At 56.8% G+C, this 227,090-nt stretch carries 223 protein-coding genes, 3 tRNA genes and 2 pseudogenes (2 of these 228 running past the window's edge); 102 read left to right on the forward strand and 126 right to left on the reverse strand.

The annotated features are described in order from the left end of the window. The 3 genes from PJL69_RS04805 to PJL69_RS04815 form a co-directional block, all read right to left on the reverse strand. A protein-coding gene (locus PJL69_RS04805; RefSeq protein WP_271308629.1) for a calcium-binding protein crosses the window boundary here: on the reverse strand, positions 1 to 268 show its beginning. 695 nt of this gene lie to the left of the window's left edge; only the first 268 of its 963 coding nucleotides appear in the window; it begins with the start codon at positions 266 to 268; its stop codon lies off the left edge, out of view. A 181-nt stretch (positions 269 to 449) separates the two neighbouring features. Then, positions 450 to 1,442, reverse strand: a complete 993-nt coding sequence (locus PJL69_RS04810; protein ID WP_271308630.1) for a DMT family transporter — start codon at positions 1,440 to 1,442, stop codon at positions 450 to 452. Next, positions 1,435 to 1,809, reverse strand: a complete 375-nt coding sequence (locus tag PJL69_RS04815) for a VOC family protein (protein WP_271308631.1) — start codon at positions 1,807 to 1,809, stop codon at positions 1,435 to 1,437. Before PJL69_RS04815 ends, PJL69_RS04810 begins: the two co-directional genes overlap by 8 nt. A gap of 97 nt (positions 1,810 to 1,906) precedes the next feature. On the opposite strand from PJL69_RS04815, the gene soxR reads away from it, so the two are divergent. The 3 genes from soxR (at position 1,907) to PJL69_RS04830 (ending at position 5,519) form a co-directional block, all read left to right on the forward strand. Continuing rightward, positions 1,907 to 2,386 carry a redox-sensitive transcriptional activator SoxR gene (gene soxR, locus PJL69_RS04820; protein WP_271308632.1) on the forward strand — a complete coding sequence of 160 codons (480 nt, stop codon included), beginning with the start codon at positions 1,907 to 1,909 and terminating at the stop codon, positions 2,384 to 2,386. A 172-nt stretch (positions 2,387 to 2,558) separates the two neighbouring features. After that, positions 2,559 to 3,746 (forward strand): pyridoxal phosphate-dependent aminotransferase, encoded by a 1,188-nt coding sequence (locus tag PJL69_RS04825; RefSeq protein WP_271308633.1) that lies wholly within the window; start codon positions 2,559 to 2,561, stop codon positions 3,744 to 3,746. A 234-nt stretch (positions 3,747 to 3,980) separates the two neighbouring features. After that, the gene (locus PJL69_RS04830; RefSeq protein ID WP_271308634.1) at positions 3,981 to 5,519 is read left to right on the forward strand and encodes a trimethylamine methyltransferase family protein; all 1,539 of its coding nucleotides are present in this window, start codon (positions 3,981 to 3,983) and stop codon (positions 5,517 to 5,519) included. Positions 5,520 to 5,636: 117 nt separating this feature from the next. Here the strand turns inward: PJL69_RS04830 and lipA are convergent, their stop codons facing one another. Further along, positions 5,637 to 6,587 carry a lipoyl synthase gene (lipA, locus tag PJL69_RS04835; protein WP_209070196.1) on the reverse strand — a complete coding sequence of 317 codons (951 nt, stop codon included), beginning with the start codon at positions 6,585 to 6,587 and terminating at the stop codon, positions 5,637 to 5,639. 217 nt (positions 6,588 to 6,804) lie between these two features. Here lipA and PJL69_RS04840 point away from each other — a divergent pair, with 217 nt between their 5' ends. Next, on the forward strand, positions 6,805 to 7,353 hold the full coding sequence (locus PJL69_RS04840) for a peroxiredoxin (RefSeq protein ID WP_271308635.1): 549 nt from the start codon (positions 6,805 to 6,807) through the stop codon (positions 7,351 to 7,353). A gap of 91 nt (positions 7,354 to 7,444) precedes the next feature. On the opposite strand, the gene PJL69_RS04845 is transcribed toward PJL69_RS04840, so the two are convergent. Then, the gene (locus tag PJL69_RS04845; protein WP_271308636.1) at positions 7,445 to 8,527 is read right to left on the reverse strand and encodes a DUF6456 domain-containing protein; all 1,083 of its coding nucleotides are present in this window, start codon (positions 8,525 to 8,527) and stop codon (positions 7,445 to 7,447) included. Positions 8,528 to 8,767: 240 nt separating this feature from the next. Between PJL69_RS04845 and PJL69_RS04850 the strand changes: the two genes are divergently transcribed. Continuing rightward, positions 8,768 to 9,058 (forward strand): DUF6477 family protein, encoded by a 291-nt coding sequence (locus tag PJL69_RS04850; RefSeq protein WP_271308637.1) that lies wholly within the window; start codon positions 8,768 to 8,770, stop codon positions 9,056 to 9,058. A gap of 6 nt (positions 9,059 to 9,064) precedes the next feature. Here the strand turns inward: PJL69_RS04850 and PJL69_RS04855 are convergent, their stop codons facing one another. Next, positions 9,065 to 10,615: a trimethylamine methyltransferase family protein gene (locus PJL69_RS04855; RefSeq protein ID WP_271308638.1), complete on the reverse strand. Its 1,551-nt coding sequence runs from the start codon at positions 10,613 to 10,615 to the stop codon at positions 9,065 to 9,067. A 309-nt stretch (positions 10,616 to 10,924) separates the two neighbouring features. On the opposite strand from PJL69_RS04855, the gene PJL69_RS04860 reads away from it, so the two are divergent. Next, entirely contained in the window at positions 10,925 to 12,175 is a 1,251-nt protein-coding gene (locus tag PJL69_RS04860) for a hypothetical protein (protein WP_271308639.1), read from the forward strand. 67 nt (positions 12,176 to 12,242) lie between these two features. Here PJL69_RS04860 and PJL69_RS04865 read toward each other — a convergent pair whose 3' ends face one another. Next, complete coding sequence (locus PJL69_RS04865; RefSeq protein WP_271308640.1) at positions 12,243 to 12,950, reverse strand: MgtC/SapB family protein; 708 nt, start codon at positions 12,948 to 12,950, stop codon at positions 12,243 to 12,245. Positions 12,951 to 13,130: 180 nt separating this feature from the next. Here PJL69_RS04865 and guaA point away from each other — a divergent pair, with 180 nt between their 5' ends. The 8 genes from guaA to PJL69_RS04905 all read left to right on the forward strand — a co-directional run bounded on the left by guaA (position 13,131) and on the right by PJL69_RS04905 (position 19,358). Further along, entirely contained in the window at positions 13,131 to 14,690 is a 1,560-nt protein-coding gene (gene guaA / locus PJL69_RS04870; protein WP_271308641.1) for a glutamine-hydrolyzing GMP synthase, read from the forward strand. 129 nt (positions 14,691 to 14,819) lie between these two features. After that, the gene (locus tag PJL69_RS04875; RefSeq protein ID WP_271308642.1) at positions 14,820 to 15,173 is read left to right on the forward strand and encodes a hypothetical protein; all 354 of its coding nucleotides are present in this window, start codon (positions 14,820 to 14,822) and stop codon (positions 15,171 to 15,173) included. Positions 15,174 to 15,180: 7 nt separating this feature from the next. Further along, the gene (locus PJL69_RS04880; RefSeq protein WP_271308643.1) at positions 15,181 to 15,471 is read left to right on the forward strand and encodes a putative quinol monooxygenase; all 291 of its coding nucleotides are present in this window, start codon (positions 15,181 to 15,183) and stop codon (positions 15,469 to 15,471) included. After that, positions 15,468 to 16,340 (forward strand): DMT family transporter, encoded by an 873-nt coding sequence (locus PJL69_RS04885; RefSeq protein WP_271308644.1) that lies wholly within the window; start codon positions 15,468 to 15,470, stop codon positions 16,338 to 16,340. The genes PJL69_RS04880 and PJL69_RS04885 overlap by 4 nt, the downstream gene beginning before the upstream one ends. A 111-nt stretch (positions 16,341 to 16,451) precedes the next feature. After that, complete coding sequence (locus tag PJL69_RS04890) at positions 16,452 to 17,534, forward strand: OmpP1/FadL family transporter (protein WP_271308645.1); 1,083 nt, start codon at positions 16,452 to 16,454, stop codon at positions 17,532 to 17,534. Positions 17,535 to 17,635: 101 nt separating this feature from the next. Continuing rightward, complete coding sequence (locus tag PJL69_RS04895; protein WP_271308646.1) at positions 17,636 to 18,562, forward strand: DMT family transporter; 927 nt, start codon at positions 17,636 to 17,638, stop codon at positions 18,560 to 18,562. Positions 18,563 to 18,636: 74 nt separating this feature from the next. Further along, positions 18,637 to 18,930, forward strand: coding sequence for a DUF1330 domain-containing protein (locus tag PJL69_RS04900; protein WP_271308647.1), 294 nt, complete (start codon positions 18,637 to 18,639; stop codon positions 18,928 to 18,930). Further along, positions 18,927 to 19,358, forward strand: a complete 432-nt coding sequence (locus PJL69_RS04905) for a TerB family tellurite resistance protein (protein WP_271308648.1) — start codon at positions 18,927 to 18,929, stop codon at positions 19,356 to 19,358. Before PJL69_RS04900 ends, PJL69_RS04905 begins: the two co-directional genes overlap by 4 nt. An 81-nt stretch (positions 19,359 to 19,439) precedes the next feature. Here the strand turns inward: PJL69_RS04905 and PJL69_RS04910 are convergent, their stop codons facing one another. The 6 genes from PJL69_RS04910 to PJL69_RS04935 all read right to left on the reverse strand — a co-directional run bounded on the left by PJL69_RS04910 (position 19,440) and on the right by PJL69_RS04935 (position 27,239). Then, positions 19,440 to 20,867, reverse strand: coding sequence for a TRAP transporter large permease (locus PJL69_RS04910; RefSeq protein ID WP_271308649.1), 1,428 nt, complete (start codon positions 20,865 to 20,867; stop codon positions 19,440 to 19,442). Continuing rightward, positions 20,860 to 21,495: a TRAP transporter small permease subunit gene (locus PJL69_RS04915; protein WP_271308650.1), complete on the reverse strand. Its 636-nt coding sequence runs from the start codon at positions 21,493 to 21,495 to the stop codon at positions 20,860 to 20,862. The genes PJL69_RS04910 and PJL69_RS04915 overlap by 8 nt, the downstream gene beginning before the upstream one ends. Before the next feature lie 81 nt (positions 21,496 to 21,576). Beyond that, on the reverse strand, positions 21,577 to 22,593 hold the full coding sequence (locus PJL69_RS04920; protein WP_271308651.1) for a C4-dicarboxylate TRAP transporter substrate-binding protein: 1,017 nt from the start codon (positions 22,591 to 22,593) through the stop codon (positions 21,577 to 21,579). A gap of 149 nt (positions 22,594 to 22,742) precedes the next feature. Beyond that, positions 22,743 to 23,906, reverse strand: coding sequence for an iron-containing alcohol dehydrogenase (locus PJL69_RS04925; protein ID WP_271308652.1), 1,164 nt, complete (start codon positions 23,904 to 23,906; stop codon positions 22,743 to 22,745). Between the two features lie 224 nt (positions 23,907 to 24,130). Further along, the gene (locus PJL69_RS04930; protein WP_271308653.1) at positions 24,131 to 25,471 is read right to left on the reverse strand and encodes a sigma-54-dependent transcriptional regulator; all 1,341 of its coding nucleotides are present in this window, start codon (positions 25,469 to 25,471) and stop codon (positions 24,131 to 24,133) included. Continuing rightward, positions 25,464 to 27,239, reverse strand: coding sequence for a sensor histidine kinase (locus PJL69_RS04935; protein ID WP_271308654.1), 1,776 nt, complete (start codon positions 27,237 to 27,239; stop codon positions 25,464 to 25,466). Before PJL69_RS04935 ends, PJL69_RS04930 begins: the two co-directional genes overlap by 8 nt. 190 nt (positions 27,240 to 27,429) lie before the next feature. On the opposite strand from PJL69_RS04935, the gene PJL69_RS04940 reads away from it, so the two are divergent. From PJL69_RS04940 to PJL69_RS04990, 11 genes are all read left to right on the forward strand, one after another. Continuing rightward, the gene (locus tag PJL69_RS04940; protein WP_271308655.1) at positions 27,430 to 27,870 is read left to right on the forward strand and encodes a TerB family tellurite resistance protein; all 441 of its coding nucleotides are present in this window, start codon (positions 27,430 to 27,432) and stop codon (positions 27,868 to 27,870) included. Beyond that, on the forward strand, positions 27,867 to 28,625 hold the full coding sequence (locus tag PJL69_RS04945; RefSeq protein WP_271308656.1) for a phosphate/phosphite/phosphonate ABC transporter substrate-binding protein: 759 nt from the start codon (positions 27,867 to 27,869) through the stop codon (positions 28,623 to 28,625). Before PJL69_RS04940 ends, PJL69_RS04945 begins: the two co-directional genes overlap by 4 nt. 128 nt (positions 28,626 to 28,753) lie before the next feature. After that, complete coding sequence (locus tag PJL69_RS04950; RefSeq protein ID WP_271308980.1) at positions 28,754 to 29,527, forward strand: ABC transporter ATP-binding protein; 774 nt, start codon at positions 28,754 to 28,756, stop codon at positions 29,525 to 29,527. A 39-nt stretch (positions 29,528 to 29,566) separates the two neighbouring features. Then, positions 29,567 to 30,274: a transporter substrate-binding domain-containing protein gene (locus PJL69_RS04955; RefSeq protein ID WP_209096141.1), complete on the forward strand. Its 708-nt coding sequence runs from the start codon at positions 29,567 to 29,569 to the stop codon at positions 30,272 to 30,274. Between the two features lie 107 nt (positions 30,275 to 30,381). Next, entirely contained in the window at positions 30,382 to 31,272 is an 891-nt protein-coding gene (locus PJL69_RS04960; protein WP_271308981.1) for an ABC transporter permease, read from the forward strand. Further along, a complete protein-coding gene (locus tag PJL69_RS04965) occupies positions 31,269 to 32,075 on the forward strand; it encodes an ABC transporter permease (RefSeq protein ID WP_271308657.1) in 807 nt (268 codons plus the stop codon). Before PJL69_RS04960 ends, PJL69_RS04965 begins: the two co-directional genes overlap by 4 nt. A 184-nt stretch (positions 32,076 to 32,259) precedes the next feature. After that, positions 32,260 to 33,576, forward strand: a complete 1,317-nt coding sequence (locus PJL69_RS04970) for a glutamine synthetase family protein (RefSeq protein ID WP_271308658.1) — start codon at positions 32,260 to 32,262, stop codon at positions 33,574 to 33,576. A 58-nt stretch (positions 33,577 to 33,634) separates the two neighbouring features. Then, positions 33,635 to 34,318, forward strand: coding sequence for a type 1 glutamine amidotransferase (locus PJL69_RS04975; protein ID WP_271308659.1), 684 nt, complete (start codon positions 33,635 to 33,637; stop codon positions 34,316 to 34,318). Next, on the forward strand, positions 34,315 to 35,673 hold the full coding sequence (locus PJL69_RS04980; protein WP_271308660.1) for a glutamine synthetase family protein: 1,359 nt from the start codon (positions 34,315 to 34,317) through the stop codon (positions 35,671 to 35,673). Before PJL69_RS04975 ends, PJL69_RS04980 begins: the two co-directional genes overlap by 4 nt. A 70-nt stretch (positions 35,674 to 35,743) precedes the next feature. Continuing rightward, positions 35,744 to 37,054 carry an NAD(P)/FAD-dependent oxidoreductase gene (locus tag PJL69_RS04985; protein ID WP_271308661.1) on the forward strand — a complete coding sequence of 437 codons (1,311 nt, stop codon included), beginning with the start codon at positions 35,744 to 35,746 and terminating at the stop codon, positions 37,052 to 37,054. Positions 37,055 to 37,171: 117 nt separating this feature from the next. After that, positions 37,172 to 38,389 (forward strand): DegT/DnrJ/EryC1/StrS family aminotransferase, encoded by a 1,218-nt coding sequence (locus PJL69_RS04990; protein WP_271308662.1) that lies wholly within the window; start codon positions 37,172 to 37,174, stop codon positions 38,387 to 38,389. A gap of 90 nt (positions 38,390 to 38,479) precedes the next feature. Here PJL69_RS04990 and PJL69_RS04995 read toward each other — a convergent pair whose 3' ends face one another. The 4 genes from PJL69_RS04995 to PJL69_RS05010 all read right to left on the reverse strand — a co-directional run bounded on the left by PJL69_RS04995 (position 38,480) and on the right by PJL69_RS05010 (position 41,446). Further along, a complete protein-coding gene (locus tag PJL69_RS04995) occupies positions 38,480 to 39,190 on the reverse strand; it encodes an alpha/beta fold hydrolase (RefSeq protein ID WP_271308663.1) in 711 nt (236 codons plus the stop codon). A 65-nt stretch (positions 39,191 to 39,255) separates the two neighbouring features. Further along, positions 39,256 to 39,684 (reverse strand): VOC family protein, encoded by a 429-nt coding sequence (locus PJL69_RS05000; protein WP_209096731.1) that lies wholly within the window; start codon positions 39,682 to 39,684, stop codon positions 39,256 to 39,258. A 23-nt stretch (positions 39,685 to 39,707) separates the two neighbouring features. Further along, complete coding sequence (locus PJL69_RS05005; protein WP_271308664.1) at positions 39,708 to 40,688, reverse strand: alpha/beta hydrolase; 981 nt, start codon at positions 40,686 to 40,688, stop codon at positions 39,708 to 39,710. Then, entirely contained in the window at positions 40,688 to 41,446 is a 759-nt protein-coding gene (locus PJL69_RS05010; RefSeq protein ID WP_271308665.1) for an alpha/beta fold hydrolase, read from the reverse strand. The genes PJL69_RS05005 and PJL69_RS05010 overlap by 1 nt, the downstream gene beginning before the upstream one ends. A 156-nt stretch (positions 41,447 to 41,602) precedes the next feature. Between PJL69_RS05010 and thrS the strand changes: the two genes are divergently transcribed. From thrS to PJL69_RS05035, 5 genes are all read left to right on the forward strand, one after another. Further along, positions 41,603 to 43,552, forward strand: coding sequence for a threonine--tRNA ligase (gene thrS, locus PJL69_RS05015; RefSeq protein WP_271308666.1), 1,950 nt, complete (start codon positions 41,603 to 41,605; stop codon positions 43,550 to 43,552). Positions 43,553 to 44,001: 449 nt separating this feature from the next. Continuing rightward, positions 44,002 to 44,307, forward strand: a complete 306-nt coding sequence (locus PJL69_RS05020; RefSeq protein ID WP_209096163.1) for a BufA1 family periplasmic bufferin-type metallophore — start codon at positions 44,002 to 44,004, stop codon at positions 44,305 to 44,307. A 281-nt stretch (positions 44,308 to 44,588) separates the two neighbouring features. Then, the gene (bufB, locus tag PJL69_RS05025; RefSeq protein ID WP_271308667.1) at positions 44,589 to 45,458 is read left to right on the forward strand and encodes an MNIO family bufferin maturase; all 870 of its coding nucleotides are present in this window, start codon (positions 44,589 to 44,591) and stop codon (positions 45,456 to 45,458) included. Beyond that, a complete protein-coding gene (locus PJL69_RS05030) occupies positions 45,455 to 46,207 on the forward strand; it encodes an HvfC/BufC N-terminal domain-containing protein (RefSeq protein ID WP_271308668.1) in 753 nt (250 codons plus the stop codon). Before bufB ends, PJL69_RS05030 begins: the two co-directional genes overlap by 4 nt. An 11-nt stretch (positions 46,208 to 46,218) precedes the next feature. Further along, positions 46,219 to 46,743, forward strand: coding sequence for a DoxX family protein (locus PJL69_RS05035; protein ID WP_271308669.1), 525 nt, complete (start codon positions 46,219 to 46,221; stop codon positions 46,741 to 46,743). 73 nt (positions 46,744 to 46,816) lie between these two features. Here PJL69_RS05035 and PJL69_RS05040 read toward each other — a convergent pair whose 3' ends face one another. Further along, positions 46,817 to 47,131 carry an ArsC/Spx/MgsR family protein gene (locus PJL69_RS05040; RefSeq protein ID WP_271308670.1) on the reverse strand — a complete coding sequence of 105 codons (315 nt, stop codon included), beginning with the start codon at positions 47,129 to 47,131 and terminating at the stop codon, positions 46,817 to 46,819. Positions 47,132 to 47,341: 210 nt separating this feature from the next. On the opposite strand from PJL69_RS05040, the gene PJL69_RS05045 reads away from it, so the two are divergent. Continuing rightward, the gene (locus PJL69_RS05045; protein ID WP_058240518.1) at positions 47,342 to 47,548 is read left to right on the forward strand and encodes a cold-shock protein; all 207 of its coding nucleotides are present in this window, start codon (positions 47,342 to 47,344) and stop codon (positions 47,546 to 47,548) included. A 75-nt stretch (positions 47,549 to 47,623) separates the two neighbouring features. On the opposite strand, the gene PJL69_RS05050 is transcribed toward PJL69_RS05045, so the two are convergent. The 3 genes from PJL69_RS05050 to PJL69_RS05060 all read right to left on the reverse strand — a co-directional run bounded on the left by PJL69_RS05050 (position 47,624) and on the right by PJL69_RS05060 (position 49,308). Continuing rightward, positions 47,624 to 47,914, reverse strand: coding sequence for a hypothetical protein (locus PJL69_RS05050; protein ID WP_271308671.1), 291 nt, complete (start codon positions 47,912 to 47,914; stop codon positions 47,624 to 47,626). A gap of 122 nt (positions 47,915 to 48,036) precedes the next feature. After that, a complete protein-coding gene (locus tag PJL69_RS05055; RefSeq protein ID WP_271308672.1) occupies positions 48,037 to 48,525 on the reverse strand; it encodes a dihydrofolate reductase in 489 nt (162 codons plus the stop codon). A gap of 3 nt (positions 48,526 to 48,528) precedes the next feature. After that, positions 48,529 to 49,308, reverse strand: coding sequence for a thymidylate synthase (locus PJL69_RS05060; protein WP_271308673.1), 780 nt, complete (start codon positions 49,306 to 49,308; stop codon positions 48,529 to 48,531). A 214-nt stretch (positions 49,309 to 49,522) separates the two neighbouring features. Here PJL69_RS05060 and PJL69_RS05065 point away from each other — a divergent pair, with 214 nt between their 5' ends. Both PJL69_RS05065 and PJL69_RS05070 read left to right on the forward strand, forming a co-directional pair. After that, complete coding sequence (locus PJL69_RS05065; RefSeq protein ID WP_271308674.1) at positions 49,523 to 49,951, forward strand: VOC family protein; 429 nt, start codon at positions 49,523 to 49,525, stop codon at positions 49,949 to 49,951. Further along, positions 49,945 to 50,679: a DUF1194 domain-containing protein gene (locus PJL69_RS05070; RefSeq protein ID WP_271308675.1), complete on the forward strand. Its 735-nt coding sequence runs from the start codon at positions 49,945 to 49,947 to the stop codon at positions 50,677 to 50,679. Before PJL69_RS05065 ends, PJL69_RS05070 begins: the two co-directional genes overlap by 7 nt. A 137-nt stretch (positions 50,680 to 50,816) precedes the next feature. On the opposite strand, the gene PJL69_RS05075 is transcribed toward PJL69_RS05070, so the two are convergent. The 3 genes from PJL69_RS05075 to PJL69_RS05085 form a co-directional block, all read right to left on the reverse strand. After that, positions 50,817 to 51,314, reverse strand: a complete 498-nt coding sequence (locus PJL69_RS05075; protein WP_209096182.1) for a MarR family winged helix-turn-helix transcriptional regulator — start codon at positions 51,312 to 51,314, stop codon at positions 50,817 to 50,819. Between the two features lie 90 nt (positions 51,315 to 51,404). Continuing rightward, on the reverse strand, positions 51,405 to 51,701 hold the full coding sequence (locus PJL69_RS05080; protein ID WP_271308676.1) for an FAD assembly factor SdhE: 297 nt from the start codon (positions 51,699 to 51,701) through the stop codon (positions 51,405 to 51,407). Positions 51,702 to 51,703: 2 nt separating this feature from the next. Further along, positions 51,704 to 52,105: a helix-turn-helix domain-containing protein gene (locus PJL69_RS05085; protein ID WP_247743291.1), complete on the reverse strand. Its 402-nt coding sequence runs from the start codon at positions 52,103 to 52,105 to the stop codon at positions 51,704 to 51,706. Between the two features lie 85 nt (positions 52,106 to 52,190). Between PJL69_RS05085 and PJL69_RS05090 the strand changes: the two genes are divergently transcribed. After that, the gene (locus tag PJL69_RS05090; RefSeq protein ID WP_271308677.1) at positions 52,191 to 53,393 is read left to right on the forward strand and encodes a pyridoxal phosphate-dependent aminotransferase; all 1,203 of its coding nucleotides are present in this window, start codon (positions 52,191 to 52,193) and stop codon (positions 53,391 to 53,393) included. Positions 53,394 to 53,427: 34 nt separating this feature from the next. Further along, the gene (locus tag PJL69_RS05095; RefSeq protein ID WP_271308678.1) at positions 53,428 to 53,832 is read left to right on the forward strand and encodes a hypothetical protein; all 405 of its coding nucleotides are present in this window, start codon (positions 53,428 to 53,430) and stop codon (positions 53,830 to 53,832) included. 46 nt (positions 53,833 to 53,878) lie between these two features. Here the strand turns inward: PJL69_RS05095 and PJL69_RS05100 are convergent, their stop codons facing one another. The 4 genes from PJL69_RS05100 to PJL69_RS05115 form a co-directional block, all read right to left on the reverse strand. Next, complete coding sequence (locus tag PJL69_RS05100) at positions 53,879 to 55,285, reverse strand: MATE family efflux transporter (RefSeq protein ID WP_271308679.1); 1,407 nt, start codon at positions 55,283 to 55,285, stop codon at positions 53,879 to 53,881. Between the two features lie 155 nt (positions 55,286 to 55,440). Beyond that, positions 55,441 to 56,283, reverse strand: coding sequence for a polyphosphate kinase 2 (gene ppk2 / locus PJL69_RS05105; protein WP_271308982.1), 843 nt, complete (start codon positions 56,281 to 56,283; stop codon positions 55,441 to 55,443). Between the two features lie 307 nt (positions 56,284 to 56,590). Beyond that, complete coding sequence (locus PJL69_RS05110; protein WP_271308680.1) at positions 56,591 to 57,775, reverse strand: trans-sulfuration enzyme family protein; 1,185 nt, start codon at positions 57,773 to 57,775, stop codon at positions 56,591 to 56,593. A 230-nt stretch (positions 57,776 to 58,005) separates the two neighbouring features. Further along, on the reverse strand, positions 58,006 to 58,575 hold the full coding sequence (locus PJL69_RS05115) for a hypothetical protein (RefSeq protein ID WP_271308681.1): 570 nt from the start codon (positions 58,573 to 58,575) through the stop codon (positions 58,006 to 58,008). A gap of 189 nt (positions 58,576 to 58,764) precedes the next feature. Between PJL69_RS05115 and parE the strand changes: the two genes are divergently transcribed. The 5 genes from parE to PJL69_RS05140 all read left to right on the forward strand — a co-directional run bounded on the left by parE (position 58,765) and on the right by PJL69_RS05140 (position 63,873). Next, complete coding sequence (gene parE / locus PJL69_RS05120; protein WP_271308682.1) at positions 58,765 to 60,723, forward strand: DNA topoisomerase IV subunit B; 1,959 nt, start codon at positions 58,765 to 58,767, stop codon at positions 60,721 to 60,723. Then, positions 60,716 to 61,606 (forward strand): hypothetical protein, encoded by an 891-nt coding sequence (locus PJL69_RS05125; protein WP_271308683.1) that lies wholly within the window; start codon positions 60,716 to 60,718, stop codon positions 61,604 to 61,606. The genes parE and PJL69_RS05125 overlap by 8 nt, the downstream gene beginning before the upstream one ends. A 261-nt stretch (positions 61,607 to 61,867) precedes the next feature. Next, positions 61,868 to 62,323, forward strand: coding sequence for a hypothetical protein (locus tag PJL69_RS05130; protein WP_271308684.1), 456 nt, complete (start codon positions 61,868 to 61,870; stop codon positions 62,321 to 62,323). Positions 62,324 to 62,395: 72 nt separating this feature from the next. After that, positions 62,396 to 63,142, forward strand: a complete 747-nt coding sequence (locus PJL69_RS05135) for a hypothetical protein (protein WP_271308685.1) — start codon at positions 62,396 to 62,398, stop codon at positions 63,140 to 63,142. A 56-nt stretch (positions 63,143 to 63,198) separates the two neighbouring features. Then, a complete protein-coding gene (locus tag PJL69_RS05140) occupies positions 63,199 to 63,873 on the forward strand; it encodes a hypothetical protein (RefSeq protein ID WP_271308686.1) in 675 nt (224 codons plus the stop codon). Positions 63,874 to 63,991: 118 nt separating this feature from the next. Here the strand turns inward: PJL69_RS05140 and PJL69_RS05145 are convergent, their stop codons facing one another. The 3 genes from PJL69_RS05145 to PJL69_RS05155 form a co-directional block, all read right to left on the reverse strand. Further along, entirely contained in the window at positions 63,992 to 64,570 is a 579-nt protein-coding gene (locus tag PJL69_RS05145; RefSeq protein ID WP_271308687.1) for a PA14 domain-containing protein, read from the reverse strand. Positions 64,571 to 64,670: 100 nt separating this feature from the next. Further along, positions 64,671 to 65,330, reverse strand: a complete 660-nt coding sequence (gene gph, locus PJL69_RS05150; RefSeq protein ID WP_271308688.1) for a phosphoglycolate phosphatase — start codon at positions 65,328 to 65,330, stop codon at positions 64,671 to 64,673. 64 nt (positions 65,331 to 65,394) lie between these two features. Then, positions 65,395 to 66,627: a urate hydroxylase PuuD gene (locus tag PJL69_RS05155; RefSeq protein ID WP_271308689.1), complete on the reverse strand. Its 1,233-nt coding sequence runs from the start codon at positions 66,625 to 66,627 to the stop codon at positions 65,395 to 65,397. 100 nt (positions 66,628 to 66,727) lie between these two features. On the opposite strand from PJL69_RS05155, the gene PJL69_RS05160 reads away from it, so the two are divergent. Next, complete coding sequence (locus PJL69_RS05160) at positions 66,728 to 67,654, forward strand: LysR family transcriptional regulator (protein ID WP_271308690.1); 927 nt, start codon at positions 66,728 to 66,730, stop codon at positions 67,652 to 67,654. Here PJL69_RS05160 and uraH read toward each other — a convergent pair. Beyond that, a complete protein-coding gene (gene uraH, locus PJL69_RS05165; RefSeq protein WP_271308691.1) occupies positions 67,651 to 68,007 on the reverse strand; it encodes a hydroxyisourate hydrolase in 357 nt (118 codons plus the stop codon). The genes PJL69_RS05160 and uraH overlap by 4 nt on opposite strands. Positions 68,008 to 68,161: 154 nt before the next feature. Here uraH and puuE point away from each other — a divergent pair, with 154 nt between their 5' ends. From puuE to lpdA, 6 genes are all read left to right on the forward strand, one after another. Next, on the forward strand, positions 68,162 to 69,577 hold the full coding sequence (puuE, locus tag PJL69_RS05170; protein ID WP_271308692.1) for an allantoinase PuuE: 1,416 nt from the start codon (positions 68,162 to 68,164) through the stop codon (positions 69,575 to 69,577). After that, positions 69,574 to 70,086, forward strand: a complete 513-nt coding sequence (locus PJL69_RS05175) for an ureidoglycolate lyase (RefSeq protein WP_271308693.1) — start codon at positions 69,574 to 69,576, stop codon at positions 70,084 to 70,086. Before puuE ends, PJL69_RS05175 begins: the two co-directional genes overlap by 4 nt. A gap of 66 nt (positions 70,087 to 70,152) precedes the next feature. After that, a complete protein-coding gene (locus PJL69_RS05180; RefSeq protein WP_271308694.1) occupies positions 70,153 to 71,493 on the forward strand; it encodes a uracil-xanthine permease family protein in 1,341 nt (446 codons plus the stop codon). Positions 71,494 to 71,699: 206 nt separating this feature from the next. Next, positions 71,700 to 74,354, forward strand: coding sequence for a pyruvate dehydrogenase (acetyl-transferring), homodimeric type (gene aceE, locus PJL69_RS05185; RefSeq protein ID WP_271308695.1), 2,655 nt, complete (start codon positions 71,700 to 71,702; stop codon positions 74,352 to 74,354). Between the two features lie 24 nt (positions 74,355 to 74,378). After that, entirely contained in the window at positions 74,379 to 75,629 is a 1,251-nt protein-coding gene (locus tag PJL69_RS05190) for a 2-oxo acid dehydrogenase subunit E2 (RefSeq protein ID WP_271308696.1), read from the forward strand. A gap of 11 nt (positions 75,630 to 75,640) precedes the next feature. Next, the gene (gene lpdA / locus PJL69_RS05195) at positions 75,641 to 77,371 is read left to right on the forward strand and encodes a dihydrolipoyl dehydrogenase (RefSeq protein ID WP_271308697.1); all 1,731 of its coding nucleotides are present in this window, start codon (positions 75,641 to 75,643) and stop codon (positions 77,369 to 77,371) included. Between the two features lie 227 nt (positions 77,372 to 77,598). Here lpdA and PJL69_RS05200 read toward each other — a convergent pair whose 3' ends face one another. The 4 genes from PJL69_RS05200 to PJL69_RS05215 form a co-directional block, all read right to left on the reverse strand. Next, positions 77,599 to 79,377, reverse strand: a complete 1,779-nt coding sequence (locus PJL69_RS05200; RefSeq protein ID WP_271308698.1) for an SLC13 family permease — start codon at positions 79,375 to 79,377, stop codon at positions 77,599 to 77,601. Between the two features lie 250 nt (positions 79,378 to 79,627). After that, entirely contained in the window at positions 79,628 to 80,512 is an 885-nt protein-coding gene (locus tag PJL69_RS05205; RefSeq protein WP_271308699.1) for a DMT family transporter, read from the reverse strand. Positions 80,513 to 80,526: 14 nt separating this feature from the next. After that, entirely contained in the window at positions 80,527 to 81,345 is an 819-nt protein-coding gene (locus PJL69_RS05210) for a TIGR00282 family metallophosphoesterase (RefSeq protein WP_271308700.1), read from the reverse strand. A 63-nt stretch (positions 81,346 to 81,408) separates the two neighbouring features. After that, on the reverse strand, positions 81,409 to 82,491 hold the full coding sequence (locus PJL69_RS05215; protein WP_271308701.1) for a hypothetical protein: 1,083 nt from the start codon (positions 82,489 to 82,491) through the stop codon (positions 81,409 to 81,411). A 290-nt stretch (positions 82,492 to 82,781) separates the two neighbouring features. On the opposite strand from PJL69_RS05215, the gene PJL69_RS05220 reads away from it, so the two are divergent. Continuing rightward, the gene (locus tag PJL69_RS05220) at positions 82,782 to 83,018 is read left to right on the forward strand and encodes a putative hemolysin (protein WP_271308702.1); all 237 of its coding nucleotides are present in this window, start codon (positions 82,782 to 82,784) and stop codon (positions 83,016 to 83,018) included. A 33-nt stretch (positions 83,019 to 83,051) separates the two neighbouring features. On the opposite strand, the gene PJL69_RS05225 is transcribed toward PJL69_RS05220, so the two are convergent. Together PJL69_RS05225 and mgtE are read right to left on the reverse strand one after the other, a co-directional pair. Next, positions 83,052 to 83,621 carry a 5-formyltetrahydrofolate cyclo-ligase gene (locus PJL69_RS05225; protein ID WP_271308703.1) on the reverse strand — a complete coding sequence of 190 codons (570 nt, stop codon included), beginning with the start codon at positions 83,619 to 83,621 and terminating at the stop codon, positions 83,052 to 83,054. Between the two features lie 10 nt (positions 83,622 to 83,631). Further along, positions 83,632 to 85,032, reverse strand: coding sequence for a magnesium transporter (mgtE, locus tag PJL69_RS05230; RefSeq protein WP_271308704.1), 1,401 nt, complete (start codon positions 85,030 to 85,032; stop codon positions 83,632 to 83,634). 236 nt (positions 85,033 to 85,268) lie between these two features. On the opposite strand from mgtE, the gene guaD (PJL69_RS05235) reads away from it, so the two are divergent. After that, positions 85,269 to 86,558, forward strand: a complete 1,290-nt coding sequence (guaD, locus tag PJL69_RS05235; protein WP_271308705.1) for a guanine deaminase — start codon at positions 85,269 to 85,271, stop codon at positions 86,556 to 86,558. Positions 86,559 to 86,582: 24 nt separating this feature from the next. Here guaD (PJL69_RS05235) and PJL69_RS05240 read toward each other — a convergent pair whose 3' ends face one another. Then, positions 86,583 to 86,822 carry an Lrp/AsnC ligand binding domain-containing protein gene (locus PJL69_RS05240; RefSeq protein WP_209060590.1) on the reverse strand — a complete coding sequence of 80 codons (240 nt, stop codon included), beginning with the start codon at positions 86,820 to 86,822 and terminating at the stop codon, positions 86,583 to 86,585. 132 nt (positions 86,823 to 86,954) lie between these two features. On the opposite strand from PJL69_RS05240, the gene hisB reads away from it, so the two are divergent. After that, a complete protein-coding gene (gene hisB, locus PJL69_RS05245; RefSeq protein ID WP_271308706.1) occupies positions 86,955 to 87,542 on the forward strand; it encodes an imidazoleglycerol-phosphate dehydratase HisB in 588 nt (195 codons plus the stop codon). Between the two features lie 49 nt (positions 87,543 to 87,591). Then, the gene (hisH, locus tag PJL69_RS05250; protein WP_271308707.1) at positions 87,592 to 88,230 is read left to right on the forward strand and encodes an imidazole glycerol phosphate synthase subunit HisH; all 639 of its coding nucleotides are present in this window, start codon (positions 87,592 to 87,594) and stop codon (positions 88,228 to 88,230) included. Positions 88,231 to 88,335: 105 nt separating this feature from the next. On the opposite strand, the gene PJL69_RS05255 is transcribed toward hisH, so the two are convergent. After that, positions 88,336 to 89,061 carry an AraC family transcriptional regulator gene (locus PJL69_RS05255; protein ID WP_271308708.1) on the reverse strand — a complete coding sequence of 242 codons (726 nt, stop codon included), beginning with the start codon at positions 89,059 to 89,061 and terminating at the stop codon, positions 88,336 to 88,338. Positions 89,062 to 89,168: 107 nt separating this feature from the next. Here PJL69_RS05255 and PJL69_RS05260 point away from each other — a divergent pair, with 107 nt between their 5' ends. Continuing rightward, a complete protein-coding gene (locus PJL69_RS05260) occupies positions 89,169 to 89,705 on the forward strand; it encodes a peroxiredoxin-like family protein (RefSeq protein ID WP_209096247.1) in 537 nt (178 codons plus the stop codon). Between the two features lie 139 nt (positions 89,706 to 89,844). Here the strand turns inward: PJL69_RS05260 and PJL69_RS05265 are convergent, their stop codons facing one another. Next, complete coding sequence (locus tag PJL69_RS05265) at positions 89,845 to 90,252, reverse strand: DUF2147 domain-containing protein (RefSeq protein ID WP_441347452.1); 408 nt, start codon at positions 90,250 to 90,252, stop codon at positions 89,845 to 89,847. A gap of 168 nt (positions 90,253 to 90,420) precedes the next feature. Here PJL69_RS05265 and hisA point away from each other — a divergent pair, with 168 nt between their 5' ends. Beyond that, positions 90,421 to 91,143, forward strand: a complete 723-nt coding sequence (gene hisA / locus PJL69_RS05270; RefSeq protein ID WP_271308709.1) for a 1-(5-phosphoribosyl)-5-[(5-phosphoribosylamino)methylideneamino]imidazole-4-carboxamide isomerase — start codon at positions 90,421 to 90,423, stop codon at positions 91,141 to 91,143. Continuing rightward, entirely contained in the window at positions 91,140 to 91,442 is a 303-nt protein-coding gene (locus PJL69_RS05275) for a hypothetical protein (protein ID WP_271308710.1), read from the forward strand. Before hisA ends, PJL69_RS05275 begins: the two co-directional genes overlap by 4 nt. Before the next feature lie 7 nt (positions 91,443 to 91,449). On the opposite strand, the gene PJL69_RS05280 is transcribed toward PJL69_RS05275, so the two are convergent. After that, positions 91,450 to 91,845, reverse strand: coding sequence for a DUF302 domain-containing protein (locus tag PJL69_RS05280; protein ID WP_271308984.1), 396 nt, complete (start codon positions 91,843 to 91,845; stop codon positions 91,450 to 91,452). A gap of 160 nt (positions 91,846 to 92,005) precedes the next feature. Between PJL69_RS05280 and hisF the strand changes: the two genes are divergently transcribed. From hisF to PJL69_RS05295, 3 genes are all read left to right on the forward strand, one after another. After that, on the forward strand, positions 92,006 to 92,803 hold the full coding sequence (gene hisF / locus PJL69_RS05285; protein ID WP_271308711.1) for an imidazole glycerol phosphate synthase subunit HisF: 798 nt from the start codon (positions 92,006 to 92,008) through the stop codon (positions 92,801 to 92,803). Further along, the gene (locus PJL69_RS05290) at positions 92,800 to 93,117 is read left to right on the forward strand and encodes a phosphoribosyl-ATP diphosphatase (RefSeq protein WP_271308712.1); all 318 of its coding nucleotides are present in this window, start codon (positions 92,800 to 92,802) and stop codon (positions 93,115 to 93,117) included. Before hisF ends, PJL69_RS05290 begins: the two co-directional genes overlap by 4 nt. Before the next feature lie 88 nt (positions 93,118 to 93,205). Further along, entirely contained in the window at positions 93,206 to 93,748 is a 543-nt protein-coding gene (locus PJL69_RS05295; RefSeq protein ID WP_271308713.1) for a hypothetical protein, read from the forward strand. Between the two features lie 18 nt (positions 93,749 to 93,766). On the opposite strand, the gene PJL69_RS05300 is transcribed toward PJL69_RS05295, so the two are convergent. From PJL69_RS05300 to rlmB, 3 genes are all read right to left on the reverse strand, one after another. Next, entirely contained in the window at positions 93,767 to 94,234 is a 468-nt protein-coding gene (locus PJL69_RS05300; protein ID WP_271308714.1) for a CoA-binding protein, read from the reverse strand. Positions 94,235 to 94,503: 269 nt separating this feature from the next. Further along, positions 94,504 to 94,869 (reverse strand): hypothetical protein, encoded by a 366-nt coding sequence (locus PJL69_RS05305; RefSeq protein ID WP_271308985.1) that lies wholly within the window; start codon positions 94,867 to 94,869, stop codon positions 94,504 to 94,506. Positions 94,870 to 94,979: 110 nt separating this feature from the next. Continuing rightward, on the reverse strand, positions 94,980 to 95,771 hold the full coding sequence (gene rlmB / locus PJL69_RS05310; RefSeq protein ID WP_271308715.1) for a 23S rRNA (guanosine(2251)-2'-O)-methyltransferase RlmB: 792 nt from the start codon (positions 95,769 to 95,771) through the stop codon (positions 94,980 to 94,982). Between the two features lie 138 nt (positions 95,772 to 95,909). On the opposite strand from rlmB, the gene PJL69_RS05315 reads away from it, so the two are divergent. Then, a tRNA-Tyr gene (locus PJL69_RS05315) sits at positions 95,910 to 95,993 on the forward strand. A gap of 511 nt (positions 95,994 to 96,504) precedes the next feature. Here PJL69_RS05315 and PJL69_RS05320 read toward each other — a convergent pair. The 8 genes and pseudogenes from PJL69_RS05320 to PJL69_RS05355 all read right to left on the reverse strand — a co-directional run. Further along, a pseudogene (locus PJL69_RS05320) lies at positions 96,505 to 97,527 on the reverse strand (recombinase family protein); the annotation flags it as partial. 26 nt (positions 97,528 to 97,553) lie between these two features. Then, positions 97,554 to 97,883, reverse strand: coding sequence for a hypothetical protein (locus PJL69_RS05325; protein WP_271308716.1), 330 nt, complete (start codon positions 97,881 to 97,883; stop codon positions 97,554 to 97,556). 268 nt (positions 97,884 to 98,151) lie between these two features. Further along, a complete protein-coding gene (locus PJL69_RS05330) occupies positions 98,152 to 98,457 on the reverse strand; it encodes a hypothetical protein (protein WP_271308717.1) in 306 nt (101 codons plus the stop codon). Positions 98,458 to 98,476: 19 nt separating this feature from the next. Next, positions 98,477 to 100,087, reverse strand: coding sequence for a type IV secretory system conjugative DNA transfer family protein (locus tag PJL69_RS05335; RefSeq protein WP_271308718.1), 1,611 nt, complete (start codon positions 100,085 to 100,087; stop codon positions 98,477 to 98,479). Positions 100,088 to 100,289: 202 nt separating this feature from the next. Then, positions 100,290 to 100,580: a hypothetical protein gene (locus PJL69_RS05340; protein ID WP_271308719.1), complete on the reverse strand. Its 291-nt coding sequence runs from the start codon at positions 100,578 to 100,580 to the stop codon at positions 100,290 to 100,292. Positions 100,581 to 100,677: 97 nt separating this feature from the next. Continuing rightward, positions 100,678 to 101,013, reverse strand: a complete 336-nt coding sequence (locus PJL69_RS05345; protein ID WP_271308720.1) for a hypothetical protein — start codon at positions 101,011 to 101,013, stop codon at positions 100,678 to 100,680. Positions 101,014 to 101,725: 712 nt separating this feature from the next. Next, entirely contained in the window at positions 101,726 to 102,370 is a 645-nt protein-coding gene (locus PJL69_RS05350; RefSeq protein ID WP_271308721.1) for a hypothetical protein, read from the reverse strand. Between the two features lie 11 nt (positions 102,371 to 102,381). Next, positions 102,382 to 102,699: a hypothetical protein gene (locus PJL69_RS05355; RefSeq protein WP_271308722.1), complete on the reverse strand. Its 318-nt coding sequence runs from the start codon at positions 102,697 to 102,699 to the stop codon at positions 102,382 to 102,384. A 191-nt stretch (positions 102,700 to 102,890) separates the two neighbouring features. On the opposite strand from PJL69_RS05355, the gene PJL69_RS05360 reads away from it, so the two are divergent. The 3 genes from PJL69_RS05360 to PJL69_RS05370 all read left to right on the forward strand — a co-directional run bounded on the left by PJL69_RS05360 (position 102,891) and on the right by PJL69_RS05370 (position 104,792). Beyond that, positions 102,891 to 103,937: a hypothetical protein gene (locus PJL69_RS05360; protein ID WP_271308723.1), complete on the forward strand. Its 1,047-nt coding sequence runs from the start codon at positions 102,891 to 102,893 to the stop codon at positions 103,935 to 103,937. A gap of 28 nt (positions 103,938 to 103,965) precedes the next feature. Continuing rightward, positions 103,966 to 104,304: a hypothetical protein gene (locus PJL69_RS05365; protein WP_271308724.1), complete on the forward strand. Its 339-nt coding sequence runs from the start codon at positions 103,966 to 103,968 to the stop codon at positions 104,302 to 104,304. Between the two features lie 116 nt (positions 104,305 to 104,420). Further along, entirely contained in the window at positions 104,421 to 104,792 is a 372-nt protein-coding gene (locus tag PJL69_RS05370; RefSeq protein ID WP_271308725.1) for a hypothetical protein, read from the forward strand. 303 nt (positions 104,793 to 105,095) lie between these two features. On the opposite strand, the gene PJL69_RS05375 is transcribed toward PJL69_RS05370, so the two are convergent. Further along, positions 105,096 to 106,130, reverse strand: a complete 1,035-nt coding sequence (locus PJL69_RS05375; RefSeq protein ID WP_271308726.1) for a hypothetical protein — start codon at positions 106,128 to 106,130, stop codon at positions 105,096 to 105,098. A gap of 126 nt (positions 106,131 to 106,256) precedes the next feature. On the opposite strand from PJL69_RS05375, the gene PJL69_RS05380 reads away from it, so the two are divergent. Then, positions 106,257 to 107,177 (forward strand): hypothetical protein, encoded by a 921-nt coding sequence (locus PJL69_RS05380; RefSeq protein ID WP_271308727.1) that lies wholly within the window; start codon positions 106,257 to 106,259, stop codon positions 107,175 to 107,177. On the opposite strand, the gene PJL69_RS05385 is transcribed toward PJL69_RS05380, so the two are convergent. Further along, positions 107,174 to 107,698 carry a hypothetical protein gene (locus PJL69_RS05385; RefSeq protein WP_271308728.1) on the reverse strand — a complete coding sequence of 175 codons (525 nt, stop codon included), beginning with the start codon at positions 107,696 to 107,698 and terminating at the stop codon, positions 107,174 to 107,176. The genes PJL69_RS05380 and PJL69_RS05385 overlap by 4 nt on opposite strands. A gap of 458 nt (positions 107,699 to 108,156) precedes the next feature. Between PJL69_RS05385 and PJL69_RS05390 the strand changes: the two genes are divergently transcribed. Beyond that, entirely contained in the window at positions 108,157 to 108,777 is a 621-nt protein-coding gene (locus PJL69_RS05390; RefSeq protein WP_271308729.1) for a recombinase family protein, read from the forward strand. A 565-nt stretch (positions 108,778 to 109,342) separates the two neighbouring features. Here the strand turns inward: PJL69_RS05390 and PJL69_RS05395 are convergent. Further along, the gene (locus tag PJL69_RS05395; RefSeq protein WP_271308730.1) at positions 109,343 to 115,777 is read right to left on the reverse strand and encodes a hypothetical protein; all 6,435 of its coding nucleotides are present in this window, start codon (positions 115,775 to 115,777) and stop codon (positions 109,343 to 109,345) included. Positions 115,778 to 116,132: 355 nt separating this feature from the next. On the opposite strand from PJL69_RS05395, the gene PJL69_RS05400 reads away from it, so the two are divergent. Together PJL69_RS05400 and PJL69_RS05405 are read left to right on the forward strand one after the other, a co-directional pair. Beyond that, positions 116,133 to 117,287, forward strand: a complete 1,155-nt coding sequence (locus PJL69_RS05400; RefSeq protein WP_271308731.1) for a hypothetical protein — start codon at positions 116,133 to 116,135, stop codon at positions 117,285 to 117,287. 336 nt (positions 117,288 to 117,623) lie between these two features. Next, complete coding sequence (locus PJL69_RS05405; protein ID WP_271308732.1) at positions 117,624 to 118,523, forward strand: ArdC family protein; 900 nt, start codon at positions 117,624 to 117,626, stop codon at positions 118,521 to 118,523. Positions 118,524 to 118,579: 56 nt separating this feature from the next. On the opposite strand, the gene PJL69_RS05410 is transcribed toward PJL69_RS05405, so the two are convergent. The 3 genes from PJL69_RS05410 to mobC all read right to left on the reverse strand — a co-directional run bounded on the left by PJL69_RS05410 (position 118,580) and on the right by mobC (position 120,857). Beyond that, entirely contained in the window at positions 118,580 to 118,759 is a 180-nt protein-coding gene (locus PJL69_RS05410; RefSeq protein WP_271308733.1) for a hypothetical protein, read from the reverse strand. A gap of 191 nt (positions 118,760 to 118,950) precedes the next feature. Beyond that, positions 118,951 to 120,432 (reverse strand): relaxase/mobilization nuclease domain-containing protein, encoded by a 1,482-nt coding sequence (locus tag PJL69_RS05415; RefSeq protein WP_271308734.1) that lies wholly within the window; start codon positions 120,430 to 120,432, stop codon positions 118,951 to 118,953. Further along, complete coding sequence (mobC, locus tag PJL69_RS05420) at positions 120,429 to 120,857, reverse strand: plasmid mobilization relaxosome protein MobC (protein ID WP_271308735.1); 429 nt, start codon at positions 120,855 to 120,857, stop codon at positions 120,429 to 120,431. Before mobC ends, PJL69_RS05415 begins: the two co-directional genes overlap by 4 nt. Before the next feature lie 548 nt (positions 120,858 to 121,405). Here mobC and PJL69_RS05425 point away from each other — a divergent pair. Both PJL69_RS05425 and PJL69_RS05430 read left to right on the forward strand, forming a co-directional pair. After that, positions 121,406 to 122,080: a hypothetical protein gene (locus PJL69_RS05425; RefSeq protein WP_271308736.1), complete on the forward strand. Its 675-nt coding sequence runs from the start codon at positions 121,406 to 121,408 to the stop codon at positions 122,078 to 122,080. 272 nt (positions 122,081 to 122,352) lie between these two features. Next, a complete protein-coding gene (locus PJL69_RS05430; protein WP_271308737.1) occupies positions 122,353 to 122,703 on the forward strand; it encodes a hypothetical protein in 351 nt (116 codons plus the stop codon). Between the two features lie 55 nt (positions 122,704 to 122,758). Here PJL69_RS05430 and PJL69_RS05435 read toward each other — a convergent pair whose 3' ends face one another. Further along, entirely contained in the window at positions 122,759 to 123,670 is a 912-nt protein-coding gene (locus tag PJL69_RS05435) for a LysR family transcriptional regulator (protein WP_271308738.1), read from the reverse strand. Positions 123,671 to 123,797: 127 nt separating this feature from the next. Here PJL69_RS05435 and PJL69_RS05440 point away from each other — a divergent pair, with 127 nt between their 5' ends. The 4 genes from PJL69_RS05440 (at position 123,798) to PJL69_RS05455 (ending at position 126,541) form a co-directional block, all read left to right on the forward strand. Further along, positions 123,798 to 124,703 (forward strand): alpha/beta hydrolase, encoded by a 906-nt coding sequence (locus tag PJL69_RS05440; RefSeq protein ID WP_271308739.1) that lies wholly within the window; start codon positions 123,798 to 123,800, stop codon positions 124,701 to 124,703. A gap of 146 nt (positions 124,704 to 124,849) precedes the next feature. Continuing rightward, positions 124,850 to 125,305, forward strand: a complete 456-nt coding sequence (locus PJL69_RS05445; protein WP_271308740.1) for a nuclear transport factor 2 family protein — start codon at positions 124,850 to 124,852, stop codon at positions 125,303 to 125,305. A gap of 52 nt (positions 125,306 to 125,357) precedes the next feature. Beyond that, positions 125,358 to 125,897, forward strand: a complete 540-nt coding sequence (locus tag PJL69_RS05450; RefSeq protein WP_271308741.1) for a nuclear transport factor 2 family protein — start codon at positions 125,358 to 125,360, stop codon at positions 125,895 to 125,897. 41 nt (positions 125,898 to 125,938) lie between these two features. After that, positions 125,939 to 126,541 (forward strand): NAD(P)H-dependent oxidoreductase, encoded by a 603-nt coding sequence (locus PJL69_RS05455; RefSeq protein WP_271308742.1) that lies wholly within the window; start codon positions 125,939 to 125,941, stop codon positions 126,539 to 126,541. Here PJL69_RS05455 and PJL69_RS05460 read toward each other — a convergent pair. Genes PJL69_RS05460 through PJL69_RS05475 form a run of 4 tightly spaced genes read right to left on the reverse strand, consistent with a single transcriptional unit; the run spans position 126,538 to position 130,479 of the window. Beyond that, on the reverse strand, positions 126,538 to 127,323 hold the full coding sequence (locus tag PJL69_RS05460) for an SDR family NAD(P)-dependent oxidoreductase (RefSeq protein WP_271308743.1): 786 nt from the start codon (positions 127,321 to 127,323) through the stop codon (positions 126,538 to 126,540). The genes PJL69_RS05455 and PJL69_RS05460 overlap by 4 nt on opposite strands. Then, positions 127,320 to 128,258 carry an SDR family oxidoreductase gene (locus PJL69_RS05465; RefSeq protein WP_271308744.1) on the reverse strand — a complete coding sequence of 313 codons (939 nt, stop codon included), beginning with the start codon at positions 128,256 to 128,258 and terminating at the stop codon, positions 127,320 to 127,322. Before PJL69_RS05465 ends, PJL69_RS05460 begins: the two co-directional genes overlap by 4 nt. Further along, entirely contained in the window at positions 128,255 to 129,163 is a 909-nt protein-coding gene (locus tag PJL69_RS05470) for a bile acid:sodium symporter family protein (RefSeq protein ID WP_271308745.1), read from the reverse strand. Before PJL69_RS05470 ends, PJL69_RS05465 begins: the two co-directional genes overlap by 4 nt. Then, positions 129,163 to 130,479 carry a flavin-containing monooxygenase gene (locus PJL69_RS05475; RefSeq protein WP_271308746.1) on the reverse strand — a complete coding sequence of 439 codons (1,317 nt, stop codon included), beginning with the start codon at positions 130,477 to 130,479 and terminating at the stop codon, positions 129,163 to 129,165. The genes PJL69_RS05470 and PJL69_RS05475 overlap by 1 nt, the downstream gene beginning before the upstream one ends. A 62-nt stretch (positions 130,480 to 130,541) precedes the next feature. On the opposite strand from PJL69_RS05475, the gene PJL69_RS05480 reads away from it, so the two are divergent. From PJL69_RS05480 to PJL69_RS05495, 4 genes and pseudogenes are all read left to right on the forward strand, one after another. Beyond that, entirely contained in the window at positions 130,542 to 131,210 is a 669-nt protein-coding gene (locus tag PJL69_RS05480; RefSeq protein ID WP_271308747.1) for a TetR/AcrR family transcriptional regulator, read from the forward strand. A gap of 100 nt (positions 131,211 to 131,310) precedes the next feature. Further along, positions 131,311 to 132,315: pseudogene (locus PJL69_RS05485) on the forward strand (hypothetical protein). 281 nt (positions 132,316 to 132,596) lie between these two features. Next, positions 132,597 to 133,889 carry an O-acetylhomoserine aminocarboxypropyltransferase/cysteine synthase family protein gene (locus tag PJL69_RS05490; protein ID WP_209096287.1) on the forward strand — a complete coding sequence of 431 codons (1,293 nt, stop codon included), beginning with the start codon at positions 132,597 to 132,599 and terminating at the stop codon, positions 133,887 to 133,889. A 230-nt stretch (positions 133,890 to 134,119) separates the two neighbouring features. Then, positions 134,120 to 136,789 carry a hypothetical protein gene (locus PJL69_RS05495; RefSeq protein ID WP_271308748.1) on the forward strand — a complete coding sequence of 890 codons (2,670 nt, stop codon included), beginning with the start codon at positions 134,120 to 134,122 and terminating at the stop codon, positions 136,787 to 136,789. Positions 136,790 to 136,935: 146 nt separating this feature from the next. Here PJL69_RS05495 and hppD read toward each other — a convergent pair whose 3' ends face one another. Continuing rightward, a complete protein-coding gene (hppD, locus tag PJL69_RS05500) occupies positions 136,936 to 138,033 on the reverse strand; it encodes a 4-hydroxyphenylpyruvate dioxygenase (RefSeq protein WP_271308749.1) in 1,098 nt (365 codons plus the stop codon). A 157-nt stretch (positions 138,034 to 138,190) separates the two neighbouring features. Between hppD and PJL69_RS05505 the strand changes: the two genes are divergently transcribed. Both PJL69_RS05505 and PJL69_RS05510 read left to right on the forward strand, forming a co-directional pair. Beyond that, positions 138,191 to 138,646, forward strand: a complete 456-nt coding sequence (locus PJL69_RS05505; protein ID WP_271308750.1) for an Lrp/AsnC family transcriptional regulator — start codon at positions 138,191 to 138,193, stop codon at positions 138,644 to 138,646. 33 nt (positions 138,647 to 138,679) lie between these two features. Continuing rightward, positions 138,680 to 140,557 (forward strand): cation:proton antiporter domain-containing protein, encoded by a 1,878-nt coding sequence (locus tag PJL69_RS05510; protein ID WP_271308751.1) that lies wholly within the window; start codon positions 138,680 to 138,682, stop codon positions 140,555 to 140,557. A gap of 14 nt (positions 140,558 to 140,571) precedes the next feature. Here the strand turns inward: PJL69_RS05510 and cobT are convergent, their stop codons facing one another. After that, on the reverse strand, positions 140,572 to 141,582 hold the full coding sequence (gene cobT / locus PJL69_RS05515; RefSeq protein WP_271308752.1) for a nicotinate-nucleotide--dimethylbenzimidazole phosphoribosyltransferase: 1,011 nt from the start codon (positions 141,580 to 141,582) through the stop codon (positions 140,572 to 140,574). Positions 141,583 to 141,665: 83 nt separating this feature from the next. Here cobT and cobS point away from each other — a divergent pair, with 83 nt between their 5' ends. Further along, complete coding sequence (gene cobS / locus PJL69_RS05520; protein WP_271308753.1) at positions 141,666 to 142,439, forward strand: adenosylcobinamide-GDP ribazoletransferase; 774 nt, start codon at positions 141,666 to 141,668, stop codon at positions 142,437 to 142,439. Between the two features lie 4 nt (positions 142,440 to 142,443). Here cobS and PJL69_RS05525 read toward each other — a convergent pair whose 3' ends face one another. The 6 genes from PJL69_RS05525 to PJL69_RS05550 all read right to left on the reverse strand — a co-directional run bounded on the left by PJL69_RS05525 (position 142,444) and on the right by PJL69_RS05550 (position 148,478). Beyond that, positions 142,444 to 143,214: a potassium channel family protein gene (locus tag PJL69_RS05525; protein WP_209096308.1), complete on the reverse strand. Its 771-nt coding sequence runs from the start codon at positions 143,212 to 143,214 to the stop codon at positions 142,444 to 142,446. 178 nt (positions 143,215 to 143,392) lie between these two features. Continuing rightward, positions 143,393 to 143,902, reverse strand: coding sequence for a CarD family transcriptional regulator (locus PJL69_RS05530; protein WP_209096310.1), 510 nt, complete (start codon positions 143,900 to 143,902; stop codon positions 143,393 to 143,395). Positions 143,903 to 144,201: 299 nt separating this feature from the next. Then, entirely contained in the window at positions 144,202 to 144,540 is a 339-nt protein-coding gene (fdxA, locus tag PJL69_RS05535) for a ferredoxin FdxA (protein ID WP_271308754.1), read from the reverse strand. A 53-nt stretch (positions 144,541 to 144,593) separates the two neighbouring features. Then, positions 144,594 to 144,971: an RNA-binding S4 domain-containing protein gene (locus PJL69_RS05540; protein ID WP_271308755.1), complete on the reverse strand. Its 378-nt coding sequence runs from the start codon at positions 144,969 to 144,971 to the stop codon at positions 144,594 to 144,596. 3 nt (positions 144,972 to 144,974) lie between these two features. Then, the gene (locus tag PJL69_RS05545) at positions 144,975 to 147,836 is read right to left on the reverse strand and encodes a helicase-related protein (RefSeq protein ID WP_271308756.1); all 2,862 of its coding nucleotides are present in this window, start codon (positions 147,834 to 147,836) and stop codon (positions 144,975 to 144,977) included. 39 nt (positions 147,837 to 147,875) lie between these two features. Beyond that, a complete protein-coding gene (locus PJL69_RS05550; protein ID WP_271308757.1) occupies positions 147,876 to 148,478 on the reverse strand; it encodes a tetratricopeptide repeat protein in 603 nt (200 codons plus the stop codon). Between the two features lie 82 nt (positions 148,479 to 148,560). Between PJL69_RS05550 and PJL69_RS05555 the strand changes: the two genes are divergently transcribed. The 3 genes from PJL69_RS05555 to PJL69_RS05565 all read left to right on the forward strand — a co-directional run bounded on the left by PJL69_RS05555 (position 148,561) and on the right by PJL69_RS05565 (position 151,816). Continuing rightward, complete coding sequence (locus tag PJL69_RS05555; protein WP_209096318.1) at positions 148,561 to 148,851, forward strand: SCP2 sterol-binding domain-containing protein; 291 nt, start codon at positions 148,561 to 148,563, stop codon at positions 148,849 to 148,851. Beyond that, positions 148,851 to 149,801: an alpha/beta hydrolase gene (locus tag PJL69_RS05560; RefSeq protein ID WP_271308758.1), complete on the forward strand. Its 951-nt coding sequence runs from the start codon at positions 148,851 to 148,853 to the stop codon at positions 149,799 to 149,801. Before PJL69_RS05555 ends, PJL69_RS05560 begins: the two co-directional genes overlap by 1 nt. Positions 149,802 to 149,998: 197 nt before the next feature. Continuing rightward, the gene (locus tag PJL69_RS05565) at positions 149,999 to 151,816 is read left to right on the forward strand and encodes a M3 family oligoendopeptidase (protein WP_271308759.1); all 1,818 of its coding nucleotides are present in this window, start codon (positions 149,999 to 150,001) and stop codon (positions 151,814 to 151,816) included. Positions 151,817 to 151,952: 136 nt separating this feature from the next. Here the strand turns inward: PJL69_RS05565 and PJL69_RS05570 are convergent, their stop codons facing one another. After that, positions 151,953 to 152,273: a hypothetical protein gene (locus PJL69_RS05570; RefSeq protein WP_271308760.1), complete on the reverse strand. Its 321-nt coding sequence runs from the start codon at positions 152,271 to 152,273 to the stop codon at positions 151,953 to 151,955. Between the two features lie 24 nt (positions 152,274 to 152,297). Further along, positions 152,298 to 152,765 carry a hypothetical protein gene (locus tag PJL69_RS05575; protein ID WP_271308761.1) on the reverse strand — a complete coding sequence of 156 codons (468 nt, stop codon included), beginning with the start codon at positions 152,763 to 152,765 and terminating at the stop codon, positions 152,298 to 152,300. Positions 152,766 to 152,955: 190 nt separating this feature from the next. Between PJL69_RS05575 and PJL69_RS05580 the strand changes: the two genes are divergently transcribed. Beyond that, positions 152,956 to 153,975, forward strand: a complete 1,020-nt coding sequence (locus PJL69_RS05580; RefSeq protein ID WP_271308762.1) for an isopenicillin N synthase family dioxygenase — start codon at positions 152,956 to 152,958, stop codon at positions 153,973 to 153,975. Between the two features lie 21 nt (positions 153,976 to 153,996). On the opposite strand, the gene PJL69_RS05585 is transcribed toward PJL69_RS05580, so the two are convergent. After that, positions 153,997 to 154,482, reverse strand: a complete 486-nt coding sequence (locus PJL69_RS05585) for a flavodoxin family protein (protein ID WP_271308763.1) — start codon at positions 154,480 to 154,482, stop codon at positions 153,997 to 153,999. 214 nt (positions 154,483 to 154,696) lie between these two features. Between PJL69_RS05585 and PJL69_RS05590 the strand changes: the two genes are divergently transcribed. Both PJL69_RS05590 and PJL69_RS05595 read left to right on the forward strand, forming a co-directional pair. Beyond that, positions 154,697 to 155,089: a hypothetical protein gene (locus PJL69_RS05590; RefSeq protein ID WP_271308764.1), complete on the forward strand. Its 393-nt coding sequence runs from the start codon at positions 154,697 to 154,699 to the stop codon at positions 155,087 to 155,089. 84 nt (positions 155,090 to 155,173) lie between these two features. Then, positions 155,174 to 156,361 (forward strand): dipeptidase, encoded by a 1,188-nt coding sequence (locus tag PJL69_RS05595; RefSeq protein WP_271308765.1) that lies wholly within the window; start codon positions 155,174 to 155,176, stop codon positions 156,359 to 156,361. A gap of 71 nt (positions 156,362 to 156,432) precedes the next feature. Here PJL69_RS05595 and PJL69_RS05600 read toward each other — a convergent pair whose 3' ends face one another. Then, a complete protein-coding gene (locus PJL69_RS05600; protein WP_271308766.1) occupies positions 156,433 to 157,446 on the reverse strand; it encodes a Fe(3+) ABC transporter substrate-binding protein in 1,014 nt (337 codons plus the stop codon). A 169-nt stretch (positions 157,447 to 157,615) separates the two neighbouring features. Next, a complete protein-coding gene (gene mazG, locus PJL69_RS05605) occupies positions 157,616 to 158,446 on the reverse strand; it encodes a nucleoside triphosphate pyrophosphohydrolase (RefSeq protein ID WP_271308767.1) in 831 nt (276 codons plus the stop codon). A 63-nt stretch (positions 158,447 to 158,509) separates the two neighbouring features. Here mazG and PJL69_RS05610 point away from each other — a divergent pair, with 63 nt between their 5' ends. From PJL69_RS05610 to PJL69_RS05640, 6 genes are all read left to right on the forward strand, one after another. Beyond that, entirely contained in the window at positions 158,510 to 159,670 is a 1,161-nt protein-coding gene (locus tag PJL69_RS05610; protein WP_271308768.1) for a M20 aminoacylase family protein, read from the forward strand. Between the two features lie 116 nt (positions 159,671 to 159,786). After that, positions 159,787 to 160,752 (forward strand): agmatinase, encoded by a 966-nt coding sequence (gene speB / locus PJL69_RS05615; RefSeq protein ID WP_271308769.1) that lies wholly within the window; start codon positions 159,787 to 159,789, stop codon positions 160,750 to 160,752. A gap of 115 nt (positions 160,753 to 160,867) precedes the next feature. Beyond that, entirely contained in the window at positions 160,868 to 161,272 is a 405-nt protein-coding gene (locus PJL69_RS05620) for a DUF1499 domain-containing protein (protein WP_271308770.1), read from the forward strand. A gap of 300 nt (positions 161,273 to 161,572) precedes the next feature. Continuing rightward, positions 161,573 to 162,622 (forward strand): peptide chain release factor 1, encoded by a 1,050-nt coding sequence (gene prfA, locus PJL69_RS05630; RefSeq protein ID WP_271308771.1) that lies wholly within the window; start codon positions 161,573 to 161,575, stop codon positions 162,620 to 162,622. After that, positions 162,619 to 163,458, forward strand: a complete 840-nt coding sequence (prmC, locus tag PJL69_RS05635; RefSeq protein ID WP_333781865.1) for a peptide chain release factor N(5)-glutamine methyltransferase — start codon at positions 162,619 to 162,621, stop codon at positions 163,456 to 163,458. Before prfA ends, prmC begins: the two co-directional genes overlap by 4 nt. Positions 163,459 to 163,676: 218 nt before the next feature. Further along, positions 163,677 to 164,303 (forward strand): DUF4167 domain-containing protein, encoded by a 627-nt coding sequence (locus tag PJL69_RS05640; protein ID WP_271308988.1) that lies wholly within the window; start codon positions 163,677 to 163,679, stop codon positions 164,301 to 164,303. Positions 164,304 to 164,395: 92 nt separating this feature from the next. On the opposite strand, the gene PJL69_RS05645 is transcribed toward PJL69_RS05640, so the two are convergent. The 3 genes from PJL69_RS05645 to PJL69_RS05655 form a co-directional block, all read right to left on the reverse strand. Further along, entirely contained in the window at positions 164,396 to 165,364 is a 969-nt protein-coding gene (locus PJL69_RS05645; protein WP_271308772.1) for a Gfo/Idh/MocA family protein, read from the reverse strand. Between the two features lie 160 nt (positions 165,365 to 165,524). Further along, a complete protein-coding gene (gene rpoH / locus PJL69_RS05650) occupies positions 165,525 to 166,421 on the reverse strand; it encodes an RNA polymerase sigma factor RpoH (RefSeq protein ID WP_209096358.1) in 897 nt (298 codons plus the stop codon). 191 nt (positions 166,422 to 166,612) lie between these two features. Further along, a complete protein-coding gene (locus PJL69_RS05655; protein WP_271308773.1) occupies positions 166,613 to 167,641 on the reverse strand; it encodes an RluA family pseudouridine synthase in 1,029 nt (342 codons plus the stop codon). On the opposite strand from PJL69_RS05655, the gene PJL69_RS05660 reads away from it, so the two are divergent. Next, a complete protein-coding gene (locus PJL69_RS05660; RefSeq protein ID WP_271308774.1) occupies positions 167,640 to 167,954 on the forward strand; it encodes a DUF6476 family protein in 315 nt (104 codons plus the stop codon). The two genes, PJL69_RS05655 and PJL69_RS05660, sit on opposite strands and share 2 nt — an antisense overlap. Positions 167,955 to 168,041: 87 nt before the next feature. Here PJL69_RS05660 and PJL69_RS05665 read toward each other — a convergent pair. Together PJL69_RS05665 and PJL69_RS05670 are read right to left on the reverse strand one after the other, a co-directional pair. Further along, positions 168,042 to 168,118: transfer RNA gene (locus PJL69_RS05665), tRNA-His, on the reverse strand. Positions 168,119 to 168,163: 45 nt separating this feature from the next. After that, positions 168,164 to 168,655: a GNAT family N-acetyltransferase gene (locus PJL69_RS05670; RefSeq protein ID WP_271308775.1), complete on the reverse strand. Its 492-nt coding sequence runs from the start codon at positions 168,653 to 168,655 to the stop codon at positions 168,164 to 168,166. A gap of 141 nt (positions 168,656 to 168,796) precedes the next feature. On the opposite strand from PJL69_RS05670, the gene PJL69_RS05675 reads away from it, so the two are divergent. Next, positions 168,797 to 168,982: a DUF6324 family protein gene (locus PJL69_RS05675; protein WP_271308776.1), complete on the forward strand. Its 186-nt coding sequence runs from the start codon at positions 168,797 to 168,799 to the stop codon at positions 168,980 to 168,982. Between the two features lie 310 nt (positions 168,983 to 169,292). Here the strand turns inward: PJL69_RS05675 and PJL69_RS05680 are convergent, their stop codons facing one another. The 6 genes from PJL69_RS05680 to PJL69_RS05705 form a co-directional block, all read right to left on the reverse strand. Next, positions 169,293 to 169,757, reverse strand: a complete 465-nt coding sequence (locus tag PJL69_RS05680; protein WP_271308777.1) for an MmcB family DNA repair protein — start codon at positions 169,755 to 169,757, stop codon at positions 169,293 to 169,295. A 393-nt stretch (positions 169,758 to 170,150) separates the two neighbouring features. Beyond that, a complete protein-coding gene (locus PJL69_RS05685; RefSeq protein WP_271308778.1) occupies positions 170,151 to 170,480 on the reverse strand; it encodes a hypothetical protein in 330 nt (109 codons plus the stop codon). Between the two features lie 176 nt (positions 170,481 to 170,656). Next, the gene (gene nusB, locus PJL69_RS05690) at positions 170,657 to 171,127 is read right to left on the reverse strand and encodes a transcription antitermination factor NusB (RefSeq protein ID WP_209096373.1); all 471 of its coding nucleotides are present in this window, start codon (positions 171,125 to 171,127) and stop codon (positions 170,657 to 170,659) included. Beyond that, on the reverse strand, positions 171,124 to 171,675 hold the full coding sequence (locus PJL69_RS05695; protein ID WP_271308779.1) for a 6,7-dimethyl-8-ribityllumazine synthase: 552 nt from the start codon (positions 171,673 to 171,675) through the stop codon (positions 171,124 to 171,126). Before PJL69_RS05695 ends, nusB begins: the two co-directional genes overlap by 4 nt. A gap of 4 nt (positions 171,676 to 171,679) precedes the next feature. After that, entirely contained in the window at positions 171,680 to 172,801 is a 1,122-nt protein-coding gene (gene ribB / locus PJL69_RS05700) for a 3,4-dihydroxy-2-butanone-4-phosphate synthase (RefSeq protein WP_271308780.1), read from the reverse strand. A 151-nt stretch (positions 172,802 to 172,952) separates the two neighbouring features. Next, complete coding sequence (locus tag PJL69_RS05705; RefSeq protein WP_271308781.1) at positions 172,953 to 173,543, reverse strand: riboflavin synthase; 591 nt, start codon at positions 173,541 to 173,543, stop codon at positions 172,953 to 172,955. Positions 173,544 to 173,706: 163 nt separating this feature from the next. On the opposite strand from PJL69_RS05705, the gene PJL69_RS05710 reads away from it, so the two are divergent. From PJL69_RS05710 to PJL69_RS05720, 3 genes are all read left to right on the forward strand, one after another. Then, a complete protein-coding gene (locus PJL69_RS05710) occupies positions 173,707 to 175,002 on the forward strand; it encodes a capsule biosynthesis protein (protein ID WP_271308782.1) in 1,296 nt (431 codons plus the stop codon). Positions 175,003 to 175,115: 113 nt separating this feature from the next. Next, complete coding sequence (locus PJL69_RS05715; RefSeq protein ID WP_271308989.1) at positions 175,116 to 176,231, forward strand: polysaccharide biosynthesis/export family protein; 1,116 nt, start codon at positions 175,116 to 175,118, stop codon at positions 176,229 to 176,231. Between the two features lie 2 nt (positions 176,232 to 176,233). After that, complete coding sequence (locus PJL69_RS05720; protein ID WP_271308783.1) at positions 176,234 to 178,243, forward strand: capsular polysaccharide biosynthesis protein; 2,010 nt, start codon at positions 176,234 to 176,236, stop codon at positions 178,241 to 178,243. Here the strand turns inward: PJL69_RS05720 and ribD are convergent. From ribD to PJL69_RS05780, 12 genes are all read right to left on the reverse strand, one after another. Continuing rightward, on the reverse strand, positions 178,240 to 179,364 hold the full coding sequence (gene ribD, locus PJL69_RS05725; RefSeq protein ID WP_441347458.1) for a bifunctional diaminohydroxyphosphoribosylaminopyrimidine deaminase/5-amino-6-(5-phosphoribosylamino)uracil reductase RibD: 1,125 nt from the start codon (positions 179,362 to 179,364) through the stop codon (positions 178,240 to 178,242). The genes PJL69_RS05720 and ribD overlap by 4 nt on opposite strands. Then, positions 179,361 to 179,828 carry a transcriptional regulator NrdR gene (gene nrdR / locus PJL69_RS05730; RefSeq protein ID WP_209096389.1) on the reverse strand — a complete coding sequence of 156 codons (468 nt, stop codon included), beginning with the start codon at positions 179,826 to 179,828 and terminating at the stop codon, positions 179,361 to 179,363. The genes ribD and nrdR overlap by 4 nt, the downstream gene beginning before the upstream one ends. A 228-nt stretch (positions 179,829 to 180,056) precedes the next feature. Then, positions 180,057 to 180,485: a secondary thiamine-phosphate synthase enzyme YjbQ gene (locus tag PJL69_RS05735; RefSeq protein ID WP_271308784.1), complete on the reverse strand. Its 429-nt coding sequence runs from the start codon at positions 180,483 to 180,485 to the stop codon at positions 180,057 to 180,059. Between the two features lie 51 nt (positions 180,486 to 180,536). Continuing rightward, on the reverse strand, positions 180,537 to 180,944 hold the full coding sequence (locus PJL69_RS05740; RefSeq protein WP_271308785.1) for a hypothetical protein: 408 nt from the start codon (positions 180,942 to 180,944) through the stop codon (positions 180,537 to 180,539). A 78-nt stretch (positions 180,945 to 181,022) separates the two neighbouring features. Further along, positions 181,023 to 181,433 (reverse strand): hypothetical protein, encoded by a 411-nt coding sequence (locus tag PJL69_RS05745; protein ID WP_271308786.1) that lies wholly within the window; start codon positions 181,431 to 181,433, stop codon positions 181,023 to 181,025. Between the two features lie 140 nt (positions 181,434 to 181,573). Then, positions 181,574 to 181,987 (reverse strand): hypothetical protein, encoded by a 414-nt coding sequence (locus tag PJL69_RS05750; protein WP_271308787.1) that lies wholly within the window; start codon positions 181,985 to 181,987, stop codon positions 181,574 to 181,576. A 162-nt stretch (positions 181,988 to 182,149) separates the two neighbouring features. Continuing rightward, on the reverse strand, positions 182,150 to 182,431 hold the full coding sequence (locus PJL69_RS05755; protein ID WP_209096405.1) for an HlyU family transcriptional regulator: 282 nt from the start codon (positions 182,429 to 182,431) through the stop codon (positions 182,150 to 182,152). 2 nt (positions 182,432 to 182,433) lie between these two features. After that, positions 182,434 to 184,419 carry an RNA polymerase sigma factor RpoD gene (gene rpoD / locus PJL69_RS05760; RefSeq protein WP_271308788.1) on the reverse strand — a complete coding sequence of 662 codons (1,986 nt, stop codon included), beginning with the start codon at positions 184,417 to 184,419 and terminating at the stop codon, positions 182,434 to 182,436. A gap of 140 nt (positions 184,420 to 184,559) precedes the next feature. After that, positions 184,560 to 186,524 (reverse strand): DNA primase, encoded by a 1,965-nt coding sequence (dnaG, locus tag PJL69_RS05765; RefSeq protein ID WP_271308789.1) that lies wholly within the window; start codon positions 186,522 to 186,524, stop codon positions 184,560 to 184,562. A gap of 25 nt (positions 186,525 to 186,549) precedes the next feature. Next, positions 186,550 to 186,885: a hypothetical protein gene (locus PJL69_RS05770; RefSeq protein ID WP_271308790.1), complete on the reverse strand. Its 336-nt coding sequence runs from the start codon at positions 186,883 to 186,885 to the stop codon at positions 186,550 to 186,552. Between the two features lie 132 nt (positions 186,886 to 187,017). Further along, a complete protein-coding gene (locus PJL69_RS05775; protein ID WP_271308791.1) occupies positions 187,018 to 187,620 on the reverse strand; it encodes a DUF6151 family protein in 603 nt (200 codons plus the stop codon). Positions 187,621 to 187,624: 4 nt separating this feature from the next. After that, a complete protein-coding gene (locus PJL69_RS05780; protein WP_271308792.1) occupies positions 187,625 to 189,055 on the reverse strand; it encodes a Glu/Leu/Phe/Val family dehydrogenase in 1,431 nt (476 codons plus the stop codon). 323 nt (positions 189,056 to 189,378) lie between these two features. Here PJL69_RS05780 and PJL69_RS05785 point away from each other — a divergent pair, with 323 nt between their 5' ends. Genes PJL69_RS05785 through PJL69_RS05795 form a run of 3 tightly spaced genes read left to right on the forward strand, consistent with a single transcriptional unit; the run spans position 189,379 to position 192,314 of the window. Next, positions 189,379 to 191,190 (forward strand): TadE/TadG family type IV pilus assembly protein, encoded by a 1,812-nt coding sequence (locus PJL69_RS05785; RefSeq protein ID WP_271308793.1) that lies wholly within the window; start codon positions 189,379 to 189,381, stop codon positions 191,188 to 191,190. Further along, positions 191,187 to 191,723, forward strand: a complete 537-nt coding sequence (locus PJL69_RS05790; RefSeq protein ID WP_271308794.1) for a TadE/TadG family type IV pilus assembly protein — start codon at positions 191,187 to 191,189, stop codon at positions 191,721 to 191,723. The genes PJL69_RS05785 and PJL69_RS05790 overlap by 4 nt, the downstream gene beginning before the upstream one ends. Before the next feature lie 3 nt (positions 191,724 to 191,726). After that, a complete protein-coding gene (locus PJL69_RS05795; RefSeq protein ID WP_271308795.1) occupies positions 191,727 to 192,314 on the forward strand; it encodes a TadE/TadG family type IV pilus assembly protein in 588 nt (195 codons plus the stop codon). A 28-nt stretch (positions 192,315 to 192,342) separates the two neighbouring features. On the opposite strand, the gene PJL69_RS05800 is transcribed toward PJL69_RS05795, so the two are convergent. The 16 genes from PJL69_RS05800 to PJL69_RS05875 all read right to left on the reverse strand — a co-directional run bounded on the left by PJL69_RS05800 (position 192,343) and on the right by PJL69_RS05875 (position 211,584). Next, positions 192,343 to 192,840, reverse strand: coding sequence for a hypothetical protein (locus tag PJL69_RS05800; RefSeq protein ID WP_209096746.1), 498 nt, complete (start codon positions 192,838 to 192,840; stop codon positions 192,343 to 192,345). A 27-nt stretch (positions 192,841 to 192,867) separates the two neighbouring features. Beyond that, entirely contained in the window at positions 192,868 to 193,911 is a 1,044-nt protein-coding gene (locus tag PJL69_RS05805) for an aldo/keto reductase (RefSeq protein ID WP_271308796.1), read from the reverse strand. A 138-nt stretch (positions 193,912 to 194,049) separates the two neighbouring features. Then, positions 194,050 to 196,431, reverse strand: a complete 2,382-nt coding sequence (locus PJL69_RS05810) for a PAS domain S-box protein (protein WP_271308797.1) — start codon at positions 196,429 to 196,431, stop codon at positions 194,050 to 194,052. Between the two features lie 230 nt (positions 196,432 to 196,661). Further along, positions 196,662 to 197,630: an agmatinase gene (gene speB, locus PJL69_RS05815; protein ID WP_271308798.1), complete on the reverse strand. Its 969-nt coding sequence runs from the start codon at positions 197,628 to 197,630 to the stop codon at positions 196,662 to 196,664. A 109-nt stretch (positions 197,631 to 197,739) separates the two neighbouring features. Then, positions 197,740 to 199,635 carry an acyl-CoA synthetase gene (locus PJL69_RS05820; RefSeq protein ID WP_271308799.1) on the reverse strand — a complete coding sequence of 632 codons (1,896 nt, stop codon included), beginning with the start codon at positions 199,633 to 199,635 and terminating at the stop codon, positions 197,740 to 197,742. Between the two features lie 224 nt (positions 199,636 to 199,859). After that, a complete protein-coding gene (locus tag PJL69_RS05825) occupies positions 199,860 to 201,653 on the reverse strand; it encodes an ABC transporter transmembrane domain-containing protein (RefSeq protein WP_271308800.1) in 1,794 nt (597 codons plus the stop codon). 141 nt (positions 201,654 to 201,794) lie between these two features. Next, positions 201,795 to 201,868 (reverse strand) — tRNA-Gly (locus PJL69_RS05830). An 84-nt stretch (positions 201,869 to 201,952) separates the two neighbouring features. Further along, complete coding sequence (locus PJL69_RS05835) at positions 201,953 to 202,354, reverse strand: RidA family protein (RefSeq protein WP_271308801.1); 402 nt, start codon at positions 202,352 to 202,354, stop codon at positions 201,953 to 201,955. A 9-nt stretch (positions 202,355 to 202,363) separates the two neighbouring features. Beyond that, complete coding sequence (kynU, locus tag PJL69_RS05840; RefSeq protein WP_441347453.1) at positions 202,364 to 203,557, reverse strand: kynureninase; 1,194 nt, start codon at positions 203,555 to 203,557, stop codon at positions 202,364 to 202,366. Between the two features lie 2 nt (positions 203,558 to 203,559). Further along, entirely contained in the window at positions 203,560 to 204,399 is an 840-nt protein-coding gene (locus PJL69_RS05845) for a tryptophan 2,3-dioxygenase (protein ID WP_271308803.1), read from the reverse strand. Continuing rightward, positions 204,396 to 206,012 carry an AMP-binding protein gene (locus tag PJL69_RS05850; RefSeq protein ID WP_271308804.1) on the reverse strand — a complete coding sequence of 539 codons (1,617 nt, stop codon included), beginning with the start codon at positions 206,010 to 206,012 and terminating at the stop codon, positions 204,396 to 204,398. The genes PJL69_RS05845 and PJL69_RS05850 overlap by 4 nt, the downstream gene beginning before the upstream one ends. 2 nt (positions 206,013 to 206,014) lie before the next feature. Continuing rightward, on the reverse strand, positions 206,015 to 207,175 hold the full coding sequence (locus PJL69_RS05855; RefSeq protein ID WP_271308805.1) for an acyl-CoA dehydrogenase family protein: 1,161 nt from the start codon (positions 207,173 to 207,175) through the stop codon (positions 206,015 to 206,017). Between the two features lie 109 nt (positions 207,176 to 207,284). Next, positions 207,285 to 208,085 carry an enoyl-CoA hydratase family protein gene (locus tag PJL69_RS05860; protein ID WP_271308806.1) on the reverse strand — a complete coding sequence of 267 codons (801 nt, stop codon included), beginning with the start codon at positions 208,083 to 208,085 and terminating at the stop codon, positions 207,285 to 207,287. 3 nt (positions 208,086 to 208,088) lie between these two features. Then, positions 208,089 to 208,538, reverse strand: a complete 450-nt coding sequence (locus PJL69_RS05865) for a MarR family winged helix-turn-helix transcriptional regulator (RefSeq protein WP_271308807.1) — start codon at positions 208,536 to 208,538, stop codon at positions 208,089 to 208,091. Continuing rightward, positions 208,535 to 209,293 carry an SDR family NAD(P)-dependent oxidoreductase gene (locus PJL69_RS05870; RefSeq protein WP_271308808.1) on the reverse strand — a complete coding sequence of 253 codons (759 nt, stop codon included), beginning with the start codon at positions 209,291 to 209,293 and terminating at the stop codon, positions 208,535 to 208,537. The genes PJL69_RS05865 and PJL69_RS05870 overlap by 4 nt, the downstream gene beginning before the upstream one ends. Further along, positions 209,290 to 211,584, reverse strand: coding sequence for a bifunctional salicylyl-CoA 5-hydroxylase/oxidoreductase (locus tag PJL69_RS05875; protein ID WP_271308809.1), 2,295 nt, complete (start codon positions 211,582 to 211,584; stop codon positions 209,290 to 209,292). The genes PJL69_RS05870 and PJL69_RS05875 overlap by 4 nt, the downstream gene beginning before the upstream one ends. A gap of 205 nt (positions 211,585 to 211,789) precedes the next feature. On the opposite strand from PJL69_RS05875, the gene PJL69_RS05880 reads away from it, so the two are divergent. Together PJL69_RS05880 and PJL69_RS05885 are read left to right on the forward strand one after the other, a co-directional pair. After that, on the forward strand, positions 211,790 to 212,872 hold the full coding sequence (locus PJL69_RS05880) for an alcohol dehydrogenase family protein (RefSeq protein ID WP_271308810.1): 1,083 nt from the start codon (positions 211,790 to 211,792) through the stop codon (positions 212,870 to 212,872). 2 nt (positions 212,873 to 212,874) lie between these two features. Continuing rightward, a complete protein-coding gene (locus PJL69_RS05885) occupies positions 212,875 to 213,258 on the forward strand; it encodes a DUF1801 domain-containing protein (RefSeq protein ID WP_271308811.1) in 384 nt (127 codons plus the stop codon). Here PJL69_RS05885 and guaD (PJL69_RS05890) read toward each other — a convergent pair. Genes guaD (PJL69_RS05890) through xdhA form a run of 4 tightly spaced genes read right to left on the reverse strand, consistent with a single transcriptional unit; the run spans position 213,240 to position 219,196 of the window. Next, positions 213,240 to 214,547 carry a guanine deaminase gene (gene guaD / locus PJL69_RS05890; RefSeq protein WP_271308812.1) on the reverse strand — a complete coding sequence of 436 codons (1,308 nt, stop codon included), beginning with the start codon at positions 214,545 to 214,547 and terminating at the stop codon, positions 213,240 to 213,242. The two genes, PJL69_RS05885 and guaD (PJL69_RS05890), sit on opposite strands and share 19 nt — an antisense overlap. Positions 214,548 to 214,570: 23 nt before the next feature. After that, positions 214,571 to 215,413, reverse strand: coding sequence for a xanthine dehydrogenase accessory protein XdhC (gene xdhC, locus PJL69_RS05895; RefSeq protein WP_271308813.1), 843 nt, complete (start codon positions 215,411 to 215,413; stop codon positions 214,571 to 214,573). After that, positions 215,410 to 217,722, reverse strand: coding sequence for a xanthine dehydrogenase molybdopterin binding subunit (gene xdhB, locus PJL69_RS05900; RefSeq protein WP_271308814.1), 2,313 nt, complete (start codon positions 217,720 to 217,722; stop codon positions 215,410 to 215,412). The genes xdhC and xdhB overlap by 4 nt, the downstream gene beginning before the upstream one ends. 10 nt (positions 217,723 to 217,732) lie before the next feature. Beyond that, entirely contained in the window at positions 217,733 to 219,196 is a 1,464-nt protein-coding gene (gene xdhA, locus PJL69_RS05905) for a xanthine dehydrogenase small subunit (RefSeq protein WP_271308815.1), read from the reverse strand. A 160-nt stretch (positions 219,197 to 219,356) separates the two neighbouring features. Here xdhA and PJL69_RS05910 point away from each other — a divergent pair, with 160 nt between their 5' ends. After that, positions 219,357 to 220,262: a LysR family transcriptional regulator gene (locus PJL69_RS05910; protein WP_271308816.1), complete on the forward strand. Its 906-nt coding sequence runs from the start codon at positions 219,357 to 219,359 to the stop codon at positions 220,260 to 220,262. Positions 220,263 to 220,319: 57 nt separating this feature from the next. On the opposite strand, the gene PJL69_RS05915 is transcribed toward PJL69_RS05910, so the two are convergent. The 6 genes from PJL69_RS05915 to PJL69_RS05940 all read right to left on the reverse strand — a co-directional run bounded on the left by PJL69_RS05915 (position 220,320) and on the right by PJL69_RS05940 (position 226,664). Next, positions 220,320 to 221,336 carry a diguanylate cyclase gene (locus PJL69_RS05915; protein WP_333781866.1) on the reverse strand — a complete coding sequence of 339 codons (1,017 nt, stop codon included), beginning with the start codon at positions 221,334 to 221,336 and terminating at the stop codon, positions 220,320 to 220,322. Next, positions 221,333 to 221,920, reverse strand: coding sequence for a heme NO-binding domain-containing protein (locus PJL69_RS05920; protein WP_271308817.1), 588 nt, complete (start codon positions 221,918 to 221,920; stop codon positions 221,333 to 221,335). Before PJL69_RS05920 ends, PJL69_RS05915 begins: the two co-directional genes overlap by 4 nt. Before the next feature lie 61 nt (positions 221,921 to 221,981). Next, a complete protein-coding gene (locus PJL69_RS05925) occupies positions 221,982 to 223,733 on the reverse strand; it encodes a DUF4153 domain-containing protein (RefSeq protein WP_271308818.1) in 1,752 nt (583 codons plus the stop codon). Positions 223,734 to 223,849: 116 nt separating this feature from the next. Beyond that, positions 223,850 to 225,412, reverse strand: a complete 1,563-nt coding sequence (locus PJL69_RS05930; protein ID WP_271308819.1) for a trimethylamine methyltransferase family protein — start codon at positions 225,410 to 225,412, stop codon at positions 223,850 to 223,852. Positions 225,413 to 225,598: 186 nt separating this feature from the next. Continuing rightward, the gene (locus PJL69_RS05935; RefSeq protein WP_271308992.1) at positions 225,599 to 226,288 is read right to left on the reverse strand and encodes an HAD family hydrolase; all 690 of its coding nucleotides are present in this window, start codon (positions 226,286 to 226,288) and stop codon (positions 225,599 to 225,601) included. Positions 226,289 to 226,379: 91 nt separating this feature from the next. After that, positions 226,380 to 226,664, reverse strand: coding sequence for a DUF3572 domain-containing protein (locus PJL69_RS05940; protein WP_209096459.1), 285 nt, complete (start codon positions 226,662 to 226,664; stop codon positions 226,380 to 226,382). A gap of 83 nt (positions 226,665 to 226,747) precedes the next feature. On the opposite strand from PJL69_RS05940, the gene PJL69_RS05945 reads away from it, so the two are divergent. Continuing rightward, positions 226,748 to 227,090, forward strand: the 5' end (the start) of a protein-coding gene (locus PJL69_RS05945) for a diguanylate cyclase (protein WP_271308820.1). It continues 1,088 nt past the right edge of the window; only the first 343 of its 1,431 coding nucleotides appear in the window; its start codon is at positions 226,748 to 226,750; its stop codon lies beyond the right edge, outside the window.

Below are 227,090 nucleotides of genomic sequence, written 5' to 3' on the forward strand. Positions count from 1 at the left end.
CAACGGACACAGTGTCATCATTCACTGCATCAGACTCAAACGACACGAGGCCCTTCTTCATGGCTTTCGCAGTGCCACGAATGTTCAACGTCACCACATCGCCGGTGTAGTCCACACCGTCCGCGTTCAGACGAGTGGAGCCAAACAGCTGGCCTGGGTTTGCGCTGGCAGAAACCGCATCGGTCAGTGCCCCATACCAGGCAGACTGCCCTTGGAACCAGGTTTCAAAAATAGTGCTGCCATTAAAATCAAGAGAGTTAGTAGCCATTAGATTACTCAAGTTAGAATTGTACGCTCGTCCTTCTACATTGAATAAAATTTTCTGCAATACGTCGCAGGTATTAATTTAGTATATGGTTAACGGCCATAATTTTGGGCTGAAAAATTCACGCTTCAATGAGGCATCCCAAAGCACGGTATGCCTCAGGATACTTTGTTTTATTTCATTACTACAGCACTTTATCCCGATTTAACCTTGGCTTTTCAAAGCTCTTGCACGCAACGCCAATCCGCGCACGTGTCTTTCGTCCCAATGGCATCGGCAGCTCAATCGACTTTGAATGGCCATTTTTCGAACACACGCTTAAGAAGATTCCGATTACCGTAACCACCACCCCAATCCAACTCACCAGCGCGTAACGTTCCCCCAGCAACGCCAGACCAACAACCAGCCCGACAGCCGCGGCAACATAACCGATCTGGCTCAACAGCACCGGGCCACCCAGCTTTTGCAGCCGGAAGTAGGCTGGGAAGGTCAACGCAGCCGCAATCACCTGCACACCAGCGGCCCGGGGCACAGCTGAAAGCGTCGCCAAAGGCACCCCGTCGCCCTGCCAGAGCATCGCCGCCACCAGCGCCACAATCGCAACCCCATGACTCCAGAAAGCCAGCGCCATCGGATGCGCACCCTCAGGCCAATCCAGCGTGCGATAAACGTTACCCGCCGCGAGAATGATCGGAATCGAAAGCCCGACAAACGACCAAATCAAGCTTCCCTCTACGCCGCCGCGCCCAAAGGCGACAAGCAACGCGCCGATCAGGCCCAAACCAATGCCCCAAAGCCCCAAACGTCCGGGCGCTTTCATGCCAAACAGGACAGACAAGGCAAGCGTCGCGACGGGAGAGAGGGCAAACATCATGCCCACCTGCCCCGCGCCAAGCTTTGGTACCAGCGCAAAAATCATCAGGTTGATCCCGGCAAAACTCACCAAGCCGGAAATCGCCACATAGCGCAGCATCCGCCCACGCGGCAGTCGCAACAAACCACGCACGCCCAGCACCGGCAGCAAACTCAGGCTCGCCCCCATCGACACAAGCAAAGCCCACATCATGGGGGACACCCCCGCCGCAAAGGAAACTTTGCTCAGTGGAAACCCAACGCCCAGCAGCGTCCCACACCAGATCAACAGCCCCACCGGCCCAAGGCTCACATCCCTACGCATAGCTGATCACCTCATATTCGACGTCATCAGGCCCATCAAAGTAAAACCGCTTGCCCGGCTCGTAGTCCGCATGGCTGGTTGGCACAAACCCCGCCGCCTTCACCCGCGCCTCGATCATGTCGAGATCACGTACGACGATGCCAACATGATTAAGCCCACCGGCGCGATAATAGCTGTTTTCCGCGTTTTGAATATCTACGGGCGGCGCATAGAGCGCGAGATAGCTTTCTGCCTCTCCGACATGCACGCTGTAGCCGCCATGAATGGACTCCCCCTCCCAGCGCACCGTCCAGTCAAACAGATCACACAGGACCGCTGCAGTTGCCTTTGGATCGCGCACCGTCAGGTTCACATGCTCAAGTTTCATCTCTCAGGTCCTTTCTCAAATTCAATGATGGACTCAGCGTAATTCTTCAAGCTAACTTGAACTCAAGAATTTTTTATCGTTTAAAAACAATGGCAACATGAAACAGAATCCCGCCCTTCGCCTGCGCCCCACCGGTTTGACGATTGGTCAGGTTGCCGAACGGACCGGTCTCGCCCCCTCCGCGATCCGCTTTTATGAGGAACAGGGCATCGTGTTTCCACATCGCACCGACACCGGCCAACGCCGCTATGAACGTGCAGACATCCGCCGCCTGTCCTTTGTGATGATCTCTCAATCAATGGGCTTTTCGATCACAGACATCCGCGAGGCCCTCGCAACATTGCCAGAAAATCGCACGCCCACAAAAGCAGATTGGGCGGCGATTTCCGAAACCTTCCGAAACGCGCTGGATGCGCGGATTGCGCAAATGCAGGCGCTGCGAGATCGGCTCGATGGGTGCATCGGCTGTGGCTGCCTCAGCCTGTCCAACTGCAAGCTCTACAACCCCGAAGACCGTGCGCGCACGCGCGGCACCGGGCCACGTTATCTGTTGGGCGACACGCCTTCAGACCTATAAGCGCACTCTCATGACCGCCAGAATGTCGCAACGAAGGCACCTGCAAGTGCCCAAACGAGGCGCGCAAACACGCGCCTGCAGTGAAAGAATGCCCCCCATCACAACTTAGAATTTGACATTCCCACCAGCCCCACGCCACCAATTCTGCAACAAGACTACAGGGGAGTGCACCATGAAACTGTCTGAGCGGCTAACAGGCATCACCGGCGGCGGATCTGACGGCTGGGATGTGTTTTACAAAGCGCGTCGCATGATCGCTGACGGTATCAATGTCACCGAACTCACCATTGGTGAGCACGACATTCGCACCGATCCGGTTATTCTGTCTGCCATGGATCAATCCGCGCGCGGTGGCCACACCGGCTATGCCATGGTGCCCGGCACACAAGAGCTGCGCGAAGCTGTGGCCGCGCGACTGACCGAACGCACTGGCGTACCCACAACATATAAGAACATCCTGATCACCCCCGGTGGTCAGGCTGCGCTCTTTGCGGCGCACACTGCCACCTGTTCTGCCGGAGATCGCGCGCTGTTCATTGACCCTTATTATGCCACCTACCCCGGCACCTTGCGCGGTGTCGGCGCGGTGCCGGTCCCGATCCAAACCCATGCGGCCAATGCGTTCAAACCGCAGCCAGAAGAGATTGCAGCCGAAGCGGCCAAAGGCGCTGCTTCCCTGCTGATCAACACCCCAAACAACCCAACCGGCACAGTCTATGGCCGTGACACCCTCGAGGGGATCGCGCAGGTCTGTATCGACCATGATCTCTGGCTGATCTCTGATGAGGTGTATGACACGCAGGTCTGGGACGGCACCCATATCAGCCCTCGCGCTCTGCCCGGCATGGCGGCGCGCACGCTGGTGGTGGGCTCCATGTCCAAAAGCCACGCCATGACCGGCAGTCGCATCGGCTGGATTGCTGGCCCCGAGGAAGCAATTGATCACCTCACCAATCTGGCCACCCACACCACCTATGGCGTGCCCGGCTTCATTCAGGACGCCGCCGTCTTTGCGCTGGCACAGGGCACACCGCTGGAGGAAGAGGTTTCCGCCCCGTTTGAACGTCGCCGCGCTCTGGCAAAATCCATTCTCGCAGATCAAAACACGGTCGGCCTGATCCCGGCACAGGGGGCGATGTACATCATGCTGGATGTGCGCAAAACCGGCCTGTCTGGCGAAGACTTCGCCAACTCTCTGCTTGATGCGCACCACATTGCCACCATGCCCGGTGAAAGCTTTGGCCAATCGGCCCATGGCCACATCCGCGTGGCCATGACAGTGGCAGATGACCGATTTGAATCCGCGCTCAAAACCTTGGTGGCGCACGCAGAAAAACTTGCGGAACAGGTCCCAGCCTAACGCGAAAATCGTCGCCCCAAGTCTCAAAAACGACAAATGTCGCGAACAGACAGGACGACGGAGTCGCGCACTTACACACTGCCTTGCAATGGAGGAGCCATTGCAAGGCGTACGCAGCAAAATCAAACTGGTCAGTCGCACCATCGGGGCCAACCGTGGCCGCGCGGCACGAGGCCGCCCGTAAGGCGTTGTGAAATAAAACTTTCCACACAACACTTACAGGACTGAACACCCATGAATGCACCTGCAACCCGCCGCTCCGGCGGCCGTGCCGCCCGTCGCGCTTCCCGCGCAGCGCCTCTGACACAGGACATCCGCCCCATCCGCCCCGGTATGGAGGGCGGACAATATAAACCTCTGTCAAACCGCGACATGCAACGCATCCACGAAACCGCGCTGGACGCGCTGGAACAGATCGGCCTAGCCGATGCTCCGCAAAGTGGCATCGACATCATGACCGCCGCTGGCGCGATCATTGGGGAGGACGGTCGGCTGCGGTTCCCCCGCGCACTGGTCGAAGACATGCTGGCCAAAGCCTGCAAAGACATCGCTTTGCGCGGCCGCGACCCGCAATATGATCTCCAGCTGTCGGGCAATCGCGTGCATTTTGGCACCGCCGGTGCCGCCGTGCACATGGTGGATGTCGACGGCAAAGAGTATCGCGACAGCACGCTTCAGGATCTGCACGACGCTGCCCGCATTGCCGATCAGCTGGAAAACATCCACTTCCTGCAACGCCCCATGGTGGCGCGTGACGTAACCGACAATCGCGAGCTTGATTACAACACGATCTACGCCTGCTGTGCAGGCACCACCAAACATGTGGGTGTAAATTTCACCGAGCCGGATTTTGTCGCTGACGCGCTTGAGCTTTTGCACATGATCGCGGGTGGCGAAGATGCCTGGCGCGCGCGCCCTTTTGTCAGCAACACCAACTGCTTTGTGGTGCCGCCAATGAAATTCGCCACTGAAAGCTGTGAGGTCATGGAAGCCTGCATTCGCGGCGGCATGCCTGTGTTGCTGCTCTCTGCTGGCATGGCAGGGGCCACCGCCCCCTCAACCGTTGCCGGCGCGATCGTTCAAGCCACCGCCGAATGTCTGGCGGGCATTGTCTATGTCAACGCCATCGCCCCCGGTCATCCGGCGATCTTTGGCACCTGGCCCTTTGGTCTCGATCTGCGCAGCGGCGCGATGACCGTCGGCTCCGGCGAACAGGCCCTGCTCTCAGCAGGCTGCGCCCAGATGCACAAATTCTACGGCCTGCCCGGCGGCGCAGCAGCAGGGGCCAGCGATGCCAAACTGCCCGACATGCAAGCCGGATGGGAACAGATGTGTTCCAACGTAATGGCAGGGCTTTCAGGTCTCAACATGGTCTATGAAGCCGCAGGCATGCACGCGTCCCTCTTGGGCTTCTGCCATGAAAGCCTGATCTTGGGCGATGATCTGATCGGTCAGGCATTGCGCTGTGTGCGCGGCATTGAGGTAGATGAAGAAACCCTGGCACTGGAGCAGATCCGCGAAGTCTGCATTGGCGGACCGGGGCATTATCTTGGCACCGACGCCACCCTGTCACGCATGCAGAAAGACCATGTGTATCCGACTTTTGGCGACCGCACCTCTCCCAAGGAATGGGCCGAAGTGGGCAAGCCAGACCTGATTGAAACCGCCAAAAAGCGCAAAGAGGAGATCCTCGCGGCCCGCGCCAACGCGCGGTTTGACCCTAAACTGGATCAGGCCATCCGCGCCCGCTTCAACATCCACCTCCCGCAATAACACCTTCCACAATAGCGAAAGGCGCCCGACAGATCGCGGCGCCTTTTCCTCTTGCCCCAAAATATCCTGGGGGGATCACAGCTTGCCTGTGATGGGGGCAAAGCCCCCAACCCGCCCTCAGCCTTTCGCCAGCTGCGCCTCACGCGCGTCGCGCAGGCGCGCGAAATCGTCCCCCGCGTGATAAGATGACCGCGTCAATGGCGTGGCAGACACCATCAGGAAGCCTTTGCCATAGGCGGATTTCTCATAGCTTTCAAACTCTTCCGGCGTTACAAAACGATCCACGCCATGGTGTTTCGGCGTTGGCTGCAGGTACTGGCCAATGGTCAGGAAATCCACATCTGCGGCGCGCATGTCATCCATCACCTGTTTGACCTCAGGCGCTTTTTCCCCAAGTCCGACCATGATGCCGGATTTGGTGAAGATCGACGGATCCAGCTCTTTCACCCGCTGCAGCAAACGCAGAGAGTGAAAATAGCGCGCCCCCGGACGGACTTCCAGATAAAGCCCCGGCACGGTTTCCAGATTATGGTTGAACACATCCGGCTTGGCTTCCACGACGGTTTCCAATGCGCCCGGTTTGGCTTTCAGAAAGTCCGGCGTCAGAATTTCAATGGTGGTCTTGGGCGAGCGATGCCGCACCGCGCGGATCGTCTGCGCAAAATGCTCCGCCCCGCCGTCATCGAGATCGTCGCGATCCACCGACGTGATCACCACGTGGTTCAACCCCAGCTTCTGCACCGCCATGGCCACACGGCCCGGCTCAAACGCATCCAGCCCATCGGGCTTACCCGTCGCGATGTTGCAGAAGGTACAGCCACGGGTACAGATTTCACCCATGATCATCATGGTCGCGTGACCCTGGCTCCAGCATTCCCCAGCGTTCGGACAACCCGCCTCTTCACACACGGTGACAAGCTTGTTTTCCCGCATGATCTTCTTGGTCGCGTTATAGCCCTCGCCCGTCGGCGCTTTGACACGAATCCACTTAGGCTTTTTGGGCTGAGCATTGTCCTTGCGGTGCGCCTTTTCAGGGTGGCGCTGCTCTGGCAGCTTCAGATCACGCAATTCTGGGTCCTCCCGACCATCTGGGTTTGCAGTTTGTACCATACGCCAATCTGTCGGCCACTACCAGAAGCGCATGTCTGCTATGCATTTGACGCGATACTAAGCAACCATAACGTTAATATCGCGTGGCAAACCATGTTTCGCAAATGCAGCATTGCACCCAAAATTAGAATCGTTATAGATCACACAAATCTGATTTTCTGTGAGGAACCGATCAATGCAAGTTGGCGCAAAAGTCCCTAACGTCGTCTTCAAAACCCGCGTACGCGATGAAGCTGTGGGCGGCACAAACCCGTTCCGCTGGCAGGACATGTCCAGCGATGACTATTTCAAAGGCAAGCGCGTGATCCTGTTCTCGCTGCCTGGTGCCTTTACACCAACATGCTCCACCTACCAACTACCTGGTTTTGAAGAAAACTTTGCCAAGTTTCAGGAACTGGGTGTGGAAAACATCTACTGCATGTCCGTAAACGACAGCTTCGTGATGAACAAATGGTCCGAAGCACAAGACGTGAAAAACGTTGACGTGATTCCTGATGGCTCCGGTGAATTCACCCGCAAAGTTGGCATGCTCGTACGCAAAGACAACCTTGGCTTTGGCCTGCGCTCTTGGCGTTACGCCGCCATCATCAACGACGGTGTTGTTGAAGCATGGTTTGAAGAGCCAGGTCTCGAAGACAACCACGGCGAAGACCCGTATGGCGAGAGCTCCCCAGAAAACCTGCTGAAGTATCTGGAAGCCGCAAATGTTGAAACCGCTGCCTGATCAGCGCCGTTTCTGAACATTCCGAAGGGTCGGTGCAGCGCTGCACCGGCCTTTTTCTTTGACGAAACCCAGTGAGCATCCACCAAATAGGCTAGCCGATATAGTCGCCCGCGCCCCCGGCATTGGCCGCATAAAAATCCCGCAGGCGCATCAAGGCGATCCGCAACACAATCTTGCCAGACCGCGCAGACCAGCCAAGGCGCTTCTCAGCTGCCTCAAGCCCTTCCAAATAACAGCAACAGCGCAACGCAATATCTCCAAGGCCCACCCCAAGATCTGTCAGCGCGTCTGCCACTCTTTGGCGTGCAAGTACGGCCCCCTGTGCCACATCGTCATTCGGTTGGTCGCATCCTTCATCGGTGCCCCGCAGAAACCGCTCCCAGTTCTTGCCGGACTGAGGCCCGATCTGCGCAAGCTCAAAGTCTTCCCGCAACCGCTCCCCTGCGGAAACCAGATCTTCACTCAGAAAGAAATTGCCCTCTTTGTCCTTGCGCCGGGCCAGCGCGGCCAAGGGGCTCTCGACCAGATTGAACCGCACCTGACGCGCCCGACCGCCGCGGTGCCGCGACCGCCCGCCAAACGGCTGTGCACCTGGATCAAGCCCAGCCTGAACCTGCGCAATATACTGCGCAGAGTTTTCTGCTTCAGCCATCATTTCACGCAACGTCGCCCGACCTGCTTGTGTGATCACATACCGAGAGATCCGCCCAACCTGCCTCGCAGAAATCCAGTTCTGCAAAGCCATTGCCTGAACAATTTGACGTGACACCACGGCTGCGCGCGTGCCCTCTTTGCGCATGACAACAGCGGTTTCCATATCGCTTGCAACCGCCAACACAGCCCCCGCTTCGCACAGCCTTCGCAAGACCCGCGCCCCCTCGCGGCGCAAAACGTCCTCCCCCGGTGCCTCCGCCTCTGCCCCCTCTCCGATTGGCGACGATGCCGCGCCCGTCAGTGTGTCCCCTCGCTGCAGCCGTGTCAGCGCCGCATCCACCAACGGATCTTCGCGCATCGTTTCAAGCTTTCGGATCTGGCGCAGCACCGTGGAGGCATGGCAGCCGTCACGCCGCGCCAATTCACGAATAGAAACCCCACACTCCGTATGCGCCACATAGCGCACCACATTGCTTGGCACCCAATCAGGAAATTCCGTGATTGCTTGATCTTTCGGCATAACTCACTCCTTACCAAGTCACTTAAGTCAATTTCACTGCCGTGTTTTTCCACAGACTTATGCGCCATTTTTGCACAGGCGATGTCCGCCGTGCAGGCGACACAAAATTGCCGTCGCTTGGTCAGAATGATTTCAAAATGATGAACAGGCCCATGCGGGTCCGTGCGCTGCCTAAGAGGTCACGCAACACCCGATAGAGTTGTGATCTGCTGTGCAAATCTATCGTGAAAGGTTGATTCTATGCAGGGCACCCTAAGCCAACTGGCAACGCTACGACGCCCCCGCCTACTCATCAGAGCAGCACGTGCAGGAACTCAGGATTATACGCGAAATCAGCATCTTAAGCGTGTTTTAGGCGTCACTCAAACTCCGCGCAATCTAGAGGCGCTGACCCGATTAATGACGTTGGAGGCTGAACTGAACGAAGAGAGACGCAAAAACGCTGCGTCTTACTCGATCGTGCGTCATGTCGACCTGATGATCGCCATGATGGGGGAGGCCCAGCTGTTGCAGGCCACCCACCAAAATTAACTGTGTTTAGACAAAAGCGTCCGGCATGGAGGCTTTCTTTTCTGCAACATAAGCACGTAGCTTGGCTTCGATTTCCGGGTCGAGCGCCGGTTGCTGATACGCCCCCAGCAGTTCTTCCACCCGCGCCGCAGCCAGCGCTTGCGTGTCGCGCGCGCCTTCGTCCGCCCAGGTTTCAAACGGCTTATAGTCAAGCAGCTCTGAGCGCCAGAAAGCGGACTTGAAGTTCGCCTGCGTGTGCGCACAGCCGAGATAGTGGCCGCCCGGCCCCACTTCGCGCACCGCATCCATCGCCTGCGCATTCTCGTCATAGGCCACGCCTTCAGCCATCTTGTGCAGAACACCCAGCTGATCGGCATCCATCACGAACTTTTCAAAGCTTGACACAAGGCCGCCTTCCAGCCAGCCACAGCTGTGCAGCATGAAGTTCACACCACCGGTCAGCGCCGCGTTGTGGGTGTGTGCGGTCTCATAAGCTGCCTGCGCGTCGGGCAGTTTGGAGCCACAGAGGCCACCACCGGAACGGAACGGCAGACCCAGACGACGTGCCAGCTGGCCCGCGCCAGAGAGGATCTGGCTCGCTTCAGGGGTGCCAAAGGTCGGCGCACCGGAGTTCATGTCGATGGAGGTCACAAACGCCCCAAAGATCACCGGCGCCCCTTTGCGGATCAACTGGCTGAAGGCGATACCGGCGGTCACTTCCGCCAACACCTGCGTCAACGTGCCAACCACGCTCACTGGTGCCATCGCACCGCCCACGATGAACGGCGAAATGATGCAGGCCTGGTTGTTCTTTGCGTAAACTTCCAGCGCGCCCATCATGATGTCGTCAAACGTCATCGGGGAGTTGATGTTGATGAGCGAGGTCATCACGGTGTTTTCCTGCACGAACTCTTTACCAAAGAGGATCTCGCACATTTCCACGCTGTCCTGCGCCCGGCTTGGCTCGGTCACAGAGCCCATGAACGGCTTGTCGCTCAGGGTCATATGCGCCAGCAACATGTCGAGGTGACGCTTGTTCACCGCCACATCGGTTGGCTCACATACGGTACCGCCAGAGTGGTGCAGCCACTTGGACATATAGCCCAGTTTCACGAATTTCTCGAAATCCGCCATGGTCGCATAGCGGCGTCCGCCGTCCGCGTCCCGCACAAAGGGAGGGCCATATACCGGGGCGCACACCAGAGTGTTGCCGCCAATTTCAACCGATTTCTCTGGATTGCGCGCATGTTGGGTGATGCGCGACGGTGCGGTCTTGCACAGCTCACGCGCCATGCCACGTGGAATGCGCACGCGCTCCGCTTCATAGTCTACATTCGCGCCTGCTTCTTTCCAGATGTCCAGCGCCGCTTTGTTGTTCACAAAGTTGACGCCCACCTCTTCCAGAAGGATGTCGGCATTGGTTTCAATGATCTCAAGCGCTTCTTCATTCAGCACTTCAAACAAGGGAATATTGCGCTCAATGAACTTTGCGGTCTCGATTTTTACGCCAGTACGCTCCGCGCGCCGTGCGGCTCCGCCGCCCCCGCGCCCACGCCGCCGTGTCGCTGCTTCTGCCATGTCTCATCCTCGCAGGCTTTTGGTCTGTCCCCATTTTTGTAGCCCGTGCCCGCACACACAAGCGGCTGATTAACGGCCTTTGACAAAAGAATGCGACATCTGATGCCGCCCTCCACAAAAAAACAATCAAGCAGGCGCTTATCCCCCGCGCTCATCACCTGATAGAGCATCTGCCTTTCTTAAAGAACCTGTGATATCGCCGACTTTATAAGTTGAATTAATTTCTCAGTACTATGCGACACCTGAATACACATTTTTAAGTGCCTGCCTGCAGTGTCGATACACAACCTAGGCAAGATTGGATGATCCATGATTCTCCCTCCTTTTTCTCCTGCAAGTTCCCTCTTGGTTCAGGCGACGACACAACGCGTGGCCATCGACGATGGACAAGTGAGCGCCCAGCAAAATCATGTTTCTGTAAAAACGACCGAAAAACCGAGGCTTGGGTCAGGTATTGGCGAAATGATTTTCGGCCCGGAAGGTTCAAGTGCGCCAGACAATTCACGCATCGCTAATCAATTTTTGAACAAAGCAATCGATATGGCCAAAGCTTTGGCGAGATTGCAGGGGAGTTCGGTCCAGGCTGTAATCGGTAATCTGCCCGGCGGTGGGATTATGCAGGCCTCAAATGGCTGGGGCTATACCGCTGAAATCGAAATTTACCACAGCGGTGCCATACGAATGAGCAGCCAACTAACTGGGACCTCCGGTGATGACAACCTGACCATAAACACTGGTGATGCCTCACAAAAAGACGTGACCCGCATGAGCCCAATGCCTTTTGGGATCGACGCCGGCGATGGCAATGATGCTTTGTCGCTTGCCAGCCAACGAGTGATGAATGTTGATGGAGGCAAAGGCGATGACCGCGTCGCAATCGACGCCATGCTTGTTACCAATATTGATGGCGGCGAAGGAGCCGATGCCATCGCGATTGTCAGTTCTGAGGTTTATAATGTCGAAGGTGGCGCTGGTGCGGATGCGATCAGCATCGCAGCTCACAACATTTCTAACGTCTATGGAGGGGCAGGCAATGATGCCGTGACTATTCAGGGCGATCATGTGTTTAATGTCAGCGGAGGAGGCGGCTCAGATGCTATCTCAGTGTCCGCAAAAGTTGCGCAAAATGTCGAAGGTGGCGAAGGCAGCGATCTGCTGACGGTCAATGCTCAGCAATATGCGCATATTCGTGGTGGAGCTGGAAACGATGTTATAAACGCTCGCGCATCTGGCAACGATGGATTTCTTAATGTTTCCGGTGGAACAGGAAATGATTTGATCAACATCGATGCTGATATGGCTCTGCTTCGTTTTGAAGGTGGGGATGGCAAAGATCAGGTTCAGATCAAACGCACGCGTGATCTGACCGTCAGCCTTGGCACTGCTGATCTGGATGGCGCCAAGATTTCCTTTGACGAAGATAGCCTGAAGATCGTGTTGGAAGATGGGGCGGAGATAACAGTAAACGGTTTGAAACATACAACATCAATTCGCGTTATATCAGATCACAATTCAGGAATTGATTTACGGTCTCATAAGCCGCTGGATATCGTGATATAGGTGACAACGGCCGCCTCATTGCCTGCCCTTCTTGTTTCATATTTATGAAATGCCCTAAATTCACTGATTAAGCACCCTCCCCGGCTTCCCATCCCACTTTACTCACCCGCTCATCCAGCATCAGAGGGCGCAACAGTTTGCCCACTTCTGCCGTGCTACGCTCTTCAATGGTCAGCAAAATCTCCAGCACAGCCGTGTCGCCGCCACTGTCATTGCGCGCCATTTCCGTGACGATCACCCCGGCCTGCGTCAGTGCCTTTAGTGCAAGAGCCCGCACATCCTGATCATTTTGCGCAGGATACTGAATTTGCACCTCAAATTCCTGATTGAGCGGCACCCCGGCCCGGGTTTTGCGCTTCAGCCACTTCACCAAGGGTCGCAGCCCCAGATTGACAAACACCACCAATGCGGTGGCCAGCGCCGCAAAAGCAGGTGCCCCAGCCCCGGCCATCAATCCTACCGCTGCCGAACACCAAAGCGTCGCCGCCGTGTTCAGACCATGCACCGTAAACCCCTGACGAAAAATGATCCCTGCCCCCAGAAAGCCGATGCCAGACACCACTTGCGCCGCCACCCGGGTGGGGCTCACTTCGTCCGGAAACAAAGAAGCAAACACCACATAGCTCGCCGCCCCCAGCGCCACCAAAGCATTGGTGCGCAACCCAGCCATACGCTGGCGCACCTGGCGCTCTGATCCGATCAGCGCGCCGCAGAAAACCGCCAGCGCCAGATTGAGTGCCGCATCTTGCAAAGGCCCATTCAAAAGCTCGATCATGTATATACCTTCAATATACCTTTTCCTGCCTTGAACCATGTCAGACACCCGAGACGCAAGCGAAAATCCGACCAAACGGTCCAAATCATAGGGCAAAAACCCTGCGCGAAGGCGCCGCAGGGGCACGCGTTCGCGCTACAGGGACTTGCGCGAAAGCCTTGCATGGCCTATGCGGCGCTCATGTCCGATATTTCTCATGACCGCCTCCTCATCATCGACTTCGGCAGCCAGGTAACACAGCTGATTGCCCGCCGCCTGCGCGAGCTGAATGTCTATTGCGAAATCCACCCTTATCAGAATGTGACAATGGATTTTGTGCGCGACTTTGCGCCAAAGGCCGTGATCTTCTCCGGTGGCCCCGACAGTGTGACTCGCGAAGGCTCCCCCCGCGCGCCGCAAGAGATTTTTGACTACGGCGTGCCGATCCTTGGCATCTGCTACGGTCAACAGACCATGATGACCCAGCTGGGCGGCAAAGTGGAAAGCGGCCATGGCACCGCCGAATTTGGCCGCGCCTATGTGACTCCGCAAAACAGCCTCGACATTCTGGATGGCTGGTTTGCCGAGGGCGACGAGCAGGTCTGGATGAGCCACGGCGATCACGTCAGCGAAATTGCACCGGGGTTTGAGGTCTATGGCACCTCGCCCAATGCACCTTTTGCCATCACCGCAGACACCTCGCGTCACTTCTACGCTGTGCAATTCCACCCCGAGGTGCACCACACGCCAAATGGCGCGAAACTCTATGAGAACTTCGTCAAGATCGCGGGCTTCTCCGGCGACTGGACCATGGGCGCCTACCGCGAGCAGATGATCGAGGCAATCCGCGCACAGGTTGGCGACAAGAAAGTCATCTGCGGTCTCTCCGGCGGCGTCGACAGCTCTGTCGCGGCCGTGCTCATTCACGAAGCCATCGGCGATCAGCTCACCTGTGTGTTTGTCGACCATGGCCTGCTGCGCAAAGGCGAGGCCGAAGAAGTTGTCACCATGTTCCGTGACAACTACAACATGCAGCTCATCCACGCCGACGAGCAGGAGCTCTTCCTTGGCGAACTCGACGGTCAGTCTGATCCGGAAACCAAGCGCAAGATCATCGGCAAGCTCTTCATCGACGTGTTCCAGAAACACGCCGACACCATCGACGGTGCCGAATTCCTGGCCCAAGGCACGCTTTACCCAGATGTGATCGAGAGCGTCAGCTTCTCCGGCGGTCCTTCCGTGACCATCAAGAGCCACCACAATGTGGGCGGCCTGCCGGAGAAAATGGGCCTCAAACTGGTGGAGCCGCTGCGCGAGCTCTTCAAAGATGAAGTGCGCGCCTTGGGCCGCGAACTTGGTCTGCCGCAAAGCTTCATTGGCCGCCATCCCTTCCCGGGACCGGGTCTTGCGATCCGCTGTCCCGGCGAAATCACCCGCGAAAAGCTCGACATACTGCGCGAAGCCGATGCGGTCTATATCGACCAGATCCGCAAGCACGGTCTCTATGATGAGATCTGGCAGGCTTTCGTAGCTATCCTGCCGGTGCGCACCGTTGGCGTGATGGGTGATGGCCGCACCTATGACTACGCCTGCGCCCTGCGCGCGGTGACCTCCGTGGACGGCATGACAGCGGATTACTACCCGTTCAGCCACGAGTTCCTTGGTGAAACCGCCACACGGATCATCAACGAAGTCAAAGGCATCAACCGCTGCACCTATGACATCACTTCCAAGCCTCCGGGCACAATTGAGTGGGAGTGAGGCACGCCGCCTCATGTCTTCAACAGCCTACGCCGCTCCCATCCGGGGCGGCGTTTTCTTTTGCCCACACCAAGTTTCCCCTTCCATGTGCGCCCAAGCTGCGCAACAACTTCGCAGGGAGGAACCGTTATGAAGTTAACAACTGCGATCATCGCGAGCACCCTGCTCTGCCCGCTTTCAGCGTTGGCGCAAAACGCGCCACTGGCCTGTGAAGGCATCAACGGCAACATTTTCCTCGGCATCGCGGGCCCCTCGGCGCAAATCTGGGGACGGGATGACACCCGCATCCAAGGCGTCGCTGTCCAGATGGATCAGGAGCACGAGGGTTTCCCTGCCGCTTGGGCGCTCAGCATTACGGGCACGCAGGCCACATTGGTTGTTCAAGAGGCCTCCTGCAATTCAACTGGCGGTGACTTCCCACTATCCTTTGTCATGCTCACCAACGAGCAGCTCACCCACGGCTGCTGCACCATCGCTGAATGAGGCTCCTATGACCGCGCCCCAGATCCGCCTCACCGGCCACATAGACGTCCCCACAGACCGCCAGAGCGCAGTCGCCACCGCTTTGCCCGCCCACATTGCCCTGACCCGCGCAGAGCCCGGCTGCCTTGCGTTCGACGTCACCCCAGACCCAAACACCGAAGGCCGCTATCAGGTCGCCGAGCTGTTCACAGATCGGGCCGCCTTTGACGCCCATCAAGCCCGTGCCGCTGCCTCTGACTGGGCGAAAGTCACCGCTGGCATCCCGCGCCACTATCAAATCACCGAGGTTCCCGCGTGAGTGACACCCTCAAAGCCGCGCTTTGGATGAGTGGCGCCATCTTCTCTTTCACCTCCATGGCCATCGCAGGCCGCGCCGTGTCTCTGGAGCTCGATACCTTCGAGATCATGATGTACCGCAGCTTCATCGGCATCATCATCGTCGTCAGCATTGCAACCATCGCAGGCACTATGAACGAGATCACCAGCCGCAACCTAGGATTGCATTTCATTCGAAACGCCAGCCATTTTGCGGGCCAAAATCTTTGGTTTTACGCGATCACCGCGATCCCCCTCGCACAGGTCTTTGCGCTCGAGTTCACCTCCCCGATATGGGCAATCTTGCTGTCCCCGCTCATTTTAGGCGAACGCTTGCGCCCGATCGACCTTCTTGCCGCGCTGATCGGCTTTGTCGGCATCCTCATTGTCGCCCGCCCCTCGCCTGAAACCGCTGACATTGGCCAGCTTGCTGCGGCCACTGCGGCCATCGGCTTTGCCCTCTCAGCGCTCTTCACACGCAAGCTCACGCGCAGCGAAACCATCACCTGTATTCTGTTTTACCTGACCATCATGCAGGCGGCACTTGGCCTGCTGTTTGCCGGTTTCGACGGGGACATCACGCTGCCGTCACTCACCAGTTTACCTTGGGTGATATTGATAAGCTGCGCCGGGTTGGTCGCCCACTACTGCCTCACCACAGCCCTTCGACTCGCTCCCGCTGCGGTGGTGATGCCCATCGATTTTATCCGATTACCGTTGATCGCTGTTGTAGGAATGACACTCTACAGCGAAAAACTCGATATTTGGGTGATGTTGGGTGCACTGCTGATTTTTGCAGGGAATTACTTGAACATACTCATAGAAGTGCGCCGCAAATCTGCGACAGGTTGACGCGAAGTCACGGGTATTTTACCCGATTGGCTAAGTTGACTTGGATAAAGATGCGCGAATAGCTTTGGAAGAGAAATAAAATAACTCAGGACTATACGGGACACGCATCACATGAAGAAAATGCTTATGGGAGCCACCGCACTCGCGATGGTTGGAGGAGCATCTTACGCTGGAGGCATCGACCGCTCAGGCCAAGGTGTCAACATTCTGTTTGAGGAGGGGAACTATGCACAGTTCACCTACCGATATGCCAACCCCAGTGTAACAGGAACCAATGCCATCGTTGGCAACTCAAACGACGTTGCTCAGTCATTCAGCAACCTGTCATTTGGCTACAAACACGAGATCACCGACAACCTCGATCTCGCCCTGATCTACGACCAACCGTTCGGCGCGCACATTCACTACACCGACGGGCCTTTGTCGGCGGGTGGCGTGGTTGGCTTGCCGTTTGATGGCCTCGCAGAGATCGACAGCGACGCCGTGACGGCATTGTTGCAGTACCGCTTTGACAATGGTTTCAGCATTCACGGTGGGGCGCGCGCGCTAAAGGTGGACGGCGTGATCCAGTCCAGCCTCGGCATCCTGCGCGCAGACAGTGATTTTGACCTCGGCGGCGTCGTGGGTGTGGCCTATGAAAAACCGGAAATCGCGCTACGCGTAGCACTCACCTACGCAACTGAGGTCAAAAGCGGGCTCGAGGGCGTAAATGCGGCAGCTCCTGCCGGCGCGCAAGAACGCACATTTGACGTTGATTTCCCAGAAAGCGTCAACCTTGACTTCCAGACAGGTATCGCGGCCAACACTTTGCTGTTCGGCTCTGTACGCTGGGTTGGCTGGGGCGGCTTCAGCCTCGACACTGTGGATGGTCAGTGGGTGAACTTTGATGATGACACCATCACCTACAGCCTGGGTGTTGGCCGTCAGATCAACGATAAGCTCTCGCTCGCGCTGCAATTTGGCTACGAAAGCGCCGGGGATCGTCCAACAACCACTGCTTTGGCACCGACCACAGGTTCACGCAGCATCGGCCTTGGGGCGACCTATCAAATCAACGATCAACTCTCTGTCTCAGGTGCGATCACTTATGCACAGCCGGGCGATCAGTTCTTCCCAATCGGTGCAGCTGGCAACATTGACTTCAACGACAACGAAGCATGGGGCGGTGGCATCCGCATCGGCTACCGCTTCTAACCGCGCACATAGATCACACCAAAGCCTCGCCATCCGGCGGGGCTTTTCTTTTGCGCAGGTTTCGGAGTGCACGGGCCAATGCCAAACTTTAGTCTGACCTCATGACCGCACCTGTTCAAAAATCCCTGTCCCCGCGTGCCTGGGCGGAGCTCTTCGTGCTCGCGGCCCTCTGGGGCGCCGTGTTCTTCACCAACCGCATCGCGCTTAACGAGATCGGCCCAATAACCCTAGTGGCCCATCGCACTTTCTGGGCGGCGCTCCTGCTCTGGGCGCTGATCCTGATGCGCGGCATCACCTTTCCCAAAGGCGCGCGCCTTTGGGGGGCGTTTCTGATCATGGGGCTCTTGAACAACCTCATTCCTTTCAGCCTTCTGAATTTCGCCCAGCTCACCATCGAGAGCGGCTTGGCCTCCATCTTCAACGCAGCCACGGCCTTCTTCGGAGTGCTGCTGGCGGCGCTCTTTCTGCCAGATGAGCGTCTGACATGGGCCAAAGCGCTTGGTGTGGCGATTGGATTTCTGGGCGTGGCCACCGCCATTGGCCTCAACCACCTGATCACCTTTGATCCGCGCTCGCTCGCCCAGATCGCAGCACTTCTCGCCACGCTCTCTTACGGGTTTGCCGGGATTTGGGCGCGCAAGCACCTTGCGGGCTGCAGCCCAACTGTGGCGGCCGCTGGGATGCTCACCTGCTCAGCGCTCATGTCCCTGCCCCTTGCTCACGTCGTCGAAGCCCCGCTCTCCTTGCAACTTACCGCCTCTACATGGGCTTCCATTGCCTACGGCGCCGCTCTTGGCACCGCTGGCGCCTATCTGCTCTACTACCGCCTGCTGGCCGCCGCAGGCAGCGGCAACCTGCTTCTGGTCACGCTTCTGGTGCCGCCCTTTGCCATCCTGCTTGGCACATTTTTTCTGGGCGAAACCCTGCATCCCCGCGCCTTTGCTGGGTTTGCCTTGCTCGCCTTGGGTCTGCTGGTCCTGGATGGCCGCCTCTGGCACCGTCTGCGCGCAAGACCGTCGCGTATTTAACACAATGCTGCCTTGCCAAGTCCCGCGCGGCTTGGCACGGTCAGTCCTAAGCAAGACCACACGCGGAGGGCAGCATGGCAAAAGGATATTGGATCGGACGTGTCGACGTCGAAGATGCCGAAGGCTACAAAAAATACATAGAGGCCAACGCCAAGCCTTTCGCGGAGTACGGCGCGCGCTTCCTGATCCGGGGTGGCCAGTTTGAAAACCCCGAAGGCTCCTCCCGCAGCCGCAATGTGGTGATTGAGTTTCCCTCCTATGAGGCCGCTCTGGCCTGCTATCATTCCGAGGACTACCAATATGCCAAATCCCTGCGCGAGCCTGTCAGCACAGGCGACATTGTCATTGTGGAGGGCTACGACGCATGATCTGGGACCAGCTTCTACACCGCCTGCGTGGAACGCCAGACACCCCGCCCCTACCTGAGCCGGATGAAAAGCTTGCCCTTGGGGCGCTTCTCGTGCGCGTGGCAAAGTCAGACAACCACTACGATGTCGAAGAAATCGGCGAGATTGACAAAATTCTGGCCGCCTCTTTTGATCTGAACCCGATCGAGGCTGCAAAGCTGCGCGCCACCTGCGAAAAGCTGGAACACGCCGCACCCGGCACGCCCGACTTCGCCACTCTGATCCGCGAAACGGTGGATTATCCGCATCGCTTGGAAGTCGTGCAAAAGCTGGTTTCCGTGATCGAGGCAGATGGCGCACACGCCCCTGAGGAAGACGCCAGCCTGCATGAGATCGAGGCGATGCTAGGCATCAAACCGGAGGACAGCCCGGTCGGCCCAACCAGCTGACCCGATTCCAAAACGTTTAACATCAAACAAAAAAAGCGCCGACTGGGGAACAGTCGACGCTCTTTTCAGTTTTACATCGGTTTAAGCCAGACTTGGCAACCAAAGCACGATGGATGGGAAGGCCACCAGCAAGGCAATCGTCACAGCATCCGCGATGAAGAACGGTGTCACGCCTTTGAACACATCCTGCACGCTCAAATCATCGCGCACACCGGCCACCACGAAGCAGTTGAGGCCAATCGGTGGGGTGATCAAACAGAACTCCGCCATCTTCACCACCAGAATGCCAAACCAGATCGCACACATCGTGCCGCTCATCCCAAATGTGCTGTCCGCCGCCGCCACGGCCTCGCCACCGTTCAGTGCCATCACCGCAGGATACACCACCGGCAAAGTCAACAGCAGCATGCCAATCGCGTCCATGAACATGCCCAGCACCGCATAGGCCAGCAGAATACAGATCAGGATCAGCCACGGCGACATCTCAAGACTTGTAGTCCAGTCCGAAAACGCCCCCGGCAGATCGGCAAACCCAAGGAAGCGTACATAGATCAGCACCCCCCAGATGATGGTGAAAATCATCACCGTCAGCTTGGCCGTATCCAAAAGCGCAGACTTCAGCTCCGGCCAGCGCATCCCGCGCACCAGCGCCAGCAGAAAGACGATAAACGCCCCCACGGCCCCACCCTCTGTCGGTGTGCCCCAGGCATCGCCAAAAGGGTTGTAGACAAAGAAGATGATGATCACGACCACCGCCACAATCGGCAAGGCCGGCGGCAGCGCGGCAAAACGCTCACGCCATGTGAAGCCGCTCACCGGCGGGCCGACGGTTTTGAAGATCATGGCAATGCCCACAATCATCGCGCCGTAAACCACAGCGGAGAACGCACCGGGAATGAACCCTGCCAGCAACAGCTTTCCGACATCCTGCTCCACAATGATCGCATAGATCACAAGGATCGCTGACGGCGGGATCAGCGAGGCCAAAGTGCCCCCTGCCGCCACAACGCCCGCAGCGAACTGCTTGTTGTAACCCACCTTCAGCATCTCCGGGATCGCAATCCGCGCAAACACCGCCGCTGTCGCCACCGACGCACCCGACACCGCCGCAAAGCCTGCGGTCGCAAACACAGTGGACACCGCCAGCCCTCCGGGCACCCAGGCGATCCACTTCTTGGCTGCATCAAACAGCGCCGTGGTCAGCTTGGCGTAATAGGCCAGATAGCCAATCAGGATGAAGGTCGGAATGAGGCTCAGCGCCTGAGAGGACACTTTGGAATGCGGCACCGATCCGGCAATGGCGATGGATTTGCCCAAAGCCCCGTCCCAGATCTCCCGCCGCTCATTCCAATACAGAAACTTTTCAGGCGCATAGCCGGACTTCGCCCAGAAAATCCAGACAATCCCGACAAAGCCAGCTAGCGCAGCCGCAAAGGCCACCCGCATTCCCAGCACCACAAGCAGGAGCATCCCGCCCGTGACCCAAAGACCAATTGTAATGTTATCCATTGTCAGCATCCCCAAGCTGATCGACCTCTGCACGGGCCTGTTCTTCGATGGATTGCACCAGCGGCACCGCCACCGGGCTTGGCAGATTCAGCACAAAGGCCCGTCCATAACCCCAGACCTGCAGCGCCAGCCGCAGACACATCACCGAAAATGCCACCGGCACAACCAGCTTGGAGGGCCAGATCGGCAGGCCAATATCAATCGAGCTGTCGCGCGAACACAGCGGACGCGCGCAATCAAAGGAGCGCTCAAAATGCGCCCAGCTGCCCATGGTCAGCGCAATCATAAGCCCCAGGATCAGCACCACAGACAGCAACTCCGCCCCCCAAAGCGCACGGCCCTTGAGTTTGCCAATCACCATATCCATGCGGATGTGGCTGCCATCACGCTGCACATAGGCGATCCCCATCACCGCAATCAGCGGCATCAGCGCCTCGATATAATCCACATATCCCGACAGTGGCGACGCAAAGAACTTGCGCCCGCCCACCGAATAGGCGGCCAAAAACATCAGGCTGAACACGGCAAGGCCGCTCAGCAATGCAAAAAACTGTTCCAGCTTGAGCAGGTGACGATCCAGTCTGCTAAGCACACTGTTGTCTTCAAGCACGGCAGAGGCACCGGCCATATCCTTCCCCCTTCTACCTGACACACGTCAGATACAAAACGGCCCCGGAACTCACCGAGGCCGCAATTTTAATTATTTTTATCAGTTGGTTGCGCGGTGATCTTCGAGAGTTTTCACAACCAGATCATAGAGCTCCTGACCCGGAATGCCCTGCGCTTCCATGTCTTTGATCCAGGCTTCGCGGATCGGATCGGCCGCTTTGGCACGGAACTCCGCGATCACAGAATCGTCGATCTCAACCTTGGCCACGCCCTTCTCTTCCAGAACGCTGTCCCACTTCTCCAGAAGCGTGCCGTAGTTCGCCACATAGTGATCCAGCGATTCCTGAACAGAGCTGTCCAGCGCCGCACGGTGCTCATCAGACAGGTCTTCATAAGCGTCGATGTTCACCACAACCGGGCAGTTCACGGTGCCGGGGTTCAGGTTGGCTGTCCACCAGTCCGCTTGGTTGATGGTGCCGAAAGACAGGTGCGCGTGCTGCGCAAAGGCCACGGTGTCCACCACGCCGCTTTCCATCGCCTGATAGGCTTCGGTCGCGGTTACAGAAGTCGGCACGCCGCCCACGGCTTCAAAGGCTTTGCCCAGACCGCCAGTGGCGCGCACGCGCATGCCGTCAAAGTCTGCCAACGAGTCGCGTGGATCGCCGGTGCCAACAAGGTTGTACTGCGGCATGGGCGAGGTCATCAGAAGCTTGGCGTTCCACTGCTCCATCTCTTCCGCTGCGGCTGGGTGGCCATATACTGCGGCAGACACAGCCAGCTCTTCCTGCAAATTCGCAACACCAAGGAACGGCAGCTCCAGCACGGTGATCACGCGGTTCTTGTCACGGTGATAACCCGCACAGAACTGCGCCATTTCAAACGCGCCGATGGAAATCCCATCGAGGTTTTCACGGTTCTTGGACAGGCCGCCATAGCTGATGTTCATGGTGAACTCGCCGCCGGTTTTTTCGCTCACCAACTCCGCCAGTTTCTCAACATGCTCGGTGAAGGCGCGGCGCTTGCCCCAGACAGAGACATTCCACTCGGTGGCCATTGCTTCGGTGACAAATGCCATAGACAGGGCCGCCACGGCGGTCCGGCTCATCAATTTACGCATAATTTCCTCCCGATTGCGTAAGTTTTATGTTCCTACCATGACGAAGCTCTCGGCAGATGCCAATGAAGGAATTCGCATGGCTGATCTTCGCTGCCCTGCGGATTTCCGCAGGGCAAAAGGACAGGTGCGTTTTGTGTCAGCGCGTGACTTTATGCTGCTGCCACTGGCAAACGCATCACCATCCCCGCCATTTCATCCAGATCTTCGGACGACACCGCACAGGCGGCGTTCTGCGACATGCCGTGATTGGCGTCGTTTTTCATCTCTGCAGCCAGCGCCGCAACGGTCAGACCGGCACATTCGGCCGGCAGTTCTGCCGGGATCTCACAAGCCCGCATCAAGGCTGACAGCGCGCCAGGCAGCGCCGCAGCATCGCGTTCCGCGCCAAGGGCTTCCGCCGCCAGTGCGTAATTCTCTGCGCCCTCTGGGCGCGCCACAAGCCACGGCAGGCTGACCTCAAGCCCCAGCCCGGTCACCAGCCCGTGATGCACGCGCGCCAAAGAGCCAAGTGAATGGCTGATGTTGTGGCCCATGTGCGTGTTGCAATTGTGAAGCGCCAGCCCCGCCACCAAACTGCCCCAAAGCACATGACCACGCGCCTCGATATCACTGCCATCTGCCACCGCTTTTGGCAGATGCTTCGAAAGTATGCGCAGCGCCTCCAATCCATAAAGCTGTCCCGCCGGGTTGGTCGCACGCGCGGTTGCGCCCTCCAGCGCATGCGTCACCGCATCAATACCCGTCCATGCGGTGAGATTGGCAGGCAAACTGAGCGTCAATTCTGGATCAAGCACGGCCTGATCAAACATCAGCTCCTCGCCCCAATACCATGTTTTCCAACCACTTTCTAATGACACAACCGAAGTTCGCGTGACCTCAGACCCGGTGCCTGCCGTTGTCGGAATGGCAATCGACCGCAGACCATTTTTCGGCAAAGGCCGCGTTGCAAGCGCATAGGTGCTGGCCGGGTCTCCGCTCGGCGCAATAGCAGCAACCAATTTGGCCGCATCCATCGCCGCACCGCCGCCAAGGCCGATGACCAGCCGCGCCTCAACAGCGCGTGCCTGCGCGCACAGCGCATCCACCTGCGCTTGCTTTGGCTCGCCAGCGACCGTCGCAGCCACCTCAAATGCGATGCCTTTTCCCGCCAGTATCTCCCCCAGCCGTTCTGTCACGCCAAGTTCCGCCAAAATCGAGTCCGCCACGATCAAAACCGGCCCGCCTCCAAGACGCGATACAATCGCTGGAACCTTTGCCAGCCGACCGGGACCAAAAGTCACCGGTGGCACGCCTCCCATATTAAACGCTGACATGTTGCTCTTATCCTCTGTCCAAGCTGCAGAGCCGCCCGCTCCTCACGCGCCACTCATACGTCAGACAAATGCTTCCTCAGACAGTTGGCCCATTGCAAGCGCAATATTTCGCCTCAGCAACACCCAGAACACCCTGAAATTGAAACAAACATGATTACAGTAGCTTACAGGACATTTCTAAAATGCGACGTTGCGTCAATCTGGCGTGTCAGATCACACCACCGCTAAAGCAGGGCCTCCTTGTTCAAACCCAACTTCACGATCTTCTCGTTCAACGTCCGTCGCCCGATCCCAAGGGTTTCTGCCGCCGCATCCATGCGCCCCTCATGGGCTTTGATCGCCTTGCCGATCAACTCTCGCTCAAAGGCCGCCACGGCCTCACGCAGGGTTTCTGGCACCTCTTCAAGACTTGGCGTCTGTGCCATGGCTGCGGTCATGGTGCCACCGCCCCGACGCGCCAGCATCACACGGCGCGCGCACACGTTACGCAACTCCCGCACATTGCCCGGCCAGTCATGTGCCATCAGTGTGGCCACATCTTCATGATCAAGCTCTGGCACGGCCACCTCATGCACCCGTGCATAGTCATCCAGAAAATGCGCAACCAACAACATCACGTCATCTAGACGCTGCCGAAGTGGTGGAAGTTTTAGAATAAAGGTGTTGATACGAAACAATAAATCCTGACGCATCCGCCCTTCAACCACGGCCAGATCCACATCTTCATTGGTGGCACATATGATCCGCAGATCCACCGCATCCGGCGTCGCAGCCCCAGTCGGAAACACCTGCTGATCCTCAATCACCCGCAAGAGTTTCGCCTGCACCGCCAATGGACAGGCCCCGATTTCGTCCAGAAACAACGTCCCGCCAGAGGCCGCCTGCAAACGCCCCTTGCCTCCTTCGGCGGTGCCAAACATCTCTGCCTCAAAGCTGTCCGGATGCAACGCGGCACAGTTGATGGCCAAAAACGGCTGCTCTGCACGTGGCCCAAGGTCATGCAGGGCCCGCGCCACCAACTCTTTTCCGGTGCCCGTCTCCCCTTGGATCAGCACCGCTTCTTCCATCGGTGCGAGGTCCAGCACCTCTTCGCGCAAATGGGCCACCGCCTGCGTCCGCCCCAGAAGGATGCGATCCAATCCCGAAAGCTCATAAAGCCTTGCCTTCAGGCGATTGTTGCTTGCCCGCATCCGGCTCTGTTCGGCGGCATGGGTCAGAATGCTCAGCAAACGGCGCGGCTCATAAGGCTTTTCTACAAAACTATAGGCCCCAGCCTGCATCGCCTCCACCGCCATGGGAATGTCCCCATGCGCCGAAATCAACACCAGAGGCGGTGCCAGTTGCGGCTGCAGCGCGGCCAGCAACTCAAGTCCGGTCATCCCCGGCATACGCACATCTGAAAGGATAACGTCAGGCACCATAGTGGTCAGCCGCTCAAGCGCCTTGTCGCCGCGCGAAACCGCCTCCGCCTGCCAGCCCGCCGCGGCCATCAGCGCCAGCAGAGACTGCCGCATGGCTTTGTCGTCATCCACAATCAGCAGGCTGTAGGTTGGCGCTTCACTCATCTGCTATGTCCTTTCGTTGCGCTGCAAACGCGCCACGCCCTGTTGCCGCCTCAGCAAGCGGCAACGTCACGCGAAACACCGCACCCTGCGCACAATCTGCCGCCCTGTCCTGCGCTGTCATATGGCCGCCATGGTCTTTCACAATGGTCGCAGAAATCGCCAGGCCAAGCCCCATTCCTCTACCGCTTTCTCTCTTAGTAACAAAGGGTTCCTGAAGGTTTTGCAAGTTCTCATCGCCCAAACCGTGCCCTGTATCCGCCACCTCAAATGCCGCGCAATCTTTCTCCGCCCAAACGCGCACAGTCAGAACCGCCGCCCTCGGCTCATCCTCCATCGCGTCACAGGCGTTGCGGAGAATATTGGTCATCACCTGCTCCACCCGCAGCCGGTTGCCACGCACCAGCACAGGCGTCTCTGCCATATCACGCATCACGGTCACGCCACCCGCCTCAAGGTTGGGCGCAACCAACCCTAGGGCCGAGTCCATCGCGCTTTGCAGCGCAAACGCCTCAAAGCGCTCCTTGCCGCTGGTGGCAAAAAACTTCAGCTGCCGCGTGATGCCTTCCATGCGCGCCACCAATCCATTCAGATCAGCACCCAGCCCCGCCGCCCCTTTCGGGTTGAGTTCCGCCGCCGCCAGATGGTTGCGCATGGCCGCAATAGGCTGTCCCAGCTCATGGGTCACAGAGGCCGAAAGCTGCCCCAGCGCGGCCAATCGGCTCGCCTGCGAAAGCTCTTTCTGCGTCGCCTGAAGCTGTGCTTGCGCGGTCTTACGCTCCGCTATCTCCACCGCCAGCTGCGCATTGGTTTGGCGCAATTGCGCCTCTTCCTGCTCTGCCCGACGCAAAGCGCGGCCAATCCGCCGCGCCCGTTGCACCTGAAACAAAACCAACGCCGACCCCGCCAGCAAGACCACCACGGCGGTTGCCAGCCACGCCCGCGCCACGGCCCGCTCATTATTGGCAAAGTAATGCAGCTCCCACCCATCAGGCAAATCCTGCGCCACCAAATGCAAACGCGGCGCGCCCGCAATCTCTGCCTGACCGTCGCCTGTTGACGTCCAGGCCAACGGATCCAGCGGTTGGCCCAGAAACTGCCGCGCGGCGATAATGTCCTGCTTTTGCGCTGCACTCAACGGTGACAACACCCGATAGCGCCACGTTGGCTCTGACGCCAACAACACCACCCCATCGCGATTGGCCAAAATCACCTGCTCTCCGGCATTGGCCCAACTGGTCTCCAGATCTCCAAAACTCTTTTTCAGGGCAATCACCCCCTGCGTTTCCGCCCTGTCCTCGCGCACCGCATCCGCAATGAAATACCCCGGCTCTCCCGTTGTAGTCCCAATCGCATAAAACCGCCCCTGCACCCCAGCCAAAGCTTCCTGAAAATATGGCCGAAACGCATAGCTTTGCCCGATGAACGAATGGGGTTTGTCGTGGTTTGACGCCGCAATCGTAATGCCCGATGCATCCATCAGGTAAATCGCGTCCAGACCGGCCCTTGCGGCAAAATCAGCCAAACGGGCGTTCAGCGCCCCGGTGTCCGCCCCAGCCAATGCCGCCATCACAAAACTGTCCTGTGCCAGAACGTGGGTGAGGTGGCTGTGCCGCTCAAGCTCCGCCACCACTGTGCTGCGATAAAGCGAGAGTTGGCCTTCGGACTTTTCAAATTCTTCTGCCAGAAACAGGTCAAGCGCCACGCGCTGCACAACAAACCCCACACAAAGTGTGGCGACGAGCGACAGGATCAAAGACAGGCGTGCCATTGCGAAAAGCCCATAAGGAACAGTGGCAGGCAAGCTAGTGCATGCTGCCGAAACTGCAAATGGGATTTTGGGGCGACCTTCGATATGAGACGGCGCCCCGGTCGCGGCAGGCGCCGCACCCTCGCCAGGATATTTGACGTATGAGAAACAGAACTTGCCGCCCCCGCCCTGCAGTCTTACATCTTCGCCTATGTTTGCAGATTTCCTGAAACGCCTGACGGCGCCCGCCCCTGAGCCCCTCTCTGATATGGATGCCCGCTTGGCGCTGAGCGCGCTTTTGGTGCGCATCGCCCGCGCAGATGGCAGCTATGATCCAGATGAGGCCGCCCGCATCGAACGCATTCTGGCTGAGCGTTACAGCTTGTCCCCTTTTGAGGCCACCGCGCTGCGCAAAGAGGCGGAAACGCTGGAATCCGAGGCGCCGGACACCGTACGCTTCACCCGCGCCATCAAAGACGCTGTGCCGCTGGAAGAGCGGGTCTCGGTGATCGAAGCGATGTGGCAGGTTGTGCTGGTTGATGGGGAGCGCGACAGCCGCGAGGATGCGCTTTTGCGACTGGCGGCCAATCTATTGGGCATTTCTGATGTGGACAGCGCCCGCGCCCGCCAACGTGTGATTGCCCGCGGATGATTGTGGCGCTGCCGATGTATGACCGCCCCGAAGTCGCGGCGGTCCATGATCGGCTTTGTCAGTTGTTCGTGGAGGCCTACGGTGATGGGCCGCAAAAGCGCACAGATCCCAAAGATCTTTGGGCGCTGTGGCAAAACCCTGAACTGCTGCTTGCACAGACATGCGGCTATCCGCTCCGCATATATCTGAAAGGCAAGGTTGCGCTGATTGGCGCGCCTGATCACGGCATTTCAGAAGTGCCAGCGGGGCATTATTGCTCTGTGATCGTCACGCGCACATCCCATATTGCGGCCCATATTGCGGCTCAGTCGGACCACCCGATTGCGGCGCTTGATGGTGCGCGTATGGCCTACAATGAGACGCTGTCGCAATCCGGCTGGGCCGCCCCCTGGCAGCACTTCAAACAAGCCTCCGTCCGAATCGGGCCACGCCTGCAAAGCGGGTCCCATCGCAAGTCCGCTCAAATGGTTGCTCGGGGCGACGCCGATTTTGCGGCTCTCGATGTTGTCAGTTGGAAGTTGATGCAACGTCATGATGCTTTCGCCAGCGCGCTCATGGCCGTGGCACAGACCGCGCCAACACCAGCTTTGCCATTTATCTCCGCCGCTTACAGAGACGTCAGCCCTATATTTTTCGCTCTAGAGAAGGCGATTGCGGCGCTTTCGCCTTCAGAGCAGGCGGAATTGATGCTCAAAGGGCTGGTGAACATCGCGCAAAGCTCTTATGACGCTGTGCCAAATCCGCCCAGTCCATGACCAAATGGTCAGCTGTGCGGTACAAAACGTCAGCCATGGCGTCTCAACCGTCCTTTTGGAAGTTGCATTTGCGCAAATTTTCATTCCTATTGGGGCACCAAGATCAACCCGATACTGATGGGGACACTGTGAGCGAAGCCACGCCCGTTCTGCAAATCCGCGACCTGCACAAAGCCTACGCCAATCTCGAAGTGATCAAAGGCGTGGATATCACCGCCCATCGCGGCGATGTGGTGTCCCTGATCGGCTCTTCCGGGTCTGGCAAATCAACCATTCTGCGCTGCGCCAACCTTCTGGAGCACAGCCAGCAAGGCGACATCCTTTTTAAAGGAGAGCCTGTCAGCTGGAAAGGCGATGGCCACGCCCGCCAACCCGCCGATCCCAAACAGGTGCTGCGCATTCGCACCAACCTGTCCATGGTGTTTCAGCAATTCAATCTCTGGTCTCACATGACCATTCTGCAAAATGTGATGGAAGCGCCGATCACTGTTCTGGGGCGCGACCGCGCCGAGGTTGAAGAGGCCGCACATGCCTATCTCAACAAGGTGGGCATTGCTGACAAACATGATGCCTACCCAGCGCAACTGTCCGGCGGCCAGCAACAGCGCGCAGCCATCGCCCGCGCGCTGGCGATGGAGCCCGAAGCGCTGCTGTTTGACGAACCCACCTCCGCGCTCGACCCAGAGCTTGAGCAGGAAGTTGTGCGCGTGATCAAAGCCCTGGCCGAAGAAGGCCGCACCATGATGATCGTAACCCACGACATGAAAATGGCCCGCGACGTGTCAGACCACGTGGTGTTCCTGCATCAGGGGCTGATCGAAGAACAAGGCGCGCCAGACGAGTTGTTTGGCAATCCGAAATCCGAACGGTTGAAACAGTTCCTGTCTTCAACCGCGGCATAATCAATCAACAAAGATCAACTATCCATAGGGAGCAACACTATGAACAAACTGATCCTGAGCACCGCCGCACTGGCGCTGACCGCAGGCTTCGCCATGGCGGACACCGTTCGTCTCGGCACCGAGGGCGCCTACCCTCCCTACAACTTCATCAACGACGCCGGTGAGATCGACGGCTTTGAGCGTGAGTTGGGCGACGAGCTCTGCGCACGTGCCGAGCTGACCTGCGAGTGGGTCACCAACGACTGGGACAGCATCATCCCGAACCTGCAGTCCGGCAACTACGACGCCATCATTGCGGGCATGTCCATCACCGATGAGCGCGAAGAAACCATGGACTTCACCCAAGGCTACACCCAGCCTTCGCCCTCCTCCTACGCCGCCCTATCTGCGGATGTGGATGTGAAGACTGCCGTTGTCGCAGCCCAGACCGGCACCATTCAGTCCGATCACGTGGCCACCACTGGTGCCACTCTGGTGGAATTCCCAACTCCTGATGAAACCGTCGCAGCTGTGAACGCAGGCGAAGTGGACGCAGTTCTCGCGGACAAAGACTACCTCGCCCCAATCGTGGGTGAAACCGACCTGACCTTCATCGAAGACGTCTACCTCGGCGGCGGCATCGGCATGGCGTTCCGCGAATCTGATGACGAGCTGCGCGGCAAGTTTGACGCGGCTATCGCCACAATGAAAGCCGACGGCACGCTCAACGCGCTGCTTGAGAAATGGGAAATCGAAGGCCAGTTCTAAGCCTCCTGTTTCATCTAAAACACGAAGGGGGGCGGCTGCCCCCCTTTTCCAATCCCGCACAAAGAGAGCCACAGGCCCTCTTTTGCTAGAACCAAATGAGGCCAGCCATTTTTGCCTTTTGCTCAGATCCCTCTGTCCTGGACAGTCTGCCCTGGCTCAGCTGCTATCTCACCACCGGGAAGCACATGGCCTTTTACGCCTCTTTTGGCACCGTCCTCTTGCTGCTGGCTGTGACCGCGCCCACCGCGCTGGCCTTTGGTCTAGGGGGCGCCATGGCCGCCCGCGCGCGCTTCTTCCTGCTGCGCTGGTTTGGCAAAGCCTATATCTCCATCGTGCGCGGCGTGCCCGACATCGCCTTTTTCCTTTTCTTTGTGATTGCGCTCGATCAAGGCATCGAATGGCTGCGCCACAAGGTGAAATGCCCCGACTGGTCCGAACCGATCCGCCAAGGAAACGAGTTCCTGGTCTGTGACATCGCCAAAATGCCGCTCAGTACCTCTCCGCAATGGGTGCATGAGATCTATGGCTTCTGGGTGGCGGTCTTCACCTTTGCCATCGTCTTTGGCGCCTTTGCCGCCAATGTGCTTTACGGCGCGATGAATGCCGTGCCGCGCCCGCAGCTGGAAACCGCTGAGGCCTACGGCATGACCCCGCGCCAGACCTTCTGGCGCATCCTGCTGCCACAAATGTGGATCTACGCCCTGCCCGGTCTGTCCAACCTCTGGATGGTGCTGATCAAAGCCACCCCGCTCCTGTTCCTGCTCGGTGTCGAAGACATCGTCTACTGGGCCCGTGACCTCGGGGCTTCCAAAACCGCCCGCTTCACCGACTACCCGCATGGCGACTGGCGCATGTGGTATTTCCTCGCGCTCCTGATCTTCTACCTCCTGTTCACACGGATCTCTGAAATCGCCCTAAGCCGCCTCACCCGCCGCCTGTCCCATGGCCAAGCCACATTGGATGGTGAAGCCCAACGCAAAGCAGGGAGCGCCGCATGAGCTGTTTTGAAACCATTCAGGCCTATGCCTTCCGCTCTCTTGGCTATGGCGAACGCCTACTGCCCCGTTCCGATTTCACACTGTGTGAGCACTTCACCCTGATCGGCTCCGGCATGATCTGGAATGTGTATTATGGCGTGCTCGCCGTGCTCACTGGCTTCCTCTTTGCCAACCTCTTGGCGGTGGCGAAGAACTCCGACAGCAGACTGGCCCGCAAACCGGCGGAGTGGTTCATCTTCCTCTTCCGCGGCAGCCCGCTGTTCATCCAGTTCTTCTTTGGCTATTTCCTGTTCCTGTCGCTGAAAGGGGTTTCGCCCGTTTTCAACCCACTGTCCTCTGCGGCTCTGGGCGCGCTGATCGTGCTGTTCCTGAACACCTCCGCCTACTCGGCAGAAATCTTCTACGGCGCGCTGCGCTCCATCCCCAAAGGCGATGTAGAGGCGGCAGATGCTTATGGCTTCACCGGCTGGTATCGCTATCGCCGGATCATGTTCCCAACCATGATGCGCTTGGCGTGGCCCGCTTACACCAACGAGGCAATCTTTCTGTTCCATGCCACAACGCTGGTGTTCTTCTCAGGCTTCCCGGCATGGCGGCAGCAAGGCGATGCGCTCTATTACGCGAACTACTTCGCTGACAAGACTTACAACCCCTTCGTGCCCTACCCCATTCTGGCGCTCTATTTCATCCTGCTCACGCTGGTGATCATCTGGGGCTTTGGCATCGTCAACCGCCGCCTGAACCGGCACCTGCCACAAAATGCGGCACCAAAGCTGCGCATCCGGCCAAATCTCATCCGCTGAGTCGCTCGCGCGCCTTTTGCAAAAATCCCGTTGCGCCCGCCCCTTGCAAGGCGGGCGTTGCTGTATTTTCTCCACCGTCGCGTTACAGACGCAATACCGACGCGATACCGACACCACGAGAAATCGCTGGACAAGCCGCACAACGGCAAAGATAATTTGATCAAATTATCCAAGCAGGTACTCCATGGACAGCGCGCTCCCTTCCACTCTTCGCATTGCCGCCATCGATTTGAACGGTCAGCTGCGCGGCAAACGCATCCCTTCGGAGCATGAAGCCAAACTCGCCAAAGGCGGCGCGCGCCTTCCGATTTCAGCCCTCAATCTCGACATCTGGGGCTGTGACATCGACGACAGCCCGTTGGTGTTTGAAAGCGGCGATCAGGATGGTATCCTGACCCCAAGCACACGTGGTGCAGTGCCCATGCCTTGGCTCTCGACCGCCTCTTCCCTGACACTGATGCTAATGCTGCAAGAAGACGGCGCGCCATATCTCGGCGACCCGATGGCCGCCCTATCAGAGGTCCTGTCCCGCTTTGATGCCCGCGGCTGGACGGTGATGGCAGCCACGGAAATGGAATTTACACTGGTGGATGACAGGGGGCAGGCCCTGCAACCGCCCCACAGCCCGCGCGACGGTCGTCGTCTGGCAGCCAGCGAAGTGCTGTCCGTGGATGAACTTGACAGTTTTGACGCGTTGTTCAGCGAAATCTACAACGGCGCAACCGCCATGGGCATCCCTTTGCAGACCATGACCTGCGAAAGTGGCATCGGCCAGTTTGAGGTCACGCTCAACCACCAGCCCGCCATGAAGGCCGCACAGGACGCCTTGCTGATCAAGCAGCTGATCCGCGCAACCGCCAGAAAACATGGGGTTGCCGCCACTTTCATGGCCAAACCCTATGCTGACGACGCCGGAAATGGCATGCACGTCCATTTCTCCGTTGTGGATGAAACCGGGGCCAATGTGTTTGACGATGGCAGCGCCGAAGGATCCGATCTCTTGCGCCATGCCGTCGCCGGTTGTCTCGCCGCGATGCGCGCCTCAACCCTGATCTTCGCGCCTCATGGCCCCTCTTTTGACCGCTTTGCGCCGGGTGCACATGCGCCCACATCGGTCTGCTGGGGCTATGAAAACCGCACCGCCGCGCTGCGCATTCCCGGTGGTCCCCCTGCGGCCCGGCGCATCGAACATCGCGTTGCAGGCGGGGATGTGAACCCTGTCCTGATGCTCGCCTCGGTGCTCTCCGCAGCATTCGTCGGCATCGAAGAGAGCATGAAACCGCCAGCCCCCGTGGTCGGCAACGCATACGCCCAAGAGCAGCCGCAGCTGGCTGAAAGCTGGGAGGCAGCCATCGACCTCTTTGAACAGGATGCCTTCATCGCCCGCTGCCTGCCTGCCGAGCTGATCCGCAATCTGGTGATGACCAAGCGCCAGGAACTGCACAAGCTCGCCGACATCCCTAAAGAGCAACACTGGCAAACCTATCTGGAACGTGTATGACAGGCTTGCGCGACGCCCATGGCGGCGCTACGGTAAATTTGATCAAATTTGGTGACCCATGAAAATCGGCATTTTGCTCACCGGACACACCCCCGATGAGCTCGCACCCCACTACGGCAACTACATCGAGATGTTCAAAACCCTGCTCTCCGGACAGGATTTTGAGTTCGCAGGCTACAAAGTGGTCGATGGTGAATTTCCCGCAACGGTTGCAGAATGCGACGGCTGGCTGATCACCGGATCCAAACACGGCGTCTATGAAGATCACGATTGGATTCCCCCACTGGAGGATTTCATTCGCGAGGCGGTCACGCTCAATATTCCCATGGTTGGCGTCTGCTTTGGCCATCAAATCATTGCGCAAGCACTGGGGGGGAAAGTCGAGAAATTTGAAGGCGGCTGGGCCGTTGGCCGCCAGACTTACGACTTTGCAGGAACAGATATCCCTCTGAATGCCTGGCATCAGGATCAGGTGGTCGAGCTCGCGCCCGGCGCTGTGACCATTGCCACCAATGACTTCTGCAAACATGCGGCCATCCTCTATGGCGACCGCGCCCTGACGGTTCAGGCGCACCCTGAGTTTTCCGCGGATTTTGTGGACGGGCTGATCAACACACGCGGCCGTGGCCTGGTGCCAGAAGAGGTGCTCGAAGCCGCCATCGACGAGCTGGATGAACCCACGGCCAGCCAAACAATCGCAGATCAATTCGCTGACTTCTTCCGCCAAGAGAGGCCCCGATGACAGACTGGCTTTCCAAAACCCCTGATGCCGCCCGCGCCTATCTCGAAGGCCACCGGCTAGACGAAGTCGAATGTATCATCTCTGACCTTCCCGGCATCGCGCGCGGAAAGGCCGTCCCGGCCAGCAAATTTGCCCGCCAAGACTATTTTCACCTGCCAGATTCCGTTTTTTATCAAACAATCACAGGGGATTGGGGCGAGGCTGCCGGCGACGAAGGCTTCATTGAGAAAGACATGATCCTGCGTCCCGATTGGGACACCGCCACCGCCGCCCCCTGGACCGGGGATTGGACGCTTCAGGTTATTCACGACGCCTACAACACCGATGGCACGCCTGTGCCCTTCAGCCCGCGTAACGTGTTGAAAAGGGTGGTGGATCTCTACCACGCCAAGGGCTGGGAGCCGGTGGTCGCACCGGAAATGGAGTTCTTTCTGGTCGCGCGGAATACGGATCCGGCGCAAAGCATCAAACCGATGATGGGCCGCTCCGGCCGCCCCGCTGCCGCCCGACAGGCCTACTCCATGACGGCGGTTGATGAGTTCGGTCCGGTGATTGACGACATCTACGACTTTGCCGAAGCGCAGGGCTTTGAGATTGACGGCATCACGCAGGAAGGCGGCGCTGGACAGCTCGAAATCAACATGGTGCATGGCGATCCGGTCAAACTGGCGGATGAGGTTTTCTACTTCAAACGCCTGATCCGCGAAGCGGCCCTGCGCCATGATTGCTACGCCACTTTTATGGCAAAGCCGATCGCTGATGAGCCCGGCAGCGCCATGCACATCCACCACTCTGTGCTGGATAGAGAAACCGGTCAGAATATCTTTTCGGGGCCACAAGGCGGCGACACAGACGCTTTCTTTCACTTCATCGCTGGCATGCAGAACCATCTGCCCGCCGCCATCGCCGTGCTTGCGCCTTATGTGAACTCGTATCGCCGCTACGTGCGCGATCACGCCGCACCCATCAATCTGGAATGGGCCCGCGACAACCGCACCACCGGCATCCGTGTCCCCCTCTCCAGCCCCCAGGCCCGTCGCGTCGAAAACCGCATCGCCGGCATGGACTGCAACCCCTATCTCGGCATCGCTGCCTCCCTCGCCTGCGGCTACCTAGGATTGATTGAGCAGGAGCGCCCAGACAAGCAATTCAAGGGCGACGCCTATGACGGCGAAGAAGCGATTCCGCGCATTCTCGGCGGCGCACTCGACCTTTTTGACGAGGCCACCGCACTCCACGAGGTCCTCGGCCCAGAATTTGCCCGGGTCTACTCCATTGTGAAACGCACAGAATACGAAGAGTTCCTCGCCGTGATCTCGCCATGGGAACGTGAGCACCTGCTTCTAAACGTATGATTTCAAAGCCGCCTGAAAGGCGGCATTACCTCCGGCGGGGATATTTAAGGCAAGAGGAAACAGACACGACATGTCGATGAACCTGCTTTACGCCAATGATAGCAAAGGCATATATCCCGAGAGTTGGTACGCCGCCACGGCCACGCCACCCCCTCCATTTGCTTCGCTAAAAGGCGAAACCCGCGCCGATGTCTGCGTGATTGGCGGAGGCTTTACCGGACTATCAACCGCGCTGCACCTCGCAGAAATGGGCCGCAAAGTCGTGCTCCTGGAAGCCCACCGCGTTGGATTTGGAGCATCTGGACGCAATGGCGGACAGCTCGGCAGCGGCCAGCGCATGGAACAAGACGGCTTAGAACGTCTGGTGGGTTCAGACGACGCACACAAGCTTTGGAACCTGGCCGAAGAGGCTAAGACGCTGGTCAAGTCGCGTATCGCGCAACACGATATTGCCTGCCACTATCAGCCCGGCATCGCGCATGCTTGCTTCTCGGACCGCGAGGTTAAGACAGAGCATAACTACGTGTCGCACCTGCAAGAGAAATACAATCATAACGAGATTAGATCGCTTAACCGCGACGCCATGCAAGCGCTCTGCCCATCGCCGAAATATGTGGGCGGCTCGCTTGATATGAGCGCAGGCCATCTGCACCCGCTCGCCTTTGCATTTGGCCTCGCCGAAGCCGCCGCATCTGCGGGTGCCAGCCTTCATGAAACAAGCGAAGTCACAAAAATAAACCGCGGCCCCCAGATCACTGTCCAGACCAACGAAGGCAAAGTCATCGCAGATCAATTGGTTCTGGCGTGCAATGGCTATCTCGGCGGGTTGGAGCCCAAAGTTGCCAGCCGTGTGATGCCGATCAACAATTTTATCGTGGCAACAGAACCCCTTGGCGCGCATGCGGCAAAGGTGCTGACTCAGGACATAGCGGTGGCGGACAGCAAATTCGTGGTCAACTACTTCCGCCTAAGCCATGATAAGCGTCTGCTGTTTGGTGGTGGTGAAAGCTATGGCTACCGCTTTCCCGCCGATATTGCGGCCACCGTGCGCAAACCCATGGAGGAGATCTTCCCCCATCTGAAAGATGTGCGCATCGACCACGCTTGGGGCGGCACACTTGCGATTACGATGAAACGCATGCCGTATTTGCGGCAACTGGCACCAAATATTCTCACCGCATCCGGCTATAGCGGCCACGGTGTCGGGACAGCCACACATGCCGGACAATTGATAGCCCTCGCTTTGGCGGGCCAAAGCGAGGGATTTGACACCATGGCCCGCGTGCCCGCCACGCCCTTCCCTGGAGGCCCGCGCCTGCGCAGCCCCCTGCTCGCACTTGCGATGACCTGGTACGCCTTGCGCGATCGCCTCGGACTCTAGTCGCGCACCACTGCCCTCTGTCATCAAATGATCACACGCTGACAGTGCGTTTTCGCTGGCTTGGCGCTCAGCATTGATTTATATTTTTGAAAACCGGACTTAAGAAAGTTGAAAACTATGACATTGCCACCCAATGTTTATGACGCTGAGCCCATTCCAGACTCCGCACGTGCAGAGATCGAGCGCCTGCTGCAAACCGGGGATCTTTTCCGGTATACAGCGGCTGAAAACGCCCCAGTTGCTCTGCTCGAAGCAGAATTCGCCGAACTGCTTGGCAGCAAATACGCGCTTGCAGTGTCTTCCTGCTCGGCGGCGCTTTTCTTATCTCTGAAAGCCCTCGATCTGCCACGAGATGCCCGCGTGCTACTTCCCGGCTTTACCTTTGCGGCTGTTCCCTCCTCGGTGGTGCATGCCGACTGCATCCCAGTCCTCTGTGAAGTGGGTGACAACTACCGCATTGACCTGGCAGACTTTGAGGCCAAACTGGATGGCACCATCTCTGCCGTCATCATCAGCCACATGCGCGGCCACACCTCTGATATGGACGCGATCATGGCCCTGTGTGAGGCGCGCAATATCCCGGTGATCGAAGACGCGGCCCACAGCCTTGGCACCACTTGGCATGGTCGCAACATCGGCACAATTGGCCGGGTTGGCTGCTTCTCCTTCCAGTCCTACAAGCTCGTGAACTCTGGCGAAGGCGGTATCATGGTGTCTGACGATGCCGATCTGATTGCCCGTGCTGTGATCATGTCCGGTGCCTATGAGCACAACTGGAAAAAACACAAAGCGCGTGAAGGCGACAACACAGGTGAGTTGGCCGAGGCCTTTGGCCGCTGGCAGAACCAACTGCCGCTCTACAACCTGCGCCTGTCCAACCTCGCGGCCGCGATCATTCGGCCGCAACTGGATGAGGTGCCCCGCCGCGTGCGTGATGGCCGTGCAAACCACGATTATGTGGCGGGTCTGCTGAATGCCTCCCCATGGCTGCAGGTCCCTGAAAAGCTTGCACCGGAAGAGCGCGCGCCGGATTCCATCCAGTTCAATCTGGAGGGCATGAGCAACGATGAAATTCTAGCGTTCCAAGAAGCGGCCAATGCGCGTGGCGTGAAGGTGCAAGTGTTTGGACAATCCACCGACAATGCGCGCGCCTATTGGAATTGGCAATTCATGCCAGAGATGCCAGAGCTGCCGCAAACCCGCGCCATGCTGATGTCGGCCTGTGACGTGCGTTTGCCCGCCCGCCTTAAGAAAGAAGAGCTGGACGTGATTGCCGGCGCGCTGACTGGCGCAGCACAGGATGTGATGGGCAATCTACGCGCGTTTGGCACCTGATCTGCTTAGCAAAGCGACTTTAGAAAGAGCGGGCACAATGTCCGCTCTTTTTGTTTGCGCATTCAAAGACGCTGCGCACTCGCCCTACAACTATTTCAAAACAAAGGGTTGGCGCATCCAGCTGCGTAACGCTGTGGTTACGGCGCTGGGGTTCTCCAGAACCGGCAGGTGCCCAGCCTCCGGTATCACCTCTAGTTTCGCATAGGGGATCAACTCCGCCATAAAGCTGTGTCGCTTGACCGGCGTCAAACCATCGTGTTCACCACACAGCACAAGCGCCGGGCATTTGCATTTGCGCAAAACGCTTTGCTGGTCGCGCCGCCGCTGCAGGGCACGCGCTTGTCGTACAAACACGTCGGCCCCCAATGACAGGCCCATCTCTTTGACCTGCTGCACGACCTCTGCACGTGCGACGCCCGGCGCAAGATACTCAGGGCGCATGAAATCAATCAGCACTTCCTCAAGCCGCCCGGCGCGCGCGCCAACGATCCACGGTTCATAAGCTGCCGCGCTGGTTGGGGACTCCGCCAGTGGATTTGTGTCCATCAAGGCAACACGCGTGACCCGCTCCGGCGCTTTGCGCAGGATCTCCATGGCCACGATGCCACCCATGCTCAGCCCCGCCAAAGCAAACTTTGCAGGCAACACAGGCAAGAGCGCCGAGGCGATCTCGCTGATCCGTTCCCCTTGGGTGATCGGCGCCACCATCACCGCGTGATCTTGAGACAAGTCCGAAATCTGACGCGCATAGAGCCGCGCATCACACATCATTCCCGGCAACAGCACAATCGGCTCTTGCATTCCTGCCCCCTGCTCTTCTTTTTGTTGCGTGCAAATGTGCCAAAGCAGCACCGCAGGTCAAGCGCTCAATACCCGCCCCAGCGGAATGCGCCTTCTTTGGACAATTCCGAAAACGGGTTGTGTGCAATTTCCCACACATGGCCATCCAGATCGGCAAAATACCCGATGTAGCCCCCCCAAAAGACCTCTCCAGCGGGGCGAAGGATGCGCCCTCCCGCCGTTTCCGCCGCAGCCAACAGTGGCGCAACTTCATCTTTGCTGCGCACATTATGCGCCAATGTGATGCCGGAAAACCCGCCAATCGCCTCCTCAGGGATCCCCAAATCCTCTGCCAGGCCACTGCGCGGGTAGAGCCCTAGGGTTTGCCCCAAAAGGTTGAAAGCAATAACACCTTCATTGCCTGGCTCTCGTTCCCAGCCAAGCGCTTCATAAAACGCGGCCGAAGCCTCCAGATCCTTCACTGCCAGCGTGATCAAACTCACCCGTGGCGCCATTTTTGGATTGGTCATATCTTCACCTACAAATCGTTGATAAAATTCACGAAAGCTTCCACCGTGCGCGCAGTCTCGCCAGGAGACATGATGTCCCCCGCAATCACATGCGCGTCGGGATCGGCATCCGCCCCCCGACTTTGCGCCGCCAGAACAACATCACCGCCCCAACGCGCAGCAATCGCCCTTGTTTTACTTGGGTCCACCACCGTGTCGTCATCAGAAAACCAGAACAAGGCTGGCGTGATCACGCCCGAATAATCCTTGCCAACAACCTCTTTGACCAGCGCCGCCATCTGCAAAACTGCGGTGGTCGGATAGTGTGTCGTCCAGTAAGTTGCCTGCGCTTCGTTCGCAGGTGCAAACGAACGCTCTTTGCCAGCCAGAAGAGACACCCAATGACGTGCAGCCGGCAAGGTTAGCAATCCAGCAACAGGGGAATTGATCCCAAAATTTGGCGCAACAAAAATCATGGCTTTGACCTGCGCCATCACGTCGCTTTGGTCTGCCATACCTGCCACCAAAGTGCCGCCCGTGGAGGTTGAAATCACCACAACCTCCTCTCCGACCCGCCGCGCCACGATAAGCGCCTCCGCCAGATCATTGGCCCAGTCCTGCACCGTCGCCGCATCCAGCGCCGCACCATCGCGGCCATGGCCAGCAAGCCGCGTATAGACCAGATTGGCCCCAAGCGCCGCAGCCACCTGATCTGGCACAGGGCGGATCTCCTCAGAGGTTGCTGAAAACCCATGCACATAAAGGATGCTCAATGCTGTGGGCGCACCAGCGTCTCCGTGCCAAACAACCCGCTTTTGCACACCTGGGGTCAGATCATCAAACTGCGCTTCACTTGCCGCAAAATGCGCGTCCACATCCCTGCCTACATCGGCATCTGTGATCTGCGGAGTGAGCGAGATCTGCTCGGTGGGCCCAAGGAAATAGAGCGCCGCGCCAATCAAGATCAGACAAAGCAGAACACGTCCCAAGATCCGCCCAAATCGGCGCATCAGCCCTGCGTCGGTGCCGCCAGCACCTCCTCCACCTTCGCTTCAATCAGCTGCAGGCAGGCCTCATCAGAAAACCGATGGTCCTTACCCTTGACCATTAATAGCTGAATGTCTGAGCCCTCGGCATGATCCAGCAACCGATAGGCCACTTCCGCACGCACGGCCTCATCTTCGGTGCCTTGCAAAAACCGCGTTGGGAAAGGCAAAGACAGTGCATCGCGCAGCACGAGGCGGGTCCGTCCGTCCTCAATCATGCGTTTGGTGATGATGTATGGCTCCATATAATCCGAGGGCAGTTCAACATGCCCGACCTCATCCAACTGCGCCTTTTGCGCGTCGGTAAAGCCAGCCCAATAGCTGTCTTCTGTAAAATCCGGTGCGGCGGCGATGGTCACCATGCCTTGGATACGCTCAGGCATCGCTTTGGCCAAGAGCAGCGCCTGCCACCCGCCCATCGAAGAACCAACAATCACCAAAGGCCCCTCGGTCAGCGCATCCAGCGTGGCCATTGTGTCCTCATGCCAGTCACCAATGCAGCCCTCTTCAAATGTGCTGCTGCTTTCGCCGTGGCCCGAATAGTCAAACCGCAGAAAGCTCTGCCCGCGCACCTTGGCCCAAGCCTCCAGACGCACCGCCTTGGTGCCTTCCATGTCAGATTTCAGCCCCCCCAGAAACACCACTGTCGGCCCAGTGCCTTCGGTCTTGTGGTAGGCAATACGGCGGCCCTGCGGGCTGTCAAAAAAATGCGTGCTGCTCATCGGGATCCTCTTAAGGTTTTCGCAAACATTACCGTTGCAAATCGCGACTGTTAACCCCGCTTGACTTGGTCTGCCGCAAAGTCCATGAAAGCAACGAACCATATACCCGCAACCGGGCGTTCCGTGGGCGCCAAACTGACGAGGAGCTAGAAGCCAATGGCTGATATTTCTCTTACATTTCCTGATGGTAACGCGCGATCTTACAACGCAGGCATCACCCCTGCCGAAGTCGCGAGCTCCATCTCTACATCGCTTGGCAAAAAAGCGATCTCTGCCACTGTGGATGGCAAACACTGGGATATGCAATGGCCGATTGAGGCAGATGCCTCCATCGCGATCAACACCATCAAAGAAAATGACGCAGAAGCGCTGGAGCTGATCCGGCACGACTGTGCGCACGTCATGGCGCGCGCTGTGCAAGAAATCTGGCCCGATGTGAAAGTCACCATCGGCCCGGTGATCGAGCACGGCTGGTACTATGACTTTGATCGCGAAGAGCCATTCACCCCCGAAGATCTCGGCCTCATCGAAAAAAAGATGAAAGAGATCATCAACAAGCGCGAGCCTGTGACCACCGAAGTTTGGGAGCGCGACCGCGCCATCAAGCATTACACCTCCAACAATGAGCCCTACAAAGTAGAGCTGATTGAGAGCATCCCCGGCGATGAACCGCTTCGCATGTATTGGCACGGCCACTGGCAGGATCTCTGCCGCGGGCCGCACCTTCAGCATACCGGTCAAATCCCGGCAGACGCGTTCAAACTGATGAGCGTGGCGGGGGCTTACTGGCGTGGCGACTCCGATCGCGCCATGTTGCAGCGTATCTATGGCGTGGCCTTCAAAAACAAAGAAGACCTCAAAGCGCACCTGCACATGCTCGAAGAGGCCGAAAAACGCGATCACCGTCGTTTGGGCCGCGAAATGAACCTCTTCCACATGCAGGAAGAAGCGCCTGGCCAGATTTTCTGGCACCCCAACGGCTGGACGATCTACACCGAGTTGCAAGACTACATGCGCCGCAAACAAAAGCGCGGCGGCTATGTAGAGGTCAACACCCCGCAAGTGGTGGATCGTAAGCTTTGGGAAGCCTCTGGTCACTGGGACAAGTATCAGGAAAACATGTTCATCGTCGAAGTGGACGAGGATCACGCCCGCGAAAAGGCTGTGAACGCGCTGAAGCCGATGAACTGCCCCTGCCACGTCCAGATCTTCAATCAGGGTCTGAAATCTTACCGCGATCTGCCTTTGCGGATTGCAGAATTCGGCTCCTGTGCACGCTATGAGCCTTCGGGAGCTCTGCACGGCATCATGCGGGTACGCGGCTTTACCCAAGACGATGGTCACATTTTCTGCGCCGAAGATGAGATCACCGCCGAAACCAAAAAGTTCATCGACTTCCTGTCGGAAATTTACGCGGATCTTGGCTTTAATGACTGGACCATTAAGCTGTCCACACGCCCGGAAAAACGCATCGGTTCAGACGAAAGCTGGGACTATGCCGAAAAAGCGCTTGGCGATGCTTGTAACGCAGCTGGCCACGAGTTTGAGATTCTTGAGGGCGAAGGCGCATTTTATGGCCCTAAGCTGGAGTTCACCCTGACAGATGCGATTGGCCGGAACTGGCAGTGCGGCACCTTGCAGGTCGACCCCAACCTGCCGGAACGTCTTGATGCGACCTATATTGGTGCGGATGGTGAGAAGCACCGCCCCATCATGCTGCACCGCGCAACACTGGGCTCTTTCGAGCGCTTCATCGGCATTCTGATCGAAGAACATGCTGGCAAACTGCCCTTCTGGCTGGCACCACGGCAGGTGGTTGTGGCCGCGATCGTGTCTGATGCGGATGATTACTGCCTTGAAGTGGTTGAGGCGCTCAAGGCCGCAGGCGTACGCGCCGAGGCCGACCTGCGCAACGAGAAGATCAACTACAAGGTCCGTGAGCACTCTGTTGGCAAAGTGCCTGTGATCCTCGCGATCGGTAAGAAAGAAGTCGAAGAACGCACAGTGTCGACCCGTCGTCTGGGCGAAAAGCAAAGCAAAGTGCAGGCGCTCGACGAAATCGTCGCACAACTCGCAGCAGAGGCGACACCGCCCGACATGCAGTAAGCTGAAACAATCTACCCTAGAATGCGGCGCCTCGGGTGCCGCATTTTTTTTGAAAGCAGCATTGCGCGCCAATTGCAGTGCCAAAACTGTAACAATTCAGCTGTTGTCAGCCTTGGCCCGCGCCTCTTGCCCCAAACAAACACCAACCGCATTGTAACATTTGCGCCCAGCACCGCCAAAAGTCATAAGCGTTCCCATCATGGAATTCACGCGCAAACGCACAAACCCCCTTCCCTGTTCCCTGAAATTCCCCCAGCGTTCATAGGGGATTCACCAACACTTACAGTTCTTTGCACGCTGTATCGCACGAGTGTTACACCCGATAACATCGCCGTGGCACACAGCCGTGTGATTGGTAAGTGACCCCCACGACGACCTATGTTTTACTCATGCCAAGGCGCAAACGCAGCGTTTGGCCGAATTGAATGTATCAAAAGGGAAGAGATACGATGTCCACGACCGTAAAAACTCTCGCCGTTGCAGGCGCCGTCGCAGCAGCTCTGAGCGCGCATGCAACCACCGCAACCGCAGCTGAAAAAGAGAAATGCTACGGTGTGTCCCTGGCTGGCCAGAACGACTGCGCCGCTGGCCCTGGCACAACCTGCGCCGGCACCTCCACCGTAGACTACCAAGGCAACGCCTGGAAACTGGTCGACGCTGGCACCTGTGTCGACATGGAACTGCCTGCACTGGCAGACGGCACCCCACGTGTTGGCTCTCTGGAAGTTCTGGAACGCGACCTGCCTGCGAGCTAAGCACTGGTTTTCTCGTGCAAAGCCCGGCGAGCTTGGGCTTTGCACCCCATTCCGTAGATTGGGGATCTGAAAACTGCCATACTGCATCAGACGCACCTCTCAGATCGGTTTCGGATGCAGTATCATGGACCAAAGCAATGGCGTATTTTGCCACTTCTTTTCTAATACCGTTTGTTATGCCAATCGCTGGCTATGCACATCCCAGCCACAAGCCACCACTCCGCAAAGACCCGCACTGAGAATTTGCTCCACAACACCTGACACAAGAATACGGTGACGCGATGTTTGACTCTCAATCGACCCCCAGCAAGCTGCCCAACCGTCCCGGTGTGGGCTACAAGCCGCAGCACTACGCCGATCTGATCGAAGATCCCGGCGCCGTGGGCTGGCTTGAGATTCACGCAGAAAACTACATGGGGGACGGTGGCCGCCCGATTGCGCAATTGCGCCAATTGTCAGAGCGCTTTCCGATTTCAGTTCACGGCGTCGGTTTGTCGATCGGCGGTGAAGGCGCGCTTGACGCCGATCACCTCGCTCGCCTGAAGCATCTGGTTGACTGGCTCAACCCCACTGTGTTCTCGGAGCACCTGGCTTGGAGCACCCATGACGGCGCTTTTTTGAACGATTTGTTGCCCCTGCCCTACACCGACACCACGCTGCAACGCGTGTGCGACCACATCAATCAGCTGCAAGACACCATCAACCGGCAGATGATGTTGGAAAACCCTTCCAGCTACCTTGCCTTTGATGAAAGCACCTGGAGCGAGCCTGACTTCCTGCATGAAGTGGCCAGCCGCACGGGCTGTGGCCTGTTGCTAGATGTGAACAACGTCTTCGTGTCTGCAACCAATCTCGACTACGATCCGCGCGCATACATCAACGAGTACCCGCTTGAATGCGTGGGCGAAATTCACTTGGGGGGCCATGACGAAGACGAAGATGACCACGGCAAGCCACTGCTGATTGACAGCCACGGCGCTCCCATTGTGGATCCTGTCTGGGCGCTGCTTGACCACACGCTTTCGCTGTCAGGTGAGAAACCCATTCTGATTGAATGGGACACCGATGTGCCAGACTGGGCAACACTGCATGATGAGGCCCTGCGCGCGGATGCAGCGCTCGCCAAGATCGCCACCGGAGTCGCAGCATGAGCGTCACTCAAAGCGACTTTCGCGGGGCAATCATGGATGGCGGCAAAGACCGCCCTGAAGGATTGTCTGACGCCAAAGGTCAACCTGCAGGCCGACGGTTTGATGTTTATCGCAACAATGTGGCGGTATCTCTGACCGACGCATTGGCCACAGGGTTCCCCACCATTGCCAAACTCATTGGCACCGAAAATTTCAACGCAATCGCGGGTGTATTCCTGCGCCAGTCACCGCCATCCTCCCCAATGATGATGCATTACGGCGAAGGCTTCCCCGAGTTTCTCGAAGGGTTTGAGCCCCTCGCCCACCTTGGCTATCTCGCAGATGTCGCGCGCCTGGAGCTGGCGATGCGGCGCGCCTACCACGCTGCGGATGCAGAGCCTATCAATCCTGACGCTCTGTCAGCTTTACCCCCGGAACGGCTCACAGAGTTGGTGATGACCTTCGCACCTGCCGTTTCTTTGCTGCGGTCGCCCTGGCCCATACACGCCATCTGGGCTTTCAACATGCAAGATGGGCCCAAGCCGCAGGGCATTGCACAGGATGTAATCATTCTACGGCCTGGCTTTGATCCGGAACCCCATGCTCTCAATGCCGGGGCCTATGAATTCATCACTGCTCTCATGGCGGGGGGTACGCTTGGCGCTGCCGCTGCTGTGGCCACCGACGACGCCCCAAACTTTGACCTCAGCGCAACCCTGGGCCTGCTCCTCACTGGCAACGCCCTGAACTCTATCGATTTACCATCCTAATTGAGGATCGCATGACACGCATACTGGACCTTTACACCGACCTTCTAGACCGGCTTGACCGATTGGATTGGCTTGTGCCCACTCTGGCACGCTTGAGTTTTCTCGCCGTCCTGTTCTTCTATTTCTGGAACTCTGCGATGCTCAAAATCGATGGGTCGATCTTCTCGCCGTCATCGGGTGCGTTTGGCCAGATCTTCCCGAAAGCAGCCGAAGCTGTGCTTTGGGACGTATCTCAGATGAGCTTCTTCCAGCGCATCGTCATTCTGGCTGGCACCATTGCCGAATTTGTCCTGCCAATTCTGATTGTCGTTGGGCTTTTTACACGCTTCGCAGCCGTTGCGATGATTGGCTTCATAGCTGTTCAAACGCTTGTTGACGTTACCGGTCATGGCGTCGCGCTTGGTGGTCTGTTTGACAGTGGTCAGGGTCTGATTGACCAGCGGATCATGTGGGCCATGCTGTTTGCTGTGCTCATTTTCAAAGGCGCCGGCCCAATTTCCATCGACGCGCTTTTCCGCAAGCGCGCTCAAGACTGACGCCTAAGCTACCGCAAAGCTTTACTCTGAAACTAAAATCAAAAAGCCCACGTTGGTTACGTGGGCTTTTTTGTCAGAGAAGTGCAGCCTGCACATCCTTTGACCAACCGAGATAATAAACGCCATCACGGTCTATCAGCGGGCGCTTCATCAATGTCGGATGCGCTTTCAAAAGAACAAGCGGTGCCTGAGCACGGTCTTCTTCGCTCAAATTTCTCCATAAAGTTGATTTTTTATTTAGTAAAGCATCTTCAAATTGTTCAAATGCCTTTTCAAGCACCAGATCAGGAACCCCCTCTTGCCGCACATCAACAAACACAACTTCTCCCAATAATTTCATTGCCTTGCGGCACGTATCACAGTTTTTCAACCCATAAAGCTTTGTCATATTTGTATCCTCACAAACTCTTTGCGACGGTATAATCCAGTTGTTTTCAGGTTTCACGTTGGTTTTTCTTGATTTTTATCCACACCGTGTAATCCTCAGGGCGGCGCATCAGTTTGAATTATCCGTAATCGTGCAATCGGGTTTTTAGATTTTTGTGCTGTCGGCTATTTTTGCCGTCATTGACTAAAAGTGAATATAGAGGAGAACGGTATGCCACGCGGTACCGTAAAGTGGTTTAACACCACCAAAGGCTTCGGCTTCATTGAGCCCGAAGAAGGCGGCAAAGATGTCTTTGTCCATATTTCAGTTGTTGAACGATCCGGCCTCAAAGGATTGTCTGACAACCAGAAAGTTGAATTTGAAATGACGCAAGGACGGGACGGCCGCGACATGGCGGGCGAACTTAAACTGCTTTAAATGGATCGGGGCGCCATTAGCGCCCCATCCGATCTTCGGCGACTGTTCAGAAACACCGAGCCCCCTCCTCGGACTTTATGAACATCCCTTTGTACCTGGCGCACAATAGGGCGCATGTCTGTGACCGCCAGAGCCATTGTAATAGCGTTCTGTGGTGTTTGGCACACCACAGGAAATCATGCCGCCAACTGTGACCGGCTGCAGCCCTGTCCCGCAATAATGTGTATTGCTGGGATAAGGGTGTATCAAAACACCCTCTGGCTGATTGACCGGGCCAATCTCAGGGGCATTACTGCTCCACGTTTGTGCCGCAAGTGGCGACGCCACGATCAGAGCAACGACAGTGGCGAAAGAGAATTTTTTCATGAAACACAGGCTCCAATTGCCATCAAAAACTTGGTGAAGTTAAGCTAAAGTACGGCAGGATAAGTGAAACTGTCAAATTTCCATATCAAAAACACATTGTTTCTGATTGCGCTTCAATCGCCCTATGCCCCGTCCACGATCCTGAGGTACTCGCACACCACACAAGTCGGAGATGCTCCCTCAAGAGGTCTGCGCGTGATCAGCTCCCATTGGGTCGGATCAAACGCCGGGAAAAACGTGTCTGCATCCTCAATCTCTGCATCAACCTCCGTGATCAGCAGGCGATGTGCGGACTTCAGCATCTCTTTGTAAATACCGGCTCCGCCAATGCCATAGATCCGATCATAGCCCTGAGCGGTCGCCAAACGCACCGCCTCTTGAACGGATGGCACAACGATTTCTGCAGCATCAGGCTGCGAGGACACAACGATATTGAGACGCTTGGCCAATGGCTTCACTGGCAGGCTGTCCCACGTGTTTCGGCCCATGATCACCGCACCACCAGTGGTCTCACGCTGAAACAATTTGAAGTCCTGCGGGATGCGCCAGGGGATATCACCATCGCGTCCAATGGCGCCATTGCGGGCACGTGCAACAACAAGTGATATCATTGGCTACACCGCCACTGGCGCAGGAATGGCAGGATCAGGGTCATAACCGACAATTTCAAAGTCCTCGAAGGTAAAGTCAAAAATCGACGCAACATCTCGTTTTATGACCAGCTTGGGCAAAGTCTTGGGCGTCCGCGACAGCTGCAGCTGCACCTGTTCCATGTGATTTGAATAGATATGCGCGTCGCCGATCGCGTGCACAAAGTCGCCAACCTCATAGCCTGTCACATGCGCCAGCATATGCTGCAACAATGCATAAGACGCAATATTGAACGGCACCCCCAAAAACATATCCGCAGAGCGTTGATAGAGCTGCAAATGCAGCCTGCCGTTCAACACCCGCACCTGCCACATCGTGTGGCAAGGCGGCAGAGCCATATCCGGCACATCCTGAGGGTTCCAGGCGGAGACAATCAACCGGCGGCTGTCGGGCGATGTTTTGATCATATCAACCAGAGTCGCGATCTGATCGACACCGCCAAAATCACGCCATTGCTTGCCATAAACAGGGCCAAGATCACCCTGTTCATCGGCCCATTCATCCCAAATGGTCACGCGGTTCTCTTGCAGATACCGGATGTTGGTGTCCCCAGCGAGGAACCACAGCAACTCATGAATGATCCCCCGCAGATAGAGTTTTTTGGTCGTCACCAACGGAAAGCCGTCTTCCAATCGGTAGCGTGTCTGCATCCCAAAATAGGAGCGCGTCCCCGTGCCCGTCCGGTCACCGGAGTCTTCGCCGCACTCCAAAATGGTTTTTAAAGCCTCGTGATACTGTTGCACGCCCCGCCTCATTTGCTGAAAGATGTCGCCCATCCGCCTGCAAACCCAGAGGTTCGCACTGGTTGACGACTCAGAAATCTGATCTTTTAACGACTATATCTTGTGGCTCTCAAACAGGGAACCGCAGGATTGGCACGAAGTGGCGTAAACTGTCTGGCCAATCACACCGGTTGCGTGTTCAATGCCCAAGAACCCCAATTCAAAGGAATCCCACATGCATGTGAAATACCTGCACACCATGGTGCGTGTCTCAGATCTGGAAGCGTCCATGGCGTTTTATGCGCTGTTCGGCCTGAAAGAGATCAAGCGCTATGACAGCGAACAAGGGCGCTTCACACTGGTCTATCTGGCGGCAGATGGAGACCACGATGCGCCACTGGAGCTGACCTACAACTGGGATGGCGACGATGGGCTGCCCTCTGACAGTCGCCATTTCGGTCACCTCGCCTATGAAGTCGGTAACATTTACGAAATGTGCCAGCATCTCGCGGACAATGGCGTTGTCATCAACCGTCCGCCTCGTGACGGGCGCATGGCCTTTGTGCGCTCGCCCGACAACATCTCAATCGAGTTGCTGCAACAGGGCGAAGCCCTCGCCCCGGCAGAGCCTTGGTCCAGCATGGAGAGCACTGGCCATTGGTAAGATCTGCGGCCCATATCGCCGCAATCGGGGTGGCGACTCTCGCCACCCCAACCCTCGCTTCGGACTGCCGTATGGCCCTGCTGCTCGCGCTTGATGTCAGCTCATCGGTGGACAGCGAAGAAGACGCGCTCCAGCGCCTTGGCCTAGCCGCCGCCCTTACCGCCCCAGAAATTCAAGCTGCCTTTCTCAGTGCCCCCGCATCGGTCGCGCTGTCTGTTTATGAATGGAGTGGTCGGCACAGACAGCATACGCTGCTGGATTGGACGCTGATTGACAGCCAAAAAACGCTGACCCAAAGCGCCGCAAAACTTGGGCTGTCCAAACGCGAAACATCTGAATTCCCCACCGCGCTGGGGCACGCTGTCGGCCACGCGGCCACCCTGTTTCGCCAAGCGCCCAGATGCGATGTACAGGTGCTTGATGTGAGTGGCGATGGCGAAAACAACGACGGATTTGCGCCGCGACATGCCTATGCCGCCTTCCCGCTGGAAGATGTCATCGTGAATGCTTTGGCAATCGAAACCTTCGGGGTTAAGGCCGCTGACTTCGCTGCCCGCCCGGGTGACATGACTGAATATTATCGTCGCGAACTGATCAAAGGGCCAGACGCGTTTGTCGAAACGGCAAAAGGATTTGAAGATTTTGAGAATGCTATGCGCAGAAAACTGGCGCGCGAGCTTTCTGTTACGGTGATTGGACAGCTCGCACCAACCGACCAAAAGAACTAGTGAATCGTATTCGATATCAATTAGTTAAGATCCAAACCTAAAGTAAATAACCCGCCAAAAAGATACGCGCACCATGCCCCTTCTGAGGCAGGCGCGCAAAAGCTACGGAATCCCCGTTCTGGGGCAACCTGTCTACTTCAGTAGATGTAGCGGATCTGATCAGTCCAATACCGTTCCACACGGCGCAGCGCGTGGGTGATTTGTTCGATACCGTCTTCGCCAAGCACACCTTTGGACTGAAGGCCCTCAGCATGGCGGGCAAACAACGCGGAAATCACATCGCGAATCTCGCGGCCCTTTTCGGTCAGGCGCACGCGCACAGAGCGGCGATCAATCTCGCAGCGCTGGTGGTGCATATATCCCGCATCCACGAGTTTCTTCAGGTTGTAGCTCACATTGGAGCCCTGATAGTACCCGCGGCTTTTCAGTTCGCCTGCCGTCACCTCATTGTCGCCAATGTTAAACAGCAAAAGCGCCTGAACAGCGTTGATTTCTATCACACCTACACGTTCAAACTCGTCTTTAATCACGTCCAGCAACAAGCGGTGCAACCGCTCTACAAGCGCCAGCGAGTCCAGATAGTCAGCCATAAAGCTCTGTTCTGTCCCGCTGGGCATCGATGAATGAAAGCTCATTCTTGGTCTCCGTCAGCTTATCTAGCGATCACAGTGACGGAAAAAGCCCAACAAGAGGTTAAACAGCGCAAAAGATGTTACAAATTCGCGTCAATTTGCGCCGCTGATCGTGACAGAAATACGTGCAATCAGATCGGTGAAAGGTTCCGGCGTTGGCTTCTGACCCGTAACCCATTGATACAAATCCTGATCGTTCTCACATAGCATCGCATCATACAGATCAAGCCCGGCGGTATCCATCTTTGCCAGATTTTCGTCGGCAAACCGCGCAAGGATGATATCCATCTCTTTGATGCCACGCCGCATCGACCGCATTTTCATACGCTTCAGTCGATTCTCCAGGGTTTCTGCGCCACTGTTGGCACGCTCTTTGGGGGCGTCAGTCATTCTCAAACCTTTTTGCGGAGCGCTTTTTCCAGCCGGGCCAGCCGATCCAAATCGCTTTTCATACGGGTGCGGATATCGCGGATGTCTTTCAGAATGGCAAGAAGGCCCGCCTCTGCACTTTCCCCTTCACCTTCGAGGTCCACACCCACGCCTTCTCCCGTCAGCAGCCAGCCAACGGAAACATTCAAAAGCCCTGCCATCATCGACAGACGATTGGCGCGCGGCTCGCTCAAATCATCTTCCCAGGCAGCCACTGTGGATTTCTTCACGCCAAGGCGTTTGGCGAACTCGCCACGTTTCATCCCAGCTGCGTCACGCGCCGCCGCAAGACGATCTCCAAAGGTCGCAACATCTTCGCCATACCAATCCTCTTGTGGCATCGCTTCCAATTGATCTTGAGGCATTCTTATCTCCTTGGCGCTTCGACCTTGATCGACATTCTCGCGCACCCTAAGACATGGTTTGATTGATTACAAATGAGGCCAAGCCATGTCTTTCCTGTCTGAGACCCTTTCGCGCGTCAAACCTTCTCCGACCATCGCCATGACAGCAAAGACCGCCGAGCTGAAAGCAGCAGGCCGTGACGTGATTGGCCTGAGTGCTGGCGAGCCCGATTTTGACACGCCGCAAAATATCAAAGATGCCGCCGTAGCGGCAATTGCTGCGGGGAAAACCAAATACACTGCCCCCGATGGCATCCCAGAGCTGAAGCAAGCGGTCTGTGCCAAAATGAAGCGCGATCACGGTCTGGACTACACGCCAGCTCAGGTCTCCGTTGGCACGGGCGGCAAACAGACGCTCTACAATGCCCTGATGGCGACGCTCAATCCGGGCGACGAAGTTGTCATCCCAGCCCCCTACTGGGTCAGCTATCCAGACATGGTGCTTCTGGCGGGCGGCACACCTGTGGTGGCGGAAACCTCTCTGCAGACCAACTTCAAACTGACGGCGGATCAACTTGAGGCGGCGATCACCCCAAAGACAAAATGGTTCATCTTCAACTCGCCATCCAACCCAACCGGCGCAGGGTATTCGCGCGAAGAACTCAAAGAGTTGACCGATGTGCTTATGCGTCACCCCCATGTCTGGGTGATGTCTGACGATATGTATGAACACCTCGCCTATGACGGTTTTGAATTCTGCACCCCAGCGCAGGTGGAGCCCGGCCTCTATGAGCGCACGCTCACCTGTAATGGCGTGTCCAAAGCCTATGCCATGACCGGCTGGCGCATTGGCTACGCCGCGGGCCCTGTGGAATTGATCGGCGCGATGCGCAAAATCCAGAGCCAAAGCACATCCAACCCCTGCTCTGTCAGCCAGTGGGCTGCTGTGGAAGCGCTGAACGGCACGCAAGATTTCCTTGCGCCCAACAACGAGGCGTTCAAACGCCGCCGCGATCTGGTGATCTCTATGTTGAGTGAGATCGAAGGCATCTCCTGCCCGACGCCGGAGGGTGCTTTCTATGTTTACCCTTCTATCGCTGGGCTGATTGGCAAGACAACGCCTGCAGGCACTGTCATAGAAAATGACGAAATTTTCGCCAATGCCCTCCTGGAAGAAGCTGATGTGGCTGTGGTTTTTGGCGCTGCCTTCGGGCTTTCGCCAAACTTCCGTGTCAGCTACGCTACCTCTGACGAGGCGCTCACCAAGGCGTGCCAACGCATTCAGGCGTTCTGTGCCTCTCTGACCTGAAGCCCGGCAAAAGGGCATAAACCGGAGGCCACAGATGAGCGGCGATCTTCCTGACTATTATTTTCGCGTGCGCGAAAACGGCGCGGCGGTGTTTCGTGTAGATACCGAAAACCGCCATCGCCGGATCGAAATGGATCAGATTGCCGTTCTCAACATCAAAAACGGCGAGGTCAAACCGCACGGTGATCGCACGCTTTCAAGCGAAGACGAGGCTGCGATCTCGCAGTGGATGGAAGAACGCCGTGCGCTTTTGGCGGCCCGCGATCTGGACGATATCTTGCGCACGGTGGATCATCTCAACCTCACCACGCAATGGGCCCAGTCCAAAGCCACTCCGGAGCAGCTGGAAGACATCACCGACACGCTGCTGCTGACCATGCACGACCTGCGCTCCGTCTTGGTGCGCAAAAAAGCAGATCGCCTACTCAAAGGGAAATAAAGCAGGCTTAAGTCGCCCACCCAGTGTCCGCCTTGAGGTGTCGAGCTTAGCTTTTTGCGTTTTGGGCGAACTTTTCGCGCAGCCGGGACAGATCCGTACGCCAGAACCGATACATCAGCATGATCGCAGCCGCCGTCAGGCCAAGTACAAGTCCCAGCCAGATCCCCACACCGCCTAACTCCAGCTTAAAGCCGAGCACATAGGCACAGGACACCCCAAGCAGCCAATAGCTGATCGCGGCAATCACCATCGGGCCGCGCGTGTCCTGCACCCCCCGGAGCAATCCGAGCGCCATAACCTGTGCGCCATCCACAACCTGAAACAACGCCGCGACATAAAGCAGGCTCACGCCAATGGCCAAAATCGCGTCCCGTTCGGTTTCATCCGCATCGATGAACAGCCCGAGCAAATACTCAGGAAACAGCAGAAATAGAATGACGGTGATGCAGGCCATACCAAAAGACATCACAATCGCCACAATCGCGCCACGGGCCATATGGTCTGCATCCTTGCGCCCCATGGCATTGCCCACCCGCACGGTGGCCGCATTAGACAATCCCAGATGCACCATAAAGGCCAGACTTGCCAGTTGCAGCGCAATGCCATGCGCCGCCAACGGGATCTTGCCAAGCCAGCCCATCATAGTGGCGGAGGCGGCAAACAGACCAACCTCAGCCAGATTGGTCAGCCCAATCGGCAACCCCAACTTAAACACCTGCGCAAACACATCCCAGTCTGGCCGCCAGATCCGCGCAAACAACGCATGCTGCGGCAGAGCCCGCAGCGCATAGATCACCACGCCAAACAGCGAAACAAACTGTACCATGATCGAGGCAATCGCCGCACCGCGCACGCCCATTTCCGGCAGTCCAAAGTTGCCAAAGATCAGGCCATAGTTCACCAAAGCATTGACAGGCACCGCCGCAACGGTGACCCAGAACACAACGCGCGTGTGCTCAAGCGCGGCGAGATAGGACTTCAACACCATCACCAATAGCGCTGGCACCAATCCAAACCCGGCAATGCGCAAATACGCCTGCGCCAGCTCGGACACATCCGCTTCTTGCAGCAACACAGCCTGCAACACCTCGCCAGACAGCAGGAAAAGCGGCTGCACAACCACACCAAATATCAACGAGAGCCACAGCCCCATACGCGTGACCCGGCGCAAGGCGGTTTCATCGCCTTCTGCATCCGCTTCCGCAACCAGCGGCATCACCGCAATCGCAAAGCCAGAGCCCAAAATAAACAGCACAAAGAAAAATGTGCTGCCCAAAACAACCGCCGCCAACGCATCAACAGAGTAGCGCCCCAGCATGATGGTATCGGTCAGACCAATGGCAAACTGCGCCACATGACCGCCAATCAAAGGCACCCCAAGGCGCAAAAGCGCGCGCACGTGCTCGCGTGTTGGCATCGGAGACTTGGGGGGTATGCTGCTGACTGTGCTCATTCTTCAGCCATATGCCTGTTATCTAAACAGAGCAAGCCGCCTCTTTGCATGGTCTTTCAATCAGGGGGCAACAAACGCAAAAGGCGACCTCACGCCTGAGATCGCCTTCGGCTTTCAAACGCCGGGGTCGCGCTCCGAACGCGTTTTAATCAGCGTTATTTCCGGCTATCTGGATGCAGCGCCGTGCCCAAAATATGCTCGGATTTATGGATCACATGGCTCGCCGTGTTTGCAATCAACGGGTCTGCTGGCTGTGCAATCTTGGGGTCTTTGCCCGGATAATCCAATGTGCTCAGGAAATGGCGCATGCAGTTCAGTCGCGCACGTTTTTTGTCGTTGGACTTAATCACGGTCCACGGCGCATCTGCGGTGTCCGTGTAAAAGAACATCGCCTCCTTGGCCTCTGTGTAGTCGTCCCATTTGCTGAGGGATGCCTTATCAATCGGGCTGAGTTTCCACTGCTTCAGCGGATCTGTCTCCCGGCTGCCAAAGCGGCGTTTTTGTTCATCCTGCGTCACGGAGAACCAGTACTTGTAGAGCCGGATACCAGAGCGGACCAGCATACGCTCCAGATCCGGTGTCTGGCGCATGAATTCCAGATATTCATTGGGCTCACAAAAGCCCATCACCCGCTCCACGCCTGCGCGGTTGTACCAGCTGCGATCATAAAGCACGATCTCACCCGCAGTCGGCAGATGCTCAATATAGCGCTGGAAATACCACTGTCCGCGCTCTTCGTCCGTTGGCTTATTGAGCGCCACAACACGCGCCGTACGTGGATTCAAATGCTCGGTGAACCGTTTGATTGTGCCGCCTTTACCGGCCGCATCACGCCCCTCAAACAGCATCACGAACTTCTGGCCGGTTTCCTGCGCCCAAAGCTGCACTTTCAAAAGCTCCGCCTGCAACTTGGCTTTCTGCGCCTCATAACTGCGGCGCGACAGCTTCGAGGGATAGGGATACTCGCCACGCTCAAAGGCACGTCGCACATCATCCATGGTGGCCTTATCGACGCTTGGTGTGGACTCTGTGGCCTGCGGTGTTTCAAGTGTTTCCAACGCCAGATCTCCCTCGAATGTGTCTTGCTCAAATTGCTTTTCCAACGGCTTTTCCCTCTGCTGAAATTCTTCGGCAAAAGCCTACCATTGGGCGTACTGCTTGACTTTGACACACGTCAATTCGGAGGCGTGAACATGTGCGTTGTCGGCACAAAAACCAACAATTCTATCACAATGGCCACAGTGCGGACGGAGCTGCCGCTCAAAAAGCTCCGACCAACGTCAGCTACTAGAAACAGTGCGATCGTTACGTTCTTCCCGCTAGTTCCAACGCACTTTCGAACTCTCGTTTGATAAGTTCGAAGTCTTCGATCCCAACGGACACGCGGATCAAGTTATCTTTGATCCCGAGTTTGAGGCGTTCATCCCTCGACAATTTACGGTGTGATGAAACCGCTGGCATGATTACCATCGTAGACACATCGCCAAGCGTTGGGCCGTAAGGGATGTTTTTACATCCGCGCAAAAACGCGTTTGCTTGTGCTCGCTCTCCCTTCAAGACGAAACTAACCATCGCCCCATATCCCGCTGAGATCATTGACGACGCCAGTTGGTGATCTGGGTGTGAAGAAAGTCCGGGGTAGTGGGTCTGTTCCACCATGTCGTGCCCGTCAAAGAACGTGGCCAACTTGTGGGCGTTGTCTTGTGCCTGCCTGAACCGAAGGTCAAATGTGTTTAGCCCGCGCTCAGCCATCCAACAGTTGTAGGGGCTGGCGTTCAAACCCATGGTCGCGATCACATCGCTAATTTTGTCCAACAGGACGGAATCGGTACCACCAAGGTACCCCAGATTCAGATCACTATGCCCCGAGAGCATCTTGGTGACCGAATGCATGACCAGATCAGCGCCTTGATCTAGCGGGCGGAACCCTGTGGGCGTGGTAAATGTATTGTCGATCAGCAACAAGGCTCCGACGGCTTTGCACGCTTTCACCAGCTCGGCGAAATGGGTCACACGCAGCATCGGATTGGATACAATCTCGGCCAACACAACGCGCGTTCCATGCGTGATGGCTCGCTTAAAAGTGACTGGATCGGACGCATCGAAGGTGCGGCAAGCAAACCCCATGCGCGGCAGATCGCCGGTGACCATTTTCAAAGACCGACCATAAAGCTGCGAGGCCGCAGCGATGGAATCTCCAGCCTGTAAGACAGACATAAATGTCGCCGAAATTGCAGACATGCCAGAGGCTGTCATGACGCCAGCATTCGCGCCTTCCATCCAAGAAAGTTTGCTGGCCAAGGTATCCGAGTTTGGATGGCCCTCGCGTGCGTAACCAAAGCCTTCCAGGTCGCCATCATAGACCGACTGCAACTGATCTGCGTCCTCGTAGTGATAGACAACAGACGGCGACAAAGCAGGCACAAGCGGTTCACCCAAGTTCGGGCTTATCGTCCCGCGTCGCACAACCGAGCTATGTGGGTTTTTCATTGTCCATGGTCCTATTGCGTGTCGCAGTGAGATTTTTATTACGTATAGCGGACATTTAGACACAATGCAGCATTCGTGAAGTATGGGCTCAAAGCAGACATTTTCTGCAAATCGTCAACGTGCCGACCTCCTGCGCGTTGCCCATTCATTGCAAAGGGGCTGTTCCGCCTGATGCGCAACATGAGGTTGGACGTTCACCCTCATCCAGTCACATATCCGTTCAATTCTCCTCAATCACAAAACCGCCCCTGCACCTCATAGCGTGCGAACGGGATCTTATCTGGTCGCTCTGGCCGGTCACGCCGCTCTGGCGGGCCGATCACATAATCTTCTGGAGTGCGCGGCCCAGTCAAACTGTCTGGATCAAGCGCGCGGCGGTCACACGTGGCCAAGCTGCGGATCGTGATGGCCTCTGGCGTGCGCAAATCGATCAGATACCCTTCACGTCGCGTGGCCGTCGCAACAAAACGCAGCGGGGGCTCCAACTGAAACGCATCGGTGTCTGTGCCAAACAGCAGGGTTTCGCCTTGCCACTCCCGCCCAGAGGCAAAGATAAGCTCATAAACACCCGGCGGCACCAAAACTCGAAAAAAGTCGCCACCCCGGATATAGGCGGCCAACGCCATTTCTCCGCTGTCTAGACCACGCAGCCGCAATAAGTAATCCGCCGTATCCGTGGTTTTGATTTGCAATGGGATGGTCGCCGGCAAGCCACTGCGGTTCCACAGCAAGCCCTGTGGGCGCTCAAGCGCTGTGGCCTGCGCGCCAAACGCCAATGCAACCAAAATAGACAAACTCAAGCGCCGCACCGCTTTCACTCCATATTTGCTACGTAAGCCTACCGCGCCAACGGATCGGACAGCCATCTAATTTTGTGTGATCTCCCTGCATCATCGCTTCATACCGTCTCTGCGCGTTCTTCCTCTTCCCCCTGCCGCGCTCCCCTGCCATAATGCGGCCTAAGCAACACCAAAAAGAGCAGCCCGCGAATGCCCAACGATCTTCTGGCCGATACCCAGCCGACTGATTACGACGCCTCCTCCATCGAAGTCCTTGAGGGCCTCGAACCCGTGCGCAAACGCCCGGGCATGTATATTGGCGGCACGGACGAACGCGCGTTGCACCATATGGTGGCAGAAATCCTCGACAACTCCATGGACGAAGCGGTGGCCGGTCACGCCAACCGCATCGAAGTGGAGCTACACGCAGACTATTCGCTGACCGTGCGTGACAACGGGCGCGGCATTCCTGTGGATCCCCATCCAAAATTCCCCGACAAATCCGCGCTGGAGGTCATCCTCTGCACCCTGCACGCGGGCGGTAAATTCTCGGGCAAAGCCTATCAGACCTCGGGCGGTCTGCATGGGGTTGGCGCCTCTGTGGTGAACGCACTTTCCGATTTGATGGTTGTACAGGTTGCACGCAACAAAGAGCTCTATGAACAGCGCTTTTCGCGCGGCATCCCGCAGGGCAAGGTCGAAAAAATCGGCGCAGCGCCGAACCGTCGCGGCACCACCGTCACCTTCCACGCGGATGAGCAAATCTTTGGCTCCCACCGCTTCAAGCCCGCGCGCTTGTTCAAATCCATCCGCTCCAAGGCCTACCTCTTCTCCGGCGTTGAAATCCGCTGGAAAACCGCCATTGATGACGGCGAAACCCCAACAGAGGCCACCTTCCACTTCCCCGGCGGTCTGGCGGATTATCTCAAAGAAACCATGGACAAGGCGACCACCTACGCCGAACAGCCCTTTGCGGGCACCGTGGACTTTCAGGAGCGCTTCAACACCCCCGGTAAGGTCGAATGGGCCATCAACTGGACCCCAAGCCGCGACGGCTTCATCCAGTCTTACTGTAACACCGTCCCCACGCCCGAAGGCGGCACGCATGTCTCTGGCTTCTGGGCCGCCGTGCTCAAAGGCATCAAGGCTTACGGCGAGCTTGTGAACAACAAAAAAGCCGCCCAGATCACCCGCGACGACCTCATTACCGGCGGCTGCGCGCTGGTCTCCTGCTTCATCCGCGAGCCGGAATTTGTTGGCCAGACCAAAGACCGCCTCGCCACGGTGGAGGCCCAGCGTCTAGTTGAAAACGCCGTGCGCGACCACTTTGACAACTGGCTGGCGGCAGACACCAAATCCGCCGGTGCGATCCTCGATTTCCTCGTGCTGCGGGCTGAGGAGCGCCTGCGGCGCCGTCAGGAGAAAGAAACCGCCCGCAAAACCGCCACCAAAAAGCTCCGCCTGCCCGGCAAGCTGGTGGATTGTTCGGCCACCAACCGCGAGGGCACCGAGCTGTTCATCGTGGAAGGCGACTCCGCGGGCGGCTCTGCCAAAATGGCGCGCGACCGCAAGAAACAGGCGCTCCTGCCCCTGCGCGGCAAAATCCTCAACGTGCTTGGCGCGGCCAGCTCCAAGATTGGCACCAACCAGGAAATCAACGACCTGACCCAAGCGCTTGGCGTCGGGCTTGGCACCAAATTCAACGTCGATGATCTGCGTTATGACAAGATCATCATCATGACCGACGCGGATGTGGACGGCGCCCACATCGCCGCGCTGCTGATGACATTCTTCTACACCCAGATGCGCCCAATGATCGACGCGGGCCACCTCTACATGGCCTGCCCCCCGCTCTTCCGCCTCACCCAGGGCGCCAAACGCATCTACTGTGTGGACGAAGCGGAAAAAGACATGTGGCTGGAAAAAGGCCTCGGCGGCAAAGGCCGCATCGACGTGAGCCGCTTCAAAGGTCTTGGGGAAATGGACGCCAAAGACCTCAAAGAGACCACGATGGACCCAAATTCCCGAAAACTGATCCGGGTGACAATTGACGAGGACGAACCCGGCGAAACCGACGCGCTGGTGGGCGATCTGATGGGCAAAAAGCCCGAGAAACGCTTCCAGTACATTCAGGAGAATGCGCGGTTTGTGGAGGAGCTGGATGTTTGAACATCTCAAGAACCAAATTGAGCACTCTCTGGGATTGCACGCAAATAGTTACGTCACGTTTCCCGCGAATATGCTATATGATCAGGGCGCGTTAGAGACTTACAAAGATGATTTAGACAGATGTCACATCTACCTTGTTGGCTGGTGTGAACCAGTGAATGTTAAATCGCTTCGCAAAGTTGGAAAAAAAGTAGTGATCGTCGCAGATATCGGTGCGGAAGAACGAATTGCTGAACTTGATACTTTTACAGATGCGCGACTAGACCAGCCAAGCGATAACGATTTTTGTACAGCAGAAGGTGCATCAGTTTTTTTCCGTGGCATTCATCCTTCAGCCTTGCATGAATTGGGCGGGCAACCTTTCGAAGTCGTGTATGTGGGGCAAGCATTTGGAAAAAACGGTGAACGAAAGGCAATAGATCGCTTGCTGGAGCACAAGAAACTTCAAGAAATCTCATTGAAAGGTGATGCAAAAGGCCGACAGCTCACACTTCTCCTACTAGAAGTATCTACTCAAAAGTTGTTCACCGTAATTACACCGAAAATACAAGATGATGAAATTTCTGATGTACAAATTCAGAATGGCATCGATAAGCTTCATGGAACCTCAGAAGCAGAGCGTATCAGCTTGTATGAGGCTGCACTAATTCGCTATTTCTATCCATCTTTCAATAAGATTTTTAAAGATAGCTTCCCTTCGACCAATCTAAGCGTGCTCTCTGATTGCTATAAAAAAGACATTGGGGGAGTTGTCGCAGAGCTTTGTTTCGACAATTTTCCATTCCTACTCCAAAGTGCGCGGGCAAAGGCAGAATTTTATCACATAGCCAAATTCAACCTTCACAACGAAAATGATCGAAACATCTTTTTTTATGGAGAATAGATGTCTGCAACGTTGGTGCCCCCCTCATTTGGATGCACTGAAATCCAACCAACCCTGTGGTGAAGGCTGAACAGGCCCTGTAATGATGTGAAGAGTGACCATCGCGTATGACCCGGCGTAAGTACTCTGAACGGTCGTGCGCGGCAGTATAAGCAACATTCTGCGCCGTTCAAAAAAACCATCCCCCGTAGGGTGCGCAGTTCCTGCGCACCACCCATTCGATACACCACTCCACCAAACTCCCCAAACCGGTGCGCATAAATGCGCACCCTACGGCTTGCTCCTGCACTGTCCGCTTGCCACACTCCGCCCATGCGTATCCTCCTGATCCTCGCCCTCCTGCTCCCCTCCTCCACCCTAGCACAAGCCCGCGCGGACAGCGAGCGCTATCAAAACAACCACATGTCCCCGCAAAGCCAACAGGCGCAGCGCGCGCACCAGTGGTCACAGAACACGCCGCGCACGGCCGATTTCTGTGACAGATACGCCCGCGACGTCTCCCGCCCCTCAGGCCACAACACAACCGCCAATCTTGCCCGCAATCTTGGCTACATCGGCACGCGCGATGGCAAACAGGCGGATGCCTTGGGCATGATCGGCGGGGCCATCAGCGGAAACCCCCAAGCGCAACAGACGCCACAACAGGTGCAAAACCTCTACCAACTGCACTATCGGGACTGTCTGGAGGGCAAAACGCTGCGCCCGTCGCCGCAGTGAAGGCGCATAAACCGACACACGCCTGACCCACCTGTGAACCCTGTTTCAAAGGAAACCCGCTAAGGTCGTCGCATGGTCGATTTTATTCACATCTATCAACTGCCTCTGATCCTGCTGTTTTTTGTGATCGGCAGCATTGGCGCGCTGCTGCTGTTCAAATTCGCCCACCGCTCCAAAGCCTGGGAGCTGGCCGATGTGATCTGGGTCGCGCTTGGGGGCCTCGGGGCCGTGGTCGCGATCGCCGTGGGCATCTATCAGGAGGACAGCAGCGCGCTCAATCGACAGGTGACAGTGGCCTATACCGCCAGCCGCGCCTTTGATGCAGATGCCGCCCGCTTCCGCCTGCGCTACTGCACCAATGTCGACGCGGATGATCTGCAAAAGCTCTGCGAAAAGGTGGAATACCTCTCTGCCAGCTCCGCCAGCAACACCGCCCTGCCGCTCTTTGTCTCCGTGACAGAGCGCCGTGCCCCGCTTGAGGGCTTCACCCTGCTGTTCAAAAACCGCAATGATATGGACACCATGGAAAAGGCCGCCGCGCAGCTGGAAGAGGCGGAATTTCTGGCCTTTGACACCCGCGATGTGCCCACCGTCATGGCGCTCAAAGACATCGCGCCAACACGGCCTGACATCGCCGCGGACTATCGCGTGCTGGCCCTCACCTATGATGCGCTGATCGAAGATGTCAGCGCCCTGCGAGAAGCATGGGAGGTGCTGCAATCCGGCCGCGCCCTGTTGATTTTGCAATTTGTCGCCATTTGCCTTGTGGCCTTTGCCGCGCCTTTCCGGCTGGGGCGCACAATTGACGGGTTGATCTGAGCGTCATGGCGCGACTTCGGCCTTGTCCGCTCAGGCCGCTTTGCTAATCTCGCCCCATGCACCGCCTGCTTTGCCTTCTCTCGCTCACGCTGATCTCCTGCTCCCGCCCGCTGACGGAGACAGAGGCCGCCTTTGCACGCTATGTGCATGGCGCGGGGCTCGACACCGCGCGCGTGCGCATCACCCGCGACGTGCCGCTCGGTGTGGCCACTTTTGAATATAAAAAACGCCCGCGTCTGGCCTGTCGCGAACGCATCAATCCCGAGCCCAAAGAAGAGGTCATCACCGCCTCCCCCGCAGGCGTGGTGCTGTTCAATCGGCTTTTCACCACAGAGGGCTGGTCCGTGCCAAATTACGTGCCCGACTATCCCGAAAAACTGCACATGAGCGCCGCGCTGTTCTTTGCCCATGAAATGACCCACATCTGGCAGTGGCAAAATCGCGAGATCACCGGCTACTCGCCGCGCCGCGCCGCCAGCGAGCACAAACGCGGCGTGGATCCTTACCAATTCGAAACAGCCTCTGCTGAGACATTTCTGGACTATGGCTATGAGCAGCAGGCGGCGGTGGTCGAAGAATATCTCTGTTGCGCGATCCTTGATCCCGAGGCGCCGCGCACCACACGGCTGCGCGCGCTGCTGGATGATCACTTCCCGGTCGATGATTTGCCCCGTCTGGAGTCTGTGATCCTGCCGTGGGATGGCGCAGAACTTGAGGGTATTTGCCGCTGATCACAGCGCGATTTTGCACCTACGTCATACAGACGCAATACCGTAGCGATACCGACGCAATACCGATGTGTTTCCCCGCACAAAAAAGGGGCCATCGGCCCCTTCTGTGCATCTACGCTTATTTGTAACCGAAGGCGCTGTCCGGGATCAGCTGTCGCTTGCCCCCCGGTGGCGTCCACTCACTTTCAAAACAGGCGGTGCCTTCTTTCTGGAAATACAACACCTTAATGTCATACCAGCCCGCCTGAGGCACATTCACCTGCGGCCGCCCCGCACTGGCACAGGCCGTAATGCCATCCAGCTTGCCCACAGTCTGTCCGCTGATCCAGATCTGAGCGCCATCATTTGTATAAAATTCAATACCATAGACCCCAGCAGCCGGGAACTTGATGTAGCCCTTAACCTCGGCTGAAACCAGTTCAGCGCGACCGGATGTCATCACTGGCGCACCTTTGCCCTTGTCAGGGAAATTCAAACCCGGCAGCGGCTCACCCGCCTCACCAAAGCGCTCAATCCGTCGTTGCGCAGGATGCAGATTGCGCACATTCCGATCATTGACCGCATAGACCACCGACAGCCCGGTCTTGAGACCCTTCGGTTGCGGGTTGGCAGGTGTCAACTCAATCACCTGCGCCGAAAGTGCGCCCCCCAACAGAACAGAAACAGCTGTCAACGCACTGAAAACAATAGACTTCATTTTGCAACCTCCCTCGTGTCGCAGACTTCTTTGGCAGCCTAAAACCTTTGCCGCCTTCAGGGCAAGTCACAGTTCAGAAACTGCGAGACCTATCTGGCATTCAGCCTTTACTACGGCGCAACCCTGCCGCGTCCAAGAGCTCGCTCCAATGAGAAAAGGCCACATCATGAGAAATTTCGTCTACGGCGGACTTTCGATACCCTTCGGTAAACAAGGCAAAAGTCACCCCAGCGTTTGACGCAGTATCCGCATCCACTTCGCTGTCCCCGACATAAAGCACGTCACTTTTCTGGACATCGCCCATCGCTGCCAACAACGGTTTTGGATCAGGTTTGCGCACCGGCAAACTGTCCCCACCGATCACAGCCTCAAAAAAGCTGGCCAGCCCTAAACCGTCCAGGACATGCCGAGCAGGCTCCACAGGTTTGTTTGTGCACACAGCCAAGGTAAACCCTTGTTCCTTCAGATGCTTCAGCGTGTCGAGCACACCATCATAGACCACCGACTTGTCAGAGTTTGAAGCGTTGTAGATCGCCAGAACACGCGCATGGATCCGATCGAACTCTACCTCTTCAATGTTGCGGGCCGCCATGACCCGCTCCACCAAAGTTGGCAAGCCGTTTCCAATGAACTTGATGGTGGTAGGAAGGTCGAGCGGCGCGAGCCCCTCCTCTTCTAGCATCACATTTACGGATGCCTGAATGTCTGGTGCACTATCTACCAGCGTGCCATCCAGATCGAAAATCACTGCCTTGACCATCTTCACCGCTCCCTTGCGTTTGGCGCAAAGAAACAAGGTTTTAGACCAATGGCAAGCGCCCTGATCAGCTTCCTGCTGCGCGATACCAGGAAATGATCGCCTGCCGCTCTTCCAGCTCCATCCAGCTTACATTGGCCGGGGGCATTGCATGGCTCACGCCCGATTGAAGGTAGATTTCACGCGCCATCGCGGCGACTTCTGTTGGCGTTTCAAGCAAAACGTTCTTTGGCGCTCGATGAATGCCATCATAAAATGGCTCACGTGCATGGCACATTGAACACCGTCCCAAAACGATATCAGTAACATCTTCAAAACCATCCGCAGAGGCAAACACCTGCTCGGCAGGCGTGAAGCCACGCGCCTCCTCTTCCTCAAGCGGGGTGTGCGCCATCGGGGCCGTTGACAACCACATGATGAGCACAAAAAGGATCGCGGTCACTGCCCATGTCCAATATGGCATACCTTTGCGCGCATGCATGGTGTTGAAGAAATGCCGGATGGTGACCCCCATCAAGAACACGAGCGCCGCAATGATCCAATTATACTCGGTGGCAAAGGCCAGCGGGTAGTGATTGGACAACATCAGGAACACGACCGGCAAGGTCAGATAGTTGTTGTGGGTCGAGCGCAGCTTGGCAATTTTGCCGTACTTCGGATCCGGCGTACGACCTTCTTGCAAGTCTTTCACCACGATACGCTGGTTTGGCATGATGATAAAAAACACATTTGCAGTCATGATCGTTGCGGTAAATGCCCCCAAATGCAGCATCATTGCGCGACCAGTGAACACCTGCGTGTATCCCCAGCCCATCACAACAAGCAGAGCAAAAAGCAGAACCATCAAAACCGTTGGAAATTCACCCAACTTGGATTTGCAGAGAAAATCATACACCAACCAGCCGACGCCAAGCGAGAGCGCTGAGATTACAATGCCTTGCCAAAGTACGAGATCAGATTTGGTCTGATCCACGAGGTAAAGTTCGCCGCCCACCCAATAGACGACCATCAAAAGTGCCGCACCGCTGAGCCAAGTGGAATAGCTCTCCCATTTGAACCAGGTCAGATGCTCTGGCATCGCCTCGGGGGCCACGAGGAATTTGCGAATGTGATAGAATCCCCCGCCATGCACCTGCCATTCTTCGCCATGTGCTCCGACAGGCAGATTGGGCGCTTTGCGCAGCCCCAAATCCAATGCAATGAAGTAGAAAGATGAGCCAATCCAGGCAATCGCGGTGATCACGTGCAGCCACCGCACCGCAAATTCCAGCCAATCCCAGATGATCGCGAACTCGTTCATGGTTTTCTCTCTTTTTGTCGTCGCAGTAAGCTAGCGCCCCTTCGTTTTCTTCTCTATCGTGAAAAACTCCGAACAGCTTCAAGAAAATCCTGAAGATCACATGTCTTACATCGACAACATTCGCACATTTGTACGCGTTTATGAACTTGGCAGCATGTCAGCCGCCGCGCGGGATCAGCGTATTTCGGCAGCGGTGGCCTCATCGCGCATCTCACAATTAGAGGAATATCTAAGCGTTCGATTGTTCCACCGTACGACACGTCAGCTCAACCCAACAGAGCAAGGCAACACCTTCTATGACGGAGCCTGCAAGATTCTGGAGGCCATTGACGAAGCTGAATCGGCCGTGAATTCCATCACGCAAAGCCCTCGTGGATTGCTGCACATAGCGGCACCTCTCGGCGTTGGCCGTCGCCTGATTGCACCTTTAATACCTGAATTCAAAAAAGAATATCCTCTGATAGATCTGCGATTGCGTCTTTCAGACCGCAAGCTCGATCTCACCGCAGAGGGTCTGGATGTGGCCTTCTTTCTTGGCTTGCCCGAAGACAGCACTCTGCGCATTCGCAAGATCGCCGACTGCCCTCGTGTGCTCTGCGCAGCGCCCAAATACCTTTCCGAACGCGGCGTGCCCGAAAACCCTGAGGCGCTCACAAACGGCGCCCACGACTGTCTGAACTTGCGCTACCCCGGGGCACCGGAGTTTCAGTGGCCGCTGGAGACAGAGATCGGAACCCGCCGCTTTGCTGTCAGAGGGCCTTTTGAATCTGACGATGGAGATGTGCTCACAAATTGGGCACTTGAGGGCTTTGGCATCACCCTCAAGCCTGTGTTTGAAATTGCTGAGCACCTAAAATCTGGCGCTTTGGTCCCAGTGCTTCAGGATACGCCCCCGATCCCCATTCAAATGGCACTCTTGTACACGCACCGACGCCATCAAGACCCCAAGACGCGCCTTTTGATCGAGTTCATGACCCCGCGTGTTCAAGCCGCGCTCAAAGGAACGCTTTCAATCTCAGAGAATTAGCTGCCCCGATAGGTGGAGTAGCCATAGGGGGACAGCAAAAGGGGCACGTGATAGTGCGCAGCGGCATCAGACATGCCAAACCGGATTGGGACGTCATCCAAAAACAGCGGATCATCGCCCGCCTGCCCTGTCTCACGCAGGTAGTCTCCGCAATGGAAGATCAACTCGTAAGACCCCGTCTGGAATTTGTCTTCCGGCAAAATCGGCGCATCGGTGCGGCCATCATCATTGGTGATGGTCTCTGCGATCTTACGGTGTGAGTTGCCGCTCACCTTATAGAGCGAAATACGAATGCCCTTTGCCGGCACCCCACGCGCCGTATCCAAAACATGTGTTGTCAGAAAACCAGCCATGACTATCCCTCATATATTCTGTGCATTGTCTATCGCCGAAGATGAAACTGCACGCAAAGTCAGAGTGCCAACAACTCTTTCATGAATAAAGAGAAAGTCTTGGGCATTTTCACGCGTTAGAACATAATGACAAAAATGTGAGGGAGCCGACCACGTGACTCGTTACGTCCGGAACATGCGGGGCTATGGCCCAAATCCACCCAAAGCCGCCTGGCCCAACGACGCTAAAGTCGCCGTTCAGTTTGTGCTGAACTACGAAGAAGGTGGCGAAAACTGTGTCCTGCATGGAGATGCAGCCTCAGAGGCGTTTCTCTCGGATATTCCGGGCGCCGCCCAATGGCCCGACCAGCGTCATTGGAACATGGAGTCGATCTACGAATACGGAGCACGGGCCGGGTTCTGGCGCTTGCACCGCTTGTTCACCGGGGCCGACATCCCCGTCACAATCTATGGCGTGGCCACTGCTCTCGCGCGCAGCCCTGAACAGGTTGCCGCCATGAAAGGCGCAGGCTGGGAAATCGCCAGCCATGGCTTGAAGTGGGTTGAACATAAAGACATGCCGGAGGATGAAGAGAGCGCTTCGATCGCAGAAGCGATCCGGCTCCACACCGAAGTCGTCGGGGAGCGCCCGCGCGGTTGGTACACAGGCCGCTGCTCAGCAAACACGGTGCGTCTGGTCGCAGAGGAAGGCGGCTTTGACTACATTTCAGATACTTATGACGATGACTTGCCTTATTGGATAGAGCTTGAAGACCGTGATCAGCTGATCATCCCCTACACGCTTGAGGCCAATGACATGCGGTTTGCCACCGCGCCGGGATGGGTCACCGGGCAAGATTTCTATACCTATCTGAAAGATGCATTCGACGTCCTTTATGCCGAAGGCTGCGACGGCGCGCCCAAGATGCTGTCCATCGGTCTGCATTGTCGCTTGGTGGGACGTCCCGGTAAGCTTGCTGCCCTCAAACAGTTCATAGACTACATCCAGAGCTTCGAAGGTGTCTGGACGCCACGGCGTATTGAAATTGCCGAACACTGGCAAACAAACCACCCACATCGCCGCATCGAACGTCCCAGCCAAATGAGCAAAGAGCGCTTTGTTGACTGCTATGGCGGGATCTTTGAGCACTCTCCTTGGGTGGCCGATTTGGCCCACGATCTGGAGCTTGGGCCAGCCCATGACTGCGCAGCGGGTGTGCACAATGTGCTGTGCCGTGCGTTCCGCCGTGCGCCACAAGACGCGCGCCTCAAAGTTCTGCGTGCCCACCCTGATCTGGCAGGAAAACTGGCCGCAGCAGGTCGTTTGACTGAAGAAAGCACATCAGAACAGGCCAGCGCAGGGCTTGATATGTTGACTGACGGTGAACGCACCCGGTTCACCCAGTTCAACACCGAATACGTCGCAAAGCATGGCTTTCCGTTCATTATCGCGGTGCGCGATCACAACAAAGCGTCGATCATGGCGGCTTTTGAGCGCCGGATCGGCAACGACAACGAAACTGAATTTGCAGAGGCCTGCCGCCAGGTTGAGCGGATCGCGGAATTCAGATTACAGGATCTTCTGCCGTGAAACAGATCATCGCGCGCCAGCTGTCCGCAGAAGGCTTTGCGCCATTTGGCGATGTCATCGAGCTGAAAGACACACCCGACAAAATCATCAATCAGGGCATGTGCGGCCGTCATCACGATCTGGCAAACATGGATTTCGGGCCAGACGGGCGCGCGGGCATTTCATTGTTCAACGCCACGCCCCGCGCACTCCCGTACACCGTCGATATGGTGGAACGTCACCCCGAAGGCTCCCAGGCTTTCATACCGATGACAGAACACGCGTTTTTGGTGATCGTTGCCAAAGATTTAGGCGGAGTGCCAGATGCACCGCTGGCATTCCTCACAGCACCGGGACAAGCGATCAATTTTCATCGCAATACGTGGCACGGTGTCCTGACTCCGCTTTCAAACCCCGGCCTCTTTGCTGTGGTGGATCGCATTGGAGACACTGCCAATCTTGAAGAATTTTGGTTCGACACACCCTATCAGGTTGTGGAGGAGCAAAGCCCTCGATCAGGTCCTCCCTGATCTTATCGCTCCAAGTGGCTCACCTAACGAAGCTGCGGGGCACAACGACCGACAGGAGAAGACAACATGGCTGAAACCACAGCTACGAATACACAGAGTTTGGGACAGTACTCTGACCCAAACGTCACACCTCCGCTTGGCCAAGCGATCCCGCTGGGCTTTCAACACGTTTTGGCGATGTTTGCCTCAAACGTAACCCCTTCTATCATCGTGGCCGGGGCGGCTGGGCTCGCCTTTGGCGGGCCTGAGCAAATTTATCTCATTCAAATGGCGATGCTATTTGCCGGGATCGCGACACTGTTTCAGACCGTGGGCATTGGCCCAATTGGCGCCCGCCTGCCCATTATGCAGGGCACGAGCTTTGCTTTTGTGGGCGTACTGGCAGGCGTTGCAGCCACTCAGGGGCTTAGCGTTGCGCTCACCGCCTGCATCATTGGCGGTGTGATCCACTTTGCGCTCGGCTCTGTGATTGGCAAATTGCGCTGGCTTTTCCCCCCATTGGTCACCGGCCTCGTAATCCTTGCAATCGGTCTCTACCTGATCCCAGTGGCCATCAAATATGCGGCAGGCGGGGCCGCGCCAATTCAAATGGAGGCAGCAAGCTTTGGCTCGCTCAAGCACTGGTCCGTGGCGCTGACCGTTGTTATCGTTGCGCTGGCATTGAAGTTCTACACCAAAGGCGTGTTGTCCAACGCCGCTATTCTGGTGGGCCTGCTTGCAGGCTATGTGCTGGCCTTTGCACTTGGCATGGTCAGCTTTGCAGCGGTGAGCAAAGCCTCATGGATAACAGGCATCACCCCTCTGCCCTACGGCTTTGAATTCAGCCTTGGTGCGGTCATTGCCGTCACGCTGGTGTCGGTTGTGTCTGCAATTGAGACGGCGGGCGATGCCTCTGCCACGGCCAAAGCAGGTGCAGGGCGTGACGCAACCGACGCAGAGATCCAAGGCGCGACTTACGCTGATGGTCTCGGCACGGCAATTGCGGGTGTCTTTGGAGGATTGCCAAATACCTCCTTCAGCCAGAACGTCGGCATTGTCGGTATGACCGGTGTCATGAGCCGCCATGTTGTGACCATCGGCGGCATCGTTCTGATCATCTGTGGCCTGCTGCCAAAAATCGGTGCGGTCATCGCATCCATGCCTCTCCCCGTGCTTGGTGGTGGTGTGATCGTGATGTTTGGTATGGTGGCCTCTGCGGGTCTCAACGTGCTGACCGAGGTGAACATGAACCGCCGCAATATGGTGATCATTGCAGTCTCGCTCGCCGCTGGCCTGGGGCTTAACTTGGTGCCAACAGCGGTTCAGTACCTGCCAGGTGTCGTCAAAACGCTGATGACCTCAGCAGTCGCCCCAACAGCGCTCTGCGCAATTGTTTTGAACTTGGTGCTGCCACAGGAAGACAACTGATAACACCTAAGCACTTGCAAAAGGGGCGCTCGCGCCCCTTTTTTTATGCCTAAATCTAGGCCAACATCTCCAACTTAAATATACATACTTAGCATTTATCAGTCATGACGCCTGCGCATGGGAGCCATGCACCGGCCCCACTAGCAGAATGGTTTAATATTAAACTATAAAGGCTGAAACGCGGATTTCAGTGGAGGAGACGCCGCATGGCGAACGAGATTTCTGACATCGACCCGGTCGAATCCCAAGAATGGCAAGACGCAATCGAAGATGTGATTGCACGGGATGGACCGGACAGAGCCCACTACTTGCTCGACAAAGCTGTACAACAAGCCCGTGCGGCCGGGGCCACTCTGCCCTTCTCAGCAACCACACCTTACCAGAACACCATTCCAACGGATGATCAGGAAGACTTCCCTGGTGATCTGGACATGGAATGGCGTATTCGCACCATCAACCGATGGAACGCCATGGCCACAGTGGTTCGCCGCAACAAGGAAAGCAGCGAGTATGGCGGGCATATCGCCTCCTTTGCCTCTTCTGCGGTGATGTATGACATCGGCCTAAACCACTTCTGGCGCAGCAAATCTGCGATCCATGGCGGCGACCTTGTCTTCTTCCAGGGCCACGTGATTCCCGGCATCTATGCGCGCTCCTTTATGGAAGGCCGCCTGACCGAAGAGCAGCTGGAAAACTTCCGCTCCGAGGTGAACGGCAAAGGCCTTTCCTCTTACCCGCACCCATGGTTGATGCCCGACTATTGGCAATTCCCAACGGTCTCCATGGGCCTAGGCCCGCTGATGGCGATCTACCAAGCGCGGTTCATGAAATACATGCACAACCGTGGCCTAATCGACATGGCAGACCGCAAGGTCTGGTGCTTCCTCGGCGATGGTGAGATGGACGAGCCGGAAAGCCGTGGCGCCATCGACCTCGCGGTACGCGAAGGCCTCGACAACCTGATCTTTGTGGTGAACTGCAACCTGCAGCGTCTGGATGGCCCTGTGCGTGGCAACCACAAAATCGTGCAGGAACTCGAAGGCGACTTCCGCGGTGCCGGCTGGAACGTCATCAAATTGCTTTGGGGCAAAGGCTGGGATGAGTTGCTGGAAAAAGACACCTCCGGCAAGCTGCGTCAGCTGATGGATGAAACCGTTGACGGCGACTATCAGACCTTCAAGTCCAAAGATGGCGCATACATTCGCGAGCATTTCTTTGGCAAATACCCAGAAACGGCGGAACTGGTCAAAGACTGGACAGATGAACAGATCTTCGCCTTGCGCCGTGGTGGCCATGACCCGCAAAAGGTTTACACCGCATTCAAACGCGCCACAGATACCAAGGGCATGCCAACCTGCCTGCTGATCAAGACGGTCAAAGGTTACGGGATGGGCAGTGCTGGCGAAGGCCAGAACACCACCCACCAGCAGAAAAAAATGGCCGAAGATCAGCTGCGCGCCTTCCGGGATCGCTTTGAGATCCCTGTAAGCGACGAAGATCTGCCCAAAGCGCCATTTGTGAAGCTCAATAACGCGCAGAAAGCCTATCTCGCAGATCGCCGTAAGGCACTTGGCGGCGAATTCCCAAAACGGGAAACCAAGTCTGCCAAAATGGAGATCCCTGCCCTCGATAAGTTTGCGGCACAGTTGAAAGGCACTGGTGAGCGTGAAATCTCCACGACCATGGCGTTTGTGCGTATCCTGACCACACTCTTGCGTGACAAGCAGATCGGCAAAAACGTGGTGCCCATCGTGCCTGACGAAAGCCGCACCTTCGGTATGGAGGGCCTGTTCCGCTCTGTGGGGATCTATAACCCCGAAGGGCAGAAATACACGCCCGAAGACGCGGATCAGATGATGTACTACAAGGAATCGACCTCTGGTCAGGTTCTGCAGGAAGGCATCAACGAAGCCGGTGCGATGGCAGATTGGATTGCGGCGGCGACCTCCTATTCCAACCATGGCGTGCCGATGATCCCCTTCTTCATCTACTACTCCATGTTTGGCTTCCAGCGGATCGGCGATCTGGCATGGGCCGCAGGTGACAGCCGTGCACGTGGCTTTATGCTGGGTGGCACCGCAGGGCGTACGACTCTGAACGGCGAAGGTCTGCAGCATGAGGATGGCCACAGCCATATCCTCGCAGGCACCATTCCGAACTGCGTGAGCTATGACCCGACCTTCCAATACGAGGTTGCGGTGATCGTTCAGCATGGCCTGAAGCGCATGTATGAAGATCAGGAAGACGTGTTCTTCTACCTCACTCTGATGAACGAAAACTACGCCCATCCGGATATGCCAATGGGTGTGGAAGATGAGATCATCAAAGGTCTCTATCGCTTCCAAGAGGTGAAGAAACCGACCAAGAAACATGTGACGCTGATGGGCTCTGGCACCATTCTGGTGCAGGTCATGAAAGCGGCTGAGATGCTGAAAGAAGACTTCGGTGTCACATCCGAAATCTGGTCTGCGACCAGCTTTAATGAGCTGGCACGTGACTGTCAGGACGCAGCACGCCACAACCGCCTGAACCCACTGGCTGAGCCAAAAGTGCCATTTGTGTCTGAGCAGCTCGCAAAGGCCACCGGCCCTGTGATTGCGGCAACAGACTACATGAAGAACTACGCAGAGCAGATCCGCGCCTGTGTGCCGGGCAGCTACACGGTTCTTGGCACCGATGGTTTTGGCCGCTCTGACAGCCGCGTGAACCTGCGCCGCTTCTTTGAGGTGGACGCAAATCACATCGCCGCAGCCGCCATGGTGGATCTCTACCGTGAGGGCGCTGTGACCAAGAAAGACCTTGAGGCCGCATTGGCCAAATATGACATCGACGGCGCCAAGCCGAACCCGCGCCTGGTGTGATCGGGAAGAGAGGAGATTTTAGACATGGCAATTGAAGTCAAAGTTCCCGACATCGGTGATTTCACTGACGTTCCAGTGGTTTCCGTCTTGGTCAGCCCGGGCGACGTGATCGCCGCAGAAGATCCGTTGATCGAAGTCGAAAGCGACAAAGCCACCATGGAAGTGCCGTCTCCGGCGGCGGGCAAAGTTGTCGAAATCAAAGTGGCCGAAGGCGACAAGGTTTCCGAAGGCTCTGTGGTTCTTCTGCTTGAGGCAGAAGACGCCGCAGAAGCGGCTCCGGCTGCAAAGACGGAAACAGCGCCAGCTGCGACCCCTGCAGCAGCACCTGCCTCGGCTCCAGCAGCTGTGACGGACGCCGGATTTGGCAAAGCGCATGCATCGCCATCTGTGCGTGCATTTGCACGTCAGCTTGATGTTGATCTTGCCAAAGTGAACGGCACCGGTCGCAAAGGGCGCATTTTGCGTGAAGACGTGACCGCCTTCTTGAAATCCACCACCGCAACAGCCGCACCCGCTGCTGGCGCTGCTCAGGGTGGCATGGGCATTCCGCCCATTCCAGCCGTCGACTTCTCCAAGTTTGGCCCGGTCGAAGATGTAGATATGCCTCGGATCAAAAAGATCTCTGGCCCGGCTCTGCACCGCAGCTGGCTCAACATTCCGCACGTCACCCATAACGACGAAGCGGACATCACCGATCTGGACAAGTACCGCAAAGAAATGGACACAATGGCCAAAGAAGACGGCTATCGCGTGACATTGCTTTCCTTCGTGATCAAAGCCTCGGTGTCGGCCCTAAAACAACATTGGGAAGTGAACTCTTCGATCCACCCCGATGGCGACAAGCTGATCAAGAAAATTTACTACAACATCGGCTTTGCAGCAGACACGCCAAACGGTCTTGTGGTGCCGGTGATCAAAGATGCAGATCGCAAGGGCATTGTGGAAATCTCCAAAGATCTCATGGAGTTGTCCGGCAAAGCCCGCGCGGGCGAGCTGAAAGGCCCGGATATGCAGGGCGCAACTTTCACCATCTCCAGCCTTGGCGGCATTGGCGGCACCTCCTTCACCCCGATTGTGAACGCACCGGAGGTCGCAATCCTTGGCCTGACCCGTTCCAAGATGGCACCGGTCTGGAATGGCGAGGAGTTTGTTCCACGTCTGATGCAGCCCCTGTCGCTGTCATATGACCACCGCGCCATTGATGGGGCCTTGGCTGCACGGTTTACCGTGACGCTGAAAACCCTTCTTGGCGATATGCGCAAGTTGATGTGGTAAGGAGAGCTGTGATGGACGTCAAAGTACCTGATATTGGTGACTTTTCTGAAGTTCCCGTTGTCTCCATTCTGGTCTCTGTCGGCGACACAGTCGCCGCAGAAGACCCGCTGATCGAGCTGGAAAGCGACAAAGCCACGATGGAAGTTCCTTCCCCCGCCGCGGGTGTGGTGAAGGAAATCAAAGTGGCCGAGGGCGACAAGGTTGCCGAAGGCAGCCTGATCGTTGTGCTGGAAGCGGAAGGTGCCACTGAGGCGCCCAAGGCTGCCGCTCCTGAGGCGCCTGCCGCACCTCAAGCTGTGGCCGCCACTGGCACCGCGACAGGCGCAGGTGACGTGCATGCGGAAGTGGTGGTTCTGGGCTCAGGCCCCGGCGGCTACACCGCAGCTTTCCGCGCCGCAGACCTTGGCAAAAAAGTTGTGCTGATTGAGAAAGACAGCTCGCTTGGCGGTGTCTGCCTCAACGTCGGCTGTATCCCCTCCAAAGCGCTGCTGCACTCTGCGAAAGTGATCACCGAAGCCGAGGAAATGGCCGATCACGGCATCAGTTTTACCAAGCCTGAGATTGATCTCGACAAGCTGCGCGGCTGGAAAGAAAGTGTTGTTAATCAACTGACTGGCGGCCTTGGTGGTCTGGCGAAGGCCCGCAAAGTGCAGGTTGTGAACGGCTATGGCACCTTCACCGGCCCCAACATGATCGAGGTCGACAATGACGGCGAGAAATCCACCGTCAGCTTTGATCAATGTGTGATCGCTGCCGGCTCTGAGCCTGTCACCCTGCCCTTCATTCCACATGATGATCCACGCGTGATCGACAGCACCGGTGCGCTGGAACTGGAAGACGTGCCAGAGCGCCTTCTCGTGCTCGGCGGCGGCATCATTGGCCTTGAAATGGCGACCGTCTATGACGCGCTTGGCTCCAAAGTGACCATCGTTGAATTCATGGACCAAATCATTCCGGGTGCGGACAAGGATGTGGTCAAACCGCTGCATAAACGCATCGATTCGCGCTATGAGGCGATCCTGACGCAGACAAAGGTCACAGCGGTTAACGCTACGGACGCGGGTCTTGAGGTCACCATGGAAGGCCCGAAGGGCGAAGTGGTTGATACCTTTGACAAAGTGCTTGTTGCGGTGGGACGTCGCCCGAATGGGGCGAAAGTCAACGCAACAGCGGCAGGTGTGGCCGTGGATGAGCGCGGCTTTATTGCAGTCGACAGCCAGCAACGCACTGGTGTGCCTCATATTTTTGCCATTGGTGATGTGGTTGGCCAGCCAATGCTTGCCCACAAGGCCGTGCACGAAGGCAAAGTGGCCGCAGAGGTGGCAGCCGGGCACAAACGTCACTTTGACGCGCGGGTAATCCCATCGGTGGCCTATACCGATCCTGAGGTCGCCTGGGTGGGTGTCACGGAAAACCAAGCCAAGGCCGAAGGGCTCAAGATTGGCAAAGGTGTGTTCCCGTGGGCCGCGTCTGGTCGTTCCCTCAGCCTGGGCCGCTCTGAAGGGCTTACCAAGTTGATTTTCGACGAAGACTCCGAGCGCGTGATTGGCGCAGGGATCGTTGGACCCAACGCCGGTGACCTGATTGCAGAGGTGGCGCTGGCCATTGAAATGGGCGCGGATGCGGTGGATCTGGGACACACAATTCACCCTCACCCAACCCTGAGCGAGACAGTGAATTTCGCGGCGGAAATGTTTGAAGGCACGATCACTGATCTGATGCCACCTCGCAAAAAGAAGTAAGAAAACAAGCCGTTTTCTGTCAAAGCGCGCCTTCGCTGAGGGCGCGCTTTTTCTATTAAGGAAGGTTAAGCCAGTTCAGGTGGCAAAAACCGCCTTCGGTATTGCGTCTGTATCACGTCGGTATTGCGGCGGTGTTAATAGGTGTCACACACGCGCGAGGAGAGGTGAACAAAGCGCACGTCGCCTGCTCTGTTTGCGCAACAGCCCGCCGGAATATAGGGCGCCGCTCAGAGCGGCCAGAAGAACGGGATCAGCAGCGAGGCAAGCACGCCAATCGACAGGTTCAGCGGAATGCCGACACGCATGAAATCGGTGAACTTGTAACCACCCGGGCCAAACACCAGCATGTTGGTCTGATAACCGATGGGCGTGGCAAAACTTGCCGAGGCTGCAATCATAACCGCCACCACCAGCGGACGTGGATCGACGCCAATGGCCTGCGCCAAGCCCACCGCGATGGGTGTGACAACCACTGCAACCGCATTGTTGGAGACAAGCTCTGTCAGCACAGAGGTCAGCAAATAGATTGCCCAGACCAACAGGAAAGGTGGCAGGTTTTCTAGCGCAGGGGCCAGAGCTGTGACGATCAGAGACACCGCCCCCGACGATGACAGCGCCGCCCCAATGGCGAGCATGGCAAAGATCAGCGACAGCAATCGCCCATCCACAAAGGAGAACGCTTCGTCAGCGTCAATACAGCGGGTCAAAAGCACCACCGCCACCGCAAGCAGAGAAAGCAGAAGGATGGGGGCCACACCGAGGCCTGCGAGGATCACAATGCCCGCCATCGCCCCAAGTGCAATGGGGGCATGGCCACGGCGGTACTCACGCTCTGAAGGTTGGGACACATCCACCATATCCATGTCCGCAGAGAGGCGCTGAATGTCTTCGGGCGCGCCTTCGAGCAGGAGCGTGTCACCCACACGTACCACCAATTGGTCGAGTTGCTGGCCAATGTTCTGGTTGCGACGGTGAACGGCGAGCGGGTAGACGCCATAACGCCGGCGCAGACGCAGGGAGCCAAGACGGCGGCCCACCATACGACAGCCCGGCGTGATCAGGGCCTCTACCGTAGTGGTTTCCACCGCACCGACCTGATCCAGCCGTTTGAGTGATTTGTTGCGTTGCAGGCTGAGCAGTTCGGTCATCTTGGTGCGCAGCACCACGCGATCGCCCACCTGCAGCGTCACCTCTTTCAGATTGCGGCGCAGCGAGGTGTCGCCCCGGATCACGTCAATCAGGCGCACGCCATCGCGTTTGAAAAGCTGAACACCGGTGACTTCGCGCCCGACAAGGTTGCTTTCGGGGGGGATCACCGCTTCGGTGAAGAATTTCATCTGGCTGCGGTTGGACAGCAGGTCTGCCATGCTGGCGCGGTCAGGCAGCAGGCGGCGGCCTATCAGGTAGAGGTAAAGCATGCCCCAGGCGACAATGATGAGGCCCAGCGGTGTGACCTCAAAAATCGAGAATGGCGCGAGCCCCTGATCGCGGGCAACCCCATCCACCAGAAGGTTGGTTGAGGTGCCAATCAGCGTGAGTGTGCCGCCCATAATCGCTGCATAGCTCAATGGTATCAATAACTTAGAGGCCGAAGTTCCCAACGTGCGTGCCAACTGTGTGAACACGGGGATCATCACCACAACAACCGGTGTGTTGGAGACAAAGGCCGAGGCGACAATCACAAAGGCAAGCAGCATGATGATGGCCAGCGCGGGGTTCTTTTTGGCCTGCCCATCTGCGAGCTGCGTAAAGGTTGAGAGCGCGCCGGTGCGCACCAAAGCGCCCATCACGATGAACATGGCCGCAATGGTCCAGGGCGCGGGATTGGAGAGCACATTGAGGGCCGCGTCATAGGGCAGCACACCCAGAAACAGCAGCACCGCAACACCGCCAATGGCGACCACTTCGGTGGGGTAAACCTCTTTCAAAAACAGCACAAACATGCCCACCACGGTCAGCAGTGCGAGCACCGCCTGGGTGGTTTGAGAAAACGCGAAAAGATCCATATGTGTCCTGCCCTTGTCAGCGGACAAGTTTTACCATGGCGCCAAGGTCTCACAAGCGATTTTCGCGCTCGGGCACTGGCAATTGCGCTATCTTGGGGGCCAGCCCCCACACCCCCGGGATATTTTTGGCAAGAGGAAGGCAGATCCGGGCGCATGCAAGACAGCGGGGCCTATTTGTCCGCCATGGAGAATCGGCCGCATTGCAGGCGGTGGCCGTGAAACTGGCGGGCACGAGGCCGGTCTGCTGCGTTCAATCTGTCTGTTGGGTGCGGGGACGCACAAGTGTCATGCCAAGCAGGATCAGAGCCAGCGCCGCCCAGACCCAGAGCGAATAGCGTTCAGACAGCAGGATCATCGCCCAGAGCACGCCTGTGCCTGTCACCACATAGGCGACCTGTGCGGCAAAAACCGCCCCGGCGCGCGACACAAGCCAGACATAGGCGGTGTAGACACAGACATGGATCAGCGAGCCGAGCACCAGCGCAAATTCGGGTGCGTTCCAGTGAGTACGTGGATCAATGAACTGATCTGTCGCCAGCGCAAGCGGCAGTGCCAGCACAGCGCCGATGACACAGGCGCCGTACAGCACCTGCCCTGCGCCAAGCCCGTGCATGCCCCATTTGGACACGACGTTGCCCTCCAGCGCATAGCAAATGGGCGCGATGACCGCGATGGGCAGCCAGAGCGCCATCGCTGGATCCGGCAGGGCCTCGGGTTCGGACAGGATCATCACGCCGCCAAGCCCAGCGATCAGCCCCGCCAGACGGCCCCAACCAAAGCGGTCCACCCGAAAGAGCAGCGCCATGGGGAAAGCGACAATCGGCACCAGCGAGATCACAATGGACATCACGCCAGAGGGCAATTCCGCGGCGGCGCGGTAGGAAAAGCTGTTGGGAATGAGCGTGCCAAGCGCGGCGATCAGAAGAAAGAACCAGAGCTTGTCGCGTGGCAGCGCAATTGACTTACCGGTGCAGAGCCGCAGCAGGAACAGAACCAGCGCGCCAATTAAGAGTTGCCAGAAAATCAGGCCAAGCGGTTGATAGCCTTCAGAAACCGCTATTTTTGTCAGAGGTTGTGTGAGCCCCCAACCAGTGCCGACAGCCAGCAGGATTGCGGTGAAATGCAGGGGCTTCATTCAAGAACGCTTTGTCAGCTGGGGCCGGACTGGCTGAGCCTGCCGCCCTGACGCACCATTTCGATGCGGGTGGCGGCGCCGGTGCGGTCGTCGGTTTCCACATAGACGCCTGAGAGCGTCGCCTCCCCCAAAGCAGGTGTGAAGCGCGCCTTGGGCATGCCGGTGACAAAGCGGCGCATGGGCTCTTCTTTCTCCATGCCAATGACGGAATTGTAGTCACCACACATGCCGGCATCGGCCTGAAAAGCGGTGCCTTTGGGCAGGATCTGGGTGTCGGCGGTGGGCACATGGGTGTGGGTGCCGACCACAAGGCTGACGCGACCGTCGCAGAAATGCCCCATGCCCATTTTCTCCGAGGTGGCCTCACAGTGCATGTCGACAATGGCGGCCTGCACCATGCCGCCGCGCGGATGGGCGCGCAGCACCTGATCGATGGCGGAGAACGGATCGGCGTAAGGCTGCTTCATAAAGACCTGCCCCAGCGCCTGCGTGACCAGCACCTTGCGCCCGCCGCGCGCGTCAAACACACGGAAGCCTTTGCCCGGCACATCCCCGCGCGCAATGTTGAGCGGGCGGATGATGCGCGGCTCTGACTGGATGAACTGCATCATCTCTTTCTGATCAAAAGCGTGGTCGCCCAGCGTGAGGCAATCGGCACCGGCATCAAGCAGCGCTTTGGCGTGCGCGCCGGAGAGTCCCATGCCGTTGGAGGCGTTTTCGCCGTTCACCACGACAAAATCGAGCCGCCAGTCTTCCCGCAGTTTGGGAAGGCGTTCCACCACAGCCGCGCGTCCGGCGCGACCCATCACATCACCGAGAAAGAGCATTTTCATAAAGACCGGGCCTACTCTCCTTCGCGCCGCATCTCAAGATGCGATGTGGACGCAGCCTCGGTTTCAGCGGTTTTCGATATAGGCAACAACAAAATCTGGCGCTGGAAACTGCGTGAGTAACACGTAGATGAGCGCCAATCCCAGTACCAACCGCCCGAGTTTGTAAACACGTCCCATACCACGCAAAACCTGTGCCTTTGCTCTTAGCCCACCAGTACCCACTTTCCGGGGCTTGAGCATGTCATTGGGCATTGCGTTGCGTTCCCCACGCACGGCGGCCTGTAACTGATCCGGGCTGTTGGCCATTGTCTTGACGGCCATGCGGCGCTCTGTGCCTTCTTTGCGGCGGCGCAACTCAATGTAGCCGTCCGGCATCTGTGGCGCATCGAAGTTGTGGCGGACCTCGATCACCGGCGCATCGGGATCGCCCATCCCAAACGTCTCGTTGTCTCCCAAGATACGTCCGATGCTGCGGCAATAGGTGACAAAAGCAAGAATGTACTGGTAGCTGTCCGCCCAGTCTTGGGTGTCTGGCGCAAAACAGACCATTTTGCCCACAAGCCGCTGCGAACCAAACCCACGAATGCCGACTTTCACAGATCCGTCGGCCAGTTCTTTTACGTCATAAGGAAACGCACCCACATAGAGCAGCAGATTGAACCCATCTGTGGCGAGATCCTTGAAGGTGTTTCCATCCATCAATTGATGTGACGGTGCCCAATGCACCGCCGACGGAGTCATTTCATCAATCACGGCACAGGTAACAGACTGCGCAATGAGCATACGCTCTTCGAAGCTGTCTTGATCTACCACATTGCCAAAAATGCCATCGAGCTCGGCCAGCATGTCGCTGCCCAAGCCCGCCGCAACGGCAGCCTGTGTAAACCCCGGCAGATTGCCCGGTCCGATTTCGATCAAGAGTGCGCGTTTGTGATGCTGGATGGCTTTGACAAGATCTGGCCGCGTGTTGGCAATCAAAGGGTTCAGCAACACATCCGCAAACCCTTGCATGTTCATCGGCTCGTCAAATCGCTTTAGAGTGACGTGGGCCTCGTCGCTGGCAAGACCAAGGGTGGTTTTGGTGTTATACCCTTTGAGCGAGCTCCACTCTCCTTGCCCCTCGAGCGCGGCTTGCAGCTTTGGCACCAAAGCCTCCAGTGCAGAGAATTGCTTTCTAAAAACCCGTGGGTTGTCGTAGATAAGTACGACTTGAAGCGGTTGGGACAATTCATTGATCACTGCACTGCTTTCGCTTAAATTGTTTTCCCCCTGCCTTTCAATCGAATGTGTCTAAATTGGGCAGTAAGTGAGGAAAAATATACAGGCATTGGGCAAATTCAGTATAGCCGTCAGTTCCGAGTTCCGGATTTCTAGCTTGCCTGAAACTTGCGCCTCGATATGCTGATCAGCGAATTATTCAAACCATAGGTGTATTGATGAAACCCATAGCCACCCTAACAGCCGTTGGCTCCTTGACCGTCCTCGCGGCATGTGTCGAACCCTATCCAAATGACCCGACCAACCTCGCCAATCCGGCAGCAACCTTCTGTGTTGATCAGGGCAACCAATATGAGGTGCGTCAGGATGCGGCGGGCAATGCCGTGGGCTATTGCATTCAGCCAAACGGCACCGAGGTCGATGCCTGGGAGTATTTCCGCGTCAACGCAACCTAAACGCCGCCCCCTCCTCTGACGGGGCAGACGCGTTTATGAAAACTCGATCACCCGGTTTTGGGTGATCATCATATCCAGAGGTTGATCGGTGGCTTCCAGCGGCAGGGCCTCGGCCATCTGTTCTTCAAAGGCAAAACCGATTGCCAGCGTGGCGCGATGGCTGCGCAGAAGCTCCAGCGTGCGGTCGTAAAAGCCACCGCCATAGCCCAGACGCCCGCCTTTGAGATCAAAGCCCACCAGTGGCACGATCACGATCTCTGGCTCAAAAAAGTCATCCACTTCAGGCACTTTTGCGCCAAAAGGGCCATCGCGCAGCGCGCCCTCCGGCTCCCAGCGGGAAAATTTGAGCGGCATGGCCTCGCCCTGAATGACGGGCACGCCAACAGGCCCATAAGCGGCGGCCTCAGCCATTGCAGCGAGGGGCGAAATTTCGGTGCGGATGGGCATATAGCCCGCAATCGGCACCCCACGATAGCCAGCAAGCACCTCTGACAAATGGCCCGCCTGACCGGGGCCTGCCGCAGCGTGGGCCGCCTTGCGGCGCGCAAAGGCCGCTTTGCGGGCGGCGGCTTTCTGTTCGTTCAACGTTAAATCAGTGCTCATGGTCAGTCGCTCACAAAAGAACCTGGGCGGCCAGCCCAAGGAAAAGGAAAAAGCCCACAACATCGGTCACCGTGGTGACAAACGGGCCAGAGGCCAGCGCGGGGTCGATATTCATGCGGTCCAGCGCCATGGGAATGAGGATGCCGCCCAGCGCGGCGGCAATTTGGGTGAGCAGCATGGCCACGCCAATCACCACGGCCAGCATCGGCACGCCAAACCAGGCGCCTGCCACCAGCGCCATGATAAAGCCAAAGAGCGCACCATTGAGCGCGCCCACAGAGAGTTCCCGCCGGATCACGCGCATGGCATTTTGCGCGGTGAGGTCTTTGGTGGCGAGCGCGCGTACGGTGACTGTCATGGTTTGGGTGCCGGCGTTGCCGCCCATGGAGGCAACAATTGGCATCAAGACCGCAAGCGCAACCATTTGATCCACCGTTTCGGCAAAGAGATTGATCACACCGGAGGCCAGAATTGCGGTCAGCAGGTTTACAAACAGCCATGTGGCGCGGCCCTTGGCGGCGCTGAAAATCGTGTCTGAGAGGCTGGCCTCATCACTCACACCGGCGAGGCGCAGAATGTCCTCTTCGTGTTCCTCATCAAGCACTGCCATGGCGTCATCAATGGTGATCACGCCGACCAGACGCTCATCCTCATCCACGACGGGGGCAGAGATCAGGTGATACTGGTTGAAGGCATAGGCCACATCCTCTTCGTCCTGCGTGACGGGGATGATCTGAAACACCTCTTCGACCAATGTGGCCAATGGCAATTCGCGGCGTGATGACATGAGCTTGCCAAGGGTGACATTGCCCACAGGTTTCATGCGCGGATCCACAAGGATCACGTGGTAAAACTGTTCTGGCAGCTCCTCGGCGTTGCGCAGAAAGTCGATGGCTTCGCCCACTGTCCAGTGCTCTGGCGCAAACACCGTTTCACGCTGCATCAGACGACCAGCGGTGTTTTCCGGATAGCTCAGCGCCTGCTCCACCGCGACACGGTCGGCATCCTCAAGCTGATCCAGAATGGCTTCCTGCTGCGGCTCATCGAGATCTTCGACCAGATCAACGATGTCGTCGCTTTCCAGCTCGCGCACCGCTTCGGCCAGAACATCCGGGCGCAGGATGTTCATCACCTCTTCGCGCAGGCCCTCATCCAGTTCTGAGAGGATTTCGCCGTCAAATTCCGCGCCATAAAGTTGTACAAGGCGGCGGCGATCAAAGGCGTTGATCTGTTCCAGAAGGTCGGCGATGTCCGCAGCGTGCAGCGGGCCCATCAACTCAAGCAGTGTGTCGCGATCCCCGGCCTCAATCGCATAGAGCACACCTGCGGCCAGTTTGGGGTTCAGGGCGTAGTCGTCCTGTTCCTCAGCGTCAGCGATGATGTCTGCGGTCTGATCGATGGCTTGGGTCATGACACCTGCTCTCTCGTTCTGCCGCTGGGAAGCCGCCAGCAAGACCGGCTGCTCTGGGGCGTTTGCTCTGACGTGCTTGCCTGCTTGGCAAGGCTTGGACTTGGCCCGGACCATAGGTTAAAGCAGAGAGGAAACTCAATGGGATGCGACGGATTTGCGCTCAAAAAAGGCCTGCTGCGCGCAGGCTTTGCGCTTTGCGTGACAACTGCGCCCTGAAACCTGTGGAGCCTGCCTTGATGCCCCCTTCTGTTTTGCTGCTTGGTCAAACCCTGTCTTTTGTGAAAAGCCCGTTTGAGGCCCCGCTTGAAAGCGCGGTGCGCCATCTGACCCACGGTGGGGTTTTGATGTCGGATGGCAAAATTGTTGCGGTGGAAGATGGGGCCACGTTGAAGGCCGCGCATCCGGACGCGCAGGTGGTGGACTATGGCGACAAGCTGATCTGTGCAGGCTTTGTGGATGCGCATGTGCATTACCCGCAGACCGGCATCATCGCGAGTTGGGGCAAGCGGTTGATTGACTGGCTGAACAGCTACACCTTTCCCGAGGAGATGCGGTTTGGCGAGTGGGCCTATGCGAATGAGATCGCCAAGACCTATCTGGATCTGACCGCCCGGCATGGTGTCACCACCATGGCGAGCTATGGCACCATCCACCCGGAATCGGTGGAAGCGTTTTTCAACGAAGCCCAGCGCCGGGGGCAGCGGGTTCTGGCGGGCAAGACCTGTATGGACAGAAACGCGCCTGAGGGGCTGCGGGACACACCGCAGAGCGCCTATGACGACAGCAAGGCCCTGATTGAGGCATGGCACGGCGTGGACCGGATCACCTATGCGATCACGCCACGGTTTTCGCCGACCTCAACACCTGCGCAGCTGGAGGCGCTTGGGGCGCTGTGGGCGGAACATCCGGATTGCCTGATGCAGACTCATCTGAGCGAGCAGACCGATGAGATCGCCTGGGTGCGCGAGCTGTTTCCTGAGGCGCGGGATTATCTTGATACCTATGAGCAGTTTGGCCTGCTGGGCGCGCGGGGGCTCTATGGCCATGCGATCCATCTGGAGCCGCGTGAGAAAGATCGGCTGCGCGAGGTGGGGGCTGGGTTGATCCATTGCCCAACCTCCAACACCTTTATCGGGTCTGGGCTGTTTGACATGGCTGGGCTGATGGCGGAAGGGCAGCGGATTGGACTTGCGACAGACACCGGGGGTGGGTCGAGCTTTTCGATGCTGCGCACCATGGCGACGGCCTATGAGGTGGCGCAGCTGCGCCATCATCCGCTGCATGCGGCCGAGCTGATGTGGCTCGCCACGCAGGGCTCTGCACAGACGCTGCATATGGCAGACCAGATCGGCAATTTGGCCGCAGGCATGGAAGCTGACCTTGTGGTGCTGGATCTCGCCAGCACGCCGGAGATTGCGCAACGGGCCGCACGGGCGGTTGATCTTTGGGAGGCGCTGTTTCCCACCATTATGATGGGTGATGACCGCGCGATTGCCGCAACGTGGATTGCAGGGCGGCAGGTTTAGCCGCCCGTGTCGCCGAAGGCTCTATCAGAACGCCTTGAACGTCAGCGTTGTCAGCGTGCGCTCGATGTTGGGGATGTCGAGCATGTGGCTGTTGATGAATTTGCCCACGTCTTCGCCTTCGGGAATATAGAGTTTCATCAAAAGGTCATAGTCGCCGCTGGTGGAGTGCAGCTCGGAATGGATTTCCTTCAGCGCAATTTCTTCGGCGACGCGGTAGGTGGTGCCGGGTTTGCAGCGGATCTGGATAAAGACGCAGGTGGTCATGAAGGCCCTCATTTGGTTTGGCCTCAAACTGGCACAAATGCCACCCGGCTCACAATCTGAAAATCCGCCCTCTTGGCCTGCCCCCTGCCCGCCCCTATAAGAGCGCGGCAAGACTGATCAAAGGACGTCCCTATGCGCAAGGCAAGCGTGACCCGCGCCACCGCGGAAACCAACATCACCGTGGACATCAATCTGGATGGCACCGGCCACTATGACAACAAAACCGGCGTGGGGTTTTTTGACCATATGCTGGACCAGCTGTCGCGCCACAGCCTGATTGATATGACCATCCGTGCAGAGGGCGACTATCACATTGATGACCACCACACGGTGGAGGATGTGGGAATTTCGTTGGGTCAGGCGCTGACGCAGGCATTGGGCGACAAGACAGGCATCCGCCGCTACGCCACCTGCCACCTGCCAATGGATGATGCGCAGGTGCGCGCCTCCCTCGATCTGTCCGCCCGCCCCTTCCTGATCTGGAACCTTGAGATGCCAACCCAGAAGATCGGCACCTTTGACACAGAGCTGGTGCGCGAGTTCTTCCAGGGCTTTGCGACCCATGGCGGCATCACCCTGCATGTGGATCAGATCCACGGGTTCAACAGCCACCATATCGCCGAAGCCGCTTTCAAAGCGGTGGCGCGGGCGCTGCGCGAAGCGGTTGAGGTGGACCCACGTAAGGCGGATGCGATCCCTTCGACCAAAGGTGCGCTCTGAGAGCGCACCCTACAGTTACGACCAGTCAAGACTTTCAGAGGATCCGCTTATGCTGACAGCGATCATCGACTATGAATCCGGCAACCTACATTCTGCCGAGAAAGCCTTTCAGCGCATGGCGACGGAGGTGGACGGCGGCGAGGTTGCGGTGACCTCTGACGCTGAGGTGGTGGCCAAGGCAGACCGTCTGGTGCTGCCCGGCGATGGGGCTTTCCCAGCCTGCGCCGCAGAGCTGCGCGGCCACAAGGGCATTTATGACGCGATGGTGGAAGCGGTCGAAACCAAGGGCCGTCCGTTTCTGGGCATCTGCGTTGGGATGCAGCTGATGGCCAGCCGCGGCCATGAGTATGAACTGACCGAAGGGCTGGGCTGGATCGAGGGCGATGTGAAACGCATCACGCCAGAAGACAGCACCCTGAAAGTGCCGCATATGGGCTGGAACAATCTGGTGATTGATCATCCGCATGCGCTGCTGAACGGGATCAAGAGCGGCGATCACACCTATTTTGTGCACTCCTACCAGTTCCACGTGACCAAGGCGGAAGAACGTCTGGCGCATGTGGACTATGGTGGCGACGTGACCGCCATCATTGGGCGGGACACCATGGTGGGCATGCAATTCCACCCGGAGAAAAGCCAGGACATCGGACTGCGGATGATTGGCAACTTCCTGAAGTGGGCGCCGTAAGGCTCAGGGGATCAGGTGCGCATCAGGGGCCAGCCCCTCTTGGCCCCTTGGGCCAATTCACCCCGGGATATTGACAGAATGAGAAGCGCTTTTCCAGTGCGCGCCTTATGCCGCGCGCAGGCTTGAGGGGGCAGCGCCATGCGCCTTGCGAAAGGCGCGGGTGAAGCTTTCGGGACTGGCATAAGCGTAGCGATGCGCCACCGCCTCCACCCGGTCGCCGCGCAGAATATCCTGATGCGCCAAAATCAGACGCCAGCGCCGCAAGTACCCCATGGGGGTTTCCCCAACCGTGGCGGCAAACAGCTCTGAAAAGCGAGACAGTGACAGACCGGCCTGCGCCGCAAGATCTCCGTTGCTCCAGAGATGACCGGGCTGATCGTGCATGGCCACGATGGCGCGGGACAGACGCGGATCTGCCAGCCCGGCGAGCAGCCCCACCTCTGCGGTGCCCTGACTGATCTGATCGCGCAACAGGCGCACCATCAGCGCCTCCCCCAGACGGTTGACCACCGATTGCGCGCCACAGCGGTTGCCTGCGGTTTCTTCGGCCATCAAACGCACCAAGGCGCGGCTGTCGCCTTCGTCGCGCAGATTGTAGCGCACCTCATCAGGCAGTGATGCCAACAGCGGATTGGACAAACCCATCCAATCAACCTCTGCCGTAAAGAGCGCAGGAGCATCCATCGCGGCCTCCCACCGACCCCGGGGCAAAAACACCACCTCCGATGGCGCGCCGTCAGCGCCCCCAAAAGCAATAAGATTTGCCCGCTCCAAAGGTGCGTGGCTTACGCTAAGGTGGAATTTCTCCACCAATGTGGTCAATCGATCCATGTGTCTCTGCGCTCTCAATTTCGGATTTCATGCACGACTATTCGGAATTATTGTGCAGAGAACCCTGACAAAAGGCAAGTCAACGCAATATAGAACAGGAGCAACCTATGCTGATTCCCCGCCAGAAGACCCCGAACCTGACCCTGCCGCTTGTGGGTGGTGGCACTTTTGATCTGTCCAAAGAAGGCTCTGAGCGCGGCACTGTTGTGTGTTTTTACCGCGGTCTGCACTGCCCGATCTGCGCCAATTATCTGACTGAGCTGGAAAAGCTGGTGGATGCCTTTGCTGAGCGCGGTGTGAGCTGTGTGGCGGTCAGCAGCGACGGTGAAGACCGCGCAGCAGAGATGGTCAAAAAGATCGACGCAAAGGGCCTGCGCTTTGCCTATGATCTGCCTTTGTCTGTTGCCAAGGAGTGGGGGCTCTATATCTCTACCTCACGTGGCAAGACATCTATCGGTATCGAAGAGCCCGCGCTGTTCTCTGAGCCCGGCCTGTTCATGGTGAGCCCGGAGCAGTCGCTGTACTACGGTTCTGTGCAGACCATGCCGTTTGTGCGGCCGCATTTCTCTGAACTGGTTGGTGCATTGGATTTTGCCATTGCCAACAACTATCCAGCGCGTGGCGAATACACTGGCGAGGTTTAAGCCAGCGCCCCCTGACAAGGAAATTCAAGCTCCCGGCGGGTGACATGTCCCCCCAGAAAGACGGCACCTGCCAAACGAAAAGGCGCGGATCTCTCCGCGCCTTTTTGTGGTGTGATGCAGATCTGCGATATGCCGCAGATCAGTTGACGCGGCTCCAATCCTGACCGCGGCAAATCACGGCAACGCAGCCTTTCACAGTGAGTGTGCTGCCTTTCAGAGTCATTTTGGATTTGTAGGTTTTGTCCGCATCTGGCGCCCAGATTTTGCCGCCGGAATAGGCCCCGCCCCCGTCTGCGCCCATATCCCAAAGCATTTTCTTGCCTTGATGCTCATAATTGCTGACCACCTGGCCATTTGCATCAAAGGCTTTGTCGATATTGCCGCAGATCGCGCTGCCGCAGCTGGCAATTTTCACATGCAGATAACCGCCCGTGTCTCCCGGCTGGGTTTTCCAAGTACCCTCGACCGGATCGGCAAGCGCAGCAGTTGCGCCGGCACACATCAGGCCCGCACATGTCAGCGCGGTGGCCAAAGCTCTTTTCATCATCGTGTCCTCCCATGACTTTGCGCAAAACCCTGCGTCAGTGGATGATTCCGATCAACCGTGACTTTGGGTCAGCCTTAAGTGGCTGTAAAACGCCGCTGCGTTGCAATTTGACCAAGACCGTGCCACACCCTGCGCCAACAGACACAGCGACAAAACAGGGCCGTCACTATGATCCTCTACCCCGCCATCGACCTCAAAGACGGCAATGCCGTGCGCCTTCTGCATGGCGACATGGACAAAGAGACCGTATTCAATGAAAACCCGGCCGCGCAGGCGATGGAGTTTGTCAACGCGGGCTGTGAGTGGCTGCATCTGGTGGATCTGAACGGAGCGTTTGCGGGCGAGCCAGTGAATGCTGCGCCGGTGGAAGAAATTCTGAAACAGACCAATGTGCCCGCCCAGCTGGGCGGTGGCATCCGCGACATGGCCACCATTGCACGCTGGATTGACAAGGGCCTGAGCCGGGTGATTTTGGGCACGGTTGCCGTCGAAAACCCCGATCTGGTACGCGAAGCAGCCAAGGAATTCCCTGGCAAAGTGGCTGTGGGCATTGATGCACGAAACGGCAAAGTGGCAACCAAAGGCTGGGCTGAGGAAACCGATGTGATGGTGACAGACCTTGCCAAGTCCTTTGAGGATGCAGGCGTGGCCGCGATCATCTACACCGACATCATGCGCGATGGCGCGATGAAAGGCCCCAACGTGGAGGCGACTGCCGCATTGGCCAAAGCTGTCTCCATCCCGGTGATTGCCTCAGGCGGGGTGAGCTCGATTGCCGACCTTCAGGCGCTGAAGGACTGTGGCGCTTCGCTCAACGGGGCGATTTCAGGCCGCGCGCTTTATGACGGGGCGATTGATCTGGCCGAAGCGCTGGCTGTTTTGAAAGCATGAGCCTGCGCCGTCGGATCCTCTATGCGATTTTGGGCCTGACCCTGGCTCTGTCGCTTGTTCCGGCGGGATTGGTTTACTGGGCGCATGCCACGGCGCAAAAACATGGCTGTGCCTTTGGCATAGCCATGCATGAAAACGGATGCTGGGTGGCGGGCGAAAACATCGCCAGCCAGTTGAACGCGGCCTATGCCAAAGCGGCTTTGATGATCGTGACCCTGCCCATCGGGTTTGTTGCGATGCTCGCGCTGATCGTAATGATCGCGGTTGATCTGCGCCGGCGCGCCGTCCAGCAAGACTAACCTGCGTCTAGTTGCCGGCCGCTGCACTGGTGAGTTTGCCAAGTGCCCCGGTCATGGCCGCCAGAAACGGAGCATCTGCGGGGATGTCGAGGTCGGCCAGCATCTCTGCGGGGTCTTCATAGGCCAGCCAGACTTGGCCGTCAGCATCCTGATAGACCAGCACTTTGAGCGGCAGGAACAATCCGGCGCGCGGGTCTGCCTGCATGGCCGGTGTGCCAATTTTTGGGTTGCCAAAGACCAAGAGCTCGGATGGGGCCAGCTCCTGATCAATGCTTGCGGCGCCCGCACCGTGGTTCACGCGCGCAAACACGCGTGCACCTGCGTTCACAACTGCGCTTTCAAGGGCGTCCATCGTATCTGGAACCGGTTGGTTCGCGGCAATCTTTTTCAAAGGTCTCTCCATAGCCTGCGCAGCGCCGGTCAGGCCCAGCACCACGACAAAAGTCACAAAAAGTCTTTTCATAGCAAACTCCACCACTCACAAATCAATTATCCGTAGGGCTGGCGCGTTGAAGCGTTTCCCTATAGCTACCCACTGAGATAATCTTAAACGGGCTTCCCCCATGCTGAAAACCCGCATTATTCCGTGTTTGGATGTTGCTGATGGCCGTGTGGTCAAAGGTGTGAACTTTGTTGGTCTGCGTGATGCAGGTGATCCAGTGGAGGCGGCACGCGCCTATGATGCTGCGGGCGCTGACGAAATCTGCTTTCTGGACATCCATGCCACCCATGACAACCGTGGCGTGATGATCGACATGGTACAGCGCTGTGCCGAGCAGTGTTTTGTGCCGCTGACGGTTGGCGGCGGCGTGCGCACCGTGGCCGATGTGCGGCGGCTGTTGCTTGCGGGCGCGGATAAGGTGAGCTTCAACTCCGCTGCGGTGGCAAACCCGGACGTGATTGCCGAAGCCTCCGCGCAGTTTGGCAGCCAGTGCATTGTCTGCGCCATTGACGCCAAGACCATCGGCCATGATGAAAACGGTGTGCCGAACCAATGGGGGATTTTCACCCATGGCGGACGCAAAGCCGCGCTGGATCAGGACGGCAACCCGATTGACGCAGTGGAATTTGCCAAGCTGGTGGTGGCCAAAGGTGCAGGTGAAATCCTGCTGACCTCGATGGATCGCGACGGTACAAAGGCGGGCTTTAACCTGCCCCTGACCCGCGCGATCAGCGATGCGGTGAATGTGCCGGTGATTGCCTCTGGTGGCGTTGGCACGCTGGACCACCTTGTGGAAGGTGTGACCAAAGGCGGCGCAAGTGCTGTGCTGGCGGCCTCTATTTTCCACTTTGGCGAATATACTGTTGGGGAAGCCAAGCAATATATGCATGACGCCGGTATCCCGATGAGGCTGACATGAGTGTTTTAAACGATCTTGCGGCCACCATTGCCGAGCGCGCCAAAGCGGATCCCGACAGCAGCTGGACAGCGAAACTTCTGGCCAAAGGCCCGGAGAAATGCGCCGAGAAATTTGGCGAAGAGGCCATTGAAGCGGTGATTGAAGCCGTGAAAGGTGACCGGGAAAAGCTCACCTATGAGGCGGCCGATGTGCTGTTTCACCTGCTGGTGATGCTGCAGGCGCGCGATGTGGCGCTTGACGATGTGCTGGCGGAGCTGGCACGGCGGCAAGGGGTGAGCGGCATTGCCGAAAAAGCGGCCCGCACCAAACCCTGAGCAGGGTGCGATTGCCAAGGGCCGGGTATTTTCCATAGGTTTTTCATTGTGAACCAAAGCGTTTGAGGCAAAAGGCATGACATCACGGATGCAGGTAATTTGGGCCATGGTAGCAGGCCTCTTTCTGGTCGCTTGTGGTGCGGTGCCTGATGACGTGCGCGCCCCCGATCAGCCGGGCCTTGCGCGCGCCATCGCAGCGCTGGATCCAGAGGTCGCGCCAGAGGAAGCGCAGCGTGTAGCCCGCATCGCCTACGCATATCCGCTGGAGCTGCGCGCTGCCTGGAATGTCACCGATGGGCCACTTGTGCACAACACCAAGGTCAATCAAGGGCGGCGGCCACGGGGGCTCTGCTGGCATTGGGCGGATGATCTGGAGGCGCGGCTACGCCAAGAGGGTTTAGAAAGCCTGAGCTTGCATCGCGCGATTGCCAATCATGACAATCTGCGCATTGAGCACAGCACCGTGATCGTCAGCGCCAAAGGTGACGCCTGGGATGAGGGCATCGTGCTCGACCCGTGGCGCTATGGAGGCTACCTTTTCTGGGCGCCCGTGCTGGAAGATGAACGCTACGGCTGGGAAGAACGCAGCCGGGTGTTTGAAATCAAAGCGGCCAGAACCGCCGCGCAATAACGCGCGTACCACATCGCCTTAGAGCTTGGAAGAAATCACACCGGTGGCAAAGCCACCCATGCGCAGCTCTCCGAACAGGCGTTGATATTCGATTTTGGGGCAACGGTTCTGGATCACATCCACGCCCTGCCCCTCCGCCTTGACGGCGGCGCCTGCGTGTTCCACACCAATCTGCATCCAGATGGTTTTGAGTGCAGGAAATGCAGCCAGTGCCGCGTCCACAATCGGCGGTACTGCGTCAGAGCGGCGGAAAATATCCACCATATCAACGGGGGCCGTTATTTCAGACAAAGACGCCACCACGGTTTCGCCAAACAGCTTTTTGCCCGCATGCCCCGGATTGACCGGAATGACCCGATAGCCCTTCAGCGACAGATAGCGCGTGACATAATAGCTGGGGCGCACCTCGTTCATCGACACGCCCACCACAGCGATCACTTTGGTGCGTTTGAGAATCGTGCGGAGATGATCGTCTGTGTAGGTCATGGCCGCAGGCTAGTGCATCGACTCTGAAATGCGCAATATCCTCGCAGCATCGATCGGGGAGGATCTTTGATTGTTGCGCGGCTGTGGCAGACAAAAAAACGCCCAAGGTGAGACCCTGGGCGCAGGTTCGGAACGAGGGACAGTGAAGTGAAACACAGAAGCTCCGATGCCTGTGTTTCCTGTTAGTCTACGTAGGTACGCATAATTGGATGTAAAGACTGGATCAGATTGATGTGAAGATCGCGTTACTTTTTTAGGAGCAATTTCGCTCAATCAAAAATATCCTCGATCACATCAAACGCCTCTTTCAGAAACCAGCGCATGGTGGACTTCTTTTTCTTGGCCGGGCGTTTTTTGTATTTCTCTGATTTTTTGTCCGCCGCCTTTTCGGGGCTGCCCCCATAGGCCGCATAGCTCACCGGCTTGGATTTGCGCGGCTTGTCACGTTTGTCCTTTGATTTTGGGCGGTGCGCAAGAGCCTGTTGCGCAGGCGGTGCGACACGCAGGTGTTTGAGATCATGCAAAGGCGCGCCGCAATTTGCACAGGACAATTCGTGGCGGGTATCCCCCCGCAACACCAGCGCGGCGCGGGTGCCGCAATAACAGCAGGTGGCAATTTTGGATGCGTGTGCGATGGGCCCCTCCTCCGGTGTTTTCGCGCCTGCCTTACCTATGCACTGCGCCGCAAGCTTTGGAGCCTCCGGCGGGGATATTTTTGGCAAGAGGAAGGCGCGCGATGTCTTTTTCAGCCTTGGGCGCTTTGTGGCAGCGAGGCATAGAGCGCCACGGCGGCGGCATTTGAGACATTGAGCGAACCAAAGGCGCCTGCAAAGTTGATCTTCACCAGTTGATCGACCGTTTCCTTGGTTTTTTGGCGCAGACCCGGCCCTTCGGCACCGAGCACCAGCGCAATGGGCATATCGCGTTTGTTTTCAAGCGCCTGCTCTATCGTGTGCTCCGCTTCGCCATCCAGACCCAACACCAGATAGCCCATGTTTTGCAGAGCTGTGATGGTGTCGGCCAGATTGCGTTCACGCAGATACGGCTGACGCTCCAGCGCGCCGCTGGCGGTTTTCGCCAAGGCGCCGGTTTCGGGGGCGGAATTGTGGCGGGTGCCGATGACAGCGAGTGCGCCAAACACTTCTGCAGAGCGCAGAATCGCGCCAACATTGTGCGGATCTGTCACCCGGTCGAGCAGAATGAGACGTTGCGGACGGTCGTCAGAGGCAATCGCCACATCAGCCAGACGCCCCCAATTGAGCGGCTTCACTTCAAGCACTGCGCCCTGATGCACAGATTGCGGATCAATCGGCGCTTTGAATGTGCGCGGATCGACCACTTCCGGGGTCATGCCCGAAGCGGCGATGGCATCTGCCAGTTTGTCAGCGGCGTTTTTTGTCACGATCAGGCGCAATTTTTCGCGCGCGGGATTCGCCAAAGCGTCTCTCACGGCGTGCAGACCGAACAACCATACGGTTTCCGCCGCTTCTTTGCGCTTGGCCTGTTCTTTTTCCACGACCCACTTGGGTTTTTTCATCGCTCTGACACCTTCAAAATAAAGAGGTTTCACCAATGGGGAAAAGAAGCGCGCCGTGCAACCATTTTTCTGGTTGACGCCCCCTGCGCATCACAGTAATCACCCCCCACACCACGAGGCACAGCGCCTCAGGAGAGTGGGCGACAGGCCGCAAGGTGTGGCAGGGGACTGTAACTCCCTCGCGGAGACGCACGCTTGGTTCGATTCCAAGGTCGCCCACCATCTCGTACTTTCGGGATGAAAAATCCGCTAACACCTTGAAGGGAAAGGTGGTTTTAGCGGTTCGATAGCCATTTTCACGACTGTAACTCAAAGGCTCTGCAAACGCTAATTTGAGCACTGTTCTACGCAGCGCTATTCCTCCGTTTGCATATATACTCCAAGGACTTGCCAGGAATCCCATTGTGTGTTCGATAAAGTCGTCAAACCTGCCCTTTGGTGGCACGGCCTGCGCCTCCTGATCAACGAGAATGAGCTTTCGCTTTTCCAGCTTTTCAATCTTGGCTTCATAAGCCCGCACCAGTGAATCGCTGCTTGCATCAACAACGCGATCCAAAAGCACTTCTATCTGCTCATCAATCTCCTTGATCTGCGCGGCAAGGGTGTCCTTAGCCATGTGAGCTTGCTGGAGCCGGATTTTCCAAGCATCGGAGAACATTGCTCGCGCCATTGCAAACATCCGCTTGGCAGGTTGCAAAGAACGCAGAATTTCAGTGGCCCCTTGTTCAATTTTAGCGCGAGGGATCGATTTTCTCTTTGAAGGACAGTTCGGCGTATCGCACAGATAGTAAGGATAGTGTTTGTTGCGCCCTTTCGACCAACAGGAAGTTAGCGGCTCTCCACAATCATCGCAGTTCACAAATCCACGCAGCGGGAAATCTTCGCTGATGTCTTTGCGTGCAGGAGCATAGACTTTGCCGCTCAGCACCGCTTGAACCCGTTCAAACGTACTCAGAGAGACCAAGGGTTCATGATGTCCTTTGCGCATGCTGACACCCCAATCCGGCGCTTCAACGTAACCAGCGTAAACAGGGCGTTGCAGGATATCCTTGACCTTCGATGGATGAACATAGTTGGTCTTGCCACTTTTGGGAAAGTCGGGCTTGGACTCAAGGAACCTTTTGACCTCAACTTGCGATCCAAAACGACCATTTGCAAAGCCCTCTAGAGCCTCGGCCAGGATCGTCGCGATAGGTTCGTCACGCACCAAAAGCTTTCCGTGCATGCGGTCTTTGGAGTACCGATAGCCGATTGGAGGGTGAAACACATAGTAGCCTTTTTCGACACGCGCGCGCATCTTTTGGACGACTTGACGCTTGTTCTGCTCACGTTCGAGCTGACCCTGCGCCGCGATGATCGTCTCGATAAAGCGGCCCTCGGGCGTATCCTCAAAATTGAAGTTCAGACACTCGATAGATGCGCCAAGTTCGGCGAACTCTCGGCGCAGCTTGATATGGAATTCGGTATCCCGCGCAAAGCGTTTTAGATCGTCAAAGATCACAATATACGGGCGACCCTTTTGTGCCTCCAAATAGGCCAGCATTGCACGCATGCCTGGGCGCTGCATGAAATCACCACCGCCGGATACGTCATCTGGAAATACGGCTTCGACAGCATAGCCCTTCTGTTCGGCATATTGGCGGCACCTGTGCTCTTGGCTGTCCAAACCCGCACCCGATGTGCGCTGCTTTACGGAAGATACCCGACAGTAAATAACGGCTACCGCAGGCTCTTTGTCGATTTTTGGGACACCCATGAATCCTCTCTTTCTCGCGCTTCTCACTAAATCGCGGGCGCGTCTGTGTCTGGGTTTTTCTTGTCGTGCTTAGCTTTAGTGGACTCCGAATTTGCTCCACGATCAAGGGCTGTTTGATGTTTTCCACAGGCTTGTTGGACGGGGTGAACGCCGAAGCCTAGCTCCACGAAGGCCGTGATGATCGTCCACAGCGCTCCGATTATCTCTTTCTTCTGATCTGGCGACAGCGAAGGATCATCAAGGTAGCTTTGGTAGTGGTCGAGATCGACCTCCAGCCGACTGTGATGGCTTACGCGAGCTGCATTGTTCGCGGCCTTAATCAGATCGGGGCAGTCTTTGAATTCAGCATCTTTCACGATGATTGATCCTTATCATGCTGGCACGGAATAGTCTCTCGCGGCCATCTTGTGACCGCGCGTTAAGGCACCTACGTGTCTAAGAATTTCCGCAACCGGAACTAAGTTCGGGTCGTTAATGGTGCAGTGACGCGTGTAACGCTTTATGAGCGAGCCTTTTGCCCGCACACCTACTTTAAATTGTATCACGGATTGAAGGCACTTGCCAAAAAGCAGAGGCAATTGCGCAGAGCGTTCGGACAATCCCAAACGCCCCGCTAACACTGACTTACCGTTCTCTGTCGTCGCGCTGACGGCGTCGCGTCTCGCTCCTATCAGGCCCATCCTGCGCTTGTTGCCGCAACCTTGCGATGCTTTCGTAAGCCTTCTGGTCGAGGCGTGCAGCCTTCAAGAGATCGCGTTCAGGAATCGAGTGGGTCTTCTTCCACTTGCCATCTTCGCCGCGATAAAAGCGCGATCTTTGCGTGCTGTAGATTGGTCCTTTGTCGGTTTCATGTTCCCAGATAGCTACTTCCACAGCCCCGTCATTGTGTCGGAGCACAGGTCGCTTTCCACTTTCTTTGTCTTCGGACATCACGTTTTCCTTGGCTGTTTTAGCGTGGGCGATAGCCTTCGATGTAAGACCAAAAGCCCGCATCATACTGAGGGAGGTGCGAAAACTTGCTTGGCACCGCTTCCGTGATCACCTTAGCCGTTCCTCGCCCCCACCTGCGGGGGATAGGAACGCGATCGAACGGCGGATGAAACGGATTGGGCAGGAACCGTCCTGCAAATTCAGGACGCGCGTAGTAAGGATACTTGTAACCAAGGATTGGTCCGAGACTCTTGCCTGAGACAAAGCAAATCTGCCTGTCTTCGGGCATCGCCAAGATTTCATCAGGCATCATCAATGCGCGTGCTTGCTTAGTTCGATGCGTCTCTTCAAACGCATGGTGACGGAAGCTCTGAGTCGCCGCAAACGGATCACTGCCGCCAAGGATGCTCATGGCAGCTTGGCGTTTAGCCTTGCGCGCTTGCGACTGGCGCAACGTGTCGTCATATTCAAGAGTTTCCTGTCCCAGCATGGATGAAACAAGTCGCGCGGTTTCGTAGTCTCTGACACCGAAGAACTGCCTTAGCGCTGCCGATCCCATAAATCCTTGTAAACCGGTTGGACCAAAATTGCGGGTGATCTGACCTGCATCCTGAAACAATGCCCAGGCACGAACACCAGCACCGCGACCGAAGGTAAAAGACCTTAGCAGCGCATCGAAATTGCCGAGCTGCCCCGCCTCATCGATGATCATGTTCACTGGGGGCGAGGACGGATTTCGAGATTTGTAGAGCATCTGCACCGTGAACATTGTGCGCAGCACGGGAGCCCAGATCGAGACGTATTCGATAGGCACGTTGATGGACCAAGTCGCAGGCTGTGCAGGATCACAGGTTGCCGAAAGCGATGCGCGCGGGGTCTCAAGAGCGCGCTGTAGCATAGGGTCATCCAGGAAATTCAGATAGGCGTAGAGTTCACCGACGATGCTTCCGAACTCACGGGGGCTGTCTTGCTGTTTGGCCAGCATTTCGCCTGCGCAACGCCGCACGCTTTCCATGCTGGAGCCCAACATGAATTCAAGAATGTCGGGCCATTCACCAGTGTTGGATTCTATGGAATTTATGGTTCGGTAGAGCGATGGGAAAGACACCTCACCGTCACGCTCGACAAGCATTTTGACGAAGGATTCGCCCCACTCCTGCGCCCTGAGTTCAAAGTATTTGCCACTCGCAGAACCACTAACTGGAATAAGGCTTTGCAGAATGAACTTACAGTCCGCATGGAAATGAGGGTTTCCCAGCTTCAGGATGTCGAGAGGCTGCATGGCATGTTGCGGCAGGTTATGTAGACCAGTTGGGTTCCAACAATACAGGTATGCACCCGCAATGGCGAAATTGACCATAGTGACCGAGGCGATTTCTCCGCGAGGATCGAGGATAAAATTCCGCTGTTCCGCTGCTTGGGCAACCGCCATGGAGAGCAAATCTCTCATTTTTCCAGCCCCCGCGCCAGCTACGCTCAGCCTTGGGGCATCCGTCTCAAGGCACATCGGAGTATTGCCGAAGTAGCCAAACTGCATACCACTGCCACCCAGGAGTTCGGCGTGAGCCAGTTGCCGTTCAGTAGCCCATTCGGCGCTACCAAAACGATTAGCTTCATTGTCGAAGTTCATTTGTTTCTCCCAAAGAAAAGGGCCGCCGATTGGCGACCCTCTGGTTCGTTTTCATGCTTTTAGCTCAGCCGATGGCAGCGCCTATGATTGTGAGGACAATCACCACTGCGACCACTGCGGGCCAAACGCTCTCCTTTTTCTTGCCCCATACGATGCCCTTAGGTTCGTACTTTGCCATTGTATTTTCTCCTTTGTTGAGTGCTCACATGAAGCGGGTGACGATTGCCAATCCGCCGAAAATCAGTGCTGTTCCGATTGTTGCGCGTGCCACGAAGAAGATGAGCAGATAGCTCAGGCCGTACCAAACCAGCTTTGCGAGACCGATGATCTCACCGCCATAGGTCTGATAGGTCAGTTCCAAAACGTAAGGTGCCGTTGCATAATAGAGCGTCGGCCCCCCGAGAAACGCAGCAATGAAAGCCAGCACATTGGCGAGGCCAGTGACAGAAGACATGAAGAGATTCTGCCCCGCCTTTGCGTGGTTCGTGTTCATGTTCCTTTGTTCCGAGATTTGAAGATTTATGAAACGAGTTCGTGTCGTTTCGATTCACTGTCTACATCAATCGCCGAACGCGTTTCGGGGGATACGCTTAGTTCGTGACTGATTGCGTCGAGTTGGCAAACAGCCAGATGCTGCACAGGGCAAACATCAGCCCGCCAACTTGATGGTAGGTTAGACGCTCGCCAAACGCTGTGATGCCAATGATTGTCATCAGGATAAGGTGAGTCATGCTGGACATAGCAACGCCTTGCCCAAGCCCCTTTGCCAACACGTTCACGTAAATCAAGTTGCTGAGTGCGAAGATCGCAAAAGCGCATCCCAGATCAGCGAGTGAACCGAGATCAGCATATCGTTTTAGAAAGTAACTTCCGCTCGCGAAGCCTCCACTGGAGGCAAGCAAGCTCAGCCAGTACACTGCGGTCATGGTTACACCTCTCGTTGTTATGAAGAAAAAGCACCGAACGTTCCCGTTCGATGCTCAAACACTTACTTGGCTAGCAACCGCGAGAGGGGGGGTTAACAGCTATGGTCGCTTCGGTGGCAGGTTATCGTTCGCGACTTTTAGTTGCCACACAGCACGCTGCCACGGATGGTACGCAAAATAGATGCTCCCGAGCGCTCGCCATCGAGGACGTGCCTCTGAGCGGAGCTTCAAAATTTTCTTGTCCGCGTTTGTGGATGCGAACTGATCGCGCCACCATTCTTGAGGGGCCTCGATCAAACAGTCGGTGTTCACAAAAGCTTCCTGAAACTTACCGCTAACAGGATTTATGAAGCCAAGCTCGGCGTCAAAAAACCGTCCATTGTAGTCGCGGTTTAAATCAACAAAGTGATCGAGCAGTTTAGCGTGATGGATTTGAAGGGACAGAATTAGCTTTCTTATTCCCATGACTTGATCCGGCTTAGCGACATCTGACGGCTTAAGAAGAGGACAATAGCAGTCAGCGCAAAATGGGCGGATTATCTGAGACTCACTTCTTTGCATAGCACACTCCAGGTTTTTGAGCGGCTAACGGCGGAGCCGCATAAACTGACGACTCACATAGCGCCATCATTAGACAGAACTATACAACGTGGTACACCACGATGTCAACGTGGTACACCACCACCCACGCCCACCCTGCTGGACTTAATCATCATTCATAGTCATGAGCGTGCTTTTCCAAGAATTCGCGGAGCGCAGTTTCTGTAATTTCGCGCTTTGTCATTCCAGACTTCTTACGAAAATCATTCACCAACCCAGGCAATTCTTTGTCTACTCTGGCTGTGAACGTTGTATCTGAGCGATTTACGGCGGCGTAGCGCTCTTGCTCGGGATCATTAAATTGGTCTCTGGTGCGTCTCTTTTTCAGCTTATTCCTTATGTCTTGCGCACTCATTGAGCCGCGCTCGCATTCCTCAAAAATTTCTTTAAATAACAATGTACTATTGTAGCTTAAATTCGAGATTTGTGCAATTATCTGCGCGAGTGCTTCACGATAGTACTGATCTGAAACGATTTTGGACGCTGTACGTTTGGCAAGCGTCTGACATGAAGCGGCACTACGATTTATCTTATCGCCAACAATATCCGCCGAGTACTGCATCAAATTGAAACCGATGAAGAAATACGCACATCGAGCATTAGCATATTGTGGATTGCGTTGGTCGCTTTTTAAATAGTCAATGCTGGTCTCAAATTTCTCAGCAACGAGACTAAGCAACTCTTCAAGCACAGCATCTGTTTCGGCACCATCCGCAACGCTTGTCACCTGTGATTTATTCAAAACGCTTCCCGACATTTGACTGCACCTCAAATTTGTGGTGTACCACCATACGCCACTTCAACACACATGCGCAACAGGCGACAAACAAACAGTGTCCTTACTCCTTCAAGGCTCAAGGCCGCGTACTGCTGAATTAACCGCGCAAAACCGAATTCTTGCCGGACAAACCACGCCAAGCTGTGATGACCTCTTCGAACAGTGCTTGGCAAGCTGAGTGCGAAGATCGCGAAAGCGCATCCCAGATCAGCGAGTGACCCGAGATCAGCATATCGTTTTAGAAAGTAGCTTCCGCTCGCGAAGCCTCCACTGGAGGCAAGCAAGCTCAGCCAGGACACTGCGGTCATGGATTACCTCGTTCTTTGAATGATATCAAAAAACAGCCTAGAAACCGGGCTGCGTAGCGGTTCTACATGGACACATCCACAAGAACTGGGGGATAGTGAAACGATTTTATAAACGATAACTCTAAAACGAGATGTTCCTTACGGGGCAAAATACTCAAATTTACTCAACACTCACGATTCCAGTGCAGAAAATGAAAATCACTTCTAAAATAGGCGAGCTCACGGTCATTCTGGAGCGGCATTATTCTCTGGCCCTTTACCAAAGGATATGGCGCGAATTAAGAGCACGGTATTTTGCAATGGCCTGCGGTCAAGATCGCTTTGCAGACGAATTAATCTCCGTGGTCTCTGCGGGCATAAGTAAGGCAAATATCGTATTCTCGGATGGCGACGAATACTCGTTACCGGAGACCTGGCCCTCTGCGCGAACGTTTTTCAATTTTGTGCACAATGGACCACGCCACACAACAAATAAAGAAAATTACGCCCAGCCACAAAGCGTACACGCGTCCAGTAGAGTCCTACAAATAGTACAAATTTATTTGTGCGTTAAAAATCCAAAACTCGCCGTTACATTACGCGAAAGTGAATTCGCATTCCCACTATCTGAATTTATCGAGTCTAGTGGAGCTGCGCTTCATATGTTGAGCCCAATAAAGTTATTTCCAGATACTCTAAAACTTTACAAATTTGATGGACAGCTATCAGTTTTAAAGAATGCCATTAAGAACCGTTTACAGGGCTCCGAAACGCCAGAAATCGAGTCACAGTTTCTCGGGTTTCTGGTCTTTCACCAAACTAGGCGTCAGAGCTTGGCAAGCGCGCTGTTTGTTAGCGCGAGGCAATGGAGTACATGCGTTTCTCACTACAATCGCAGCGAAGAGGACGAATTGGGCGACGCCTTTTCCGAAGTCTTGCCTGCACTACCTTTCGGCAGCTTGGCGGTTCAGGCGGTTGATTTTTCAAGACAGTCGAAGAATTCCAAGCCATCAATCGATGCGAATAAATATAGAGTTATCGTTAGGCAAAAATCCAGACTTACACAGGAAATGGATTTCTTCCAATTCATTGTTTATGCCGACCAATTTCAAAATTGGCTCGATGGGAGATTGAATAACTTCGCACATCCTCCATTTGCAATGATTTTAGACGGAAAGCACGAATGGATCATGCCTAGTTTGCCACTCAGATATGAGCAAGAAGTTTTAAATTATTCAGTAAATATAGGAAGAATGTGATATAATGATTAGAACGAAAAGGAGATTTGTGAGTAATAATAAAAGCGATATAGTTGACGCTATTTTAAGATCCGATATCGAAGCAGTTCAGCGAGCACTTATCGAAGATGTGGAGAGCATTAATGATATGCATACTCCAAGTGGGTTTAATGCTCCGATGCTTGCAGCGTATGGAGGCGTTAGAAACATTTTGCGTGAAATTCTTAAGGAAGCTCACGCATTGGACTTTTCACACAAAAACAGTGATGGGCATGATTTGATGATGGTCGGAATGCTGAGTCGAAGCCAAGAGATCATAGACATGATCATGAGTGCATACGAAGTACATGCACCACATATCATCAACAACTCACCAGAACCAAGTTAAGAAATTTTGGAACAATTCGCGAACGCTTCCAGCGGGATCGATGTTGCTTTGCGATGTTGCATGGGTCGACGTAACCCAACCCAAAGCACCGGTGCTTTTCCTACGAGGAAAAGCAAATGCAAATCACCACAATGGACCAGGCACGGGACACAGAGTTCCTACGCAACCTGAAAAACTATTGCTCTAATGTTGAAGAATACAATCCGGAGACAAAGAAATTTGAGCGTATCCGCCCTTGTCGCTGGTTGGACTGGCTAACTGATGAGTACCGAGATTTGAGAGAAACCATCACGGATGAGAACGGAAACGAAGTGTTCCTTGATATGGAAGTGTTTGAAGTCCCATCCATTTTCTTTTGGTTTCGCGACTTCTGCAAAAGAGTCCCATCAAACATTGAACCGCGATTACGACCGGAGTCAGAGGGGCGAGTGATCGCGATGGCGACTATCCTGCGCGCTCGCGATCCAGAAGGCACAAGACACTTCTAATGGATAAGCGCGGGTCGATCACGACCCGCGCTTGTCTTACTAAATGTAAGGTCCGCTAATGAAGCGGGCAGCAAGCCAAACTACCAGACAGCCTCGCTCTCACGCCATATGATTTAATTGCGAAGAAAACACATCTAACTTACTGTGCTTTTTAGTCGGGCAAACCACGCCAAGCGGTGATCAACTCTTCGAACAGTGCGTGGCAAAATGACTTGTATCGATCCGTTATCAAGAAATTCATTGTTTGAGGCTTGAGAGCATTGCTGCTGGCATTCATCGCGAGAAACGTTCCAGCAAGCGCATTCAGCTATCCCAAAATGCGTTCTTGTCCGGGAGGCTGCGCCATAGGGAAAGCACTTCATGATAGAGAGCTTCCCGCACTTCCATTGGATTCCCACGCATCCAGTTACTAAGCGCTGACGGTTTCACATTGATGCCATCGCCCGACGCAGCCAGGATGGTCGCAAAGGACTTTAGCGTAATGCCTGTTCGATCATGCTCCACTTTGAGCGCTTGGCTCATTTCGGGCGTCAACGGGATGTATCCGATACGATTTTGACTGCCTGTCCCGTACCTCTTGCGACGCTTTGGATATCTAGGTTTGGCGTTGTCTGTTTCATCGCCAAGGGCAGTCAACGTCTCAAGAAGGTATTGATAATGCGCCTTACGAATAGACTTCCTTTGGCCGCCGAAAAATGCGTGGACGGCGGCATAGTTTAGGTCGTCGGGAATATCATCGCGCTCTTCAAAGAAGCGCGGCCAACTGATTTGCGCCTTAGAGTTCAGTGAAACTAGGTTAGTACGCATGTCCTTGGTAAAAGTGAGCCATTCATCATTATAGTCCGGTAATACGCTCCAACGCTCCATGACTAAATCAACGTGCTCTTTCTCAGCGCTTTTCGTTTTTCCGGTCAACCATTGGCGCACTATTCCAGAAGTTAGGCCACCGTGTTCCTTTGGTCGAAGACCACGCAACAACGCGCATTCACCAACGCCCGTACGCTGCTTCTCAGCGTTCAAAGCTGCAATCAGCTTAGGTGTCAGATCAATCATGTTGGTATTAGGCTGTTGCCTCCAACGCTCCATGACAAAATCGAGAATGTCTTTACGCGCGGTTTTCAGGCTGCCGTGCAGCCATGCGGCAACGAGTGACCTGTTTAAACCTGGTGGCGGGCTCTCTAGTCTAGAAATTAGCGCCTGAGGGCCAAGTCCAGTACGTTCGATGTGCTGGCGTATCTCTAGCAAGATATCCTCGGTCAAAGGAACGCGCTGTTTGGAAGAGGCCTTGTTGCTGGTTTTTGATGAGCTCACGCCCTCGATTGTAGCAAATACAAACAATTCGATTCAACATTAGTTAAAATTTTATCAATTATTTACATAATGTTAAATGATTTCAGGCAAACTATTGGAAATCGCAAAAACACTGCCCGACAAATGAGGCACGAATTGCGAGGGGACTTAAAGATGTTGAAATTGAATGAACAGGGATCATTGATTGAACGATTTGGCGCAGCAACGCCGGACTACGTTGTGCACGCCAAACTGACCTCTGAGAAACAAGCCAAAGAGCATGACGATGACCTTGCCGGACAGAAAAGCGGTAATCGGGAAAACATGCTTTTGTCTTCGGCAGCCGCCACCAAGGACGCTCAAGATACGCGGACTGATAAAGCAGAACAAGAATCCAAGCGACAGTACGATGATGCCATGTTCATGGCTCTTCTCAATAACGGTGGTCTGGATAGTCACGTCGCAGGAAACACTTTCGGCGGCATGAGTGACGAAGAGGTTCTTGATGTCGTTGCCGAAATCGAAGCTGAGACAGGCAAGAACTTCGAAGACTATGCGAAGGATATCTTGGGCGACAATATGCCTGAACGCGTATCGGGTGAATCTGACGCCGACTATCAGCGCCGCGTATTGATCGCGGTCGGCGAAGAGGTTCTCGAAGAGGATGGTATTACCTTCAAAGAAGGTTATGAGAATGACCCAATTGCGCGGATTATCCGCCGCAGTGAGGTTTATCAGGATGCGCTAGATTTCAACAAAAACATGAACGCCGAAGTGTCCGCTACCGCTACTGTATCAGAGGAGCATAACTACGCGGTCGAGGCGGAATCGAACAAAGGTTATTACTCAAGCGAAGCTCTTGGTAATGGACTAGAGAACGAAGAACTTTCACGAGTTGCCAGCAATGTTCAGGATGAAAAGAGAGATTCCGGCTTGGATACTCTGTCCGACAATTCGTCCGGCTTTGGTGCCGCTCTGGCACTTGCCAGTGATACATTCAATGGTGAGTTTGAAAATGCGGCTGCACAACCATTGGACACTGAAACGGTGTCTCCTGGTTCCGCTCCAGACACGACACCTGCCTTACAGTCTTAGCCGCCCGTAGACGGCGCTGGTTGATCTGGCTGCAACGCCGCCACTTCTTTGACCAAACGCAATTGCTCCACGACATCAGGCATAGCGGCAAGAGCGGCTTCCACGCCCTTAACTTCGGTTCCAGAATTAGCACCATGAATATGCGAACCAATATGGTAGGTCAGACCTGTATTTTGCGTTCCGGGGTTTGGACTTAAAAAGGCCTGAGCTGGTGTACCATAGCGCGCTTCAAATAGCTTAACCATCAAGTCGGCAAATTCTTGCGCTGTAGCGAAATGTTCATTCGGGAAGTCTTCCCCTACGTGAACAAGAATGCCCACCCCATAGTTATTTTCAGCATAATCGCGGGCGGCATCCGATGCAGCGCGTAACGCATGCAACTCTTCGGTCCAAGCTGAATCTTGTGGTTGCGCTATAGGCGTTGCTTCCTGCGCGGCTGCTGGTGAGAACACGGCGCTCACGGCCAACGCCGCACCTGTCGCTGCACCAATCAACTTACTTGTCTGTTTGGCTTGTGCCATACGTGTCCTCGAATTCGTTGTTCGTTCGGACACACACCTCTGCAACATCTTGTTGTTCTTATGCGTTGCAAGGCTAAATATAGATAAATTATTGCGAATATGCAAGTTTTTTGAAACTATCTTGCTTGTCAAGCCATATTCTGAGTGTTTTTGTCTATTAATTATAGCGTTTCGAAACGCCATGAAGCGTTTTGGGGCTAGCCGCCGCATCCGACTCACATTTTCTCGTGGAAAACTAGGCCCATCGGTTGGTCGCCTGTTGGCGAACTCAGGCCAAAATGATCCAATCAAAAACGATCATTTTTGACTATGTTTAAGACGGACGGATTTATGACAATTGGTTATCGCGCAAAGTTACGCAATTACAGGGTGTTACACAAAAACACCCAATCGAGGAGACGGCAACATGAGGAAAGCTCAATTCGGATCGGTTTTGCTAGTCCTGAAAGGAGCCCGCCGTGAACACCTCCTGGCCATTCGCCCCGACACCCTTGTCCGCAAACGGAAAACTTATCGGATACGCAAGAGTTTCTACCGATGATCAAAGGCTTGACCTACAACTCGACGCGCTGAGCCGCGCTGGATGCCAAGCGATCTATCACGATGCAGGAATATCGGGCGGCAAAGCTGGCCGCCCAGGATTAGATGAAGCGCTGCAAACTTTGACCGAGGGCGATACGCTTGTCGTCTACAAGCTCGACCGCCTGGGACGTTCGGTCCTTCATTTGACCGATCTAATCACGCGGTTCGAAAATGACGGCGTCCAGTTTTGCTCGCTCACCGAAGGCATCGATACAACGACCGCTGGCGGAAAGCTCATTTTTCATGTCTTTGCTGCGGTAGCTGAGTTTACTCGTGACTTGATCCGCGAAAACACCGTCGAAGGATTGAAAGCGGCACGTGAGCGGGGCGCAAAAATCGGTCGCCCTCCACTCTTGTCGGTAGGCGACATTGTTGAAGCACACCGCTACATTCATCAGGAAGGCAAAACTCAGCACGAAGCCGCAGAACGCTTTGGTGTATCAGAAAGCACTTTGCAAAGAGGCTTGCGACGGCTTCAAATCGAAACAGCGGTATAATCGGGTTTCGAGCCAGTCGATCTCTCGGATTTTCTATTGTGCATTGCCCAGTTTCGGCGGTTTTCATTTTATCTGACACCCGCAAGATGTGTGGGGTAGTACCCCACATCTTGGCAAGGGAACCCGCTGCGCGCTCCCGTTGCATCCCTCCGGCTGTGGCTCTTTCAGGGTATTGAACCCATTTCAGAGCCAATAGACCGTATCGCCGGTCAATCACTCGTTGGACTTGGAGACGTGCCTCTCCACCAACACCGAACCATGCACAATTGGACGCCCAATTGATCACCGCCATATCATGGGGACGATTTCATCGAGACCAGGACGGGAGCATTCGCGCTCCTCTATCCTTGGAGCCAACCCATCGACCAAAGAGCCTTCGAGCCCTGTTGGAAACCTAACCAACCCTGCGCGGATTGGATGCCGCCATCATCTCATTGGAGAAACATAACCGAGGCCATTTGCTTGCCTCGATAGTCCGCTCACTCAGTTTTAAAATCCGCCAAACCAAACACTCTTTAGCGTAGCGCCAACCACTCAGCTTCAGACAGAAAATATAATTTTCCGCCTAGTACACGGTTTGCGAGGCTTTTTTGGCAAACCAAAAGCGTGGATTCTGCCCGCTACGTTTTAATCCGATATATATAGCTTTCACACCAGAAGACTCATCGTAGCTTTTGCTAGATTTGTACTTCGTGAAATCAATTTTGAACGCGATACTGCATTTGCAGGACGCCAATGCTTCGTTAAGCCAATTGCTTTCCGCCCATAAGGTGCTTCCTTCGTTCTGATACCTGCTGCGATGATTATCGGGGTCCCGCACCCACTCGCCCCAGACTTCGCTCTTGATTGCTAGTGCGCCTTCTCGGCTATGCCATTCTCGCTTATCATCATCTGGTTTCAATTCTAGAAACTTGTTGAGATTTCGCCCTAACTTTGGGCGGGCTATTGCTCCCCGAGCAGCATACTCATCATGATCATCTATGCCTATACTCCAGTATTCAGGATCGCAAATAAGCGGAGAGAATGGCTTGTTCACCCTGTGGCGATCAAAATACCCATCTGACCCGAACATAGGCAGCCAAAGATCGTGATAATCGGATTTGGAAAACTTAGCACACTGACCCACGGCCCCTCTCGTTTTGACCAGCGCAGAAGACAAGCTAACACAAACTCCATCTGGAGAGGTCCAACGACCGTAGATCGGCAGAAACGAACTTTCAGTTTCACAACGTAAACCTATTTTGTGGAACAGTGTTTCCCTGTCTTGCAGAGTTTCTTGGTCTCCGATGCGGTCGCCTAAAAATCGTTCCAATGCCTGGCTAGGAACCCGATCTTTATGGTCAGATAACCAAGAACCATCTTCGAATGAAACGTCTCGGTTTTTCAGAAATTCTTTCCAAGGGTCATTCTCTTCCCAATCGTAACTCTGTCGGATAACAGGCTTGATTCTGGCTAGAGTGGTTACAGCGTGGAGTTGAGCGTGCCTCTGAATATGCTCCCGATAAGTTTCATATCGCTCATCGGCTCGATAGCGAGCATGACCAGGAAATTCGGATATGTTTTTAGTTTTTGGCCAACGTTTGATGATCTCAGCGGCAATAGCATCGTTGGCTTCTCCGTTCGAGAGATTAAAGAGCCGAGCCACTTTGGACACTTTGTGGTCCATAAAGTCGTAATCGAAACCAAACTCAATCCTACGGTCAATTTGCTCGGGCCAATCGGTACGCTCAGTGAAACCGTGTGGTGGAACTTGAACTTCCTTCCAAAGGTCTGACAACTCGGCGCTTTTGGTGCCAAGGCCTTCGGCGTGTTGGATGCAACGTGCAAGGTGAAGCTTGTTGATTACATGCAAATCGTCTCGCTGCGCTATCGCCAGAAGGCGCGCCTTTAACGGTCTAAGGAGACCAGCGTGATAAGGTGCTGCACGTGACAGCCCCATTAGCAGCCATTGTTGTGCATTCATAAATGCGAAATAATGCTCCTTGGAGGCTAACGATGCGTTTTGGTCGACATCGAAGCGATCCAACAAGCGCTCAATATCTTCTACTAACCCCACATCAAGCATGGTCTTTATGCTTCTTGCAGCGTTCCAACGAACATAGGCATCACTATCACCCAATAAGTGCCAAATGAGATCAACGGTCACATCGATTTCGTCATCTTTTCCTGCGAATGCAGAACGATAAGCGCCTTCACCGATTTCATCTCCTACATTGGCTGCGGAGCCTGAAAGCAACTCTTCTAAGGCTTCTAGTGCAGTCTTTGCTTCGGTATGGCTAGACAAGTTGGTTGCAATCTGAAGCCACTCGTCGCCACTAAGCTCCAGGCGTTCCTTTGAGATGGTTTCCAAGACTATTTGCAAAACAAATTTTGAATCACCACACAACGTCGAAAGGCGATGGATTTGCCTAGAGATGCCCGTAAATCGCAGGTCAAACAACTCGGACCCTTTGAAGGCAAATAGGGTCTCTACTAATTTGCGGATACCGTTTCTTACGTGTGTCGAACTACTTTCCCACGCCTCTACGCATTCAATCATCAAGTCGAGAGTGTCATCGAATTCGAGCTCAGAAGTCTCGCAAAGGGCTTCAAGGAATCCTTTACGTTCACCATAAGGGCAGGTCTCCACTATCTTGCGGAATAGTCGTTTCTTGTTGTCGTATGGAAACCCTTCGAAGGATTGAGCGTTTTGAAAGGCCTCATCTAGAGATGCTGAGGACGCAAAATTGCAATCCGCGCAAATTTCAGAAATAGCGAGTTCTCTAGCGGCTTCATCCTTTTTCTTACCCAACTCTTGAAGGCCACGATCAGGGCTCATTCTATTGGAACTGTTTCTCTGAGCGTTCTCGATGTCTTGCCGTTTGCGTGCCGCGTCACGCAAATTTACCAAGCGATCCCGCAATGCATCGTCGTTGATTTCTTCGTGAGCATCCATGCATTCAACAAGACTCTTCCAAAGGCCTTCCCAACCGCCAAAGCTGTGCTCGCGATCCAATTTTTCTATTATGGCAGTTAATATTGGTCTCTTATCTTCGTGAGCTGCCGCTGATAGCAAGTCATCGAGACCTTGGCCGATTTCCCATTCGTGCCAGCCGTGATCCTCACACACTGCAAGCATTATTGCAGCTCGGCGCGGGTCTAGTTGACCGGCTTTGGCAAGATAGCAAGCCAATTGTGGTAAACCATACGAATAGTCCACAACGTCCTGATCATTCCAGCGCATCAATTTATAAAACGCAGGAAAGCCAATTGAAGTAGAAGCGGCTCTCCCAAACAATGCCCATCCAAACTTGGAAGGTTCATGCTGGAAAATAGTTTGGCAGAGCCCCATGAACCGATGTGAGAGTTCAGGCTTCAAGAAACCTCCGTGCTGCTTTTCGGCAAAGCGCATAGCGGAGTAAATCAGATCATGATCGTCGCCGCCCATCTGATCGAGCTGCGCCAGACCTTGAGCATAGTAAGACTTTGCTTCATCGACACTCAGCGAGAGCAATGAGGTGGCCAACTCGCGATATGAGTCGCCCCTTTGCTCGATATAGTCATCAGCTACAATTTCCTCTGCGAGCTTGGCGGCGTAATTTCCGACGATGTCGGACAAGTTGGCTCTCCGTGCCAAAAGTGTCAGAACACCAAGCTTGTCACTCACTGAAAACCTATTGGGTTCGATGACCTCAATTAGTTCTCGTGCTTCATTCTCTTTGACGAATTCGCAATGACGCAAAATGGTCTTAACGAGACCAATACCGACATGGCGTGCGACATTGTCCCGACCTGTTTCAGCTCTCCAGTGCACATCCGGTCTCAACGTAGGCTTCCAAATAGCCAAGAACTCCATCAAGACATCGTTGGAAATCGGTTTCTTTCTGAGAACGCAATTTTCAAGTGGTTTGACCAACTTCAAAACACACGAAACACCTTTTACGATCTCGTCTCGCTCTTGGCTCGAAAATTTTTTGCGTTTTTCGGGCTGCTTTAATTTTCGACCTCTCTCGTGGGTCTTTGTGGTGACAAGGCTATCAAGATACTCTCTCAATTCTGAATCCGAACCAATTGACTTAGTCTTCCGCCCTATCTTCACTTCGTCCGGCATCAAGTTGTGAAATGACAATTGTTTACCGGAAGACCAAGCTGCCAAACACGAGGATTGGACAGGCATCCATACTCTGTTCAAGCCATGCCGCTCCCCATAGTCGTAGCTTGATGGCCTTTTATGTTGATGCAAGCTGAGTAAGCGCTTTGCTGATTGCCTCGAGTTGACAATCAAGGCCGTTAGTGCAGCGCTTGAAATAGCGCCTTGCAGCTTATTTTCATGGTCGTAATTGTCTTCTGGCACTTTCTTCTTATAGCGAAGTACTAAGGCGCTTGCCGCACGAGAAATGGCTTTTTGTTCGTCTATCGCGAGACCGCAGTCTTGCCTAAGTAACCCGATTTGTAATGGGAGTGATAAGCAGCGCTTAGATGCGGCAAAATTGGCGAGAACGGCCAACGCGTTGCTGTTCAATGCGGTTTTGTGCTGATCACATAATGCAATCAGCTTTTTTATCACTGAAAGAGCAAATCTGAAATTCCAAATTTGAATATTTCTGTTTAGTGAAGACAGCTCGCCTTTGAGCACACTCAAAAACATAACAGCCGCAACATCGAACGCGTCAAAACCGGTCCTTTGAAACCGCGTTGTTTCATCGTCGTTGTGTAGATGCCAGTTTATCCACCCAATCGCCCGGTTTTGATGGATACGTGCCTCGTCAAAGTCTTCTGTGAAACTGTAGGCAACGGTCAATCGGGCATCTCTTGCCCCCCGCCAACCAGCCCGATCATTAAACAGCCGTCTAGATGCATCAGTATCTCCTAGAAACATCGCCAAAGACGGAGAGCGCCGAATGAACTGGTCGCCTCGTGCATTCGCTGAGGCAACCTGAGAAAGCTGCACAGTGAGTCTCAAAACCCGGTCTAGATTGTTGTCTCTAGTTGCCAGTGAATAAGCCGCTTGAAGGCGCGCAAGTTTTAGAATTCGACGCGCATATTCGGTTTCAACGGCATCAGGGAACACATCTGACCCCGAGAGCTGGTAGGCCCTTTCGCTATCACCGATCACCACAAGGAAGTGCGGTAACGCCTCCGCAGCATAGATTGAGTCCTTTTGGCGTCCTTGAAGCCTTCCAGCTATGGACTGTTGAGCTGTGTACTCGCTCGCGTAATTTTCCTTGATGTGTGTTTCTGTTGGTTCATCCCGAAAAATGGCACCGTGTTTGACCAACTCGAGCATTGGCGCAAGATCAGAAGCGGCGCTGTTGACTTGGGACACAGACCAACCAAGGGCTGCTGCGAGTTCATCAAGCGGGATCGGTGGAGGCAGAAGCGACAATGCTGCGAAGAACTCACAAACCTCAAGGTCGTTCCAACCTGCGGTGTGAAGGTCTCGGAAAATTTTGTCGCACTTTTGCGCAATCAGCTCTTCAACCAAAATTTTCGTGTCGGGCGCGTTTTCGGAAACGTTTTTATCCCAACTTTCTACGAGATACTCAAGAACACGCGCATTTCCTCTCGACCTTGAGAACGCCACCGCAAACTCGGTGGAAGTGATTGCTTCACGCCTTGTCTCAAGAAATCTCTTCGCTTCAAGTTTTGAAAATGGCGCAAGTTCGACGCGCTCGACGCGACTATTGCCGACAACACTATCCATACGATGCGGGCGCGCAGTTAGCATTAGTTTAACGCCGTCAATAGGTTCTGAACTCAGTGAAGCGAGCAACAGCTTGGGAAAAGATGCCTCACCACGAATGTCAGCCTCCATCTGGGCGTTGTCGGCGGCATCTAGGACTATCAGAATTCCCTGCAAAGAAGACTGGCTCTTAATAGTTTCCGATGCTTGGCCAAGGCGTTTTCTGGCAAGCTCGATTAAGCCGTACTGATCACTGTCTGTTGGTAGCAACGGATCACATAGTCCACGACTGGCCAGTTCGTTGACAATTTGTAGTAGGCCGATGCGTGGTAAATGGCGGGCTTGGGCCTCAGATCGGTAAGCGCCGCCCCCGAAGCAGTCGAATACTACTACCTCGAGTACCCCTGTTAGGTAAGCTGCAAAACTCTGTATAAAGACTGTTTTTCCTACGCCTCCTTCCGCGTGCAAAAAGATTGGCAAGTCACAGCGAAGTAATTTGTCTTTAACATCACCCAGAGCCTCACGAGCAACGACTTCGCCTACATCAACAAATCTAGTATCTGCTGGGAACAGTTGATCTTCGTCGCATTCAAGTGCATCCAGGACATCTTCGCGCCTAATCGAGTTGTTTGCCTGCCCCTCAACTTGAGATTTTTCCCGAACCAATTCTACAAGGGCAAAAAGCCGTTTTGCGGCTTGCCCGGTCGAGTTGGCGGACCAATCGCTAACAGTCCGTCTTAGGGAACGATTTTGAGTAGGTAGGTCATTCGTCCCGGCTCGAAACTCAATCAGCGGAAATATGTCTTCCGCATCTGTTTGCTCTTCTTTGCACCAGGTTTTCAAATATTGAAGCTGGCTCTTTGCGCCTTTAGTCGAAGTCGGTTCTCCAGTTTTCAGACAACCGATAGCTTGCCAGAGATCGTCTGAAAACTCAGCATTTGTAACAAAACCGAATGATAACTTTTGTGCAAGTTCTTGCGTTCCCACCTTTGCCCTAAAATTTCGCAGTGTAGCGGAAAACTTTTTGATTGTTTTTTTCAGATAAGATGAAGTGACCGGCTCAGCCGCTTCTTTGTACTTAAACTGCAATATTTGTTGTGAGGAGCATGCTTCAAAGTTGTCACCACCGCCGTAGTACAAGATGAGGTCAGCGATATCTTCTGCTTCTGAGCCCAGGTTTAAGCTTTCGGTCGGCGAAAGCCCTTCAACGACAATGGCAAAAAGATCGTCTTTGGGAAAAACCAACTGAAGCGCTCGCCTAGCCGCCCAGCGCTCGTGGAAGGTGTGTCCTGCGCGTGATACTCTTACAGTGTCAATATTCTTCTTTACTCTGGCCACGATAATCTTTGATTCTCTAAATTCTCTATACCCCACAATATATTGGCAACCATGATCGAGCCACTACATAATATAGAATCAACAAACTACAGACGTTGAGGCATCCAAAGATTACGGTGGAGCTCTCCTGAACAATGCTCACAAATCTCCTCCGCTTTAAGTTGACGACGCTTCGGCTTGAGTGCTTGACGAAACCGGACATATCCGGCAGATTGATGATGGCCTTCAGTGCATGCCGGTGTGTCCGCCACGCAAAGCTTCGCAGCACTTTCATTTAGCAAAATTGACTCCAGTCCTATTTGCGGGATCTGGTTAGTAGCGGACACCTAGTCAGATCCCATTTTGGAAATGGATCATGACAATGCAAAGTGAAATCAAAACACTAAAAGAACTCGCAAAGAAGTACGCGCGAGCTAATCGCATCCCTCAGCATGAAGCACTCAACGTGATTGCCTCTGAGTTGGGGTTCACGGGTTGGACGCAACTGGTGAAAATGGTGAAAAAGGGATGGCTCCCGAGCGCCGAACAGATAGCAACGGCTGACGCTGCAATCAACAACAACAACCCATGTGCAGGCAAAGATGAAAGCAACATCGAAAGGAGCTTCTCCCGTCCAACCGACGAACCCATCAGACAAGGTAAAGTAGGAAATTACGCTTACCAAGTCTTTGAGTTTAGTGGAGACCTTCGTATGGAAGGTGAAGGATGGCGCGTCCTCATTGGAGAGGCCGACTATTCCCAGCCCGTTGTCGAGATTGAGGCAACGCATGAAAATGCTTGCCCAGTTCAGGAACGTGGTTTTTTGGACAAAGCACTCGCGATAGCTGATGAGGAAATGACTAAAGTTCGGGCGGGCATTGCGTCAGACTGGCCTAGACGTTCGACAAAGCCGGATGCCGATGGCGCTGTCGTTCATCCGTTGTTTGGGGATCAGTCAGCAGAGTGGTTCTGCCTGCATTGCAATGGAAAAGTCACAGGCGCACAACTCGCTGAAAACCTTTGGCATTGCACTGGCTGCGGCGCAACCCCCATCGACATTTTCTCATCACCATTTTGGCTGGAAGCAAATAACGAAGAACCGAAGCCCATTGGGTCCTCGAAGAACAAGAAACGTCCTGAAGCGAGGATTAAGGTTGTAGATTCAAGGCCCAAGCTTATGCTTGATCAGAAAGCTATTTCTCTACTTCTTCGTACTGCATTGCTGGAGGACGCAAAGACCCCTGGTGAGCGAATTGGTGCAATTCAGGCTGAAATACATGTCGATGAAAACGGTGATGCTGACATTATTTTCGATGAAGACCTCTGGCCTGAAGACAAAGACCCAGAAGAAGCCTATGCGGTCGCCGAGAAACTCGGGATTCATCTTGAGTTGAGCGTCACTTGTATGACTTTCCCATTCGCATGGCCTGGTTTAGGGCATGCCACGACGAGCACGCGAGAGTATGTTCAGATGTTGCTGAACGCATACGAGGAACATGGTGTCGTTCATCGTGGGAAGAAAAACGACTGATATTGGTTCTTTCAGTGCACCCTTGCGGATCAGGCTGTCGAAAACCGAGCCCGCCATAGGTGGTCTCGGTTAATCGGTGTACTTCCTTTACACGTCGATGGACAAACGTGGACGGCTGAAACTTCTTCTTTGTTTCGGGGCTTTGCAGCCCCATCCCCCGTCAAGACCAAGCCCTGCGTTGTAACTTCGGGCGAAAGCCACGGAACCGTGGCTCGGCTACGCCTGCGCCCGCACCATCTTCCATAACTTTCGGTCTCTGACGGTCTCCCCCTGCTCATTGGCGCGGGCCTAGTTCGGTTGCATGCGCAACCAACTGCCCAATGAAGGAAAAAACCAATGAAAAAAGATATTTACCAAAAAGTGACTGACAAGATTATTGCTGATCTGGAACAAGGCGAGCTGACATGGCACAAGCCTTGGTCGTCGGACAACATGGATGGGCGTATTATCAAACCGTTGCGTCACAACGGAATGCCTTATAGCGGAATCAATGTGCTAATGCTGTGGAGCGCAGCAATTGACGGGGGCTATCAATCGCCGTTCTGGATGACCTACCGCCAAGCCAAAGAATATGGCGCCAATGTCTGCAAAGGCGAGCGTGGCAATTTGGTGGTCTATGCCAACACCATCACAAAGACCGAAGAGCAGGATGACGGCAGCGAGGAAGAGCGTAAAATCCCTTTCATGAAGGGATACAGCGTGTTCAACGTAGAACAAATTGAGGGACTGCCCGAGCACTTCTATGCCAAGCCCGAGCCAATGACTGATACCGCAAAGCGGATCGAGTATGCAGGCGCATTCTTTGCCGCAAGCAATGCTGATATCCGGCATGGGGGTAATCGCGCGTTCTATGCTGGCGGCAGCGATCATGTTCAGATGCCACCTTTTGAAGCCTTTAACAACCCCGAGGCATACTATGCGACCTTAGCGCACGAGCTGACCCACTGGACGAAACACAAAGACCGCCTTGATCGCGACTTTGGCCGAAAAAAGTGGGGCGACGAAGGCTACGCCCGCGAGGAACTGGTTGCCGAGCTTGGCGCAGCCTTCTTGTGCGCCGATCTGGCCCTGACACCAGAACGCGACACCGATCATGCAGCATATGTACAAAGCTGGTTGAAGGTTTTGAACGACGACAAACGCGCTATCTTCAGCGCAGCCGCTCATGCTCAGCGCGCAGCGGATTTCTTGCATGGGTTTCAGAACCAAGAGAAAGAAGCAGGAGCGGCGGCATAGCCGCTCCGAGTAGAGGAAGAAAATTGCGGTGGGCCAGAAGGCCCACCACGCGAAGGCTAAGGACCTAGCATACGTGATGCCAGCTCAGCCTCGATGTTTTCCAGGGAAGCAAGAGCATCTTGACGCTCTTGCGAACCGCGCGGCGCAACAGAAAAAGCGTTGAAAGCTTCTCTGAAAAGACCGTGCAGTTGTTCAGTGCTGCGGGATGCTGCTTCAAATCGAGTGACGAGTTTCATGTGATCCTCCATCGTCAGGGAGGCCCCAAACCACTCAGGGCCTTTCGGCCCACAAACCCATCAAGGCCCTTGATGGTTTGGTTGGTCTGCTTGTCCTGGCGGTGAGGAATCTCAGAAAGGAAGGCACTCGATTGGTGCAGCAATGTCCTACTGGACTGCACAATTCGCTTTCCTGAAAGAAAGTTTGCACTTTATCTGTTGAGTTCTGGCCCGCGCGGTTTCCGCGTTTGACCTTCTCGCAAGCGTTTAAGACGATCTTGCGGTGATATGGCGTCTCGACCTGTGTGACGAACGCGGACGCTAGGGCTTTGCTGTTGATCTTTGCGCAATGCTTCGAGCCGTACTTGAGCGGTCTTCACCCGCTCAACCGACATCTTTTTCTGGGTTTCATCGAAGCTCTGCTTCAAAGAGTGAGCAGTAACTTTTGCTCTCTCGGCCTTCTTCGTCGATGGCTCCAAGCCACGCATAACCAAGCGGTTGTTTGTCCGGTCGTGATGTAGGCTTCGCAGCACCTCAGCGTGACGATTGCGGGCTGCGACAATCTCGGCTTGAAGGCTCTGCCGATCCTTGAGTTGCGCTTCGACCAAGGCATGACGCTGTTCACGGTCACGGTACAGCGACCATATCGCTTCTATCTCGTTCTGTTTTGCGAGGGCCGCACGCTTGCCGGTTACGCGGTCGAGCAATCCGCGCAGGCCTTTTCGCAGGCGTGCAGATCGCGCCGCAGCTTCCTGTTCAGCCCGTGTTTTCTGACCGGCATCAAGTCTTGCGCGTTCAGCCTGTTGCTGCGCTTGCATCTCCTCGCGGCGCTTCTGCAAAGCGGATTTTTCTGCGTTCGCGTCAGCGCGGGCTTTAGTGATGTAGGACCCAAGCTTGGGGGCAATGTCTTTTGCGATACGCTGGCGGGTTTCAGCAACGGTCTTTAACTCTTGCGGTTTACCCAGGCGCGTTGTCACGTCCTTGGACGTCTTGCCGATGGTGCGCGGGATGGAGATCACTTCACCCGCATACGCCACCGCGACATGGCCGCGCCGATCACCCCGCGCGAGAAATAGCCCCCGCTCTTCAAGTGCATGCGAAAAGCTGTTGCGGCTGTCTGAGATCGCCCAAGCTTCTTGAATATCGGCTTTCAGGTTTCCGGCATGCTGCCCGACACGTTTGGCTTGCTGCCATTCAGCCAAGGTGAAGTTACGGGGATCGCGGTTTTTATTGTCGGCCAAGCCCCTTGGCATCTGCCAGCCATGTTCAAGATAGAGCTGTTTGGACACGTCCATCAGCTTGTTCTTGAAAAAAGGAAGCGGCTTGGCCGTCATAGTTTCGGCATCAATCCGACTCCAGACAGCATGACAATGCCGCCGTCCTTCCTTCTCATGAAAGACGATTACACGGGGCTGATCAGTCAGGCCGTTATTTTCTTCGATTGCCGCAATCGCCTGTTCAAAGGCCTCGATACGCACAGACTCGGTCTCGGGCGGGTTGAGCGAGACCGAAAACAGAAACTGACGGCACCTCGTACCTTTAGAGATGGCCTCAGCTTCTCGTAGAGCGCCCACGACATCATCGGTCATAAAGCCTCTGACATCGTGGACTTCCACATGCTCGTTTTCGACGGTCTTTAAAAGATGAAGTCCGAGTTGCTTGGCACCGCCACGTTGAGAACCTTTGAGAATCATGACGACCCCAAATCGCTGCGCTGCCCAAGAGCGCGCAGTAGCTCTTTGCGCATCGCAGCAACATCCGCGCAGGCGCGGCGAATGTCGTGCTCTGTCTCTTCAATGACAAGCAGCGAGCCGATATTCACGGCTTTGGCGAGTTGGTTGAGATTGTTGGCGATCCGAGAGTTACCGAGTAAGGCCAGCACTTTCGCAAGACTGGCATCGTCTTTCACGGGCCGTCGAAGCTTCGAGCGGGCACGTTTATGCGATGCTCCGTGCCCATCGAATAGTTTGCGCTTGATGAAGCTACCCAGCGGTTCATCGCCTGCAAGTTCTTCTAAACGACTTCTTTCTTCGAAAGTCAGCCGCAGGGAGAACGGCGCAGGCTTCTTCTTCGCCTTCTTCCCCGCTATCATATTGAAATTATTGTCTGATGTGCTCATCGCCGCACCTCAGATCGCTTAGATCATACTGTGCGAGATGGGTTTCCCACTCCTCAAGTGTCTGAAAAAGAAGGTTTAACTCTTCTCCGCTCAGGTCCACCACTTTCCATATTATCAGTGACTTAGCATATGCTTTAACCCGGTGCGCCGCACAGGTGAGACACATATGCGTCCTGCAAGTTACCTCAGCACGTCCCGTCACGGCGTCTTCTATCTACGCCTTCCGATCCCGCGTTCGGCCCATCCGGAGCGTCGTAGAACCGATCTCAAGGTCTCTTTGGCGACCCGCGAACCAAGAGTGGCCGCAACGCTCTCTCAAATTTCGGGGAAAGCATTGGTCAAGATGGGCCAGTGGGGGAACACCTTTCATCCAAGGCTTATGAGCTCAGTACCTCGTGAGACCATTTGTTCTCGTTTCACGCTGAATTATCTTGTTATGATTGAATCAAAAATTCTCAACTCAACCCTTAAACAGTCATCGGTTGCTCCAAATGACTGGTTGGGGGTGGATCATTTATAGGTTTTCTCGTTCGAAGTTGGATGTGCATGTGACTGGCAATAATGCAGCTGCAATCTACATGATGCGCAACTGGAAACTGGCCTTTCAGCTGGCCTTGATCTTGTTGACGGCAGTATGCCTGCAGCTGTCTCCTGCGCATTCTCAAAATGGTTGCGGCGAAAAAGACGATTGCTTTATCGCGTATGATTACCTTTCCGATCAAAACACTGATCCATTTCTGATCCAGGGTAAGTTGCTCGATGAAACGCATCCGCGTTGGAAAGAATACCGACGGGTCGTCAAACGCTATCCTAATGTGCGTTCGTGCCTGGTTCGTGAAGAGGCAAACAAGACAGACCCAAATCTGCTCAAGCTCGACTGGAGGCGTGTTGGAGCTCATAGGGGTGCGCAGGTTTGTGTTTTTCGTATCGCAAACAGCCTAGGAACTGTTGAGCGGATCAGAAATTGGTTAGTGTACCACGACTTTGCAAGAATCCGAAGTCATCCGAATGTGTCAGAGCGTTTTCGTTTGCCGCACCCAAATTATCCTGTGTCGCGTATAAGCGGTTGGTGGACAGTCGAGCAATACCGCGAGGCCAATCCGTCACTTCTGCGGTCGACTTTTGGGATCGATGTGATTCTGAAATTCTCGCTCAGCATCTATTTCAATGAAGACGGCAAGGTCGTTGGTGTGGGAGGAACAGCGGACGGTATTCTGAATTGAGGTCATTTGAAAATTATCAATCCAGCAACCAACCAAGACCTTGAGGTACACACGCCAATTGGCGAATTCGTTGGCACATTGGAAAATTCTGACTTCGCGTATGACCAAGAGTCAGGACCTTGTCCTGGCGTACGGCATCTGGAAGGTGAGGCGCGCAATCCCGCAACACCTTCACATGAGCGACAAGCTGCCAACACAACCATTTGGTTAATTTGGCACTTAACCTGTATAGAAGTTAGATATTTGATTCTTTTTTCTTTGGGTGATGTGCGATGACTTCTGTTGATGACCTAAATGCGCGGATATCTGTGCTGGAAGCTCAACTCAGACACTATTCTCAAGTTGTTGCCGTTTTAGATGGGCGCCGCGCGGCGGTGGAAACCACGATGTATCGCCTATTTGCGAATTTGACCCTTCGTGGGGATCTGACGGCGCAGGATTTGCATGCCGTTTTTGCGGAGAACGCCTCCGACAAAGGCGGCAAAGCGGCCAACAACGACAGTTACACAGATGGGTTTGCGCTTGGCCGACTGGCGCAAAACAAACAGCTTCAGGAAGTGGTGCTGCCGGCATTATTGGCGCATCTTCCAAACCCACGGCAGACAACCTCTAACGCGTCATAACTGCCCAACACTCACGGCACCGCCCAGCCTCGGACCTCGGTCCTGGCTGGGTTTTTTATTGGGTGCGCGCAAGGCGCCCGCCCGTGCCGCGCAGGTGGTCGATGAACAGGCGCAACGGCATCATGCTTCGGTATTCTTGTGGGAAGTACAGAAACAGACCGGCGGTTTCTGGCATGTCTGCGTCCAATACAGCTTCCAGAGCACCGGCCGCTACATCCTGCGTGCAATAGTCCCGAAATGTGTAGATGAGCCCCACGCCCTGACGGGCCAAGTCGACGGATGCAGGCAAGGCGTTGCTGATGAGCGGACCTGTGACATCGACGGAATACAGACCCTCCTCTGAGGTGAACTCCCAGAGCGCCATACGGCCCGAAGATGGGAAACGATAGCGAATGCAGCTGTGCGCCAGCAGGTCGCGCGGGGTTTCGGGGCGGCCGTGCGCAGCGAAATAGGCCTGGCTGCCAAAAACTGCGAGCGGCTGGCGCGGGGTCAGGCGTATGGCAACCATATCCGGCGCGATGCGATCGCCAAGGCGGAACCCGGCGTGCAGCCCCTCCCCCAGAATATCGGAGTAGGCATCTGTCATCAGAAATTCGACTTCGATCTCCGGATAGGCCCGACTGAAGGCGGCGATCTTTGGGGCAACCACCATGTGGTAGGCAGACTCAGACAAGGCCAGTTTGAGCGTGCCGCGTGCCGCGTGGCCGCTGGAACGGGCGCTGTCTACTGCCGCAGATAGCTGCTCAAAGGCGGGGCCAGCCCCACGCATGAGAGCACGACCCGCTTCGGTCAGGCTGACCGATCTTGTGGTGCGAATGAACAGCGCCGTGCCCAGCTGCGCCTCCAGCGTTTTGAGCTGGTGACTGACAGTTGAGGGTTTGATGCCCAGCGCATCGGCGGCGGCCCGCAGGCTGCCATGTTCCGCAATTGCGGTGAACACTTCCAGTGTGGCGAGAGGCAGGCGCATCACAGTCTCCAAATCCCATTCATAGATACAATACATGAATGAGATGAAAAATGGGGTAATTATCGAAATTTAATACAACTCCTAAGTTCGGATCACACCTTCAGCGCAAGATCCGAGAGGAGCCCCCATGGCCCGCATCACCCTGCAAAACACCAAAACCAACGCCACTGTGGAGACACATTCCGTCTCTTTTGAAAGCGGCACCGCCACGCTCAAAGGCATGCTTTATCTGCCAAAGGCTGCAAAATCCCCCCTGCCCGCCGCAATTGTCACCGGGGCGTGGACCACCGTGAAAGAACAGATGGCGGGCACTTATGCACGCGAGCTGGCCGCGCGCGGCATTGCGGCGCTCGCCTTTGATTTCACCGGTTGGGGCGAAAGCACAGGCGCGCCGCGCTATGTGGAAGATCCTGCCGTGAAAACAGCAGATATTCGCGCGGCGGCACAGTTTCTGGCAAATCTGCCTGAGATCGACGCAACGCAAGTTTCCGGCCTTGGGGTCTGCGCCTCCTCTGGCTACATGGCTGCCGCTGTGGCAGATGACGCCGCCTTGCAGAAAGTCGCCTTGGTTGCGCCATGGCTGCATGATCCGGCACTGGCTGAAGTGATTTACGGCGGTGCCGAGACGGCGGCAAAGCTGATTGCCGCGAGTGAAGCCGAAGATGCTGCCGAAACCGTCCTGCTTGGGGCGTCTGCCACAGATGCCACCGCAGTCATGTTTCAGGCGCCTTACTACACCGAGGAAGATCGCGGGCTGATCGCGGCCTATGACAACAAGTTTTCCCTCGCCTCCTGGAAGCCGTGGCTGACCTATGACGCTCAGGTTTCTGCTGATCGTCTGAGCAAGCCGATGCTGATGGTGGGCTCGCCTTCCATTGCCCTGCCTGCCGGAGCAGAGGCCTATGAAAACCGCACCAAAGCACCGCTGGAAAAGCTGTGGCTTGGTGAGGATGTGACCCAGTTTGATTTCTACGACCGCAAAGACGCCGTGACAGCGGCGGCAGATGCCGTGGCGGATTTCTTCAAATCCTAACCACAGGGAGAAAACACATGTCGGATCAAGACCCCACACATCGCCGTGCCTTGCTGACCGGGGGCGGCCAGCCCGCCTGATCGGCGCTCTTTTGAAAGGAAGATCCAATGAAAACCCTCCTCAGATCCCTAACAGCAGGTGCAGTTATGACCCTCAGCACAGCCGCGCTGGCGGCCTCACCAGAAGACAATATGAAAATCGTTCAGGATTTCTTTGCCGCCTATGGCGCCGAAGATCTGGATGGCATTGCCAAGGTGATGGACCAGCATGTGCGCTGGCATATTCCGGGGCGGCATCCGCTGTCTGGCACCAAAAATGGCCGTGAAGAAGTGCTGGCGTTTTTTGCCCAGCTGGGCGCCGCTGGTTTCAAAGCGGAGCCGATCTATTTTGGCGCAGATGACACCCATGTGGTGGACATCCATCGCGGCTGGTCCAACGCAGAGGGTAAGCCCAATGTCGATACGCTTTTGGCCCTGCTTTATCGCATTGAGAACGGCAAGATTGTTGAGGCCACCAATCTGTCCGCTGATCAGGATGCTGCCAACACCTTCTTCTGGTCGCAATACCAACTCGCCCCGGTGCCTCAGCGGCTGGCGGACTGACAGCCGCCCCGCACTTCCCGGAACCTTCCCCAGAGACACAAAGGATAAAGACATGAAAAAGATACTTGCGAGTGCGGCGTTGGCTGCCAGTGCGACCACGGCGGTTGCCGATATTTCAGATGAGCGCGCGGTTCTGAACGCGATCAACAACGTGGGCTACTATGCTGATCTGGGTGATTGGGATCAGGTGGCCGCGCAGTTTCATCCAGAGGGTGCGGTGCTCGATTACACCTCTTATGCCAATGCCTCTGCCGGGACCCAACAGGCGCTGCCCGCACTTCTACCTGCAGAGATTGTGGCCGCCTGGCAAACCGTATTGCCGGGATATGACCGCACCCACCACCTAATGGGAACAGAAAGCGTGCAGATTGACGGAGATCGCGCGACTACAACGGCCAATATCTATGCGACCCATATTCTGGCCAATGACGGTGAGGACACCTGGGTCTTTATCGGGGACTACCAGCATGAGCTGACGAAAACCGACGATGGCTGGAAGATCACCTTCATGCGCGCAAATCTGCGGGCGCAACTTGGCAATGAAAACCTGCCCGCACTGGCCGCAGAGCGTGTGAAAGCTGCGAGTAAGTAGCCCCCGCCTCTCATAGAAACATCCACTCCTGAGGTTCCCATATGAAAACCCTCGTCCTGACCGCCCACCCAGATCTGGGCAAATCCCGCATCAACCGGCTTTGGTTTGATGCGCTGTCTGACGCGGAAAGCGTCACCACCCGCGATCTGACAACCATTGGCGGCGCAACCTTCACTTTTGATATCGAAGCAGAGCAGGCGCTGTTGCTGGCCCATGACCGGATCGTGTTTCAGTTTCCGTTTTACTGGTATTCCGCCCCGCCGGTTCTGAAGGCCTGGATGGATCAGGTGCTGTCTTACGGGTTTGCTTATGGACCGGGCGGACACAAATTAGCTGGCCGTGAGTTCCTGACGCTTGTGTCCACCGGAGGCCCGGCAGACAGCTATCACGCGGGCGGGTACAACAACTACGCGATGGATGAGTTCCTAAAGCCGTTTCAGCAGACCGCAAACCTCACCGGGATGACTTATCTGCGGCCCTTTGTGGCGCATGGGATGGCGGTGGCGGATGCTGCCAAGCTGGAGGCGACGGTGCCGGATATGCTGGCCCATCTTACGGACCCTGCGCTCGACCCAAAGATCAAGCAAGCGCGGATCAACAAAGCGCTGGCGGAGGATCCAAGCAAGGCGGCTGCCGTCAGTTAATCGGGTTTGCCGCGCACCATGCGCGCCATGACCCATTGATACAGGGTTGGCGACAGGCGGGTGAGCAGATGCGCAATCTTCGCCACCCGCCCTACCGGCACGAAGTCTTTGCCTTTGTGCAGACCACGCAGAATTTCTTTGGCCGCCTGATCTGCTGTCATGGCGTCAAAGGCATCAGAGGCGTTGCCCGGCGGTGTCAGCCCGTTAGGATCTGTCGCCCCCGCAGGATTGGTTGCAACAAAAGAGGGCGCGGCGATGCAAACCTGCACGCCATGGGCCTCTTCCTCAGCCCGCAACGATCCAAAAAAGCCGGCCATGGCGTGTTTGGAGGCGGCATAAGCGGCGCGTTGCCTAAGCGGTGCAAACCCCGCGACAGAGGTGAGCACCAGATGCGTGCCCTGCGTTTGGCGCAGCGCCCCCTGAAAAGCCTGCGCCATGGTTGCTGCGGCAAAGTAGTTGATTTCAAAAAGCTGTCTGTGGGCGGCGTCTGTGAGATCGGCAACCGGGCCGATCGCCGTTACGCCTGCGCTGTAGATCACCAAAGCAATGCGCCCATGGTCTGCGCAGATCTGTGCACAACAGTTTGCAAGCTGCTCAGCATCGGTCAGGTCACATTGCACGGGCTGCTGGCTGTCTGACACCGCAAGTGTTGCAATGTCACGATCAAGCAGCACCACGCGCCATCCTTGATCCTGCAAGCGTTCAGACAGCGCCGTACCGAGCCCCCCTGCGCCACCTGAAATCACTGCCGTTTTACGCTCTCCCCCCTTTGCGGATGTCACGGTGACAAGCTCCGCTTCCAGAATTCAAACACTTCTCGGCTGGATTTTTCAGGCGTGTAGCCGAAATCCCGTTTGAGCGCTGCATTGGAAAGCACCGGGCGGTATTGCAAAAACCGCACCTGTTCGGGGCCGTACTGGCTGAGCCCCAATGGCCGGGCAACACATAGGGCGACGCGCAAAAGCCAAGCGGGCAAGCGCAACACCGGCTTGCCCATGATTTCAGACAGGTCATCCACGCTGAGGGCGCCATCGCCTGCCACGTTGAAAATGCCCTCCGGGCCATCCGTGGCAGCGCGCAACAGAATGCGCGCCAGATCACAATTCCAGACAAACACAAAGGGGCTGTCGCTGCCCTGCACCGCCAGCAGCCGCGGCTTATGAAAGAGATCAGTGATTTGGTTGTCTGTTCCTCGCCCCAGAACGGTGCCGACCCGCAGCACCACCTGCTCCAGCTGAGGCGCGTTTTCGCGCACATCAGACAGAAACTCCTCTACCAGACGTTTGTGGTGGGCGTAGGCGAACCCCTTATTGCCGCGGATCGCATCACATTCCCGAAGCGGCACCGGGTTGTCGGCGTGATAGCCATAGGCCGCGCCCGAAGAGGTGACCACAAGCCGTTTGGTGCCTGCCGCGAGGGCGGCGGTGACCACAGAGCGTGTGCCACCCACATCAACCGCATAGGCCAGATCGCGCGTGCTGTCCTTTGGTGGGGTCACAACGGAGGCCAAATGCACGATCACATCCGGCTGATAGCGCGCGATCACCCGCAGCGGGGCATCTGTTGTCACGTCCATTGGATGGAAACGCGCATTGGCAGACAGGTTGTCCGGCGCTATCACATCGCAAGCGATCACATCATGAGATGTCTTGGCCAATTCCGTCAAAAGCGCGCTGCCGACCATGCCAGCGGCTCCTGTGATAAGAATGCGGGTCATCTTGCTGCCTCTGTTCGGTTCATAAGAGAGGCCAAACCAAGGCCCGTAATCGCATGCCAAATACCCCAAAACGCGGCGACGACGGCCATGCCGCCAAGCCCACCAAAAAAGCCAAAAATAAGGATCAGACCGAGGCCTGAATTCTGAATACCAGTTTCAATTGTGATGGCGCGCCGATCATAGGCGGAGAGCCCCATCACGCTGGCGATGCTGAAGCCGGTGGTCAATGCCAAGGCGTTGTGCAACAGCACAAGAGCGGCCACAGCGGTCGCGAATTGCAAAAAATAGTTCCAGTTTGACATCAGCGCCAAGGCAATAAAGGCAATAAAAATACCCATCGCCACATTTTGCAGAGGGCGGCGCAGGCGCGCTGTCAGGTCGGGGCGTGTGCTGTTCAGCGACACCCCAAGCACCAGCGGCAGCACCAGCATAAGCCCCACCGTAATCGCCACAGACACCGGATCAATCACTGTTGCCTGCAAAATCTCGCGCGTTGGCGCATAAAGCGCGCCCCAAAAGGCGATGTTGAGCGGAGTCATCAGGATGGCGCCCACTGTGGCAAAAGCCGTCATCGACACCGACAGGGCCGCGTTGCCGCCTGCGCGATGGGTGATGTAGTTGGAGATATTGCCACCCGGACAAGCCGCCACCAGAATGAGCCCCAAGGCGATGGACGGCTGCGGCTGAGTGAGCAAGACCAGCCCAAAGGTCACCGCGGGCAGCAGCAGAAACTGTGAAACAAGCCCGGTGATGAGCGCGCGTGGCGACTGCAGCAGGCGACGGAAATCAGCCAGCGACAGATCGATCGCGATGGCAAACATCACGACAGCCAGAACCGCATTGAGCACGGTCAAGGACGATGCGCTGAAATTCAGCACAACCGTATCCAAATTGGCCTGTGTCATTAGGGTTGCTCCGCCTCAAGCGCTTTGATCCAGCGCGTTACCGCACCACGGTATGTGGCCTTGTCAACGTAGTAGGCCATGCGTGGCAGTTCGAGGTAAGACATTCCACCAGTGGCGCGCACGAAGCCGTTTTGCTTGGTACGTTTGAGTTTCTGGGCGGCGGTACTGCCCGCACGCAACCCGTTTATGTAGCGCGCGACCATCTCTGCCTGCTCGTGCCGACCCTGCCAGCCGAGACCTGCGGCTTCGACCATACCCAGCACAAAAATATCGTCGCGCTCTGGGTGCATCGCATTCAGATAGAGATGCGGTGCGTCATTGCGCCAATTGAGCAGCGCCTGGTCGATAAACGGATAGTCGAGCTTGTAACCCGTGGCCGCTAGGATCAGATCATACTCGCCCTGCGTTCCATCGGAAAATGAGACGGTTTTTCCAGATATATCAGATATATCCGCGCGGACATTCAAGTCGCCATGCCCCGCATGATAGAGTACCAGCGAGTTCACCACCGGGTGGCTTTCGTAAAGTTTATAGTCCGGTTTGGGGAAGCCGTATTTCTGAGGGTTTCCAACAAACCACTTCAGGATCAAACCATCCACGTGACGCTTTAACCACATCGGAAGTTTGATCGCACCGCCCATGGTGTCAGCGGGTTTGCCAAAGACGTATTTGGGCACGAAATAATAGCCGCGCCGCATCGACAAATCGCAACTGGCTGCGTGGTGCACCGCATCCACAGCGATGTCGCAGCCGGAGTTGCCCGCCCCCACCACAAGCACGCGTTTGCCTGCAAATTGTTCAGGATGGCGGTACTGCGCCGCATGGATCAGCTCGCCGTCAAACTGCCCCGGAAACTGCGGCATGTTTGGAGTGCTGAGCGTGCCATTTGCGATCATAACGCCCGCATAGACGGCGCTATGCGTTTGCCCTCCCTGTCGCCAAATGACACGCCAGCCCGCACCGTTGTCCCCCACCGGTGCCAGCTCTTTGATCTCCGCCCCGAAACGAAAATGCGGGCGCAGATCAAAGAAATCCGCGAAGTCGCGAAAGTAGTGGGCCATCTCTCGGTGAGAGGGATATTCGGCCACATCCTCGCGCATCGGAAAGTCGGCAAACTCTGTCATCGTCTTTGATGAGATCAGATGTGCGCTTTCATACATGGTGGACCGTGGCCCCTCGATATCCCACAGCCCGCCAACATCTGAATGCAGCTCAAACCCATCAAAGGCGATGCCCTGCTCACGCAAAACTTTGGCCATGGCCAAACCCATGGGCCCCGCCCCCAAGAGGGCGAATTTTGCGCGCGTTTCTGACATTCCTAACTCCTTAGATCGCCTTTTAGATTGAACATTCATTAAAAATAAGACAAGCTGTTTTTATGAGCCGTAAATTCCTGGAAGAAAAACAAAGACAAAGGGCCCCTTCGCAGAGGGCGCTGGAGACGCGGGCGCGTATCTTTGACGCAGCGGAAAGGGTGTTTTCACGCGCAGGGTTTGACGCGGCATCGATTCGCGACATCGCCGAGGAAGCCGAGGTTCAGGGCGCGCTGGTGAACCACCATGGCGGCAGCAAAGAAGCGCTTTTCTGGCGCGTGGTCGCACGCCGTGCCGAGATCCTCAGCACAGCCCGACTTGATGCGCTTGCCGCGCGCAAAGCAGAAGGTGCCCTGTCGCTCAATGCCGTGCTGACCTGTTACTTTGAGCCCTATCTGTCGCGCGCCGAATGCGGCGATGTGCAATGGCTCGCCTATGCGCGGCTTGTGGCGATTGTCTCGTCTGACACGCGCTGGCAAGAGTTGGCCGCAACCTGTTTTGACCCAACCGCCACGCGGTTTGTCGAAGAAATCGCCGCGCTGTATCCGCCCAAAGCACAGGGGGCTGTTGCCGCGGCCTTTATTTACTCTGTTGCGGCGCTGCTCGCATTGCTGACGGCCCAGTGGCGGATGGTGGCCATGGGGGATGGGCGTACAGATGCCAGCAGCCATCTGGACGAGTTGGTGGCGTTTTGCGCCGCCGGCATCGAGGCCAGCGTCGCAAGAGCAAGCTAGTCAAAGCGACAGGATTTCGCGAAAAAGTGGAATGTGCGCTTTTGCAAGCCGCCTGCCGCGCTTATAGTTGGCAAAACAAACCGGCAGAGCAGCACAACATATGGCAAAGACGCCTTTGAAATCAGACAGTTTTAACGTGGTGGTGGTGGGCCAGAATGGGCGCCTGCAATATGAGGCCGCGCTGTTTGCCGCCTCGTTGCGCGCCAAATCCCCCCAATTCAAAGGACGCCTGTTTGTGGCAGAGCCGCAGCCAGGGCCACGCTGGGAAAAAGATGTGCGGATCGGCAATCCGCAGGTGCGGGAGCTGCTTGAGGCGCTGGATGCGGAGATCCTGCCGTTTGAAAGCCGTGCCTTTGGCGACGATTATCCCTATGGCAACAAGATTGAGCTGCTGCGTGCCTTGCCTGAGGGCGAGCCGTTTGTGTTTTTTGACAGCGATACGCTGATCCTTGACGAGTTGAGCGATGTGCCGTTTGACTTTGCGCGCCCCTCTGCGAGCCTGCGCGTGGAGGGCACATGGCCTGTGCCACCGCTTTATGGTCCGGGCTACAACGGGATCTGGAAAGCGCTTTATGACCGCTTTGGGCTGGAGTTTGAAAGCTCGCTGGATCTGAGCCAGCCCGATGAATACTGGCGGCGGTATCTCTATTTCAACGCGGGCTTTTTCTAATACAAATGTCCAAAGATGTTTGGGGATCGCTTTCTGGAGTATGCGACCAGCATTCAGAATGACCCACCTGATGCACTGGCCTCGCAAACTCTGCGCCCTTGGCTCGATCAGATCGCCCTGCCCCTTGTGATCCACGGCCTTGGCGGTTCACGTGATGCGCTGCCTGCCGGGCTGCTGGATGGGTCGGTGAGTTGTCACTATCGCCTGATGCCGCTGCTCTTTGCGCGCGAGGCGGATGTGGTTGTTGAAGCGCTGGAAGAAATTGCCGCCCCCAATCGGATCAAAAAAGTGCTTAAACAATATGAGCCGTTCAAACGGATGATCTATCAAAAGCGGGGCCATAAAGCGCGGGCGCTGTTTGATCGTGACCATCTGCCACGCCGGGAACAGGCCATTCGCAACACGCTGAAAAAGCATGGATACTGGCTGCGATAATTCTGCCCTGAAACAGGTGCCGCAGGCCGCCCGCATTTTGAGCCTGAGCAGTCCGGGACAGACCTCAAACCGACGCATGAACTTGTTCTTAATTTTAGCGCTTTTTCAGTGACTTGATCCAAGAGCATACAGGTTTAGAGAACAGTTCTTCTCAATTCATGATGCCGGGTCGAATTTGCCTTGGGTTGAATGGACTTCATCACAAAGTTGTGCGTTGTTCTGTTGCGCGGTAGCCGACAGCCCCCTATCACTTTGGCGAGACTTTTTCAGGGAGACACATAATGACCGACGGACCCACCTACGGTTTTGATACATTGCAAATTCACGCAGGCGCGCGGCCCGATCCGGCAACGGGCGCACGGCAGACCCCGATTTATCAATCCACTGCTTATGTGTTCCGCGATGCAGAGCATGCGGCGGCGCTGTTTAACCTGCAGGAAGTGGGCTACATCTATTCGCGCCTGACCAACCCGACCGTTGCTGTGCTGCAGGAGCGGATCGCCACGCTTGAGGGCGGTGTTGGTGCGGTGTGCTGCTCCTCTGGTCATGCAGCTCAGATCATGGCGCTGTTCCCACTGATGCAGCCGGGCTGCAATGTTGTGGCCTCGAGCCGGCTCTACGGCGGCACGGTCACGCAGTTCAGCCAGACCATCAAGCGTTTTGGCTGGTCCGCGAAATTTGTCGACACCGATGATCTGGACGCGGTGAAAGCGGCGGTGGATGAGAACACCCGCGCGGTGTTCTGTGAATCCGTGGCAAACCCCGGTGGCTATATCACCGACATCGAAGCGCTCGCCGCGATTGCGGATGGTGCTGGTGTGCCGCTGATTGTCGACAACACCTCGGCCACGCCATATCTGTGTAACCCGATCAGCCTTGGCGCCACATTGGTTGTGCATTCCACCACCAAATATCTGACAGGCAACGGCACCGTGACCGGCGGCTGTATCGTGGACAGCGGCAAGTTTGACTGGTCTGCCAGCGACAAGTTCCCCTCCATGAGCCAACCGGAACCTGCCTATCACGGCCTGAAGTTCCACGAGACCTTTGGCCCGCTGGCCTTCACCTTCCACGGGATTGCCGTAGGGCTGCGGGATCTGGGCATGACGATGAACCCACAGGCCGCGCATTATACGCTGATGGGCATTGAAACCCTGAGCCTGCGCATGGAGCGCCACGTTCAGAACGCCAAAGAGATTGCGGGCTGGCTCGAAACACACGACAGCGTGGACTATGTGACCTATGCCGGTCTGGAAAGCTCACCCTATCATGACCGTGTGGAGCGGATCTGCCCGAAAGGCGCAGGCGGGCTGTTCACCGTGGCGCTGAAAGGTGGCTACGAAGCCTGTGTGAAGTTTGTTGAGAACCTCGAGATCTTCTCTCACGTGGCCAACCTTGGCGATGCGCGCAGTCTGGTGATCCACTCTGCCTCCACCACCCACCGCCAGCTGACACCTGAGCAGCAAGAGGCGGCCGGTGCCGGGCCAAATGTGGTGCGGATTTCGATTGGGATCGAAAACGCGGCAGATCTGATTGCGGATCTGGATCAGGCTTTGAAGAAAGCCCACCGCTAAGCGCCGAAGACCAACCAAACGGACTCAGATGGAAGCGCCCCAAGCCCTGGCTTTGGGGCGCTTTCTTTCCTAAGTGGCACCGGAGAACAAAACAAAGGGGTGCATAAAACACAGGCGATCGGTTGGCCTTGCGCCAAGTGTTTGCTTCCCCTTCGGCGATAACTTGCTATAAATTTGGCAACTTCGCAGGAACACGCGCATCCTGCACAACACCATGCTAGGGCTGTCCTATGACCACGGATCTTGCGCTCACCCTGTCTTATCAAGGCATTAGCCTGCTTTCCCGCGTGGATGGTGGGTGGCATCTTTTGGGCGAGGTCGCCCTTGATGATGAGGACCTTCCTGCTGCCCTGACCGCATTGCGAGATCAGGCGGTTTTGGCAGGTGGGCCTGAGTTTGAAACCACACTGGTTTTGCCAAATGACCAGATCAAATTTCTCTCCCTGCCGCTCGACGCGGCTGCTGAGGGGGCGCTTCTGGGACAGGTGCAAGAAGCACTGGAGGCCTCGACGCCCTACCGCGCCGATGAGCTGGTCTTTGACGTATATGAACGCGATGGTTTTGCACAGGTGGCTGCCGTGGCCCGCGAAACGCTGGCAGAAGCCGAAGGATTCGCCAGCGAGCATGACTTTAATCCAGTCCGTTTTACGGCGATCCCAAACCCGGCAGATTTCGCGCAAGCGCCAAATTTTGGCGCAACGCGGGGTGCTGAGGCGACGGGCAGTCTTACAGAGGCCGATCCTGTACCAATCAAAGTGATCGGTGAAGGCCTGCCCGAAGTACAGCCTGATCCGCCCGCGGAACCTGATGCCGGCGCAGATGCAGTTGCAGAGCCATCAAACGACACAGCAACGGGGACAGCAAAAGCAGATCCCGCCCTGTCCGCTGCGCTGGCTGACGAAAACGCGACATTTGATCTGGGCGAAGAAAGCGCGGACACACAGGTTGCTTTCGCCTTCAAAGAGCCCGAAACGCCAACTGAGACAGATGCCGACCCGCATGCTGAAGATGAGGTTTCTGCCCCACCCACCGCACGGAAGGAGGCAGAGGCCGAAAAAGAGACCGCTACCCCCTTTGCCTCCATCCGTGCGCAACGCGGTGCTGACACCGGTGATACCGCGCCGCAGCTGAGTGGCGTGTCACGTGGGGTGCATGGCACCAATGCTCCAAGCATTCCGCCAGAAAGCCAAGATGACGCCACGCATGAACTGCGGTTTGACCCGGCCAAAGCCGTGGCAGGCCTGACGGCAGACCGCACAAAGGCCGCGCTGTCCGATGCGCGCACGGAACAGGCCGAAGGGCAACTGACGGACGCAGACTCTGGCACCTTTGCCAGTGCGCGCAACAAAACAAAGATCGCGGGGCCGCCACCGCGTGTTGCAAAGAACGATCCCACCTTTCAGGAGAAACCGGCAAACCCCTCCGAGCGCCAGAAAGGGGCTTTTGGGGCGGCGCGTGCGGCTGAGGTCGGCGGCAAGCCAAAGCATCTTGGGCTGATCCTCACCACCTTGTTGCTGGTGTTTTTGGGATTGGTCGCCCTGTGGGCCACACTGTTCACGGAGGATGGTGTTGCCGGACTGTTCGACCGCGACACACCAGCCGAAAGCGCGCCAATCGAAAACACCGCCCAGCTGGATGAACAGCCTGAAACAACTGAGGTTGCTGTGGCGGATGGGCAAACCGATGCGGATTTGGCGCAAGATGCGCCTGCCGTACCCGCCCCCTCATCTGAACCAGCACCGGCGGCTTCTGACGTTGCGACAACGGCGCAAGAGCCTGCAACAGAAGCAGTTACGGATACGGCGGCACCGAACGGCGCTATTGCGCTGACAGTGCCAGACGGGCTGCAGATCGAAGGGGAAAGCCCGGATACGCAGACGGCCCTGCTCGAAGAGATTGCGCCAGAGGAACTGGCTGAAAGCCTTTCTGACACACCTGAGCAGGCCGCGCCTGCCGTACTTAATCAAGACGAGGCTGAAACGCGCTATGCGGTAACCGGTGTCTGGCAACGTGCGCCGGACGCCGCGACCGCACCTGAACTCAGCAATGACGAAGATGTTTTTGTCCCTGCGATCGACCGACTGAGTTTTGCACTTGATGCGGTCGCGCTGCCTTCTGCAGCAACGTATACAACCGACACTGCATTTGCGGCGCAAGTAAATCCCCCCTCGGCGACCACCGCCTTTGATCTTGATGAGCGCGGCCTTGTGGTCGCCACCGCCGAAGGTGCGGTGAATGCGGAAGGGGTGATGGTCTATGCGGGGCGCCCCCCTGTGGTGCCTGCATCTTACCCGAAACGCATCGTTGTGGCCGAAGCCCTGCAGGAACAAGCCGCAAGTCGGCTGGCCAATCTTCGCCCCAAGCCGCGGCCCAGCGACTTGTTGGAACAGAATGAGCGCGCCACGCTCGGTGGGTTCACCCGCGCAGAACTGGCTCGCATTCGTCCGCGTCCACGCCCGGAAAGCGCGCAAGATGTGGCCTCCGCAAATCAGGCGCCAACGGCACTTGCTGTCTCTGCATCGCTGCGCCCCCGCCTGAAGCCCGCGAACATTGCGCAGCTTGCCGCCCGGGCCACACCGAGCGAGACAGCCCCGACAACCACCGCCACCGCAGCAGCGGCCCCGGCAGCGACTGTCATACCGGCAATCCCAACCACGGCCTCTGTCGCGCGACAAGCCACGATTCAAAATGCAATCAACCTGAAAAAGGCGAGTCTGATCGGGATTTATGGCACATCCTCAAACCGGCGTGCGCTGGTGAGATTGCCATCTGGACGCTATAAGAAGGTGCAGGTTGGGGACAGGATCGATGGCGGCAAAGTGGCCGCGATTGGGGAAAGCGAGCTGCGCTACGTCAAAAGCGGACGCAACCTTGTGCTGAAGATGCCAAAAGACGGGTAGCCCCCTGTTTCACAGACTTTTTGAACGGCTCCTCTCGCACCTGATTTGATGCGAGCGTCACACAATAAAAACGCCACACGCAATGCTGCGGGTGGCGTTCTCCTCCCCTTCCCGATCTACGCCGGGCCCCACAAGCGGCTGAGCATTTACTCCGCCGCCTGAATCTCACCATTGTTGATTTGTTCCTGTTCGATAGATTCAAACAGCGCTTTGAAATTGCCCTCTCCAAAGCCGTCATCGCCTTTACGCTGGATGAACTCAAAAAAGATTGGGCCAATCACAGTTTTGGAAAAGATCTGCAGCAGGATTTTGGTTTCACCGCCGTTCACCACACCTTCGCCATCAATCAGGATGCCGTGTTTTTTCATACGGTCGAGCGGCTCATCGTGCCCCGCCACACGTGTTTTTGACAGGTCATAATAGGCATCAGGCGGACCAGGCATGAACTTGATGCCCTTGTCCGCGATCGCGTCGGTGGAGGCGTAGATATCATTGGATCCCACCGCGATGTGTTGAATGCCCTCGCCGTTGTACTTTTTCAGGTACGCCACAATCTGGCCGGTCTCGCCACGGTCCTCGTTGATCGGAATGCGGATCTTGCCGCAGGGCGACGTCAGCGCGCGGGAGAAGAGACCCGTGAATTTGCCTTCGATGTCAAAGAAGCGGATTTCGCGGAAGTTGAACAAATCGCCGTAGAACTTGAACCACTTGTCCATGTTGCCTTTGAAGACATTGTGGGTCAGGTGATCGAGGTAGAAGAAACCATCGCCCTCAGGCTTAGACGTCACCAGCCAGTCAAACTCTTCGTTGAAGGGCGAGGTGTCATAGTACTGATCGGTGAAATAGATCAGCGAGCCGCCGATGCCTTTGATCGCAGGCCAGTTCAGCGTTTTGTCGTCCGCGTCATAAGGCTCTGCGCCCTTGGAAACCGCATGCTCATAGGCCTGCTGCGCATCGACAACACGCCAGCCCATCGACGGGGCACAGGGGCCGTGCTCTTCCACAAAGCGTGCGGCAAAGCTGCCGGGCTCCATATTGAGGATGTAGGTCACATCCCCCTGCTGCCACAGCTCAATCGCTTTGGCCTTGTGGTTGGCCACATGGGTGTAGCCCATTTTGGTGAAGAGTTCCCGCAGCTCCTGCGGCTCGGGATGGGCGAATTCGACAAACTCAAATCCGTCGGTGCCTGCTGGGTTGTAATCGGAAATCTCTGCGCGCGGTGCATCGTGGGGGAAAGGGCCCATGGTGCGTCTCCTCTCTTGGTAAGCCTTTCGGCATATGCCTGTTCACATTCAAAAATAAGGCGCAGATGCTGCGCAAACACCGCAAAGTGACGTGCAAAATTTACAATTGGCGCGTATATTGACCGCAAAATAGAAAGATGATGCAGAAAATCCGCATATGATAGATGAAACCGACATGCGCCTGCTGACTGCGTTGCAGCGCAATGCCCATCTCACCGCGCAGGAATTGGGTGAGGTTCTGAACCTGTCGCCCAGTCAGGCTGGGCGGCGGCGGCAGAGGTTGGAAGCAGAAGGCTACATCGAAGGCTATGTTGCGCGGCTCAGCCCGGCGCATCTTGGCCTGTCGGTTCAAGCCTTTGTGCAGGTGCAATTGGGCACCCACGGGCCAGAACAGTCGCAGAGTTTTGCGACACTTATCAGCACCCGCGCCGAAATTGTCAGCGCTTGGACCCTGACAGGTGATGCCGACTATCTTTTGCGCACCTATTGTGAAGATCTGGCTGCACTGAACCGATTGATTCATGAAGTGCTGCTGCCGCATCCAGCCGTGAGCCGCGTGCAAAGTCAGATTGTCATGGATCAGTTGAAACGCGACGCCCCTCTGCCAACATAAACGCCCCTATTTCAGAAAGCCCGGACTGCCCGTATGGAAGAAGCCCTCTACACTGCCACGATTTTCCTGATGACCACAGTGATTGCTGTGCCTATTTCTGCGCGGCTGGGATTGGGCTCTGTGCTGGGCTATCTGGCCGCTGGCATTCTTATCGGTCCTGTTCTGGGCCTGGTGGGCACCCATGAGGCTGACGAGCTGCTGCACTATGCGGAATTTGGTGTGGTGATGATGCTGTTCATCATTGGGCTTGAGCTTGACCCCCGCGCCCTCTGGGCAATGCGGGATAAGTTGGTCGGACTGGGCGGGCTGCAAGTGCTGCTCACCGGGCTGGCGGTCTTTACGCTCGCTGTGATCCTGAACCGTCCGATCAATGTGGCGATTGCTTGCGGTATGATCTTTGCGCTCTCCTCCACCGCGATTGTGCTGCAAACCCTGACCGAAAAGGGGCTCATGCAGACCAGTGGGGGACGATCCACCTTTGCTGTGCTGCTGACCCAAGACATCGCGGTGATCCCGATGCTGGTGATCCTGCCCCTGCTGGCGGGGGCGACACTTCCCCATGTGATGGCAGACGGGTCGATTTCGGTTGGCGCGCATGAAAAAGCGGCACATGGCCTTTCTCTGGTGGACGGGCTGCCCGGTTGGGGCATGGCGCTGGTCACCTTGGGCGCGGTTGCGGCCATTATTGTGGGCGGACGCTATCTCACACGGCCTGTGTTCCGATTTATTCATGCCGCGCACCTGCCGGAGATGTATACGGCGCTGGCGCTGCTGATCGTGGTGGGCATTGCCTTCTTGATGCATCTGGTAGGGCTGTCCCCGGCGCTTGGCACTTTTCTGGCGGGCGTGTTGCTGGCAAACTCTGAATTCCGGCACGAGTTGGAAAGCGACATCGCGCCCTTCAAAGGGCTGTTGCTCGGGCTGTTTTTCATCACAGTCGGCGCGCAGATTGATCTGGATATTTTCTTTGCTGCACCCGGCGACATTCTTGGGCTGACGCTCGCTGTGATGATCCTTAAGGCCGTGGTCCTTTATGGTATTGGCCGCGCCTTTGGCCTGCGCCGTCGCGCGCTCTGGCTGTTTACACTCGGGCTGGCACAAGCCGGGGAATTCGGCTTTGTGCTGATCACAACCGCGCTTAGCCAGAACGTGTTGCCCCATACGCTGGCTGAACGCCTGCTGTTGATTGTGGCCCTGAGCATGCTGATCACGCCGCTGTTGTTTATTCTTTATGACCAGATCTCCAAACGGTTTGGCGAAAAGGAAGAAGAACGGCGGGAGCCCGACACCATCGACCGAACAGGGCCCGTAATCATCGCAGGCATTGGCCGGTTCGGGCAGATAGTGAACCGCCTTGTGCGCGCCTCAGGCTTTGACACGGTGGTGCTGGACCACAACATTCAGGCGATCGAAACCATGCGCCATTTTGGTGTGAAGGGCTTCTTTGGCGACCCCACACGACCTGAAATGCTGCATGCGGCAGGTCTTTCTAACGCCTCTGTGTTGGTGGTGGCAGTAGATGATCCGGCGGCGGCGATCAAACTGACAAAATTTGCGCGGCGTGAACGGCCTGACCTGCACATCATTGCCCGCGCGAACAACCGCGGCACGGTGTATCAGCTATATAACGCCGGAGCGAATGACATTGTGCGGGAGATGTTTGACAGCTCGCTTCGGGCTGGGCGCTATGTGCTGGAGAACATCGGTCTGAGCGAATATGAGGCCGCGCAGGCGGAGCAGGCGTTTTACAAACATGACCGCTATGCTGTGCAGGAGCTGGCCGAGGTCTGGAAAGAGGGTGTTCCGAGCACTCAAAATGCCGAATACATAAAGCGTGCCAAAGAGTTAGAGAGCGAACTTGAAGCGACCCTCCTCGCCCAGCTTCAGGAGAAACCGCGCGAGGAGGCGTGATCGAGCAGACGGGATCAGCCGTCCGAAACCCCCGCTTCAGCGAAAGTGGCCATGCCAGAATGGCAGGCCACCGCCGCTTTCAGGATATTGATCGCCACTGCGGCACCTGAGCCTTCGCCAAGGCGCATATTTAGGCTGAGGATCGGCTCTTTGCCGAGTTTTGCCAGCACCGCACCATGCGCTGCTTCGGCGCTGACGTGGCCGGCGATCACGTGGTCCAGCGCGCCGTCCTGCGCATCTGCCAGAGTGGCGGCCGCTGCGGAGGCAATGAAACCATCGAGGATTACCGGAATGCGCAGGCTGCGTGCGCGGGCAATCGCGCCAACCATGCCAGCGAGCTCGCGCCCACCAAGACAGCGCAGCGCCTCCAGCCCTTTGGGGGTGTGGTTTGCGGCAACCCCTTCGCGCACCACGCGCGCCTTATTGGCCAAACCGGCGTCATCCACGCCTGTTCCACGGCCAACCCAGTCTTCGGCGACACCGCCGTAAAGCGTATGAGCGATCGCAGCCCCGCTCGTGGTGTTGCCAATGCCCATTTCACCAACCACCAGAAGATCGGAGTTCGGTTTCACCGCATTCCAGCCTGCCGCCAGTGCCGTCACAACTTCGGCCTCGCTCATGGCAGCCCCCTGTGTGAAATCGGCCGTTGGCGTATCAAGGCTGAGCGCGATGACATTGAGATCAGCCCCTGCTGCGCGGCTCAGCTGATTGATGGCTGCGCCGCCATGCTCAAAGTTCATGACCATCTGCTGGGTGACTTCTGCCGGAAAGGCGGAGACGCCTTGGGCGGTGATGCCATGGTTGCCTGCAAAAATAATGACCTGAGGTGCCTCGATGCTGGGGCGCGGATTTCCGCGCCAGCCTGCATACCACATCGCCATGTCTTCAAGTCGTCCAAGCGCGCCCGGCGGTTTGGTCAACTGGCCATTGCGGGCCTCTGCCTCGCCCATAGCTTGTTGATCCACTGCGGGGGCCTCTGCCAAAAGAGATTGAAACGCGGCCAAAGTGGAAAAATCTGCAGACATCGGCGGGGCTCCTGTTGAATTCTTAATGCATGGGCTGTTTATCTCATTGCCAGGCCCCGGCAATACAGGAAAAAGACGCAGACATGCCCGCTACCGACACGTCACCGTTTCGTCCGCGTGATATCAACACCGCCATTGCCCTTTTAACGCGACTACCTGTGCGTGCAGATTTCAGCAGAGGCGCGCGCGCAGCCTGGGCCTATGGGCTGGCCGGGGCGGTTCTGGCCTTGCTTGCCGCTTTGCCCACCGCTGCGGCGCTTTGGGTGGGATTGCCACCGGTGCTGGCCGCCGTGATCTGGCTCACCGGCATGGTGGTGATGAGCGGGGCCATGCATGAGGACGGGTTGGCGGATACGGCTGATGGCTTCTGGGGCGGCTGGGAGCCGGCACGGCGGCTTGAGATCATGAAAGACAGCCGCATTGGGGCCTATGGCGTGATTGCCCTGTGTCTGTCGCTGGCGGCGCGCTGGGGCGCGATCACGCTGCTGCTGGAGGCCGATGTCTGGTTGTTTGGCATGCTTGCGGTGGCGATGCTGTCACGCAGCGCCATGGTGCTGGTGATGAGCGCCCTGCCCCATGCGCGGGCAAATGGGCTGAGCCATGCACAGGGCCGCGCCCCAAGAGGCGGCGCGATCACGGGCTTTGCTTTGGCAGCCGTCGTGGCCTTCGGTTGCGCCGGTATCCCGGGCATCGCCATGACTGGGGTGGCCTTTGTTATGGCGGCGCTGTGTTCCGCAACCGCGAAGGTCAAAATTGGCGGACAGACCGGCGATGTGCTGGGTGCAACACAACAAGTGACCGAGATCGCCCTGCTGTTCACTCTGGTTGCGGCGGCGCAGTTTAGCTGGCCTCTCTGACGGCTTATCCGCCTTCGGTTTCAATGCAAATCAGCGTGCCGCAGTGTTTGCAATGCACCGCATCCGGCTCATGACGCAGAAGACCACAGCTTTGGCATTTATGGCGCACTTTTTGCGGTCGAATGACCGCTTGCGCCAGCTGCACAAACAGGGCGACGCCCCCCACCATCACGCAGATGGAAAACACCTTGCCGCCCGGTGTTTGCAAGGTGATGTCGCCGTAACCCGTTGTGGTGAGTGTCGCGACGGTAAAATACATCGCATCAATGAACGGATGTGTCGATTGAGAGGTGTCGATGAAGAAGACCAGTGAGGTCGCGGAGGTCACCATCACAAAGACAAACAGGTTGATGCTGGCAATCACCGTGTCTTCGTGCTGTCTAAACCACGCGCTGTCATGGCGCAGATCATACAGCAAATGATACGAGTGAATCAGCCGCAAGCCACGTAAGACGCGTAAGAAAGCAAGATCTCCCTGAAGCCAGGGATCGACAAACAAAGAGACGATCACAGCCACATCGGCCAATGTGTAGATGCGGGTCAGGAAATGGCGTCGGTCTTCGGCAATCCACCAGCGCGCCAGAAAATCCAACGCAATCACAACCCCGGCCAAACGGCTGAGCAAGACCAACTCTGCGCTGTGGGGCGCATGCGCGATTGCGACAAAAAACAAAATCGTGGCAAAATCAAAGACGATCAGGGCATAGCGAAACCGCACAGCACCACGCGAATGCGCGGTGTACAGCACTTGCAGATTGGCCTTTAGTGCATCCATGGCGGCTCCTTCGTGTCAGTAAACGCCATGGTCTATGGTTATGCAATGGTTTGCTTTTTTACGCATCTCACGCGGATCGCCCCTGCGTGAGGCAAGCCTGAGCGTCTTTGCAACGGGTTTGCAGAACGAAAAAGGCCGCGCAATTGCGCGGCCCCTTTTTTAGCGTATGTGGCTTCACTCACGCGGCGCGCGACACCAGCACATCATCAACCTGCTTGGCGGCGGCAACCTCATCGCCACCAGCCACAGCGGCGACTTCACGGGTCAGACGCTCAAGTGCGGCTTCATAAAGCTGACGCTCAGAATAGCTCTGCTCGCGCTGATCGTCGGTGCGGTGCAGGTCACGCACCACTTCCGCGATCGCAATCAGATCACCGGAGTTGATTTTCTGTTCATATTCCTGCGCGCGGCGAGACCACATGGCACGTTTGACCTTGGCTTTGCCCTTCAGGGTCTTCATCGCCTGATCAATCACGTCAGGAGAGCTCAGACCGCGCATACCAAAATGGGTGGCTTTATTGGTCGGCACCCGCAGTGTCATCTTGTCTTTTTCAAACGAGATCACGAAAAGCTCCAGCTGCATCCCCGCAACTTCCTGCTCTTCGATGGAAATGATCTGCCCAACGCCATGTGCGGGATAAACAACATATTCGTTTGGGCTGAACTCGTTCTTCTTCGCTTTGCTCATGCAGTACTTCCTTTGTAGGCCCCAGTCCTGCCAGACAAAAAATTTCGCTCGAGAAAGGTGCTTTCCCGAAACGGAATGTGCTCTGGTAGAAAAAGCCACCCTCGGCGGATACGCGGGGATGGCTCTCAGGCAGTTATGTCCTCTATGAGAAGATCATAACACAAAATACGCCCCCTTTAAAGCGCGACAGGCTTAAAAAGGTGCTTTCCGTAATAGTGTCAGAGCTTTAGGCCAAATTTGTTCAAAGTCAGCGTCCCCATTTGGCAGCTGGAACGACGAATCGCTCTGACAATGACAGCTTAGCCGCCTTCTCCCGGTGCCTCAGAGAAATATTTCTCCAATTTGTTCGGCTCACCGTCTTTTTCTTCGTACCCTGGCATCGGATCTTTTTTGGTAATGATCACCGGCCAGATTTCGGAATACTTACGATTGAATTCGACCCACTGCTCCATGTCAGGTTCCGTGTCCGGACGGATCGCATCCGCTGGGCACTCAGGCTCACATACACCGCAGTCGATACATTCATCCGGATGGATGACCAGCGTGTTTTCACCTTCATAAAAACAGTCAACCGGGCATACCTCTACGCAGTCCGTATACTTGCATGCAATGCAGTTGTCGGTCACAACATAGGTCATTTTGGGTTAGCTCACTTATCGTCAGATTAGGAAACTGACTAAATCAGCATTGCTCAATCTTCAAGGCGCGAAGAGATTATAAGGTCGAGATTGCGCCGATCCTTCTTCGTGGGACGCCCTTTTCCGTCTGAACCCGGCGCGCGTGGAACAGGTTTCTCTTCCGGGGTCAAATCTTCGTATAATGTTTGCGCCTCGGTGGCTGGTCCGCGGCGCTCACCAAGGGCTGCGACCTTGATCACACGCACACGGCGTGCCTGCGGGAAGGTCAGCACATCACCAAGGGTGACGCCATGGCTGGCCTTCCCAATTTTTTGTCCGTTCACCCGCAAATGCCCGCCTGTCACAAGTTTGGCTGACAGGCTGCGGGTCTTGAAGAACCGCGCCTGCCAGAGCCATTTGTCGACCCGCAGTTTGGGGGACGGCGCGCTCACGCGTCAGTCCTTGCCTTTCAGCCCCATAAGCGCCGCAGCGAAGGGGTTGTCCGGATCAATCGCTTTCTCCTTTTTGGGAGGGCGCGACTGGAACTGTTTCGGGCCATTGTCGCGGCGTGGGCCTTTGCCTTTGGGCTTGCCACCTTTGCCGCGCGGCTTGTCACCGCCCTGCGTGTCAGTGCGGCGCTTGTTGCCGCCCTGAGCGTTGCCACCACGACGCTGACCGCCGCGATTGCCACCCTGACGACCGGCCCAAGTGAAGGTGTAGAACACTTCCAGTTCAGGCGCCTGCGCCTCGGCTTCTGCGTCAGCATCAGGTGCGGGAGCCGCTTCTTCAGCAGCCTCGGCTTCCGGTGCTTCGGCAACAGCCACTTCAGCTGTCGCCTCTGCCACGGCTTCCTCGACATTGGCGTCTGCCGCTGCGGCCTCTTCAGCTGGCGCTTCGCTCGCTTCGGCTTCAGGTGCGGCGGCGGGCGCGGCTTCGGCTTTCACCTTCTCGCGTTCGCCTTTTTCCGCAGCATAGCCCAGACCCTGCATCAGGTCTGCAAACTGCTCGAGCGTCATACCCGTGATCGACAGCATATCGGCCTTGGCTTCAAAGCCGCCACGGCTGTCTTCGGCGCGCAGCATATCCGCCAGACGCTCCAGCATGTCGATACGGATCGCACGCTCACCTGCGGCACGGTAGCCCGCCATGGCATGGTAGCCGCGTGGCAGGCTGTTGCCCGCCGGAACCGTCACCAGGCCGGGAGGCGGTGCTTCTGGGAATTCCTGCAAGCCTTGCGCCAAGGACCACAGCACCAGACGCAAACGGGTTGGTGCGGGCTTCAGCAGCAGCGGCATGAAGATGGTGAACTGGCCAAAGCGGATGCCATGTTTGCGCAGCGCGCCACGGGCGTCCTGATCCAGTTCTTTCACCTCGGTGGCCACGTCGCCACGTGGGATGATGCCCAGCGCCTCGACCATGCGGAACGCAAAGCCACGGGCCAGACCCGTCAGATCTTCGTCACGGCTGAGGTTCAAGAGCGGCTCAAACAACGCAGCAATCTTGCGATCGATGAAGTGCTGCAGGCGGCGCTCAACCTTCTGAGCAACCTCGGCACCGGCTTCATCATCCACAAACACGGTGATGCCAGGTTTGAGCGGATCGTCACCGGCAACCATTTTGCCGACCGCATGCTCGCCCCACATGAGGCCACCCTGCTCGGTGAAGTCGATCTCCGTATCCGGCGCGTTATAGAAGCGATCAGCGCGCAGATGGAACTGCGGCGCCAGAGCTTGCAAGCTCGCCTGTTTCAGCGTCTTGGCTTCTTGCCCGCTGGCTTCTTTGTCCGCGATGAAACGGAACCCTTCAAGACGGCCGACGAATTCACCCTCGACGGTCACCTCACCTTTATCATTCACTTCGGCCAAAAGGGCCTCCTTCTGCTTGAGCCGGCGCAAAAGCACTGATGTGCGCCGATCCACAAATCTCTGCGTCAAACGCTCGTGCAAAGCATCTGACAGGCGATCTTCTACCGCGCGCGTTTCCCCACGCCAATGGTTTTCGTCACTGACCCAGTTATTGCGCTGTGCGACATAAGTCCACGTCCGGATAAAGGCCAGACGTTTCGACAATGTGTCAATGTCGCCATCTGTCCGATCCAGCCGCTTGACCTGCCGCGCCAGCCAATCATCTGGCACACGCCCGCTTTCATGCAGAAAACCGAAGATTCGTTCAATCATCTGCGCGTGCTCGGCGTGGCTGATGCCCCGAAAATCAGGGATGCGGCACACATCCCACAAAAGGCGCACGGACTTGCCATCGCTGGCGCGCGCCTGAATTTCCGCCTCCGCTGCCACTGTTTTCAGCGCTCTGAGGTCATCAGCCTCGCGCGCTTTCATCAGCAGCGGATCATCCGGCGCCTCTTCCAGAGAGCGGATCAAGGCATCCACTTTGCCAAACTCCAGCCGCGCATTGCGCCAGTTGAGTTTCTGCACCGGCGTAAAGCGATGTTCCATGATCGCCTCGGCCACGCCTTCGTCCAAAGGCGGCGCTTCGCCGGTCACCCCAAAGGTGCCATGACTCATCCCGCGCCCTGCCCGGCCCGCGATCTGCGCAAGCTCGTTTGGCGCCAAAGGGCGCATGCGGCGGCCGTCAAATTTGGTGGTGGAGGCAAACGCCACATGGTCGATATCAAGGTTCAGCCCCATGCCAATCGCATCGGTCGCTACCAGATAATCCACATCACCATTCTGATAGAGCGCCACCTGCGCGTTGCGCGTGCGCGGGCTGAGCGCGCCCATTACCACAGCCGCCCCACCCTTCTGACGGCGGATCAGCTCGGCAATTGCGTAGACGTTGTCTACCGAAAATCCAACTATAGCAGAGCGTGGCTGCATCCGGCTGATCTTGCGACTGCCTGAATAGCTGAGCGTCGACATGCGTTCGCGCCGCATGAACTGCGCCTCAGGCACCAGCTCTGCAATCGTGCCACGCATCGTGTCGCTGCCCATAAACAGGGTTTCCTGCGTGCCACGCATCCGAAGCAGGCGATCGGTGAACACATGGCCCCGTTCGGGATCAGCACACAGCTGGATCTCGTCAATCGCCACAAAATCCGCGCCAAGCCCCTCTGGCATGGCCTCGACTGTGGCCACCCAATACTGCGCGCGCGGCGGCACGATACGTTCTTCGCCAGTGACAAGCGCGACAACAGAGGGCCCGCGCGCAGCGACAATACGGTCATAAACTTCCCGCGCCAAAAGACGCAGCGGCAAACCAATGACACCTGTGCGATAGCCCAGCATGCGCTCGATGGCGTAATGCGTCTTGCCTGTATTGGTGGGACCCAACACTGCGGTGATCCGCCGATCTGCGGCCATATCTCTGCCTAGCTCTTCGTCGTGGTCGTCTGGTCGTGCTTACAGCGTTTTGCCGCGCACCTGCGGAGCGAGTCGCTCCAAAGCCTCTGTTAGGCCCGCCTGATGGGGATGTATAGCCTTGACCTGCAGGTAAGCCTCATAGGCATCTTCTGCCCGTCCCATCTGATCCAGCATCACGGCCAAACCCATGATCGCGTCAAAATGCTGCGGATTGAGCGCCAGCACATGTTCCAGATCGCTGAGCGCCGGGCCGTACAAATCAAGCGCATAGAATGTGCGCGCGCGCTCGGCCCAGCCCTGCGCAAATTCCGGCGCGTGATCAATCAAGGCAGTGGCATGTTCCAGCGCCGCCTGCATCTCTTCTGCTTCGATAGCTTTGCGGGTCCGGCGCAGCAGGTAATCCGCGCTCGCAGATCCAGACGCATCCCAGCGATGGCGAATTTGTCCCGCCAGACGCTCTGCCTCTGCTGGGTCTGCCGAGGAAAGCGCCGCAAGCAGGCTGTTCAGGTCCTGCGCACCGACAGGCCCCTGCGTCGCTGCTTCAGGCGCATCCTGAGCATGGGCGTTGCCAGTGGCAATCGCCGGTTGCAAAATCCCCATTGCGAGGGGAAGTGCCGCAACGATAGGTTTGAGACGACTCATTAAGTTGACCATAACGTAAATCATTGTACCCCTTGCACATGCGATTCCCAAGATGTGCACAACAAAGTGAAGGATCAAGCAGATGAGCGATATCATTTCTGCCGCAGTGACCGCCCTGACCGAGAAACTGGGTGGCGAGAGCTTTGACGGCTCCGCAAAATTTGCCATCGAAGGCGAAGGCGCCATCATCATCGACGCGGACGGTGTGCGCGCAGGTGACGAAGACGCGGATGTGACCATGTCCGCAGATGTGGAAACCTTCCAAGCGATCCTAGAAGGTGAGCTGAACCCAACCGCGGCCTTCATGTCTGGCAAGCTGGCCATTGACGGTGACATGGGCGCAGCCATGAAGCTCGGCGGCGTTCTGTCCTAATGGGTTTGCAGCGCGCCCCGTTCTATCGCGACGTTGCCGAAGGCCCTGAGGCAGACGCCTATTGGATCACGGCAGATGATGGGGTGCGGCTGCGCCTTGCCCATTGGCGGCACGACACAGACACCGGACCAAGCAAAGGCACCGTCCTGCTGTTTCCGGGCCGCACTGAGTATGTTGAAAAATATGGCCGCGCGGCTGCAGATTTTGGCGCGCGCGGTTATGAAATGATCGCCATCGACTGGCGCGGACAAGGCCTTGCCGATCGGCTGATCAAAAATCCCGGCGCAGGCTATGTTGGCCATTTTGACGATTTCCAGCGCGATGTAAGAGCAGTGATGGGCGCGCTAGAAACGCTTCCCCTGCCACAGCCTTTTCACCTGATCGGGCACTCCATGGGCGGCTGTATTGGACTGCGCGCGCTTTATGACGGTCTGCCTGTCGCCTCTGCGGTGTTTTCCGGCCCAATGTGGGGGATCCATCTGTCCCCGATCATGCGGCCCGCGGCCTGGACGCTGAGCTATCTGTCCAAAAACATTGGCTTTGACGAAATGCTCGCCCCCGGCACCAGCGCCACAACCTATGTGTTGGATCAAGAGTTTACCGACAATGCGTTGACCAAAGACCCGGATATGTACGCTTACATGCAACGCCAAATGACCGATCACCCGGATCTGTCGCTAGCTGGCCCCAGCCTGCGCTGGGTGCATGAAGCACTCATGGAGTGTCGTCGGCTGGAAGGGCGCCCTTCGCCCGACACACCCTGCCTGACGTTCCTAGGGGCGGACGAGCAGATTGTGGACACATCGGCCATTCATGACCGTATGGCACGCTGGCCCAATGGCACGCTTGATCTGGTGGCCGCAGGCGAACATGAGGTGCTGATGGAGGTGCCCGACACCCGCAATCGCATCTTTGATGACTGCGCCGTGTTTTTTGACAAACACAGCTAAGCGCACGCCAGCTTTTCTCAATTCGTCAAATATCCCGGGGTGGATGGCACAGCTTGCTGTTGCAGAGGGGCTGGCGGCTGCCCCGGACATCCCCACAATCGCGTGCCAATCTCGTGCCAATCGCGGCTGCCCCTTGAACCTCCCCCGCCGCTCTGCCTATCTGAGCTACAACAGAGTTTTCAACACAGGGTGCTTTCATGCTGAACCTTCCGTTTCCCGTCCGTGATGCCAATGCCTCCTCTGGCACGCAAGAGTTCGGCGATCTGCCCGAATGGGATCTGAGCGATCTTTATGCGGGGGACGACGCGCCGGAGCTGGTGGCGGATCTGGAGTGGCTGGAAGGCGAATGCGCGGCCTTTGCTGCGGATTATGAAGGCAAGCTTGCCGATCTCTCTGCCGCAGATCTGCTGACCTGCGTGCAGCGCAACGAGAAGATTTCTCAGATCTCCGGGCGCATCATGTCATATGCTGGTCTGCGCTATTACCAGCTGACCACTGACGCAGAGCGTGCGCAGTTTATGGCCAACATGCAGGAGAAGCTGACCAATTTCTCCACCCCGCTGGTGTTCTTCACACTGGAACTCAACCGTATAGAAGATGACACACTGGCCGCAGCCTTTGCAGAAAATGCAGAACTGGCGCGTTATGAGCCGGTCTTCCGCCGCATTCGCGCAATGAAGCCGCACCAGCTGTCTGATGAGCTGGAAAAATTCCTGCATGATCTAGGTGTTGTGGGCGACGCTTGGGAGCGGCTGTTTGATGAAACCATCGCCGGGCTGACCTTTGACGTGCTTGGCGAAGAGTACAACATTGAAGGCACGCTGAACTTCTTGACCGATCCGGACCGCGAAAAGCGGGAAGCCGCAGCGCATGAGCTGGCGCGCGTCTTCAACGACAACATCAAAATCTTCTCCCGCGTGCACAACACCGCCGCGAAAGAGAAAGAAGTACTCGACCGCTGGCGCAATATGCCAACCGCGCAGGCAGGCCGCCACCTGTCCAATGATGTGGAGCCCGAGGTGGTTGAGGCGCTGCGCGACGCGGTTGTGGCGGCCTACCCCAAACTGTCCCATCGCTATTATGAGCTGAAGCGCAAATGGCTGGGTCTGGACCGCATGCAGGTCTGGGACCGCAACGCGCCACTGCCAATGGAAGATCCCTCCACCGTGGATTGGGCCACCGCGCAGAAAACCGTGATGGATGCCTACAACGCCTTTGATCCGCGCATGGGTGAGCTGGCAGAGCCGTTTTTCACCAAAGGCTGGATTGATGCGGGCGTGAAGCCGGGCAAAGCGCCGGGTGCGTTTGCACACCCCACCGTGACCAGTGTCCACCCCTATGTGATGCTGAACTATCTGGGCAAACCGCGCGATGTGATGACGCTGGCGCATGAGCTGGGCCATGGCGTGCACCAAGTGCTGGCGGCGGAACAGGGCGAGATGCTCTCCTCCACCCCGCTGACACTGGCAGAAACCGCTTCTGTCTTTGGCGAAATGCTGACCTTCCGCGCGATGCTTGATAAGGCCGAAACCCAAGAGCAGCGCAAGATCCTGCTGGCGGGCAAGGTTGAGGACATGATCAACACGGTTGTGCGCCAGATTGCCTTCTATGACTTTGAATGCAAACTGCACGCCGCACGCCGTGAAAGCGAGCTGACCCCGGAGGACATCAACGCGATCTGGATGTCCGTTCAGGCGGAAAGCCTTGGCGAAGCCTTTGATTTCATGGAAGGTTATGAAACCTTCTGGGCCTATATCCCGCACTTCGTGCATTCGCCCTTCTATGTCTACGCCTACGCCTTTGGTGACGGCCTCGTAAACGCGCTCTATGCGGTTTACGCGGAAGGGGACGCCGGCTTTGAAGACAAATATTTCGACATGCTCAAAGCGGGTGGCTCCAAACACCACAAAGAGCTGCTGGCGCCGTTCGGTCTTGATGCCTCTGATCCCAAGTTCTGGGACAAAGGCCTGTCGATGATTTCCGACATGATCGACGAGCTGGAAGCGATGGAGTGAGCAACTTACCGGGGCTTTGCCCCGGCATTCGCTCCAGTGGAGCGCATGTGTTGCGAACGGGCGGAGCACCAGTACTGACTGAGGCGTAGCCCTAAAGCGCGCTGAAAAACCGGAGCCCCTGCTCCGGTTTTTTACTTCAGACCGCCGCCAGTATCGTGCTGACGATCAGGTCTTTCATGCTGTTCATCAGATGTTTGATACGCGCCCGCGCGATGCCCTTCGCCGATATGGCCAGAAGCTCGGCATTGTCGGTTTTCATCTTCATCAGGAACTTCAGCTCAAACTGAGACAGCTTCCCCTCTGCAAAAAGCTTCGCATAGCGGCGGATGTCTTCCTCAGACTCTTTGACAAAAGCTTTGAGATCGCGCTCCGCCTCGTTGGAAAATGTCTTGGCGGCGTTTTTGATAAGCTCGGTCAAACCCTCTTCGATGGCGTTTAATACGGCGTCTGTGTCCATAGTCTCTCTCCTAAACAGCCTTTGTTATCCCGCCACATCCGCGCAGGAGGTGGCCTGACCTTTGTTGGCTTCCAGACAGATCAGCCGGTCAAAACTGAAGGTGATGTTCTTCTTGAACTCCTCAATGAAGACGCTGTTTGCACTGACACCGCCGGGGAACTCAGTGCGCCATGCGCTCAGAAAACCGCCCACCAGATTGCCATCAGGATCACGCAATTTATCCCAAATTTCAGCGGCTTCTTCGTTGTTCTCAATGCCCGCGGCGAACTCATAAGCCACGTCCATATCCAGCAACAAAGCCTCTGCTGCGGCACGGTTGGCGCTGTAGCTGCCGTTGGCCTTGCTGACCAGCTTGAGCGTTTTGGCCTTCGCCTCAGTTGCATAGGAATAGGCCTGAAGCGAGTAACTCGCATAGTTGGTACAGGCGCCAATCAGCAGCGCGACACACAACATCAATGCCTTTTTAGGGAGTGCCGTTTTTACCATACTCAAAAATCCCTCAAACAAATAAAGGCTACTCTACACCAATGACCATGTTTCACCAAATTTTGCCGCAGCGCCCGCGCAACGCCCAAGCGCAGCAACACCAGCGCGCGGGCCGTTGTCCTATTGCGCTTGCAAAGACAGACAGTAAGGTGCCCACAACCTGAAAGGGCACAGTAGAGGGCACGGTAAAATCACGATGGCAGAGCAACTTGATATCAAATCCCGCAACGCATCCCGACTGCTGGCAGGGCAAGGCAGCACTGCGCCTTTTACCGAGATCCCGGTGATCAGCATCGCGGCACTGTTTGGGGACAATTTGGCGGCCAAACAGGAGGTTGCGGAGTCCATCCGCGCTGCCTGTATGCAGGTTGGTTTCTTTCAAGTGACCGATCATCAGGTGGACATGACCGCGCAGGCAGAGGCTTTTGCAGCCGCGAAACGTTTTTTTGCCCAGCCCGAGGCAGAAAAGCGCAAAGTGTCTGTGCAGAACTCGCCCCTGCTGCGTGGCTATGGCGGCTTGCTGGAAGAAAACACGGACCCGGATAACGACGGGGACCTGCATGAACATTTTGATCTGGCACTGGATCTGGGCCCGGAAGATCCGGACACGCTGGCAGGCACATATGGATGCGGCCCAAATCAATGGCCCGATCTGGAGAATTTTCGCGATCCAGTGATGGCCTATCACCGCGAGATGGTGGCCCTGAGCGCCGTGCTGTTTCGCGGTTTCGCCCTGTCTCTGGAGTTGCCGGAAACCTTTTTCGATCCGCATATCACCAAACCCATCGCCGAGCTGCGACTGGCGCATTATCCGCCACAAACGCCCCAGCATGACCCGGAGAAGATCATGGGGATTGGCGCGCATTCGGACTATGACGCCTTCACGGTGGTTGCCACCGGGAATGTTCCAGCGCTGGAAGTTCAAAATGCCGCTGATGACTGGATCGCCGTGCCGCCCATGCCGGAAGCCTTTGTGGTCAATGTGGGTGATCTTCTGCAACGCTGGACCAACGATCTGTATCGCTCCACTTTCCACCGCGTGGTCAACCGCACCGGGCTGGAACGGTACTCGCTGCCGTTCTTTGCGAGCACCAACCCACTTTGGGAATTGGGTGTGCTGGAAAACTGCCAGTCACCAGAACGCCCCGCGCGCTATGAACCGATCAGCGCCGCAGACTACATTGGCACCTTGATGCGGGAATCCTACGGAATGTAGCCGTGACGGGCCGCGCCCATCTCAGAACATCCCCATCGCCAAACCTGCCGCCAAGGCCGCGCCCAGCTCAGTACACGGCTCCAGCTGCTCTGCCGTGAGCACCTTCGGCGCGAGTATCGCCTCCGGCGTTTGCGCATGTGTGCAAATGATCAACGGGGGCTGCACCTCTTTCAGGCGCCAGCCTGTGGCGATGCGCGCAAGTTGCCGCGCTGCCCCTTCCCCATCAGATCCTGCACAGATCATCTGCGCATAAGGGCGCCCTTCCAACTGTCCCAACGCATGGTAATAGCAGCGGTCAAAAAACTCCTTCATCGCGCCAGACAATGTGGCGAGGTTTTCAGGTCCGCAAAAGAGATAGCCAGCAGCCTGTCGCAAATCATCAACATCCGCGACCTCCGCAGCCACCAAACGCGTCGCGCCTTCGGCCTGAGCCGCGGCAAATGCCGCCTCTGCCATCTGGCGACTGCCCCCCGTTCGGGAATGATAAATGATCAGCAATTCGGCCATACCGCTTCTTTCCCCTGACACATTGTCTGGCACCGCTGCTTTGAGCGGCCGCCAGCACTCCAATGCTGCGTTGAAGCGCAACACAAGCTGTACTACCCTTGGCTGTAGCCACACACGGCTTCAAGTGCCTTCGCATAGTATCACGGGAGTATGCCAAACTATGAAAGTCCTTTTCTGCACCTGCGCTCTGATTTGTGCCACCGCGACAGGAAGCATGGCCCAATCCGTGATCGGTACATGGACCTGCGCACGAGAGTCCGTTGACAATTCGGCCATTTCCAATGTCACATTCGATACCGATGGACGTTTGAACGCCTTGGTCAACCTGACGTTTTTGGGGCTGGACCAAGAGGTGTTTGCACAGGCACGCTATCAATCCGACTATCGCTTTGAAAACGGCCAGCTGGCAGACACGCCAGTCCGCGCGACCCTGAACGCCTTTACCGTCGACGGTGCAGACGCGCGCCAATCAGAGCACGCCACGCGCTTGCGCAACAGCCTGCTGCAGGGCGCGGACGGTGCGGCACCGGTGACCTTCCCCTCAGAAACGCGTATGGTGATCAGCCCCGATGGCGGTGCGATCAATTGTGTTCGGATGGGCGGATAAAGCCGACTTCTCCTTACGTCACCCTTTGTGAATGCGGGCGCCGCTTCTAGGCTGCACAGAAACGTAAGACGCGAGGGAGGTCATATGCGCACTTTCGGAAAATGGCTGGGCCGGCTGTTGCTGCTGTTGGTCTCTGCGGTCGCTGCATTTTTGATTTTTGCCCCTGGTCATGTAGAGAAGTCGCGCAATGCCATCACCAGCGACGGCGGCTTTCCGGTCAGCGAGGCGGCGCGCAACCTGCACGATGGGCTGATCATTGGCGATTGGCATGCGGACACATTGCTGTGGAAACGCGATGTGCTGGACCGGGCAGAGCGTGGCCACGTAGACCTGCCCCGCCTGATCGAGGGTAATGTGGCACTTCAGGTGTTCACCGCCGTCACCAAATCGCCAGCCGGGCAGAATTATGAAGCCAATTCCGCTGATGCGCGTGACAACATCACCCTGCTGGCTGTTGGGCAACTGTGGCCTGCGCGCACGTGGGATTCGATCTTTGAGCGCGCGGTGTATCAGGCCGAGCGGCTGCATAAGGCCGAAGCAGAGTCCGGTGGACAGTTGCGCATCCTGCGCAGCAGCGCCGACATCGACGCGCTTCTGGCAGACCGCGCGTCGGGTCAAACCGTGGTTGGCGGGATGCTCGGCATCGAAGGGGCGCACCCTCTGGAGGGCAACATCGCCAACCTGCAAAGACTGCAAGATGAAGGCTACCGCGTGATCGGCCTGCAGCATTTCTTTGACAACGCGCTTGGCGGCTCGCTGCATGGGATTGGCAACAAAGGGCTGACCGATTTTGGCCGCGAGGTGGTCAGTGCCATCACGGAACGCAATCTGGTTTTGGACTTGGCGCACTCAAGTCCCAAAGTGGCGGAAGAGGTCATCGCGTTGACCGACATTCCTCTGATCGTCAGCCACACTGGCATTTACGGCAATTGTCCGGTGAAACGAAACTATCCAGATGCGTTGATGCAGGCGATTGTGGCCAACGGTGCAAGCGAAGGCGGTGGCGTGGTGGGTATTGGCTATTGGTCAGATGTGACCTGCGATGACAGCCCAGCGGGCGTGGCCAAAACCGTAAAAGCCGCCGTTGATCTTCTGGGGGAAAATCATGTGTCCCTAGGGTCAGACTATGACGGCTCCGTCGCAACCGCTTTTGACACATCAGAGCTGGCCGCGCTGACCCATGCGCTGATAGAGGCCGGGCTCACAGAGCGGCAAATCCGCAAGGTTATGGGGGAAAACATGCTGCGCGTCCTGAAGGCGCGGTTGGGATAACACAGGCTGCCCTAAAACAAGAAAAAACGGCCCCAAAAGGCCGCTTTCCATATTCATGTATCGCTTGACACTTAGCCGTCAAAATCGACTTCTTCGACCAGCTTCAACGCTTCACCACGGTGGCCCGCAAGGGTCATCAGGTTCACGTCATCTGGCGTGAATGCGCCCCAGCTCTGAACCAGCGGGTCGGCTTCCATGCCCGGTGCAATTGGGTACTCAAAGTTGGCGGAGGCATAGACTTCCTGCGCTTTGGAACCGGTCAGGAACTCCATCATCTTGATGGCGTTTTCTTTGTTGGGCGCCGCTTTGGTGAGCGCGATGCCAGAGATGTTCACGTGGGTGCCGCCATCCTCAAAGGTCGGGAACACGATGTTCACACTGTCGGCCCAGGCTTGCTGCTCTTTGTCTTTGAGCATCTTGCCCATGTAGTAGGTGTTGCCCACGGCAATGTCACATTCCCCGGCCCAGATCGCTTTCACCTGTGCGCGGTCGTTGCCCTGTGGCTTGCGTGCGAGGTTGTTTTTCACGCCTTCCAGCCAGGTTTTGGCTTCCGCCTCACCGTGATGTTCGATCACAGCAGAGGTCAGCGCAACATTATAGGCATGGGTTCCAGAACGGGTGCAGATGCGACCTTCCCACTTCGGATCAGCCAGATCTTCGTAGGTGGTGACTTCGCCCTCTGCCACGCGATCTTTGGAGGCATAAACAATGCGCGCACGGGTGGTCAGGCCAAACCAATGGCCCGCTGGATCGCGGTAAGCCTCTGGAATGTTGGCACTGATGACATCGCTGACCACTGGCTGGGTCACACCCGCCTCGACCACGGCGTTCAAGCGGGAAATATCCACGGTCAAAACCAGATCAGCAGGAGAGCGATCGCCTTCGGCCTGCAGGCGCTCGACCATGCCTTTGTTCAGATAGGCAACATTGACCTTGATCCCGGTTTCTTCGGTGAAGGCATCGGTCAGCGGTTTGATAAGCTCCGGCTGACGATAGGAATATACATTCACTTCTTCGGCAAGGACCGGGGCTGCGACAGCAGCGGCAGCGAGAGCAAAAATAGAGGTGGAAAGCGCTTTGGTCATGTCATCCCTCACGGTGTCATGGTTTCGATGCACTGCGTTAAATTTAACTTTTGAGGGCGGGTCAATACCTGAACAATTTATTCAGGTTTGAATTTTAGGTGAACGGCTCCGTCTCGCATGCACAAACACCGCTTTCCCCGCCCACAGAAACGCCTGTATCGCCTCCCTGTTATCCCCTCGTTTTTGCAGCTTTTTCTTCCGCTTTCACCACATCCCACAGCGCATCCATCTCAGCCAGATCACTGTCTTCGGGGCGCTTATTCCGCTCGGCAAGTTTGGCCTCAACAGCATCAAAACGCCGCACAAATTTGGCATTCGCCGCGCGCAGCGCCGCTTCTGGTTCTATGTTCAAATGGCGCGCCAGATTGGCCATCACAAACAGCAGATCGCCAAATTCTTCTTCGATCTCTTCTTGTGGCAGAGAGGCCCGAGCCTCTGCCAGTTCGCCGGCCTCCTCGACGATCTTGTCCACCACATGCGTGATATCTGGCCAATCAAACCCGACCCGCGCCGCCCGTTTCTGCAGCTTCACCGCCCGCAAAAGCGCGGGCAAGCCAAGTGCCACGCCATCTAATGTGCCTTGCTGCGCCTTGCTGGCCCGTTCGGCGGCTTTCACCGTCTCCCAATCGCGGGTCTGCTGCTCGGCGGATTTGTCGCGGTTTTCATCACCAAACACGTGCGGATGGCGCGCCACCATCTTGTCAGACATGGTGTCGGCCACCTGATCGAAGGTGAACAGCCCTTTCTCACTCGCCATTTGTGCATGAAACACCGACTGAAACAGCAGATCCCCCAACTCGCCTTTCAGCTCATCCCAGGCCTCACGCTCAATCGCATCGGCCACCTCATATGCCTCTTCAATGGTGTAGGGAGCGATGGTTGCGAAATCCTGTTCAATGTCCCAGGGACAGCCGTTTTCAGGGTCCCGCAGACGGCGCATAATCTCAAGAAGGCGCGGCATCCCGCCATTCGGGTCCAGAATAAGGGGGTCTTCGGCCATTGCGCTATGCTCCAGTCTTTGGTTTGGAGGCATCTGAGCCAATTGCGTCAGGGGAGTCCAGACATGCCAATCGTAAATCGTATCGCTGATTACGCGGAAGAGATGAAAACATGGCGGCGGCACCTGCACGCCCACCCCGAGTTGGAGTTTGACTGTGTGGAAACCGCAGCCTTTGTGGTAGAGCGCCTGAAAGAATTTGGCGTCGATGAAATTCACGAAGGCATTGCCAAAACCGGGGTGGTCGCGATCATCAACGGTCAGGGCGAGGGCGAAACCATTGGCCTGCGCGCCGATATGGACGCGCTGCCGATGGATGAAATCACTGGCGCGGACTACGCCAGCACGGTCGCAGGCAAAATGCACGCCTGTGGTCATGACGGGCACACAACCATGCTGCTGGGCGCAGCGAAATATCTGGCCGAAACGCGCAATTTCTCTGGCCGTGTGGCGCTGATCTTCCAACCCGCCGAAGAAGAAGGCGGCGGTGGCAATATCATGGTGCAGGAAGGCATGATGGAGCGCTTTGATGTCAAAGAGGTCTATGCGCTGCACAATGTGCCGGGCCAGCCGCTCGGCAGTTTCCACACCACGCCGGGGCCGATTATGGCGGCGGTGGATACATTCACCATCCACATTCAGGGCAAAGGCGGCCATGGGGCCTACCCGCAGGACACGGTTGACCCAGTGGTGGCGGCTGTCGCCATGGTCAATGCGATTCAGACCATCGTGAGCCGCAACCATGACACCCGCCAGCAGGCGGTGGTGTCGGTGACGCAGATCCATGCGGGCAGCGCCAACAATGTGATCCCTGATGGCGGCTTTATCAACGGCACCATCCGCACCTTTGACAAAGATGTGCAGGCAATGATTCACCGCCGCCTTGAGGAGATTTCCAAAGGCACCGCCGCCGCTTATGGGCTGGAGGCCACGCTGGAGCTGGATGTGGACTACCCTGCCACGGTGAACCACCCAAAACAGACCCATTTTGCCGCCGATGTGGCCCGCGAGATCGCTGGGGAGGCCAATGTGGACGCCAATCAGTGGATGGAAATGGGCGCGGAAGATTTCTCTTACATGCTGGAAGCACGCCCCGGGGCCTATCTCTTCCTTGGGGCGGGAGACGGCGCCGGGCTGCACCACCCCGCCTTTGATTTCAACGACGAGATCAGCCCGATTGGCGCATCGTTTTTCGCCAAGCTCATTGAGACCGCCCTGCCCCGCTGAACACATAAGCAGATAGGTACAGGAATTTCCAAACAAGCCCTCCTCTGTGCAGGAGGGCTTGACCTTTTTGGCGTCCCGGACAAAATTTGATCAAATTTTGACAGCGAGGACTCTCCATGGCGCTTGAAGATGCCAAAACACAGGTTGATAACGCCTTCACGCGCAAAGCACCGCACGGTTTGAGCTTTGAAAACACCTTTGGCGGGGCCACCTCGTTTCTGCGCCGACGCTATTCCAAAGACCTGAACGGAGTGGACATCGCTGTGACCGGCGTGCCCTTTGACATGGCTGTCACCAACCGCCCGGGCACGCGCCTTGGCCCGCGTGCGATCCGCGAAGCCAGCGCCATTCAGGCTTTTGATCCGCCTTATGGCTGGGGTTATGACCCGATGACCGAACTGAGCATTGTGGACTACGGCGATCTGGCCTTTGACTATGCGCGGGTGATGGAGTTCCCCGATGCGCTGACCGCCCATATTCGCGGTATTCTGGAAACAGACACAGCCAGCATCGCTCTGGGCGGCGATCACTACATCACCTACCCAATCCTGAAAGCCTATGCAGAGAAATTCGGCCCTATGAGCCTTCTGCAATTTGACGCACACACAGACACCTGGGCCGATGATGAACCCAACCGCATCGACCATGGCACCATGCTTTATAAGGCGGTGAAAGATGGATTGGTGGATCCATCGCGCTCGGTTCAGGTGGGGATCCGCACAGAAAACCCCGACACGCTTGGTTTTAACATCATTGATGCGCGCGAAGTGCATGTGAATGGCCCTGTGGCCGTGGCAGAAAAGATCAAAAGCATTCTGGGGGACCACCCCACCTATCTCACCTTTGACATTGACGGGCTCGATCCGGCATTCGCGCCCGGCACCGGCACACCGGTTTGGGGCGGGCTGTCTAGCGGTCAGGCCAGCATCATCCTGCGCGACATTGCTGGCATCAATATGGTGGGCGGTGATGTGGTGGAGGTTTCTCCCCCATTTGACACCACCGGCGCCACCGCCGTGGCAGGCGCGCATGTGGCGCTGGAGTTGATCTGTCTCTGGGGATGGACGCGGCGGAAGACTTGACGCCAGCGTGGCCCCGTTCAATCGTGATCCATGATGTCGGTGCGCCCGTAGTCTGATAAATGCAGGCGAAGCCACTGCCGACAATAGGAAAATGCCTTTGATGGGGATGCGCGGTATGATGTTTTTCTTGGTGATCCTGGCGGTGCTCGCCCTTCTGGCGGTCTATGTGCGCGTGGCCCCAAGTGATCCAGCCAAATGGCATGTTGCGGCCTCTTTTGATCAAAACAGTGATGGGGAGAACAGCGCGCGCCGGATTGTGCAAACCGGGCCAGATGGTCTCACCCGACTGCATGAGATCGCGCGGCGCACGCCACGCACCACAGTGCTTGCTGGATCGTTGGAGGATGAGATGATCACCTATGTCACCCGTTCCAAACTTCTATCCTATCCAGACTACACCACCGTTCAGCAGAACGGCGACACGTTGAAAATCAATGCCCGTTCACGATTTGGCAAAAAAGACTTCGGCGTCAACGCCAAGCGGGTCGAGGCTTGGATGCGGGCTCTGGAGGGGCGCTAGGCGTGAGCTGAGGCAACCGGGCGACACCTCCCGCCACATTGGCACATTCAGCGACATCTGACATTGCGCCATGAACATCCGCCCATCCACCTGCAAACAGATGGTTTCGCCGATTTCAATGCGCTGGCCCTGCTTGTCCGTACAGTAGCAATCTACCGGCACGCCGTTGATCATCCCATCCGCCATCACAGGCAGCGGGATCAAACAAACCATCATCAAAGCAAACACAGGTTTCATAGTGGCCAGCCTACACCAAAAGGCGGCCCTTGACCAAACCCCGAGATTGTCCCACTTAGCGTCATGGTTCCGATAGAGCGACTACATCAGATCACCCAGCGTTTTGAGTTTCTTGAAGCGCAGATGGCCGAGGGCGGCGGCGATATTGCCGCGCTGGCCAAGGAATATGCCGAGCTGAAGCCGGTGGTCGAACAGATCACGGCGTATCAGCGCCTGCTGGCCGACATCGAAGACGCTGAGGAAATGCTCAGCGACCCGGATATGAAAGCGCTGGCCGAAGAAGAGCTGCCAGAGCTGCGCGCCGCTGTTCCAGAGGCGGAGCACGCGCTGCAACTGGCGCTGCTGCCCAAAGATGCGGCAGATGCGCGCCCCGCGATTCTTGAAATCCGTCCCGGCACCGGTGGGGATGAGGCCGCGCTTTTTGCAGGCGATTTGCTGCGCATGTATCAGCGCTATGCCGAGGCACGCGGTTGGAAGCTCGAAATCCTAGAGGAAAACGCCACCGAACTGGGCGGCATCAAAGAGGTTGTGGCGCATATCAAAGGCGAAAATGTCTTTGCCCGGATGAAGTTTGAGTCTGGCGTACACCGGGTGCAGCGTGTGCCGACCACCGAAAGCGGCGGGCGCATCCACACCTCTGCGGCGACCGTGGCGGTGCTGCCAGAGGCCGAAGACGTGGACATCCAGATTGACGCCAATGACATCCGTATCGACACCATGCGCGCGTCTGGTTCTGGTGGTCAGCACGTGAACACCACCGACTCCGCGGTGCGTATCACCCACCTGCCCACCGGCATCATCGTGACCAGCTCTGAGAAATCTCAGCACCGAAACCGCGAGATCGCCATGCAGGTTTTGAAAACCCGCCTGTTTGATCTGGAACGCCAACGCATCGCCGATGAACGCGCAGCCGACCGCGCTGGGCAAGTGGGATCGGGTGATCGATCAGAGCGCATTCGCACCTACAATTTCCCTCAGGGTCGGATGACCGATCACCGCATCAACCTGACGCTCTATAAACTGGAGCAGGTGATGGCCGGCGATCTGGATGAAACCATCGACGCGCTGCGGGCAGATGCGCAGGCCACAGCCCTGGCGGAGATGGAAGGGTGAGCCTGACCATCACGGACCTGCTCAAACAGGCGCAGACTTCGTTGACAGCAGGTGCAATTGACAGCGCAGCCCGTGATGCGCGCCTTCTGGTTGCCAAAGCTGTCGACCTTCCCGCTGACCGCCTCACGCTGGAGGCCCGCAGCGAAGCGACAGCAGCCCAGCAAACCGCCCTGCTTGGCCTTGTGGCCCGCCGCCTGTCGCGAGAGCCTCTTTCCCATATTCTGGGCCAGCGCGCCTTTTTCAATCACAGCTTTGCGGTTACATCCGCCACGCTAGATCCGCGCCCCGAAACCGAAGCGCTGGTGCTGGAGGCGCTCAAACGGCCCTTCAAATCACTGCTCGATTTGGGCACGGGCACCGGAGCGATCGCCATTTCGCTCCTCGCCGAGCGGCCAGAGGCGCGCGGAACGGCGACAGACATTTCAGCCGACGCGCTGGCGATTGCCCGCCAGAATGCACAGTCCATCGGCGTGGCCGACCGGCTGACACTGACAGAAAGCAACTGGTTTGCTGCCATTGACGCGCGCTTTGACCTCATCGTGTCCAACCCCCCTTATATCGCTTTAGTTGAAATGAGCGCGCTTGCGCCAGAGCTGTCCTATGAGCCGCGCATTGCATTGACAGACGAAACAGACGGTCTCACAGCCTACCGCGCGATTACCGCAGGCGCGCCAGAACATCTTGCGCCAGACGGGTGGCTGATGGTCGAAATCGGCTGGCAGCAAGGCCCGGACGTCGCGGCGCTGTTTGAAGCGGCTGATCTGCAGAAAGTTGCTGTACTGCCGGATTTGGACGGCCGAGATCGTGTCGTCATTGGTCAGAAATGCCCCCAATAAACAGAAATTTTTGCAATTGAAGGCATTCTCTAAAGAAAACCTCTTGTGCGATTGCAAAATGCGCCATATCAAGAACAGGTCCTTTTGCTGGATGCCCTATTTTCAGGGCAGTCCCGAATGGACACCAAGCCAAAAATTGTCGCCCCCGGAAGACAGAGCGCACGAGGCGTGAAACGGGATGAGCGACTGCCATGGACCAAGGCTGGATTGCTGAAAAAATGAGATCTTCGAAGTCACGTTCGCGGAATAAATCGAACCGCAACCGTCCCTCGGGCAATATCGTCAACCGTGTGTTTGACAGTTCCGGCCCAGAAGGCAAAGTGCGCGGCACCCCTCAACAGGTGATCGACAAATACAACCAGCTTGCGCGCGACAGCCAGCTTGCCAATGACCGCGTTGCAACGGAAAACTTCCAGCAGCACGCCGAGCATTACCAGCGCATGTTGAACGAAGCGCAGCGCGAGCAAGAGGCGCGCCGCGAGGAGCAGGAACGCCAGAACCGCGAGCGTCAGGCCGAGCGTGATCGCGAACGCCGCGAGCGCATGGAGCGTCAAGAACGCGAAGCAAACGGGGCGGAAGGCAAAGCGCAGCCGCAAGCGGAGGATGCGCTGGCAACGGTTGACCCATCTGAGGCCGAACAACCCGATCTGATCGTGGATGTGGCCGAGGAAAGCACGCTGGTGGAAACACCTGAGGCGCAGCCCGAAGCGCCTAAGCCTGCACCAAAGAAAGCCCCGCGCAAACGCGCGCCCCGCAAAAAGGCACCGGCTGCGGAAGAGGCACCAACAGACACTGCTGAAAAAGCCCCTGCCCCAGCAGAGGAAAGCAACGACGCAGCTGAATAAGCAGGCTACTGCGACAGAATGTAAAAGCCCTCGGTGGAAACGCTCCACCGAGGGCTTTTTTCTTTTACCTGACAAACCTTTAAGCCCATATGTTATACAGTGGCGAGCACCTGGTCGACCATCGCCTGCGTGCCGCGTGCCTGCTCCAGTGGCCACGCGTAGGGATCCCCTGTGCGCATCGCATTTCCAAAGGCTTCGACCTGCAGGACATATTGATTCACTGCCGGAAAGCGCTCCACCTGGCGGCTGTGATCTGGCAGCGACAGCACAAGCTCTGCCTGATCAAACACACCTGCATTGAACGGGCACGTCAGGGTGATCACCCCGGCGTCACCATGAAAATGCACCTCCTGACGCGGACCAATGCGAGTCGCAGTGTAGCCTTGATAGGTGAAGCCGGGAAACGTGAAGCTCATGTCGGCGAACACATCGACGCCGTTGTGCATTTCCAGCCGCGTGTGATCCAGCGAGACCGGCTCCTGCCCTGTGGCGTAGCGCGCGCCCCCCAACACATAACAGCCAATGTCGCGCAGCCCGCCACCGCCAATATCCGCCTGATTTCGAATATTCCCCGGATCGTCGTTGAAATAGGAAAACACCGCATTCACATGGCGCAGCGCCCCGATCGCCCCCTCCTCCAGCAAGGCCTTGGCCCGCTGCCACTGTGGGTGGTGCACAATCATAAAGGCTTCTGCCGCCAGAATGCCTGCTTTGTCGCGCGCCGCAATCAATGTGTCGATCTCAGCGACATCCATGCCGACGGGCTTTTCACACAGCACCGCCTTGCCCGCCTCTACAGCTTTGATTGACCAGGGCACATGCAGATGATTGGGCAGCGGGATGTAAACCGCATCAATGTCTGGGTCATTTAGCAGCGCCCCATAGCTGGCGTGATGGTGCAGCCCCGGTGCAAACTCCGAAAACGCGGCGACCTTCTCCGCACTGCTGCTCGCCACAGCCACAAGCTCTGCGCCTTTGGCCGCATGAATGGCAGGCCCCATATGTTTCAGCGCAAAATTCGCAGCACCCAAAATGCCCCAACGAATGGTTTTCTCGTTCATGTTAGCGCTCCCTCCCTAGATGGGGCGAGCCTAGTACTGCTACGGCGTAGAAACAACCATCTCACACAGGTGGCGCGGTCACAGGCAGGTGACCCTGAGGTGCCGCAAAAAAACGCCGGCCCCACAAGGACCGACGCTTTTGTTCCTAGCGGCGTTTTGATTAGTGAGCCGCCAGCATGCCCCGGCTAGAGGCCAGCTCGCGCATGCGCTTTTGCAGCTTTTCAAAGGCGCGCACTTCAATCTGGCGGATGCGCTCGCGGCTTACGTCATACTGGCCGCTCAGGTCCTCAAGGGTCACCGCTTTTTCTGCAAGACGGCGCTGGGTGAGAATGTCCTTCTCGCGGTCATTGAGCACATCCATGGCCTCAACCAGTAGCTCACGACGCGCCTCAAGCTCGTCTTTGGCTTCATAATCTGCAGCCTGATTGGCGGTTTCATCCTCAAGCCAATCCTGCCACTCCATGGTGCCTTCGCCCTCGGAGCCGACCTGCGCGTTCAGCGAAGCGTCCCCGCCCGACAAACGACGGTTCATCGAGATCACTTCTTCCTCGGTTACGCCAAGGTCGGTCGCAATGCGCTCCACGTTTTCGGGCAGCATATCGCCCTCTTCCAGCGCACCAATACGGGCCTTGGCCTTGCGCAGGTTGAAGAACAGCTTCTTCTGCGCGCTGGTGGTGCCAAGCTTTACCATGGACCAGCTGCGCAGCACATATTCCTGAATGCTCGCGCGGATCCACCACATGGCATAGGTCGCCAGACGGAAGCCCTTTTCCGGGTCAAACTTTTTGACCGCCTGCATCAGGCCTACATTGGCCTCAGAGATCACTTCGGCCTGCGGCAGACCATAGCCGCGATAGCCCATCGCGATTTTTGCCGCCAAACGCAGGTGTGAGGTCACCATTTTATGGGCGGCAGTTGCGTCCTGCTCTTCCACCCAGCGTTTGGCCAGCATGTATTCTTCTTCCGGCTCAAGGAGCGGGAACTTGCGAATTTCCTGTAGGTAACGGTTCAGCCCGCCCTCTGGTGTCGGTGCGGGCAGGTTTGCATAATTTGCCATAAGTCTTGCCTCCCAATCGTATGTTTATCTGCTTAACATTGATTTAGGTCGCCGAATGCGTGTTTCAATAGGCAGATGTCAATTTCTGACTTTCAGAGTAAGAATTACTACGCAGGTTCACCAGCTTTAGACCAGTGTTTCACACGCATTTGCGCTTTGTTACAGATGCATGGCTGCCCAAGAGGCGGCGTTTAAGCGCCGCCAAGATCAGCGATCAGCTGCGCCATATCCGTAGGCAAAGGCGCTTCAAAGCGTAGGTTTTCACCTGTAACGGGATGCCCAAAGCCCAGAACAGCCGCATGCAGCGCCTGACGGTCAAAACTGCGCGCCGCTTCCGCGCCTTTCATACCAATCGCCTTTTCAGCCAGCTTGCGCCGCCCGCCATAGACCGGATCACCAATCAGCCCATGACCTGCATGCGCCATATGTACGCGAATCTGGTGGGTACGGCCGGTTTCCAGCCAGCATTCGACCAGACAGGCCACGGCCGGGTTGCCAAAAGGCTCTACAATGCGCACCCGCGTCACCGCATGTCGTCCACCTTCAAACAACACCGCCTGCCGCTGGCGATCGGTTTTGTGGCGCGCCAGATGGGTGGTGATCTTCATGATGTTGCCAGATTCAAAATTCACACCGCGCACACCGCGCAGGCGTGGGTCATTGGCATCTGGCACCCCGTAACAGACGGCGCGATAGTACCGCTCCACCGTATGAGCCTCAAACTGCGCCGCCAGCCCCTGATGCGCGGCATCTGTTTTGGCCACCACCAAAAGGCCGCTGGTCTCTTTGTCGATGCGGTGCACAATACCGGGCCGTTTCATGCCACCCACGCCAGAAAGTGTGTCGCCACAATGATGCAGCAGCGCATTCACCAAGGTACCATTGGGTGTGCCCGGCGCCGGATGCACCACCATGCCCGCAGGTTTGTTGATCACGATCAGATCATCATCTTCCCAAATCACCTCCAGCGGAATGTCTTCGGGGCCAATGTGGCTGTCCTCAGCCACAGGCACGGTGATTGCCACAGCATCGCCCTCTGCCACCTTGTGCTTGGGGTCGGACACCGCCACGCCATTGAGCGCAACACCGCCCTCGGCAATCAGCTTGGCCAGCCGCGTGCGGCTCAGGCTGGCTTCCACTGGCACATCCCGCGAAAGCGCCTTATCAAGACGCTTGGGCGGGTCTTCCGCGATCACAAATTCTACAAGGGTTTCCGCCATGGAAGAGTCTCCGGAACCAATTGAACCAAGCAACCTGCGCTTTCTGCGCCTTCTGGTCACGGGTCTGACTGTGGTGATGATGGTGGGGCTTGTAACGGTGGTTGCACTGATTGTCATGCGCTTCCGTGATGATGGCCCGATCCTGCCGGAAAATCTGTCCCTTGATGCGGGTGTTCAGGCGCAAGCGGTCACCATGGGGGATGGCTGGGTGGCCATTGTCACCAGCGACAACCGCATTCTTGTGCATGATCGCATTACAGGCGCATTGCGTCAGGAGATCGCGCTCACACCCGGTGCCTTTGGACAAAACTAAGCCCAAAGCGCCACCCCGCCCCACTATTCGCAGAACAAGCGCCAAAAACCAAAAAAGCTCTCAGCCAAACTGGCTAAGAGCTTTTTATGGTACCGCCTCCCCGGTTTGAACGGGGGACCTCTGGATCCACAATCCAGCGCTCTAACCAACTGAGCTAAGGCGGCACTGTGAGGGGCGGTTTACAGATACCTCACGGGGGATGCAAGCACCTAAAACACGATTTCCCAGGTTTGTTCGACAAGATCACAACCAAAGCTGTGGACATCTCGCTCATCGACACAGCGCCAACCGTTTTTGGCATATAATGCACAGGCGGCCTCGTGGCTTTTGTGGGTCCAAAGGATCATCCCCTCATAGCCAACGCCCCGTGCAAACCCCATGCACCGATCCAGCAAACGCTGCCCCAGCCCAAAGCCGCGCGCCTCCGGCAGCACCAGAAACAGCCGCAATTTGGCGAATCCCACACGATCGGCCCGCACACAGAAAATGCTCCCAAGCCGATTCCCCTCGTGCTCTGCGATCCAACCTGATTCTGTCGCCACCTCATGATAGACAAGAAAACTGCGCGCGATATCCGCCACCAGCGGCCCAAAGCTGTCATCAAACCCTGCCTCCCGCGCATAGAGCGCGGCATGGCTTTCCACCAGCCAGTCCAGATCCGTCGCCACAAATTTCCGAAAGGTGATTCCATCGTCCAGCATACCCATCTCCACACCACCACACTGTGCTTCACCCTGCGCTGCCCCAGCCAGATGCTCTGCACAGCTTGCTTTTGGCGCAAGTTCAGGCTACCGCAATCGGCACAACATGGAACCCGCAAGAGAGAGCCCAAGGAGATCCCCATGGGAATCAACACCGAACGCGACATCGAAGCCAACATGCAAATTGGCCCCACCGATCAGGGCTTTGTGCGCCTCTTTATCGAAGCCGCGGGTGTAGAGATCCCGATGGATTTTGATCCGGAAGAGGCCGAAGAGATTGCCGAAGAGATCCGCGCCGCCGCGGCCACTGCGCGTCAGGTGAGGTAACGCTGGTTAGGGGCTCTGCCCCTGCCCACACAAGCGGGAGCCACCCCGGGATAATTCAAGAATGAGAAGCCTGAGCTGCGTCAGAAGCTTCAGTTGAGGATTTCTCCCGGACCTTTCAGTTCAAAAGCTTTGATCTCAAACTCATAAAACCCATTGCGGTCCCCCCGCTACGCCCGCGCAATCAACGCGCCTTCCGGATTGTGAAACACGGCATGCACCGTGTGCAATGCGCGGTAACACCAATCCCCATCCGGGTAATAAAACTTCACCATCATCACTTGCCCCTCCTCTGAAGTGTTTTTTCGGCGTATCAGGCGCCCTCATCCGTTTCCTCTGGCAAAGGGGACAATTTGGGATCGCGAAAGCGCTGTAGGCGCCGTGCCGCATCCATGGCAAATTTCTGGATCATCTTTTTGCGGCGCGCCGGGGCCAGTTTCTCCTCTGGCGCCATGCGTATGATCTCCGCATCATAGGAATCCGCAAAAATTAGCCCGGTGCCTTCTGGCAAAAGGTCTGTCGGAAACTCCGTATCCACCGCCCAGAAATAGCGATCGCCCCACTCCAGATAGCCCTGCCATTTTTTGTCGGTCTGAAAGTCCTCGCGGCTGGACTTGCATTCAATCACCCAAAGTTCGCCCTTGGGGCCCAACGCCATCACATCCACACGCAGGCCACGTGCAGGTACAAATTCCTCAACAGAGACAAAGCCATGGCTGCGCAAATGGCGGCTGACACCACGCGCAAGGCGCTGTCCGGGTTGCAAATTCTCATCCATAGGCACAACGTGAACATAAAGAGAACAAAATATCAAGCGCTGATTTGCGCGCGCCAGCACCTGCTGCCCCTTGTCATTGATCAGATCCAGGCATAGATAGGTCAGCGGCGGGTGCTGCCCTTCTCGTGATACGGTTGCATTCCGGTGGCCTTAAGCAATTCCGAGGGAGCTGGCTCTGTCCTGGTCCTGGCCTGGTTACCTGGCGCCCACCTGTATATACAGGTCCTCGGGAATGAGATAACCCCACGGCTGCGTTTGCGGGCCCGCCACTTTACCTCCATTCGATCGTGCCATGCGGTATTCGAAATGTTCCCAACAGCAGCGGGCTTTACACAGAAAAGCCCCGGAGTTCATCTCTCGGGGCTTTGGATTTGAAGGTCTGTAAATCGGGACTCAGCGGCGGATCTGGCGCTGCTGAGGTGTGCGGCGATCCACTTTGACCGGCACCGGCTCTGCCAGCATCACCGGCATCATCTGGCGCTTGCCACCACGGGGCTGATCGTCGTCTTTCAAGCGCATAATGGCGATGCCGAATTGTACGCCCGCGAACACGATGCCATTCAGCACCCACATCACAACGACAGCCAGGATACCCTCAGAGCTGCTGCTCACCAGATGCCAAAGATTGGCGACGTTGAAATACATCAGCATCCCAACAAACACCGCAGACAGGGCAAACCCGATCGCAACCTGACGAATGTAAAGAGAGATAAGCTTTGGCATGACAGTGCCTCCTTTCGCTCATTAAACGACAGCCGATCGAAAACGGCAAGCCCGGCACGCGCGACATTTCGCCTAACGCGATTGTAGGAATACCTACGCTGCATCACGCGCGCCAGATCACCTTGGCGCGCGAAGGTTAACAGCCAATTAACGATTAAAAGAGATGGTCGAGGCGTTTAGAACGCCTCTGGCTTTGCCTCGCGTGCCATATGGTCAAGCACAGCGTTCACAAAACGCGATTCTTTCCCGTCCGGGAAAAACGCCGCCGCAATGCCCACATATTCTGCGATCGCTACCTTGGCTGGCGTGTCACTTTGCAAAAGCTCCGCACCGGCCGCACGAAACAGTGCACGCAGGGTGGGATCGATCCGATCAATCGGCCATTTCGCCACCAGTGCGCGGTCGGTCATCTGGTCGATTGGCGCCTGATAGTTCACCGCATCCTCAAGGGTTTTGCGAAACAGTTCCGCATCGCCTTCGATCATGTCGGTGCCATCATCCACTTCGGCGCCAAACCGGTGGTCCAGAAACTCCACCCGCACCTGATCAACCGTCTGGTGAGAGCTTTCCATCTGAAACAACGCCTGCACTGCATAGAGCCGAGAGGCAGATTTCATCTTACGTTTCTGGTTACCTGAAAGGGTCATGCCGTTGGATTGTCCTTGAGTTGACCAGCGATCTTGAGTTCTTCGGAATCCGGCAAAAACCCGACTCCTTTGCGCTGAGCGCCCCACTTACGGCCCAATGCGACAAGATGCAAGGCCGCAGCGGCCGCACCGCCGCCTTTGTTCTGATCTTCCGGATCGGCGCGCACTTCGGCTTGCTTGCGGTTTTCCACCGTCAGGATGCCATTGCCGATGCACAGCCCCTGCAGCCCCAGAAGCTGAATCGCGCGGCTGCTGTCGTTGCAGACAGTTTCATAGTGCGTGGTCTCGCCCCGGATCACACAGCCCAGCGCCACATAGCCATCAAAGTTGCTCATGCGCTCGGCAATGCCAATCGCGGTTGGGATCTCCAGCGCGCCGGGCACTTCGACCACCTCATAGGTGCCGCCCACCGCTTCGATCTCTGCAACTGCACCAGCCAGCATATTGTCGGCGATATCTTTGTAGTAAGGTGACATCACGATGGCGAGTTTGACCGGCTTGTCGAACTCTGCGCGCGGCATGATGTAGTGTTTTTCTGCGCCTGCCATGGTCTTATCCTTCTGAGAGAATGGGGCGTGTGCCCACGATGGACAGCCCGTAGGCGTCCAGTCCGAGATATTTTGTTTCCGGGCTGTCGGTCAGCAGAATCAGCTCCTTGCAACCAAGGTTGGAGAGGATCTGAGCCCCCAGGCCCGTGCGTTTCACAATGCGTGGGCCTTCGTCTTCATCGGCGTAGAGGCTGTGGCGCACTTCGCGGAACAGGCAGACCACACCGCGGCCTTCCTCTGCAATCTTACGCATGGCCGTGGGCAGCTCGTTAACCGATTTTGGTCCAAGGCCAAGCACGTCTCCTGCCTCATGCAGCGCATGGGTGCGCGACAGAACCGGCTCAGGCGTCGTGATGTCGCCCTTGATCATCACCACATGCTCGATGCCGTGAATCTGATCGGTGAAGATCCGCATCTCCCAATCGCCGCCATATTCCGAGGTCACGGTTTCACGGGAGGTTTCCACCACTTCATTGTCGACACGGGAACGATAAGCGATCAGATCGCTGATCGTGCCGATCTTCAGATCGTGTTTTTGGGCAAATTCCACCAGTTCCGGCAGACGAGACATGGTGCCGTCTTCGTTCATGATCTCACAGATCACGGCACTTGGATGGCAGCCCGCAAGGCGTGAAATATCGACAGACGCCTCGGTATGGCCCGCCCGCACCAGAACGCCACCGCGTTTGGCGCGCAAGGGGAAGACATGCCCCGGCGTGGCAATCGCCGCCATGGTGTTCTGTTCATTGATCGCGGTGGCAATGGTCAGCGCACGATCCGCCGCCGAAATCCCCGTGCTCACGCCCTCACGCGCTTCAATCGAAACCGTAAACGCTGTTTCGTGACGGCTGGAGTTGTTCACCGCCATCATTGGCAGTCCGAGATCGTCAATGCGCTCAGCTGTCATGGGCAGGCAGATCAGCCCACGCCCATGTGTGGCCATGAAGTTCACAGCCGCAGCATCGGCAAACTCGGCCGGGATGATCAGATCCCCTTCATTTTCGCGATCCTCGTGATCGACCAAGATATACATCTTGCCTGCACGTGCATCCGCGATGATCTCTTCAATCGGGCTGATCGCCGCGCGCAGGCTCTGTTCTACGGGGCCGGGCTGTTCAAAAGACATCTGTCATCTCCGCGTTGTTGCGGCTCAGATAGACCATGCGCGGCACGATTGAAAGTGCGGGAACGTCACCCTGATGTGCAAAAGCGCAGAGCATGCACCCTGCTCTGCGCCCAAATTCCATGCGCGACCAACAGCAGCCTGCGCTGGAATCTCAGCGTTCCATCTCTGTAAGGCGCGCCACATATCGCGCCAGAGTGTCGATCTCGAGGTTTATGAGATCACCTTCTTTCGCGTCGCTCCAGGTTGTAACCTCTTTGGTGTGCGGAATGATGTTCACGCCAAAATTGCACCCATCGACCTCATTGACAGTCAAAGAGGTGCCATTCAGGGCCACCGAGCCTTTCGGCGCGATAAACTTTGCAAGGGCTTCTGGTGCTGCGAAGGTAAAGCGGGTGCTGTCGCCATCTTCGGTGATCGACACAATCTCAGCGACGCCATCGACGTGACCAGAGACAATGTGCCCACCCAGTTCATCGCCCACCTTAAGCGCACGCTCCAGGTTCACACGACGACCGATTTCCCACGCGGCGAGATTGGTTTTGGAAACCGTCTCTGCGCTGATTTCAACATCATACCAGTCGTCACCCGTGGCAATCACTGTCAGGCACACACCATCGCTGGCAATCGACGCACCCAGCTCAATGCCACTAGTGTCATTGCCTGTGCTGATGCGCGCCCGCAGGTCGCCGCGCTGTTCAAGGTCTGCAATTTTGCCAACGTTGGTGATGATTCCGGTAAACACAAGCCGCTCCAATCCTCTGAATTGGCTAAGACCTAAGCCGCAGCGCGCGTCAACACAAGCAGCAGCAGCGCCAAACGGCCTTATCCAGCCGCGCGCGCACCACAATTTTGCCACGCCGAAAGGGTAACATTTACTTAAATTCCCGCGTATAGGGTTGAAGACGATGGAGAATACCACTGGTGCAGATAGGACCTTCCTGTTTTTGCAGGGACCGCACGGCCCGTTTTTTGCGGCGCTGGGGCGTATGCTGTGCCGGTCTGGGGCTGAGGTCTGGCGCGTGGGGTTCAATGCCGGCGATCACGCATTCTGGCGACCGCGCAACCGGTATATCCCGTTTCGGGACACGCTTGAAAACTGGCCAGCCACATTCGAAGCAATCCTGACGGACAAGGCGGTTACCGATATCGTGCTCTATGGGGACACACGCCCCATCCATGCACTCGCCGTCAAGATCGCGCAGTCACGTGGCGTAAATGTTCATGTTTTTGAGGAAGGCTACCTGCGCCCCTATTGGGTCACTTATGAGCGTGGCGGCTCCAACGGCAATTCCCGCCTTATGGACATGACCATCGCAGAGATGGAGCGCGCACTGGAGCTGTCTGATATGGAGGCCCCCCTGCCGCCAGCCCATTGGGGGGACACGCGTCACCATGTGTTTTATGGTGCGCTCTACCATTGGTTTGTGATGTTTACGAACCAAGCGTACCGAAATTTCCGCCCCCATCGCGCCTTGCCGGTCACGCGGGAATTCAGGCTTTACCTCCAGCGCCTGCTGATGATGCCGGCACACGCGCTTGAGCGGCGTCTTGCGACCTTGCGCATCCGCTATGGTGGGTTTCCCTACCATCTGGCGCTGCTGCAACTGGAGCACGACAGCAGCTTTCAGGCCCACTCACCTTTTGACAGCATGACAGATTTCCTGACGCTGGTGATTGAAAACTTTGCCGCCGGTGCCCCCCTGCACCACCACCTTGTCTTCAAGGCCCATCCTTTGGAAGATGGGCGGGTGCCTTTGCGGCGGGAAATTCGCAGGCTGGCGCGCCTGCACAAAGTCGCAGATCGCGTGCACTATGTGCGCGGCGGAAAATTGGCGCAACTCTTGAATGACGCGCGCTCAGCGGTGACCGTGAATTCCACCGCTGCGCAACAGGTTTTGTGGCGTGGCATCCCGCTGAAGGCATTTGGCAGCGCGGTCTATGATCAGCCAGAGTTCGTCAGCAAACAGCCGCTTGCAGAATTTTTTGCCGGGGCCAGTCGCCCGGACAACCGCGCCTATAAAACGTACCGCCGCTACCTGCTGGAAACCAGCCAGGTGCCAGGCGGCTTTTATTCTGCGCGCGCCCGCCGACAGCTGTTGCGGCAAGTTGTGGATATGATGCTGTCTCCTGACGATCCCTACAAAGCACTGGCCTCTGGTACAGCGGCACCACGGCAACAGTTGCGGCTCGTGAGCGACTGACCCCTAAGTCTAGCGCTGGATTTTTGGTTTCAATTTCGATAAGTTGTCTCAAAAACCTGAGGCAGAATAAAACAGGTCGAGGAGACCGAGCAGTGAAAGTCCTTGCAACCCGTATGGGTAAATGCGCCACATTGGTCGCGATGGCGGCTCTTGTGGCTTCTTGCAGTTTGGTGCCGCGCGCAGGCCCGAACAAGAAAGAAATCTACGCTGGATCCGTACAGCGTGAAGGCGACGCCTTCATTGTGGAGGTGAATGACCGTGTGTCACGCGCCACCGCTATCGTACCAGCGCTTGGTTTCGGTGACAGTTTCCAAAATGCCGGTCAGCTTGGCTCTGACACCATTCGTCCGGGGGATGTGCTGGCTCTGACCATCTGGGAAAACGTCGACAAACCGCTCTTGGGACCAGAGGGCCAGGTTGCCGCGATTCTCGAAGAGGTTCAGGTTGACGGCGCAGGTTTCATCTTTGTGCCCTACGCGGGGCGTATCCGCGCAGCTGGCAACACGCCAGAGAGCATCCGCCGCATCATTTCTTCGAAACTCGAAGAACAAACGCCTGATCCACAGGTCGAAGTGCGCCGCGCGGCCGGTGATGGCGCGACGGTTTCACTGGTTGGCGCCGTAGGGGCGCAGGGCGTCTACCCGATTGAACGCCCCACACGCACCCTGTCCACGATGCTGGCACAAGCAGGTGGTGTGACCATTGTTCCGGAAATCGCCCAGATCACGGTGTTGCGCGGCAGCGCCAGCGGGCAAATCTGGTTCCAGGATTTGTATGACGATCCAAGCCTTGATATCGCGCTGCGTGGCGGCGACCGCATCTTGGTAGAAGAAGACACTCGTGCTTTCACCGCACTGGGTGCGACCGGCACCCAAAGCCGGGTGAACTTCTTTTCCAAAGATCTCTCCGCCATCGAAGCGCTGGCACAAGTGGGCGGCCTTACCCCCACCAACAGTGACCCAACGGGTGTATTCGTGTTCCGCAACGAAGCCGATGTGATCGCCAACAGCGTTCTGGGCCGTCAGGATCTGAACGGCGCACAACGTATGGTCTATGTACTCGATCTGACCAAACCCAACGGCATGTTCATGGCGCGCGATTTTGTCATTCGCGATGGGGACACGCTGTACGTCACAGAAGCACCGATCACGACATGGGACAAAACCATCTCCGCGATCACAGGCACCCTATCCTCTGCTGATACGCTCAGCAGCCTCGGTAGCCTCTAAACGTGCACGATATATATGAAAACAAAGCCGCCGGGAGCAGTGATCCCCGGCGGCTTTTTGCATTCAACGGCGGGTTCTTCCTGCAAAAGCGTCTGCGTCGCATCCTAAACCTCGCAGGTTACAGCCTCCATCTCGGTCGCCCCACAGACACTGATCTGATTGCCATCTGGGGCAACAGCGCGACGGCGCATCGCGGGCGCAAGATGTCAGAGCGTACAGGTGCGCCCTGTCTTTATGTGGAAGATGCTTTTCTGCGCTCTCTCTTTCCCGGTCGGATCCATAAAGAGCCGCCAATTGGCCTGCTGATCGACAGCGTCGTACCGCACTTTGATCCAAGCGAACCCTCTGATCTGGAAAAGCTGCTCAAGCACCATCCGCTGGATGACACTGTTCTGCTCGACCGCGCGCGCGGCGCGATGGCCCGGCTGAAAGAAAGCCATCTCACCAAATACGCTGCGACGGATGAAACACTCAGGCCACCTGATCCCGGCTACGTGCTGGTTATTGATCAAACACGGGATGACGCCGCTGTTCGCGCCAGCGGCGCCAATGACGCCCGCTTTCAGGAAATGCTGATCCTTGCACAGGAAGAAAACCCGGGCGCGCGCGTTCTGATAAAGACGCACCCGGAAACCCGTCAAGGCGCGCGCGCGGGTTACTTCGGTGCGCAGCATATTACAGACCGCGTCAGCCTTTGCGATGAGAACCACAGCCCTTGGGCGCTTCTGGATGGGGCGATCGCGGTCTATACCGTGTCATCCCAGATGGGGTTTGAGGCGATATTGGCCGGTCACAAGCCGCGTGTTTTTGGCCAACCCTTCTATGCTGGCTGGGATCTGACAGAGGATGAATTTCCGCTCTATCGCCGCCAACGCCGACTGACTCGCGCCCAATTGTTCGCTGCTGCGATGATCCTGTATCCAACGTGGTACAATCCCTGCACGGATCAGCTTTGTGAACTGGAAGACGCGCTGGAGCAACTGGCCGCCCAAACACGCGCCTGGCGTGAAGACCGGCACGGCTGGAACGGCCACGGCATGCGGCTTTGGAAACGCAAACCTCTGCAGCGCTTCTTTGGCGCGCACAAAGCGATGGTGTTTGAACGCAAGACTTCGGACGCACGCGATATGGTTTGGGCCAGCAAACAAGGCCCTGAGGGCACAGTTCGATTGGAAGACGGCTTTCTGCGCTCACGTGGGCTTGGGGCAGAATTGGTACCGCCGCTCTCGCTGGTCTGTGATGATCTGGGCATCTACTACGACCCCACGCAGGAAAGCCGCCTTGAGCGCCTGATTGCAGCGCGTGAAACGCTGCGCCCGGATCAAGAGGGGCGCGCCCTCTCGTTGATCAAAGCGATCCGCAAGGCACACGTCAGCAAATACAATCTCGGTGGCGCACAGCCTGAGCTGCCAGATGGCCATCGCATTCTGGTGCCGGGACAGGTCGAAGACGACGCTTCCATTCTGACAGGTGCGGGAGAGGTCCGCAGCAATCTGGATCTTCTGCGCGCCGCGCGGCGTGCAAACCCGGACGCATGCATTCTGTTCAAACCGCACCCAGATGTAGAGGCTGGCCTGCGTACAGGGCGCGTAGATCCTGAGGCAGCGGCAGAGCTTGCAGATCTGGTGCTTGAGCAGGCGGATATGGCCTATCTGCTTGATCACGTGCAGGAGGTCTGGACGATGACCTCTCTCACAGGTTTTGAGGCCCTGCTGCGCGGCTGCAAAGTGACCACCTTGGGCGCTCCGTTTTATGGGGGATGGGGGCTGACCAATGACTTGGGCACACCTCCGGCACGGCGCAAAGCGAAACCACAGCTTGCGGGCCTGGTCCATGCAGCCCTGATTGACTATCCGCGCTATCGTGATCCGGTCAGTAAGTTGCCCTGCCCCGCCGAAACAGCGCTTCTGCGGCTTTCAAATGGTCAGATTCCGCACCCCGGTTTGGGCAATCGGCTGCTTTCAAAGTTGCAGGGACGATTTGCCAGCTATCAGGCACTCTGGCGACGCTAAAGCGTGTAGCGTGGATCCCGCTGCGCCTCGACGCGGTGCCAGGTGCACATCATGTCATGCCCAACCGCACGGTGATCCACCAGCTCAAATCGTGGCGCCTCCGCAAGTCGCGCAAGACCCATTGCCCCAATCGCGGGATAGCCCTCAGCGCCGATCACCGCACCAGCCGAAAAGGTGATCAATTCATCCACCATATCTGCAGCCAAGAGCGACGCCGCCAGCGCTCCGCCGCCTTCGCAGAACACCCGCGTCAGCCCGCGCTTGCCCAAAGCCTGAAGCAGAGATGTGGCTGACAGCTGCGCCCCCTCAAGCGCGCAGGGCAAAAGCTCTGCGCCAATGTCACGCCAAGTCTGCATGAGTGTGGCATCGGCATCATCGCCATGGGCAATCCACACCGGCACATCTTTGGCTGTGCGTGCCAATGTGCTCATAAGCGGCAGGTCAAGGCGGCGGGAGGCCACCACGCGCACAGGCTGCTGAGAGACCCCAAGATCGCGCACGGTCAGCGAAGGATCATCCGCCCGCGCAGTGCCACCGCCCACCATCACGGCGTCATGGCGCATACGCATACCATGTACTGCACGCCGCGCCTCAGGCCCGGTGATCCATTTGCTTTCTCCAGAGGCTGTGGCAATGCGACCATCCAGCGTGGTTGCAAGCTTCAGCGTCAGGAAAGGACGCCCGAGATCGGTTTTCAGGAAAAAGCCTTGCAGGTCGCGTGCGGCCTCGTCAGCCAGCACGCCCATGGTGATCTCAATGCCAGCCTCCCGCAGCATCGCAATCCCGCGCCCCGAAACCCGTGCGTCGCTGTCTTCAACAGCGATCACCACGCGCGCGACCTTGGCTGCGATCAAAGCTTCTGCACAGGGAGGGGTCTTCCCGTGATGCGCACAGGGTTCCAGCGTCACATAAGCCGTGGCCCCTTGCGCGGCCGCGCCAGCCTGCGCCAGCGCCTCTGGCTCTGCATGAGGCCGTCCGCCCGGTTGCGTCCAGCCTCGCCCAACAACACGTCCGTCTTTCACAATGACGCAGCCCACCGCCGGGTTGGGCCAGCACGCACCTTGACCGCGCCGCCCCAGACTTAGGGCCAGCGCCATGAAACGGCGATCAGTCACAATTATTCCTCAGAAGCAGGATCGGGACGCAGTTCACTGACAAATTTATCAAAGTCATCCGCAGCCTGGAAGTTCTTATATACACTGGCAAAGCGCACATACGCCACCGTATCGATCCGCGCGAGCGCTTCCATGACAATTTCGCCGATGGTCTTGGAGGGAATATCCGTCTCCCCCATGCTTTCCAGTCGACGCACGATGCCAGAAATCATCTGATCAATGCGCTCTGGCTCAACTGGGCGCTTCTGCATAGAAATTCGGATCGAGCGTTCCAGTTTGTCGCGATCAAAGTCCTCGCGACGGCCATTGGATTTCACCACAACCAGATCTCGCAGTTGCACGCGCTCATAGGTGGTAAACCGACCGCCACAGGCGGGGCAAAAACGACGCCGACGAATCGAAACGTGATCCTCTGCCGGGCGTGAATCTTTCACCTGAGTGTCGATATTTCCACAGAACGGACAGCGCATAGACTTCCCCTTGATTCAGCTGCTCTAACCTTGCCCGCTTACCGATGGGACTTGGCTTGGGTGATTTTTCAACTTATCCACAGCCACTATAGGGGAGCTACAAATCTTTGGGTAGTGGCAAAAGCACACCCCAACATCAGCCACAGGCGAAAATGGAAATTTTCTTTCCCCCTGCACAACTTAATGCACTGTGCTATAGTGCCTGAGAGGCAAAATGAGCTGATCCAATCATGCACTGAAATGCGCCGACACACATCTGATGTGCGGCGCATTTCTATGTTCAAACAGGTAGATCCCCTGCCACGTCCCCAAAACCATCGCTCCCTGACGGACCGGGATTGTGAGCGACACAGGCATCATGGCCGCTTTGATATGGGCGGGCATATCATCAGGCCCTTCGTAGGTATGGGTGAGATACTGCATCGACGGATCGGTTGTGGGTGGCACGAGCCGATGAAAAAATGCACGCAGATCGCTCTGCACCTCTGGATCCGCATTTTCCTGAATGAGCAGACTACAGGAGGTATGGCGCACAAAGAGTGTCAAAAGCCCCTGACCACCATGCGCAGAAAGCTCGCTGATCCAACGGGTCACATCATGGGTAAACTCGTAAAGCCCCTGCCCCCGTGTCGATATCTCAAACTCAGTCTGCGGCATGCGCGCCTCCTTAGGTTTTGCACCAGCCTGTGGCGAGATATGCGGTCACGCTCAATCGTCCGAGCTGGTCGCCAAATCTCGGCAACTTCGCCGCGCCTGCCCGACCGTTGTGGCGGCACCGACGTCGGGCCCCCAAGATGCTGCCCTACCGGTTGCGCCAGACACCTCCGACGGGAGGTTCAGCGAAAATTGGGCGGCATCCGGGGTGTTTGCGGTCACCCCCGGCCCAGCCCCACCGACGACATACACAAGCGCTGTGTCTGGCGCATCCAAGGCGCGACGGGCGTAGTGCCCTGCGCCACACCAAAAGTCAGACGCACGCCCAGCAGGCCGTGCAAGCACCTCAAACACATCGGCATTGACCGGGTTCACCCGAACGCCGTTGCTGGTCACGAAAACACCGCCCGAACCCTCACAAGCCATCAGCACAAAGGGCACCAAAACCATCGTGTAGCGCATGCGACATCTCCACATCTGCGTCTGTTTCCGTTCAGTCAGATCAACGCGGCCTGATCAAAATTGGCGCCGCCACGTCTTTTAGAAAGGGAAGTCAAATTCATCACGGCCACAGCGCCCTCGGGCATCTGCCACAAACATGGATTGCCCCAAACGTGGCCCCCATCTTGTGTCACGCTCCGTGGCACCCGACACCTGAGACGGTGGCTTCAGGGAGAATTGTGCGCCATTGGGCGACTCCATCGTCACAGCAGCACCAGCCCCGCCAACGACATACACATTTGCCCCCGGAGACGCACCAAGGGCCCGATGTGCATATTCCCCCGCCCCGCACCAGAACTGATTGTTTTCATTTCTGGGGCGGGCAATCACCTCAAACACATCCGCATTCACAGGATTGACCCGTGTTCCTCCTGCGGTCACAAAGCCTCCGTCACCGAGATCCGTGCACGCCGCGAGGCTAAGACACAGAATGGAAAGGCGTTTGATCATATAGATATCCCTTTATTTTTCAGCACTTTACCGCGAACCTATTCAATTTCCAACATGATCCGCTGGACCGCTGCGCATCTGGCGCACAATCCTGCGTTTGCATTGTCTAAGACAGCAAACGTCCGCCGATATGGTTCAGATTAACCCGCGAAGAAGTCAGTGCGGCGCATACAACGGTATCTGGCATCGCCAACAAATTCATCTTCGCCCAGATCTGGCCCCCACGTGCCCTCTCTGCCGCTGGCACCGCTGGCTTGGCCTGGTGGCAACAGCGAAAACTGCATCGCATTGGGGGAATCGACAACGGTACCCCGGCCGGCTTCGCCTACCACATAGACCCGCGCATTGTTGGGGGCGCCAAGCACACGGCTTGCGTATTCGCCGGCACCACACCAAAATTGATTGATTTCGTTGTTTGGACGCGCTGTGACTTCAAACACATCCGCGCTCACCGGGTAAACGCGCGCGCCGTTTGCTGTCGCGAAGGCACCGTCACCGGGTGCAGTTTCACATGCCGCCACAGCGGCAACCATCACTAAAGAAAAACGTTTCATTTCAATCTCTGAAAGCAACGCCCACTCACAATAGCAGGCCAGAGCAGAGTAACGCGGCAAGAGGGAAGTGAAAAGACCGCCGGAAATCTCCGACGGTCACATCCCCGTAGTACAACGGAATAGACACGTGATGCCATGCGGCATCTTCAAATCAGAATGATCTTAAAACAGGTGATCGCCCATCTGGTCGATCATCTGCTTGGCCTTATTGACGGACGCCTCTTTGGCCTCTTTTTCATCGCGCAAAACATCCGCTCGAATGAGGGTATGTGTCTTGTCTTCGCCGTTCACCGTCTTCTCGATACGCGCAGAAATTCTGAACTGCCCGCCCTCAGAGATCGGCATCGGGGTGATCAGAAAGCCTTTGTATTCTGTGTGTTCGGGCGCAGCGGGCGGTTGGTCCGCCTTTGCCGCGCCGCCAAACAGTTTCTTCAGCAACGACACGGTTACTGATCCAGGAAAGAGCGCAGTTTGCGCGAGCGGCTCGGGTGCTTCAGCTTGCGCAGCGCTTTCGCCTCAATCTGACGGATACGCTCACGAGTCACGCTGAATTGCTGACCCACCTCTTCCAGCGTGTGGTCGGTGTTCATGCCGATGCCAAAGCGCATCCGCAGAACACGTTCCTCACGTGGGGTGAGGCTTGCCAGCACGCGGGTGGTGGTTTCCTTGAGGTTTTCCTGAATGGCGCTGTCGAGAGGCAGCACGGCATTCTTGTCCTCAATGAAGTCACCCAGCTGGCTGTCTTCCTCATCCCCGATCGGGGTTTCAAGAGAGATCGGCTCTTTGGCGATCTTCATCACCTTACGGACCTTCTCAAGCGGCATCTGCAGCTTTTCGGCCAGCTCTTCCGGGGTTGGCTCGCGGCCAATCTCGTGCAGCATCTGACGGGAAGTCCGCACCAGTTTGTTGATCGTTTCGATCATATGCACCGGAATACGGATGGTACGCGCCTGATCCGCGATGGAGCGGGTGATCGCCTGACGGATCCACCATGTGGCGTAGGTGGAGAACTTATAGCCGCGGCGATATTCAAACTTGTCCACCGCCTTCATCAGGCCGATGTTGCCTTCCTGAATGAGGTCAAGGAACTGCAGGCCACGGTTGGTGTATTTCTTGGCAATCGAGATCACCAGACGCAGGTTCGCCTCGACCATCTCTTTCTTGGCCTGACGCGCCTCTTTCTCACCTTTTTGCACCTGCTGTACGATGCGGCGGAATTCGGAGATATCCAGACCAACATACTGACCCACCTGGGCCATGTCGTTGCGCAGCTCCATCACTTTGTCAGAGGAGCGCTCCATGAACATCTGCCAGCCACGGCCGGACTTTTCGGACATATCCTCAAGCCAGGTCGGATCCAGCTCTCGCCCACGATAGGCGTCAATGAATTCGCGGCGGTTGATGCGCGCCTGATCCGCTAGCTTCACCATGGAGCTGTCGATCTGCATCACACGGCGGTTGATGCCGTAAAGCTGGTCGATCAGTGCTTCAATACGGTTGTTGTGCAGGTGAAGTTCGTTCACCAGCAGCACGATTTCTGCACGCAGTTTCTGATAGGTGGCTTCATCGGCTTCGGAGAAAGAGCCGTCTTCGTTCAGCGTCGCAGAGATACGCGCGTCCTGCATGTCGCTCAGCTGCGCAAAGTCACGGGCAATGATGTCCAGCGTTTCAAGAACGCGAGGCTTCAGGGCCGCTTCCATTGCCGCAAGCGACATGTTGGCCTGTTCATCCTCATCATCGTCATCGTCTTTGGCAATCGGATTGCCGTCCGCATCCAGCTCCTGCTCCGCTTCCTGTTTAGGTGCGGTGGTCACATTGGCGGCTTCGGCTACAGGTGCCTCTTCCTCTTCGTCATCATCGCCCATCTGGTTGCCGAATGTGGTCTCCAGATCGATCACGTCACGCAGAAGAATGTCTTCGGACAGAAGTTCGTCACGCCAAATGGTGATCGCCTGGAATGTCAGTGGGCTTTCACACAGCCCGGCAATCATTGTGTTGCGGCCAGCCTCGATACGCTTGGCAATCGCAATCTCGCCTTCGCGGCTGAGAAGCTCAACAGAGCCCATCTCGCGCAGGTACATGCGCACTGGATCGTCGGTGCGGTCGAGCTTTTCGTTACCGGCACCCGCGAGCGCAACGCCACGATTGGCCGAAGAGGTGTCCACAACCGCGGTGGATTTCGCCTCTTCTTCTTCGGCTTCTTCATCCTCAATGATGTTGATGCCCATCTCAGACAACATCGACATCACGTCTTCGATCTGTTCAGAGCTCACCTGATCAGGCGGCAGAACTTGGTTCAGCTGATCGTAGGTGATGTAGCCCTTCTCGCGGGCCTCGGCGATCATCTTCTTGACGGCAGTCTGGCTCATATCGAGCGAGATTTCGGCGTCCTGATCGGCGGGCTTCTGGTCGTCGGTGTCTTTGGCGGCCATTAAGTGCTCCTGCAAGTTCGGGCTGAAGGTGATTCGCTAGCGTCGAATCAATCCTTACACGGGGTGATTCGCAACCCCACAAAGCCCGTTTTCTTCATCTGTTGCTCACAAGGGCGCTTTGACCGCTTTTCCGGCGCGCATTATCCGCGCCGTGGTGGTCGCCCGCCCCGTGAAAAATCTATGTTTTCGGCCAGCGCATCAAGCGCTGCGCGTTCTTCTTTGTCGATCGGCGCACCATTGGCCCCAACCGCAAAATCGCCGCCTTCTTCGTCTTGGCTAGAGAGTTTGGCCTTATTGCTGTCCTCTGCGGCCTGTCCCAATCGCCACGTTACCGTTTCATCATTCAAAGAATGCGCTTCTTCTTCCGCCTCTGCGATCTCTTGGCGTAGGCCACGTTCTGCCTTCAGTTTATTGAGCTCTTCTCTCAGCGTTTTTCGCGCAAGCGCGGTGTCGCCCGCCCGAAGAACCGCAGGGGTAATCGCCACATGGGGTTGGTGCAGCAGGTTTTCAACCGCTTCATGGCCAAGATACCCCTCTATGTTGGCGCGCGGGTCCGGGCTGTTGGCAAACCGCAAAAGCGCATCCCGCATCAAGGCGTTGTCCTGATCCAAGCAATCCATGCTTTCAATTTCATACTCAAAGTCATCCAGAATCTCTGGCGTCTTGAGCGCCACCGCCAGAACAACCGCTTCGCGCACGCGTTGCTCAACAGCACCTTCGCTGGCTGCCAACATCGAAACTTTGGTCCGCGCTTGCACCGGGGGCTGCACATTCCAGCGGCCGCGCTGAAAACCACCGCGCTTTCCGCCAGCGCCCCGCTGTGGGCGGAAGAGCTGGAACCGCAGCTCTTTGATGGCATCACCATAATGACTGCGGATCGACGGATCTTGAATCAGCTTGATTTTGGCGCGCAGTGTTTTGTCCAGCGCTGCTTTCCGCTCAGGGCTGTCAAAAATCTTTCCCTCAATCTCCCGCTGCCACAGCAGATTAACCATCGGCATCGCCCCATCCAGCACCTTCTGAACTGCGCTCGACCCTTTGGCGCGGATCAGATCATCGGGGTCCTGCCCTTCCGGCATGATCGCAAAGCGCAGGCTCTTGCCGGCTTCCAGCAAAGGCAGCGCCAGATCGACCACCCGCATCGCAGCCCGCAGGCCCGCCTTATCGCCATCAAGCGCAATGATCGGCTCATCAGAGATGCGCCACAAAAGCTGCAACTGGTTTTCCGTGACTGCCGTGCCAAGCGGCGCCACAGAGGCCCCAAATCCCGCTTCACTCAGCGCGATCACATCCATGTAGCCCTCAGCCACAATCAGCGCCTGCCCTTTGCCGGCTGCCTCGCGCGCGGGCCCGTGATTGTAGAGGCTGCGCCCCTTGTCAAAAAGCTCGGTCTCAGGTGAATTCAGATACTTCGCGTTGTCATTGGGATCCATGGCGCGACCACCAAAAGCAATACATTTGCCCCGAGCATCGCGAATAGGGAACATGATCCGGTTGCGGAACGTATCATAGGGCTTGCCGCCTTTGGCCGAAGGCTTCGCAAGTCCTGCCGCAAGAATCAGATCAGGCGCAACGCCCTTACCTGTCAGATGGTCCCAAAGCCCCTGCCAGCCTTCCGGCGCAAAGCCGATGCCAAACCGGTCTATCGCGTCCTGTGACAGCCCACGCCCATCCAGATAAGCCCGCGCCGCGCTCCCAACCCCGGCATTCAGCATCAGGCGGAAATGCTGCGTGGCCATTTCCATGACCTCTGCCAACAGCGAGCGCCGATCTGCCTTTTGCTGCGCTTGTGGATCGCGTTTCGGCATTTGCATCCCGGCCTCTTCAGCCAGGATCTCCACCGCCTCCATGAAGCTCACGTTTTCCGTTTCGATGACAAATTTCAAGGCATCGCCTTTGGCTTGACAGCCAAAGCAATAATAATACCCCTTACGGTCATCCACATGAAAAGACGCGGTTTTTTCATGATGAAATGGGCATGGCGCCCACATGTCGCCTTTGCCCTGATTGGATTTGCGCTGATCCCACATGACCTTGCGCCCAACCACCTGTGTGATGGAGGTGCGGCTGCGAAGCTCATCAAGGAATCCGGGTGGCAAAGACATGGGTCAGATCACATCACACAGAAGGTCAGTTGGAAACGGACTTCTGCATTTCTTGAATCTTGTCCCAATTGTCCAGACACTGCTGCGTAATCTGTGCGCCCAAATCGACGTTTTTCAGATCTTTGCGCTTGGCGGCATAAACAATGGGGGCAAATTGCTGAATGGCAACCTTGTAGCTGTCTGGCCATCCCGGATTGGTCTCCAGAAGGTGCGCCTCCAGCTTGCTTTCACGCACACGATCCAAACGCGCTTCCTGTATGGCACTCATCACCGTGCCCTGCTGACCGCAGACTTCTTCTCTGTTGTCTGCTGCCTGAGCCGCTGTGCCCATCAAAGCAAAAGCCAAAACATAACGGATCATCCGCACTCTCCTGAATCACTTCCAATCCAAAGAGACTACCCCCGCGCTGCCAAGCTTTCCATTGCTGATCTGAGCGCAAGCGCCAGTGTTTTGACCTGTGAAGGCATCAAACGGTCCGACAGCGGGAACCTGTTAGGCAGGCGTCGCGGCCTTTCGCTCCTCTTTGCTTAACACGCGCGGCACAACAACAGGTGTGCCAGCCGTGTCAAACAGGGGTGTTTGCTTCACCTGCCGGCGCATCAATGCGCCGAAATGGCGCGCAAGCACCTGAAAACCCGCGCGATTGAAGCCATATTCACGCAGCCGCTCAGAGCCGATGGGGGCCTCTTGCGTGCGCACAACGGCAATCACTTTGCCGATAGCTTTGTCCACAGCTTCGCCCTGCAACGCAGGCACCCAAATGCCAACAAACGCGAGCTTTGTATGTGGCAGACAATTGAACAGCGGCGTGTCACAGCATCCCGCATACCAGCGCATCAACCCTTTGGGTGACAACCGCAGGCACGCCAGATGCTCTTGCCCATTGGTGATCTGCAAATGCGCAGGGGTGGTTTGGAAAATGTCGCTGCCACCACGCGGCAGCAACTGTTCTTCAGCGCCCAGAACACGGGCGGCGGTCTGACAGTCGGCACAGTGACACTGCACATGTGAGCCCATTGCTGGGCTCACATCTTTGAGCACGGCACCAAACTGCCCGCAACGGCACCCGATCTGAAGGTCTACAGGCGCCGCCATTGGCTTACAGACCTTTCGCGCGGTAGCTTGCCGCGACCTTTTCGATCGACACCAGATAGGCAGCTGTGCGCAGGTCTTCGACGTCGTCGCGCGAATGCCACACGTCACGCATCGACTGATAGGCAATCCGCATCGTGTCATCGAGCCCAGAGCGTACAAGTTCCAGCTCGCCCGCGCCCCGCAGATACTTCTGCTTGAAGCCATCGGTCAGCTTATACTGGCCGCCCAATGCCGCGCTGATCTGTTCCAGCTCATCCACCACCAGCTGGTGGCGCGCCTCTTCCTGACGACGCTGCATCCGGCCAAAGCGGATGTGGCTCAGGTTTTTGACCCATTCAAAGTAGGACACGGTCACACCGCCAGCGTTGGCATACATGTCCGGAATGATCACAGTGCCTTTCTTGCGCAGGATGTTATCCGCACCCGCAGTGATCGGGCCGTTTGCGGCCTCAATGATCAAAGGCGCTTTGATTTTGTCTGCGTTGCCGAGGTTGATCACCCCTTCCAGCGCCGCTGGGATCAGGATGTCGCAATCCTCTTCCAGAACGGTCGCCCCGTTTTCGGTATAGGTCGCATCCGGGAAACCAGACACGCCGCCATTTTTGGCCAGCCACTGCTGCACAGCATCCACATCAATGCCATCCGGGCTGAACAGCGCACCGTCCCGCTCAATGACACCAATGATCTTGCAACCATCTTCCTCACTCAGGAACTTCGCAGCATGATAGCCCACATTGCCCAGCCCCTGCACAATCACACGCTTGCCATCCAGAGAGCCAGACAGACCGGCTTTCTGAATGTCGAGCGGTTCACGGAAAAACTCCTGCAAGGCGTACTGCACGCCACGACCAGTTGCCTCAACGCGGCCAGCGATGCCACCCGCATTCAGCGGCTTGCCCGTCACACAGGCGCGCGCATTGATATCTGTGGTGTTCATCCGCGCATATTGATCCGCCATCCAGGCCATCTCGCGCTCACCAGTGCCCATATCCGGCGCTGGCACGTTCTGTGACGGATGGATCAGATCTCGTTTGGCCAGCTCATAAGCGAAACGGCGTGTAATCCGCTCCAGCTCATGCTCATCATACTGACGCGGATCAATCCGCAAGCCACCTTTAGAACCACCAAATGGCGCTTCGACCAATGCACACTTATAGGTCATCAGCGCAGCAAGCGCCTCAACTTCATCTTGGTTCACACCCATCGCAAAGCGGATGCCGCCCTTGACCGGCTCCATATGCTCGCTGTGCACAGAGCGATAGCCCGTGAAGGTTTTGATCTCGCCGCGCAGGCGCACACCAAAACGCACAGTATATGTGGCGTTACAAACTCGAATTTTCTCTTCCAGCCCCGGTGGGAGATCCATCAGAGCAACCGCTCTGTTGAACATCAGATCGACACTTTCCCGAAAACTCGGCTCTTTTATCGTGCTCATCTCTTACCCTCCGACAAGCGATTTGTTGCGACTCACTGTCACATCGACCGAACTAACGTAGAGTTAGGCCAATTAACGGATGATGACGATAGGTGAAACACAGCAACTGTTTGTGAGATTTTCGTTTTCGGTATGGAAACAGAACCGCACAAAATCAGATGACTGTCGACAAGACTTTGCAAACGAACGGAAAAATGGGCCCAAGCGCCGCATGAATCGCCTCGTTCTGCCCCATTTGCGCCGCAATCCCAAGAAATAAATCCTGTGGCGCAAACCGTTTCTGCGGTGGGAAAGACTTCGCGCGTCCAGACGAGGTGAGTAACATGAACGAATTTCTAGTCCGCCCAAGGCGTACCTTAAAACCCCGCCAATCAAAGGCGCATCTGGGGCTGATTTCCCGCTTCCGCAAAGAAGAAGACGGTGTGATGGTCGCCTTTGCTGTGATCCTGGTCATTATGATGATTGCGATCGGGGGCATTGGCGCTGACATGATGAAAGCCGAGATGGAGCGCACCCGCCTACAGCATACGCTGGACAGGGCCGTTCTGGCCGCTGCCGACCTCGATCAGGAGCGCGCACCAACCGCGGTGGTAGAAGACTATTTCCAAAAGTCCGGCGTGGATGTGGACACCGTCACCACAAATTCCGAAACCATCCCGATTTTTGAGGGTGGTCCACCAATTTACCGACGCGTTAGCGCCGTGGCTGACGCTCAATCCACATTCCGTGCCAGCGAAACCGCAGCGCGTTTCCGCCACGCATGGCGCGGCGACATCGAAGACCGCGAACTTGTAGAGAAGGTCAACATTCGAGCTGCAGGCACGGCGATCGAAAGCATCGGCAATGTCGAAATTGCGCTTGTGCTCGATGTCTCCGGTTCAATGAACAGCAACAGTCGTCTGACCAATCTGAAGATTGCGGCACGCGAGTTCATTGACACCATGGACGACAATACGATTGACGGTACTTTGTCCGTTTCCGTTGTACCTTATGCGACCCAAGTTGCCGTTCCGGACAATCTGTTTGGTCAGCTGAACACCACCGGTGAAAATGCCCACTCAAACTGCATCAACTTCAGGGGTTCTGATTTTTCGAACACCCAGATCTCGACCCACTCGCCTTACCAGCGCACGATGCATTTTGACCCGTGGTATCGGTATGACAACCGCGACAGCTCTTCCTCTCCAGTCAACAAAACGCCTGTGTGCGAATTTGACAATCGCCGCGAAGCGATGGTGATGGAAGGCGACCGCACCACGCTGAAAAACTACATCAACAATCTAACGGCACGCGGAAACACATCCATCGATGTGGGCATGAAGTGGGGAACGGCTCTGGTTGATCCCACATTTGAACCCATCGCGGCCAACCTGATCAAGAGCGGCGACGTTTCCCCTGATTTCGCAGACCGCCCCTACGCTTACGGCACCAACGACTCCATGAAAGTTGTTGTCTTGATGACGGATGGCCAAAACACCAGCCAATACTACATCCGTGATGATTTCCGCTCTGGCGAGTCCAACGTTTGGTATAACGAACAGCAGGACTTCTATTCCATCTACGTTGGCCAGGACGAATATGACCAGGACTACGACGGCAATACCAGTGAGCCGCTTTATTACTGGCCGTCCACCTCGCAGTGGAAGAACTGGGCCTATGGTGAAGGCGTTTATGAAACGACAGAAAGCAGCTGGGAGTGTAAGTCCTACCGCCGCAACGGATCTTGCAAACGCTACCGGAAAGTCACCAAAACGGTCTCGGTTGACGAGCCCGGCTCAGCAGAAGTCATCACCTATCCAAATCTGTGGGCCTATACCACCAGCTCCTGGATCGCCGATTATCTGTACCGCCCCTTCATGGGCTACGACGCGGCCTACAACGACTGGCACTATGGCGTACGCAGCTCCTTCAAGAGAACTGAAAAAGACGCCCGCACGCGTCAGATCTGTCAGGCAGCAAAGGATGCGGGTGTCATCGTGTTCACCATCGGTTTTGAGGCTCCCTATTCTGGACAGACGGTCCTGAAGGACTGCGCCAGCTCCGACAGCCACTACTTTGATGTGGATGGGCTCGAAATCCGCAACGCCTTTGCCACCATTGCAACGTCCATCCGCCAACTGAGGTTGACCCAATGATCCGTAAATTTGCAAAACTCCCCCGCGTTTTCAGACGCGACGAAGAAGGCACAGTTACGGTTGAATTCGTAATCATGGTGCCCTTCTTCCTCGGGCTGTTCCTCTCCTCAGTGGAACTTGGCTTGATGTCGCTGCGCTATTCCTATCTGGAGCGTTCGCTGGATTTGGCGGTGCGAGACATTCGCCTGACCACCGGGTTCACACCGAACCACGATGAATTGGTGACCAAAATCTGCGACAAGGCTGCCGTAATCCCAAACTGCGAAGACAACTTGCTGTTGGAAATGGTGACACGGGATCCACGCAACTACGTCGAACTTGGTAACAACACCCTCTGCACGAACCGGCTTAACGACGCTCAGCCAGTCACCCGGTTTGAAGATGGTTCAGAAAATGATCTGATGATCTTGCGCGCCTGTGCCAAGGTCACCCCCATCTTTCCAACATCTGCCTTTGGCGCCGGTCTCGCCAAGGACACCTCTGGTGACTATGCCATTGTCGTCATGAACGCCTTTGTTCAGGAGCCTCGTTAAACCATGCTTATTCAACCTTTCAAAAGCATCATCCGCCGGTTTCGCAACGACACGCGTGGCTCGGTTTCCGTTGAAGCTGCAATTATGTTCCCCGGCCTGTTTTTTGCTCTGATGGCGACAGCGATTATGTTTGACGTCTATCGCGCACGCTCCACGACAGAAAAAGCAGCCTTCGCCATTTCCGATATGCTCGCACGGGAAACCGCAGCGGTGGATCAGGATTACATCGATGGCATGCACAAACTGTTTGGAGAGATTTCAACGCTGCGCAGCGAGCATGATCTTGTCGTCAGCTTGGTGTCCTGGGATCTGAACACAAACGACTACCGACTGGAATGGTCGCACGCGGCAGGCGGCATTTCTGGCCATACCTCCGCCAGCCTTCCTGACCTCGCAGACAACCTGCCAACATTGGTGCCTGGCGAAAGCCTGATCGTTGTACAGTCCCTCAGCGTTTATGATCCGCCTGTGAAAATTCTGAAAAGTTGGTGGGGCGATTGGGGCCAGCACCAATGGACGGGCCTGAACATGAACACCTTTGTATTCACGCGGCCACGCTTTGTGTCCACGCTGGCATGGGCCGATACCTAAGGCCCCGCATATCAAAACTAAAAGCGGCTCAGAACTCTGAGCCGCTTTTTTCTACGAGAAGCGCTTCAATGAACTGCGCCATCGCCTTCGCCTCTGATCCGGGTGTCACACCGCCAATGCCAACCCGACGGCCAACAGCCCACCAAAGACCGGGCTGCCACCTGCGCGCGCGAGGTTTGTGCAAAACAACCGTGAACCCATTGGAAGGTTTCAGATCAAACATGCCACGTTTGATCGCGGCGATGTTTTCAATCGCCGCAATTTCTTCGCCTGCGTCGGTTGCAATACCCGCCCGCGTCAGCTGTACCGTGCTTTCCGTGGCCCGCCGGGTGCGTTCGGCCAGCCAGAGCGCACCCGCGCCGATCACGAACAAGAAAACCTGCCACAGAGGCGCCGGACTCGTCGCAAGCGCAAGGTAGATCAGCAAGCCGCCAAGCAACGCCAATGTCCCAATGCCAAACACCCGACGTGGGCCAGATGCCCGTATGGTTGCCAGCACCTCTTGCGCGCCTGCTTCAGAAGTCATCTTATCAGTCATCCTTTTCACAGCCCCTTAGAACGGCATTGGGTGTGCACGGTTCGCAGCGTTGATCTCTGCCAACACTTCGTTGCTCAACGTGACCTCAGCCCCCTGCAGCAAATGCTCCAGCTGGCTCACTGTCGTGGCACCGAAAATAGACGAACACATAAATGGGCGCTGCACCGTGAAGGCCATTGCCATATGCACCGGATCCAGCCCGTGTTTGGTGGCAATATCCAGATAAGCCTGCACCGCATCAAACACGCCGGGGCTGACCCGCCCGCCCAAATCCCCATTGATCGCTTTACGCGAGCCGTCAGGTGTTTGCCCGTTCTGATACTTCCCGGTCAGCAACCCTGTCGCGAGAGGCGAAAAGGCCAGCAGGCCCACATCTTCGTTCAGACAAAGCTCTGCCAGATCCGTATCAAACATACGGCACAGCAGAGAGTATTCGTTCTGGATCGAGGCCACGCGCGGCAAACCCTTATCCTCGGATAGCCGCAGCCATTGCGCCGTGCCCCAGGCGCTTTCGTTTGACAGACCAAAGGCGCCAATGGTGCCGCGATCCACCTCCGCCTGCAGCGCCTCAAGCACCTCTTCCATGTTGGCGAGCGTCTCAGCCTTATTCTGTGAGGAAGGGTCATACTCCCAGTTTTGCCGGAACATATAGGAGCCGCGGTTTGGCCAATGCAGCTGATACAGATCGATATGCTCAGTCTGAAGACGCTTCAGAGACCCCTCAACAGCATCCCGCACGGTGCTGGTGGTGATTGGCGCACCACCGCGAATATGCTGTACTCCCGCACCACTGTGTTTGGTGGCCAAAACCCATTCATTGCGCCTGCCTGTCTTGGCAAACCAACTGCCAAGATAGGCTTCCGTGCGCCCCTGCGTTTCCGCAGTGATGGGGTTGACCGGGTACATTTCAGCCGCGTCTATGAAATTGATGCCATGATCCAACGCCATGTCCATCTGCGCATGCGCATCAGCTTCGCTTGTTTGGGTGCCAAAGGTCATGGTGCCCAGGCAGTATTCGGAAACAGAGCGGCCCGTCCGGCCAAGCGGGTTCATTTTCATGGGAGAGTCCTGTAGGAAATCGCGTTGGCGTGACATTAAGCTTTGTCACACGGGTTGCAAGTGCCGCAGCCAGATGCCGCGGCATGCTCCTCTCACAGAGAACAACATTTCCCCAAAAGACAGCCCCTGCTTAAAATGCTAGGCAACCGCACTTTGCGCAGTGTTGCGGAATTTTGGCGTTCCCTCGCGGTTCAACTGCTCCAAAATGGCAGGGATCAGCGACTTTTTGTTCACCGGCTTAGAAATATGGGCATCACACCCTGCATCTTCGGCCTGTTTGACATGTTCTCGCATCGCGTTGGCAGACAACATCAAGATCGGCAGGCGCGCCTTCCGGGTCTGACGTTCACGGATCCGTATCTCCCGCGTCGCTTCCAAACCATTCATTTCCGGCATCATCATGTCCATCAGCACCAGATCAGGCTTCCAAGAGTGACACAAATCAATCGCTTCCTTGCCATTGTTGGCAAAAGCCGTCTCACACCCGGTCCCTTTCAGAAGCAGCGCTACAATTTTCTGGTTGGCCTTGATGTCTTCGGCAATCAGGACCTTTCGCCCTTTCAGACTGCCCACAAAACTGAGTGGCGGTTGCGTTGAATTGGCCGTCGCGGATACCGCTGCCTGCGCCTTGCGCAACGGCAAATCCAGATGGAACGTGCTGCCCTGACCGGGTGCAGACACAACAGACAGACGCCCTCCCATCTGGCGGGCCAAGGACGAACTGATCGCGAGGCCCAACCCGGTACCGGCATAGCCTTCCGCACTGCTGCGCCCTTTTTGATCAAACCGGTCAAATTCATCGGTCTGCGTGGCTTTTGGAAAGCCAACGCCCGTGTCAACAAACGTGATCCGCAACGCCGCTGTATCACATTCCTCAACACAGCTCATCCGCGTCGTAATGGACCCTGCGGCGGTAAATTTCACAGCGTTGGACGCAAGATTTGAAACAATCTGGCGCACCCGCATGTCATCCCCCATCACGAGTAGGGACGCGGCAGGTTCAATTTCAACGTAGTACTCCACGCCTTTGGCCTTGGCCCCTTCTACATGAGGTGCCACCGCCTGCTTCAGCATGTCCGATGGAGAGAACGGCTTGTATTCAAGCTCACTCTTACCGGCATCAACCTTAGAAAAATCAAGCACGTCAGACATTTGGCGCTCAAGCACCTTGCCGCTGTCAAAAATCATCTGAATGAGGTTTTTGTCTTCTGCGGAAAGACTCGGCTTATCCAGCAAGGCATCAGCAACACCCACAATCGCGTTCAGCGGCGTGCGAATTTCGTGGCTCATGTTTGCCAAAAACGCTGATTTGGAGAGGCTCGCTTCTTCGGCAGCACGCTTCGCTTCCTTCAGCGCGTCCACACGTTCAACTTCGCCCGTCAGGTCGTGACCTGACGCAAAAATCAAAGTTCCAAATGTGCGCGTCCGCCATTCAGTGTGGCGCACATGCCCATCGGCATCGATCAAGCGAAACCTGACAGGTTTCGAATGTGTCACCACTTCGTCGGGTCGCCAAGCATTCGAAAACGCGTCATGGTCATCGGTCACAATGAAATCGCGTGCATCACGCCCGACCAGATCCTGCTCTTCATAATGCAGCATCGCGCAACAGGCACCGTTGACTTGCTGCAGGCGTCCGAACTTATCAAAAATGCAGTGCGGCGCCATCGACATGTCAAAGAAGTTGGTGACAAGCTTGGAGGCCTCGACCCGTTCAGTCACATCAAACCGAATGGAAAGATATTTCTCAACGTGACCACGCATATCCAGGATGGGGTAGATCATCGTATCGACCCAATAGAGCCGGCCATCTTTACGGCGGTTGCAGATCTCACCGCGCCAGATTTGACCGCGGCCAATGGTCCGCCAAAGATCGGCAAAAAATTCTTTGCCGTGTTCGCCAGAATTCAGAATGTTATGGTCTGCACCGATAAGCTCGGCTTCCGAATAGCCAGAAATATCAAGCAGTTTCTGGTTCACGCTGGTAATCTTGCCATGCAGATCAGCGGTGGTCACAATCGCCGCCTCGTTCAAGGCAAGCGACGCATGCTGCAAATCGGAAACGCTCTCCTCACTTTGTGAAGAGAGCGCACGCGTGTTTTTGTCTACGTGCCAGTCTTTGGAAATATCCCGAAAAGAGCCGGCAAGAGCGACGATTTTATCGCCCGCATAAACAGGCGCGCCAACGGCTTGCACCCAAAGCCGCCGTTGTTTGGCGGTTTGAATTTGCAGCTCTTCGTTCCAAGCGACCCCTTCGGTCATCGCCAAGTCTACGGCTTGTACTATACGCTCCCGAAACTCAGGAACGTAGCACTCTATCGCTGTGTTCAAATGTGGCTGATAGTCAGGTTCAACCTCATGAATTTCTTTGGTTTTCTCACTCCACCAAAGCTCACTCGACTGGAGATCCAGACACCAGTATCCCACGCCGGTCGCCTGCTCCATTGCCTGCATCTGCACTTTCTGCATCTGCACCAGAACAGCCGTGTCGCCGCCTTGTTTCGCACAAAAATCTTCCATGAGGTGTCTCTGCCGCTCAGTTTTTTTGCTCAACCGAAATGGTAAGGCGGCGACTTAACGCAACCCTTGGGATATGTAAACAAATTCCTGACATTTCTATGTAGCTTTAAAGGTTTGCGAAACGGTTTCTCAAACGGCGTGGCGTGCGCTCTATACCACCGGTGCAAAGGCGTCATACCTTATAAGATGCGCACGCCACAAAATAAGCCTTTCAGCAGCGGTCCCGCGTTCTAGGTCGCCGCGCGGCATCCACGTTCAGCAAAGATAAAACCCAAGAAATTCAAAAGTACTTGAGCCGCCAAAATCGCGGTCGACCCACTTTGGTCATAGTCCGGCGCAACTTCCACGAGATCAATGCCCACCACCTCATGGCGTTTGGCCACATGCTGCAACATCTCCAAAACATCATAGTACAGAAAGCCGCCGTGACTTGGCGTGCCTGTGCCCGGCGCAATCGAGGGACAAAACGCGTCTATATCGATCGTCACATACACCCGTGCCCCTTCAGGTATCTGCGCGACGGTGCCTTCCGGCCCAAGCGCGCGGGCCTGACGTACACTCAGGATAGTGCTGCCCATCGCGCGCGCATCGGCATAGCCTTCCTTGGCGGTCGAACTCACATTGCGAATGCCAACCTGCGTCAGCCCGGTCACATAGGGCTTTTCCCCCGCTCGGCGCATCGGATTGCCATGCCCAAAGCGCACGCCATGGCGTTCATCCACAAAGTCCAGATGCGCATCAATCTGCAACACATGAATGTCGCCCTGATCGTCAAACGCGTTGATGCAGGGAATGTTGACCGAATGATCCCCGCCAATCGTCACCGGCAGCGCGCCAGCCTTCAATGCGGCGCGCACGCCTGCTTCGATGTTCGCGTGGCTCTGGGCCGTATCGGTGTGCACGATATCTGCATCCCCCATGTCCACAATGCGCACGCTGGCGGGCAGATAGGTCTCATCATCTTCATGGTCATACGCCCCCGCATGGCCAAAGCTGAACAATGTCGAGGCCTCCCGCACCGCGCGCGGGCCAAAACGCGCGCCGCTGCGCCATTGAGTGCCAAAATCAAACGGCGCGCCCAGCACAGCCACGTCGGCCTCAAGCGCCTCCCAATCAGCCACATAAGGCCGCTTGCCAAAGGTCGAAATCCCCACAAACGGCAAATCCAGCCGCCCGCTGTCATAGCCATGTCCTGCCATGTCACGCTCCCCATTCGTTTTTTGAGAGCGTGGCGACTTTTCTCCTCCGCGTAAAGAAAAAGGGGCACAGCCATCCTGCACCCCTTTTAAAGATCTCAAGATTTGGGCGTCAGGCCGCGTCGGTCTTGACCCACTCCCAAGGGCGCGTGAAGTCGCCAAGCACCTTGCCAATCTCTTCGTCACTGACGTCACCGGTGCGTTTCACCTGCGCCACAAGCCCACGCTTTTTATCGTCGAGCACATGATCGATCTGCGCTGCCACACCTGCATTGGTCAGTGCCGCATCATAGATCCGCGTGATCGCAGCCTTGCGCAGATCAGGCTTGAAGATTTTGCCCACCGCCGTCTTGGGCAGTTCCGGCATGATCTCAACATATTTGGGATGCGCAGCGCGTTCATGCACATGCACCTTGGCATGCTCCATCAACGCATCTTTGGACACGCTCGCCCCATCCACCAGTTCCACATAGACGCAAGGCACCTCGCCTGCGTGCGCGTCCGGCTGACCAATCGCCCCGGCGAACGCCACATCGTGGTGCGCCAGCAGCGCCTCCTCGATCTCTGCCGGATCGATGTTGTGGCCACCGCGAATGATCAAGTCCTTGGCCCGCCCCGTGATCCAGAGATAGCCGTCCTCATCAATCCGGCCCAGGTCCCCCGTACGCAGATATTTTTCGTGGTGATAGAGATCCGCGTTCTTGTCCGCTTCGGTATAGGTGTTGCCTGCAAAAACACCGGGGTTGGAGATACAGATCTCCCCGACCTCATCGCTTGCGCAATCCACCGGCCCCTCAGCTGTGTTTTTGATGATCCGCACGTCTGTATAGGGCAAAGGCACGCCAACTGAGCCGACCTTCTTGTCACCGGTGGGAGGGTTACAGGACACAAGACAGGTGGCTTCGGTCAAGCCATATCCTTCCACAATGTCCACGCCACAGGTGCTCTCAAAACGTTTGAACAACTCCATCGGCATGGGCGCAGATCCTGAAAACGCGGTCTTTACCGAGGAAATATCCGCGTCCACCGGGCGCTGCATCAGCGCTGACACAGCTGTCGGCACCGTGATGATGAAAGAAATCTGCCAGCGTTCAATCAGCTTCCAGAAGTTGTCAAACACTCCATCACCACGGTAGCCCTGCGGCGTCGGGAACACCACATGCGCCCCAGAGCTGATCGCGGCCTGCATGATCACATGCACAGCAAAGACATGGAACAGCGGCAGCGGGCACATGATGTTGTCTTCTTCAGTGAACAACAGACGATCGCCAAGCCAGCCGTTGTAGATCATACCGGAATACAGATGCTGCGCCACTTTGGGCATGCCCGTGGTGCCACCGGTGTGGAAATAGGCCCCCACGCGATCCACCTTGCTGTCTTCAAAGTCGAGCGTGGTGTTATGCTTTGCGAGTTCTTTGTTGAAGTCCTTAAAGTCCGCATGATGCGGGCCGCTCACCTTCGGGCGGATCAATGGCACGATCCAGCTCTTGGGAGGCGTCAGATATTTGTTCAGATCAATTTCCAAAACCGTGTGCACGCGCGGCGCATGACGCACAGCTTCGGCCACTTTTTGGGCCACATCCGTCTTGGGGAAGCCTTTGAGTGTGACCACAACCTTCGCGTCCGTTTCGCGCAGGATCGCAGAGATCTGCTCGGGCTCAAGCAACGGGTTGATCGGGTTTGCAATCCCGGCAACCATACCGCCCAGTAGGGTGATCAGCGTCTCGTTACAGTTTGGCAGCACATAGGCCACCGTGTCTTTCTCGCCCACGCCCAAGTCGCGGAACATATTGGCCGCCTGCGCCGTCTTTGCATGCAGCTCTGCCCAAGTAAGGGTTTCCGCCTTGTCTTTGGGCCCAGAAAAAATCTGATAGCTCACCGCCGGGCGGTTGGGAAACTTCTGCTTGGTACGGGTCAGCATCTCAAAGATCGTGATCGGCACATCGCGCGCGTCCCACGGCTTCTCTTGTTCGATTGCCTTCAGATCTGCCAAAGACTCAAAGCTCATATTCTCAGTCTCCCCCCTGGTTTGGGCTGTGCCACATGTTCCCCACAGGTGGCGTTCCTTCCTCTCGGTCCACACACAAACACTCAGCACCCACACTGAGGCCAGTCGAACGTAAGGTAAGCCTGCGACAAAACGTTACGTCATAGTCACCCTATGCGAATGACCGAAAATCGCAACTCCACCTATCGGAGCGCCCCCTTCGAACCAACCTGTGCAAGGTAAACCTAAGCTGCGCCAGACGTAAATTGAAGCCTTGCAAGTTTGGCGTACAATCCGCCCTGCGCCACCAGATCGTCATGCCGACCCTGTGCCACGATACGGCCTGCATCCATCACAACAATCCGGTCGGCCTTTTTCACAGTTGCCAGACGGTGCGCCACAATCAGTGTGGTGCGGCTTTGCGCCAACTCATCCACCGCTGCCTGAACAAGGCGCTCACTTTCCGCATCAAGTGCCGAAGTCGCCTCATCAAGCAGCAGCACAGGCGCGTCGCGCAAGATGGCACGGGCAATTGCGATACGTTGCTTTTGCCCACCAGAGATCATCACACCCCGCTCGCCCAGCTGGCTGTCATAGCCTTCCGGCAATGCTGTGATAAATTCATGTGCCGCAGCGGCCTTGGCAGCGGCTTCAACCTCCGCATCCGTGGCTTCTGGACGACCAAAGCGAATGTTCTCCCGCGCGCTGGTGGCAAAAATCACAGGATCCTGCGGCACCAATGCCATATACTGTCGGAACGCGTCCCGGTCCATATCGGTCAATGCGATACCGTCCAGCGCCACGCGGCCCTCATTGGGGTCATAAAACCTTTGGATCATCTGTATGATTGTGGTTTTCCCAGCCCCGGATGGGCCGACAAATGCCACGGTTTCACCGGGTGCAATGGTCAGGTCTACAGCATCGAGCGCCGATACATTGGGCCGAGACGGATATTGGAAAGACACATTTTCAAAAGAAATCTCTCCACGCACCGGCGCTGGCAAGGCGACAGGCGTCTCTGGGTCATGCACTGTGTCGTTGGCAAACAACAGCTCAACCAACCGTTCGGTTGCCCCGGCCGCGCGTTGCAGCTCGCTCCAAATTTCAGAGAGCGCCCCGACGGCACCAGCGACCATGACGGAATAGATTACAAACTGCACAAGCACACCAACGCTCATGCCCCCTGCCCGCACATCGCGCGCGCCCATCCACAGCACAATCACAACCCCTGTGAAGATCAGGAAAATCACGATCATGGTCAGCAACGCACGCGTGTTAATGCGCCGCATCGCGGCCTCAAGCGACAAGTTAGTCACACGGTCAAAGCTGCTGCGGGATTGCGCCTCATGGGTAAAGGCCTGCACGGTCTGCACAGACAGCAGCGCCTCCGAAGCGTTGCCAGAGCTTTCCGCAATCCAATCCTGATTTTCCCGGCTCAGCTTGCGCAAGCGGCGCCCCAAAACCAAGATGGGCACAATCACCATAGGCACCACCAAAAGCACCATCAGGGTGAGTTTGGTGGACGTGAATAGCATCAACACAAGCCCACCCAAGAACAGCATCATATTGCGCAAGGCAATCGATACCGATGAACCAATCACCGACTGAATGACGGTGGTGTCCGTGGTGATACGGCTCAGCACTTCACCTGTCATGATGGTCTCGTAAAATGCAGGGCTCATGCCAATCACACGCCCAAACACCGCTTTGCGAATGTCGGTCACCACCAGTTCACCGAGCCGCGTCACCAGCAGATAACGCAGTGCCGTTCCCACAGCGAGCAGCGCAGCAAAGCCCAAAGCCGCGAGGAAGTACTTATCCAGAAGAGCGTCGCTTTCCGTGCCGAAGTTGTCCACCACGCGACGCACCGCCACCGGCAGCATAAGTGACACAGACGCGGTCAGTGTCAGCGCACAAAAGGCAAAGAAGGCAAGCACACGGTACGGGCGCACAAATGGCCCCAAACCACGCAGCGCTCCGATGTTTCTGCTCTTCTCGCGATCTTGCTCGCTCTGTGCGCTCTTGGGCTGTCGTGCCATGCTTTGCTCTTACCTTGGCTGTGGTCTTAAGCGTTAGTGACCAAGGCGCGCGTTGGGGTCAAGCGGACAAAAGCGCCACCGACGCAATACAGTCGTGATACCGACGTCGTTTCAGGGTGTTGCATTGATGTGGGATGACCTTGGAGCGGGTAGCGGGAATCGAACCCGCACCTTAAGCTTGGAAGGCTCTTATGATACCATTTCACCATACCCGCCCGAGGTCCGGTTGATGTATTTCAGCGATTTGGGGAGGTCAAGAGACTTCCCCACAACAAACTGAAATTATCGCAGATTTTTTCCTAGGCAGGGCGTACATGCGCGGTCGCTTCGATCTCCAGAAGCGCCTCGTCCTCCAAAAGATCGGCCACCACCACCAATGACATGGCTGGAAAATGGCGCCCCATCACAGAGCGATAGGCCGCGCCTATCTCTTTCTGGTGCGCCATATACTCCGCCTTGCTTTTGACAAACCAAGTCAGCCGCCCAATGTCACTGGGCGTGCCTCCTGCAGCCTCAACAATTGTGCGAATATTGCTCAGAATCTGGGTCATTTGGCCAATGAAATCGTGGCGTTCAAAAACCTTCTGACTGTTCCACCCAATCTGTCCGCCAATGTGCAACGTGCCATCCTCAGACAGCATCCCATTGGCATAGCCCAACGCCGGGGCCCAGCCCTCTGGATGTATCTCCTTAAGTGCCATGCTCCCCCCTTAGGTCACGCGTGAACGTGTTTGGTATTTTTCATTTTTCCACAATTGGTTAGACATGACATCTTCAATTATTTTTGCGGCAGAAATGATGTCTTTCTCATCCAGGTAAAGTGGCGTGAATCCAAAGCGCATGATGTTGGGGGCACGGAAGTCACCAATCACCCCGTGATCAATTAATGCCTGCATCGCGGGATAGCCATGCTCAAAAGCAAAAGACACCTGCGAACCACGCATCTCAGGGTCCCGCGGGCTCGCCAAAACCAACTCCGGGCAACGGGCCTCCACTTCTGCAATAAACAGCTCTGACAAACGTATCGACGCGGCCCGAAGATCTGCCATGTCGACCCCTTCCCAAGCCTTCAGCGCTTCCTGCAATACTGCGAGTTGCAGAATGGGCGGCGTGCCCACGCGCATGCGCTCCGTCGCGGCGGCTGGGCGGTAATTCAGCTCCATAGCAAAGGGCGCATCATGCCCCAACCACCCCGACAGAGCCGGATCAATGCCTTCAACAATATCTGGCCTGACATAGATAAATGCCGGTGCCCCGGGGCCACCATTCAAATATTTATAGCTGCACCCTACGGCGAATTCTGCACCACAGGCGGCAATCTCAACCGGCACCGCCCCGGCGGAATGCGCCAGATCCCAAATCATCACCGCCCCAACCTCATGCGCGCGCTTGGTGATTGCTGCCATATCGTGCATCCGCCCAGACCGATAGTCGACCTGTGTGAGCATCACCACAGCCACCTCTTCCGTTATCGCCTCGGTCATCTTTTCAGCTGCAGGGGTGCGCAATTCGTAACCTTGATCCAACGTCCTGATCAGACCTTCCGCCATATAAAGATCGGACGGGAAGTTACCGTTATCGCTTAATATTACCTTTCTGTCAGGGCGCATTTTTAACGCGGCGGCTAGCGCCTGATACACTTTGATCGAGAGCGTATCACCGGTAGCGACAGACCCGGTCGGCGCACCGATCAGCCCCGCGATCTGATCCCCGACCACTTGAGGCAACGCCATCCAGCCCGCCGCATTCCACGCGCGAATGAGCTGTGCGCCCCACTCCTCGGTGATGGTCTTCTGCGCGCGTTCAGCAGCTCCTTTGGGCAGCACGCCCAGCGAGTTGCCATCCAAATAGATCACGCCCTCAGGCACATCAAAAAGCTCTTTTCTGGGAAGCGAAACGCCCATCGTCATAAGTCTCCGCGCAGATGCCAAAGTTCCGGGAAAAGCTCCACATCCAGCATCCTGCGCAGATACTGCACGCCCGAGGTGCCGCCCGTGCCGCGTTTGAACCCAATCACACGCTCAACGGTGGTAACATGATTGAATCTCCATCGGCGAAAATAGTCTTCCAGATCAACCAGTTTCTCGCCCAGCTCATAAAGCCGCCAATGGGTGTCCACATCCTCATAGACGATCTTCCAGCGCGCCTGCACCTCCGCCTCGGCCTGATGCGGCTGCGTCAATTGCGGCGCGGGCATCTTGCCGGCATCGCCATCCAGTTCTTCAAAAAGAAAGCGGATCACCTCGTCGTAAAAACTCGGCTGCGCCAGCTCGGCCTCCAGCACCGCTTTGGCCTCCGGCACATGCGCATGGGGTTTCACCATATTTGGATTGCGGTTGCCCAGCACATATTCGATCAGCCGATACTGATGGCTCTGAAACCCGGAAGACGGCCCCAGCGCCTCGCGAAACGTGGTGTAATCCGCCGGTGTCATGGTGCGCAGTACATCCCAAGCCGAGTTGAGCTGTTCAAAGATCCGGCTGACCCGCGCCAGCATCTTGAACATTGACGCAAGATCCCGCGCACGCAACGCCTCCCGCGCAGCACTCAGCTCATGCAACGCCAGCTTCATCCACAACTCACTGGTCTGATGCTGAATGATGAAAAGCATCTCGTCATGCGCGTCGCTCTGGGGGTGCTGCTGGCTTAGAATGCCATCCAGATGCAAATAGTCCCCATAGGACATCGCATCCGCAAATCCCATTTTCGCCCCATCCGTCGCCGGATCGTAAGCCTTTGGTGTCATGTGTTTTCTTTCAGTCTGAACCGTTGAATCTTTCCGGTTTCCGTCTTGGGCAGCGCCTTGGCGAACACCACAGAGCGCGGATATTTATAAGGCGCGATCGCCGCTTTCACATGGGTTTGGAGCGCCTCGGCCAAAGCTGCATCTCCGGTAAAACCCTCCGCCAGCACCACATGCGCCTGCACAACCTCACCGCGCGCCTCATCGGCCACGCCAATCACCGCGCATTCCGCCACAGCCTCATGGCTGAGCAGCGCCGCTTCCACCTCAGGCCCTGCAATATTGTAGCCAGAGGAGATGATCATATCATCATTGCGCGCAGCAAAATGGAAATAGCCATCCTCATCCTGCCAAAACGCATCACCTGTGATGTTCCAGCCATCCCGCACATAGTCCGCCTGACGGTCCCCGCGCAGATAGCGACAGCCGGTTGGCCCACGCACCGCCAGCCGCCCAACCTCGCCACGTGGCAACGTCGCGCCATCCAGCCCGATCACCTTCGCCTCATAGCCGGTCACAGGCTTGCCCGTGCAGGCCGGGCGGTGATCATCAAACCGGTTGGAGAGGAAGATATGCAGCATTTCCGTCGCCCCGATGCCATCCAGCATCGGCTTTCCGGTATTCTCTATCCAGGCATCATAAACCGGCGCGGGCAAAGTCTCCCCCGCGCTGACAGCCGCGCGCAGGCTGGAGAGGTCCGCGCCTTCTTCCATGGCCGCAAGCATCGCGCGATAGGCCGTCGGTGCTGTGAAACACACGGTCGCCTTATAGGTCTCGATAATCTCGATCATATTCGGAGGCGTGGCCTGCTCCAGAAGCGTTGCCGCCGCCCCAAAGCGCAGCGGGAAAATCGCCAGCCCCCCAAGTCCGAAGGTAAAGGCCAACGGCGGCGAGCCGACAAACACGTCGCTTGGCTTTACATCCAGCACTTCACGGGCATAGCCATCCGCAATGATCATCAGATCGCGGTGAAAATGCATCGTACCTTTGGGCTGCCCGGTGCTGCCGGAGGTAAATCCAATCAGCGCCACATCATCCGCACTGGTGGCCACGGCCTCAAACATCACGGATTTTTCCAGTGCCAGCCGATCCAGCTCCGCATCATGATTGGCGGTGCCATCAAAGCCGATCACCCGCAGCCCGTGACATTGCGCGGCACAGGCCTCCATCTCTTCCATCAGGCGTGTGTCACAAATCGCGTGGCTGATCTCTGCGGTCTGCACATATTTGCTCAGCTCCACCGCGCGCAGCATGGGCATGGTGTTCACCACCACCGCCCCCGCCTTGGTCGCCGCCAGCCAGCAGGCCACCATGGCCGGGTTGTTGGCCGAGCGGATCAGCACCCGATTACCGGGCTTCACCCCCAGATCCTCGACCAACACATGCGCCAGCCGGTTGGTCCAGTCGGTCAGCTCCTTATAGGTCCGCCGGCGCCCATTGCCGATCAGCGCGGTGTGATCACCAAACCCTTTGGCGACCATCCCATCGGTCAGCTCCCAGCCCGCATTCAGCTGTTCCGGATAGTCAAATCCTGCCAGCAAAAGCTCGGGCCAAAGCGCTTCATCCGGCAAGTTGTCCCGCGTGAATGTGTCCTGATGTGCCGATGGTCCCAACATGTTCAAACACCTCCTGCCGCATGCGCCGCCAATGTCTGACGCGCGATCACCACGCGCTGCACATCGCTGGCCCCTTCATAAATCCGAAGCGCGCGGATCTCGCGATAAAGCCGCTCGACCACCTCGCCGGATTTCACACCGTCCCCGCCAAAAAGCTGCACCGCCTTGTCAATCACCTGCTGCGCCTGATCGGTGGCAAAAAGCTTGGCCATGGCCGCCTCTCGTGTCACCCGCGGGGCACCGCTGTCTTTGGTCCAGGCCGCGCGGTAGATCAGCAGTGCCGCTGCATCCACGTCCAAAGCCATATCCGCAATATGGCCCTGCACTATCTGCAATTCACTAAGCCGCGCGCCCTGCACCTTGCGCGCCTGTACCCGCGCCAAAGCTTCATCCAGCGCCCGCCGCGCAAAGCCCAACGCTGCGGCGGCAACTGTCGAGCGGAACACATCCAGCACCGACATCGCAATGCGAAACCCCTGCCCCGGCGCACCAATCAGGGCCTCCGCCGGAATGCGGCAATTGTCAAAACGCAGGGTCGCCAGCGGATGCGGCGCAATGGTTTCAAGCCGCGCCACAACCGACAGCCCCGGCGTGTCCGCTGGCACCACAAAGGCACTCAGCCCCTTGGCGCCCGCGCCTTCACCGGTGCGGGCAAACACGGTGTAGACATCGGCAATCCCACCGTTGGAAATCCAGGTCTTCTCGCCATTGAGAACAAAATCCGCGCCCTCGCGGGTTGCTGTCATCGTGCTGTTGGCCACATCCGATCCCGACTGCGGCTCCGTCAGCGCAAAGGCTGCAATCGCCTCCCCCGCACGTGTCTTTGGAAGCCACGCAGCTTTCTGCGCCTCGGTGCCAAACAGCGAAATCGCGCCAGTCCCCAGCCCCTGCATGGCAAAGGCAAAATCCGCCAGACCATCATGCCGCGCCAGAATTTCCCGGCTCAGGCAGAGGCTGCGCACATCCAGCACGCCATCCATAGACGCCGTGGCATTCAGCAAACCCGCCTGCCCCATCCGCGCCACCAGATCTCGACAGCTCTGATCGACATCGCCATGATCCACAGCCCCAAGCGCCTCAGCCGCCCAGGCCTCCACCTCATGCGCCCGCGTGCGATGTGCCTCCTCAAAGAAAGGCCAGTCCAAAAACGTCTGATCCGCCAAGTCAAAGCCTCCTCTGCTTCCTCTTGCCCTAAATATCCCGGGGGTTTGGGGGCTGGCCCCCATATAACCTGTGTGTGGGGACTGGCCCGCTCTTAAGCCAGCCCGCGGGTCAATCCCCTTCAAACACCGGCCGTTCCTTGGCCACAAAAGCTTCATAGGCCCGCCGGAAATCCTGCCCCTGCATACAAATCGCTTGCGCCTGCGCCTCCGCCTCAATTGCCTGCTCAATCGACATGGCCCATTCCTGCGCCAGCATGGTCTTGGTCATCATATTGGCAAAGCCCGGCCCCGCCGCGATCCGCTGCGCCATGGTCTGCGCCGCGCCATAGAGCTCCTCTGCCGCCACCAGCCGATTAAAAAACCCCCAGCGTTCGCCTTCCTCAGCCGTCATCGCGCGCCCCAAATAAAGCAGCTCCGCCGCGCGCCCCTGCCCTATGATCCGCGGCAGGATCGCACAGGCGCCCATGTCACAGCCCGCCAGGCCGACACGGTTGAACAGAAACGCGGTCTTGGTCTCCGGTGTGCCGATGCGCAGATCGCTCGCCATGGCAACGATCGCCCCGGCCCCGGCGCAAACGCCGTCCACTGCAGCAATGATCGGCTTGCCGCAGTTCACCATCGCCTTGACCAGATCCCCGGTCATCCGGGTGAAGGCCAGCAGCTCCTTCATGTTCATTTCTGTGAGCGGCCCGATGATCTCATGCACATCACCACCGGAGCTGAAATTGCCGCCATTGGGGGCAAAAACCACCGCCTTCACCTCATCATCATAGGCCAGATCGCGAAACCAGTCGCGCAGCTCGGCATAACTCTCAAAGGTCAGCGGATTTTTCCGCTCCGGCCGGTTAAGCTGCACCGTCGCAATGCCATCCACAACCGTGCAAAGAAAATGCTCCACATCTGTGCGCATCGCTCAGATCTCCCTGTCTTCCAAAGTCTCAATCAGACGCTCAAGCCGCGTGGCCATGCCGTCCACATCTTCCGCGTTAAGCCCGCCCAGCATCTCGTCAATCCAGCCTTCATGGGTGTCCGCATGCTCGGCAAAGGCTGCGATGCCTTTCTCGGTCAGCTTCACTTTAGAGGCACGGCGGTCCCCCGGCACCGCCACCCGCTGCGCCAGACCTTCCTCAGAAAGCTTGTCGACAATGCCCGTGACATTGCCATTAGAAACGCGCAGCAAATCGCTGATCTCGCTCATCTTTTTCCCATCAGGGAAACGCGCAAGAACGCTCATCACATCAAAGCGCGGCAGGGTGCTGTCGAACTCCCGGCGCAGACGGCGGCGCACCTCATCCTCAATCATGCCCGAGGCCTTCAACAGCTTCAGCCACAACCGCAGACGCGCTTTGCTCAGCTCACTCATATTTCGCCTCCCGACAGGCTCATCGCCGTCCCGTTGACCGAACGCGCGGCCTCGCTACACAGCCACAGCGCCGCGCCTGCCACCTCATCGACCTCAATAAACCGCTTCTGCGGATTGCTCCGCATAAGGCTGGCGCGGGCCTTGTCCGCGTCCATCCCGGTCTTCTCCATGATATTGGCCACAGAGCGGTCCAGCATCGGCGTGTCCACAAACCCTGGGCAGATCGCATTCACGGTGATCCCGCTCTCCGCCATCTCCAGCGCCGCTGCGCGGGTCAGCCCCACAACCCCGTGTTTCGCCGCGCAATAGCCGCTCACATAGGGGTAGCCTTTCAGCCCGGCGGTCGAGGCCACTGCAATCAGCCGCCCCCAGCCCGCGCTCTGCATATCGCCTAGCGCCGCCTGCCAGCTGTTCATCACACCCAGCAGGTTCACCTCCAACATGTCCCGCATCTGATCGGGCTGCATCTTGGCAAAAGGCACGCTGTCTGCCGCCCCCGCATTGGCCACCGCCACCGCGACGGGTCCGGACAACGCGCGCGCCTCTGACAGTGCCGTGCCCAGCGCGGCTGCGTCGGTCACATCCGCGACTTTCCAGCCAATGAACCGGTGTTTGCCCGCCACCTCGCGCAAAGGCCCTTCGCGTCTGCCCACAACGGTGACCCTAGCACCGGCGTGCGCCATCGCTTCGGCAATCGCCGCGCCGACGCCGGTGCCACCGCCCGTGACCACCACATGTTTGCCTTCGACACTCATACCCGGATCATCTCCGCGTCTCGATCCGCCAGCCGCCAGGCCTGATCCCGCCCCGCCTCATACGGCAACGGCCAGTTTGCGTGCCGATCCCCGATCCGCGCGGCCTCATGTAGCGTCCAGTAAGGATCAGCCAGATGCGGTCGGCCAACCGCCACCAGATCGGCGCGCCCTGCCATCAGAATGGAGTTCGCGTGATCGGCCTCATAGATATTGCCCACCGCCATGGTCGCGATAGCTGCCTCATTGCGGATGCGATCCGAAAACGGTGTCTGGAACATGCGCCCATAGACCGGTTTGGCATCGGTGCTGGTCTGCCCCGCACTCACATCAATGATGTCCGCCCCCGCCGCTTTGAACGCCTTGGCAATCTCCACCGCCTCCTGCGGTGTTACGCCATCCTCACCCAGCCAGTCATTGGCCGAAATCCGCACCGACATCGGTTTTGACGCAGGCCAGACCGCCCGTATCGCCGCAAACACCTCCAGCGGATAGCGCAGCCGGTTCTCCAGACTGTCGCCATAGTCGTCTTTGCGCTGATTGCTCACCGGAGAGATAAAGCTCGACAGCAGATAGCCATGGGCCGCGTGCAGCTCGATCATGTCAAAGCCCGCGCGCTCTGCCATCTGCGCCGCCGCCACAAACTGATCGCGGATCATGTCCATGTCTGCCCGCGTGGCTTCTCGCGGCACCGCATTCTGCCCACTCCAAGGGATCGCTGAGGCAGAGACCAGCTCCCAATTGCCGATCTCCAGGGGTGCATCCATCTGCTCCCAGCCCACTTGGGTGGAGCCTTTGCGCCCCGAATGACCAATCTGGCAGCAGATCTTCGCACCCGTCTCCTGATGCACAAAATCCGTGAGCCGCGCCCAGGCCGCCTCATGCTCCGGTGCATAAAGCCCCGGACAACCCGGCGTGATCCGCCCCTGAGCACTCACACAGGTCATCTCGGTAAAGACCAGCCCCGCCCCGCCTTTGGCGCGCTCGCCATAGTGGATCAGGTGCCAATCGGTCGGACAGCCCTCAACCGCTTTATATTGCGCCATTGGCGACACAACGATGCGGTTTTGCAGATCCATCTCGCGCAATTTATACGGCGCAAACATCGGCGCTCGCACGGGGGCATCTTTTGAAACACCCGCCTGCGCCTGAAACCAAGCCTCCGCGCTCTCAAGCCACGCGCCATCGCGCAGACGCAGGTTTTCGTGGCTGATCCGCTGGCTGCGTGTCAGCAACGCGTAGTTGAACTGCACCGAATCAAGATCGAGATAGCGCTCAACCTCCTCAAACCACTCCAGCGAATTGCGCGCCGCCGATTGCAGGCGCAGCACATCGAGCCGCCGCTCGTCCTGATAGCGCTTAAACGCTGCCGCCATGGTTGGCTCGCTGTGCAAAAACTCCGCCAGCGCAATCGCACTGTCAAAAGCCAGCCTTGTGCCGGACCCAATCGAGAAATGCGCGGTGGCCGAGGCATCCCCCAACAGCACCACATTCTCATGATGCCAGGTCTCACAGAGCACACGTGGGAAGTTCATGAACACCGCTGAGCCTCGCAAATGCGCGGCATTGCTGATCAGATCATGCCCACCAAGGTGATCGGCAAAGACCACACGGCAGGTCTCCACAATCTCCTCCTTGGACATGTCCTCAAACCCGAAGCTGTCCCAGGCCTCCTGCCCGCACTCCACAATGAACGTCGCCGTGTCCTCATCAAACTGATAGACATGCGCCCAGATCCAGCCTTGCTGGGTTTTCTCAAATATGAAGGTGAAGGCGTCGTCGAATTTCTGATGTGTGCCGAGCCAAACAAATTTGCAGGCGCGCACATCGATCTCAGGCTTGAAGTGTTCGGCATAGGCCTCCCGCACCCGGCTGTTCAGCCCGTCACAGCCCACCACCAGATCGTACTCTGCGCGGATCGCCTCTACATCGTCAAACTCCGCCTCAAAGCGCAGTTCAACCCCGAGCTCCCGCGCACGATCCTGCAGCAAGATCAGCATCTGCCGCCGGCCAATCCCGGCAAACCCATGCCCGCCAGAGACCGTCCGCACCCCGTCATGCACCACCGCAATGTCATCCCAATAGGCAAAGTGATCGCGGATCATCTGCGCGCTTTTGGGATCATTTTGGGAGAGGTTCTCGAGCGCATCATCTGACAGCACCACGCCCCAGCCAAAGGTGTCATTGGCGCGGTTGCGCTCAAACACCGTGATCTCATGCGACGGGTCGCGCAGCTTCATGGAAATGGCAAAGTACAGCCCGGCGGGACCGCCGCCCAAACACGCAATCCGCATAAACCCCTCCTGATGTGTCCTTCGCGAGGCCCAAACGCCCCGTCACACAATCAGGCTAGGGTGAGTCGGAATTTACTTCAAGCTTGAAATTTCAAACTTAAAGATTTCTCCTGTGCAGGATTTCCAAGCCCCCACCGCTGGAAATTCGTTGCACGGCGCGTGCCCCCATGGTTCGATCCAAGTCCTATAACGCAAAGGACACGCCATGACCCTGCCCACCACAATGTCCGCCATGATCCTCACCGGCCACGGAGATATGGACAAATATGAATGGCGCACCGACTGGCCCGTGCCAAAGCCGGGCGCTGGCGAAGTGCTTGTGCGCGTGCGGGCATGCGGCATGAACAACACCGATGTGAACACCCGCGCGGGCTGGTACTCCAAGGCGGTCACCGGCGCGACGTCAGGTGCCACCGAGGAAACGCCCGACGGCGAAGACCCAAGCTGGGGCGGCAAGCCGCTCGCCTTTCCCCGCATCCAAGGCGCAGACATCTGCGGCGAAGTGGTGGCCGTGGGCGATGGTGTCGCCGCTTCACGCATTGGTGAGCGCATCATCACCGATTGCTGGGTGCGCGACCCGAAGGATCTCACCGACAAAACCAAAACCGGCTATTTGGGATCCGAGATTGATGGGGGCTTTGCAGAATATTGCGTCCTGCCCGCGCGCAATGCGCTCAAAGTGGTTTCGAACCTCTCAGATGCCGAACTCGCCACTTTCTCCTGCTCCTACTCCACCGCCGAAGGCATGTTGACCCGCGCGCAGGTCACGGCGGCTGACACCGTTCTTGTGCCCGGCGCATCCGGTGGCGTCGGCGGCGCGCTCATCCAACTGGCCAAACGGCGCGGCGCGCGGGTGATCGCCATGGCCAGCGAAGCCAAACACGCCGCTGTGGCCGAGCTTGGCCCTGATCGCATCTTGCCACGTGCCCCAGAAAACCTGCGCGCCGCTTTGGGCGCTGAGAAAATCACCGTGGTCGCAGACGTTGTGGGTGGCCCCTACTGGCCCACGCTCATCGACATTCTGGATCGCGGCGGGCGCTACACCTGCTCCGGCGCCATTGCCGGGCCGATGGTGGATCTGGACCTGCGCACGCTTTACTTGCGCGACCTCACCTTCACCGGCTCCACCGTGATTGATCTGGAGGTCATGCCCAACCTGATCCGCTACATTGAGGCTGGCGAAATCAAGCCAGCGCTTGCCGCCACCTACCCGCTGTCAGAGCTGAAGGCAGCGCAATCCGCCTTCATCGCCAAAGAGCACACCGGCAATATCGTGGTCACGCCCTGAGCATGTCTGTTGACGCCTATTTCGCCGCGCTTCCCGAAGCCCCACGCGCCCAGCTCACTGCGATGCGTGCGGTGCTGCATGGCGCGTCACAGGCGGAAAACATCCCGCTCAGTGAGAGCCTGAAATGGGGGCAGCCGAGCTTTGCGCCGCCCCGCAAACTGGGCACCCCCGTACGCCTGTCATGGTCCGAGAAGTTCCCGGACCATTGCGCTTTTCTTGTGCATTGTCAGACCACTCTGGTGGAAAGCTGGCGTCATATGTATGGTGCGCACTTCACCTATGACGGCACCCGCGCCGTGCATCTCCCGCTTGCGTCAAGCTTGCCCGAAGATGCCCTGCACCAGATGGCCGTCATGGCCTTCACCTATCACGCCGCCAAAACCTGAGCCTTCTGCGCCGCCCCTGCCACATAGGTCTGGGCCACCGCGCGGTCATCGCCCATCATCATCAGAACAAACAGCTCTTCTGCCAGCGTTTCTGCGGCCTCCATCCGCAGCGCCATGGCAGAGGTCGCCCGCGCATCAAGCACCACAACATCCGCTGCGCTGCCTACATCCAGCGTGCCAATCTCCTCCGCCATGCCAAGCGTCTGCGCATTGCCGCGCGTGATCCAGTGAAACGCCTGATAGGGATGCAACGCCTGCCCCTGAAGCTGCAAAACCTTGTAGCCCTCATTCAGCGTCTGCAGCATCGAATAGCTCGTGCCCGCACCAATATCGGTGGCGATCCCGCTCTGAATGCCCCGCGTCTTCAGCCCTCCCTGATCAAACAGGCCGGAGCCGAGAAACAGGTTGGAGGTCGGGCAGAACACCGGATGCGCCCCGGTGTCTGCCAGCACGTCGATCTCACGTGGTTCCAAGTGGATCGCATGGCCCAGAAACAGCTTATCGGTCACCAAACCGGCCCTCTGATAAACATCCAGATAATCCCGCGCGTCCGGATAAAGCTCCTTGGTGAAGGCGATCTCGGCTTTGTTTTCACTCAGATGCGTCTGCACAAAACAGTCCGGATGCTCTGCCACCAGGGCACCAGACGCCTGCAATTGTTCAGGGGTCGAGGTGATCGCAAACCGTGGCGTGATGGCATACCGCGCGCGGCCTGTGCCATGCCATTTGGCTATCAGCCGCTTGGTCGCATCATACCCCGCCTGCGCGGTGTCCTTCAGCCCGTCAGGTGCATTGCGGTCCATCATGGTTTTGCCGCCAATCATGCACATGTCGCGCCGCGAGGCCTCGGCAAAGAAAGCCTCAGCGGAGGTTTCATGCACGGAGCAAAACGCCATCGCCGTTGTGGTGCCATGACCGGTCAGCTGGTCGTAAAACGCTGCCGCCATCCGCGCCGCATGGTTGGCATCCGCAAAGCCCAGCTCGGCGGGGAATGTGTAGGTGTTCAGCCAATCCAGCAGCTGGGAGCCCCAGCTGGCGATCACCTGAACCTGCGGGAAATGCAGATGCATATCAATGAACCCCGGCATCAGCAGATACGGATGGTGATCCACCACCTCTGCACCCTGCGCCTTGGCCGCCACATCGGCGTGTTCTCCCATGGCGATGATCCGGCCATCCTCGATCAGAACCGCACCGTCCTCAAGATACTGGAAGCTCGCCAGATCTTCAGCGCCCTGCGGCTCCGCCACAAAGTTCAACACGCGTCCGCGCAACAGTTTTTGCACCATTCTTTGACCTCTCTAAGGCCGCCTCACATGGTGGGTGAGGCAACCGGTTCTGCGGCAGGTTCAGAGGTCAATGCCGCGATCACATCTGCCACAACGAGGGCTGCAATCACGGACGGCCGCTTGTCGCGGCTACCGCGCACCCCCGGGACCATCCCGATGGGGCAATTCAGTGTTTCCGTGCTTTGCCCCTCACAATGCGTGCGGGCAAAACTCTCAAATTTCGCACGTTTGGTGGCCGATCCAATCATCCCCACCCAACATGCACTTCCTTTTGCAAGCGCTTCAGATGTCAGCAGAAAATCCAAAGCGTGGTCATGCGTCAGAACGATGAACGCGCTGCCTTGAGGCGCGCTGCGCACCTCGGCTTCCGGCAATGCGGTCAGGCGCTTTTCAACAGAAGCACCTGCCATGTCAAGTTCCTCTGCGCGGCTGTCCACCAGCATACAGCGCACGGGCAAATGCTGAAACTGATCCGCTAAGGCACGCCCGACATGGCCCGCGCCAAAGACATAAACATGGGGCAGCGCCGCCTCAGAGCGTGTGACTTCTGCCACCGCCTCTGCGCGCGCGGCCGTATCCATCATGGTCAGTGTCAGCTCCACGCGCCCGCCGCAGCACTGGCCGATCTCCGGCCCCAGCGGCACATCCATGTGGCCGGTCTCCGCGCCAAGGCGCAACAGTTTGCGGGCCTCATCCAGCGCCATATATTCAAGCTGCCCGCCCCCAATGGTGCCGGTCATGGCTTGGGGCGCGACAAACATCACAGCGCCTTCTTCGCGGGGCGAACTGCCCCGCACGCGGGTGATCTCCACCCGCATCACCGCGGGTTCGCGGTCCAGAAACGCTATGAGGTCTGCCGCTTTCATCCGCGCATCCGCTCCACCGCCATCAGCACACGCTCGGGCGTTGCCGGCGCATCCAGACGTGGGCATTCGGCGTAGTCCGCCACCGAGGCCACCGCCATGCCCAAGGCTTCAAACACACAGATCGGCAACATAAACGGCGGCTCGCCCACCGCTTTGGAGCGTTTGATGGTCAGCTCCCGGTTTTCGGACCAATCCGCCAGATTGACGTTGAATTCGCGCGGAATGTCCCCCGCCAGCGGGATCTTGTAGGTGCTTGGCGCATGGGTCTTTAGTTGGCCTTTCTGATCCCACCAAAGCTCCTCGGTGGTGAGCCAGCCCATGCCCTGCACAAAGGCACCCTCAACCTGCCCCTTGTCCAGTACAGGGTTCAGCGACTTGCCTACATCATGCAGCACATCGGCGCGATCCACGGTGTACTCGCCGGTCAGCGTGTCCACCGAAACCTCGGCCACCGCCGCACCGTAAGCATAATAATAAAACGGGCGTCCCTGCCCTTTTTCACGGTCCCAGTGGATCTTCGGCGTTTTGTAAAACCCCGCCGCCCAAAGCTGCACCCGCGCCATATAGGCCTGTTTGATGAACTCCCCAAAGGTGAACACCTGATCACCGACATGCACCTCATTTGGCGCAAAATGCACCAACAGCGCCTCGACATTGAAGTGATCACAGGCCCAGCGGATCAGCCGCTCCTTGATCTGCTCACAGGCATTCAGCGCCGCCATACCGTTCAGATCCGTGCCCGAGCTCGCCGCTGTGGCAGAGGTGTTCGGCACTTTTTCCGTGGTGGTCTTGGTGATCTTGATGTGATCAATATCCACCTGAAACGCCTCGGCCACCACCTGCGCAATCTTGGTGTTCAGCCCCTGCCCCATCTCGGTGCCGCCATGGTTCAGCATGATGGAGCCGTCATTATAGATATGCACCAGCGCACCAGCTTGATTGTACCAGGTGGCGGTAAAGCTGATCCCGAATTTCACCGGCGTCAGCGAGATCCCCTTGCGGATGATCCCACCTTTGGCGTTATGCGCCAGCACCGCTGCGCGACGCGCCTGATAGTCGGAACTCTGCTCCAGCTCCTCCACCAGACGCGGCATGACATTGTCCTCCACCGTCTGGTGATAGGGCGTCACATTGCGATCCGTGGTGCCGTAGAAATTCGCCTTGCGCACCTCCAGAGGGTCTTTGCCAAGCTTATAGGCGATCTCCTCGATCATCCGTTCCGCCGCAACCACACCCTGAGGCCCGCCAAAGCCGCGAAACGCGGTGTTGGAGACCGTATTGGTCTTCATCGGGCGGCTTTGCAGCTTCACATGAGGATAGAAGTAAGCGTTGTCCGCGTGGAACAGCGCCCGATCCGTCACCGGACCGGATAGATCAGAGGTCCAGCCACAGCGCGCGGCAAAGACATTGTCCACCGCCTCAATCCGGCCCGCATCATCAAAGGCCACGTCATAGTCCACGACAAAATCATGGCGCTTGCCGGTGCTTTCCATATCCTGATCACGGTCAGGGCGGATTTTTACCGCACGGTTCCACTTCTTTGCGGCCAGCGCGGCCACGGCGGCAAACTGGTTCATCTGGCTTTCCTTGCCGCCAAACCCGCCGCCCATGCGTCGCACGTTTACCACCACAGCATTGTTGGGCACGCCAAGAACATGCGCCACCATATGCTGCGCCTCACTGGGATGCTGGGTGGAGGAATGCACAATCACATCGTCATCTTCACCCGGCATGGCAAAGGCAATATGGCCTTCCAGATACATGTGATCCTGCCCGCCAATACGCATCTGCCCCGTGATGCGATGGGCCGCACCCGCCTGCCCCTCGGCCACATCCCCGCGCTGCAGGATCATCGGATCGGTCACATGCGGATAGCCTTTGGCCACCGCCTCATCCGCTTCAATCACGTGATCCAGCGGTGCATATTCAATCTGCGCAAGCTCCACCGCGCGGCGGGCAATGTCGCGGCTTTCGGCCACCACGGCAAAAAGCACCTGCCCCCAGAACTCGACCTTTTCGGTGGCAAAGAGCGGCTCATCATGCCGCCCCGTGGGGCTCACATCATTCACGCCCGGCACATCCTCAGCGGTCAGCACATCCACCACACCGGGGGACGCGCGCACCGCGCTCAGATCCATCGAGACAATTTTCGCGTGGGCCACTTTTGCCGTGCCAAAATAGGCGTGTAACGTGCCCACAGGCTCTGCGATGTCATCACAGTAATCCGCCCCACCAGCGACATGCTTGATCGCGCTATCATGAATAAGGTCGGTGTGCGCCGAACCACGGATAGAGACAGTCTGTTTCATCGTTCTCTCCTCACGCGCTCGCCAGGCGGGCATCTTCGCCCTGCTGCTCCAACCAGAACCGGCGGAACAGGTTCTGCGCCACTTTCATCCGGTAATCCGCTGTTGCACGCATATCGCTGAGCGGCTGGAAATCCTCCGGCAGTTTCGCCGCCGCCGCCAAAAAGCTGGCCTCACTCCAAGGCTGGCCAACCAAAGCCACCTCTGCCGCCGCTGCCCGTTTGGGCGTGGCCGCCATGCCGCCAAAGGCCAGCACCGCTTGGGTGATGATACCATTTTCAACGGCAACATTCATCCCAACCGCCACAGAGGAGATATCTTCCTCGCGCCGCTTGGAAATCTTGTAGGCCGCATGATGCGCCCCATCACGCGCGGCAGGAAGGCGCGGAATGGTGATGCTCTCCACAAACTCACCAGCGGCGCGGTCCTGCTTGCCATATTCGAGGAAAAACGCTTCCAGTGGCAGATCCCGCCGTACATCGCCCTTACGCAAGGTGATCGACGCGCCCAGCGCAATCAGCACCGGCGGCGTGTCCCCAATCGGGCTGCCGTTGGCGATATTGCCGCCAATCGTGCCCATATTACGCACCTGCCAACCAGCGATACGATCCCAGTAGTCAACCAGATGCGGATAGTGCTGCGCAATCACATCCTGCGCCTCGGTATAAGTTACCCCGGCGCCAAGCGTGACCGCACCTTCCGTCACGGCGATTTCCTTAAGTCCGTCCAAATGGCCAATGAAAACCGCAGGCGAAATGCGTTTGAGAAACTTGGTCACCCAAAGCCCCACATCGGTGGAGCCTGCCACAATGGTCGCCTCCGGTTCAGCGGCCAGAACAGCGGCCAGATCATCCACGTTCGCAGGCAGGATCGCGCGGCTCTCGCCTTTGCCCACTTCCACCCGCGCACCATCTTTCAGCGCTGTCAGTTTCACGGCCACCGCCTCACGTTCCGTCGCCAGGTGTTCGGCGGAAGCTGTGCCGTATTCCGTCACCGCCTGCGCAGCCCGAATGATCGGCGCATAGCCGGTGCAGCGGCACAGGTTGCCCTGCAGCGCGGTTTCCACTTGCTTCACCGTCGGGTGTTCATGCGCCATCCACAGCGCGTAAAGCGACATCACAATCCCCGGTGTGCAAAAGCCACATTGGCTGCCATGATGCTCCACCATGGCCTGCTGAACCGGCGACAAACGCCCGTTGGGACCGCCGAGATATTCAATGGTCACCACGTGACAACCATCCAGCGTTGCCAGAAAGCGAATACAGGCATTCACTGTCTCATAGTGCAGCCCCTGCGGTGTCAGCCGCCCGACCATCACGGTGCAGGCGCCACAATCGCCCTCCGCACAGCCTTCTTTGCTGCCCGTAAGGCGCTGATCAATCCGCAAAAAATCCAGAAGCGTGTCATCCGCTCCCACATCAGAAAGGAGGACCTGACGGCCATTGAGTAAAAAGCGTATCTCGCTGCGGTGCTGCATCCTGACCTCTTGCTGGGAGTCGGCACATTTGTGGCCACAGGATACTCTACCTGTCTCCGCGCCTTCAATGAAATGGGGGTTTTGGCAAATCTATTTCAATGAATTGTTGAAAATCATCGCCAATTCGCCAATAAACCGCGCAGAATTAAGGGATCACCCCATGCCATATCTGGAAAGCCTGCGCGTTTTTGTTCGCGTGGTGGAACTCGGTTCTATCACCTCCGGCGGGCGTGACCTGCGCCTCACCCCTGCAGTGGCATCCAATCGCATCAAAGAGCTGGAGTCTCGCCTTGGCGTGCGCCTGTTCAATCGTACCACCCGCAATCTCTCCCCCACGGAAGTTGGGCAGGTGTTTTACGATCACGCGCGAAAAGTCATCGAAACGCTGGACGAGGCGGAGGCAGTGGTCGCGGGTTTCTCTGACACGCCGCGTGGCACCATTCGCGTCACCGCCCCTCTTGGCGTGGGCCGGCGCGTCGTTGCGCCGTTGATCCCCTCTTTCACAGATCAACACCCCAATGTGGACGTCCGCCTGCGCCTGTCTGACCGCAAGGTCGACATGTTTGAAGACGGGCTCGATGTCGCATTTGTGTTGGGAGAGCTCAAAGACAGCAATCTCAAGCTGCGCAAAATTGCGGATTGCGAGCGTGTGTTGGTGGCATCCCCCGACTATCTGGCCCGCGCAGGCACCCCGCAAACGCCTCAAGACTTGATCACCGATCACAACTGTCTGCTTCTGCGGTTTCCCCGGTCTCCTGAGTATTTCTGGACCCTACAAACTCCTACTGGACCGCTGAAAATTGAGGCCAAAGGTCGGTTTGACGCAGATGATGGCGATGTGCTGACCCAATGGGCGCTTGAAGGCGCAGGTATCGCCAACAAACCCCGCTTTGATGTGGCTGCCGAATTGGCCAGCGGCGCTTTGGTCGAGGTCTTGTCCGCAACACCGCCCCTGCCCGCGGCTTTTGGATGCTTGTACCCCCACCGCAAACTGCAAGACCCCAAAGTCAGGCTGTTTGTAGACTACATCGCCACCGAAATCAGGGCCCGCATGTCAGAACTTTAGCAAGCAAACAGAGCCTGCTGATTCGGCAGAAAGGCGGTTTGCGTGGTGAAACGAGCCTTAAGAGCCCACCGCGAGCGGGCCTTTTTCACGCAGCTCAGGCTTATAAAGTGTATATGTCGAGCGTCCGTTGTGCTTGGAAGCATAAAGCGCAATATCTGCGTCATCCATCAACTGCTCAACAGTCGCCTCGCCTTCGCCTCTGTGAATGGAAATGCCGACACTGGCTGAAACCTGACACATCGTATCTTTGTAAGGCACCGGTGTTTCCACCTCTTTGATGATGCGCTGACAAATCCGGCCCAGCACCTCTTCGTTGATGGTGCCATTGATCACCAGCACAAATTCATCGCCGCCCACACGTGCCACAACATCTGCGTCCCGGCTGCTTTCCACCAGCACCCGCGCGACGTGTTGCAAAACCACGTCCCCAGCAGCATGGCCTTTGGTGTCATTAACTTCTTTGAAGAAATCCAAGTCGACATGCAAAAGCCCGAAAGGCTTACACTCTTCAACAAGACGCGGCAGGATCACGTCAAGGGCACGGCGGTTTTTCAAACCGGTCAACGTGTCGGTATAGGCCTGCTCTTCTGCTGCGACTTTGGCACCCTGCAGGCGTTGGTTCAGCTTTCGACTGGCTTCCATGGCCGCAGATTTAGCTTCCACAAGATAGAGCATCTCAATGGTCAAATCCGTCGCGGCAAAATCTGCTGCGTTCAAGGAATAGTCGCGCACCGCATCCAAGATCGAGATCCCGAAACTCAGATTCACAACCGCGCCACCTTGCCCAACAGGCGTCAGCACACCTTTCAAGCCCGTTTCCGGTGCACTTCGTTTTTTGAGCCGAAGCTTCTGGCCTGCAGTCTCAAGCAAACAATCCATCGACGTCACCGAATGCGGACGCATCAGTTCGAACACTTCCAGAAAGCGCCCACCGACAAGCTCCTGATCCGGAAAAATCTTGGTCAACGTTGGCCCGGCATGAGAAATACGCCCCATATTGTCGAGTTGAACATGCATCGGGCACATCACGTCCAACGCATCTGTCATGTCACAAACTTGATCAATCTCACTCACTCGGCTCGCGCCCCCAACTCAAACTCTCGCCCGCTTGCAAAGGCGTTTACAACCAAAGTGATGTCGATCACCTCGGTATCCCCATTTGTCCCTCTGTGCTCCAAAAACACAAGCGCCCCATAATCATCTGCCATGGTGCGCAGGATGCCAATCAACACATGTCCAAAACCCGCCTGAGAGTGGCGACAGGTCAGGCTAAAACGATCAGGCGCATGTTCGCGCACTTCCATGCTCGGCAGGACCAGATCATCAACCGCCAATCTGGCGCGATCGGGCAACTCATCCAGGGAATGCAGGAATTCAACAAAGTCCACCCCACCAAATCGCAAGAGGCGCCGAAGCGCTTCCACATTCGGATGGGTCACAAGATAGGTACCAATGTCTTCAAGCACGGTTTCCCAGGGGGCTCCGATCACGTCGGCAGCGGCTTTGATCAAGTTTTCCGTCGCGCTGTCATCATAGTGCAGCATGGCTTCGAAATCGGTGGTTTCCACACCGGCAAGACGAGTCACTTCGATCCAGCGCGGCTGCCCATAGCTGTCGCGGACAAAGCATTGAATCGCTCTGTTGATCAACCCGTGCATGTATTCACCTCTCCTGCCGTGCTCATAAGAGCAGACCGATGTTAAGATTTCCCCAACGCTCTCAAAGGTCGGGCACAAGTTCCATTGCCCCAATCCAAAGCGAGCGATGGCTACTAGGCGCCACCTCATAGTCACCCGCCAGTATATGCCTCAGTTGCGCGACGGTCACCTGATCCCCATCTGAACCGGTGGTTTTTGCACCTATAGAGAGTACTTCACCAAACTCACGCACGCTAAACACATCCACCTGCCGCGTATTCAAAGGCAAAAAGACAAAACCCATTCTCTCTTTTTGGGACGGAACGAAATCGCCGAAAACCAAAACACACCCAGGGTCTTGTGCCCGTTCACAAATATCGACCCAATCCTGAAGGCGATACAGTGGAATGTTACGGAACGCCTGCGCGTCAATACCTTCGCCCGCGGGGAGCACCGTCATCAGCTGCGCCAGTTTTTCTGCAGGCTCCAGACGCGCGCGCCCATTTAATTGTCTTGCGATATCCGGATGTTCCTCCGGATGTTGCACCGCCGCAATCGCCTCTTGCCATGCGGGGATATCTGTCGCGAAATCCGCGCTCAACGCGACCAGCCCAGCACGCCCAGCATGCCCCCAATCCGTCTGCATTTCCCACAGCGCGGCATCCTCTGGCGCAACAGCACCCGAAATAATACGCGCAGTCTGCGACTGGGTCGAAATACGCTCCGCCTGCAGCACCGGCGTCTGCCAAAGCGCCAACAAAATGAGCATGCCAACGGCGATCTTGATGTTGGCTTGACGAATGCGCCCCATCCAATCGCCGCGCAGCAAAACGGAGGCCGCATAGCAAACCGCATGTGTCCCCACGACCAGCACCATACAGGCCGTCGCCAAGCGCGCAGGCGTCCAGCCATATTGCCCAACCCGCACCCACAGCGCAAAGGCCGCCAAACCGATCAACACAGGCAACAAAAGCGCCAAAGCAGCCGTTGCCGCCCGCATCCAGACATTCTGCACCGCATCCAGATCACTGCGATCCAACGCAACGCTGATCAAGGTGATCATGCCAACAGCCACCCCCAAAAGCGTGGTCGCCTGGCTCAGATTGCCAAACATTTCCCCCGGAGCCTGCAAAATCGCAGCGCCGACAAAGATCAGCACCACCCCAAAAATCACGGGCACCAAAAGCCGCAACAGGCGCATGATCAGGAAGGGCGAAATGTAGTCGCGCAGCTCATGTACCACTGAAAGGCCAAGCCCCAAGCCAACGCCCGATACCACAAATGCGGCCACCTCAACGTCAAGTAGGTCCGCAATCAGCGTCAGACCAACAATTTGCAACAGCGCATCGCTCAGAAACACAACCGCCCAAATCAACGCCACAAACAGCCACGCTGCCGAGTAACGCACCAATATGCCCCAACTCACATCAAAGAGATGGCCATAGTCCCGCAGGCTGTGATGGTCGCGAAGCGTGGCCCCAACAAACGGCGTTCCAATCATCAGAAAAAGCGCCCAAGCCACAATTGGGTGCTGGGCAGCGGCAAATGCCTCAAGCGTGTCAAACCTCAGCCCGCACCATGTCAGCAATGCCGCGGCTACAGCTGACAACCCAAGCGCCGGCAACGCTGCGCGCCCGATGCGATGTGGTCCGCTCAATCCAAGCAAAACAGCAAAAAAACCAGAGACAAATCCAGTCAGCGCCAAATAGGCCAGCGGATGGCTGACAACCTCATGCGCTTTTTCGATCAACGCCCAGATGGACACACCGGCCAAACCGCCAACGATCGCCATCTCTGCACGCCCCGCAGCCGCGTAGCTTTCCTGCGTGTGCATGCTCACCTCCAGTATCACTTATGATGTTTTCTATAGCCGGTTGGTGATAAAAAACAATGTCTTGAAACCGTGACCTTGACGTGAGCGCAAGATGCGCAAAACTTCGCCCACACTGCTCAGAAATCGGTTGGTGCGCCGCCTTCTTCTTTGCGCCGCGCCACAAATACCGCCAGCTCTTCGCGGATGGCGGGATCCATCGGCGGCGCCTCATATTGACCAAGGGCTTCTTTGGCAATGTGATGGGCGCGCTCAGCAGTCCAGACAGCGCCTGCGGCCTCAAAAGCCTCAAAGTTGCGCCAGTCAGATGCAATGGGCTGATAGAACGCTGTCGTATAGCGGTCTTGTGTGTGGTCAATCCCAAAAAAGTGTCCGTCCGAGCCCACCGATCGAATAGCATCAAGCGCGATTTCGTCATCCCCAGTTGCCCAGACCTCCGGCTCCAAATAGCGCTGGATCATCTGGATAACCTCGCAATCCATGACAAACTTCTCCGGACTTGCGATCAGCCCCCCCTCAAGCCAGCCCGCGCCGTGATACACCATATTCGTGCCGGACTGCACAGCACTCCACAAACTGTTGGAGGTCTCCCACATGGCCTGGCCATCTGGCACATTCGCCGCGCAGACCCCGCTCGCGCGCATGGGAAGACCATAGAACCGCGCCATTTGCCCGGTCATTTGTGTCGCACGCATATACTCCGGTGTCCCAAAGGCAGGGGCACCAGACTTCATATCAACATTGGAAGTAAAAGTGCCAATTGCACAGGCAACACCAGGACGGATATATTGTGCGAGTGCCACAGCGCTCAGGGCCTCAGCCAACGACTGCGCCACCGCGCCGGCCAGCGTCACCGGGGCCATGGCCCCCGCAAGCGTGAACGGCGTCACCACCAGCGCCTGATTGCGCCGCGCCAGCCGCATCCAGCCATCAATCATCGGTTCATCATGTTTAAGCGGCGAAGTGGAATTGATATTGGTAAAGATGTGCGGTCGCGCGTCGAAAGCTTCCTCAGACAGCCCCGCCGCGATCCGCACCATTTCCATAGCGTCTTCCACACGTTCTTTGCCCAACGAATAGGTGTGCACAACCTTATCTGTCAGGGTCAGCATGTCATACAGGACATCCAGATGGCGGATGGAAGCGTGAATGTCCTGCGGCTCAACCGGGTAGCCGCCAATGAAGTGGATACAGTTGAAAAACTGCGACAGCCGCAGAAGGTCTGCACATTGCGCACGCGTGCCCGGAACCTTCCGCCCCAGTGCCAGATCCCAATAATTTGGCGGGCTGGAAACATTGCCAAACAGAATATGGCCCTTCCCCATGGTCAACTGGCGGTCCGGGTTGCGCGGGGTCAAGGTCCAGCTTGAAGGCGCTTTGCTGACCATCTCCATGACAAACGTGCGATCCATAAAAATGCGATCTTCAACCACACGACAGCCCGCTTCTTTCAAGATCTTGCACGCCTCGGCATGAAAGAACTGAATGCCAATCTCTTCCAGAATGCGCATCGCACCATCATGCAGCCGCGCAACACCCTCCTCGGTCAATGGCTCTGTCGGTCTGTCGGTGTTCACAGGCAACCGCCACGACATCTGCTCTAGCCCCACTGTGCGCCCTCTGCGGGCTGCACGGCCCCCACTCCGTTTGGCTCTCCGGGAAGTTTCTGATGACACTGACATGACGCCCCTCCTCGCTGTCTCACCAGAAAACGCTTCCTCCCAGCATCATGCTGCGCATTTTCGACATAATACGTCGCTTTTAGCGCGCGACTTCCATGCTCAGGCTGGTTTTAGCGCATAAAAATACCCCCGAGCGCAAACGGCACGGGGGTATCAGACGGAGTATTCCGATGGTCCCGGCTGGGATCAGCCGCGCAACCACTCCGGCAAATGGCCAATATTGGGCAGCACGACATCCGCCAAAGGTGCAAGCTCAGCTTCCCCTGCAACCCCCGTCAAAACCGCAACCGTCTGCATGCCTGCCCGGCGCCCGGCCAGCAAATCATGGCTGCTGTCTCCCACCATCGCGATACGCGCCGGATCAAGAGAGACATGTTGCGCAAACGCCAACAGCGGATCCGGATCAGGTTTGGCGCCATACCCACTGTCAAACCCCGCGATGAAGTGAAACCGGTCCACAACCCCGGCCTCTTGCAAATGGGCCCGCGCGCCATATTCCGTGTCGTTCGTCATCACGCCGATTTTGAGCCCCTGCGCGATAAATCCATCCATCAAAGGCACCAAAGGCACCGCCGGTGCCAACGAGGCTTCCGCCGCCGCCAGCATCAGGGTGCGTTCAATCGCATCCACATCGCTCTGCGGCACAACGCTGGCGACAGCCTCAGCCGCCTCGCGATTGGTGCCTGCAATCACAAAGCTCTCTGGTAGAAAAACACATGCGCTCAGATCAAACTGCAAAGCCTCCGCAATGCGCGCGGCCAGACCATCGTCTCCCTCGGCAAACCCTGTGATCATTTGCGCAGCCCACCCGTTCCAGGTTGCCCCAAAATCAAACAGCGTGCCGTCTTTATCAAACAGTAGCCCGTCTACCCGCATCATCTCGCCTTTGCTGAAGTCATTGGGGCCCGCCCCATGTCGCACGCACCCTGCCCCGCCGGCCCCAAGCGTGCAAGGAAAACAAAAACACCTAGGTCCAATGCGCCCGCGCCTCACCCAAAAGCATATTGGCAGCCATCAGAGGCACGTCATAGGCGAGCTCATTGGCATCACAAAATGAAACCACCCAAGCGTCGTCCATTGTTAAGAACTCCAGCACCGAGCCGAGGAAATCAGAATCACCCGCCCGCGCTCTCAGATCCTCAACAGAGGCACCCGTAGCCCCCATAAAGACGCCAACCACCTCATCTTGGGTCACCAACCAACCCAAAGCCTTAATTGCAACGGTTTCCGCCACTTCTTGAGAAAGTCTCATTTGCCCAGACTTTCGAAAGGGTTTGTTAACCAATGATAAGCCATTATGAACGCGTCCCGTTTCCACAGTTTTCAGGTTTTCTTATGGCAGCTCATGTCTTGATCGTCGACAGCATCTCGGCGAACCGTATCTTGTTGAAAGTCAAACTGACTGGCGCCTTCGCTCATGTTGAGCAATCCGCCAGCGCAGGGGAAGCTTTGGATCTGCTTCACGCAGAAACACCAGACCTGTTGGTACTGGGCGGAGATCTTGTAGACATGTCTGCGCTGAAGCTGTGCAAGCTGGTGAAAGAAGATCCAGCCTTTGCCCATCTGCCAATCTTGATCGCAAATACAGAAGGCACGCGCACGGATCGTATTGAGGCGCTCAGGGCCGGGGCGGATGACGCATTTGATATGTCCGTCAGCACGGATGCCCTGCTTGCGC

The organism is Shimia sp. MMG029 (assembly GCF_027947445.1).
GTDB lineage: Bacteria > Pseudomonadota > Alphaproteobacteria > Rhodobacterales > Rhodobacteraceae > Shimia.

Excerpts from the sequence above, each read along its gene's own strand:
- PJL69_RS04810 (WP_271308630.1), bottom strand. The coding sequence starts at position 1,442 with ATGCGTAGGGATGTGAGCCTTGGGCCGGTGGGGCTGTTGATCTGGTGT.
- PJL69_RS04815 (WP_271308631.1), bottom strand. The coding sequence starts at position 1,809 with ATGAAACTTGAGCATGTGAACCTGACGGTGCGCGATCCAAAGGCAACT.
- soxR (WP_271308632.1), top strand. The coding sequence starts at position 1,907 with ATGAAACAGAATCCCGCCCTTCGCCTGCGCCCCACCGGTTTGACGATT.
- PJL69_RS04825 (WP_271308633.1), top strand. The coding sequence starts at position 2,559 with ATGAAACTGTCTGAGCGGCTAACAGGCATCACCGGCGGCGGATCTGAC.
- PJL69_RS04830 (WP_271308634.1), top strand. The coding sequence starts at position 3,981 with ATGAATGCACCTGCAACCCGCCGCTCCGGCGGCCGTGCCGCCCGTCGC.
- PJL69_RS04840 (WP_271308635.1), top strand. The coding sequence starts at position 6,805 with ATGCAAGTTGGCGCAAAAGTCCCTAACGTCGTCTTCAAAACCCGCGTA.
- PJL69_RS04845 (WP_271308636.1), bottom strand. The coding sequence starts at position 8,527 with ATGCCGAAAGATCAAGCAATCACGGAATTTCCTGATTGGGTGCCAAGC.
- PJL69_RS04850 (WP_271308637.1), top strand. The coding sequence starts at position 8,768 with ATGCAGGGCACCCTAAGCCAACTGGCAACGCTACGACGCCCCCGCCTA.
- PJL69_RS04855 (WP_271308638.1), bottom strand. The coding sequence starts at position 10,615 with ATGGCAGAAGCAGCGACACGGCGGCGTGGGCGCGGGGGCGGCGGAGCC.
- PJL69_RS04860 (WP_271308639.1), top strand. The coding sequence starts at position 10,925 with ATGATTCTCCCTCCTTTTTCTCCTGCAAGTTCCCTCTTGGTTCAGGCG.
- PJL69_RS04865 (WP_271308640.1), bottom strand. The coding sequence starts at position 12,950 with ATGATCGAGCTTTTGAATGGGCCTTTGCAAGATGCGGCACTCAATCTG.
- guaA (WP_271308641.1), top strand. The coding sequence starts at position 13,131 with ATGTCCGATATTTCTCATGACCGCCTCCTCATCATCGACTTCGGCAGC.
- PJL69_RS04875 (WP_271308642.1), top strand. The coding sequence starts at position 14,820 with ATGAAGTTAACAACTGCGATCATCGCGAGCACCCTGCTCTGCCCGCTT.
- PJL69_RS04880 (WP_271308643.1), top strand. The coding sequence starts at position 15,181 with ATGACCGCGCCCCAGATCCGCCTCACCGGCCACATAGACGTCCCCACA.
- PJL69_RS04890 (WP_271308645.1), top strand. The coding sequence starts at position 16,452 with ATGAAGAAAATGCTTATGGGAGCCACCGCACTCGCGATGGTTGGAGGA.
- PJL69_RS04895 (WP_271308646.1), top strand. The coding sequence starts at position 17,636 with ATGACCGCACCTGTTCAAAAATCCCTGTCCCCGCGTGCCTGGGCGGAG.
- PJL69_RS04900 (WP_271308647.1), top strand. The coding sequence starts at position 18,637 with ATGGCAAAAGGATATTGGATCGGACGTGTCGACGTCGAAGATGCCGAA.
- PJL69_RS04905 (WP_271308648.1), top strand. The coding sequence starts at position 18,927 with ATGATCTGGGACCAGCTTCTACACCGCCTGCGTGGAACGCCAGACACC.
- PJL69_RS04910 (WP_271308649.1), bottom strand. The coding sequence starts at position 20,867 with ATGGATAACATTACAATTGGTCTTTGGGTCACGGGCGGGATGCTCCTG.
- PJL69_RS04915 (WP_271308650.1), bottom strand. The coding sequence starts at position 21,495 with ATGGCCGGTGCCTCTGCCGTGCTTGAAGACAACAGTGTGCTTAGCAGA.
- PJL69_RS04920 (WP_271308651.1), bottom strand. The coding sequence starts at position 22,593 with ATGCGTAAATTGATGAGCCGGACCGCCGTGGCGGCCCTGTCTATGGCA.
- PJL69_RS04925 (WP_271308652.1), bottom strand. The coding sequence starts at position 23,906 with ATGTCAGCGTTTAATATGGGAGGCGTGCCACCGGTGACTTTTGGTCCC.
- PJL69_RS04930 (WP_271308653.1), bottom strand. The coding sequence starts at position 25,471 with ATGAGTGAAGCGCCAACCTACAGCCTGCTGATTGTGGATGACGACAAA.
- PJL69_RS04935 (WP_271308654.1), bottom strand. The coding sequence starts at position 27,239 with ATGGCACGCCTGTCTTTGATCCTGTCGCTCGTCGCCACACTTTGTGTG.
- PJL69_RS04940 (WP_271308655.1), top strand. The coding sequence starts at position 27,430 with ATGTTTGCAGATTTCCTGAAACGCCTGACGGCGCCCGCCCCTGAGCCC.
- PJL69_RS04945 (WP_271308656.1), top strand. The coding sequence starts at position 27,867 with ATGATTGTGGCGCTGCCGATGTATGACCGCCCCGAAGTCGCGGCGGTC.
- PJL69_RS04955 (WP_209096141.1), top strand. The coding sequence starts at position 29,567 with ATGAACAAACTGATCCTGAGCACCGCCGCACTGGCGCTGACCGCAGGC.
- PJL69_RS04965 (WP_271308657.1), top strand. The coding sequence starts at position 31,269 with ATGAGCTGTTTTGAAACCATTCAGGCCTATGCCTTCCGCTCTCTTGGC.
- PJL69_RS04970 (WP_271308658.1), top strand. The coding sequence starts at position 32,260 with ATGGACAGCGCGCTCCCTTCCACTCTTCGCATTGCCGCCATCGATTTG.
- PJL69_RS04975 (WP_271308659.1), top strand. The coding sequence starts at position 33,635 with ATGAAAATCGGCATTTTGCTCACCGGACACACCCCCGATGAGCTCGCA.
- PJL69_RS04980 (WP_271308660.1), top strand. The coding sequence starts at position 34,315 with ATGACAGACTGGCTTTCCAAAACCCCTGATGCCGCCCGCGCCTATCTC.
- PJL69_RS04985 (WP_271308661.1), top strand. The coding sequence starts at position 35,744 with ATGTCGATGAACCTGCTTTACGCCAATGATAGCAAAGGCATATATCCC.
- PJL69_RS04990 (WP_271308662.1), top strand. The coding sequence starts at position 37,172 with ATGACATTGCCACCCAATGTTTATGACGCTGAGCCCATTCCAGACTCC.
- PJL69_RS04995 (WP_271308663.1), bottom strand. The coding sequence starts at position 39,190 with ATGCAAGAGCCGATTGTGCTGTTGCCGGGAATGATGTGTGATGCGCGG.
- PJL69_RS05000 (WP_209096731.1), bottom strand. The coding sequence starts at position 39,684 with ATGGCGCCACGGGTGAGTTTGATCACGCTGGCAGTGAAGGATCTGGAG.
- PJL69_RS05005 (WP_271308664.1), bottom strand. The coding sequence starts at position 40,688 with ATGCGCCGATTTGGGCGGATCTTGGGACGTGTTCTGCTTTGTCTGATC.
- PJL69_RS05010 (WP_271308665.1), bottom strand. The coding sequence starts at position 41,446 with ATGAGCAGCACGCATTTTTTTGACAGCCCGCAGGGCCGCCGTATTGCC.
- thrS (WP_271308666.1), top strand. The coding sequence starts at position 41,603 with ATGGCTGATATTTCTCTTACATTTCCTGATGGTAACGCGCGATCTTAC.
- PJL69_RS05020 (WP_209096163.1), top strand. The coding sequence starts at position 44,002 with ATGTCCACGACCGTAAAAACTCTCGCCGTTGCAGGCGCCGTCGCAGCA.
- bufB (WP_271308667.1), top strand. The coding sequence starts at position 44,589 with ATGTTTGACTCTCAATCGACCCCCAGCAAGCTGCCCAACCGTCCCGGT.
- PJL69_RS05030 (WP_271308668.1), top strand. The coding sequence starts at position 45,455 with ATGAGCGTCACTCAAAGCGACTTTCGCGGGGCAATCATGGATGGCGGC.
- PJL69_RS05035 (WP_271308669.1), top strand. The coding sequence starts at position 46,219 with ATGACACGCATACTGGACCTTTACACCGACCTTCTAGACCGGCTTGAC.
- PJL69_RS05040 (WP_271308670.1), bottom strand. The coding sequence starts at position 47,131 with ATGACAAAGCTTTATGGGTTGAAAAACTGTGATACGTGCCGCAAGGCA.
- PJL69_RS05045 (WP_058240518.1), top strand. The coding sequence starts at position 47,342 with ATGCCACGCGGTACCGTAAAGTGGTTTAACACCACCAAAGGCTTCGGC.
- PJL69_RS05050 (WP_271308671.1), bottom strand. The coding sequence starts at position 47,914 with ATGAAAAAATTCTCTTTCGCCACTGTCGTTGCTCTGATCGTGGCGTCG.
- PJL69_RS05055 (WP_271308672.1), bottom strand. The coding sequence starts at position 48,525 with ATGATATCACTTGTTGTTGCACGTGCCCGCAATGGCGCCATTGGACGC.
- PJL69_RS05065 (WP_271308674.1), top strand. The coding sequence starts at position 49,523 with ATGCATGTGAAATACCTGCACACCATGGTGCGTGTCTCAGATCTGGAA.
- PJL69_RS05075 (WP_209096182.1), bottom strand. The coding sequence starts at position 51,314 with ATGAGCTTTCATTCATCGATGCCCAGCGGGACAGAACAGAGCTTTATG.
- PJL69_RS05080 (WP_271308676.1), bottom strand. The coding sequence starts at position 51,701 with ATGACTGACGCCCCCAAAGAGCGTGCCAACAGTGGCGCAGAAACCCTG.
- PJL69_RS05085 (WP_247743291.1), bottom strand. The coding sequence starts at position 52,105 with ATGCCTCAAGATCAATTGGAAGCGATGCCACAAGAGGATTGGTATGGC.
- PJL69_RS05090 (WP_271308677.1), top strand. The coding sequence starts at position 52,191 with ATGTCTTTCCTGTCTGAGACCCTTTCGCGCGTCAAACCTTCTCCGACC.
- PJL69_RS05095 (WP_271308678.1), top strand. The coding sequence starts at position 53,428 with ATGAGCGGCGATCTTCCTGACTATTATTTTCGCGTGCGCGAAAACGGC.
- PJL69_RS05100 (WP_271308679.1), bottom strand. The coding sequence starts at position 55,285 with ATGAGCACAGTCAGCAGCATACCCCCCAAGTCTCCGATGCCAACACGC.
- ppk2 (WP_271308982.1), bottom strand. The coding sequence starts at position 56,283 with ATGGATGATGTGCGACGTGCCTTTGAGCGTGGCGAGTATCCCTATCCC.
- PJL69_RS05110 (WP_271308680.1), bottom strand. The coding sequence starts at position 57,775 with ATGAAAAACCCACATAGCTCGGTTGTGCGACGCGGGACGATAAGCCCG.
- parE (WP_271308682.1), top strand. The coding sequence starts at position 58,765 with ATGCCCAACGATCTTCTGGCCGATACCCAGCCGACTGATTACGACGCC.
- PJL69_RS05125 (WP_271308683.1), top strand. The coding sequence starts at position 60,716 with ATGTTTGAACATCTCAAGAACCAAATTGAGCACTCTCTGGGATTGCAC.
- PJL69_RS05130 (WP_271308684.1), top strand. The coding sequence starts at position 61,868 with ATGCGCACCCTACGGCTTGCTCCTGCACTGTCCGCTTGCCACACTCCG.
- PJL69_RS05135 (WP_271308685.1), top strand. The coding sequence starts at position 62,396 with ATGGTCGATTTTATTCACATCTATCAACTGCCTCTGATCCTGCTGTTT.
- PJL69_RS05140 (WP_271308686.1), top strand. The coding sequence starts at position 63,199 with ATGCACCGCCTGCTTTGCCTTCTCTCGCTCACGCTGATCTCCTGCTCC.
- PJL69_RS05145 (WP_271308687.1), bottom strand. The coding sequence starts at position 64,570 with ATGAAGTCTATTGTTTTCAGTGCGTTGACAGCTGTTTCTGTTCTGTTG.
- gph (WP_271308688.1), bottom strand. The coding sequence starts at position 65,330 with ATGGTCAAGGCAGTGATTTTCGATCTGGATGGCACGCTGGTAGATAGT.
- PJL69_RS05155 (WP_271308689.1), bottom strand. The coding sequence starts at position 66,627 with ATGAACGAGTTCGCGATCATCTGGGATTGGCTGGAATTTGCGGTGCGG.
- PJL69_RS05160 (WP_271308690.1), top strand. The coding sequence starts at position 66,728 with ATGTCTTACATCGACAACATTCGCACATTTGTACGCGTTTATGAACTT.
- uraH (WP_271308691.1), bottom strand. The coding sequence starts at position 68,007 with ATGGCTGGTTTTCTGACAACACATGTTTTGGATACGGCGCGTGGGGTG.
- PJL69_RS05180 (WP_271308694.1), top strand. The coding sequence starts at position 70,153 with ATGGCTGAAACCACAGCTACGAATACACAGAGTTTGGGACAGTACTCT.
- aceE (WP_271308695.1), top strand. The coding sequence starts at position 71,700 with ATGGCGAACGAGATTTCTGACATCGACCCGGTCGAATCCCAAGAATGG.
- PJL69_RS05190 (WP_271308696.1), top strand. The coding sequence starts at position 74,379 with ATGGCAATTGAAGTCAAAGTTCCCGACATCGGTGATTTCACTGACGTT.
- lpdA (WP_271308697.1), top strand. The coding sequence starts at position 75,641 with ATGGACGTCAAAGTACCTGATATTGGTGACTTTTCTGAAGTTCCCGTT.
- PJL69_RS05200 (WP_271308698.1), bottom strand. The coding sequence starts at position 79,377 with ATGGATCTTTTCGCGTTTTCTCAAACCACCCAGGCGGTGCTCGCACTG.
- PJL69_RS05205 (WP_271308699.1), bottom strand. The coding sequence starts at position 80,512 with ATGAAGCCCCTGCATTTCACCGCAATCCTGCTGGCTGTCGGCACTGGT.
- PJL69_RS05210 (WP_271308700.1), bottom strand. The coding sequence starts at position 81,345 with ATGAAAATGCTCTTTCTCGGTGATGTGATGGGTCGCGCCGGACGCGCG.
- PJL69_RS05220 (WP_271308702.1), top strand. The coding sequence starts at position 82,782 with ATGAAACCCATAGCCACCCTAACAGCCGTTGGCTCCTTGACCGTCCTC.
- PJL69_RS05225 (WP_271308703.1), bottom strand. The coding sequence starts at position 83,621 with ATGAGCACTGATTTAACGTTGAACGAACAGAAAGCCGCCGCCCGCAAA.
- mgtE (WP_271308704.1), bottom strand. The coding sequence starts at position 85,032 with ATGACCCAAGCCATCGATCAGACCGCAGACATCATCGCTGACGCTGAG.
- guaD (WP_271308705.1), top strand. The coding sequence starts at position 85,269 with ATGCCCCCTTCTGTTTTGCTGCTTGGTCAAACCCTGTCTTTTGTGAAA.
- PJL69_RS05240 (WP_209060590.1), bottom strand. The coding sequence starts at position 86,822 with ATGACCACCTGCGTCTTTATCCAGATCCGCTGCAAACCCGGCACCACC.
- hisB (WP_271308706.1), top strand. The coding sequence starts at position 86,955 with ATGCGCAAGGCAAGCGTGACCCGCGCCACCGCGGAAACCAACATCACC.
- hisH (WP_271308707.1), top strand. The coding sequence starts at position 87,592 with ATGCTGACAGCGATCATCGACTATGAATCCGGCAACCTACATTCTGCC.
- PJL69_RS05255 (WP_271308708.1), bottom strand. The coding sequence starts at position 89,061 with ATGGATCGATTGACCACATTGGTGGAGAAATTCCACCTTAGCGTAAGC.
- PJL69_RS05260 (WP_209096247.1), top strand. The coding sequence starts at position 89,169 with ATGCTGATTCCCCGCCAGAAGACCCCGAACCTGACCCTGCCGCTTGTG.
- PJL69_RS05265 (WP_441347452.1), bottom strand. The coding sequence starts at position 90,252 with ATGATGAAAAGAGCTTTGGCCACCGCGCTGACATGTGCGGGCCTGATG.
- hisA (WP_271308709.1), top strand. The coding sequence starts at position 90,421 with ATGATCCTCTACCCCGCCATCGACCTCAAAGACGGCAATGCCGTGCGC.
- PJL69_RS05275 (WP_271308710.1), top strand. The coding sequence starts at position 91,140 with ATGAGCCTGCGCCGTCGGATCCTCTATGCGATTTTGGGCCTGACCCTG.
- PJL69_RS05280 (WP_271308984.1), bottom strand. The coding sequence starts at position 91,845 with ATGGAGAGACCTTTGAAAAAGATTGCCGCGAACCAACCGGTTCCAGAT.
- hisF (WP_271308711.1), top strand. The coding sequence starts at position 92,006 with ATGCTGAAAACCCGCATTATTCCGTGTTTGGATGTTGCTGATGGCCGT.
- PJL69_RS05290 (WP_271308712.1), top strand. The coding sequence starts at position 92,800 with ATGAGTGTTTTAAACGATCTTGCGGCCACCATTGCCGAGCGCGCCAAA.
- PJL69_RS05295 (WP_271308713.1), top strand. The coding sequence starts at position 93,206 with ATGCAGGTAATTTGGGCCATGGTAGCAGGCCTCTTTCTGGTCGCTTGT.
- PJL69_RS05300 (WP_271308714.1), bottom strand. The coding sequence starts at position 94,234 with ATGACCTACACAGACGATCATCTCCGCACGATTCTCAAACGCACCAAA.
- rlmB (WP_271308715.1), bottom strand. The coding sequence starts at position 95,771 with ATGAAAAAACCCAAGTGGGTCGTGGAAAAAGAACAGGCCAAGCGCAAA.
- PJL69_RS05330 (WP_271308717.1), bottom strand. The coding sequence starts at position 98,457 with ATGTCCGAAGACAAAGAAAGTGGAAAGCGACCTGTGCTCCGACACAAT.
- PJL69_RS05335 (WP_271308718.1), bottom strand. The coding sequence starts at position 100,087 with ATGAACTTCGACAATGAAGCTAATCGTTTTGGTAGCGCCGAATGGGCT.
- PJL69_RS05340 (WP_271308719.1), bottom strand. The coding sequence starts at position 100,580 with ATGAACACGAACCACGCAAAGGCGGGGCAGAATCTCTTCATGTCTTCT.
- PJL69_RS05345 (WP_271308720.1), bottom strand. The coding sequence starts at position 101,013 with ATGACCGCAGTGTACTGGCTGAGCTTGCTTGCCTCCAGTGGAGGCTTC.
- PJL69_RS05350 (WP_271308721.1), bottom strand. The coding sequence starts at position 102,370 with ATGTCGGGAAGCGTTTTGAATAAATCACAGGTGACAAGCGTTGCGGAT.
- PJL69_RS05355 (WP_271308722.1), bottom strand. The coding sequence starts at position 102,699 with ATGACCGCAGTGTCCTGGCTGAGCTTGCTTGCCTCCAGTGGAGGCTTC.
- PJL69_RS05360 (WP_271308723.1), top strand. The coding sequence starts at position 102,891 with ATGAAAATCACTTCTAAAATAGGCGAGCTCACGGTCATTCTGGAGCGG.
- PJL69_RS05370 (WP_271308725.1), top strand. The coding sequence starts at position 104,421 with ATGCAAATCACCACAATGGACCAGGCACGGGACACAGAGTTCCTACGC.
- PJL69_RS05380 (WP_271308727.1), top strand. The coding sequence starts at position 106,257 with ATGTTGAAATTGAATGAACAGGGATCATTGATTGAACGATTTGGCGCA.
- PJL69_RS05385 (WP_271308728.1), bottom strand. The coding sequence starts at position 107,698 with ATGGCACAAGCCAAACAGACAAGTAAGTTGATTGGTGCAGCGACAGGT.
- PJL69_RS05400 (WP_271308731.1), top strand. The coding sequence starts at position 116,133 with ATGACAATGCAAAGTGAAATCAAAACACTAAAAGAACTCGCAAAGAAG.
- PJL69_RS05405 (WP_271308732.1), top strand. The coding sequence starts at position 117,624 with ATGAAAAAAGATATTTACCAAAAAGTGACTGACAAGATTATTGCTGAT.
- PJL69_RS05410 (WP_271308733.1), bottom strand. The coding sequence starts at position 118,759 with ATGAAACTCGTCACTCGATTTGAAGCAGCATCCCGCAGCACTGAACAA.
- PJL69_RS05415 (WP_271308734.1), bottom strand. The coding sequence starts at position 120,432 with ATGATTCTCAAAGGTTCTCAACGTGGCGGTGCCAAGCAACTCGGACTT.
- mobC (WP_271308735.1), bottom strand. The coding sequence starts at position 120,857 with ATGAGCACATCAGACAATAATTTCAATATGATAGCGGGGAAGAAGGCG.
- PJL69_RS05430 (WP_271308737.1), top strand. The coding sequence starts at position 122,353 with ATGACTTCTGTTGATGACCTAAATGCGCGGATATCTGTGCTGGAAGCT.
- PJL69_RS05435 (WP_271308738.1), bottom strand. The coding sequence starts at position 123,670 with ATGCGCCTGCCTCTCGCCACACTGGAAGTGTTCACCGCAATTGCGGAA.
- PJL69_RS05440 (WP_271308739.1), top strand. The coding sequence starts at position 123,798 with ATGGCCCGCATCACCCTGCAAAACACCAAAACCAACGCCACTGTGGAG.
- PJL69_RS05445 (WP_271308740.1), top strand. The coding sequence starts at position 124,850 with ATGACCCTCAGCACAGCCGCGCTGGCGGCCTCACCAGAAGACAATATG.
- PJL69_RS05450 (WP_271308741.1), top strand. The coding sequence starts at position 125,358 with ATGAAAAAGATACTTGCGAGTGCGGCGTTGGCTGCCAGTGCGACCACG.
- PJL69_RS05455 (WP_271308742.1), top strand. The coding sequence starts at position 125,939 with ATGAAAACCCTCGTCCTGACCGCCCACCCAGATCTGGGCAAATCCCGC.
- PJL69_RS05465 (WP_271308744.1), bottom strand. The coding sequence starts at position 128,258 with ATGACCCGCATTCTTATCACAGGAGCCGCTGGCATGGTCGGCAGCGCG.
- PJL69_RS05470 (WP_271308745.1), bottom strand. The coding sequence starts at position 129,163 with ATGACACAGGCCAATTTGGATACGGTTGTGCTGAATTTCAGCGCATCG.
- PJL69_RS05475 (WP_271308746.1), bottom strand. The coding sequence starts at position 130,479 with ATGTCAGAAACGCGCGCAAAATTCGCCCTCTTGGGGGCGGGGCCCATG.
- PJL69_RS05480 (WP_271308747.1), top strand. The coding sequence starts at position 130,542 with ATGAGCCGTAAATTCCTGGAAGAAAAACAAAGACAAAGGGCCCCTTCG.
- PJL69_RS05490 (WP_209096287.1), top strand. The coding sequence starts at position 132,597 with ATGACCGACGGACCCACCTACGGTTTTGATACATTGCAAATTCACGCA.
- PJL69_RS05495 (WP_271308748.1), top strand. The coding sequence starts at position 134,120 with ATGACCACGGATCTTGCGCTCACCCTGTCTTATCAAGGCATTAGCCTG.
- hppD (WP_271308749.1), bottom strand. The coding sequence starts at position 138,033 with ATGGGCCCTTTCCCCCACGATGCACCGCGCGCAGAGATTTCCGATTAC.
- PJL69_RS05505 (WP_271308750.1), top strand. The coding sequence starts at position 138,191 with ATGATAGATGAAACCGACATGCGCCTGCTGACTGCGTTGCAGCGCAAT.
- PJL69_RS05510 (WP_271308751.1), top strand. The coding sequence starts at position 138,680 with ATGGAAGAAGCCCTCTACACTGCCACGATTTTCCTGATGACCACAGTG.
- cobT (WP_271308752.1), bottom strand. The coding sequence starts at position 141,582 with ATGTCTGCAGATTTTTCCACTTTGGCCGCGTTTCAATCTCTTTTGGCA.
- cobS (WP_271308753.1), top strand. The coding sequence starts at position 141,666 with ATGCCCGCTACCGACACGTCACCGTTTCGTCCGCGTGATATCAACACC.
- PJL69_RS05525 (WP_209096308.1), bottom strand. The coding sequence starts at position 143,214 with ATGGATGCACTAAAGGCCAATCTGCAAGTGCTGTACACCGCGCATTCG.
- PJL69_RS05530 (WP_209096310.1), bottom strand. The coding sequence starts at position 143,902 with ATGAGCAAAGCGAAGAAGAACGAGTTCAGCCCAAACGAATATGTTGTT.
- fdxA (WP_271308754.1), bottom strand. The coding sequence starts at position 144,540 with ATGACCTATGTTGTGACCGACAACTGCATTGCATGCAAGTATACGGAC.
- PJL69_RS05545 (WP_271308756.1), bottom strand. The coding sequence starts at position 147,836 with ATGGCCGCAGATCGGCGGATCACCGCAGTGTTGGGTCCCACCAATACA.
- PJL69_RS05550 (WP_271308757.1), bottom strand. The coding sequence starts at position 148,478 with ATGAGTCGTCTCAAACCTATCGTTGCGGCACTTCCCCTCGCAATGGGG.
- PJL69_RS05555 (WP_209096318.1), top strand. The coding sequence starts at position 148,561 with ATGAGCGATATCATTTCTGCCGCAGTGACCGCCCTGACCGAGAAACTG.
- PJL69_RS05560 (WP_271308758.1), top strand. The coding sequence starts at position 148,851 with ATGGGTTTGCAGCGCGCCCCGTTCTATCGCGACGTTGCCGAAGGCCCT.
- PJL69_RS05565 (WP_271308759.1), top strand. The coding sequence starts at position 149,999 with ATGCTGAACCTTCCGTTTCCCGTCCGTGATGCCAATGCCTCCTCTGGC.
- PJL69_RS05570 (WP_271308760.1), bottom strand. The coding sequence starts at position 152,273 with ATGGACACAGACGCCGTATTAAACGCCATCGAAGAGGGTTTGACCGAG.
- PJL69_RS05580 (WP_271308762.1), top strand. The coding sequence starts at position 152,956 with ATGGCAGAGCAACTTGATATCAAATCCCGCAACGCATCCCGACTGCTG.
- PJL69_RS05585 (WP_271308763.1), bottom strand. The coding sequence starts at position 154,482 with ATGGCCGAATTGCTGATCATTTATCATTCCCGAACGGGGGGCAGTCGC.
- PJL69_RS05590 (WP_271308764.1), top strand. The coding sequence starts at position 154,697 with ATGGCCCAATCCGTGATCGGTACATGGACCTGCGCACGAGAGTCCGTT.
- PJL69_RS05595 (WP_271308765.1), top strand. The coding sequence starts at position 155,174 with ATGCGCACTTTCGGAAAATGGCTGGGCCGGCTGTTGCTGCTGTTGGTC.
- PJL69_RS05600 (WP_271308766.1), bottom strand. The coding sequence starts at position 157,446 with ATGACCAAAGCGCTTTCCACCTCTATTTTTGCTCTCGCTGCCGCTGCT.
- mazG (WP_271308767.1), bottom strand. The coding sequence starts at position 158,446 with ATGGCCGAAGACCCCCTTATTCTGGACCCGAATGGCGGGATGCCGCGC.
- PJL69_RS05610 (WP_271308768.1), top strand. The coding sequence starts at position 158,510 with ATGCCAATCGTAAATCGTATCGCTGATTACGCGGAAGAGATGAAAACA.
- speB (WP_271308769.1), top strand. The coding sequence starts at position 159,787 with ATGGCGCTTGAAGATGCCAAAACACAGGTTGATAACGCCTTCACGCGC.
- PJL69_RS05620 (WP_271308770.1), top strand. The coding sequence starts at position 160,868 with ATGATGTTTTTCTTGGTGATCCTGGCGGTGCTCGCCCTTCTGGCGGTC.
- prfA (WP_271308771.1), top strand. The coding sequence starts at position 161,573 with ATGGTTCCGATAGAGCGACTACATCAGATCACCCAGCGTTTTGAGTTT.
- PJL69_RS05640 (WP_271308988.1), top strand. The coding sequence starts at position 163,677 with ATGAGATCTTCGAAGTCACGTTCGCGGAATAAATCGAACCGCAACCGT.
- PJL69_RS05645 (WP_271308772.1), bottom strand. The coding sequence starts at position 165,364 with ATGAACGAGAAAACCATTCGTTGGGGCATTTTGGGTGCTGCGAATTTT.
- rpoH (WP_209096358.1), bottom strand. The coding sequence starts at position 166,421 with ATGGCAAATTATGCAAACCTGCCCGCACCGACACCAGAGGGCGGGCTG.
- PJL69_RS05660 (WP_271308774.1), top strand. The coding sequence starts at position 167,640 with ATGGAAGAGTCTCCGGAACCAATTGAACCAAGCAACCTGCGCTTTCTG.
- PJL69_RS05655 (WP_271308773.1), bottom strand. The coding sequence starts at position 167,641 with ATGGCGGAAACCCTTGTAGAATTTGTGATCGCGGAAGACCCGCCCAAG.
- PJL69_RS05670 (WP_271308775.1), bottom strand. The coding sequence starts at position 168,655 with ATGCTGGACGATGGAATCACCTTTCGGAAATTTGTGGCGACGGATCTG.
- PJL69_RS05675 (WP_271308776.1), top strand. The coding sequence starts at position 168,797 with ATGGGAATCAACACCGAACGCGACATCGAAGCCAACATGCAAATTGGC.
- PJL69_RS05680 (WP_271308777.1), bottom strand. The coding sequence starts at position 169,757 with ATGGATGAGAATTTGCAACCCGGACAGCGCCTTGCGCGTGGTGTCAGC.
- PJL69_RS05685 (WP_271308778.1), bottom strand. The coding sequence starts at position 170,480 with ATGCCAAAGCTTATCTCTCTTTACATTCGTCAGGTTGCGATCGGGTTT.
- nusB (WP_209096373.1), bottom strand. The coding sequence starts at position 171,127 with ATGACCCTTTCAGGTAACCAGAAACGTAAGATGAAATCTGCCTCTCGG.
- PJL69_RS05695 (WP_271308779.1), bottom strand. The coding sequence starts at position 171,675 with ATGGCAGGCGCAGAAAAACACTACATCATGCCGCGCGCAGAGTTCGAC.
- ribB (WP_271308780.1), bottom strand. The coding sequence starts at position 172,801 with ATGTCTTTTGAACAGCCCGGCCCCGTAGAACAGAGCCTGCGCGCGGCG.
- PJL69_RS05710 (WP_271308782.1), top strand. The coding sequence starts at position 173,707 with ATGGAGAATACCACTGGTGCAGATAGGACCTTCCTGTTTTTGCAGGGA.
- PJL69_RS05715 (WP_271308989.1), top strand. The coding sequence starts at position 175,116 with ATGGGTAAATGCGCCACATTGGTCGCGATGGCGGCTCTTGTGGCTTCT.
- nrdR (WP_209096389.1), bottom strand. The coding sequence starts at position 179,828 with ATGCGCTGTCCGTTCTGTGGAAATATCGACACTCAGGTGAAAGATTCA.
- PJL69_RS05735 (WP_271308784.1), bottom strand. The coding sequence starts at position 180,485 with ATGCCGCAGACTGAGTTTGAGATATCGACACGGGGGCAGGGGCTTTAC.
- PJL69_RS05740 (WP_271308785.1), bottom strand. The coding sequence starts at position 180,944 with ATGCGCTACACGATGGTTTTGGTGCCCTTTGTGCTGATGGCTTGTGAG.
- PJL69_RS05745 (WP_271308786.1), bottom strand. The coding sequence starts at position 181,433 with ATGATCAAACGCCTTTCCATTCTGTGTCTTAGCCTCGCGGCGTGCACG.
- PJL69_RS05750 (WP_271308787.1), bottom strand. The coding sequence starts at position 181,987 with ATGAAACGTTTTTCTTTAGTGATGGTTGCCGCTGTGGCGGCATGTGAA.
- rpoD (WP_271308788.1), bottom strand. The coding sequence starts at position 184,419 with ATGGCCGCCAAAGACACCGACGACCAGAAGCCCGCCGATCAGGACGCC.
- dnaG (WP_271308789.1), bottom strand. The coding sequence starts at position 186,524 with ATGTCTTTGCCACCCGGATTCCTTGATGAGCTTCGCAGCCGCACCTCC.
- PJL69_RS05770 (WP_271308790.1), bottom strand. The coding sequence starts at position 186,885 with ATGATCCGTTATGTTTTGGCTTTTGCTTTGATGGGCACAGCGGCTCAG.
- PJL69_RS05775 (WP_271308791.1), bottom strand. The coding sequence starts at position 187,620 with ATGGCGGCGCCTGTAGACCTTCAGATCGGGTGCCGTTGCGGGCAGTTT.
- PJL69_RS05780 (WP_271308792.1), bottom strand. The coding sequence starts at position 189,055 with ATGAGCACGATAAAAGAGCCGAGTTTTCGGGAAAGTGTCGATCTGATG.
- PJL69_RS05785 (WP_271308793.1), top strand. The coding sequence starts at position 189,379 with ATGAACGAATTTCTAGTCCGCCCAAGGCGTACCTTAAAACCCCGCCAA.
- PJL69_RS05790 (WP_271308794.1), top strand. The coding sequence starts at position 191,187 with ATGATCCGTAAATTTGCAAAACTCCCCCGCGTTTTCAGACGCGACGAA.
- PJL69_RS05795 (WP_271308795.1), top strand. The coding sequence starts at position 191,727 with ATGCTTATTCAACCTTTCAAAAGCATCATCCGCCGGTTTCGCAACGAC.
- PJL69_RS05800 (WP_209096746.1), bottom strand. The coding sequence starts at position 192,840 with ATGACTTCTGAAGCAGGCGCGCAAGAGGTGCTGGCAACCATACGGGCA.
- PJL69_RS05805 (WP_271308796.1), bottom strand. The coding sequence starts at position 193,911 with ATGAAAATGAACCCGCTTGGCCGGACGGGCCGCTCTGTTTCCGAATAC.
- PJL69_RS05810 (WP_271308797.1), bottom strand. The coding sequence starts at position 196,431 with ATGGAAGATTTTTGTGCGAAACAAGGCGGCGACACGGCTGTTCTGGTG.
- speB (WP_271308798.1), bottom strand. The coding sequence starts at position 197,630 with ATGGCAGGACATGGCTATGACAGCGGGCGGCTGGATTTGCCGTTTGTG.
- PJL69_RS05820 (WP_271308799.1), bottom strand. The coding sequence starts at position 199,635 with ATGAGCTTTGAGTCTTTGGCAGATCTGAAGGCAATCGAACAAGAGAAG.
- PJL69_RS05825 (WP_271308800.1), bottom strand. The coding sequence starts at position 201,653 with ATGGCACGACAGCCCAAGAGCGCACAGAGCGAGCAAGATCGCGAGAAG.
- PJL69_RS05835 (WP_271308801.1), bottom strand. The coding sequence starts at position 202,354 with ATGGCACTTAAGGAGATACATCCAGAGGGCTGGGCCCCGGCGTTGGGC.
- kynU (WP_441347453.1), bottom strand. The coding sequence starts at position 203,557 with ATGGGCGTTTCGCTTCCCAGAAAAGAGCTTTTTGATGTGCCTGAGGGC.
- PJL69_RS05845 (WP_271308803.1), bottom strand. The coding sequence starts at position 204,399 with ATGACACCAAAGGCTTACGATCCGGCGACGGATGGGGCGAAAATGGGA.
- PJL69_RS05850 (WP_271308804.1), bottom strand. The coding sequence starts at position 206,012 with ATGTTGGGACCATCGGCACATCAGGACACATTCACGCGGGACAACTTG.
- PJL69_RS05860 (WP_271308806.1), bottom strand. The coding sequence starts at position 208,085 with ATGCGCACAGATGTGGAGCATTTTCTTTGCACGGTTGTGGATGGCATT.
- PJL69_RS05865 (WP_271308807.1), bottom strand. The coding sequence starts at position 208,538 with ATGAGTGAGCTGAGCAAAGCGCGTCTGCGGTTGTGGCTGAAGCTGTTG.
- PJL69_RS05870 (WP_271308808.1), bottom strand. The coding sequence starts at position 209,293 with ATGAGTGTCGAAGGCAAACATGTGGTGGTCACGGGCGGTGGCACCGGC.
- PJL69_RS05875 (WP_271308809.1), bottom strand. The coding sequence starts at position 211,584 with ATGCGGATTGCGTGTTTGGGCGGCGGTCCCGCCGGGCTGTACTTTGCC.
- PJL69_RS05880 (WP_271308810.1), top strand. The coding sequence starts at position 211,790 with ATGACCCTGCCCACCACAATGTCCGCCATGATCCTCACCGGCCACGGA.
- PJL69_RS05885 (WP_271308811.1), top strand. The coding sequence starts at position 212,875 with ATGTCTGTTGACGCCTATTTCGCCGCGCTTCCCGAAGCCCCACGCGCC.
- guaD (WP_271308812.1), bottom strand. The coding sequence starts at position 214,547 with ATGGTGCAAAAACTGTTGCGCGGACGCGTGTTGAACTTTGTGGCGGAG.
- xdhC (WP_271308813.1), bottom strand. The coding sequence starts at position 215,413 with ATGAAAGCGGCAGACCTCATAGCGTTTCTGGACCGCGAACCCGCGGTG.
- xdhB (WP_271308814.1), bottom strand. The coding sequence starts at position 217,722 with ATGAAACAGACTGTCTCTATCCGTGGTTCGGCGCACACCGACCTTATT.
- xdhA (WP_271308815.1), bottom strand. The coding sequence starts at position 219,196 with ATGCAGCACCGCAGCGAGATACGCTTTTTACTCAATGGCCGTCAGGTC.
- PJL69_RS05910 (WP_271308816.1), top strand. The coding sequence starts at position 219,357 with ATGCCATATCTGGAAAGCCTGCGCGTTTTTGTTCGCGTGGTGGAACTC.
- PJL69_RS05920 (WP_271308817.1), bottom strand. The coding sequence starts at position 221,920 with ATGCACGGGTTGATCAACAGAGCGATTCAATGCTTTGTCCGCGACAGC.
- PJL69_RS05925 (WP_271308818.1), bottom strand. The coding sequence starts at position 223,733 with ATGCACACGCAGGAAAGCTACGCGGCTGCGGGGCGTGCAGAGATGGCG.
- PJL69_RS05930 (WP_271308819.1), bottom strand. The coding sequence starts at position 225,412 with ATGTCAGTGTCATCAGAAACTTCCCGGAGAGCCAAACGGAGTGGGGGC.
- PJL69_RS05935 (WP_271308992.1), bottom strand. The coding sequence starts at position 226,288 with ATGCGGGTAGACGGGCTACTGTTTGATAAAGACGGCACGCTGTTTGAT.
- PJL69_RS05940 (WP_209096459.1), bottom strand. The coding sequence starts at position 226,664 with ATGAGACTTTCTCAAGAAGTGGCGGAAACCGTTGCAATTAAGGCTTTG.